This window comes from Serratia sp. PAMC26656 (genome assembly GCF_016469055.2).
GTDB lineage: Bacteria > Pseudomonadota > Gammaproteobacteria > Enterobacterales > Enterobacteriaceae > Serratia > Serratia plymuthica.
Genome location: NZ_CP150486.1, coordinates 4,734,217 through 4,964,902 on the forward strand (window position 1 = coordinate 4,734,217; position 230,686 = coordinate 4,964,902).

At 57.5% G+C, this 230,686-nt stretch carries 180 protein-coding genes, 1 tRNA gene, 3 pseudogenes and 1 riboswitch (2 of these 185 running past the window's edge); of the genes and pseudogenes, 80 read left to right on the forward strand and 104 right to left on the reverse strand.

What is annotated here, in order from left to right; genetic code table 11:
- The 3 genes in view from JEM67_RS23315 to JEM67_RS23325 are tightly spaced (each overlapping or abutting the next) and all read right to left on the reverse strand, a layout consistent with a single transcriptional unit that may run on beyond the window.
- Positions 1-746, reverse strand: the 5' portion of a protein-coding gene (locus tag JEM67_RS23315; RefSeq protein ID WP_199638407.1) for a cytochrome c. It extends 496 nt beyond the left edge of the window; only the first 746 of its 1,242 coding nucleotides appear in the window; the start codon lies at positions 744-746; its stop codon lies beyond the left edge, outside the window.
- A complete protein-coding gene (locus JEM67_RS23320; RefSeq protein ID WP_199638409.1) occupies positions 743-1,297 on the reverse strand; it encodes a (2Fe-2S)-binding protein in 555 nt (184 codons plus the stop codon). Before JEM67_RS23320 ends, JEM67_RS23315 begins: the two co-directional genes overlap by 4 nt.
- On the reverse strand, positions 1,294-4,083 hold the full coding sequence (locus JEM67_RS23325) for a xanthine dehydrogenase family protein molybdopterin-binding subunit (RefSeq protein ID WP_199638411.1): 2,790 nt from the start codon (positions 4,081-4,083) through the stop codon (positions 1,294-1,296). The genes JEM67_RS23320 and JEM67_RS23325 overlap by 4 nt, the downstream gene beginning before the upstream one ends.
- Positions 4,084-4,286: 203 nt before the next feature.
- Between JEM67_RS23325 and JEM67_RS23330 the strand changes: the two genes are divergently transcribed.
- Positions 4,287-4,871: a nucleotidyltransferase family protein gene (locus JEM67_RS23330; RefSeq protein WP_199638413.1), complete on the forward strand. Its 585-nt coding sequence runs from the start codon at positions 4,287-4,289 to the stop codon at positions 4,869-4,871.
- 8 nt (positions 4,872-4,879) lie between these two features.
- A complete protein-coding gene (locus JEM67_RS23335) occupies positions 4,880-5,917 on the forward strand; it encodes an XdhC family protein (protein WP_199638415.1) in 1,038 nt (345 codons plus the stop codon).
- Here the strand turns inward: JEM67_RS23335 and JEM67_RS23340 are convergent.
- Entirely contained in the window at positions 5,853-6,719 is an 867-nt protein-coding gene (locus JEM67_RS23340; RefSeq protein ID WP_199638417.1) for a helix-turn-helix domain-containing protein, read from the reverse strand. The genes JEM67_RS23335 and JEM67_RS23340 overlap by 65 nt on opposite strands.
- Before the next feature lie 169 nt (positions 6,720-6,888).
- Complete coding sequence (fumA, locus tag JEM67_RS23345) at positions 6,889-8,535, reverse strand: class I fumarate hydratase FumA (RefSeq protein ID WP_062868622.1); 1,647 nt, start codon at positions 8,533-8,535, stop codon at positions 6,889-6,891.
- A gap of 362 nt (positions 8,536-8,897) precedes the next feature.
- On the opposite strand from fumA, the gene JEM67_RS23350 reads away from it, so the two are divergent.
- From JEM67_RS23350 to ruvX, 6 genes are all read left to right on the forward strand, one after another.
- Complete coding sequence (locus JEM67_RS23350) at positions 8,898-9,410, forward strand: SprT family zinc-dependent metalloprotease (RefSeq protein WP_199638419.1); 513 nt, start codon at positions 8,898-8,900, stop codon at positions 9,408-9,410.
- A gap of 208 nt (positions 9,411-9,618) precedes the next feature.
- A complete protein-coding gene (gene endA, locus JEM67_RS23355; RefSeq protein WP_199638421.1) occupies positions 9,619-10,314 on the forward strand; it encodes a deoxyribonuclease I in 696 nt (231 codons plus the stop codon).
- A 265-nt stretch (positions 10,315-10,579) separates the two neighbouring features.
- Positions 10,580-11,311 (forward strand): 16S rRNA (uracil(1498)-N(3))-methyltransferase, encoded by a 732-nt coding sequence (rsmE, locus tag JEM67_RS23360; protein WP_013814479.1) that lies wholly within the window; start codon positions 10,580-10,582, stop codon positions 11,309-11,311.
- A gap of 10 nt (positions 11,312-11,321) precedes the next feature.
- Positions 11,322-12,272, forward strand: a complete 951-nt coding sequence (gene gshB, locus JEM67_RS23365) for a glutathione synthase (RefSeq protein ID WP_004947997.1) — start codon at positions 11,322-11,324, stop codon at positions 12,270-12,272.
- Between the two features lie 133 nt (positions 12,273-12,405).
- Positions 12,406-12,969: a YqgE/AlgH family protein gene (locus JEM67_RS23370; RefSeq protein ID WP_199638423.1), complete on the forward strand. Its 564-nt coding sequence runs from the start codon at positions 12,406-12,408 to the stop codon at positions 12,967-12,969.
- Positions 12,969-13,391: a Holliday junction resolvase RuvX gene (gene ruvX, locus JEM67_RS23375; RefSeq protein WP_013814482.1), complete on the forward strand. Its 423-nt coding sequence runs from the start codon at positions 12,969-12,971 to the stop codon at positions 13,389-13,391. Before JEM67_RS23370 ends, ruvX begins: the two co-directional genes overlap by 1 nt.
- An 8-nt stretch (positions 13,392-13,399) precedes the next feature.
- On the opposite strand, the gene JEM67_RS23380 is transcribed toward ruvX, so the two are convergent.
- Positions 13,400-14,410 carry a type IV pilus twitching motility protein PilT gene (locus tag JEM67_RS23380; RefSeq protein WP_199638425.1) on the reverse strand — a complete coding sequence of 337 codons (1,011 nt, stop codon included), beginning with the start codon at positions 14,408-14,410 and terminating at the stop codon, positions 13,400-13,402.
- A gap of 20 nt (positions 14,411-14,430) precedes the next feature.
- Between JEM67_RS23380 and JEM67_RS23385 the strand changes: the two genes are divergently transcribed.
- Genes JEM67_RS23385 through hemW form a run of 6 tightly spaced genes read left to right on the forward strand, consistent with a single transcriptional unit; the run spans position 14,431 to position 18,592 of the window.
- The gene (locus tag JEM67_RS23385) at positions 14,431-15,138 is read left to right on the forward strand and encodes a YggS family pyridoxal phosphate-dependent enzyme (RefSeq protein WP_199638427.1); all 708 of its coding nucleotides are present in this window, start codon (positions 14,431-14,433) and stop codon (positions 15,136-15,138) included.
- Positions 15,139-15,157: 19 nt separating this feature from the next.
- Positions 15,158-15,976: a pyrroline-5-carboxylate reductase gene (gene proC, locus JEM67_RS23390; protein WP_199638429.1), complete on the forward strand. Its 819-nt coding sequence runs from the start codon at positions 15,158-15,160 to the stop codon at positions 15,974-15,976.
- Positions 15,977-16,007: 31 nt separating this feature from the next.
- Entirely contained in the window at positions 16,008-16,562 is a 555-nt protein-coding gene (locus JEM67_RS23395) for a YggT family protein (protein WP_004948012.1), read from the forward strand.
- Positions 16,559-16,849 (forward strand): DUF167 family protein YggU, encoded by a 291-nt coding sequence (yggU, locus tag JEM67_RS23400; protein WP_199638431.1) that lies wholly within the window; start codon positions 16,559-16,561, stop codon positions 16,847-16,849. The genes JEM67_RS23395 and yggU overlap by 4 nt, the downstream gene beginning before the upstream one ends.
- 17 nt (positions 16,850-16,866) lie before the next feature.
- On the forward strand, positions 16,867-17,460 hold the full coding sequence (locus JEM67_RS23405) for an XTP/dITP diphosphatase (protein WP_199638433.1): 594 nt from the start codon (positions 16,867-16,869) through the stop codon (positions 17,458-17,460).
- A complete protein-coding gene (hemW, locus tag JEM67_RS23410; protein ID WP_199638435.1) occupies positions 17,453-18,592 on the forward strand; it encodes a radical SAM family heme chaperone HemW in 1,140 nt (379 codons plus the stop codon). The genes JEM67_RS23405 and hemW overlap by 8 nt, the downstream gene beginning before the upstream one ends.
- A gap of 53 nt (positions 18,593-18,645) precedes the next feature.
- Here hemW and JEM67_RS23415 read toward each other — a convergent pair whose 3' ends face one another.
- The 6 genes from JEM67_RS23415 to trmB form a co-directional block, all read right to left on the reverse strand.
- Positions 18,646-18,894: a DUF2442 domain-containing protein gene (locus tag JEM67_RS23415; protein WP_013814488.1), complete on the reverse strand. Its 249-nt coding sequence runs from the start codon at positions 18,892-18,894 to the stop codon at positions 18,646-18,648.
- A complete protein-coding gene (locus JEM67_RS23420; RefSeq protein WP_199638436.1) occupies positions 18,878-19,120 on the reverse strand; it encodes a DUF4160 domain-containing protein in 243 nt (80 codons plus the stop codon). Before JEM67_RS23420 ends, JEM67_RS23415 begins: the two co-directional genes overlap by 17 nt.
- Positions 19,121-19,217: 97 nt before the next feature.
- Positions 19,218-19,934 (reverse strand): DUF2884 domain-containing protein, encoded by a 717-nt coding sequence (locus tag JEM67_RS23425; RefSeq protein ID WP_004948025.1) that lies wholly within the window; start codon positions 19,932-19,934, stop codon positions 19,218-19,220.
- A gap of 30 nt (positions 19,935-19,964) precedes the next feature.
- Complete coding sequence (gene glsB / locus JEM67_RS23430; protein ID WP_063200555.1) at positions 19,965-20,888, reverse strand: glutaminase B; 924 nt, start codon at positions 20,886-20,888, stop codon at positions 19,965-19,967.
- Positions 20,889-21,130: 242 nt separating this feature from the next.
- Positions 21,131-21,457: a YggL family protein gene (locus tag JEM67_RS23435; protein ID WP_062868636.1), complete on the reverse strand. Its 327-nt coding sequence runs from the start codon at positions 21,455-21,457 to the stop codon at positions 21,131-21,133.
- Positions 21,457-22,176, reverse strand: coding sequence for a tRNA (guanosine(46)-N7)-methyltransferase TrmB (trmB, locus tag JEM67_RS23440; protein WP_004948035.1), 720 nt, complete (start codon positions 22,174-22,176; stop codon positions 21,457-21,459). The genes JEM67_RS23435 and trmB overlap by 1 nt, the downstream gene beginning before the upstream one ends.
- Before the next feature lie 176 nt (positions 22,177-22,352).
- Here trmB and mutY point away from each other — a divergent pair, with 176 nt between their 5' ends.
- Genes mutY through mltC form a run of 3 tightly spaced genes read left to right on the forward strand, consistent with a single transcriptional unit; the run spans position 22,353 to position 24,853 of the window.
- Entirely contained in the window at positions 22,353-23,453 is a 1,101-nt protein-coding gene (gene mutY / locus JEM67_RS23445) for an A/G-specific adenine glycosylase (RefSeq protein WP_370576177.1), read from the forward strand.
- On the forward strand, positions 23,450-23,722 hold the full coding sequence (locus tag JEM67_RS23450) for an oxidative damage protection protein (RefSeq protein ID WP_004948040.1): 273 nt from the start codon (positions 23,450-23,452) through the stop codon (positions 23,720-23,722). The genes mutY and JEM67_RS23450 overlap by 4 nt, the downstream gene beginning before the upstream one ends.
- 54 nt (positions 23,723-23,776) lie before the next feature.
- Complete coding sequence (gene mltC, locus JEM67_RS23455) at positions 23,777-24,853, forward strand: membrane-bound lytic murein transglycosylase MltC (RefSeq protein WP_013814494.1); 1,077 nt, start codon at positions 23,777-23,779, stop codon at positions 24,851-24,853.
- Between the two features lie 77 nt (positions 24,854-24,930).
- Here the strand turns inward: mltC and JEM67_RS23460 are convergent, their stop codons facing one another.
- The 3 genes from JEM67_RS23460 to prpB are packed head-to-tail and all read right to left on the reverse strand — an operon-like array spanning position 24,931 to position 28,534.
- A complete protein-coding gene (locus JEM67_RS23460) occupies positions 24,931-26,382 on the reverse strand; it encodes a bifunctional 2-methylcitrate dehydratase/aconitate hydratase (protein WP_199638440.1) in 1,452 nt (483 codons plus the stop codon).
- 57 nt (positions 26,383-26,439) lie between these two features.
- The gene (prpC, locus tag JEM67_RS23465) at positions 26,440-27,606 is read right to left on the reverse strand and encodes a bifunctional 2-methylcitrate synthase/citrate synthase (protein ID WP_199638442.1); all 1,167 of its coding nucleotides are present in this window, start codon (positions 27,604-27,606) and stop codon (positions 26,440-26,442) included.
- Between the two features lie 37 nt (positions 27,607-27,643).
- Positions 27,644-28,534 (reverse strand): methylisocitrate lyase, encoded by an 891-nt coding sequence (gene prpB / locus JEM67_RS23470; RefSeq protein ID WP_199638444.1) that lies wholly within the window; start codon positions 28,532-28,534, stop codon positions 27,644-27,646.
- 259 nt (positions 28,535-28,793) lie between these two features.
- On the opposite strand from prpB, the gene prpR reads away from it, so the two are divergent.
- The gene (gene prpR, locus JEM67_RS23475; RefSeq protein ID WP_199638446.1) at positions 28,794-30,398 is read left to right on the forward strand and encodes a propionate catabolism operon regulatory protein PrpR; all 1,605 of its coding nucleotides are present in this window, start codon (positions 28,794-28,796) and stop codon (positions 30,396-30,398) included.
- 29 nt (positions 30,399-30,427) lie between these two features.
- Here the strand turns inward: prpR and speF are convergent, their stop codons facing one another.
- Positions 30,428-32,590, reverse strand: coding sequence for an ornithine decarboxylase SpeF (gene speF / locus JEM67_RS23480; RefSeq protein WP_197930956.1), 2,163 nt, complete (start codon positions 32,588-32,590; stop codon positions 30,428-30,430).
- 706 nt (positions 32,591-33,296) lie between these two features.
- On the opposite strand from speF, the gene JEM67_RS23485 reads away from it, so the two are divergent.
- Positions 33,297-33,372, forward strand: a tRNA-Phe gene (locus JEM67_RS23485).
- A gap of 379 nt (positions 33,373-33,751) precedes the next feature.
- On the opposite strand, the pseudogene JEM67_RS23490 reads toward JEM67_RS23485, so the two are convergent.
- A pseudogene (locus JEM67_RS23490) lies at positions 33,752-34,438 on the reverse strand (integrase core domain-containing protein).
- Between the two features lie 344 nt (positions 34,439-34,782).
- Here JEM67_RS23490 and JEM67_RS23495 point away from each other — a divergent pair.
- Both JEM67_RS23495 and JEM67_RS23500 read left to right on the forward strand, forming a co-directional pair.
- The gene (locus tag JEM67_RS23495) at positions 34,783-35,160 is read left to right on the forward strand and encodes a hypothetical protein (protein ID WP_199638454.1); all 378 of its coding nucleotides are present in this window, start codon (positions 34,783-34,785) and stop codon (positions 35,158-35,160) included.
- A gap of 66 nt (positions 35,161-35,226) precedes the next feature.
- On the forward strand, positions 35,227-35,472 hold the full coding sequence (locus JEM67_RS23500) for a hypothetical protein (RefSeq protein ID WP_199638448.1): 246 nt from the start codon (positions 35,227-35,229) through the stop codon (positions 35,470-35,472).
- Positions 35,473-35,746: 274 nt separating this feature from the next.
- Here JEM67_RS23500 and JEM67_RS23505 read toward each other — a convergent pair.
- A protein-coding gene (locus JEM67_RS23505; protein WP_199639703.1) for an IS3 family transposase occupies positions 35,747-36,846 on the reverse strand; the annotation gives its coding sequence in 2 pieces (ribosomal slippage) (positions 35,747-36,585 and positions 36,585-36,846; 1,101 coding nt in all).
- A 622-nt stretch (positions 36,847-37,468) separates the two neighbouring features.
- Positions 37,469-38,152 (reverse strand): helix-turn-helix transcriptional regulator, encoded by a 684-nt coding sequence (locus tag JEM67_RS23510; protein ID WP_199639494.1) that lies wholly within the window; start codon positions 38,150-38,152, stop codon positions 37,469-37,471.
- 265 nt (positions 38,153-38,417) lie between these two features.
- Here JEM67_RS23510 and JEM67_RS23515 point away from each other — a divergent pair, with 265 nt between their 5' ends.
- Complete coding sequence (locus JEM67_RS23515; RefSeq protein ID WP_199639492.1) at positions 38,418-39,170, forward strand: SDR family NAD(P)-dependent oxidoreductase; 753 nt, start codon at positions 38,418-38,420, stop codon at positions 39,168-39,170.
- 110 nt (positions 39,171-39,280) lie between these two features.
- Positions 39,281-39,453: pseudogene (locus JEM67_RS23520) on the forward strand (transposase); the annotation flags it as partial.
- A gap of 46 nt (positions 39,454-39,499) precedes the next feature.
- Here the strand turns inward: JEM67_RS23520 and JEM67_RS23525 are convergent.
- From JEM67_RS23525 to JEM67_RS23550, 6 genes are all read right to left on the reverse strand, one after another.
- Positions 39,500-40,744, reverse strand: coding sequence for a cation:proton antiporter (locus tag JEM67_RS23525; RefSeq protein WP_199639490.1), 1,245 nt, complete (start codon positions 40,742-40,744; stop codon positions 39,500-39,502).
- Positions 40,745-40,910: 166 nt separating this feature from the next.
- A complete protein-coding gene (locus tag JEM67_RS23530; protein ID WP_233527883.1) occupies positions 40,911-42,005 on the reverse strand; it encodes a Rieske 2Fe-2S domain-containing protein in 1,095 nt (364 codons plus the stop codon).
- A gap of 21 nt (positions 42,006-42,026) precedes the next feature.
- A complete protein-coding gene (locus tag JEM67_RS23535; protein ID WP_199639488.1) occupies positions 42,027-43,730 on the reverse strand; it encodes an NAD(P)/FAD-dependent oxidoreductase in 1,704 nt (567 codons plus the stop codon).
- 44 nt (positions 43,731-43,774) lie between these two features.
- Positions 43,775-44,860 (reverse strand): monodechloroaminopyrrolnitrin synthase PrnB family protein, encoded by a 1,086-nt coding sequence (locus JEM67_RS23540; protein WP_199639486.1) that lies wholly within the window; start codon positions 44,858-44,860, stop codon positions 43,775-43,777.
- Positions 44,860-46,470 carry a tryptophan halogenase family protein gene (locus tag JEM67_RS23545; protein WP_199639484.1) on the reverse strand — a complete coding sequence of 537 codons (1,611 nt, stop codon included), beginning with the start codon at positions 46,468-46,470 and terminating at the stop codon, positions 44,860-44,862. The genes JEM67_RS23540 and JEM67_RS23545 overlap by 1 nt, the downstream gene beginning before the upstream one ends.
- A gap of 598 nt (positions 46,471-47,068) precedes the next feature.
- The gene (locus JEM67_RS23550) at positions 47,069-47,380 is read right to left on the reverse strand and encodes a sigma 54-interacting transcriptional regulator (RefSeq protein ID WP_199639481.1); all 312 of its coding nucleotides are present in this window, start codon (positions 47,378-47,380) and stop codon (positions 47,069-47,071) included.
- Positions 47,381-48,353: 973 nt separating this feature from the next.
- Here JEM67_RS23550 and JEM67_RS23555 point away from each other — a divergent pair.
- Positions 48,354-49,391: an alpha/beta hydrolase family protein gene (locus JEM67_RS23555; protein ID WP_013814514.1), complete on the forward strand. Its 1,038-nt coding sequence runs from the start codon at positions 48,354-48,356 to the stop codon at positions 49,389-49,391.
- Between the two features lie 42 nt (positions 49,392-49,433).
- On the opposite strand, the gene JEM67_RS23560 is transcribed toward JEM67_RS23555, so the two are convergent.
- The 13 genes from JEM67_RS23560 to JEM67_RS23620 all read right to left on the reverse strand — a co-directional run bounded on the left by JEM67_RS23560 (position 49,434) and on the right by JEM67_RS23620 (position 94,792).
- On the reverse strand, positions 49,434-50,549 hold the full coding sequence (locus tag JEM67_RS23560) for an ABC transporter permease (RefSeq protein ID WP_013814515.1): 1,116 nt from the start codon (positions 50,547-50,549) through the stop codon (positions 49,434-49,436).
- Positions 50,542-51,486, reverse strand: coding sequence for an ABC transporter ATP-binding protein (locus tag JEM67_RS23565; protein WP_199639479.1), 945 nt, complete (start codon positions 51,484-51,486; stop codon positions 50,542-50,544). Before JEM67_RS23565 ends, JEM67_RS23560 begins: the two co-directional genes overlap by 8 nt.
- 17 nt (positions 51,487-51,503) lie before the next feature.
- Positions 51,504-53,042, reverse strand: a complete 1,539-nt coding sequence (locus tag JEM67_RS23570; protein ID WP_199639477.1) for a condensation domain-containing protein — start codon at positions 53,040-53,042, stop codon at positions 51,504-51,506.
- Complete coding sequence (locus JEM67_RS23575; protein WP_199639475.1) at positions 53,039-57,634, reverse strand: type I polyketide synthase; 4,596 nt, start codon at positions 57,632-57,634, stop codon at positions 53,039-53,041. The genes JEM67_RS23570 and JEM67_RS23575 overlap by 4 nt, the downstream gene beginning before the upstream one ends.
- Positions 57,631-64,173 carry a non-ribosomal peptide synthetase gene (locus JEM67_RS23580; protein ID WP_233527886.1) on the reverse strand — a complete coding sequence of 2,181 codons (6,543 nt, stop codon included), beginning with the start codon at positions 64,171-64,173 and terminating at the stop codon, positions 57,631-57,633. The genes JEM67_RS23575 and JEM67_RS23580 overlap by 4 nt, the downstream gene beginning before the upstream one ends.
- A complete protein-coding gene (locus JEM67_RS23585) occupies positions 64,173-76,688 on the reverse strand; it encodes a non-ribosomal peptide synthetase (protein ID WP_199639471.1) in 12,516 nt (4,171 codons plus the stop codon). The genes JEM67_RS23580 and JEM67_RS23585 overlap by 1 nt, the downstream gene beginning before the upstream one ends.
- Positions 76,689-76,735: 47 nt before the next feature.
- Positions 76,736-77,515: an amidohydrolase gene (locus tag JEM67_RS23590; RefSeq protein ID WP_199639469.1), complete on the reverse strand. Its 780-nt coding sequence runs from the start codon at positions 77,513-77,515 to the stop codon at positions 76,736-76,738.
- 33 nt (positions 77,516-77,548) lie between these two features.
- Entirely contained in the window at positions 77,549-78,781 is a 1,233-nt protein-coding gene (locus JEM67_RS23595) for a thioester reductase domain-containing protein (RefSeq protein ID WP_013814522.1), read from the reverse strand.
- Positions 78,782-78,826: 45 nt separating this feature from the next.
- The gene (locus JEM67_RS23600) at positions 78,827-79,594 is read right to left on the reverse strand and encodes an SDR family NAD(P)-dependent oxidoreductase (protein WP_013814523.1); all 768 of its coding nucleotides are present in this window, start codon (positions 79,592-79,594) and stop codon (positions 78,827-78,829) included.
- Positions 79,591-82,623, reverse strand: coding sequence for a PfaD family polyunsaturated fatty acid/polyketide biosynthesis protein (locus JEM67_RS23605; RefSeq protein WP_199639467.1), 3,033 nt, complete (start codon positions 82,621-82,623; stop codon positions 79,591-79,593). Before JEM67_RS23605 ends, JEM67_RS23600 begins: the two co-directional genes overlap by 4 nt.
- Complete coding sequence (locus tag JEM67_RS23610) at positions 82,620-86,870, reverse strand: beta-ketoacyl synthase N-terminal-like domain-containing protein (protein ID WP_199639465.1); 4,251 nt, start codon at positions 86,868-86,870, stop codon at positions 82,620-82,622. The genes JEM67_RS23605 and JEM67_RS23610 overlap by 4 nt, the downstream gene beginning before the upstream one ends.
- An 82-nt stretch (positions 86,871-86,952) precedes the next feature.
- Entirely contained in the window at positions 86,953-93,738 is a 6,786-nt protein-coding gene (locus JEM67_RS23615; RefSeq protein WP_426406337.1) for an SDR family NAD(P)-dependent oxidoreductase, read from the reverse strand.
- Between the two features lie 103 nt (positions 93,739-93,841).
- A complete protein-coding gene (locus JEM67_RS23620) occupies positions 93,842-94,792 on the reverse strand; it encodes a DUF6347 domain-containing protein (protein WP_233527882.1) in 951 nt (316 codons plus the stop codon).
- A 691-nt stretch (positions 94,793-95,483) separates the two neighbouring features.
- Between JEM67_RS23620 and JEM67_RS23625 the strand changes: the two genes are divergently transcribed.
- The 4 genes from JEM67_RS23625 (at position 95,484) to JEM67_RS23640 (ending at position 99,055) form a co-directional block, all read left to right on the forward strand.
- Positions 95,484-96,611 carry an ABC transporter permease gene (locus JEM67_RS23625; protein WP_199639452.1) on the forward strand — a complete coding sequence of 376 codons (1,128 nt, stop codon included), beginning with the start codon at positions 95,484-95,486 and terminating at the stop codon, positions 96,609-96,611.
- Between the two features lie 8 nt (positions 96,612-96,619).
- Positions 96,620-97,339 carry an ABC transporter ATP-binding protein gene (locus JEM67_RS23630; RefSeq protein ID WP_062868676.1) on the forward strand — a complete coding sequence of 240 codons (720 nt, stop codon included), beginning with the start codon at positions 96,620-96,622 and terminating at the stop codon, positions 97,337-97,339.
- Positions 97,336-98,256 (forward strand): efflux RND transporter periplasmic adaptor subunit, encoded by a 921-nt coding sequence (locus tag JEM67_RS23635; RefSeq protein WP_013814530.1) that lies wholly within the window; start codon positions 97,336-97,338, stop codon positions 98,254-98,256. Before JEM67_RS23630 ends, JEM67_RS23635 begins: the two co-directional genes overlap by 4 nt.
- 70 nt (positions 98,257-98,326) lie before the next feature.
- Positions 98,327-99,055 (forward strand): 4'-phosphopantetheinyl transferase family protein, encoded by a 729-nt coding sequence (locus tag JEM67_RS23640; protein ID WP_199639450.1) that lies wholly within the window; start codon positions 98,327-98,329, stop codon positions 99,053-99,055.
- Between the two features lie 69 nt (positions 99,056-99,124).
- Here the strand turns inward: JEM67_RS23640 and JEM67_RS23645 are convergent, their stop codons facing one another.
- From JEM67_RS23645 to ilvD, 15 genes are all read right to left on the reverse strand, one after another.
- Entirely contained in the window at positions 99,125-99,778 is a 654-nt protein-coding gene (locus JEM67_RS23645) for a hypothetical protein (protein WP_199639443.1), read from the reverse strand.
- A 47-nt stretch (positions 99,779-99,825) separates the two neighbouring features.
- Positions 99,826-101,199: a pyridoxal phosphate-dependent decarboxylase family protein gene (locus JEM67_RS23650; protein ID WP_199639442.1), complete on the reverse strand. Its 1,374-nt coding sequence runs from the start codon at positions 101,197-101,199 to the stop codon at positions 99,826-99,828.
- An 18-nt stretch (positions 101,200-101,217) separates the two neighbouring features.
- The gene (locus JEM67_RS23655; protein WP_199639441.1) at positions 101,218-101,730 is read right to left on the reverse strand and encodes a hypothetical protein; all 513 of its coding nucleotides are present in this window, start codon (positions 101,728-101,730) and stop codon (positions 101,218-101,220) included.
- Complete coding sequence (locus JEM67_RS23660; protein WP_199639440.1) at positions 101,727-102,152, reverse strand: hypothetical protein; 426 nt, start codon at positions 102,150-102,152, stop codon at positions 101,727-101,729. The genes JEM67_RS23655 and JEM67_RS23660 overlap by 4 nt, the downstream gene beginning before the upstream one ends.
- 395 nt (positions 102,153-102,547) lie before the next feature.
- Positions 102,548-104,236, reverse strand: a complete 1,689-nt coding sequence (locus JEM67_RS23665; RefSeq protein ID WP_126485221.1) for a thiamine pyrophosphate-binding protein — start codon at positions 104,234-104,236, stop codon at positions 102,548-102,550.
- A complete protein-coding gene (locus tag JEM67_RS23670; RefSeq protein WP_013814537.1) occupies positions 104,233-105,294 on the reverse strand; it encodes a DUF6421 family protein in 1,062 nt (353 codons plus the stop codon). Before JEM67_RS23670 ends, JEM67_RS23665 begins: the two co-directional genes overlap by 4 nt.
- Before the next feature lie 32 nt (positions 105,295-105,326).
- Positions 105,327-105,842 (reverse strand): gamma-glutamylcyclotransferase family protein, encoded by a 516-nt coding sequence (locus tag JEM67_RS23675; RefSeq protein ID WP_013814538.1) that lies wholly within the window; start codon positions 105,840-105,842, stop codon positions 105,327-105,329.
- 15 nt (positions 105,843-105,857) lie between these two features.
- Positions 105,858-106,109, reverse strand: a complete 252-nt coding sequence (locus JEM67_RS23680; RefSeq protein ID WP_013814539.1) for a phosphopantetheine-binding protein — start codon at positions 106,107-106,109, stop codon at positions 105,858-105,860.
- Positions 106,110-106,139: 30 nt separating this feature from the next.
- Positions 106,140-106,772, reverse strand: a complete 633-nt coding sequence (locus JEM67_RS23685; RefSeq protein ID WP_013814540.1) for a glutathione S-transferase family protein — start codon at positions 106,770-106,772, stop codon at positions 106,140-106,142.
- Between the two features lie 2 nt (positions 106,773-106,774).
- Positions 106,775-107,821: an aminotransferase class IV gene (locus tag JEM67_RS23690; RefSeq protein ID WP_199639439.1), complete on the reverse strand. Its 1,047-nt coding sequence runs from the start codon at positions 107,819-107,821 to the stop codon at positions 106,775-106,777.
- 69 nt (positions 107,822-107,890) lie between these two features.
- Positions 107,891-109,051 carry a mandelate racemase/muconate lactonizing enzyme family protein gene (locus tag JEM67_RS23695; protein WP_013814542.1) on the reverse strand — a complete coding sequence of 387 codons (1,161 nt, stop codon included), beginning with the start codon at positions 109,049-109,051 and terminating at the stop codon, positions 107,891-107,893.
- Positions 109,052-109,086: 35 nt separating this feature from the next.
- On the reverse strand, positions 109,087-110,286 hold the full coding sequence (locus JEM67_RS23700) for a benzoate/H(+) symporter BenE family transporter (RefSeq protein ID WP_199639437.1): 1,200 nt from the start codon (positions 110,284-110,286) through the stop codon (positions 109,087-109,089).
- A gap of 74 nt (positions 110,287-110,360) precedes the next feature.
- Positions 110,361-111,680: an LLM class flavin-dependent oxidoreductase gene (locus JEM67_RS23705; protein ID WP_013814544.1), complete on the reverse strand. Its 1,320-nt coding sequence runs from the start codon at positions 111,678-111,680 to the stop codon at positions 110,361-110,363.
- Between the two features lie 58 nt (positions 111,681-111,738).
- A complete protein-coding gene (metC, locus tag JEM67_RS23710; protein WP_199639436.1) occupies positions 111,739-112,920 on the reverse strand; it encodes a cystathionine beta-lyase in 1,182 nt (393 codons plus the stop codon).
- Positions 112,917-114,758, reverse strand: coding sequence for a dihydroxy-acid dehydratase (gene ilvD, locus JEM67_RS23715; protein WP_199639435.1), 1,842 nt, complete (start codon positions 114,756-114,758; stop codon positions 112,917-112,919). Before ilvD ends, metC (JEM67_RS23710) begins: the two co-directional genes overlap by 4 nt.
- A gap of 107 nt (positions 114,759-114,865) precedes the next feature.
- Here ilvD and JEM67_RS23720 point away from each other — a divergent pair, with 107 nt between their 5' ends.
- A complete protein-coding gene (locus JEM67_RS23720) occupies positions 114,866-115,777 on the forward strand; it encodes a LysR family transcriptional regulator (protein WP_013814547.1) in 912 nt (303 codons plus the stop codon).
- A 477-nt stretch (positions 115,778-116,254) separates the two neighbouring features.
- Here the strand turns inward: JEM67_RS23720 and JEM67_RS23725 are convergent, their stop codons facing one another.
- From JEM67_RS23725 to hypA, 7 genes are all read right to left on the reverse strand, one after another.
- Positions 116,255-116,542 carry a hypothetical protein gene (locus JEM67_RS23725; RefSeq protein ID WP_199639434.1) on the reverse strand — a complete coding sequence of 96 codons (288 nt, stop codon included), beginning with the start codon at positions 116,540-116,542 and terminating at the stop codon, positions 116,255-116,257.
- A 37-nt stretch (positions 116,543-116,579) separates the two neighbouring features.
- Positions 116,580-118,634 (reverse strand): formate hydrogenlyase transcriptional activator FlhA, encoded by a 2,055-nt coding sequence (flhA, locus tag JEM67_RS23730; protein WP_199639433.1) that lies wholly within the window; start codon positions 118,632-118,634, stop codon positions 116,580-116,582.
- Between the two features lie 114 nt (positions 118,635-118,748).
- On the reverse strand, positions 118,749-119,765 hold the full coding sequence (gene hypE, locus JEM67_RS23735) for a hydrogenase expression/formation protein HypE (protein ID WP_199639432.1): 1,017 nt from the start codon (positions 119,763-119,765) through the stop codon (positions 118,749-118,751).
- Complete coding sequence (gene hypD / locus JEM67_RS23740) at positions 119,762-120,889, reverse strand: hydrogenase formation protein HypD (protein ID WP_199639496.1); 1,128 nt, start codon at positions 120,887-120,889, stop codon at positions 119,762-119,764. The genes hypE and hypD overlap by 4 nt, the downstream gene beginning before the upstream one ends.
- The gene (locus JEM67_RS23745; RefSeq protein ID WP_013814552.1) at positions 120,876-121,169 is read right to left on the reverse strand and encodes a HypC/HybG/HupF family hydrogenase formation chaperone; all 294 of its coding nucleotides are present in this window, start codon (positions 121,167-121,169) and stop codon (positions 120,876-120,878) included. The genes hypD and JEM67_RS23745 overlap by 14 nt, the downstream gene beginning before the upstream one ends.
- Positions 121,160-121,963, reverse strand: coding sequence for a hydrogenase nickel incorporation protein HypB (hypB, locus tag JEM67_RS23750; RefSeq protein ID WP_199639431.1), 804 nt, complete (start codon positions 121,961-121,963; stop codon positions 121,160-121,162). Before hypB ends, JEM67_RS23745 begins: the two co-directional genes overlap by 10 nt.
- Positions 121,964-121,981: 18 nt before the next feature.
- Positions 121,982-122,326: a hydrogenase maturation nickel metallochaperone HypA gene (gene hypA, locus JEM67_RS23755; RefSeq protein WP_013814554.1), complete on the reverse strand. Its 345-nt coding sequence runs from the start codon at positions 122,324-122,326 to the stop codon at positions 121,982-121,984.
- Between the two features lie 252 nt (positions 122,327-122,578).
- Here hypA and hycA point away from each other — a divergent pair, with 252 nt between their 5' ends.
- The 21 genes from hycA (at position 122,579) to JEM67_RS23860 (ending at position 145,567) form a co-directional block, all read left to right on the forward strand.
- Positions 122,579-123,046, forward strand: coding sequence for a formate hydrogenlyase regulator HycA (gene hycA, locus JEM67_RS23760; protein ID WP_062868689.1), 468 nt, complete (start codon positions 122,579-122,581; stop codon positions 123,044-123,046).
- An 89-nt stretch (positions 123,047-123,135) separates the two neighbouring features.
- On the forward strand, positions 123,136-123,753 hold the full coding sequence (locus JEM67_RS23765) for a 4Fe-4S dicluster domain-containing protein (RefSeq protein ID WP_013814556.1): 618 nt from the start codon (positions 123,136-123,138) through the stop codon (positions 123,751-123,753).
- Positions 123,750-125,624, forward strand: a complete 1,875-nt coding sequence (locus JEM67_RS23770; RefSeq protein WP_199639429.1) for a proton-conducting transporter membrane subunit — start codon at positions 123,750-123,752, stop codon at positions 125,622-125,624. The genes JEM67_RS23765 and JEM67_RS23770 overlap by 4 nt, the downstream gene beginning before the upstream one ends.
- A gap of 10 nt (positions 125,625-125,634) precedes the next feature.
- Positions 125,635-126,570 carry a respiratory chain complex I subunit 1 family protein gene (locus JEM67_RS23775; RefSeq protein WP_199639427.1) on the forward strand — a complete coding sequence of 312 codons (936 nt, stop codon included), beginning with the start codon at positions 125,635-125,637 and terminating at the stop codon, positions 126,568-126,570.
- A gap of 18 nt (positions 126,571-126,588) precedes the next feature.
- Positions 126,589-128,292: an NADH-quinone oxidoreductase subunit C gene (locus JEM67_RS23780; RefSeq protein WP_013814559.1), complete on the forward strand. Its 1,704-nt coding sequence runs from the start codon at positions 126,589-126,591 to the stop codon at positions 128,290-128,292.
- Positions 128,293-128,304: 12 nt separating this feature from the next.
- On the forward strand, positions 128,305-128,838 hold the full coding sequence (locus JEM67_RS23785) for a formate hydrogenlyase complex iron-sulfur subunit (RefSeq protein WP_199639426.1): 534 nt from the start codon (positions 128,305-128,307) through the stop codon (positions 128,836-128,838).
- Positions 128,835-129,632 carry an NADH-quinone oxidoreductase subunit B family protein gene (locus tag JEM67_RS23790; RefSeq protein ID WP_013814561.1) on the forward strand — a complete coding sequence of 266 codons (798 nt, stop codon included), beginning with the start codon at positions 128,835-128,837 and terminating at the stop codon, positions 129,630-129,632. The genes JEM67_RS23785 and JEM67_RS23790 overlap by 4 nt, the downstream gene beginning before the upstream one ends.
- On the forward strand, positions 129,629-130,042 hold the full coding sequence (locus JEM67_RS23795; protein WP_013814562.1) for a formate hydrogenlyase maturation HycH family protein: 414 nt from the start codon (positions 129,629-129,631) through the stop codon (positions 130,040-130,042). The genes JEM67_RS23790 and JEM67_RS23795 overlap by 4 nt, the downstream gene beginning before the upstream one ends.
- Positions 130,035-130,505 (forward strand): hydrogenase maturation peptidase HycI, encoded by a 471-nt coding sequence (gene hycI, locus JEM67_RS23800; protein ID WP_013814563.1) that lies wholly within the window; start codon positions 130,035-130,037, stop codon positions 130,503-130,505. The genes JEM67_RS23795 and hycI overlap by 8 nt, the downstream gene beginning before the upstream one ends.
- Positions 130,506-130,645: 140 nt before the next feature.
- Entirely contained in the window at positions 130,646-131,188 is a 543-nt protein-coding gene (gene hydN, locus JEM67_RS23805; RefSeq protein ID WP_199639424.1) for an electron transport protein HydN, read from the forward strand.
- An 11-nt stretch (positions 131,189-131,199) separates the two neighbouring features.
- A complete protein-coding gene (fdhF, locus tag JEM67_RS23810) occupies positions 131,200-133,356 on the forward strand; it encodes a formate dehydrogenase subunit alpha (RefSeq protein ID WP_013814565.1) in 2,157 nt (718 codons plus the stop codon).
- Between the two features lie 54 nt (positions 133,357-133,410).
- The gene (gene hypF / locus JEM67_RS23815) at positions 133,411-135,729 is read left to right on the forward strand and encodes a carbamoyltransferase HypF (protein WP_199639422.1); all 2,319 of its coding nucleotides are present in this window, start codon (positions 133,411-133,413) and stop codon (positions 135,727-135,729) included.
- Positions 135,716-136,738 (forward strand): HoxN/HupN/NixA family nickel/cobalt transporter, encoded by a 1,023-nt coding sequence (locus JEM67_RS23820; protein WP_199639420.1) that lies wholly within the window; start codon positions 135,716-135,718, stop codon positions 136,736-136,738. Before hypF ends, JEM67_RS23820 begins: the two co-directional genes overlap by 14 nt.
- An 845-nt stretch (positions 136,739-137,583) precedes the next feature.
- Entirely contained in the window at positions 137,584-137,994 is a 411-nt protein-coding gene (locus tag JEM67_RS23825) for a GNAT family N-acetyltransferase (RefSeq protein ID WP_199639418.1), read from the forward strand.
- A 25-nt stretch (positions 137,995-138,019) separates the two neighbouring features.
- Complete coding sequence (locus JEM67_RS23830; RefSeq protein ID WP_199639416.1) at positions 138,020-138,709, forward strand: helix-turn-helix transcriptional regulator; 690 nt, start codon at positions 138,020-138,022, stop codon at positions 138,707-138,709.
- 20 nt (positions 138,710-138,729) lie between these two features.
- On the forward strand, positions 138,730-140,031 hold the full coding sequence (locus JEM67_RS23835; RefSeq protein ID WP_199639414.1) for a cytosine permease: 1,302 nt from the start codon (positions 138,730-138,732) through the stop codon (positions 140,029-140,031).
- Positions 140,032-140,090: 59 nt separating this feature from the next.
- Positions 140,091-140,405 carry an NIPSNAP family protein gene (locus JEM67_RS23840; RefSeq protein WP_199639412.1) on the forward strand — a complete coding sequence of 105 codons (315 nt, stop codon included), beginning with the start codon at positions 140,091-140,093 and terminating at the stop codon, positions 140,403-140,405.
- 569 nt (positions 140,406-140,974) lie between these two features.
- Positions 140,975-141,577 carry a helix-turn-helix domain-containing protein gene (locus JEM67_RS23845; RefSeq protein ID WP_013814572.1) on the forward strand — a complete coding sequence of 201 codons (603 nt, stop codon included), beginning with the start codon at positions 140,975-140,977 and terminating at the stop codon, positions 141,575-141,577.
- On the forward strand, positions 141,578-142,474 hold the full coding sequence (locus JEM67_RS23850; protein ID WP_013814573.1) for a queuosine precursor transporter: 897 nt from the start codon (positions 141,578-141,580) through the stop codon (positions 142,472-142,474). It begins immediately after the preceding gene.
- Positions 142,452-143,294, forward strand: a complete 843-nt coding sequence (gene queF / locus JEM67_RS23855) for an NADPH-dependent 7-cyano-7-deazaguanine reductase QueF (RefSeq protein WP_199639410.1) — start codon at positions 142,452-142,454, stop codon at positions 143,292-143,294. Before JEM67_RS23850 ends, queF begins: the two co-directional genes overlap by 23 nt.
- A gap of 125 nt (positions 143,295-143,419) precedes the next feature.
- Positions 143,420-145,567 (forward strand): phosphocholine-specific phospholipase C, encoded by a 2,148-nt coding sequence (locus JEM67_RS23860; protein ID WP_199639408.1) that lies wholly within the window; start codon positions 143,420-143,422, stop codon positions 145,565-145,567.
- Between the two features lie 84 nt (positions 145,568-145,651).
- On the opposite strand, the gene JEM67_RS23865 is transcribed toward JEM67_RS23860, so the two are convergent.
- Complete coding sequence (locus JEM67_RS23865; protein ID WP_199639406.1) at positions 145,652-146,227, reverse strand: Ail/Lom family outer membrane beta-barrel protein; 576 nt, start codon at positions 146,225-146,227, stop codon at positions 145,652-145,654.
- A gap of 430 nt (positions 146,228-146,657) precedes the next feature.
- A complete protein-coding gene (locus JEM67_RS23870) occupies positions 146,658-147,434 on the reverse strand; it encodes a helix-turn-helix transcriptional regulator (protein WP_199639404.1) in 777 nt (258 codons plus the stop codon).
- Positions 147,435-147,560: 126 nt separating this feature from the next.
- Between JEM67_RS23870 and JEM67_RS23875 the strand changes: the two genes are divergently transcribed.
- The 4 genes from JEM67_RS23875 to JEM67_RS23890 all read left to right on the forward strand — a co-directional run bounded on the left by JEM67_RS23875 (position 147,561) and on the right by JEM67_RS23890 (position 150,083).
- The gene (locus JEM67_RS23875; RefSeq protein WP_199639402.1) at positions 147,561-148,724 is read left to right on the forward strand and encodes a YbfB/YjiJ family MFS transporter; all 1,164 of its coding nucleotides are present in this window, start codon (positions 147,561-147,563) and stop codon (positions 148,722-148,724) included.
- 516 nt (positions 148,725-149,240) lie between these two features.
- Positions 149,241-149,627, forward strand: a complete 387-nt coding sequence (locus tag JEM67_RS23880) for a helix-turn-helix domain-containing protein (RefSeq protein ID WP_006316688.1) — start codon at positions 149,241-149,243, stop codon at positions 149,625-149,627.
- Between the two features lie 73 nt (positions 149,628-149,700).
- Positions 149,701-149,928: a SymE family type I addiction module toxin gene (locus JEM67_RS23885; protein ID WP_199639399.1), complete on the forward strand. Its 228-nt coding sequence runs from the start codon at positions 149,701-149,703 to the stop codon at positions 149,926-149,928.
- Positions 149,925-150,083, forward strand: a complete 159-nt coding sequence (locus JEM67_RS23890) for a hypothetical protein (RefSeq protein ID WP_426406338.1) — start codon at positions 149,925-149,927, stop codon at positions 150,081-150,083. The genes JEM67_RS23885 and JEM67_RS23890 overlap by 4 nt, the downstream gene beginning before the upstream one ends.
- Here JEM67_RS23890 and JEM67_RS23895 read toward each other — a convergent pair.
- A protein-coding gene (locus JEM67_RS23895; protein WP_426406339.1) for an IS3 family transposase occupies positions 150,063-151,174 on the reverse strand; the annotation gives its coding sequence in 2 pieces (ribosomal slippage) (positions 150,063-150,913 and positions 150,913-151,174; 1,113 coding nt in all). The genes JEM67_RS23890 and JEM67_RS23895 overlap by 21 nt on opposite strands.
- Positions 151,175-151,361: 187 nt before the next feature.
- Here JEM67_RS23895 and JEM67_RS23900 point away from each other — a divergent pair.
- Positions 151,362-151,556, forward strand: a complete 195-nt coding sequence (locus tag JEM67_RS23900; protein WP_199635775.1) for a hypothetical protein — start codon at positions 151,362-151,364, stop codon at positions 151,554-151,556.
- Positions 151,557-151,590: 34 nt separating this feature from the next.
- Here the strand turns inward: JEM67_RS23900 and JEM67_RS23905 are convergent, their stop codons facing one another.
- From JEM67_RS23905 to JEM67_RS23930, 6 genes and pseudogenes are all read right to left on the reverse strand, one after another.
- Positions 151,591-151,923: a hypothetical protein gene (locus tag JEM67_RS23905; RefSeq protein WP_199635774.1), complete on the reverse strand. Its 333-nt coding sequence runs from the start codon at positions 151,921-151,923 to the stop codon at positions 151,591-151,593.
- 136 nt (positions 151,924-152,059) lie between these two features.
- Positions 152,060-152,284, reverse strand: coding sequence for a hypothetical protein (locus JEM67_RS23910; protein ID WP_233527651.1), 225 nt, complete (start codon positions 152,282-152,284; stop codon positions 152,060-152,062).
- Between the two features lie 95 nt (positions 152,285-152,379).
- Positions 152,380-153,129 (reverse strand): adhesin, encoded by a 750-nt coding sequence (locus JEM67_RS23915; RefSeq protein ID WP_233527650.1) that lies wholly within the window; start codon positions 153,127-153,129, stop codon positions 152,380-152,382.
- A gap of 70 nt (positions 153,130-153,199) precedes the next feature.
- Positions 153,200-153,544: a hypothetical protein gene (locus tag JEM67_RS23920; protein ID WP_199635773.1), complete on the reverse strand. Its 345-nt coding sequence runs from the start codon at positions 153,542-153,544 to the stop codon at positions 153,200-153,202.
- A 5-nt stretch (positions 153,545-153,549) separates the two neighbouring features.
- Positions 153,550-154,131, reverse strand: a complete 582-nt coding sequence (locus tag JEM67_RS23925; protein ID WP_370576144.1) for a hypothetical protein — start codon at positions 154,129-154,131, stop codon at positions 153,550-153,552.
- Between the two features lie 56 nt (positions 154,132-154,187).
- Positions 154,188-154,292 (reverse strand): annotated as a pseudogene (locus JEM67_RS23930) (hemagglutinin); the annotation flags it as partial.
- Between JEM67_RS23930 and JEM67_RS23935 the strand changes: the two are divergent.
- A complete protein-coding gene (locus JEM67_RS23935) occupies positions 154,270-154,464 on the forward strand; it encodes a hypothetical protein (protein ID WP_199635782.1) in 195 nt (64 codons plus the stop codon). The pseudogene JEM67_RS23930 and the gene JEM67_RS23935 sit on opposite strands and share 23 nt — an antisense overlap.
- 40 nt (positions 154,465-154,504) lie before the next feature.
- Here JEM67_RS23935 and JEM67_RS23940 read toward each other — a convergent pair whose 3' ends face one another.
- From JEM67_RS23940 to JEM67_RS23955, 4 genes are read right to left on the reverse strand one after another with little or no spacing between them, the layout of a single operon-like run.
- The gene (locus JEM67_RS23940; protein WP_199635772.1) at positions 154,505-154,873 is read right to left on the reverse strand and encodes a DUF596 domain-containing protein; all 369 of its coding nucleotides are present in this window, start codon (positions 154,871-154,873) and stop codon (positions 154,505-154,507) included.
- Complete coding sequence (locus JEM67_RS23945; RefSeq protein ID WP_233527649.1) at positions 154,870-164,814, reverse strand: hemagglutinin repeat-containing protein; 9,945 nt, start codon at positions 164,812-164,814, stop codon at positions 154,870-154,872. The genes JEM67_RS23940 and JEM67_RS23945 overlap by 4 nt, the downstream gene beginning before the upstream one ends.
- Before the next feature lie 10 nt (positions 164,815-164,824).
- Entirely contained in the window at positions 164,825-165,355 is a 531-nt protein-coding gene (locus JEM67_RS23950; RefSeq protein WP_013814587.1) for a toxin-activating lysine-acyltransferase, read from the reverse strand.
- A gap of 10 nt (positions 165,356-165,365) precedes the next feature.
- Positions 165,366-167,081, reverse strand: a complete 1,716-nt coding sequence (locus JEM67_RS23955; RefSeq protein WP_199635771.1) for a ShlB/FhaC/HecB family hemolysin secretion/activation protein — start codon at positions 167,079-167,081, stop codon at positions 165,366-165,368.
- A gap of 612 nt (positions 167,082-167,693) precedes the next feature.
- Between JEM67_RS23955 and JEM67_RS23960 the strand changes: the two genes are divergently transcribed.
- The 6 genes from JEM67_RS23960 to JEM67_RS23985 all read left to right on the forward strand — a co-directional run bounded on the left by JEM67_RS23960 (position 167,694) and on the right by JEM67_RS23985 (position 174,986).
- Positions 167,694-168,623, forward strand: coding sequence for an aminoimidazole riboside kinase (locus JEM67_RS23960; RefSeq protein ID WP_013814589.1), 930 nt, complete (start codon positions 167,694-167,696; stop codon positions 168,621-168,623).
- A gap of 190 nt (positions 168,624-168,813) precedes the next feature.
- A complete protein-coding gene (locus JEM67_RS23965; protein ID WP_013814590.1) occupies positions 168,814-170,223 on the forward strand; it encodes a carbohydrate porin in 1,410 nt (469 codons plus the stop codon).
- 68 nt (positions 170,224-170,291) lie between these two features.
- The gene (locus JEM67_RS23970; RefSeq protein ID WP_013814591.1) at positions 170,292-171,662 is read left to right on the forward strand and encodes a sucrose-specific PTS transporter subunit IIBC; all 1,371 of its coding nucleotides are present in this window, start codon (positions 170,292-170,294) and stop codon (positions 171,660-171,662) included.
- Positions 171,662-173,071 (forward strand): sucrose-6-phosphate hydrolase, encoded by a 1,410-nt coding sequence (locus tag JEM67_RS23975; protein ID WP_199635780.1) that lies wholly within the window; start codon positions 171,662-171,664, stop codon positions 173,069-173,071. The genes JEM67_RS23970 and JEM67_RS23975 overlap by 1 nt, the downstream gene beginning before the upstream one ends.
- Before the next feature lie 21 nt (positions 173,072-173,092).
- A complete protein-coding gene (locus tag JEM67_RS23980; protein ID WP_199635770.1) occupies positions 173,093-174,136 on the forward strand; it encodes a substrate-binding domain-containing protein in 1,044 nt (347 codons plus the stop codon).
- 31 nt (positions 174,137-174,167) lie between these two features.
- Entirely contained in the window at positions 174,168-174,986 is an 819-nt protein-coding gene (locus JEM67_RS23985) for a shikimate 5-dehydrogenase (RefSeq protein ID WP_199635769.1), read from the forward strand.
- 71 nt (positions 174,987-175,057) lie between these two features.
- On the opposite strand, the gene exbD is transcribed toward JEM67_RS23985, so the two are convergent.
- Both exbD and exbB read right to left on the reverse strand, forming a co-directional pair.
- The gene (exbD, locus tag JEM67_RS23990) at positions 175,058-175,480 is read right to left on the reverse strand and encodes a TonB system transport protein ExbD (RefSeq protein WP_199635768.1); all 423 of its coding nucleotides are present in this window, start codon (positions 175,478-175,480) and stop codon (positions 175,058-175,060) included.
- 3 nt (positions 175,481-175,483) lie between these two features.
- Positions 175,484-176,455 carry a tol-pal system-associated acyl-CoA thioesterase gene (gene exbB, locus JEM67_RS23995; RefSeq protein ID WP_199635767.1) on the reverse strand — a complete coding sequence of 324 codons (972 nt, stop codon included), beginning with the start codon at positions 176,453-176,455 and terminating at the stop codon, positions 175,484-175,486.
- A 502-nt stretch (positions 176,456-176,957) separates the two neighbouring features.
- Between exbB and metC (JEM67_RS24000) the strand changes: the two genes are divergently transcribed.
- Complete coding sequence (metC, locus tag JEM67_RS24000) at positions 176,958-178,154, forward strand: cystathionine beta-lyase (protein ID WP_199635766.1); 1,197 nt, start codon at positions 176,958-176,960, stop codon at positions 178,152-178,154.
- A gap of 154 nt (positions 178,155-178,308) precedes the next feature.
- Positions 178,309-178,968, forward strand: a complete 660-nt coding sequence (locus JEM67_RS24005) for a DedA family protein (protein ID WP_013814597.1) — start codon at positions 178,309-178,311, stop codon at positions 178,966-178,968.
- Here the strand turns inward: JEM67_RS24005 and JEM67_RS24010 are convergent.
- On the reverse strand, positions 178,965-179,891 hold the full coding sequence (locus JEM67_RS24010) for a LysR family transcriptional regulator (protein ID WP_199635765.1): 927 nt from the start codon (positions 179,889-179,891) through the stop codon (positions 178,965-178,967). The genes JEM67_RS24005 and JEM67_RS24010 overlap by 4 nt on opposite strands.
- Before the next feature lie 108 nt (positions 179,892-179,999).
- Between JEM67_RS24010 and JEM67_RS24015 the strand changes: the two genes are divergently transcribed.
- Positions 180,000-181,028 carry a zinc-dependent alcohol dehydrogenase family protein gene (locus tag JEM67_RS24015; protein ID WP_199635764.1) on the forward strand — a complete coding sequence of 343 codons (1,029 nt, stop codon included), beginning with the start codon at positions 180,000-180,002 and terminating at the stop codon, positions 181,026-181,028.
- A 28-nt stretch (positions 181,029-181,056) separates the two neighbouring features.
- On the opposite strand, the gene JEM67_RS24020 is transcribed toward JEM67_RS24015, so the two are convergent.
- Positions 181,057-181,962, reverse strand: a complete 906-nt coding sequence (locus JEM67_RS24020) for an AraC family transcriptional regulator (RefSeq protein WP_199635763.1) — start codon at positions 181,960-181,962, stop codon at positions 181,057-181,059.
- A gap of 194 nt (positions 181,963-182,156) precedes the next feature.
- Here JEM67_RS24020 and yqhD point away from each other — a divergent pair, with 194 nt between their 5' ends.
- Together yqhD and dkgA are read left to right on the forward strand one after the other, a co-directional pair.
- Complete coding sequence (yqhD, locus tag JEM67_RS24025; protein WP_013814601.1) at positions 182,157-183,320, forward strand: alcohol dehydrogenase; 1,164 nt, start codon at positions 182,157-182,159, stop codon at positions 183,318-183,320.
- Positions 183,321-183,611: 291 nt separating this feature from the next.
- Positions 183,612-184,436: a 2,5-didehydrogluconate reductase DkgA gene (gene dkgA, locus JEM67_RS24030; protein WP_013814602.1), complete on the forward strand. Its 825-nt coding sequence runs from the start codon at positions 183,612-183,614 to the stop codon at positions 184,434-184,436.
- Between the two features lie 45 nt (positions 184,437-184,481).
- Here the strand turns inward: dkgA and JEM67_RS24035 are convergent, their stop codons facing one another.
- The 4 genes from JEM67_RS24035 to JEM67_RS24050 form a co-directional block, all read right to left on the reverse strand.
- Positions 184,482-185,885 carry a GH1 family beta-glucosidase gene (locus tag JEM67_RS24035; protein WP_013814603.1) on the reverse strand — a complete coding sequence of 468 codons (1,404 nt, stop codon included), beginning with the start codon at positions 185,883-185,885 and terminating at the stop codon, positions 184,482-184,484.
- Complete coding sequence (locus tag JEM67_RS24040) at positions 185,882-186,211, reverse strand: PTS lactose/cellobiose transporter subunit IIA (protein ID WP_004948247.1); 330 nt, start codon at positions 186,209-186,211, stop codon at positions 185,882-185,884. Before JEM67_RS24040 ends, JEM67_RS24035 begins: the two co-directional genes overlap by 4 nt.
- A complete protein-coding gene (locus tag JEM67_RS24045) occupies positions 186,208-187,527 on the reverse strand; it encodes a PTS sugar transporter subunit IIC (protein ID WP_199635762.1) in 1,320 nt (439 codons plus the stop codon). Before JEM67_RS24045 ends, JEM67_RS24040 begins: the two co-directional genes overlap by 4 nt.
- A gap of 105 nt (positions 187,528-187,632) precedes the next feature.
- Positions 187,633-187,938 carry a PTS sugar transporter subunit IIB gene (locus JEM67_RS24050; protein ID WP_199635761.1) on the reverse strand — a complete coding sequence of 102 codons (306 nt, stop codon included), beginning with the start codon at positions 187,936-187,938 and terminating at the stop codon, positions 187,633-187,635.
- Between the two features lie 266 nt (positions 187,939-188,204).
- On the opposite strand from JEM67_RS24050, the gene JEM67_RS24055 reads away from it, so the two are divergent.
- Positions 188,205-188,810 carry a transglycosylase SLT domain-containing protein gene (locus JEM67_RS24055; protein WP_199635760.1) on the forward strand — a complete coding sequence of 202 codons (606 nt, stop codon included), beginning with the start codon at positions 188,205-188,207 and terminating at the stop codon, positions 188,808-188,810.
- 217 nt (positions 188,811-189,027) lie between these two features.
- Here JEM67_RS24055 and JEM67_RS24060 read toward each other — a convergent pair whose 3' ends face one another.
- Positions 189,028-191,193, reverse strand: a complete 2,166-nt coding sequence (locus tag JEM67_RS24060) for a YgiQ family radical SAM protein (protein WP_013814606.1) — start codon at positions 191,191-191,193, stop codon at positions 189,028-189,030.
- 181 nt (positions 191,194-191,374) lie between these two features.
- Here JEM67_RS24060 and JEM67_RS24065 point away from each other — a divergent pair, with 181 nt between their 5' ends.
- Entirely contained in the window at positions 191,375-192,262 is an 888-nt protein-coding gene (locus tag JEM67_RS24065) for a PfkB family carbohydrate kinase (RefSeq protein WP_199635759.1), read from the forward strand.
- Between the two features lie 37 nt (positions 192,263-192,299).
- On the opposite strand, the gene JEM67_RS24070 is transcribed toward JEM67_RS24065, so the two are convergent.
- Both JEM67_RS24070 and xapA read right to left on the reverse strand, forming a co-directional pair.
- The gene (locus JEM67_RS24070) at positions 192,300-193,559 is read right to left on the reverse strand and encodes a nucleoside permease (protein ID WP_199635758.1); all 1,260 of its coding nucleotides are present in this window, start codon (positions 193,557-193,559) and stop codon (positions 192,300-192,302) included.
- A 78-nt stretch (positions 193,560-193,637) separates the two neighbouring features.
- The gene (gene xapA / locus JEM67_RS24075; RefSeq protein WP_199635757.1) at positions 193,638-194,459 is read right to left on the reverse strand and encodes a xanthosine phosphorylase; all 822 of its coding nucleotides are present in this window, start codon (positions 194,457-194,459) and stop codon (positions 193,638-193,640) included.
- Between the two features lie 133 nt (positions 194,460-194,592).
- Between xapA and JEM67_RS24080 the strand changes: the two genes are divergently transcribed.
- The gene (locus JEM67_RS24080; RefSeq protein WP_143760045.1) at positions 194,593-195,507 is read left to right on the forward strand and encodes a LysR family transcriptional regulator; all 915 of its coding nucleotides are present in this window, start codon (positions 194,593-194,595) and stop codon (positions 195,505-195,507) included.
- 20 nt (positions 195,508-195,527) lie between these two features.
- Here JEM67_RS24080 and ftsP read toward each other — a convergent pair whose 3' ends face one another.
- The 3 genes from ftsP to parC all read right to left on the reverse strand — a co-directional run bounded on the left by ftsP (position 195,528) and on the right by parC (position 200,319).
- Entirely contained in the window at positions 195,528-196,943 is a 1,416-nt protein-coding gene (gene ftsP, locus JEM67_RS24085) for a cell division protein FtsP (protein WP_199635756.1), read from the reverse strand.
- Positions 196,944-197,075: 132 nt separating this feature from the next.
- On the reverse strand, positions 197,076-197,813 hold the full coding sequence (locus JEM67_RS24090) for a 1-acylglycerol-3-phosphate O-acyltransferase (protein ID WP_006320600.1): 738 nt from the start codon (positions 197,811-197,813) through the stop codon (positions 197,076-197,078).
- 232 nt (positions 197,814-198,045) lie between these two features.
- A complete protein-coding gene (gene parC / locus JEM67_RS24095) occupies positions 198,046-200,319 on the reverse strand; it encodes a DNA topoisomerase IV subunit A (RefSeq protein ID WP_013814613.1) in 2,274 nt (757 codons plus the stop codon).
- A 324-nt stretch (positions 200,320-200,643) separates the two neighbouring features.
- On the opposite strand from parC, the gene JEM67_RS24100 reads away from it, so the two are divergent.
- Together JEM67_RS24100 and JEM67_RS24105 are read left to right on the forward strand one after the other, a co-directional pair.
- Positions 200,644-201,225, forward strand: a complete 582-nt coding sequence (locus JEM67_RS24100; RefSeq protein ID WP_004948269.1) for an NAD(P)H-dependent oxidoreductase — start codon at positions 200,644-200,646, stop codon at positions 201,223-201,225.
- 37 nt (positions 201,226-201,262) lie between these two features.
- Positions 201,263-201,571, forward strand: a complete 309-nt coding sequence (locus JEM67_RS24105) for a putative quinol monooxygenase (RefSeq protein WP_199635755.1) — start codon at positions 201,263-201,265, stop codon at positions 201,569-201,571.
- Positions 201,572-201,592: 21 nt separating this feature from the next.
- Here the strand turns inward: JEM67_RS24105 and JEM67_RS24110 are convergent, their stop codons facing one another.
- The 6 genes from JEM67_RS24110 to nudF all read right to left on the reverse strand — a co-directional run bounded on the left by JEM67_RS24110 (position 201,593) and on the right by nudF (position 207,047).
- Positions 201,593-202,489 carry a LysR substrate-binding domain-containing protein gene (locus tag JEM67_RS24110; RefSeq protein WP_199635754.1) on the reverse strand — a complete coding sequence of 299 codons (897 nt, stop codon included), beginning with the start codon at positions 202,487-202,489 and terminating at the stop codon, positions 201,593-201,595.
- 91 nt (positions 202,490-202,580) lie between these two features.
- The gene (gene parE / locus JEM67_RS24115) at positions 202,581-204,476 is read right to left on the reverse strand and encodes a DNA topoisomerase IV subunit B (RefSeq protein ID WP_013814615.1); all 1,896 of its coding nucleotides are present in this window, start codon (positions 204,474-204,476) and stop codon (positions 202,581-202,583) included.
- 77 nt (positions 204,477-204,553) lie between these two features.
- The gene (gene yqiA / locus JEM67_RS24120) at positions 204,554-205,135 is read right to left on the reverse strand and encodes an esterase YqiA (protein WP_004948280.1); all 582 of its coding nucleotides are present in this window, start codon (positions 205,133-205,135) and stop codon (positions 204,554-204,556) included.
- Positions 205,135-205,962 (reverse strand): 3',5'-cyclic-AMP phosphodiesterase, encoded by an 828-nt coding sequence (cpdA, locus tag JEM67_RS24125; protein ID WP_004948283.1) that lies wholly within the window; start codon positions 205,960-205,962, stop codon positions 205,135-205,137. The genes yqiA and cpdA overlap by 1 nt, the downstream gene beginning before the upstream one ends.
- A gap of 27 nt (positions 205,963-205,989) precedes the next feature.
- Positions 205,990-206,415, reverse strand: a complete 426-nt coding sequence (locus JEM67_RS24130) for a DUF1249 family protein (RefSeq protein ID WP_004948286.1) — start codon at positions 206,413-206,415, stop codon at positions 205,990-205,992.
- A complete protein-coding gene (nudF, locus tag JEM67_RS24135; protein WP_004948289.1) occupies positions 206,412-207,047 on the reverse strand; it encodes an ADP-ribose diphosphatase in 636 nt (211 codons plus the stop codon). The genes JEM67_RS24130 and nudF overlap by 4 nt, the downstream gene beginning before the upstream one ends.
- A 284-nt stretch (positions 207,048-207,331) precedes the next feature.
- Here nudF and tolC point away from each other — a divergent pair, with 284 nt between their 5' ends.
- Both tolC and dhaR read left to right on the forward strand, forming a co-directional pair.
- Positions 207,332-208,834, forward strand: coding sequence for an outer membrane channel protein TolC (tolC, locus tag JEM67_RS24140; protein ID WP_013814617.1), 1,503 nt, complete (start codon positions 207,332-207,334; stop codon positions 208,832-208,834).
- Positions 208,835-208,984: 150 nt separating this feature from the next.
- A complete protein-coding gene (dhaR, locus tag JEM67_RS24145; protein WP_199635753.1) occupies positions 208,985-210,934 on the forward strand; it encodes a dihydroxyacetone kinase operon transcriptional regulator DhaR in 1,950 nt (649 codons plus the stop codon).
- A gap of 9 nt (positions 210,935-210,943) precedes the next feature.
- Here the strand turns inward: dhaR and dhaM are convergent, their stop codons facing one another.
- From dhaM to JEM67_RS24165, 4 genes are read right to left on the reverse strand one after another with little or no spacing between them, the layout of a single operon-like run.
- Positions 210,944-212,374 (reverse strand): dihydroxyacetone kinase phosphoryl donor subunit DhaM, encoded by a 1,431-nt coding sequence (dhaM, locus tag JEM67_RS24150; protein WP_199635752.1) that lies wholly within the window; start codon positions 212,372-212,374, stop codon positions 210,944-210,946.
- A gap of 11 nt (positions 212,375-212,385) precedes the next feature.
- Positions 212,386-213,018 (reverse strand): dihydroxyacetone kinase subunit DhaL, encoded by a 633-nt coding sequence (gene dhaL, locus JEM67_RS24155; RefSeq protein ID WP_199635751.1) that lies wholly within the window; start codon positions 213,016-213,018, stop codon positions 212,386-212,388.
- Positions 213,019-213,027: 9 nt separating this feature from the next.
- Positions 213,028-214,098 (reverse strand): dihydroxyacetone kinase subunit DhaK, encoded by a 1,071-nt coding sequence (gene dhaK, locus JEM67_RS24160; protein ID WP_199635750.1) that lies wholly within the window; start codon positions 214,096-214,098, stop codon positions 213,028-213,030.
- Positions 214,099-214,150: 52 nt separating this feature from the next.
- Positions 214,151-215,257, reverse strand: a complete 1,107-nt coding sequence (locus JEM67_RS24165; protein ID WP_199635749.1) for a glycerol dehydrogenase — start codon at positions 215,255-215,257, stop codon at positions 214,151-214,153.
- Positions 215,258-215,610: 353 nt separating this feature from the next.
- Here JEM67_RS24165 and JEM67_RS24170 point away from each other — a divergent pair, with 353 nt between their 5' ends.
- Positions 215,611-216,276 carry a DUF1190 family protein gene (locus tag JEM67_RS24170; RefSeq protein ID WP_013814623.1) on the forward strand — a complete coding sequence of 222 codons (666 nt, stop codon included), beginning with the start codon at positions 215,611-215,613 and terminating at the stop codon, positions 216,274-216,276.
- Positions 216,277-216,279: 3 nt separating this feature from the next.
- Positions 216,280-217,440 (forward strand): glutathionylspermidine synthase family protein, encoded by a 1,161-nt coding sequence (locus JEM67_RS24175; protein WP_199635748.1) that lies wholly within the window; start codon positions 216,280-216,282, stop codon positions 217,438-217,440.
- Between the two features lie 57 nt (positions 217,441-217,497).
- Here JEM67_RS24175 and ygiD read toward each other — a convergent pair whose 3' ends face one another.
- Positions 217,498-218,280, reverse strand: coding sequence for a 4,5-DOPA dioxygenase extradiol (ygiD, locus tag JEM67_RS24180; protein WP_062868786.1), 783 nt, complete (start codon positions 218,278-218,280; stop codon positions 217,498-217,500).
- A 208-nt stretch (positions 218,281-218,488) separates the two neighbouring features.
- Here ygiD and zupT point away from each other — a divergent pair, with 208 nt between their 5' ends.
- A complete protein-coding gene (gene zupT, locus JEM67_RS24185) occupies positions 218,489-219,256 on the forward strand; it encodes a zinc transporter ZupT (protein WP_199635779.1) in 768 nt (255 codons plus the stop codon).
- A gap of 65 nt (positions 219,257-219,321) precedes the next feature.
- Here the strand turns inward: zupT and ribB are convergent, their stop codons facing one another.
- The gene (gene ribB / locus JEM67_RS24190; protein ID WP_199635747.1) at positions 219,322-219,975 is read right to left on the reverse strand and encodes a 3,4-dihydroxy-2-butanone-4-phosphate synthase; all 654 of its coding nucleotides are present in this window, start codon (positions 219,973-219,975) and stop codon (positions 219,322-219,324) included.
- A gap of 112 nt (positions 219,976-220,087) precedes the next feature.
- Positions 220,088-220,249: riboswitch (FMN riboswitch) on the reverse strand.
- Positions 220,250-220,394: 145 nt separating this feature from the next.
- On the opposite strand from ribB, the gene ubiK reads away from it, so the two are divergent.
- Entirely contained in the window at positions 220,395-220,673 is a 279-nt protein-coding gene (gene ubiK / locus JEM67_RS24195) for a ubiquinone biosynthesis accessory factor UbiK (RefSeq protein WP_012146986.1), read from the forward strand.
- A 32-nt stretch (positions 220,674-220,705) separates the two neighbouring features.
- Here ubiK and yjeH read toward each other — a convergent pair whose 3' ends face one another.
- From yjeH to JEM67_RS24215, 4 genes are all read right to left on the reverse strand, one after another.
- Positions 220,706-221,956 carry an L-methionine/branched-chain amino acid transporter gene (gene yjeH, locus JEM67_RS24200; RefSeq protein ID WP_199635746.1) on the reverse strand — a complete coding sequence of 417 codons (1,251 nt, stop codon included), beginning with the start codon at positions 221,954-221,956 and terminating at the stop codon, positions 220,706-220,708.
- Positions 221,957-222,106: 150 nt separating this feature from the next.
- Entirely contained in the window at positions 222,107-223,537 is a 1,431-nt protein-coding gene (hldE, locus tag JEM67_RS24205) for a bifunctional D-glycero-beta-D-manno-heptose-7-phosphate kinase/D-glycero-beta-D-manno-heptose 1-phosphate adenylyltransferase HldE (RefSeq protein WP_013814630.1), read from the reverse strand.
- Positions 223,538-223,630: 93 nt separating this feature from the next.
- Complete coding sequence (gene glnE / locus JEM67_RS24210; RefSeq protein WP_199635745.1) at positions 223,631-226,468, reverse strand: bifunctional [glutamate--ammonia ligase]-adenylyl-L-tyrosine phosphorylase/[glutamate--ammonia-ligase] adenylyltransferase; 2,838 nt, start codon at positions 226,466-226,468, stop codon at positions 223,631-223,633.
- 45 nt (positions 226,469-226,513) lie between these two features.
- Positions 226,514-227,821: an inorganic triphosphatase gene (locus tag JEM67_RS24215; protein WP_199635744.1), complete on the reverse strand. Its 1,308-nt coding sequence runs from the start codon at positions 227,819-227,821 to the stop codon at positions 226,514-226,516.
- Positions 227,822-228,100: 279 nt separating this feature from the next.
- Between JEM67_RS24215 and JEM67_RS24220 the strand changes: the two genes are divergently transcribed.
- Together JEM67_RS24220 and JEM67_RS24225 are read left to right on the forward strand one after the other, a co-directional pair.
- Positions 228,101-228,721 (forward strand): TIGR04211 family SH3 domain-containing protein, encoded by a 621-nt coding sequence (locus tag JEM67_RS24220; protein ID WP_004948337.1) that lies wholly within the window; start codon positions 228,101-228,103, stop codon positions 228,719-228,721.
- A gap of 121 nt (positions 228,722-228,842) precedes the next feature.
- A complete protein-coding gene (locus JEM67_RS24225; protein WP_199635743.1) occupies positions 228,843-230,087 on the forward strand; it encodes a multifunctional CCA addition/repair protein in 1,245 nt (414 codons plus the stop codon).
- A 41-nt stretch (positions 230,088-230,128) separates the two neighbouring features.
- Here JEM67_RS24225 and bacA read toward each other — a convergent pair whose 3' ends face one another.
- Positions 230,129-230,686, reverse strand: partial view of an undecaprenyl-diphosphate phosphatase gene (bacA, locus tag JEM67_RS24230; RefSeq protein WP_020828717.1) — the 3' portion only. 267 nt of this gene lie beyond the right edge of the window; 558 of the gene's 825 nt are visible here — the last part of the coding sequence; its start codon lies off the right edge, out of view — the gene reads right to left on this strand; its stop codon occupies positions 230,129-230,131.

Consider the following 230,686-nt stretch of genomic DNA (forward strand, 5'->3'; position numbering starts at 1 on the left):
TTCAGGTCGTCCGGCGTCCAGCCGCGTTGCGCCAACCCGTGCGGAGTGATGTCCGGCGCCATAAAGCGCCCCAATTCGCCGCCCTGCATCGGTTTCCCGAGATCCATCTGGCCCAACATGCCGCGTGGCGTATGGCATTCCCCACAGTGGCCCAGCGTATCCGCCAGATAACGGCCACGCTGCCACTGTGCCGAAGTCCCCTGCGAACTGACCGGCAGCGGATCCTGGTTGCGGAACAACAGGTTCCAGCCAATCAGCGCCATGCGCTGGTTGAACGGGAACGGCATGGCGTTTTCCGGGATGGCAACGTCCACCGCCGGGCGCGTCATCAAATAGGCATAAATATCATCGGCATCCTGGCGCGATATCCCTTTGTACGAGGTATAAGGCATCGCCGGGTACAGATGGCGCCCGCCCGGCGCCACGCCCTGAGTCAACGCCAGGAAGAAGTCGTCTTTGGTCCAGCGGCCAATGCCGTGGTCGGCCGACGACGTCAGATTGCTGCCATAAAGCGTGCCGAACGGCGTATCCAACGGATAACCGCCCGCCAAAGGCGCGCCGCCGCTGGCGGTATGGCAGGCTGCGCAGTCGGCGGCCTGGGCCAGATAGCGCCCCCGGACGATTTGTTCGGCGCTGGCGGTCACCTGCTGTACCGGACCGTCGTAGCGGCGGTTTTCCCGCCACCACAGCAGGGCGATAACGACAATCGCCACCAGCAGAATCAACAGTGCGAGACGTTTTTTCATCGCGCCGTCTCCTTCACCAGGCCCGGCGTCTTCAGCACCACGTCGCGCACCGCTTCGTAGTAGCGCACATAGCCGGTACAGCGGCAGATATGGCTGTCCAGCGCCTGCTCGATGGCGCTTTCCAGTTGATCGCGTGCAATGGGTTCACGTTTGAGCTTTTCCACAAAAATAGTGGCGGCGTTGACGAAGCCCGGCGTGCAGTAGCCGCACTGGAAGCTGTAATGTTCGAGAAAGGCCTGCTGGATGGGCGAAAGCTCGACCACATCACCTTGCTCATCCACCCTGGCGTGCCCTTCGACGGTACGCACTTTCTTGCCGCTGAAAAAGTGCGCGCCGGTGATGCAAGTGCGCACTTCCTCACTGGTGCCGCTCGGGTGATCGACAATCGCCACGCAGGCGTGGCAGATACCCTGCCCACAGCCCAGGCGCGAACCGGTCAGATCGAGATATTCATGCAGGAAGTCGATCATCATCAGCCCTTCCGGCACCTCGATCGGGCCATACGGCTTATCGTTGACGGTCAGGGAGATCGGCTGGGTTTTAATGCTCATTGTAATACCTCACGAATATTTTCTGCACGAACGGGCAAATCACGGAAACGATGGCCAGTGGCATGGGCGATAGCGTTAACCAATGCGGCGACCACCGGGATCATCACCACTTCGGCCATGCCTTTTGGCGGATCGGTTTCCGACAGCGCAGGCAGGATGTCACCGGTCTGCTTCCAGACCGCCACATCGCTGGCACGCGGCAGGTGGTAACGGTTAAAGTTCCAGGTGCCGTTACCCGGCCCGTCTTCGTACAAGGGTAAATATTCGTGCAACGCATGGCCGATTCCCATCGCCAGCCCGCCCTGCAGCTGGCCGGAAACCAGTTCCGGTACAATCAGGTTGCCACACTCCATGATCGAATGATGGTTAAGCAGTTCCACCTGGCCGGTGGCGATATCCACCGCCACTTCCGCCAACGTGCCGACGGCGCTGTAATAGGTCACCGCCGCGTTATTGCGCTGGGTCGGCGGATAATAGACCTGGGTGCGCGGCAGCGTTTTGAACTCGCCATTGGCATTGCGTACTGCCAACCCGTCGATCGGCAGGCGCTCACCGTTACCGCTCAGCGTGAAATCCGCCTCCGCCCACTGCCAGCGGTTAAACACGTGCACCGCTGCACCGGTGATACCGCCCATCTGGTAGGTTTTTTTCGCCAACATCTCCAGGCTCAACACCGCCATGCCGGCGGCAGTCAACCCACCTTCTACCCAGCGCGCGTCCTCTCTGCGCACCACCAGCGGCGCCGCCTGGCCACCGCCGATACCGGCCTGCCACAGCGCCATCGCCGCCGGCCACAGGCCGTGGTTGAATATCAGCCGGGCCGCTTCGCGCGTACTGTGGGAAAAGTAATACGCCGAGTTGCTGGCGCTGGACGGCGAACAGTAGCTTGGCGTCCAGGCTGGGTTGGTTTGCAACTGATCCTGCTCGGCCTGCGAAATAAGGTAAGGATCGCCGCTGGTGATCATCGGCAGCACTGACCAATCGGTCACCGAAAAGTGCGCCTCATCCGCCGGTTTGCCCAGCCACTGCGCGCACAGCACCGATTGCGAGGTCGACATGCCGGTCCCCATCTCTGCGCCGCTGTGATGCAGCATGATGCGCCCGTCTTCCCCCAGTTCGACGCGAGCAAAAGAGGTTTCCGCGCCGGTGCCGAAGTCTTTTTGCACGCAACCGAAGCCGACGCCATAGCGTTTGCCCGGATGCTGACTCTCAAACTCTGCCTTACGCTGGGCACGTTGCAGCCACATCTCGTGCTTCGCCGCCTTCTCCAGCACTTCATCGGCACGAATAGCTCCGGCAGGAATAGCGCCCTGGGTGTTTTTCATGCCGGACTTCAGTACGTTGCGCAAACGGAACTCGATCGGGTCGATCTTCAGTTCGGCAGCCAGTTCATCCACCATCATCTCAGTGGCAGCCATGCTTTGCAGCGTGCCGTAGCCGCGTGCCGAACCGGCGTCGATAGCACGCGAAGCCAATCCCACCGCAGACAAATCGCTTTTCGGGAAGTAGTAAATCGACTGTGCCGCCGTCGCCGCCACCATCACCACCGACGGCGTAAAGTTGCTGCGGCCACCACCGTCTGCCGTCATCTCAGCGTGGAATGATTGCAGTATGCCGGTTTGGCGATTGACCGCAATACGGTAATTCATGTCGAAAGCGTGGCGTTTCAGCGCCGTCTGGAACTGCTCGAAACGGTCATTGGCCAGGCGTACCGGGTGCCCGTCGCCATACATCGCCGCCACCGCGCCGTAGTACGGGAAGTTAAAGTGATCTTTCGAACCGTAACCGACGGTGTAGCACGGGTGCAAAATCAGCTGCTTCACCGGCGGATTGCGTTTGGCCAGCATGCGCGGCATTTCGTCGGCCACTTCCTGCGGCGACTGGGTCGGTACCACCAGATGCAGAGTCTGCGTCGCAGCATCGTACCAGCCGTTGGCGTTGTCCGGCTCCAGCGCCGAAGTATCGACAGACTGCGTGGTATAACGGCGCGACATTACCAACCAATCAGCCGGCGGCGTTTGCAGCTCTGCGGCAATCATCCCGGCATAATGCATGCCTTCCTGATCCAGCTTGCCTCCTTCGCGGCCTTCCGGCCAGACCGGCAGATGTTTCCTCATCGATACCGGGAAAATCGGCGTGTCTTTCAGGCTGGAGAAACGGTCGTCATCGAACGGCTGGTCGCCGCCCACCCGCACATAGCGGAAGGTGCCCCAGGGATCGCGCTCCAGCGGGCCGGTCTCGGCACCGTATTTGAGGGTCTCTTCGCGGAATTTCAGCGTGTCCTTGGCAAAGCGGAACCGAGCGAAATCGTGATAAATCAGAATCGCCACCGCTTGCCCCAGATAGGCCGGTGTCTTGCCTACGGGCAGCAGCATGTCGTCGCCATAAAACGCCGGGAAAGCCAGGCCATCGCGCGCCAAATCTTCCGCCGTCACCAGACGATCCGGCTGCAGGTCGTCCCCCAACAATGAGAGATCGAGGCCCTCAAACAGCCGGTCGGCCTTGGTCACGCGCAGAATAAAGGCGTGCGCCTGCTTTTGCGGCCAGTGTGGCATATCGACCGCGCGGATATCGCGAGCAAATACCTTCTGTCCCATGACCTTGGCACGGCCGTCAATACGGAAACGCACGCGTTTCTCATGGGCGTCCCAGTTAGGCGACTGAAGAATCTTCTGTTCAAACAGCGCGGCGTAGGCGCGGCTGTAGAGGGGGGCGAGGTAGACGGACACCCCCGCTATCACGGCGCTTTTGATAAAGCGACGCCGTGACGAGTTGAAATTGCTCATAAAAAGTCCTTCACATCTTTATTGTTGTTTTGTGTTCGCGGTGTTGTTGCGCAAACGCTGACGACCTTGCCGTAGACGTCATAAGCATATGCTTATAGCCAAAATTATGTGATGATTAACATCCTGTTTTCAACAAAAACACATATTAAAAACACACATTAGCGCTAAGGTTATCAATAGTTGCGCAAATTCGGGCAGAGCAGATGACAACAGGCATAGTGATCGCCGCCGCCGGGCGTGGGGAACGTTTCTCGCAGGCCGGTGGCGCAGGCAACAAATTAAACGCTGAGTTTGCGGATGAGGCTGGTCGCCGGCGCCCGTTGTTTGAACATACCTTGCGCCAGGCACTGGCCTCAGGTCTGCCGATATGGGTCGTCACCCGGCCGGATAACCGGTGGGTACAGGAGGTTTGCGCCGCGTATCAGGTGCCGGTCACGCTGATCGCCAGCGCGGGTCTCGGGGATTCTATTGCCGCCGGCGTTGGCGCTACGCCGCACTGGCAAGGCTGGTTGATCCATCTGGCGGATATGCCGTTCGTCACGCCCGACATCTTCCGGTTAGTCGCCGATGCGCTGCAGCATCATGCGATAGCTCGCCCCTGTTTCGGCCAACGGCCTGGCCACCCGGTCGGCTTTGCCGCTCCCTTGCGCAAAAGGCTTTGCCAGTTGCGTGGCGATCATGGCGCACGTGAACTGCTGCACGGGGAAACGGTTTATCTGTTGCCTCTTGATCGGGCAAGCGTCGTACAGGATATTGATCTTCCGTCACAGCTACCGGCCAGCGAGTAAAATCATCTATGCAGCATCTTGATATCACCGTGGTCAGCCAGGCGATAAGCTGGCTAAAACAGCAGCCGGTGTGGCTGTGTACCGTACTGAATACTTACGGCTCCTCGCCGCGATCGCCAGGCGCGCTGCTGGCGGCAACTCAGAACGGGCATTACTGCGGCTCGCTGTCTGGCGGCTGCGTGGAAGAGGATTTTTTGCGACGCGTGGCGGCCGGGGAGTATCTGGCGGCCAGCCAGGTGATTCGCTACGGTGAAGGCGGCCTGGAGCCGAACGTGGCGTTGCCCTGTGGCGGCGTGCTGGACGTGCTGATTGAATACCTGCCGGTCGGTGACGACAGCATCGGCTACCTGACAAAAATCGCCGGCGCACTGGACGGACACCACGCGTTGGTCAAACGCCTGACCTTGCCCGATGCCTGCCGCAACCTGGAACTGACCGACTTCGCCAGCGCCACCCAGGTGGAACGCCATGGGCAACAAATCACGCTGAATATCGCCGCTGCACCGCGCCTGCTGATTGCCGGGCTGTCGAGCGTGGCACTGTATTGCGCCGATTTCGCCGGTTCGTTGGGGTTCGAAGTGCTGGTGTGTGAAAACCGCCCGGAGGCGCTGGATAACTTCGCCCCCCAGCTCCGGCCCGGCGTGACGCTGCTGCGCCAGTTCCCGGCCAAATTTATCGAGGACGGTGGGTGCCACGCCAATACCGCCATTGTGGCGCTGACTCACGACCCGCGGATGGACGATCTGACGCTGATGGAGGCCATACATACCCCGGCATTTTACATCGGCGCCATGGGTTCGCTGCGCAACAGCGCGCGCCGCCGCCAGCGCCTGCAGCAGATTGCCGAGTTCAGCCCACAAGAGCTGGAGCGTATTCATGCGCCAATCGGGCTGCCTCTCGGCAGTAAAACGCCGGCGGAAATCGCCCTGGCAGTGATGGCCGATATCGTGCAACAGAAAAATCGCGCAGCGGCCCGCCCTTTCAGTCCAGAGGAATTACGGGTACCAGGTGCTGAAGCTCCAGATGCAGCTCCTCCCGCTCATTGAGCGAATATCTGAACAACGTCAGGTCAGGTCCTTCCCGGCGGGCCAGACCTAGCTCCGGCAATACCTGAGTGTATATCTGCACCACGTGGTCGTTCAGTGCCACCGGCTTGCCGGAATAACAAAAGCGGCAAAAATCGCCGTGGATGTCCGGCAGCGGCTCAAGCTCGGGAACGGCATCGACCGAACTGTCCGCTTCAACACCGAGAGCATAATCCACCCTGACCCTTTCCCCATCCGGGCTCAAATGGGTCAGCGCGTAGATCAACGGCGGACGGCCGCCAAGCAGCGTGTAGAAATTCTCTTTGATTCCGCTGCGCAGATGCAGATGTGACTTATCCAGATGTTCGATGTCCAGGTGATAGGCGTAATTTTTCCCTCTGAGGAGATACTGGCCTTTATCAACGGTGACGCGATCGACCTTAATATCGCCAGGCTGACCGGCGGACAGCGAACGAACCAGATGGCTGAAGTCCTGCTTGCGAGCATGGCGGTAGACGCTGGGGGATTCGGCAAAGTGCTTTTTGAAACAGCGGGAAAAGGTTTGTTGGTTATCAAATTGATATTCTACGGAAATATCAAGAATGCTCTTTCGCGTGAAACGCAAAGCAAAAGCGGCCAGATACAAACGTCGTGCGCGAATATACGACGCCAGCGACAGACCGGTCTGCATCTTGAAAAGCCGCTGCAGATACCATTTCGAGTAGCCTGATTTGGCGGACACAATATCCAATGACAGCGGATTAGTCAGATTGTCCTCAATCCAGACCAGCAGATCCCTGATGTGATTTTCCTGCGTTCCCATTTTCTTACCGAACCTTCCGTTCCAAATATGCCGGTGCGCACGTTTTACTGCTTTGTGCGTAGGGTATACAGGTTAAAACAAGGCGTCCAGCGGGCAACAGGACTTTACACAGGATGAAGTTCAGTCTGAAAGTTGCCGCCCCTATCAGGCGGCAACTGTTTTTGACGGGTTATTTCACGCAGCGCGAGCACTGGCCGGCCTGGATCTTCTGGAAGAAGTCATTGCCTTTGTCATCCACCAGAATAAACGCCGGGAAATCTTCCACTTCGATTTTCCAGATCGCTTCCATCCCCAGTTCCGGGTATTCCACACAGGTCAGGCTCTTGATGCTTTGCTGCGCCAGAACCGCAGCCGGGCCGCCGATGCTGCCAAGGTAGAAACCGCCGTGTTTGTTGCAGGCATCCGTCACCTGCTGGCTGCGGTTGCCCTTCGCCAGCATGATCATGCTGCCACCGTGAGATTGCAGCAGATCGACGTAAGAGTCCATGCGCCCGGCGGTGGTCGGCCCCAACGAACCCGAGGCGTAGCCGTCCGGCGTTTTGGCCGGACCGGCGTAGTAAATCGGGTGATCCTTAACGTATTGCGGCAAACCTTCACCGCGATCCAGACGCTCTTTCAGCTTGGCGTGCGCGATGTCGCGACCCACGATGATGGTGCCGCTCAGCGACAGACGGGTCGATACCGGATACTGCGACAGCTGCTTGAGGATATCGGCCATCGGGCGGTTGAGGTCGATCTTGACCGCCTCTCCCTCTCCGGCCTGACGCAGCTCCTGCGGGATAAATTTGCCCGGATTGTGCTCCAGCTTCTCGAGCCAAATGCCGTCGCGGTTGATTTTGCCCTTGATATTGCGGTCAGCGGAGCAGGAAACGCCCATGCCAACCGGGCAGGATGCGCCATGGCGCGGCAAACGCACCACGCGGACATCGTGCGCGAAGTATTTACCGCCAAATTGCGCGCCCAGCCCCAGGTTCTGCGCTTCTTTCAGCAACTCTTCTTCCAGCGCCACATCACGGAACGCCTGACCATGTTCGTTGCCTTCGGTCGGCAGGCCGTCGTAGTACTTGGTCGACGCCAGCTTGACGGTTTTCAACGTAGCTTCAGCCGAAGTGCCCCCGATGACAAACGCCACGTGGTAAGGCGGACAGGCCGCGGTGCCCAGCGTGCGCATTTTATCGACCAGGTAATCTTTCAGCTTGCCCGGCGACAGCAGCGCCTTGGTTTCCTGATACAGATAAGTTTTGTTGGCCGAGCCGCCGCCTTTGGCGACGCACAGGAACTTGTACTCTTCACCGTCCACACTGTAGAGATCGATCTGCGCCGGCAGGTTGCTACCAGTGTTGACCTCTTTGTACATGTCCAGCGCGGCGTTTTGCGAATAACGCAGGTTGTCTTCGATAAAGGTGTTGTACACCCCGCGCGACAGCGCTTCTTCATCGCCACCGCCGGTCCAGACACGCTGGCCCTTTTTCCCCATGATGATCGCGGTGCCGGTGTCCTGGCAGGTTGGCAAAATACCCTTGGCGGCGATTTCTGAGTTACGCAGAAATTGCAGCGCAACGTACTTATCGTTTTCGCTGGCGTCCGGATCGTCAAGAATATCGGCAACCTGCTGTTGGTGCGCCGGGCGCAGCATGAACGAAGCGTCATGGAAAGCATGCTGGGCGAGCAGGGTTAACGCTTCGGGGGCAACTTTCAGGATTTCCTGGCCTTCAAACTCACTCACAGAAACGTGATCGCGGCTCAGCAGATAGTATTCGGTATCGTCTTTTTTCAGCGGGAACGGATCTTGATAATGGAACGGTTTATTCGACATTGATCTCTCACTTGCAACATCAGCTGCGTTAAATTCACACTTACTCAGCATGCCCGGGGCAGGCTGCGGCAAAAAACTGCCCACACCTTACTTATTTTTAATCAGTCGGTTATTGCGCTGAATCGCATAATAACCTCTATATCAGCAAGGCATTACTTCAGGTGTTTTTTCCAACCTCATACGATGAGCGCTGCGGGTACAGACTCAGCATGCACGCTTTATTATCCCGCAGTTAACACATTGATTACAATCCATCAGAGACGATCGGCTTATCAATGCGGTGAAAAACCTGCTGGGAGTGAACGCGGAAATAGTTTTTCGTCTTATTGCCAGCCGGTGCGCCTTTGCTTAAGCTACCCACAATGAATAAAGTAAGAATCCCCATTGCGCTGCAACAAGCGGTAATGCGCTGCCTGCGGGAAAAGCTCCAGCTGGCCCGCCAGCATTTTTCCGTCGAGTTTCCTGAACCCAAAGTCGTTTACCAGCAACGCGGCACCACTGCGGGTACCGCCTGGCTGCAAGCCTGGGAAATCAGGCTGAATCCGGTGCTGTTAATGGAAAATCAGCAGCCGTTTATCGACGAAGTGGTGCCGCATGAGCTGGCGCACCTACTGGTGTTCCGCCAGTTTGGCCGCGTGCCGCCACATGGCCGTGAATGGCGCCAGATGATGGAAAACGTCTTGCAGGTGCCCGCCAGCCGCACCCACCAGTTCGAAATCGCCTCGGTGCAGAGCAAAACCTTCCCCTATCTGTGCGGTTGTCAGCAGCATCGGCTCACCGTGCGCCGTCATAATCGGGTGCTGCGCGGTGAAAGCGAATACCGCTGTCGCCAGTGCGGTGAAAAGCTGAAATTTTTCGCCGGCGAGCCTGTTTAATCGAGAGAATCACGCGTATCCCCCTATGAATTTCGAGTTACAGCTAGGCGCCCAGCTCGTTCATCCCCAGGAGCTTACTTTAGTAAGTGACTGGGGTGAACGAGTGCAGGTAACAACGCTGTAGCTTGAAAGGCGACGGGGACGTTTGCCACTGTTGTAAACTTCCATTACCCTGCCTGCTTTTTCCAATTTCGAGCTGTTTTGGAATATGCTTCGCAAAATTCTGTTTATGGTAGTTTTCATTGCAGGTGCCGCGCACGCCCACGGCATCAATAATTTCTCTCAGGCCAAGACCGCAGCGGCCAAAATCAATCAGGACGCGCCCGGCTCTTTTTACTGCGGATGCCGGATCGACTGGCAGGGTAAAAAAGGCATTCCTGACCTCAACAGCTGCGGCTATCAGGCGCGTAAAAACGTCCAGCGCGCACAGCGCATTGAATGGGAACACGTGGTGCCGGCCTGGCAGTTCGGCCACCAGTTGCAATGCTGGCAACAGGGCGGCCGCAAAAACTGCAATAAAGACGCGACCTACCGCCAGATCGAAACCGATCTGCACAACCTGCAGCCGGCGATCGGGGAAGTGAACGGCGATCGCAACAACTTTATGTACAGTCAGTGGAAAGGCGGTGAAGGCCAGTACGGCGAATGCCCGATGAAAGTGGACTTCAAAAATAAGCAGGCTGAGCCGCCGGCGCGGGCCCGCGGCGCTATCGCACGCACCTATTTCTATATGCGCGACCGTTACCAACTTCGGCTTTCGCGCCAACAAACCCAGTTGTTCGAGGTGTGGAACCGCCAATATCCGGTCAGCCAATGGGAATGTCTGCGTGAAGCACGCATCGCTAAGGTTCAGGGCAACCATAACGCCTATATTCAACAGGCTTGCCAGCAACGAAAAGGCTAAATCCCCTTCGTACTTAAAACTGCAGCGGTGTTGGCTGCTTACGGTTACGTGGCCCATCCGTGGGCCACGCCCCTTAAGGGGCCGCTGCAAGCAGCGTTCAAATCTGCTCCCGGCAGATTTGTCTCCCGAATCACTTACTTAAGTAAGCTCATCGGGATGCACTCACTTGCCGCCTTGCTGCAGCTTCAATTACTTTGGGTATATACTCTTTTTTTTTCAAGCTGCAGCACTGATGACTGCACATTAGTCAGGATCGAATATTCACATGCGTATACCCCGCATTTATCACCCGCAACCCTTGATCGACAATGCGGAAATCGCGCTGAGCGAAGACGCTGCCAACCACGTCGGGCGCGTGCTGCGTATGAGCGCCGGCCAGACGTTGCAGCTGTTCGACGGCAGCAACCGGGTGTTTAACGCCGAGATCGTTCGGGTTGATAAGAAAAGCGTGCAGGTGCAACTCAGCGCCGGCCAATTGGAAGACCGCGAGTCACCGCTCAATCTGCACCTGGGCCAGGTGATTTCCCGCGGGGAGAAGATGGAGTTCACCATTCAGAAATCCATCGAACTGGGCGTTAACGTCATCACCCCGCTGTTTTCCGAACGCTGCGGCGTCAAGTTGGACGGCGAACGTCTGGCGAAAAAAATTCAGCAATGGCAGAAAATCGCCGTCGCCGCCTGTGAACAATGCGGCCGCAACCGCATTCCGGAAATTCGCGAGGCCATGCAGTTGGAAGCCTGGTGCGCCGAGCAGGACGGCAGTCTGAAGCTTAACCTGCACCCGCGCGCCAGCCACAGCATCAATACCCTGCCGCTGCCGGTGGACCATGTCCGCCTGCTGATTGGGCCGGAAGGCGGGTTATCCGCCGACGAAATTGCGATGACCACTGGCTACGGATTTACTGATATCCTGCTGGGGCCACGCGTTCTGCGTACAGAAACTACAGCGCTCACCGCAATTACCGCTTTGCAGGTACGTTTCGGCGATCTGGGTTAAAGGAGAGAAAATGATTAAGCTCGGCATCGTGATGGACCCTATCGCCTCCATCAATATCAAGAAAGACACCAGCTTCGCCATGCTGCTCGAAGCGCAGCGCCGTGGCTGGGAACTGCACTACATGGAGATGAACGATCTCTATCTGCACGCCGGTGATGGGCGCGCACGCACCCGCTTGCTGAGCGTGAAAGAAGATAAAGAAAGCTGGTTCAGCTTCGGAGCCGAGCAGGATCTGGCGCTGCAGGATCTGGACGTGATCCTGATGCGCAAGGATCCGCCATTCGATACCGAATACATCTACGCGACGTATATTCTGGAGCGCGCAGAGGTAAAAGGCACGCTGGTGGTCAACAAACCTCAGAGCCTGCGTGACTGCAACGAGAAGCTGTTCACCGCCTGGTTCCCGGAGCTGACGCCGGACACCCTGGTCAGCCGCAGCGCAGCCCACATCCGCAAATTCCACCAGCAGCACGGCGACATCATCCTCAAACCGCTGGACGGCATGGGCGGCGCGTCCATCTTCCGTGTGAAGCAGGACGATCCTAACCTGTCGGTGATTATCGAGACCTTAACCGAGCACGGCAGCCGTTTCTGCATGGCGCAAAACTTCTTGCCGGCGATCAAGGAAGGCGATAAGCGCATTCTGGTGGTTGACGGCGAACCTGTGCCGTACTGCCTGGCGCGCATTCCGGCGCAGGGGGAAACCCGTGGTAATCTGGCGGCCGGTGGCCGTGGCGAACCGCGCCCTCTGAGCGAAAGCGACTGGAAAATTGCCCGCGCAGTGGCTCCGACGCTGAAAGAGAAAGGCCTGATCTTCGTTGGCCTGGACGTGATCGGCGATCGTCTGACCGAGATCAACGTCACCAGCCCAACTTGTGCGCGCGAAATCGAAGCGGCTTTCCCGGTTTCCATCACCGGTATGCTGATGGACGCGATCGAAAAGCGCCTGGCAGCGAAGTAATCCGCCATGCGGGCGGCGCTGTCGCCCGCAATCCTGACCTTTCGGAGCGCCGCTGCGGCTTGAAAGGCGACGGGTATAGCCGCATACTGGCGGCTGTTTAACTTATCACCACTCAACTACCTTAAATAACGCCATGAATTTACAGCACCATTTTCTTATCGCCATGCCATCGCTTCAGGATCCTCGCTTCAAACGCTCGGTGATTTACGTCTGCGAGCACAATGAAGAAGGCGCCATGGGCCTGGTGATCAACAAGCCGGTGGAACAGTTCACGGTGGAAACGGTGTTGAGCAAGCTGAAGATCATGCCGCCCGCTCGCAATCTGGCCATCAGCCTGGATAGGCCGGTATTCGCCGGCGGCCCATTGGCGGACGATCGCGGGTTTATCCTGCATACGCCGCGCAGTGGCTTTGGCTCCAGCATCCAGATTTCGCCGGATACCATGATCACCACCTCAAAAGACGTGTTGGAAACGCTGGGCACCCCGGAGCAGCCGGATGACGTGCTGGTGGCGCTCGGCTATGCCGGCTGGGAAAAAGGCCAGTTGGAACAGGAAGTGCTGGAAAATGCCTGGCTCACCATCGAAGCCGATACCGACATTCTGTTCCATACGCCGATCGCCAGCCGCTGGCGCGAGGCCGCCAACCTTCTTGGCATTGATATCCGCAGCATTGCCAACCACGCAGGACACGCCTGATGACCAACCGCACCATTATCGCCTTCGACTTCGGCACCAAAAGCATCGGCGCGGCCATAGGTCAGGAACTCACCGGCAGCGCCCGCGCCTTGGCGGCGTTCAAAGCGCAGGACGGCTCACCGGACTGGCAAAAGATCGAAAAACTGCTGAAAGAGTGGCAACCGGATCTGGTGGTGGTCGGCCTGCCGTTGAATATGGATGGCACCGAGCAGTTGGTGACCGACCAGGCACGCAAATTCGCCAACCGTCTGCATGGCCGCTTTGGCGTACAGGTCGCGCTGCATGACGAACGCCTCAGCACCGTCGAAGCGCGCGCCAATCTGTTCGATCGCGGCGGTTTCCGCGCTCTGGACAAAGGCAGCGTAGACTCCGCCTCCGCCGTCGTGATTCTGGAAAGCTGGTTCGAACGGCAACGGGGTTAACCGGCCCGTTACACCCCTTCTTCTCCACCCAGCAAACCGGCGTCGATCCGCTGCTGTAACCCCTGTTCGAAAGTCTGCATGCCGGACTGCGCGCCGGTTTGCAGCACGCTGGCGAGCTGATGGGTTTTGCCTTCACGGATCATGCTGCTGACCGCCGCCGTCGCCGTCAGCACCTCAAAGATTGCCACCCGCCCACCACCAGGCCTGCTTAGCAGCTTTTGCGCAATCACTGCCTGCAGGCTGGCAGCCAGCTGTGCACGCACATAAGGCTTTTCTTCCGCCGGGAAAACGTCTACCAAACGATCCACCGCCTGCGGCGCGCTGCGGGTATGCAGCGTCGCCAGCACCAAATGGCCGGTTTCCGCCGCAGTGAGCGCCAGACGGATGGTGGTGGTGTCACGCAGTTCTCCCAACAGGATCACATCCGGATCTTCACGCAGCGCGGCGCGTAGCGCTTCGTCAAAACTGTGGCTGTCACGGCCCAGTTCACGATGTTGAATCAACGACTTCCGGCTGCGGTGCATAAATTCGATCGGGTCTTCCAGCGTGATGACATGCCGACGTTGATGCTGATTGATGTCGTCAATCATCGCCGCCAGCGTGGTGGATTTACCGCTGCCGGTCGCGCCGGTGACCAATATCAGGCCATCCTCACGCCGCAGCAGCGCGGGGACAATGGCCGGCGCCGCTAACGTCGCCAGCATCGGGCAGTGGCCGGCAATCAACCGCAGCGCGATGGATATCCCCAGGCTTTGCAAAAAGAAATTGGCGCGCAGCCGGATATCGCCCGCCAGCATCAACGCCAGATCGAGCTGCCCATGCTGCTGCAAATGTTGCCGTTGCGGTGGTTGCAGCAGCGCGCCGCACAGCTGGTGCATTCGCTCCTGAGTCAGTATTTCCGCCCCTTCCAGCGGTTGCAGTTCACCATCAATGCGCAACATGGGCTGATGGCCCGCACAAAGGTGCAGATCGGAAGCATTATGCTTTACACTAAGGGCCACGAATTCGTCGATATCCATATCAATCTCCTGGGTCAATAATGAGCACTATCCAACAGAATCTGCAGGATGTCAGAAGCCGCATCGCGACAGCCGCTCAAGGATGCGCACGCGCTCCAGAAGAAATCGCTCTGCTTGCAGTCAGCAAAACCAAACCTGTGGCGGCGATCGCAGAAGCCATCGCCGCCGGCCAGCGTGCCTTTGGCGAGAATTACGTGCAGGAAGGCGTGGATAAAGTTCAGCATTTCGCCACGCAGCCGGAAGGCGCAACGCTGGATTGGCACTTTATCGGCCCGTTGCAATCCAATAAAAGCCGGCTGGTGGCGGAGCACTTCGCCTGGTGCCACACGGTGGATCGGCTGCGTATCGCCCAGCGGCTCAGCGATCAACGCCCGGCGGGCATGCCGCCGCTTAACGTTCTGATCCAAATTAATATCAGCGATGAACAGAGTAAATCTGGCATTGTACTGGCTGAATTACCGGCACTGGCGGAGGCGGTAGCCGCGCTGCCGAACGTTACGCTACGCGGGCTGATGGCGATTCCCGCTCCGGAAGAAGACTACCAGCGCCAGTTGGCGGTGTTCGGCCCGATGAACGACGCCTTCCTGGCCCTGCAACAGCGCTATCCGCAGGTGGATACCCTGTCGATGGGCATGACGGATGATATGGCGGCGGCGATCGCCGCAGGCAGCACCCTGGTGCGCATCGGCACCGCAATTTTTGGCGCTCGTGATTATTCACCGGCCTGACATATAACGAGGAATTTTGATGCAACACCGTAAGATTACCTTTATTGGCGCCGGCAACATGGCGCGCGCGATTATCGCCGGCCTGGTGGCAGGCGGATACCCGGCTAAATTCATCAGCGTCTGTGCGCCTTCGGCTAAAAACCGCGATGCGCTGGCGACGGACTACGGCATCGTCAGCAGCAGCGACAACCTGGCCTGCACGCGCGAGGCCGAGGTTGTGGTGCTGGCGGTAAAACCGCAGATGATGGCCGACGTCTGTCAGCCGCTGCAACAGGTCGATTTCTCCGGCAAGCTGGTGCTGTCGATCGCCGCCGGCATTCAGGTCAGCCGTTTTTACCAACTGTTGAGCGACAAGTTGAGCATCGTGCGCATTATGCCCAATACCCCGTCTCTGGTTGGCAAAGGCATGAGCGGCCTGTACGCGCCGCAACAGGTCAGCCAGCAGGATCGCGACTACACCAGCGATTTGATGGCCTCCGTCGGCAAGGTTTGCTGGGTGGATGACGAAAACGGCATCAACGGCGTCATCGCTGCCGCAGGCAGCGCACCGGCCTACTTCTTCCTGTTTATGGAAGCCATGCAGCAAGAAGCCGAGCGCATGGGCTTCGACAGCCAAACCGCGCGCGAGCTGGTGCAACAGGCCGCTTCCGGCGCCGCCGCGTTGGTGGAAGCCAACCCGGACACGCCATTATCGACCCTGCGCGAGCAGGTCACCTCCAAAGGTGGCACCACCGCCGAAGCGCTGCGGGTGTTCAACGAGCAGCAACTGCCGGAGACGGTGGCCAAAGCCATGCGCGCGGCGGTTTCCCGTGCGCAGGAAATGGAAAAATCATTTTAAATAACCGAGAGTTAAGGAGAAGGACCCTTTCATGCTAACGCTGACTTTTTTGGTCAAAACCGTTATTGATCTTTACGTTATGGTGCTGCTGCTACGCATTTGGATGCAGTGGACGCGTACCGACTTTTATAACCCGTTCGCCCAGTTCGTGGTGAAGATCACCCAACCGGTGGTCGGCCCGCTGCGTCGCATCATCCCGTCGCTGGGGCCTGTCGACAGCGCTTCGCTGTTGCTGGCGTTCCTGCTGATGACGATCAAGTATCCGCTGCTGCTGCTGATTCAGGGCGGCGCAATGTCGCTCAGCCCGTATAACCTGCTGTTTGGCCTGATTTCGCTGGTCAAGTCAGCGGGTTATCTGATCTTCTGGGTGATGATTATCCGTGCCCTGATGAGCTGGATAAGCCAGGGCCGCAGCCCGATTGACTATGTGATGTATCAGTTGACTGAACCCCTGATGGCCCCGATCCGCCGCATTCTTCCCGCCATGGGCGGCATCGATTTTTCAGCGATGGTGGTGATCCTGATCCTGTATCTGATCAACTACCTGGGTATGGATCTGTTCGGTGAGATCTGGTTCCTGCTGTGAGTACAGTCACCCCCGTGCTGGACGGGCTGGCGATCAGGCTATATATTCAGCCGAAAGCCAGCCGCGACCAGATTATCGGTTTGCATGGCGACGAACTTAAAGTCGCCATTACCGCCCCGCCGGTTGACGGCCAGGCCAACGCCCATCTGATCAAGTTTATCGCCAAGCAGTTTAAAGTGGCGAAAAGCAACGTCACTATCGAGAAAGGCGAACTGGGGCGGCATAAACAGTTACGCATCGTTAATCCGCAACAAATCCCCGCCGTGGTCGCGGCGCTTATCGAATAATGTTCAAGGTAGTCATCATGCAAAAAGTCGTTCTTGCCACCGGTAACCCGGGAAAAGTGCGTGAACTCGCCGACCTGCTGGCCGATTTCGGTCTGAACGTGGTCGCACAAACCGAGCTGGGCGTGGATTCCGCCGAGGAAACCGGCCTGACGTTTATCGAAAACGCCATCCTGAAAGCCCGTCACGCGGCGCAAATCACCGGCCTGCCGGCGATCGCCGATGACTCCGGCCTGGCGGTGGACGCCCTGGGCGGCGCGCCTGGCATCTACTCTGCGCGCTACGCCGGCATAGACGCCTCTGACCAGCAAAACCTCGACAAGCTGCTGGTAGCGCTGAAAGACGTGCCGCAAGGCAGCCGCGGCGCGCAGTTCCATTGCGTGCTGGTGTATATGCGCCATGCAGAAGACCCGACGCCGCTGGTGTTCCACGGCTGCTGGGCGGGTGAAATCGCTTTTGAATCCGCCGGTGCCGGTGGTTTCGGTTACGATCCTGTCTTCTACGTCCCGGAGTTGGGCCGCACCGCCGCCGAACTGAGCCGCGACGAGAAGAGCGCGGTGTCACATCGCGGTAAGGCGCTGAAGCTGATGCTGGAAGCCATGCGCAATGCTTAAGTTGCCCCCGCTGAGTTTGTACATTCACATCCCGTGGTGCGTGCAGAAGTGCCCGTACTGCGACTTCAACTCGCATGCGTTGAAAGGGGAAGTGCCGCATCAGGAATACGTCGATCATCTGCTGGCCGATCTGGATGCCGATCTGCCGCTGGTAGACGGCCGGGAGATCAGCACCATTTTTATCGGCGGCGGAACCCCCAGCCTGCTGAGCGCCGAGGCGATGCAATCGCTGCTCGATGGCGTGCGGGCGCGTATTCGCGTCGCCGATGACGCGGAGATCACCATGGAAGCCAACCCCGGTACCGTGGAGGCCGATCGCTTCAGCGGCTACCAGCGCGCCGGTGTGAACCGCATCTCGATCGGCGTGCAAAGCTTCAGCGCGGAGAAGTTAACTCGCCTGGGGCGCATTCACGGCCCGGAAGAGGCCAAGCGTGCGGCACACCTGGCCACCGATCTCGGCCTGCGCAGCTTTAACCTCGATCTGATGCACGGCTTGCCGGACCAGTCGCTGGAAGAGGCGCTGGACGATCTGCGCCAGGCGATCGCTCTGAACCCGCCGCACCTGTCGTGGTACCAACTGACCATCGAGCCAAACACCCTGTTCAGCTCGCGGCCGCCGGTGCTGCCGGACGACGATGCGCTGTGGGACATCTTCGAACGCGGCCACCAATTGCTGAGCGCCGCCGGCTACCAGCAGTATGAAACCTCGGCCTACGCCAAACCGGGCTACCAATGCCAACACAACCTCAACTACTGGCGCTTCGGCGACTATCTGGGGATTGGCTGCGGCGCGCATGGCAAGCTGACCTTCAGCGACGGCCGCATTCTGCGCACCGCGAAAACCAAGCATCCGCGCGGTTTTATGCAGGGCAAGTACATGGACAAACAGCATGAGGTGACGACGGCAGATCGGCCGTTCGAGTTCTTTATGAACCGCTTCCGCCTTCTGGAGGCCGCGCCACGCGTCGATTTCGCCAACTACACCGGGCTGGACGAAAGCGTTATTCGCCCACAGTTGGATGAGGCGCTGGAGAAAGGTTATCTGGAAGAAACGACGGAATTCTGGCAGATCACCGAAAAAGGCAAACTGTTCCTTAACTCGCTGCTGGAGCTGTTCCTGGTGGATGAATAAACAAAAAGCGCTGAATTATCAGCGCTTTTTTATTAAGTCAACGGACCTGTGTCTCAGGCCGCCTGATGGGGGCGATGTGTCACATCGCCACGCCCCTTTAGCAAACCTTCAACGGAAATATCTTCATCCAACGCATCCCAATGGATCCCACAAGCACTCAGCTCATAGCAAGCACGTTGTTCATCCGTTGCATTCAGCAACCGGGGGAACCATGTTAGCGGAACACCAATAATTCTGGCATCGCTCAGCTCCACCCACATTGTCACCTCATCAAAGCTGACAGCTTTAGCTGAAATACTCATTCCAGGCCTCCAAAAACAGCGACTGGTGATCTTCAATAATTCCAGCTAACTCTTTTAATACTCTGGAATTAAACCCATCATTGCGTGCCAGTTGCACAACCGGCGTCAACCAGAACTTGGCTTCCGTCCCCGCGTCTCTGACATGAATATGAGCAGGTTCTAACGGATCGCCTTCATTTGAGTAAAAGAAAAACTTATACCCTTTAAAACGAAATATCACTGGCATCAATGCAAAATCCTTTTGGCAATTGATTATAGTTTAGCCAGTCTGTCAGATAGTCGTCAGCAGGTCAAAAAACGCTCCGATAGCGATAAAGCTAATGTTACTTCAACGCGTTAAGCAGGTCTTTACGCTGGGTTTCCAGGCCGGTAACGCGGTTGCAGACGTCGTGACCAAAGTTCTGGAAATCCTGCTCCTGGTTGTTCCATTCGTTCTGAATCGCCTTCTGCAAGCCACCCAGATTGCCCATAATCGCCTGCAACGGGTTACCGCCGCTGCTGGCGGCCTGCTTGACGCCCATCTCGTTCAGGCTGTCTTGCAGCACGCCGCCCATGCTTTGCTGCACGAGATTGCGGCCATCCTGCTCAACCTGGTCGATCGCCTTGTGGTGGAAGGCCAGGCCGTCGCTACGGTGTTCGATAATGCGGTTCATCTGCTGCTTAAGTTGGTCGTTCAGCGTGGTCAGGCGGTTGCGCACATTGCTGTCGCTCCCCAGCTCCTTCACGATCACCTTGTCCAGCGCCACCCGAGCTTTTTCCAGATGCTGCTGCGCGCCCTTGTCGATCCACGGCAGTTCTTTGCGTAGCGCACTCTGGTAACTGAACGCTTTCTGGCGCTGGCTGTCGTTGAGGCTCAGCGCCTGGCCGTTACGGGTGACATCGCCATCCGCCGAAATCTGCAGATTACCGCTGGCGCCAGTCACCTGCACGTTTTGCGGGCTGATAACCACGTCGTCCTGAGGTTTAACGCTGCACTGATATTCGGCATGCGCCTGTGAAGCGGTCAACAGCAGTAAGGCTAACCCGGTTTTCTTTAACATATTTTCTCCTGACTCCCTTCCGTGGTGGGATTAAAAAATCGAACGGCTAATCCGTTGAGACAACAGTTCCAGCGCCGCAGTTCCCGCCAGAGAGTTACCGGACGCATCCAGCTCCGGCGACCAGACGGCGATCGACAGCTCATCGGGCACGATAGCGACAATGCCGCCACCTACGCCGGATTTGCCCGGCAAGCCCACCCGATAAGCAAACTCCCCTGCGCCGTCGTACATGCCGCAGGTCATCATCAGCGCGTTGATCTGGCGGGCTTGCAGCGGGCTTATCACTTCGCGCCCACTGAGGTCACGCCCGTGATTGGCCAGATAGGCAAAGCTGCGCGCCAGCTCCACGCAGCTCATGCGCAGCGCGCAGTAGTGGAAATAGGTTTGCAAAACGGTGAGCACGTCGTTTTCGAAGTTGCCGAACGACTTCATCAAATAGGCTATCGCCGCGTTGCGATCTGAGTGTTCGAACTCGGAGCGCGCCACGCGGGAATCATAGGCCAGATCGTCTTCGCCGGTCAGTTGCCGCACCACTTCCAGCATCCGCTGTTTAGGGGCACTGAGCCGGGTTTGCAGCATGTCGCACACCACCAGCGCGCCGGGGTTGATAAACGGATTACGCGGCTTGCCCTGTTCCATTTCCAACTGCAACAGCGAGTTGAACGGCAGGCCGGAAGGCTCTTTGCCGACCCGTTGCCAGATCTCGTGTTCCTGGTAGCGCGTCAGCGCCAGCGTCAGACTCAGCACTTTGGAAATAGACTGAATAGAAAAACGTTCCGTGGCGTCCCCGGCCTGGAACATCTCGCCGTCGACGGTGCAAACGGCGATCGCCAGACGGTCGGCGGCCACTTCCGCCAGCGCCGGTATATAGTCCGCCACTTTCCCTTTGCCAATCAGCGGGCGCACCTGTTGCAGGATGTCATCCAGCAACGCATTATCCAATGTCGTTACCACCTCGGTCACACTCCGGACAAAACAAAGGTGCCGTAAAGGCACCTGAGAATGCTGAAAAAGTTCTCTGTAGTTAAAAGCAGTGCTATGAGTGCCAATAAAAACAAAGAATCAGATTTTCTGTTTTACCCCAACCCACCGAAAACCACGTTTTTCGGCGGATTGTCCACAGTCTAAGGCGCCGTTAAGGCACCTTAAATCAATGAATAGCACGGCGCGATGCCGCACTCATCAGGCCGGTAAAATCAATCCCACCAGATATCGAACAGCTCGCTGACCTTAACGTCAGACAGCTTGCGCGCTTCCAGCCATTTTTTGACCAGTTCACGCTGTTCGTCGGTGCAATGACCGATGGTTTGCAGGCAGATTAACCCCTCCCACTGCAGATAGCCGCTGCCGTCAAACGCCAGACCATTCGGCTCAATCATTTCGTCGATGAAAGCGTCCAGCGTGCTGTCGATATCCTCAACCGCGGTGCCTTCGGCAAAGCGCCATGCTACGGAGAAACCCAGCTCCTGAAACTCTTCAATGTGTAACTTTTTACGTAAACGACGACTGCGGTTCTTAGCCATTATTCTTTCCTCTCAAACATCAAATCCCAAACGCCATGTCCCAGACGCTGGCCGCGTAATTCAAATTTTGTCAGCGGGCGTGAATCCGGACGCGGCACGTAATCATTATCGCTGGAAAGATTACGGTAGCCTGAGATCCCGTTCATAACCTCTAACATATGTTCTGCATAAGGTTGCCAGTCGGTGGCCATATGGAATACGCCGCCGACTTTCAGTTTGCGTCGCACCAGTTCAACAAACGGCGTCTGTACGATGCGGCGTTTGTTGTGGCGCGCTTTGTGCCACGGATCGGGGAAAAACAGCTGCACCATGTCCAGCGATCCGTCCGGGATCATATTCTCCAGCACCTCAACCGCATCGTGACACATCACGCGCAGGTTGCTCAATTCCGCTTCGGTGGCGTCCGCCAGGCAAGCGCCCACGCCCGGCGAATGCACCTCAATCCCCAGGAAGTTCTGCTGTGGATTGTTGCTCGCCATGGTCACCAGCGAGGCGCCCATGCCAAAACCGATCTCCAGCACGGTCGGCGCTTCGCGCCCGAACAGAGCGGCGATATCGACAGGTTCAGCCTGATACTCCACGCCCATCACCGGCCAATAGTTGTCCAGCGCATGCTGCTGGCCTTTGGTCAACCGCCCCTGGCGGCGGACAAAACTGCGGATACGGCGCATCGCGCGACCGTTCTCATCAAATTCCGGGGAGATGACGTCATTAATCATAGTGCTTTCTGTCTGTTTGGCTGCCAATTAGGGAAACGCGCATTATGCAAAGATACCTTGGTTTAGCAAGTGTTCATCTTGATACCTGCCGTGCGACGTCGGAAAGTTCCGGTTTACAGCAACATGACTCTATGCTGCAATCTCGCTTCATTTTCTGCCGGATATCGAATCTGCTTATGATGCAAGCACAACAGTTCGCACAGGTGGTGCTTGACTGGTACCAGCGTTACGGCCGTAAAACCCTGCCGTGGCAGCTTGATAAAACCGCCTATCAAGTATGGCTCTCCGAGGTCATGTTGCAACAAACTCAGGTTGCCACCGTTATTCCTTACTTTCAGCGTTTTATGGCGCGCTTTCCCAACGTACGCGCCTTGGCAGAAGCGCCGCTGGACGAAGTGCTGCACCTGTGGACCGGCCTGGGCTACTACGCTCGCGCGCGCAACCTGCATAAGGCGGCGCAAACCATTGTCGCACAGCACGGCGGCGAGTTCCCGACAACCTTTGAAGAAATCGCCGCTTTGCCCGGCATCGGCCGCTCAACAGCCGGTGCGGTGCTGTCGCTGGCGCTCGGTCAACACTATCCGATCCTCGACGGCAACGTGAAGCGCGTGCTGGCCCGCTGCTATGCGGTTGAGGGCTGGCCGGGCAAGAAAGACGTAGAGAACCGCCTGTGGCGGATCAGTGAAGACGTCACCCCGGCCAAGGGCGTCGGCCAGTTCAATCAGGCGATGATGGATCTGGGGGCGATGGTCTGCACCCGCTCCAAACCCAAATGCGAGCTGTGCCCCCTGAATACCGGCTGCGTCGCTTACGCTAACCACAGTTGGGCAAAATACCCCGGCAAAAAACCGAAGCAGACGCTGCCGGAAAAAACCGCCTACTTCTTATTGCTGCAAAACGGTGAGCGGGCCTGGCTGGAACAACGCCCGGCCGTAGGGCTGTGGGGTGGGCTGTTTTGCTTCCCGCAGTTCAGCGAACGCGAAGAGATGGAACTCTGGCTGCAACAGCGCGGTCTGAAAGGCAATCGCCTGGAGCAGTTGACCGCATTTCGCCATACTTTCAGCCATTTTCATCTCGATATCGTGCCAATGTGGCTGGAAATGAACGATGCTGGCGGCAGTATGAATGAGGGGGTCGGTCTCTGGTATAACCTGGCGCAACCGCCCGCCGTCGGGCTGGCAGCGCCGGTTGACCGCCTGTTACAACAGTTGGCAAAACACTCCCCGCTCCAACAGGGTTTATTTGGCGCTAGCGCCATTGATGAGGAATTAGCATGAGCAGAACCATTTTTTGTACCTTCTTGCAGCGCGATGCCGAAGGGCAGGACTTCCAACTTTATCCAGGGGACATCGGCAAACGCATCTATAACGAGATCTCGAAAGAGGCCTGGGCCGAATGGATGAAAAAACAGACCATGCTGATCAACGAGAAAAAGCTGAACATGATGAACGTGGATGACCGCAAACTGCTGGAAGCCGAAATGGTCAAATTCCTGTTCGAAGGGCACGACGTCCATATCGAAGGCTATACGCCACCGAGCGAATAATGCTGTTGGGGCCAGGCGCTGGCCCTTCCAAAACTTCTCGTATACGGCTTTAAGATGAAGAAAATTTTAGCTTTGCTAGTAATAGCGCCATTGCTGATTTCCTGTTCCGGCAAGAAAACCGACGAAGTCAACGAAGCCTGGGTCAAAGACACTAACGGCTTCGAGATCCTGATGGGCCAATTTGCCCACAACATCGAGAATATCTGGGGTCTGAACGAGGTTCTGATCGCCGGGCCAAAAGATTACGTTAAATATACCGATCAGTATGAAACTCGTAGCCACATCAACTTTGATTCTGGCGCGATTACCATTGAAACCATCGCCACCACCGATCCTGCCGCTCACCTGCGCCAGGCTATCATCAGCACCCTGCTGATGGGGGACGATCCGGGTTCAATCGATCTCTATTCCGACGTCAACGATATCCAGATCAGTAAAGAGCCGTTCCTGTACGGCCAGGTGCTGGATAACAAAGGCGCGCCGATCCGTTGGGAATGGCGTGCGGCGCACTTTGCCGACTATCTGCTGCAAACCAAGTTGCAAAAACGCACCTCCGGCCTGCACGTGATTTACTCGGTCACCATTCAGCTGGTGCCAAACCACCTGGATCAGCGTGCGCACAAATACCTGCCGATGGTACGCAAGGCGTCGGAGAAATACGGCGTGGAAGAGTCGCTGATCCTGGCGATCATGCAAACCGAATCCAGCTTTAACCCGTATGCGGTAAGCGGTTCGGATGCGCTCGGCCTGATGCAGGTTGTGCAGCATACCGCCGGTAAAGACGTGTTCCAGATGCGCGGGAAATGGGGCACGCCAAGCCGCAGTTACCTGTTCGATCCGGAGAACAACATCGACACCGGTACCGCATATCTGGCGATCCTGCAAAACAACTATCTGGGCGGCATTCAGAACCCAACCTCGCGCCGCTATGCGGTGATCACCGCCTATAACGGCGGCGCAGGCAGCGTGTTGCGGGTGTTCTCCAGCGACAGAACCCGTGCGGTGAGTATCATCAACGGCATGCAGCCGGGTGACATTTACCAGACGCTGACCACCAAACACCCGGCCAGCGAGTCACGCCGTTATCTGGTGAAGGTGAACAACGCGCAGAAGAGTTATCGCAGGAAGTAATACGCTCCAGGCGGAAAATAATCAGGGCCGGCATAAAAACCGGCCCTTTTTTCGGCTTATCGCTGCAGATACGGCGTTTAAATCACGTACAGATCGAGGTATTCATGCACCGGCATCTGCTCTAAACGCCGCCGATCCAAAGAGATAGCCAAAATCCGCTGCTGCTGCCGGAGCGGGAACTGGCGCCCCAGGTTAGTGGTGAATTTTTCAATCAGCAAAGGGATACCGTCCTGGCGACGGCGGGCGTGCCCGATCGGGTATTGCACCTCGACCTCCTCGAAGCGGCTGCCGTCGCTAAATTCCAACGTAATGGCGTTAGCGATAGAACGCTTCTCGGGATCGTGGTAGTCGGCGGTAAAAGCGGGATCTTCGACACACCCGATCTTGGCGCGCAAGCTGTCGATGCGTTGATCCTGCGCCACATTGTCTTCGTAATCGGCGGCGCGCAGGCGCCCGAACAGCAGCGCGATAGCCACCATATACTGAATGCAGTGATCGCGATCCGCCGGGTTATCAAGCGGCCCCTGCTTATCGATAATGCGGATGCAGGCTTCATGAGTGCGAATGCTCACTTTGCTGATATCCGCTGCGCTTTTGCCTGCCGCCAACATCCGTTGATGCAGCGTCATTGCGGCTTCTACCGCCGTCTGGGCATGGAACTCCGCCGGGAAAGCGATCTTGAACAGCACGTTTTCCATCACGTAAGAGCCATAGGGGCGCTGAAAGCGCAGCGGTTCGCCGTTGAACAGCACGTCGCAAAATCCCCAGGTCTTGGCGCTGAGCGCCGAGGGATAACCCATCTCACCCGTTTGCGCCATCAGCGCCAGCCGCACTGCGCGTGAGGTGGCGTCGCCGGCGGCCCAGGACTTGCGCGTGCCGGTATTGGGTGAATGGCGGTAGGTACGCAGCGCCTGGCCATCCACCCAGGCCAGCGAGACGGCGTTGAGGATTTCGTCGCGGGACAACCCCAACATCTCTGCCACCACCGCCGTGGAAGCGACTTTCACCAGCAAAACATGATCCAGGCCGACGCGGTTAAAGGAGTTCTCCAGCGCAATGCAGCCCTGAATTTCATGAGCCTTGATCATGCCGCCAAGCACCTGCCCGATCGTCAGAGGCTCTTTCCCACCGGCCACCGCATTGCGCGACAGCCAGTCCGCCACCGCCAGGATCCCGCCCAGATTATCCGAAGGGTGCCCCCACTCAGCCGCCAGCCAGGTATCGTTAAAATCGAGCCAGCGGATCATGGTGCCAATATTGAAGGCCGCCTGCACCGGATCGAGCTGAAACTGGGTCCCCGGCACGCGTGCGCCGTGGGGCACCTGGGTGCCCGGCACTATTGGCCCGAGCAGCTTCCTGCAGGCCGGATATTGCAGCGCTTCCAGGCCGCATCCCAGCGTATCGAGAAAGCAATAGTGCGCGGTTTCATATGCCAGTGCAGATGAAATCTCAAAATTCATAACATAATCAACAACATCGACCATTTCACGATCGAAATCCGGACGGATATTGAGCACGGAGGCGGACATAAGGCTATCTTCCTGTTTTATGATTATTGGCAAATGCGGCGCCATGCGGCCGCCGGTTTATTGACGCTGATCGAGGGGCACAAAAGCGCGTTCCTCCGGGCCGATATAGGCCGCCGCGGGCCGGATAATCTTGTTGTCGAGGCGCTGCTCAATAATATGCGCCGACCAACCGGTAACGCGGGCGATGACAAACAGCGGCGTGAACATTTCAGCGGGCACGCCCATCATGTTGTAAGAGACCGCCGAGAACCAATCGAGGTTAGGGAACATTTTTTTGGTTTCCCACAGCACGCTCTCCAATCGGTCGGCGATATTGAACAGCTTCGGCTGCCCCGCCTCCTGCGACAGCTGATGTGCAATGCGTTTGATGACCTGATGGCGGGGATCGGCGAGGGTATACACCGGGTGGCCAAAACCGATGATCACCTCTTTGTTTTCGATGCGTCTGCGGATGTCGGTCTCCGCCTCTTCCGGCGTATCATAACGCTGCTGGATTTCCAGAGAGACTTCATTGGCGCCGCCGTGTTTAGGGCCGCGCAGCGCGCCAATGGCGCCGGCAATCGCCGAATAAATGTCCGAACCTGTACCGGCAATGACCCGGCCAGTAAAGGTAGAAGCGTTGAACTCATGTTCGGCGTAAAGCACCAGCGAGGCGTGCATCGCCTTTTCCCAGCTTTCCGTGGGCTTGGCGCCATGCAGCAAATGGAGGAAATGGCCGCCAATCGAGTCGTCATCCGTTTCCGTCTCAATGCGTTTGCCGTTGTGGCTATAGTGATACCAGTACAGCAGCATGGAACCGAGCGAGGCCAGGAGTTTGTCGGCAATATCGCGGGCGCCCGGGGTGCCATGTGCATCTTTCTCCGGCAAAACGCAGCCCAATGCGGAGACACCGGTACGCATGACGTCCATCGGATGCGAGGCGGCGGGCAGCGCTTCCAGCACCGTTTTAACGTTCATCGGCACGTCGCGCAGCGCTTTTAGCTTGACCTTATACGCGTCCAGCTCGTGCCGGGTGGGCAATTTGCCGTGGATCAGCAAATAAGCCACCTCTTCAAATTCACAATAATGCGCCAGCTCGAGAATGTCATAACCGCGGTAGTGCAAATCGTTGCCGTTTCTGCCCACGGTACACAGCGCGGTATTGCCCGCGACCACGCCAGATAAGGCAACGGATTTTTTCGGTTTATTGCCTGACGATGTCTGTTGGGGCGTTGTCTCTGTCATGTCAGCCTCTCTGTGATATTGGCGAAGAAAACCTTATTCATTCGCCGCGTTCGCGGGCAAATAAGGCATCCAATTTCTCTTCGAACTGGTAGTAACCAATGCTCTCGTAAAGCTCGTGACGAGTTTGCATTTGGTCGATGACGTTTTTTTGCGTGCCTTCCCGGCGCAGAACCTGATAAACATTTTCCGCCGCACGATTCATGGCGCGGAATGCAGATAAAGGATAGAGCGCCATCGCAACATGCGCGCTTTTCAATTCTTCAGTAGTAAACAGCGGCGTCGCGCCGAACTCGGTGATATTGGCCAAAATGGGCACCTGCACCGCGCCGGCGAATCGACGGTAGATCTCCAGCTCGGTCACCGCCTCGGGAAACAGCATATCCGCCCCGGCTTCGATGTAGGCCCGGGCGCGATCGAGCGCCGCCTCAATCCCTTCCACGGCCAGCGCATCGGTGCGCGCCATGATGGCAAAATTGAGATCGGTGCGGGCATCCACCGCCGCCTTGATGCGATCGACCATCTCCGCCGTAGAAACAATGGCCTTATTTGGCCGGTGCCCGCAACGCTTGGCGCCAACCTGATCTTCGATATGCAGCGCCGCCGCGCCGGCTTTGCCGATAGCCTTCACGGTGCGCGCCACGTTGAAGGCCGAAGCGCCGAATCCAATGTCCGCGTCAACCAACAGCGGCAACGGGCAAACGTCGGTTATCCGCCGCACATCGGTCAGCACATCATCAAGCGTGGAGATGCCTAAATCGGGCAGCCCCAGCGAGCCGGCCGCCACGCCGCCGCCGGAAAGATAGATGGCTTGAAAACCGGCGCGTTGCGCCAGCAGCGCATGGTTTGCATTGATGGTCCCGACAATTTGCAACGGGCTTTCTTTACTTAATGCGGCACGAAAGGCCTGGCCCGGAGAGGGGGATGTCATAGGCTTATCCTCTTGCAGACAGCTGTTATTTTCAGGTATCGGCAATAAAGCAAGGGGCGTACCAACCTTGGCTTAAAATCGACGTTCTAAAAAAACAATGTTAATCAATCAGATAATAAAACCTCTTCGCTGAGCCAGGCCGCCATTTCAAAAAATGCGCCCCGGTTAACGTTTCATGAAACGTTTCACACCCTTGGCTTGAAACATGCGTGAAACGCGCCTACAACAATAGCTATGTTTCCGCATGCGTAGTGATACTATGGCTTACTCTTCAGATCTACCGGACGGCGCTGGCGACAAACCCGCCATCTGGATCGTCTCCGTCACGCGCCTGTTTGACTTGCTGCGGGATATCAGCCTGGAATTCGACAGCCTGGCAAGCATCACACCCATTCAACTGGGCTTTGAAAAAGCCGTGCAGCATATCCGCCAAAAATTACTCACCGAGCGCTGCGACGTCATCATTGCCGCAGGCTCCAATGGCGCCTATTTGAAAAGCCGCCTTTCCGTGCCGGTGGTGCTGATCAAACCGGGCGGTTTTGACATCGTTCAGGCATTGGCCAAGGCGCGCCGCATGGCCTCGTCAGTAGGCATCATTACCTATAAAAAAACGCTGCCGGAGCTGCTGGAATTTCAGCACGCGTTTGATTTGCAACTGGAACAGCGCAGCTACGTCACTAAAGAAGAAGCGCGCGAGCAACTCAATGAATTAAAAGCGAAAGGCGTTCAGGCGGTGGTCGGCGCCGGGCTGATTACCGATCTGGCTCAGGAAGCGGGGCTTGCAGGCGTGCTCATCTATTCGACCGCCACGGTGCGCCAGGCCTTTCACGAAGCGCTGAGCAGGACACGTTCCTTGCAAGGCGCGGCCCAACCGCGCAAGCCCCCCTCTGGCCGCGAAACCCTGCGCGCGCGTTATGGGGTAAACCACCTGCGCGGCGATTCACCAATGATGGAGAACGTTCGCCGCACGATCGCGCTTTATGGCCGCTCATCCGCAGCGGTGCTCATCCAGGGGGAAACCGGCACCGGTAAAGAGTTGGCCGCCCAGGCCATTCATCAGGAATACTTTTCCCGCCGTGCGGCGGCTCCGTTCGTTGCCATCAACTGCGGCGCCATTGCCGAATCGCTGCTGGAGGCGGAGTTATTCGGTTATGAAGAGGGGGCGTTTACCGGCTCCCGCCGCGGTGGGCGCGCCGGCCTGTTTGAAACGGCCGATGGGGGCACGCTGTTTCTCGATGAGATCGGTGAAATGCCGCTGCCTCTGCAGAGCCGCTTGCTGCGCGTGCTGGAAGAAAAAGAAATCACCCGGGTTGGCGGACAGCGCCCTATCCCGGTGAAGGTGCGCATTATCAGCGCCACCCACTGCAGCCTGGAAAACGCAGTGAGCCGCAGCGAGTTTCGCCCCGATCTGTTTTATCGGCTCAATACGCTGCGCCTGAGCCTGCCCGCGCTGCGTGAGCGAGAGCAGGATGTCATGGAGCTGGCCCAGTGGTATCTGAAACAGGCGCTGGCGGAGCTGAGCGTGCCATTTACCGCCGCCTGGATGCAGGCCGTTTTTTCCTGCCGACAACGGTTGCAGGGCTATAGCTGGCCCGGGAATATTCGCGAGTTGCGTAACATGATGCAGCGGCTGGCGCTGTTTTTAAGCGCCGAACCCTCGGAGGCATTGAGTGAACAGAAGCTCTGCGGCTGGCTGCCGGAGCTGGTTTGCGTCGGGTTATCGCCCGAGCCGCCTGCGCCCGTCATATCAGACGTTAAGGCCGCTCTGGCGCAATTTAATGGCGATCGCGCCGCGACAGCGCAGTACCTCGGCATCAGCCGCACCACGCTGTGGCGGCGCCTGCGGGAAGCAGGCCGCTCTTAATTATTGCAGCAAAGCGGCCCGAGGCGCGTTTACTGCTTGATCATATAGCCGAAAATGCGTTTCCAGCCGTGATCTTTTTTCTCGATATACACGCCCTGCAGCTCCGGTGAGAAGCCCGGTAGACGGTTGATGCCATCTTCCAGCGCCAGGAAGTAACGCTGCACCGCTCCGCCCCACACTTCCCCCGGTACCACGCACAGCACGCCCGGCGGGTACGGCAACGCGCCTTCCGCCGCAATGCGCCCTTCGGCCTGGCCGATCGGCACCAGCTCGACGTTGTCGCGAATAAACTCCACGTTGGCGTCCTGCGGGTTCATCACCACCTGCGGGAAATGGTTCTTGCGGAACATCTCTTTTTGCAGCTGCTTAACGTCGAAGCTGACGTACAGATCGTGCATTTCCTGACACAGCTGGCGGAGGGTATAGCCGCGGTAGCGCTGCTCGTTCTTGCGGTACACCGTCGGCAACACTTCGCTCAGCGGCGCGTCTTCTTCCACGTAGCGTTCGAACCGCACCAGCATATCGACCAGGTGCTCCATCTTGGCCGGATTTTCCGCCGGGGTCAGCAGGAACAGGATCGAGTTAAGATCGCATTTCTCCGGCACTATGCCGTTCTCGCGCAGGAAGTTGGCCAGAATGGTGGCCGGCACGCCGAACTCGGTGTATTGGCCGGTGGCCGCGTCGATGCCCGGCGTGGTCAGCAGCAGCTTGCACGGATCGACCAGATACTGGTCCTGCGCATAGCCTTCAAAACCGTGCCATGTCTCACCCGGCACAAAGTTGAAGAAACGGGCATCGTTGGCGATCAGGTCAGTATCGTAATCCTGCCAGGCCTTGCCCGCCACCTGCAAAGGAATAAACGGCCGCAGCTGCGAACAGCGTTCCAGCAGTTGCTTGCGCGTCTCGATGCCGAGCTTCACGCAGTCCATCCACATGCGGCGGCCGGCGGCCCCGGCATGCATCTTGGCGTTAACGTCCAGCGCGGCGAACAACGGGTAGAACGGGCTGGTCGAGGCGTGCAACATGAAAGCATTGTTAAGGTGCTTGTGGTTACAGTGGCGCTTCTGGCCCTTGATGTGATCGTCTTTCTTGTGGATCTGCGAGGTCTGCGAGAAACCGGCCTGCTGCTTATGCACCGACTGGGTGACGAAAATACCCGGATCGAGTTCATCGAGCTCCAGCAGCAGCGGCGAGCACTCTTTCAGCATCGGGATAAAGCCTTCGTAACCCACCCAGGCGGAGTCAAACAGGATGTAATCGCACAGATGGCCGATGGTGTCGATCACCTGGCGCGCATTATAGATAGTGCCATCGTAAGTACCGAGCTGAATGATCGCCAGCCGGAACGGCCGCGCCGCATTGGCCTTCTCCGGCGCCACCTCACGGATTTGCTCACGCAGATAGCGCTCGTCAAAACAACGCGAATCGATGCCGCCGATAAAACCAAACGGGTTACGCGCGGTTTCCAGATACACCGGCGTCGCCCCGGCCTGGATCAGCGCGCCGTGGTGGTTGGATTTATGGTTGTTGCGATCGAACAGCACCAGATCGCCGCGGGTCAGCAGCGCATTGGTCACCACCTTGTTGGCCGCCGAAGTGCCGTTGAGCACGAAATAGGTTTTATCGGCGTTGAAGACCCGCGCCGCATGCTTTTGCGCATCCTTGGCCGAGCCTTCGTGGATCAGCAGGTCGCCCAACTTGACGTCGGCGTTGCACATGTCGGAACGGAAAAGCGTTTCGCCGTAGAACTCGAAAAACTTCCGGCCGGCCGGGTGCTTGCGGAAAAACTCCCCGCCCTGATGCCCCGGGCAGGCAAAGGTGGAATTTTCCATTTCCACATAGGTCTTCAGCGTTTTGAAAAACGGCGGCAGCAGCGCCTGCTCGTAGGCGTCCGCAGCGGCTTCCAGTTGCGCCATATAGAACGCCTTGCTGGCGCCGGCCAGGGCAAAAACGCCGGTAATAAACGGCAGGTAGTCCGGGGAAAGGTGTTCATCCCCTTCAACAGCAACAAACGTTGGGATCTCGAATCCGGTGGCTTTCAACTGCGCCAAAATACCGGCGTTAACGTCATCAACCGACACCACCACCGCGGCCACATCGGTATAGTCCGTCTGTTCAATGCGGACAATCTGGCGCAGCGTTTCAATCGTGGCGACCAGGCTGGCGCTTGTCGCTATTTTCAATTCTTTCATCATGCTAACTCTCAAACGGTTAAGGATGAGGTGGTGCCACGGGGCACGGCGATGAGATAACAACGGTTATCCCGGCAAAGTGATGTCCGGCGTTGCAGCATAAAGCGCAACCGTGACCAGCTCATGATCGCGAGATCATCAGGCAGCTATCGGGGACTGGTATCGGCAGCGTCCGATAGACATCAGTAAAATCAGAGCCGCAGCTCTATTTTTAATAATGCCTAACAGCGAGCATCAGAAGATGCCTTACCGCATGGTCGGCAGGGCGTTCTTGGCGTACTGTGTTCGGGAAAGGTAACGGCGGCGTGATGGCATCTTCAGATGTCTGGTGCGCAGTGGCGCTTGAGTAACAAAACCAGTCATGCCAGTAATCCTCTGACTTAAATGAGCGGAAACACCGTTAGGGGACGTAGAGTGCCAAAATTTGCGCAATGATTGCATGTTTTTTTATGAGGTTCAAGTAACAATTATGTTACTACCCACTGAGGCAGGTATCGCATAACTCATTGTTATTTATCATATAAAAATAAATACCTGTAAAATCAAAACGGTATAAATACACACATTTGGTGCATATCTATTGCCGAGGGCCGACGCAGACGCCCTGGAGCGCCCCGCCCCATTGAATGAAAATAGAGCAACCGATCGGGTTTGTGACAGAAAGCGATTGACGATATCCAGCCAATAGGGTTAAATGCGCCCCGTTGCCCGGATAGCTCAGTCGGTAGAGCAGGGGATTGAAAATCCCCGTGTCCTTGGTTCGATTCCGAGTCCGGGCACCATATTTAGAAGAACCCGCCTATGGCGGGTTTTTTGCTTTCTGGGGTATGGACTCTCCATCGAACAAGTTCGATTATTCGGCCTGAAGGCCTCACCCTGCGGGCCAACGCTGAAGCGTTGTTCAACACGGCGCAAGCGCCGGTTGTCCGAGTCCGGTCGCCACTAATTCTGCATCAAAGCACACTGGTTAGAGGTACACCCTTTAACGGGCGGAACAAAGGAACTGACGGGTTGATATCGCAGTGTTGTCGAGCTTGCATATTCGATATCAATAACTAGGTTCATCTTAAAAAGGATGCCTGTGTTGGCGCACAGGCGTCATTTTCTCGATCACGATTAATTTTTACAGCTGGTGACCTACCCTAGTATTAGATACAACCGTCAGTTAGCAATGTCGGCTTGTTCACTTCCAAACTCACCATTTCGCAACCTTGCTACAAACTCGGATGGCGTCTGATAATTCAGTGCTGAATGGAGCCTGCATTCGTTATCGTCCCACCACCAGTCATTAATGATTTTTCTTGCGTGCATGATGTCGCTGAACCAGTGCTCATTCAGACATTCATCGCCACAGCGCCCGTTAAAGCTCTCGATAAATCCGTTCTGTGTCGGTTTGCCCGGCTGAATTAGCCGAAACGCATGCGTTCCAACGCAAGCTCAGTGATGCGTCCGGATAAATGCGCATCAGCAGCCGAACGCAGCGCCTCATAGCGACAGGTTGACAGGGGTCACCTGCAGGCACAACGTTACGACAGAACTATCGCATCACACATCACTGTCACAGCTTCCCGTTTCTGGTCTGTCGTCAGTACTTTCGGCCCAGTGCTGCCTGTAATGCTTCTTTGTCCTGCATGGCTTCTTCCAGTAGCTTCTTCAGGCAGGCGCTCTCTTCTTCAAGTGACTTAAGACGCTTCACTTCCGGCACTTCCATGCCGCCAAACTTCTTGCGCCATGTATAGAAGATGGCATCGTAGATAGCATGCTTGCGGCATATCTCCCGGGTAGGAATACCGGCCTCGGCTTCGCGAAGAATGTTGATGCTCTGTTCGTCAAAAAACGCTTCTTCATGGGGTGTCCTCATATTGCTGATGAAGACATTGCTAACATCGGAGTGTATTAATCACGGGGAGCAGGTCAAATCACTAGTACAATAGCACAAGAAGATTTTTAATATTATTTAATATATAAGATCGATAATAAGACCACGATTAATTCCCCATAATTATAATTAATTATGCAATTATTACTTTACCATATGACTTAAATTGAGTTTTAAGGCTGTTTTTAAACTCATTAATAATAACGCTTGCTAATGAAGTCGGAATAAGTTAATTATTTAACGGCTTTACATAGCCTTACACAGCTTTACACTTTATAATTGTATTGATTACATCAACAGAAGGAGTTGTTTTATGAAAATTATTGATTCTTCGTTGTTAGAGTATGTCTCCGGTGGTCAGGGTAATAATGGTGGTGATCGTACCGACAATGGAGGCCGAGGCCATTATGGTAATGGAACCTCAACCAATTATGGTGGTCAGGCTAATGGCTTTGTAAGTAATCGGGCAGCCGCTGATCAAGCGTTAGGTCAGGGGGATTGTTCAAATGGTGTAGCCGCAGGTGTTCTTGGCGGCCTTTCTACCGGAAATCCTGTTGGATTTGGTCTCACTGTTGCTGCGGGGTTTATAGGCGGGGGTTGCTTCAAAGATGCAGGGAACAACAACAGCAGTAGCAAAGGAGGCAGCAGCAATTGTGGTAATGGTGGTGTTGGCGGCTCCTGTACGCGCTGATTAGTCCTATATTACGGTTAGAACATAAGTAATGGCTCTAACCGGTGTTATATAAAAGGATATGACATGAACAGTGAGAAAAAATGGTATTATTTATATGTTTTTTTGTCGTTTTTGATTATTCCTTTACTATATCGTAGCCTGGGGATTTTCAGCTATTGGTATTATGAAATCCCCAGAGAGTTATCATTATTGATTTTATTTGTTGTTGTTCCAGTTGGAACCTATGTTTGCGTAAAAAAAATAATATTAGCCATTAAGTTTTTATTTAGAGCCACTAATAAATCCAATGAGAAGAAAAAGTCAACTTAGTATAATAACGATGTTGTGGCAGTTACCGTCGTGGGAGTTTTAAGGGGACTTATTGCCGGTCCTACAGGAATGCTGGCGGGAGCTCCGATGGGATGGGTGGGAACAGCGATTTGGGTGGCAATAGTAACAGTGAAACGGTCAGTGCCACTGGACACCATATTCCCTCATCAGGTTGTTAACCTAATGAGGGAGTGATCTCTTCCCCAAATCAGCGCCAGACTAAATCAGAGATCCGGGCTTTTTGATCTCTTCCCCAAATCAGCGCCAGACTAAATCAGAGATCCGGGCTTTTTTGCAGACTTCGGACAAATTCTGCCGGAGTCTGGTTATTTAACGAGGAATGTGGCCGGTACTGGTTATATTCCAGCCGCCAGTGCTCGATCTTCTCCTGAGCATCTTCCAGTGACAGGAACCAGTGCACGTTCAGACATTCATCACGCAGGCTGCCGTTAAATGACTCAACCAGGGCGTTATCTGTGGGCTTCCCGGGGCGTGAGAAGTCCATCGTTACCCGGTTTTCATACGCCCAGCGATCCAGCGTTTTCGAGATAAATTCGCTGCCGTTGTCCGTCTGTAGCCGCTGTGGTACACGCTGCTGTGTCTGCCTGATCCGTTCCATCACGGCGACCACATCGTCACCGCGAAGCCCCTGGCCTACCTCGATCGCCACGCATTCACGACTAAAATTATCGACTACAGTCAGGGCTCGGATCCGGCGTCCGTTGAACAGATTATCAGCAACGAAATCCATGCTCCAGCACTGATCCACAGCGGTCACGGCCGGGCGGATACGCCTGTGCCTGGCCGTCACGTGCCGCCGCGGGCGTTTTGACCGCAGGTTCAGCCCTTCCAGACAGTAAATCCGATGGGTTTTCTTGTGGTTAACCAGCCAGCCCTCGCGCCGCAGCAGGATATGGATCCGCTGCACACCATAACGAATGCGGGTTTCTGCAATCTCCCGTATCCGCTGCGTGAGGGCCCGGTCATCGCGGCAGCTGCGGTAGTGGTAGACCGTTCGGCTCTGCATCATCAGCCGGCATCCCCTGCGAACCCCGATGCGGTACGCCGCCAGCAGGTATTCGACCGCCTCGCGTTTCTGCACCGGCCTCAGAACTTTTTTCGGATGACGTCCTGCAGCATTTCCTTGTCCAGACTGAGATCGGCGACCAGCCGCTTCAGGCGGTGATTCTCTTCCTCCAGCTGGCGCAGCCGACGCAGTTCTGTCACGCCCATGCCACCAAACTTCTTCTTCCAATTGTAAAAAGTAGCTTCGGAAATCCCCATCTTTCTGCACACTTCCTCCACCCGAGTGCCGGTTTCAGCCTGTTTCAGGGCAAACGCGATCTGTTCTTCGGTATAACGTGTCTTTTTCATGTCAGATGACCTCTTTTTGCAGGAGAAGAAAGGCCGAAAACTCTACTTTACGCCGGTACTGAACAAAGGGAAGAGATCAGTGTCTGGTAAAAAGATCCCATGGAAAGTGAGTTGAAGCAGTAGCCCACTGAAAAATATCAGGGCTATATCTTTTTTAAATTTTTATAAGGATGGTAAACTCACCATTACGTCACATTATCTTATTACGTAGAAAAGGCGTTAATCTAGGCAATAAGAAAGTATATATGGTACAGACTTCGAACATATGGATTTTCAGCACCGATATCAAAAATTCGAATATATATATCTGTACAGATATTAACACTCTATTTATTGCCATCGATTCGTTTTATTTTTCCTTGGAGAATAGATTACCTTATGCATTATAATCATTCTAAAGCTAAGTGTTGAAAATTTCCCTGGTGTTACATATTTTCAATGCCCTGTCCGTTATTTAAATAAATCCGGCCACAATAATATTACAAGGTATTATGATAATTACTTATAGTTTTTAATTAGCAACGCGTTGGAGTAGAATAATATTAATTTTGTTAACGTGTCAAAAGGAAGGATTTAAGATCCTATGAGAAGTCATAGTATAAAACCAATAGACTCACGATAACTATTTGAAAAAAATCTGAAAAGGAAATGTATCCTGATACCCTAGCTTAATGCACTCATCTATAAGCTGAACACTTGAAGTTACATTGAACTTGACTTTCAGGCTTCTCATGCAGTAGTCATAATTAGCAAGATTAATATTTAAAAGCTCTGATATTTGTTTTCTTTTCAATCCTTTAAGAAGAAAAAAAAGCAGTTTAGCCTCATTGGCACTGAGTTTCACATCTTTGTATGATGATATTTTTAACACTTTCGACATACCAGTAACATTATGAAAATCAACATAACCATTCATAATAATAGCTGTTGCCGTGGTCCCGGCAGGAAATCCATTTTTATCATATATAACTTGTTTAGAAGTATGTAAAAATGCATGAACGACTCCCGGGAGTGGTTCAAGAACATTGTAAACCTCACCTGCAAGGATCGCTTTCTCATGATCCCTATAAATATCGCCTCTTTCAGCCCATGGCATGTCTGAGTCATCAAGAGTCGGCAACCTATATGGATCCACACCAGAGAACCGGCTAAACAATAAGTTAGATGCAACAAAGCGGTGATTGAGATCTTTAACAAGGCTTATCCCGGCGCAGGCAGGTATTACGGGGTTGTCTAAATAATATTCAATGGTTGGTGAGATCTTCTCATCCAAAGGTGAAAACTGTCTACTCTCTATCTTGGTCATGGAAGTCCTCCCATGGACTTTAGGGCTTTCACTGTAAAGCGAAAGCATAATCCGTCATTTTCACTCTATAAGTAACATATTTCTGCAACCTAAAAACCCTCTCGTTTTATGAATATAATGTAACAATACCTTTCATTATTGTTTTACGTATTAAAACCGCGTCTCATTATAACTACAACGCAACTAAAAACAGGATGTTTTATTTCCGTTTCCTGAATCCCAATCTATACTGGGGTAGGTATTTTACAGTCCATGGAGATTCAGGATGTCTAAGAAAAAAACCGTCATAATTACTGGTGCGCTTAGCGGCATTGGAGAAGAATGTGCCCGCACGTTCAGTCAAATGGGGTATAATGTAATAATTTCAGGACGTAATGAAAAAAGAGGTAGGGAATTAGAAACCGAACTACGTCAAATCAATCCTGAGATTCACTTCTTTTTAGCCGATATCGTATTTGAGAATCAGGTTTCCGAATTAATTAAGTACACGCAGCAGGTTTTTGGGAAAATCGATGTCTTGCTTAATGTTGCAGGTACAGAGGGGCAGCCTATCTCACATGACAGAACCACAGTCGAAGACTTCCGCCATGTATTTGATACCAATGTGCTGGGAACCCAACTGGTGATGAAGCATGTTCTGCCGGTTATGAGCAAACAGGGGTCAGGCAGCTTGATTAATTTCTCATCGCAAGCTGGGCAAGTCGGTATTCCTGGCGGCAGCGTCTATTCAGCTAGTAAACATGCAGTAAACGGATTAACACGCTCCGCCGCACTTGAAGTTGCCGCTGACGGGGTGCGGGTTAACGCCATTGCGCCCGGGCCAGTAGCAACAGCAATGTTTGACCGGTTTGTGGGTAACGATCCGATAGCGAAGGAAAAATTTCTCAGTAAAATGCCTACAGGTCGTATTGTTACAACCGAGGAGATTGCTGCGACGGCACTTTTCCTGGCTTCGGATAATGCCCGTTCTATCATTGGCCAAATTATCACGGTTGACGGTGGCTATTCTGTAGGTTAATACCCAAAAGAACTGGCAAGTTGATATCACAGTGTTTTCGAACTTGTACACTCTATATTAATAACCAAGCTTCTCTTAAAAAAGGATACCTGTGTTGGCGCACAGGCGTCCTTTTCTCGATCACTGGTGATAACCCCGAACGGTTGAAAAGTGAAGCGGCGCTGGCATCACTCTGTGACGTGAATCCCTTACCAGCCTCTTCTGGGCACCGATTAAACGTGGTGGCTCACGTGAAGCAAATAATGCCCTGCGGATAATAGCCCTGGCGCGTCTGCGTAGCGATCCGCCAGAGGAACAATTTTCAATTGGCGCAACCTACCTGATGCGCGTCACTTTTCGGTGCCCTGAATTGCTGACGTCGCGCGCGATTGCGCGCGCAGCGTGAGTCGAACCAGCGGTACGGTCAGCGCCGTCGTCACCAGCGCGAACACCACGAGGATCGTGTAGACCTTTGGCGGAAGGATCTGCATCTGCAGACCGATGGACAGGACGATGAGCTCCATCAAGCCGCGCGTATTCATCAGCGACCCCACCAACATCGCATCGCGTGGCTCAAGCCCGGTGGCACGCGCGCCCAGATAACTGCCGCCGAACTTGCCGATGAATCCGCCCACGAGGAATACGCCGAACCACATCCATGATGCCGCGTCGTCGATCGTGCCGACCGACGCATGCAGCCCCGCATACGCGAAAAACACCGGCATCAGCACAAGCCTGACAAAACCTTCGACGTTGTCCCGCCACTCACTCGCAATGCCGGGCACGCGCCGCACGAACAGCGCCGCCGCAAGAGCGCCAAATGCGCTATGAAACCCGATCAGCGACGTCGCAAGTGCCGACGCCATGACGAAGCATAACAACACGGCCAAGCGATCGCGCGCCGCATGCGCAGTCGATGCAAGCCGCATAAGCGTCGGTCGAACCACGAAGCGCACCAGGAGCGCGCACAGCACCAGATACGCGAGCAGGCTGACGAGCATGCGCGCAAATGCCCAACCAGGCCCGCTCGATAGCGAAGCAATAGCGGCAAGCAGCATCCATCCGAGCGCATCCGTCAGCATCGCGGCAGACATTGCGTGCCGTGCGCCCACCATGGCGTTGAGCGCCAGGTCGTCGACGATGCGCGCCATCACCGGTACCGCTGATATCGCAAGCGCGACACCGCAGAAGAGTATATAGGGCAGCGCCGGCGCGTCGCCGGCGAGCATGTCTTTCGAGACAGTGGCGACGATCATGCCGATCGCGGCCGGTAAGACGAGCCCGCCCGCGGCGATCGCGACGGGCATGCGCCAACGCTTGCCACGCAGCGTCTCGCCCAACTCCATATGCAGACCCACCTGAAACATCAGCAGTATCAGGCCGACTTCACCGACTTGCCCCATCGCCGACAGCGTACGGGGGCCGAACAATGCATCGTAGAAATCCGGTGCGATCACGCCGAACAGCGAAGGACCCAACAGCAAACCGGCCGCGATCTCGCCGACGACCGCGCACTGGCCGAGCCGTTCGGCAATGCGGCCGCAGACATTGCAGAGCGCGATCACCAGCACGAGTTGCAACAGCCAGACAGTCATGAATACCTCGGAAAGAGCGGCACCGACACGAATCTGCTGGCCGCGAGCCCGACTGGCCCCGCCGCGCCATACACCGTGATGACCGTGACGCCGCTCGCCAGGTTCGCGAGCGCCCGGCGGAACGACGCGCCCAAGACCGGCTCGGTTAGGGCCGCCGACTCACGCATCACCGTTCACTCTCAACGCGGTCGACCCAGCCCCGGTAGAACGCACGGTACTTGAGCACGAGCTTATCGTACTTGCTGTACGCGCCGCCGCCGTCCGGCTTCATCCCGTTCCAGATTTTGACGTCGTACTTCGCTGCCTGTCTGGTCTGCAGCCCGAACAGCACGTAGTCGGTCGCGCGGCGCAGGGCGCCCCCCACTTTCTTGATCGAGATGAGCATGTGCATGACGTTCTTGCCGTCGCTCACCGGCGTCACACACTGGAGCAGCTTGTATTTGAAGTCTCCGTCCAGGGAGACGGTCATGACGCACCCGCCGGGGTAGCCATCGAAGTGCAGGTTCATCTGCGACATGTTCAGGCCGAGCACGCGTGCCAGCATGCCGGAGGCCCCGAAATACCGGTCCACGGTGAAGTCGATCCCGGCACCGAACCACGCGCCCGCCCGGGCCAGAGACTCAACCTCCGGCCACCGCTGCCAATCGTCGAAGAGCTTGAGCTCGAAGGCCGAGATCGGGAGCTCATGCACGGGGGACGCGTGTTGCGCGTCGTAGAAGTTCTCTACAATCCGCAAGACCGCCGTCGTCGTCTCGAACGCGAAGTGCAGGTGCATAAAGTCGCCGTTGTCGACGTCGGCTGCGGCGATTTCGGGCAGCGGGTGCAGCGGCTCCGGGGAGCCGTACCAGACCCACACGTAGCCGTATCGTTCGGTGGTGACCAACGTCGGTTGACGCACCGATCGCGGCACGGGCTCCAGCCGGCGCACCGTCTGGTTGTGACCGGGGATGTGAACGCACTGGCCCTGCTCGTCGTACCGCCAGTGATGAAACGGGCACTGGATGCACCCGTCCTTGACCTGCCCGTCGGCCAGGTTCGCACCGAGGTGCGAGCAGTGGCGGTCCATCACCACGGCCTGCCCCGTCGCTCCGCGCCACGCCACGCACGGCCGGCCGAAGAGCGTCAACTCCGTCGGTTTGTCCTTGAGGTCGTCCGAGCGCATCGCGACGTACCAGCTCGCGGCCACGCTCGTGGTCGCATCGTACGCCCTCGAAGGATGCTCCTCGGCGTTCACTTGAACCAATTGAATGTCGTTCATCATTTTTGTGTCCTCGATGGCCGGCTACTTCTTCCGAGTCAAGCTGATGCGGGTCGTGATGTACGCCTTGAGCAGCGCGAACATCGGGTTGTAGTCGAAGTACTTTTTCACCTCTGCCGGCGCGCTGGTTTGTGTCCAGTGCATCAGCTTCATCGCCGGCAGCAGGCTGTACTTCGAGTTGTTGAGCTGCGGCTTGTCCCCGGTAATGCAGTACCCGAAGCCGAACATCTGCTTGGCGAAGTCTCGTTCGTCGATGAGGGCGTGGATCCGCGCCGCGGCCTCCCCGGTCGGTTTGAGCCCGGCGCTTACCGCCTCGATCTCGGCTTTAGCGTCGTTGAACAACTGGTAGTACCCCTCCATGTCCGCGCACAGGTACCCGAGGTACGGGGGGTCGTTGTCGAGGTGATCGAGGTCGCCCTCGTCGCGCGACGCGCGGAACCTTGCGTGGGCTTGCACGAGCCGGAACTGCCCGAGGATCGTGCCGACGGCCCACAGCCTGTGGAACGCGTCCCACAGGCGGAAGTCCGTGAATGCCGTGTAGCAGCAGCTGACAAAGTCGTCGTTGTGGTCCAAAAGCTTTTGCTGCAGGCGTTCGATGTACTCGAAGCGCTCAGGGGAAAAGTCATCGTCGCGTAGCGCCTTGATGAGGCGGGCCGCGAGCGCGTGGATGGTCACCGCGGTGTTCTCGAGCCCCCGGGAGAAGAGCGGGTCGATGAACCCGTTCGCGTGCAGCATCAGGCAGTAGCGATCGCCGACGCAGGTGGTCGACGAGAACTGCAGGCGGTCGGTCTTGACCCAATCACGCACCGGCACGGCGTCCCGGAACTGCGCCCCGATGCTCGGGAACCGCGCGAGGAACTCGTCGAATTCTTGCTGCGCGGAGATGTCCGTTTTCGGGTAGACACGCGGATCAAGCTGCAGGCCGACGCTCACCAGGTTGTTGGTCGACCGCGGGTGGTTGTTGAACGGAATCACCCAGAGCCAGCCGCCCTCGAACATGTGGTGCAAGGTCCCTTCGTGCCAGCGCCAGCGCTGCCCCTTGACCTTGAAAATATCGTCGAACGGCTTGACCCCGAGCATGTGCGTGTAGAGGCTGCGCGAGTGCGTCTTGAAGCGACAAGGCTCTTCGCGGAGATTGAACTTGGTCGCGAGCGGCGCGCGGGGTCCTCCGCAGTCGATCATATACCGGCCGGTGAAACGTTCGTCCTCTGCGGTGGTCACCGCGACGCCGTCTTTATCGGCGTGGTACTCAGTCACTTTAGTCTTCTGGCGGACCGTGCAACCGTATTTAATGGCGGCTTGCAACAGGTAGGCGTCGACGTCTTGCCGGTAATAATGGCTCTCCGGCCCCCAGGGCAGCTCGGGAATGACGCACTGCGTGAACTCCTTCGGGTCGTGCTCCTGGCCGGGCTTGTGGAACACGAAGCCGAAGTTGCGCTTGATGCCCGTGCTCGACGAGACGTAACGCTGCGTCGAGTAGAACGACGTGATGTGCTCAAGCTCCGGAATGCCGTAGCGATCGGCGATGATACGGTTCATAAGAGACGTCTCGGGAATCGACGATTCGCCGATCGTGAACCGCGGGTGCGACGACTCCTCGATGATCAGCACGCGAAACTGCTGTTTGGCCAGGATAGCCCCCATCTGGGTGCCGGACATGCCCGAGCCGAGGATGATCACGTCGAAGTGGTTGTTATCGCGCCCGTGCGCGGGGCTCTTCTGAGTCATGAGGGCAAATCTCCTTAATGAGATGGAACAGATGGCCGTGCGCGTCAGAACTCGTTGAGAGCGGTGCGAATGCGGGAGCGCGCGGCAAGCGTGAGCGTGACCAGATCGCCGAGCATGCTGGGCGCGTACCCCCCACTGCCGATTGCCGGGCCGCTTCGCCCGACTTCGTACACCCGCCCCGCCAATTGAACATGAGGTGCCCGGAAGCGCAGCAGGACCACGAAGATCCGGTTGAGGGCCGCCAGCCCGGCCCGGACGGACTCGTCCTGCGCGCCGACCGCTCGCGCCTCGCCGATCGCACGGTCGACGAGCGCCGGCTTGCCGGCGAACCGAGCGTAGACCGCCCTGTACGCGGGAAGCACATAGGGCAGGTACGTCTCTTTGAATTCTCGATAAGCCTGGCGGTCCGATTGCGAGCCCCACAGGACGTGATCCAGCACGAAGAGGGGCATTTCTACGGCACCGGGGCCAAGGTAGCTCTGGCCCCCGACGCGAATCGGTTCGTAGAAGGGGCGGAGCTCATCGTAGAAGACCTGCGGCGAAATGAAGCGGTACGCGTAGACGATCGATTCGACCATTTTTTGCAGATAGGCGGCCAGCTCGTCGCACCCTTGCGCAAACGCGGGCGACCTCAGGGGCACGTCGTGCAGCTCGACGGTCACCGCGATGGCCGCTTCGAGGGCCGCCATCGAGATGCGCACGCTCTCGAGCAGGTGCGCTTCGTCGCTGAGCCCGGTGTAGCTCCGTTGCGCGTCGGCCGCCGCGGGGTTCCAGACCGTCACATGCAGGAGCGTCTCGCGCGGCGGCAGGTCGGTCATGCGCGCTAGGTCGAGCAGCACCGGCTCGAGCCCGGGCACCACGTCCGCGGGCTCGTGTCCGTGCCGCTTGAGCGACCCCAGAAAAAACCCAATGTCCCGCATCGCGGCGGCGGCTTCGACGAAGCCCCAGCCGGAGGGCACGCCGCGCACCGGGAGGAACTCGCGCAGCAGGCCAACGATGCCGGGCACGTCCTTGTTACGGTTCAGGCCCGGCAGTTGCAGAACGAGCGAGCGAGCCTGCAGCGGATCGCAAGCCGCCACGGCAGCGTGCGTGGCCGCGAATACACATGCCCGGTCCTGGGTGCGCTCCACTACAGGCTCTCCGGCGACATGGGCGTCGATCCGGATCGAGACAGCCCCACGTCGCCCTCACGCAGCGACCGCAGGTAGTCATAGTTCGTCGGCAGGCTCGCCCGCAGACGCTCGGCCTCACGCTGGATGCGGGCGAACATCACCTCGGCCTTTTCGATCGACTCCGGTCGCAGTTGCAAGAGCGGCAGCGACCGGTCGGGCAGCATGCCCAGGCCGGCAAAAATGCAGTAGTAGTTCCCGTTCAACCAGAAGTTCTTGAATTCGAAGTCGAAGGTCTCATAGTACGTGGAATCGTCGAACGACGTGGTAGTCAGCGGCAGCCCCGCCTTGTAGCGCTCAACCTTCTCTTGGATGGAGTCAGAGAGCCGCAGGTCGTGCCGGTTCGCGAGCCAGAACGGCGTGTCTTCGCGCGACGAGGTGAAATAGTGCGCCTGAACAAAGTCCCGGCAGTCGTCGAACATGTAGGTGATCTCGGCGTTGAACGCGTCGGCCAACCGCGGGTCGAACGCGGTGTCGGGGAAGTGCTTCACGAGTTGGTAAAGCGCCGCGTAGATGAAGTAGATCCCCGTCGATTCCAGGGGCTCCAAAAAACACGACGATAGCCCTATAGAGACGCAGTTGTTGACCCACGCCCGCTTGTTGCGCCCGACCCGGAACTTGATCTGGTTGAGCGGCTGATTGTCCGAGAGGCCCCAGAGGTTGAGGAAGTCGGTGGTGGCCTGGTCGCGGGAGGTGAACTTGCTCGAGAACACGTAGCCGCTGCCGAACCGGCCCAGCATCGGAATCTTCCAGGTCCACCCCGAGTTCATGGCGATCGCGGAGGTGTAGGGTTCGACCCCCACTTGCGCGTCGTCATTGGGTACGGCAGTGGCGACCGCGCTGTCGCACAACAGGTAGTCGGACATATCAATGAAGGGCTCTTTCAGGGCCTGATTGATTAAAAGTCCCCGCATGCCGGAGCAGTCGATGAACAGGTCCGCCTCCAGCTTCCGGCCCTCCTTGGTGAGCAGGCTGGAGATGAAGCCGTGCTCGTTCAGGTTAACCTCCACGACCTCGTCGACCACGCGGTTCACCCCGCGATCGACGGCCCAGCGCTTCAAGAAATCGGCCACCAAGTGCGCGTCGAAGTGCCACGCATGAGACATCTGACGGGTGCCGTCGTGCAGGCACGGTGCCAGATTGCCATCGAGCGCCCCGGGCTGCGGGTAGCAGGCGTACGCCATCGACTGCTGAAAGCCCTGTTCGCGCTTGCGCAGCCAGTAGTGGGTAAGCGGCACGCCGTCGCAGCTCGGCACATTGCCGAACAAATGATAGAAGTAATCGTTGCGCGAGTGGTCGGGAGACTTTCTCCAATTCACGAACTTGATGCCGGCCTTGAACGCGCCGTTCACCTGGGGCATCCACTCCTGTTCCGGTATCCCGAGGAAGTCGAAGAACACCTTCTGCAAACTCGGGATGGTCGCCTCACCCACGCCGATCCGGGGGATCGTCGCAGATTCGATGAGCGTAATGTTCGCCTGCTGTTGGAGCGCCCGGACGAGGTACGAGGCGGACATCCAGCCTGCAGTGCCGCCGCCCACGATGACGATATTCTTGATCGGTTTGCTCATGACACTCTCCCATAGGAGCTAGTGGAGATGTTAAATTAGGTTCTAATTCAGACTAGAATCTAATCTAAAAAGTGCAAATTCCGTTTCTGAGTTAACTCAGCGATATATCCTCATGCAAAGCACCCCCTCAAAACCCTAATTCTTCACTACCCAACCACCGGTTAAAAATATTATTTTCAACCGGTTAGAGTTACGGGAGAAGCAGGAAAAACAAGATCGCAAAATTATTTATCATAATAAAATAAATCCTTATAACACCCCTGACCACCCAAAAAAAATCCGCACAACATACTGTTTTTACTTGGCTGTTTTAATAAAAAAGGCACAGTAACTTATCTAAAAAGGTCGTGTTAGACGCTTTCAATCACTGCCAGCGCCGCTTTGACCTCATCCTTTTAAATAAACACTTTACCTATTAGATATTAATTCATTTTGAATTGATAGCATGCTCATTATCTTATAAATTAAACACCCAGTTAGTTATAGGCGATGCATTATAAACTTGCCAACCAACAAGAATAATCAACTCCAACCCATCCGTTACTTACGTATAAAAAAATCCATAAAATAATATCTTTTCCACAATCAAACATTCAGTCTAAAAATAATTATCCGTCTGGTTTTCATACGAATACTCAACAACATTCGGAACTTTTTTTTCTGCCGGAAGGAGTATCGGGAAGACATTGAGCCGGTAATAGAGGCCGCTGCGGAATTCGCGGTCGGCGACCATCTGCTGCAGGTGGCGGCAACTCGATCGAGATTTCTGCCAGCTCGTCAAAAACAGCGTGCCTTGGCCCACCCGCTCGAAACGCCCCATACGCTGGGTGCCGGCACCGGTAAAAGCCCCCGTTTCACTTTTAAAAGACCGGAACCGATCGATAAGATGAAGGACATTGCAGCAAAGCATTTTCCTGCAGCCTTACCTCCAGAGGCTTGAATTTTGTTGTTTGACCGGCAAGAGACAGTGGCAGATTTGCGTGAATGATGCGACGCATGTACAACGTTGTTCTGGTGTTTCTGGCGTGTTTTTCGGGGGCGTTCACCTGTACCTTGAACATGTCAGAGGTGCCGCTCAAAGCCATTATCAACATGACTCTCACTGGGTGTGTTTACATTTTTGACCAAGGGCTTGCCTCGTGCTCGATTCTATTCCGTATCCTTATCATTAAGGACTGAGGATATAAATGAGGGTACAAAAAACACCAAATCAAAAAATATATATTAAATTACAATGCGGCTCGTGCCTTTCGGCGAACAGGGGTTATTTACGTTAAAAATTCACTAAACAGTTTGAATGCGCCATCTGATATAGCCGACAGGCTTGGTAAAGGCGAGTCGGAAACATTATCGCCAGTATTTATCAGTGTGCGGGTTACAACACTATTCCCAAGCGGGTCAGCCATTTTCGTCAACCTTTACCCACGACATGCAATTAATTTACCGCTAATTATTTTCCTGCAAAAGCTGTATCGTCATTATATAAACGCGTGCTGCAGTACTACGCCGATAACTGCGCGGAACCCAATATCAATCACTGCGATCAATGAACGCCTTATGCAAATCTTCCAATGGGTGATGTTGAACTTTTGCTTTGCCGCAAGATGGCCTGGGTATCGTCAGACGTTTCCTGATTTGCGCCGGATAACAACCCAAAATTCGGCGTATTTAACCAAGTCGACTTGCTGCCGGCTGCCTACCACGCCGTTATTCTTTCGCGTTAACCTTTCTCATAAGCAGTGAATTACTTTCCTGGAAAATAATTCAACGCTGTTATCAAGATATCCCGCTCACCACTCTTTTACAGTGACAGAGCTTTAAGCTTGACCTGCTAAAACAGTTTCATTATTGTACAAGAAATAACATTTTTAAAAATATACGTAATGAAATTAATCAGGCGTTTTCTTTTAAAAAGAAAAATAGTTGTCACACTTGCCGCCACATCCTCCATTCTGGCATTTATTCTTTATCAGAATAATTATCAGTTGGTTGAAAGTACGGTAACGATCCCTCATAAGCCGAATAATCTTGATGCCGTCCTGGCGATGCCGCGCCATCTTCCTCCTGGCGAGAAACCCGGTGTAGTGATATTTGTTCATGGCGACGGAGATATTAACGCCACTCACGGCGGCTTTTACCGCCCCATCTGGGAAGCGCTGTCCAAAGCCGGTTTCAGTTCGCTCTCCTGGAATAAACCTGGCGTTGGCGGCGCGCCGGGCAACTGGCTGCAACAAAGCATGGACGATCGCACCAGCGAAGTGATCTCCGCCATCGATTGGATAAAACATCAGCCCCAACTGGATGGCCAGCGTATAGCACTCTGGGGTGCCAGCCAAGGTGGATGGGTATTACCGAAAGTCGCAACGCGATATCCCGATATCTGCTTCATGATTGCCGTTTCGCCCGCCGTTAACTGGCTGGAGCAGGGTCGCTATAATACTATCGCCAGCATGAAGCAAAAAGGCCGTTCGGAAAGTGAGATAGCGGCGGAATTAAAGCGCGAGCAGCAGGTCTTGGCATTGCTCGACGCCAACGCCAGCTTCGAACAATATCAACAAAAAGAGGGGAATGCCGCCGATTTCACCCCCGACCGCTGGACCTTCGTGATGAAAAATTACCGTTCAGACGCTACGCAAGATCTTGGCCAGGTTCACTCGCCGGTCTTTTTAGCCTTGGGCGGAAAAGACATTAACGTCGATATTAAAAATACCGAAAATGAATACCGCAATCGCTTAAACAAAGCAGGCCAGCTGGATATCAAATTTTATCCGCAGGCAACACACTCCATGCTGGAAAAAAGCACCGAGGACTCATTAATAGAGACCTGGTACAAAGGTTTATTGTTCCCACGCGCCATTTTCTATCCCGGCTTTTTACAGGATCAGCAGGACTTCGCTTGGCAGCACCGTCATTGCCAGTAAAAAACCTCTGCGGGGAGTTTTCCTCCCCGCCCTCTTCCTTACCTAGTGCCAGCGGAAAATCCGCATCCCCAGAACAAAGGTAAATACGCCAACTCCCATTAGCATCAGCGTAGCCGGCATGATCAACCTGATATCTCCGCCTTCGATAAAGACTTTGCGCATGGCGTCCGCCAGCATCGTCAGCGGCAGGTATTCAATAATGCTGACCATCCAGTGCGGGAAATTTTTGTAGCTGAAGAAGATGCCGGAAAACAGCACCTGGACCAGAATGGTCACTTCCAGCAGGCCATTTGCCGTTTGCGCCTTCATCGCCCGTGACGAGGCAAGCACCGCGATGCCAGAGAAACAGACATTACCGGCGAACAGCAGCAGCAGAAACGCGCTGAACGATCCCTGAATTTCCACATCGAAATAAACGCGCGCGAACAGATTAATGATCAGAATCTCAATGAAGTTGATCAGAAAACAGGCGCCGATATGGGCCATCAGAAAGGTGGATTTTCGCATCGGCGTGATACACATCTGCCGTGTGACGCGGGTAATTCGCTTCTCCACCAACGCCCAGCCAACGGCGATCAGGCACGTTTCCATGATCGCCATCGCCAGCAGCCCCGGCACCAGGAAATCAACGTAACGGAGGCCGGCAGTTTCGAGAACAGAAAGATTTTTATCCGTCGGTTGCCGCTCGCCCTGCTCCTTCTCATTCATCAAATAGTACGAGAGCATAGCTTCATTGTCCTGCGGATCGAGATAGTAAATCCGCTTCTGCCCCGTCTGCTGCGGAATGACTTCGACAAACATCTGGATGTCGCCGCGTTTCAGCGCCAAGATAACCTCATCGCGGTTCTGATAATAGCTGACGAGGTATTTCACCTTAATCAGATGCTGGCGCTTCACCTCTTGCAGATTGACGATACCCTGCAGTTGGTGATCGGTACCGGCCAGCTGCGCACTCCACTCGCGAACCTGCGCCGCCGCCGTCTGATCCTGCGGCATAACAATGCCAATACGCCGCTCCGGTATGTCCTGCGAGGAAAAAGAGAGGCCCAACAGCCATACCAGCAGCAGTGGAAACCCAAATGACCAGAAAAGGATCTGCGGCTCACGAATGTATTGCCGGAATTGAGTGAGCATCAGGTTGAACAGCGCGCTATTCATGGAACCCCCTCCCAGCCAGCGACATAAACAGATCGTCGAGCGTTTTTTTCCGCACGATCAGCTCGGCTATTTCGACGCCGGCGCTTTGCGCAAATGCCAGTAAATGACTGATAAAGCTGCTCGCATCCATAATAAGCATGCTGATTTTTCCGTCCTTTTCGTTGAAATCGTATTCAAGCACCTGAGGATGCTGTCTCATGGCCTCCAGGCGCTCGGGCCGGGTGGCCCGACATTCAATCACTTCACCGTCGCAATGCTTTTTCAGCAATTGCGTCATGGTGCCCTGCGTCAGGATCTCCCCCTGGTTCATAATGCAGATGCGATCGCAGAGATACTCAGCCTCCTCCATATAGTGGGTGGTCAGCATCATGGTTGAACCTTTCTCCTGGTTGAGGCGACGCAAAATATTCCAGGTATCGTGACGGATGCGCGGATCCAGGCCCGTAGTCGGCTCATCGAGGATCATAATCTCGGGTTCGTTGAGAATCGCCACCCCCAGTGCCAGACGTTGACGCTCACCGCCGGAAAGCCCCTCCACAAAGGTGCGACGCTTGGCCGACAGCTCGACCAACTCCAGCACTTCGCCGGTACGGCGGCGCGGGCAGCCGTAAAAGCTGCCGAACAGATTCACCGTCTCCTCCACCCGCAGTTTGTTGATAAACAGGGTCTCCTGCAGCACCCCGCTCAACCGTCGACGCAGAAACTGCGCATCCTGCGCCCAGCTTTTTCCCAGCACCTTTACCGAACCGGAATCCGGCTGTTTTAACCCTTCCAGGATCTCCACCAGCGTGGTTTTACCGGCGCCGTTAGGGCCCAGCAGGCCGACAAACTCGCCACGAAAAATATCCAGAGTAATCCCTTTAAGCGCCTCATGATTGCGGTAGCGCTTACGCACCCCATCAAAGGCGATGACTTTTTCACTGCTTTTATTTTCCATAATTTTTTTGTCCGTTATCAGGAGGCCGCAAACGCAACAGCACTAAGCTCCCGCTGCATCAGATTGATAAATTGTTCTAACCCGTCAGCGTTGAAGCAGCAGCAGGTGATATGTAAAACGGGTTTTCCCTCCGCCGAACTGGTGAGATAAATATTGATCGAGTCGTTCTCCCAGTTATCCGCCTCCTCTTGCTCATCCAGCGAATCAGGTTGCCGCCAGACGCTCAGGCGTAACGGATCATCCCCGCCGCTCGGCGCTTTCTGCCGAAATGCATCCTGGAGAATATTGATGTTGATGATCGGGTCTGCGACACCGGCGCTTTGCGGAATGCGCCGGAACAATGCGCGCGGCGGCTGCGGCTCCATCAGCAGGAAATCGGCAAGAAAGCGCGGATAGAGGGCTGCACGCGGGCAGAGCGCGGTATAGATCCCGCTGACGGCACGGATCAACAGCGTTAACAGACGCGGGCTGTTGCGCCAGCGTTGTTCGGCCATCACGCCAACCGGCAAACTCCACGGACAATCGATATGTTCGTAGGCGCGCAGCACCCTTTCCCGCACCTGAGCCAGCAGCGTGGGGAAGGTTGGCGCATCGTTCATATCCAGGGGGACAGGCATGACGCGAAGCAATGGCGCCATCAGCGACTCGCTCCCCGGTCGGTCACGCCCTTCCAGTACGGAATTCAACGCGAAACGCGATGCGCCGGTCATCTCGCGTACCACCCTGCCGATAAGCGCCAACAGCACCATCTGCAGGCTCACCTTATGCTGACGCGCCACGCTCTCCAGGCGTTCATAGCTGTCGGTCGGAAAAGAGACATAGCGGTCGCTGGCGTGCGTCTGCTGCTGATTGATATAGCACTGGGGAAAAGTAGCCCACGGATAGCCCTGCAAATGCCGGCGCCAGAAGCGTTGATCTTCGCTGCCATGACGACGATAGCGCGCCCGTTCACTGGCGATTAACGCGGTAAAGGGCATCTCTGCCTGTCCGGCTAACGGCTCCCTGTCTCCGCGCGCCAGCAGACGATAACGCTGCCAGAGCTGCTGGCAGAAGAGATGCACCGCCGCGCCATCAGCCACGATATGCGGAAAGCAGAGCACCAGAACGTGCTGCTGGGGCTGCAGGCGAAAAAGCTGAGCGCGCAGCAGCGGCGGCCGCTGGAGATCGAATGGTTCGGCGAGCAAACGACACGCCACGTCCTTGACGTGCTGCTGCGCCTGCACCGGGGGATCGCCAGTCAAATCGGCAAAGGGCAAATCGAAGCCGCCGACCGGCCGGATACGCTGAGTGGGCGCCCAGCGCGAAATGGCGCTGCGCAATATCGGATGGTGGGCAATCAGGCCACTCAATACCTGCTCCAACAACGCGGGCTGCAGTTCTCCCTCAATCTGAATGCAGCTCTGGTTATTCGCCGTATCCCCGAGGGTGGCGGCAACAAACCAGAAGCAGTGCTGGGCATAACCCAGCGGATAGACGACGCCCTCCTGCGGTGCGGCGCTTGTCCATTCGTCGCCATAAGGGTTGCGTGCATGCTGAACGTCATGATGAACACTCATTTAGCCTCCTCCACCGCGGGCTGACGCTCCTGCAAACGCATAAGAACCTGCTCCGACAGCGCAGCCACTGTCGGGTGGTCATAGATAAAACCGACCGGCAGGGAAACATTCAGCCGTTGGCGAATCAGGGCGATGATCTGCACGGCCATCAGCGAATGACCGTTCAGCTCAAAGAAATCATCCTCGATGCCAAGCGGTCCGATACCCATTTTTTCCTGCCAGGCTGCGGTGATTTGACGTTCGGTTTCATTGCGCGGCTCCAGATACTCGCTGCTGAGCGGCGGGCGCGGAAACAAGGCCGGCTGAAGCCTCTCGCCGTCCCGATCCGACTGGGCGATATCCGTCTGCACATTCTCGTCGCTGTCAACCAGCGGCAGACCGCGGGTCGAGATCAGATAATGGCCGCCATTGCGCGCCAGCAGTTGCGTCAGCAACGCCCATCCTTCCTTGGGCGTAATGGCATCACGCAACGTCTTCTCGCCGCTGTCGCCGTGCCACTGCCGCAGGCTGTCAACCGCCATGCCGACATCGCGCCAGGCATCCCAGCCGATGGCCAGATAACGGGTACGCGCGTCGCGCCGCTGGTGAGCGTTGAGCGCCCAGGCATCCTGCCAGGCATTAGCCGCACAATACGCCACCTGGCCGACCGGCCCGACGAAAGCGGCCAGCGAAGAACAGACGACAAAAAAATCGGGCGCATGCTGGCGCAGACAGGCTTCCAGCACGCGTGTCCCCTGCACCTTCGCCTGAAATACCCGCTGCGAATCGTCCGCCGAGCGGTTCTGGATCAGACCGCCGTCCGCCACGCCTGCGCAGTGGAATATGCCATTAAGCGTTCCATAGCGCTGGGTAAAAGCGGCGATACCGCGACTGATGCTGCGCTTATCGGCTAGGTCGGCACTGATCACCGTGACTTGGGCACCGGCCTGCTGCAGTTGCCGCAAGAAAGCGATGCGCCGCGATTTGGCGTTGCTGGCATCATGCCGCGCCAGCCAACTCTCCCACTCCGCTTCGGGCGGCAGCTCCCCACGGGCAATAAACAGCAGCCGGGCACGATGCCGGCGCGCCAAATTCTCGGCAATGGTGGAACCGATGCCGCCGAATGCCCCGGTGATGAGGTAATTGCCGCCATCGCAGAAGCTAAACGGCGGTTCAGCCTGCTGCCCGCGATCCAGCTCCGTCAGCGGTGCATAGCGCTGCGCGCCACGGAGCGCCACCATCGGAGCCTCATCGGTGTGCTGCATCTCCGCCAGCAGCGTCGACAAAGCGCGGGTAGTCGCCAGCCCCCGGTAGCGCGACGGCGGGATGAAATCGATGCTTTTGCAACGAATCTGACTGAACTCTTTCGGAATGATGCGGCTCGGGCCGATGATGAGCGCCTTACCCGGATCGATCTGCTCATCGCCTGCCAGCGCATGCAGATGATTGGACAGCACAAACAGATCCAACGGGGCGTCGTCATTTTCCGGGTGAAAATGGCGGGCGATATGCAGCAGCGACTCATAATGAAGGGTGGCGTTTTTTGCCGACAGCGCACGACTGCGCGTGATGCTCCAACCGTGGATCAGCGCGTCCGGTGCCTGCTGCTGGCTGCGGAGATACTCTGCCAGCAGATGAAAATCCTGTGGACGCTGCGGATTGACGGTGACGTTGCCGGATCTCAGGATACGGAAGCGTATTCCTTTACTGACGCGCCTGACCCGCGCGCCCTGATTTTCCAGCATGCGCGCGAGCCGTTTACCGCTACCCAGCCGATCTATAAACAGAACCACCGTCCGTCCGCGCCAGGAACCCGGCGTTGACGACAGCGGCGGCAGTTGCTTCCAGCGTGACTGATAACACCATTCCGCCATCGGCAGACGCTCGCCAACTGCCGGGAGTTGCGCACTCTGGCTGTTGACCAATGACGCCAGCGTATAGCGCTGACGCTGAAACGCATAGCCGGGCAGCGGCACGCGTCGCCGCTGCTGATGTTGATAAAGGCGCGGCCAGTCGACCGCCACGCCCTGACACCACAGCTCGCCCAGTGCCGCCAACAGCGTCTGCAGGCCGGCGCGCGGCTGCTTGACGCCGACGCCGCCGTTAAATACCCGACGCCGGGCAGCGACACCATCCAGTTGCATGCGCGCCAGGCCAGTGAGCGTACTGCCCGGCCCCACTTCCAGCAGCAGGTTTTGCGGTTCGTCCAGCAGGCGTTTTACCCCCTGACTGAAGGCCACCGGCTGACGCAACTGACTGACCCAATAGTCCGGAGAGGTCGCCTGCTCAGGGCGTATCCAGTCGCCGGTGACGCAGGAAATAAACGGCAGCGTAGGCGGCGAAAGTGTAATGTCGTCAAAAGCGCGTTCAAAATCCGCCAGGCAGCCCTCCATCATGGCGCTGTGAAAGGCGTGCGAGGTGTGCAGGGGTTTCGCCTCGACGCCGTCGGCATCCAGCAGAGCCTGTAGCGTTTCAATAGCCTCGCTTTCTCCTGAAGCCACGCAAAACTCCGGCGCGTTTTCGCTGGCCAGCGACACGCCATCCGGCAGCCGGCGCGCCAGTTCTGCGGCGCTCAGGCCAACCGCCAACATTTTACCCGGCGGCATCTCGTTCATCAGCGCCGCGCGGCGGACGACGATGCGCAGTCCGTCCTCCAGCGAAAATACGCCCGCAAGACAGGCGGCAACATATTCGCCAATGCTGTGCCCGATGCAGGCCGCGGGCGCCAGGCCCCAGGACATCAGCAGCCGGCTCAGCGCGTATTCCACCACGAACAGCGCAGGCTGGGTAAAACGCGTTTGATAAAGCGCCGAGAGCGAAGCATCGTCGGCGGCTTCAAACAGCAGCGGACGAATATCGCGTCCCAGCAGCGGTTTCAACAAGCCGGCGCATTCATCCACCACATCCCGGAAAAACGGCTCCTGCTGATAGTGATCATGCATCATGCCCGCATACTGCGATCCCTGGCCGCTGAACATAAAAATCGTCCGCGCATCCGCCATCGCCTTGCCCCCTTCGGGCAGAGCCAATCGGTGGGCCAGTTCCGCCCGCGCCTGCTGCCGATCGCGACAGACCAGCGCACAACGATGGTTCATCTCCTCGCGTCCAACCTGCAACGTCCAGGCGACATCGGCCAGGGCTTCGCCCTCCGATTCGTTCTCCTCTGCGGATGACAACCATGCCTGCATACGCGCCATCCCGTCGCGCAGCGCCGCCGCCGAGCGCGCCGAGAAACAGAGCAACTGCTGCGGGCGTCCCGGCCCGGAGGGAGCGACAAAACGCGATTCCTCAAGCACCATATGCACGTTGGTGCCGCCGATGCCGAAGGCGCTGGCCCCGGCGCGGCGCGGCCGGTCGCTGGACCAGGGTTCCCCCTGTTGCGGGATATAAAACGCCGATCCCCGCAGATCAATCTCGGTATTCAGCCGGGAAAAATTCACCGCAGGCGGCAGATAGCGATGCATCAGCATATGCGCCACTTTGATCACGCCGGTAACGCCCGCGGCAGAATCGAGATGGCCAACGTTCGCTTTGACCGAAGCAACCGCACAGCGATGATCCGGCCCCCGCTGTTTACCGTAGGCATTCAGCAGCGCCTTTAACTCAATGGGATCGCCAAGCCGCGTGGCCGTGCCGTGCGCCTCAATGTAGCCGATGCTTTCCGGGGCCACATCTGCCGCGACCAGCGCGCGCCGCAGCACCTCGGTTTGACCGTTGATCGACGGCGCGGTAAAGCCCGGTTTGCTGGAGCCGTCGTTGTTGACTGCCGAGCCTTTAATGATGGCGTATATTCTGTCGCCGCCATCTAGAGCATCCTGCAACCGCTTCAGCACCACCGCGCCGACGCCATCGCCCGCCACCGTGCCGCTGGCATCGGCGTCGAAGCTGCGGCAGCGTCCGTCGTGCGATAAAATTCCGCTGTTTTCATAGCGGTAGCCGCTTTTTAACGGGAAGCCGACATGCACGCCGCCACCCAGCGCCATATCGCACTCGCCCGCCAGCAGCGACTGGCAGGCGGCGTGCAGCGCCAACAGCGAACTGGAACAGGCGGCTCCGATAGTCATCGCCGGGCCACGCAGGTTGAGCTTGTAAGCAACGCGAGTGGATAACAAATCGTTATTATTGCCCGACAACAGACCGTCCAGCGCCACATGCCGCTGGATATCGGGATGACGCAGCAGATAACTCATGGCGTAGCTGCTGTTGGACGCGCTGGCGAAAACGCCAATCTGTCCGGGAAATTTCCCCGGCGCATAACCGGCATGTTCCAGCGCCAGCCACGCCGTTTCCAGAAACAGCCGTTGCTGCGGATCCATCGCCTGCGCTTCGCGCGGCGAGTAGCCGAAGAAAGCGGCGTCGAACGCCTCGGCATCCTCCAGCACCGCCGCCCGGCGCACAAAGTCCGGCTGTTCGCGTTCAGCGTGCGGCGTACCGGCCGCATCCAGTTCCTCATCGCTCAATTCGCGTATCGCTTCAACCCCTGCGGCAATGTTTCGCCAGAAAGCCTCAATATCTGCCGCACCGGGAAACGATCCCGCCATACCCACAATCGCGATCTCAAAACCGTGCAGGGATTGAGGAAGTGCGTCCTTTAACATCTCTGCATTGCTCATTGTTTACCGCTCCTTCTTTGCTGCAAGCCGGCAAGACGGCTGCGGCCGGCATTCACCTGTAACTGAATGGCATCAAGGCTGGCGTCGGGCTGCCGCTGGCCGCCGTTGATGTAATCCGCCAGTTGCTGAATGGTCGGGTAGTTAAGCAGATCAACGATGCTCACCCCGCTATAGCCCAGCGCGGCAAGCCGCAGGTGCGCGCGCGCCAGCAGCAACGAATCGCCGCCCAGGTCAAAAAAGTTCTCCTGCTGATTTGGCGCGGCCACGCCCAGCACCGTGCTCCAGACCTGTTGTATCGCTTTTGCCGTGGGATCGGTGAGTTCCACCGGAGCCGTGTCGGTCGGCGTGGGTTGGCGATCTTCAGCGCGCAGGCGGGAGGTATCCAGCTTACCGTTGGCCGTCAGCGGCAACGCATCCAGCACCTGGAAGCGGGCCGGAACCATATAGCGCGGAAGATGCTGGAGTAGCCAGGTGCGCAGCGCAGCGGCATCGAAAGAACGTTCCGGCTGCATCACCAGCCAGGCGACAATGCGTTTGCCTCTGGGCTCCTCCACCACCTGCACCGCAGCCCGCTCAATGTCAGGGTGGCGACCGATCGTCGCTTCGATCTCGCCCGTCTCGATACGAAAACCGCGGATCTTGCACTGATCGTCAATCCGCCCCAAAAATTCGATCGCCCCGTCAGCCAGGAAACGGGCGCGATCGCCCGTGCGATAAAGGCGCTCGGATCGTTCCGGATCGAAAGGATTCGCGATAAAACGCTGCTGATAGAGTTCGGGCTGATTGAGGTACTCCAGCGCCAGACCTGGCCCGCCTATATAGAGCTCACCAGGCGTGCCGAGAGGCGTCGGCTGCATAAAGGCGTCCAGAATCCAGGCAATGTTTCCCTCATTGGGCCTGCCGATTGGCACAATGCCGCTTTCGGTAGCGCGAAAACGCCAACTGGTGGTGAAGGTGGTGTTTTCGGTCGGGCCGTAGCCATTGATCAGCGTCAGCGACGGATAGAGCTCGCTGATGCGGGCGGCATGACGCAGCGACATCGCCTCGCCACCGCTTATCACCTGCCGTACTTCACGCAATGCCTGCGGGCATTCATCGACAATCAGGTTAAACAGCGACGTGGTGAGAAACAGGCTCTCTACCCGCTGTCCGACCAGCAAGGTCTCCAGTTGCGGTATCGCCACCGGGCCCTGCGGATAGATGACGATGGTGCCCCCGTTCAGCAGCGGTCCCCAGATTTCCAGCGTAGACGCGTCAAAGCTCACGGCGGCCAGCATCAGAAAGCGGCGGCAATGGGTGAAATCGAGATAGCCGACCTCTTTCACCAGGCGAATCACCCCCTGCTGAGCGATAAGCACCCCTTTGGCCTTGCCGGTCGAGCCGGAGGTGTACATCACGTACAGAGGAAGGGAACTCTCCCCTCGCGCGACAGCAAAAGGCATCGCCGGGGCATCGCCCTGGCTCAGTTCCTTCTCCGTCAACTGCGGCACGCCGGTCTCTGCTGCCAGCGCCCTTTCCGGCTGATGCGTGATCAGCAGGCAACAGCGCGCATCCGTTATCTGCTCCACCAGACGCGCATGCGGATCTTCCGGATTGAGCGGGAGATAAACCGCCTCCAGTTTGCTGAGCGCCAGCACTGAAACAATCAGGCCGACGCTGCGACCCAGATAGAGCGCTACGCGGCTGCCACGCGTCACGCCACGCTGCGCCAGCAAGGACGCCAGCCGGTCTGACTGCCGGTCCAGTTCGCGATAGCTCAGGCGCTGGGCTTCCCATTCTACCGCGTCGGCATCGGGCTGCTGCGCCACCTGACGGGCGAACAGCGTCGCCAGGGTTTCCGTGCCGGCGTAGCCTGCCGGTCCGCGCGTAAATGCAGCCAGCTGACGCTGCTGCTCTGCGGGAACAAAATCGACGGCAAGGTGCAATGCCTGCGGCTCTGCCGCCATCGCGCCGAGGACGCGTTGGTAGCAGGCCGCCATTTGCTCCACCTGCTCCCGGCTCAGCAGCCTGGCGTTATAATCCAGCTGGACGCTCACCTGATTGCTGGCCAGCGCTGAAGAGAGCGTTTTGTGCTGGAAATGAACATTCAGGGTAAAGTGCGTCCCCTCATGGACATCCTGCACGTTCAGCTTATCCACCACGCCCAATCCCAGGGCCGGCGTCATCTGATCGTAAATATGGAAATCCATATAGTTGAACAGCACCTCATCCAGCAACGGCTGAGGGCCAAAGTGGCGCTGAATTTCGGCAAGGGGATAGCAGCGATGAGGGATCGCCGCGCATTCGTTGGCGAAGGTTTGACGAATCACTTCCGCCCAGCTTTGCGCTCCCAGCACCTGGCGGAACGGCAAAATATTGAGATAGAGGCCGTAGAGCCAATCACCGCCTTCCGCCTCCGGACGACCATTGGTCGGAATGCCGGTCAGGATATCCGGTTCGCCGCTGAACACGCTCATCACTTTGACATGGGCTGCCAACAGCACGCTTTTTAGCGGCACGCCCAGTTGCTGCATCAGTTGGCGCATCCCCTGATAAACCGTATCGTCGAGCGTAAACGAGAGCGATTTCAGACGCGGCGCAGCTCCCAGCGTCGCCTCCTGCGCCTGATGAGGCAGCCTGAGAAGGGTGCAATCCGCCAGAGTTTGCTGCCAGTAACGGCGCTGCGCATCGTCCCGGATGGCGGCCTGTTCCTGAACGATAAAGTCGCGGTACTCCTGCTGCGGCTTGAACGGCGGCTGCCACTGGCTGCCACCGGTCAGAACGGCATAGCGGTTAAACACCTCAACGATCATGGTGTGATAGCTCCAGCCATCGAATACCGGGTGGCATTCGGTCATGGTGAACTGGAAGCTTTGCGGGGAACGCAGTTGAATGAAGAAACGCAGCAACGTCGGTCTTTGCAAATCGAACGGTGTATGGCGTTCTTCATCCAACAGGGCTCTGATACGCTCCTCCTGCCGTTGCTTGTCGAGATGGCGCAGATCCTCCACTAGGATCGGCAGCTCCGCCTGCGGCCAGACTAACTGCAACGGCTGGCTGTAACGTGCGAAATCAAACCCAGTTCGCAACACATCATGAGCAGCCACCGTTTCCGCCACCGCCCGGCGAAAAGCCGCTTCGTTGAAGGCGGCGTTGATACGCAAGTGCGAGGTGCCGGTACAGTGGTAAACATTGGCGTCAGGCGTCAGGTTCATATGGTAAAACATGCCCGCCTGCATACGGCTCAGCGGATAGGCGTCAATCACCTCCGGCGGCAACAGCTCGCGATCTTCCTGCGTAATCTGGCTGAATGGCGCAGCGGTTATCGGACCGCCGACGCCCTGCCCGCTGCCGGCGTCCAGCAACGCCGCCAGTTCGGCCACGGTCTGATGCTGGAACAGATTGACCAGCGTCAGCGCCAATCCCCGTTCGCGCCCGCGTCCGACAACCTGTACTCCGCGCAACGAATCGCCGCCCAGCGAAAAGAAGTTGTCGTAAACGCCGATGTCATCCACCTTCAGCACGTCGCGCCAGAGCGCCAGCAGCGCCGCCTCGGTCTCGGTGCGCGCCGCCTGATAGTCGCTCGCCAACTGCGGACGAAGCGCCTGCGGATCCGGCAACGCACGCCGGTCCAGCTTGCCGTTCGCCGTTAGCGGCAGCGCCTCCATAAACACAAAGGCGGAGGGCAGCATGTAATCCGGCAGCGTGCGGCGCAGCCCATTGCGCAGCGTTTCCACCTTGAGACCGTTTTCACGCGTGGCGACCCAGGCAATCAGACGCATCTGACGATCGGCGCTGTCCGCACGGGCAATCACCACCGCTTGATCCACGCCATCCAGCCGCTGCAGCGCCACTTCAATCTCTCCCGGCTCAATGCGAAAACCCCGTATTTTGACCTGATGATCGGCGCGCCCCAGATACTCCAGTGAGCCGTCGCGACGTCGACGCGCCAAGTCGCCGCTGCGATAGAGGCGCGCACCATCGTCATCGCCGCCGCCCAGCAGCTCGGCTTTATTCAAAAACCGCTCGCGAGTCAGTTCGGGACGGTTCAGATAGCCGCGCGCGACCCCGGCGCCACCGACATACATTTCGCCCACCACGCCGGGCGGCACCGGCCGCTGCTGCGCGTCCAGCAAATAGATTTCAAGGTCGTCCAGCGGCTCGCCAATGGGGCTTTTGCCTCCCTGTCGCGCGTCCGCCAACGTGATGCGCCGCCAGGTGACGTGCACCGTGGTTTCGGTAATGCCGTACATATTGATAATCTGCGGCGCATCTTCGCCATATTTTGCCAGCCAGCCGAGCAGCGTCGCCGGTTCCAGCGCTTCACCGCCCATAATCACGTAGCGCAGCGACAGAGGCGCCGCGTCCGGGGACGTCGCATCGGCGGCGATAAACTGCGCAAAGGCGGAAGGGGTCTGGTTAAGCACGGTCACGCGCTCATCGCTTACCCACTGCCGGAACTGTTCCGGGGAGCGGCTGACCCAGTACGGCACCACGCTGAGCTGACCGCCATACAGCAATGCCCCCCAGATTTCCCAGACGGAGAAATCAAAGGCGCTGGAGTGGAACAGCGTCCATATGTCATGTTCGCTGAAGGCAAAATGGCGCTCGCCGGCAGCAAACAAGCGCATAACGTTGGCATGAGGTATTTCCACGCCTTTCGGCGTGCCGGTCGAGCCGGAGGTGTAGATGACATAGGCGAGCGCATCGGGCGTAACCGGCCGATCGGGATTGGTCTCCGGCATCGTCTGGATCAAGCCGCTTTCGCAATCGGTGCACAGATAGTCGACCTCGCAGCCCTCAAACAGCGACTGATGCGCCGAGACACCGATCACCTGACGAACCCCGGCGTCCTCGACGTAGAAACGGACGCGCTCCGCACCGTGGCCACTGTCAATGGGGAGATAGGCCATCCCCGCCTTCAGCACCGCCAGAATGGCGATCGGCAAGGCTTCGTCGCGATCCATGCAGATCCCGACCAGACCGCCGCCTTGCGCCGGACGCTCCTGCATGCCCAGCAACAGATAGTGCGCCAGCTGATTCGCCCGCGCGTTCAACTGCTGATAGGTCAGCCTGCGTCCCTCACCCGTCCCGATAGCTACGGCATCCGGATAGCGCTGCGCCTGATATTCGAAACGCTGATGCAACGCCTGGCTGACCGGGTATGTATGGGGGCGTTCGCTGTGCAAGTCGCGCGCGGTGATGCAGGGGTAGCATTCCAGCCGCTGGGTGTCATCCTGGGCCACTTCACCGAGCAGGAACAGGAAATCCGCTTCCAACTGCGCGATGGTGGCGTCATCAAACAGATCGCTACTGTACTCGAAGGCACCCTGTAGCTGCCGGCCTCGGCTCTCCATCGACAACGTCAGATCAAATTTTGCCTGTTCACCGGCCAGAGAATGCGGCTTAACCTGTAGGCCATCGAACGTCCAGCCCTGCTGCCCACTCTCATCAAAGGAAAACATCACCTGGAACAGCGGCGAGTAGCTGAGATCGCGCGTTGGATTAAGGGTTTCAACCAGCCGATCGAAGCTCACCTGCTGATGCTCCAGCGCGTCGACCACCGTGCGGAAAACGCTTTGCTGCAAGGCGGTGAAGCTCTCTTCCGGATCGATCTGGATGCGGTAAACCAGCGTATTGACGAAGAAGCCCACCACGCCTTCCAGCTCAAGCCGCCCACGCCCGGACACCGGCGAGCCGATGGCCAGGTCGCGCTGTCCGCTATAACGATGCAGAATCAACGAGAAGGCGCTAAGCAACAGCGAATAAAGCGTGCTGTTGCGTGCGCGGGCGCGTTCACCCAGCGTTTGCGCCAGCGCCGGCGGCAGCGAGAAGAAGCGCGTTTTTCCGCGCAGACTGAGCCGATTTGGCCGTGGGCGATCGCAGGGCAAATCTATCGGTTCGAGGTTACGCAGTTTTTCGCGCCACCAGTCCAGGGAGCGGGCGACGTCATCCCCCTCCTGCTGCTGATGCTGCCATTCGGAATAATCGATGTACTGAATGTCAAGCGGGGGCAGATCCGCCGCCAGCCCCTGACGCCGGGCGTTATAGCAGGAAGCCAGCTCGCGGCTGATGATGCCGGCTGACCAGCCATCGGAAATAATATGATGCAACACGATAAGCAGCATATGGTGACATGCGCCGCGGCGGAACAGCACGAAACGCGACAGCGGCGCCTGCTGTAAATTGAAGGGGCGTTCGCTCGCCGCATTCAGCTGCGCCTGCAACGCCGCTTCATCCGCCGCGACCCAATCCACCTTCTCCAGTGGCAGCGTCATGGTGTCATGACAGCGCTGAAAGAGCGCCTCATCCTGCCAGACAAAATCGGTGCGGAAAGATTCATGGCGCGCCACCAGGTCATTCACGCTCTGCTGCAGCGCCGTTTCGTCCAGCTCCCCTTCCAGCTCCAGTAACGTGCTGATGTGATAAATTGCTGAATCATGTCCCAGTTGTTCATGCAGCCACAGACGCTTTTGCGCCAGCGATGCTCTGAACTGGAAATGGTTTTCCTGCATGTCGCCTCCGGTAAATTGCGGTTTATCGTATTCTTGGTTGTGCATCACAATGGCGTCTCCTGTCGGCGCGACACGCGGGTGATGGCGCGCTCTTCCGATAACGGCGTCGTCCGTTGTGCCAGTACCGCCGCTAACTGCCGGACAGTCTGATGGTTAAGCAGATCGGTCAGGGAGACCCTGACATTAAGTTGATTTTCGAGTCGCGCGGCGACCCGCAGGGCGTGCAGCGAATGCCCACCCAGCGCGAAAAAGTTCTGGTCACAGCTGACCGGCCCGCAGCGTAAGATTTCTCCCCAGGTAGCCTGAATGGCGCTCTCCAGCGGCGTAGCGGGTGCCAGCAGCTCGGTCTGTTGCGGGCGAACGGGCAGAGGCAGAGCGCCATAGTCCACTTTCCCGTTCGACGTCAGCGGCAGCGCGGGCAGCACCACGATCGCGCCCGGGATCATGTACCCGGGCAGCGTCAGCGCCAGAAACGCACGCAGCACCTCGCTTTCCATCCCCGCCTGCTGCGGCACGACCCAGGCCGCCAGTTGCGCATCTTCCTGCGAGCGTCCGGGCAGCAGGGCGACGGCACTCTGCAGCACCTGCGGATGACGCATCAGCTGCGCCTCAATCTCACCCGGCTCGATACGGTAGCCACGCACTTTGAGCTGGCGATCGCAGCGGCCGAAATACATCAGTTCGCCGTTCGGCATCAGGCCGACCCGATCGCCTGTGCGGTAGGCGCGTACGGCTTCCCCGGCCAAATCCAGCGTAATGAATTTTTCCTCGGTCAAATCAGGCCGGTTCCAGTACCCCTGCGCCAGCCCGGCACCGGCGATATAAAGCTCCCCCTCCGCCCCCGGCGGCGTCGGCGTCGGCGACCGATCCTCGTTCAGCACCAGCAGGCGGGTATTGGCGATGGGCAGACCAATCGCCATTGCGCCCTGACGATCGCGCACCGCATCCGCCAAATGGACGCAGCAACCCACCACGGTTTCCGTCGGACCATATTCGTTGTAAATGCGAGTGTGGGGCGCCTCCCGCAGCCAGCGCTGCACGGTTTCGCAATTGAGGGCTTCGCCCCCGACGACGAGCGCGCTGACGCGCCCTTTCGCCGCGAGATCCAGTTGCTCCTGCAACAGCGCGAGATGGACAGGGGTGATTTTCAGCAGTTGTTCCGCAGAAGAGGTGCTCAGGTGGCGCGCCATGGCCTGCAAATCGCCCTCACCGGGGATGGCAACGAGGGTGCCGCCCGTCAGCAGCGGCAGCCAGAGGCTGGTCAGGGTCGCATCAAAGCTCACCGACGAATGGAACAGGCTCTGCATACCGGCACGTAGCTGATAGCGTCGGCTCGCATCGAGGAGATAATTAATCAGGCTGCGATGCTCAATCATGACGCCTTTCGGCCTGCCGGTTGAGCCGGAGGTATACAGGATATAAGCCAGTGAATTCCCCTGGCTGACCTCCGGCGGCAAAGGCAGATCGGGCGAGGCTTCGTCAACCAGCAGCAGAGGCTGATCGGACGGCAGCGCACCCGCCAGGGTCTGCTGGGTGAGGGTCAGAGGGCACTGGCTGTCGGACAGCAGATACCGGATGCGTTCGGCAGGGCTGGCGGCGTCGATCGGCACATAGCAAAGGCCGATGCGGCTGGCGGCAAGCATCGCCGCGACATACTCCACGCCGCGAGGCAAAAACAGCGCGACGCGATCCCCGGCGCGCAGCCCGCGTTGATGCAGACGGGCGCTGATCTGCTCGGCACGCTGCCGCAAGCTGTCATAGGTCAGGCTTAGTTCGCCTTCTATCACGGCGATATGCTCGCCCATGGCTGCGGCACGCTGGGCAAACAGCGCGTAAACGCCGCCCGCAGGCAGCGGCAGAACCGGCCCTTGCAGCCCTTTGAGCAGAGCCGCGTTCCCGGAGGCGTCCAGCAGGGAGATCTCCGACAGCCGCCGGTCATCCGCGTCTATCCATTGCTGCAATATATGCAGCAGGTGCTGCGTCAACTGACCGGCGGTGTGCGGAGAGTAAAGCCCGTCGTCATACACCAGCGCCCCGCTCAGAGCCGTGCCAAACGAAGCCACCAGCGTTAACGGATAGTTGGTGCTCTCCTGGGCCGCCGTGAAACTGAATAGCCCGTTATTCTCCTGCTGCGGGTAGTTCTCAAAGACCACCAGGGTATCAAACAGCGTCGGCCAACCGGCCAGCCCGCAACTGTGCTTCAGCTCCGCCAGCGAAATGTCACTAAAGCGCTCATTTTCCAGTTGCTGACGCTGGAGCGCATGCAGCCAGTCGACCACGCGAACGTCCGGCTGGACGCTCGCCCGCATCGGCACCGTGCCGATAAGCAAACCGACCATGCGCTCAATGCCGCTGAGATCGGCATGGCGGCCAGAAAGGGTGACGCCGAACAGGCTCTCCGCCGAACCGCTGTAGCGTTGCAGCAGCAGCGCCCAAGCGCCCTGCACCAGCGTACTGATGGTCAGGCGATGACGGCGACCAAAGCTGGCCAGTTGCGCGGAAAGGTCGACATCCAGTTGAAAATCCTGCCGCTGGCGTTGCTGAGACGGCGTACGCCCCGGATAAGCGGCCGGCAACGGCGTCGCGGCGCTGAGGCCGGCCAGTCGTTGCTGCCAGTGCGCCTGGCTGCCGGCGCGGGAACGGCGCAGCCACTGGATATAGTGCCTGAATGCCGGTGCCGACGGCGGTGGCGGCGTCTGATGATAGGCCGCAGCCACCTGCGCCAGCAGCAGGGTCACCGACCAGCCGTCCAAAATGGCGTGGTGGTGGCTGAACAGCATCTGCACGCTATCCTGCGCGAGCAGCACGGTGATGCGGAACAGCGGCCCCTGATGCAGATCGAACCCCTGCTCCCGGTCCGCACGCCACAGCGCCGCGATGTCCTCTTCCTGCGGCGAGCGATAATCCACCACGCGCCAGGCGTCAGGCATCTGCTGATGCACCAGTTGCAGCGGCCCGACTTCGGCGTTCAGATCGAAGGTGGTACGCAGCGCCGGGCAGGCGGTGATCACCTGCGTCCACGCCTGTTGCAGGCGAGCAAGATCGACCCCGCGCGCAAGATCAAAACAGATCTGCTCGTGATAGAGCCTTGCATCGCTGTCGGCCAACGAATGGTAAAGCATCCCCTCCTGAGTCGGCGTAAGAGGATAAATATCCACAATCTGCAAATGACGCTGCTGCAGTTGCAACAGCGATGCCCGGCTCAGGCCTGCGAGAGGAAAATCGGACGGCGTCCAGGTCGTGCGTGCTTGCGCCTGGCAGTGGGCGATCAGCGCATCGAGATGCTTTTTCATCGCGTCCGTCTGCGCGGCGATGGTCTCCGCCCGCCAACTGTTCGGGTTGTAGCTCCAGACGATAACCAGTTCGCCCTCATCGATGTAGCTATCCACCTCCAGCGCCCAGCCACGACGATTTTCAGGCGCATAACGGTGCGCCATCAGCAGATCGGCCACGCCGCTCAGCGGAGGCTGATGGAAATCGCCGTCGAACTGCCCAAGATAATTGAAGCAGACCTCCGCTGCCTGTGCAGCGGCGTCATACAGCATGCCGTAACCCACGCCGCCGTGAGGAACCCGACGCTGCGCCTCTTTGACGTCCTGGATCAGATCTCCCCACGACCCTGTCGGCGGCAATTGCAGCAGGATCGGGTAAATAGCGGTAAACCAGCCCACAGTACGGCTGACATCCGGCGCATCCGGCGCGTCATCGCGCCCGTGCCCTTCGAAATCGATACGCAGTTGGCGGCTGCCGGTCCATTCGCTTAGCGTCTGCGCCAGCGCCGCCAGCAGCAGATCGCCGACATGGGTGTGATAAGCCCGCCCGGTTTGACGCACCAACGCCTGAGTGGCCGCGCGATCCAGCGTAATCTGAACCTTGCGCATTTCTCCCGTACGGCCAGGCAGCGCACGCGTGCCGCTGTCTACCGGAATAGCGGCGCCGGCATGCCGCTGCGTTTCCCAATAGCGGTGCTCATCGGCAGCCGAAACGGGATCGACGACCTGCTGCAACCATGTGCCCCATTCCGCCAGCGAAGCCGTCGCCGGCTCGCAGGGCAGTGCTTCGCCTCGTGCCAGTGCCTGATACGCGCGGCTGAGATCGCTGATAATAATGCGCCAGGAGACGCCATCCACCACCAGGTGGTGAACGCTTAACAGCAGGTAATCGGCGGATGCCGCACGGATAACATCGGCGCTGAACACCGGCCCTTGGGCAATGTCCAGCTGTGACTGACGCGATCCGGCCCAGGCGATAACCGCCGCTTCGCCGTCGTGAGGCGCGCCAAGGCGCGTTTCACGCAGCAGCGGCGCGTCCGTCAGGGCGGCGATAGTGGCCGGCGCATCGGCTGCGCTGAAGCGGGCTCGCAACCCTTCATGCTGCTGCAAAACCCCGCGCAGCGCCCGTTCCAGCTGCGGCAAATTGACCTGCGCGTCCAACCGCCAGAGGTAAGATTGGTTGTAGTGATGCGTGTTTTCCGAGCCCAACGCGAAGAACCAGCGCTGGGCAGGCAGCAACTTATAAGCCTGCATGGCCGGGCGTGCTTGCGTCGGCGCGGATGCCAGTGGCTCCACCACGCTGGCGAGGCTGGCGATCGTCGGATAATCAAACAGCATACGCGCCTGAACGCGCAGCCCCGCCTCGCGAGCGAGGAAGACGATTTGCAGACTAAGAATGGAGTCGCCGCCCAGGGCAAAGAAGTCGTCATCCATCCCTGGCGTTTCGCCTCCCAGCACCTTTTGCCAGATAGCCGCCAGTTGCCGCTCCGTCTCACTCTCCGCCGCCCGGAAGCAGAGCGCGACCGTCACCGGCAGCGGTTGTGCGGCCAGCCAGGCGCGATCGACTTTACCGTTGCTGGTCAGGGGAATGGACGGCAGCAATAGCCACTGGGTCGGGCGCATGATTTCCGGCAGACGGCGCGCTATCTGCTGACGCACACTATCCAGCGTTGCCGCCCCCTTGGCCAGGGCCACATAGGCCACCAGGTGAGGACGCCCGTTGACCTGACGAATACCTGTCGCAGCCTGACTGACGCCCTCGCACGCGACCAGTTGCGCTTCAACCTCTTCGAGCTCAATGCGGTGCCCACGCAGCTTCACCTGATTATCCCGGCGGCCGAGATAGAGCAGATTGCCATCCGGCAACCAGCGGGCCAGATCGCCGGTGCGATAGAGCCGCTCGCCGGGTTCGGCGGCAAAAGGATCGTCAATAAAACGACTGGCGGTCAGTTCCGGGCGGTTAAAATAGCCCAGCGCCACACCCGCCCCGCCGATATAGATCTCCCCTACGCCCCCCGGCGGCGTCAGTTGCCGGTGTTCATCCAGCAGGAAAATACGCATATTGGCAATCGGCCGCCCAATCGGAACCGCGCCCGAGACGGCGCATTCGCCCGCAGCCAGCGCATAGACGCAGCACCCGACGGTGGTTTCCGTCGGCCCATATTCATTCACGATCGAGACCTGAGGCGCATGTTCACGCCAGAAGCGCACTGCGGCGCCCGCCAGGTTTTCGCCGCCGATGACCAGCGTTGCCGCATGGCCAGCCGCCGCAGGGGGAATCTGCTGGCTGAGCAGTTCAAGATGAGAAGGCGTTATCTTCGCCATCGTCATGCCGGAAAGTTGCTTCCAGGCCGACACCAGCGCGGGGACATCCTCTTCATCGGGCAGAATAAACAGCGTTTTACCGCTCAACAACGGCAGGAACAGGCTGGTCAGAGTGGCATCGAACGAGATGGAGGCGTGCAGCGTGTTGCCGCGTCCCTGCGCGCAATCGTAGTTATCGCAGGCATGCTGCAGATAATTGGCGAGCGCGCGATGGGGAATGACCACGCCTTTCGGCGCGCCGGTGGTGCCGGAGGTGTAGAGCACATAAGCGGGATCGTCCGCAACGGCGCCCTGCGCCGGGTCAGCCATGCTGACGTCGCCGTCTGTCGTCATCTCCGGCGTCAACAAAATCGTCTGCTGCTCGGTCAGCGCCAACCGCAGAGCCTGTTCGCGCGTAGTGATGACACGCGCCACACGCGCATCCTCCAGCATGTAACGGATGCGCTCCGCCGGATAAGCGATATCCACCGGCACCCAGGCCGCCCCGCTTTTGACCGTCGCGAGGATCGCGCAGACCAGCGCAGTGGAACGCGGCAGCAGCACCGCCACGCGCGCGCCAGGCCCGATATCCAGCCCCGTCAGCAAATGCGCCAACTGATTGGCCTGCTGATTGAGCTGCTGATAACTCATCTGCCGTTCGCCCCAGGCCAACGCCGTGGCCTGCGGAGTCGCCCGCGCCTGCTGTTCGAAACGTTGTTGCAACAGCGGCGCGGCCGCACGGCGTGGACCTGCGCTGAGGGTATCAAGCAAATGGCGGTGCTCCGCCTCTGACAACATATCCAGCCGACAGGCAGGCAACTGCGGCCGACGGCTCAAACTCGCCAGCAGGCGACCATAGGACGCGGCAAGAGCGTCGATAACCTCGGCGCTATAGAGCGACGGGCGATACTCAATATTCAGCGTCAACTGCGTCGCCGTCTCCTGCACAAACAGCGTCAGATCAAATTTGGCGTCCGGCGCGTTGAGTGCCTGGTTACTGAGCCGCGCTTCGGCCCCCTCTCTGCGCTCATCCTGTGAGGTGTTATAAACGAACATAATGCGGAACAGCGGGGACGTAGCTCGCCCCTCCGCCGGCAATACCGCATTAACCACCTGCTCGAAGGGCGTCTCTTTATGAGCCAGCGCTTCACGCAGCGCCGCCTCGCTGGCGGCAAGAAAAGTGGCGAAAGGCTGGCTGGTGTCCAGGGTCTGACGAAACGCCAGCGTATTGAGCAGCAACCCCGGCAAACTTTGCAACGTGTCGCTGTCGCGCAGCGACACCGGCAGGCCGATAGTTAAATCGTTTTCACCGCTGTAACGTTGCAGCAGCAGTTGGAACGTCGACAGCAGCAGGGTAAACAGCGTGGTGTCCTGCTGCCGCGCCAGTTGGCGCAGCGCTTCGGTCAGCGGCAGGGGCAACGTCAACGTCTGATAAGCCGCCCGCCAGTCCGTTTCATCGGGCTGCGGACGCTGCGGCAGGGCGATAACCGGCGGTGGCGTAAGGAACACTTCGCGCCACCAATCAAGCCCCTCCTGATGCGGGGTGCTGCGCTCCCACGCGGCATACTGCAAATAGCTGATGGCAGGCGCGGTGCAAGCCGCCTGCGGATCGTCAATCAACAGTGTCAGACTCTGGTCTATCAGCGACAGCGTATGTTCATCGACCAACAGGTGATGTACGCAGAAAATCAGCGCGTTGCGCCCCTGCGGGGAGTAAATAAAGCACAGACGATAGAGCGGCGCCGCGAGCAGCGTAAAGGGCTCGCTCATCAGCGCGGTCGCGCGCTGTTGTACACGGGCGTGCCACGCATCATCGTCGACGCCTTCAGCCGCAAACTCAACGGGAGCGTCAGACCAATACTGATGGGGGACGGCACCGTCTGCGCGCAGTCGGGTATTCAGCAAGGGGAAGTGACGGAACAGCGCTTCCAGCGCCGCGCTCAGCCGCTCGGTAGTCACCTCCGACGCGGTAAAGGTTTTAATTTCTCCCGTAATGTAGCTGTTGCCGTCGGGATGAAGCTGCTCAAGGAACCAGATACGCTGCTGAGCGAAACTCAGCGGCGCCTCTTTCAGCGCCGGCTGCCTGCACAGCGCGCTGTCCGTCTGGGTTTCTCCAGCGTTGAGCGCCAACTGGCGCGGAGTGCGACGGGTAAAGATGTCGCTGACGCGCAAATGCAGTTGGTGCTCAGCGGCCAGCAGCGCCACTGCCCGCGCCGCCAGTAGCGAATGTCCGCCCAGCGCGAAGAAGGAGTCGTCGCGACCTATGCCCTCGATCCCCAGCACCCGGCTCCAGACAGCGGCGATCGCCTGCTCCACCCGGCCCTTCGGCGCCTCGCCTGGCGCGTTCGCCACGGCATCGGGTTGCGGCGTCGGAAAACGCTTACGATCGATTTTATTGTTCGGCAGGCGAGGAAACGCGGTCATCAATACATAGCAGGCGGGGCACATGAACTCCGGCAGCGTGGCGGCCAGCCAGGCATGCAACTGCGCCCGATCCGGCTGCTGCCCCGCATGCGGCAACACATAAGCGACGACGGCGCTGGCGGCCAGGTAATCCTCGCGCACCAGGGTGACCGCATCCGCCACGGCAGGATGGCGACGCAACGCGGTCTCAATCTCGCCCAACTCAACGCGATAACCACGGATTTTCACCTGATTATCGATGCGTCCCAGGTAATCAATATTGCCGTCGTTGCGATAGCAGGCGAGGTCGCCGGTGCGATAGAGCCGCGCCTCTGGCGTCGCGCTGAAGGGATCGGCGATAAAGCGGTCGGCGGTCAGGGCAGGCTGGTTCAAATAGCCCTGTGAAACGCCGACGCCGCCAATACATAGCTCCCCGACGACGCCAACGGGAAGCGGCTCACGGAACTCATCCAGGATCCATACCTGGGTGTTATGCACCGGGCGGCCAATGTGCACACGGTTGTCGGCCTGCGTCAGCTCGGCATTGGTGGCGCTGACGGTCGTTTCCGTGGGGCCATAAGAGTTAATGAAACGGCGGTTTTTCCCCCATTTTTGCAGCAGATCGAGTCCGCAGGCTTCGCCCGCCACGATCAGCACGCGCAGATCCGGCAACGGAGCCTCCGGTAATGCCGCCAGCGCCGAGGCCGGCAGCGTGACATGACTGACCCGACGCTGCTCCAGTTGCTCCAGCAGATCCGGTCCGGGCAGCAGCGAGAGGCGCGGCGCCATCAGCAACGTACAGCCGGAGCACAGGGTCATGACGATTTCCCAGACCGACGTATCGAAGCTGAACGAAGCAAACTGCAGCACCCGGCCAGGGGGCTGCATATCAAGCAGCGCCACTTCGGTTTCCGCCAGATTACACACGCCGCGATGACGAATGGGCACGCCCTTCGGCTGGCCCGTGGAGCCTGAGGTATAGATGATATAGGCAGTGTTGTCGGCGCCGGCACGCGGCGCGGGGGCCCGGGTCGGCAAGTCGTTCAACTGCGGCTCCAGCGCTTCGACAGTGAACAGCGTTATGTGCTGCGTGGCACGGGTGAAGCGGCCGACAAACTGCTCCTGCGTCAGCATCAACTGCAGCCCGGAATCGGCAATCACATAATCGCTGCGCTCCTGCGGGTAGTCCGGATCGATAGGGACATAGACGCCACCTGCCTTAAGGATGGCCAGGAAGCCAATCACCAGAGACAGCGAACGCTCGATACACAACCCAACCGCGACGTCCACCCCAACCCCCTGCGCGATGAGCCAGTGGGCGAGCTGGTTGGCACGCGCGTCCAGTTCGCGATAACTCAGCACCTCATCGAGAAACTCAAGCGCAGGCGCGTCCGGCGTGCGCGACACCTGGCGCTCGAACATCTGATGAATGCCAATATCGCTGCTGAAAGGTTGCGCCGTCTGGTTCCACTGCCCGATTTGCCGACGCTCTGCTTCGGAAAGCAGCGGCAGACGCCCCACCGCCTCTTCGCTGTCCGCGATGCAGTGCTCGACAAAAGTCGTAAAGTTGGCCGCCATACGGGCAATCGTGTCCGGCAGAAAGCGATCGTCGGCATATTCAAACTGGCCTGCGATGCCCGTCTCGTCGGGCCACATCTCCAGCGTCAGTTCATAGGTGGCGCTGCCGCGATCCACCGCCTGCAGCGCCGAGACGCTGCTCTGGCCCAGGCGGGTTGCGGCATCCGGTTTCTGCTGCCAGACGAACAGCGTCTGAAACAGCGGGGAAATGCCCGGATGACGCGTCTCCTCCAGCGCCGTCAGCACCTGACCAAACGGCAAATCCTGATGGGCAACGGCCGCGATAAAGCCAGCGGCAACCTGTCGCATCAACCGGCTAAACGGCTGATGCAAATCCACGGTCTGACGCAGCGCCACCACATTGAACAACAGGCCGAATGCCTGCTCGTTATCCAACGCATGGCGGGAGCTGACAGGCGTACCTATCGTCAGATCCTGCTGGCGGGTATAGCGCGCCATAAAAGCGGTGTAGGCCGTCAATAACGCCACGTAAGGCGTAACGCCGTGACGCACGGCCAGCGCCGCCAGCGCATCTGCGGTCGCCTGGGCCAAGTGGAAAGGAATACGGCCGCCGCAGTAGCTCCGCACCGCCGGGACGGGAAAATCATAAGGTAGCTGCAGCAACGGCAGCGGCCCCGCCAATTGCTGTCGCCACCAGGCACGCAGCGCTTCCCCTCGCGGCCCTGCGCTACGCTGCTGCTGGCGGCGTGCATGGACTGTCTGGCAGGAAGTCGCTGCGACCGGCGTCAGCGTTTTGCCCGCCAGCAGACGGCCATAATCCGCCAACATCTGTCGCCACAGCAGCGCCACGGACTCCGCATCCGCGATAATGTGATGACACACCAGAGCGATAAGCGTCCGGTGCGGCTGTACCTGCGCACAAGCGATGCGCAGCAGCGGTGCCTGAGCAAGATTGAACGGTTGCGTGGTTAACTGCGCCAGCCAGCCCTCCGCCGCTCCCCGCGCGTCGCTGCCATGCGTGCTAAAATCCTGCCGGTCGATATCCACGACAACCTGTTCGGCGATCTGCGCCGTCACGCCGTCTTGATACGGGGTAAAGCGGGTCCGCAGCGCGTCATGGCAACGCAGCGCCTGATTCAGCGCCTGCTGCAACAGCTCAATGTTCAGCGGCCCCTGCCATTCGGCACGGTAGGCCAACTGCCATACGGGCGATTCGGGAGCCTGTTGCTGAATTAACCACATGCCCTGCTGCTCATCGCTGAGCGTGACGCTGCTCTGCGTCTGCACGCTATCTTGTTCGGCCTGGCGCAGCGCTTGTGCGCAGACCGCCAGCGTCGGCTGCGCCAGCAGATCGGCGAGCTCAAGCTCCCGGTCCAGTTCGGCACGCACGCAGGCGATCATGCGCATCGCCAGCAGGGAATTCCCGCCGAGGGCGAAAAAGTCGTCATCGCGCCCGACCGCGTTCACCGGCAGCAGACGCTGCCAGATCGCCGCCAGCTTCTGCTCCTCACCGGCGTGGGGCTGCTGCGCCGCGGCCAACGGGGCGCTTCGGCGCGGCGCAGGCTGAGGCAGCGCTTTGCGGTCAAGCTTGCCGTTAGGCAGGCGGGGAAAGAGCTCGAGGAGGCTAAAATCGGTCGGCAACAGCGCGGCGGGTAACGAAGCGGCCAGATAGTCGCGCAGCACGGTTGACGCCTGATTCAGTTCGTTTTTCAGGGTAATGAACGCCACCAGTTGCTGCGGCTGCGCAAAGGCGACGACAGCAGCCTGCTGTACCGCCGGATGGCGCTCAAGCAGCGTTTCAATTTCCGCCGTTTCCACGCGCTGACCATTGATCTTCAACTGAAAATCGTTGCGCCCCAGCAGCTCCAGATCGCCCGTGGCCGTCAGACGCCCCACATCGCCCGTACGGTACATTTTCGTCCCGCGCGCGTCGGTGAAAAAGGCGTCGGAGGCGTCGGGCTGCCGATAACCTGCGCTCATCCACGGCGTAATAATGATGACCTCACCGCTTTCGCCATCGGCGACGTGATTGCCGCTTTCATCAATCACGCTGATGCTCGCACCGGGAATGGGCCGCCCTACGGGCACGCCCGCGCGCGCGGCATCGGCCGGCGTTACGCGATAAAACAGCTTAGCCAGCGTGGTTTCCGTCGGGCCGTAAAGGTTGATGAGCTGGGCGTTTGCCGGGCCGTTCTGATAAAAGCGCGCCACCAGCGAACCTTTCAGCATCTCGCCCGCCAGCAGCACATAGCGCACGTCGTGCAGCCGCTGCGCCGCATCGGGATACTCCAGCAAAACCTGCAGCAACGAGGGGATCTGATGAGTGACGGTAATCCGCTGCGCCTGCATCCATGCCAGCAGCGCGGCGGGCGTGTGGATCAGTTCGCGGGACGGCGGAATACACAGGGTGGCGCCATTGAGCAAAGGCAGCAGCATGTCGCGCAAAAAAGGATCGAACATCTGCGACGTCAGCATACTGACGCGATCGTCCGGCGTGATAGCCAGTTCCCGGCTCTCCCACTCGATAAAATGCAGCAGGCTGTCACTGCGCCCCAGCACCGCTTTGGGTATGCCGGTGGAGCCGGAAGTGAAATAGACGTAGGCCAACGGCTGCGTTCGCGTCGGCTCTAAGGGAAGGGGCTCCCCGGCGGACAGCGCGGGCACGCCCAGGTCATCCACCTCGACAACGCTCAGCCGGTCGGTAAGATGGCGAACCGAAGCCAGCCCGTGCGACGTCGCGATCAACCGCGCATCGGGAAACTGTGCCAACAGGGTTTCCAGTCGCTGCCGAGGCAACGTCGGCGATAAAGGAACAAATGCCTGCCCCGCATGCATAATCGCGAGCGCCGCCGTCACCAGCGCGGTCCCCTCCTCCAACAGCACCAGCGTAAAGGGGCTACCCGGCTGCCGACGCAGCGCGGCGCTCAATGCGGTGACCCGTTGCAATAGCTGTTGATAGGTTACCCGCGTTTCGCCCTGACTAATGGCGACCCGCTGCGGATCACGATTTACAGACTGCTCAAATACTGCGGAAACAGACATTTGCCATCCTTCCTTTGCTTTTTTGACGGGGGTAACGGTAAAAGGGGTTAGATCAGCGCAAACGCGTCTGCATCCCTGAGGAAAGGCAATTGCTCCCTGACGCCCAGCAAATGCTCACGCGACAGCGTGGCGTTGCGCACGCTTTCCACCTCCACCTCATCGATCAGAACCTCGCCGAGCGGGTCGATAAGCATCGAGTGGCCGTTGTAGCGCAGCCGGTTACCGTCCTCTCCCACGCGGTTGACGCCAATCACGTAGCTCTGATTTTCAATCGCCCGCGCGGTGAGCAGGGCTTGCCAATGCGCCGCGCGCTTTTCCGGCCAGCTGGCGATATAGAGAGCGACGTCGTAGCGAGCGTCCGCATTGCGTGACCAGAGGGGAAAGCGCAGGTCGTAGCAGATAAAAGGCGCAATGCGCCAGCCGCGATGCTTAACCACCAACTGAGCCTCGCCCGCGGTATATTCGCGGTCCTCTTCGGCAAAAGAGAAAAGGTGTTTTTTGTCGTAGTGCGCAATGCCGCCGTCCGGCGTGACAAACAGCAAGCGGTTATAAAAGCGCCCTTCTTCGGTGATGATCATGCTGCCCACCAACGCGCTGCCGGAATGAGAGGCACGCTCCTGCATCCACGCGACTCCAGGCCCCTGCATGGTTTCCGCGATCCCCCGCGGCGCCATGGAAAAGCCGGTGGTGAACATTTCCGGCAGGATAATAATGTCGCTGGCTTCGGCCTTGGCGATGTGCTCCGCCATACGGCGGCGATTGCCTTCGGCGTCTTCCCAGATAATGTCGCTCTGGACCAAGGTGACGCGCAGATCCTGATCTGTCATGTCTCTAACCTCCCTCAATAATGTGTGATGTTTTCAGCGCAGATCGGCGTCATACAGTTGCTCCAGGAAGCCGCCCTGACGCACGATTTCCCGAATTTCAGCGGCAGGCCCCTGCTGCCCGGGCGCGGCGATAAATCCACTTTCCACCAGATAATCGAAGTAGCGGAACAGCAGCGCCCGGTCGCATGGCTCGCAGGTAATCCCGGCATGCGACAACTGCTGACGGGTGTACTGCGTGGCGTAACGGGCCTTCTCGCTGATTTCGCTGCCGCAGTAGAACAGCGCCAGCAGATCGGTGAAGGTGGAGCGATAAGGTTTGCCTTGCAACCAGAGACGGTTCTCGGTCAGAGCGTCGAAATAATCGGCGTTGATCAGCGTGCTGATGCGATAGCCGTACTGCCGCAGAAAGTCGACGATATCGTCATAGGTAATGGGGTTGGGATGGGTCAGGTTGAGCGTACGGCCCTGGAAGCTGTCTATTTCCACTATCGCGCAAAGCGATGCGCGGGCAACGTAATCCACCGGCGTAATATCAAAATCTTCCCGCGAGCTAAACGTCAGGCCGGTTTCCACCAGCGCTTTGATCATCTCGTAGTAGATGCCCTTCACTCGGGTCTCCACCAGCGGGTAGCGCCCGCTGACGCTGTCGCCCCAGATATTGCCCGGCCGGGTGATCACCCAACGCAGCCCGCGTTTACCCGCCTCGTGTACCGCCTGCTCTGCTTCGAACTTGGAGCGTTCATAGTCCATGTCATTAAACGACTGGCCGACGTCCAAATCCGTTTCCTGCAGCGTAAACCCGTCTTGGTAAAGCTTATCGCCGACGATGCTGAAGCTTGAGGTATAGAGCAGCGGCACATTGCCCAGCAGACACAGCGCAATAAGGTTCTGCGTACCGCCGACGTTGACCGGCGCGATTTTGCCGTACGACGCCACCAGGCTGACGTTAGCTGCACAATGGATAACGCGATCGATCCCCATTGCCAGTTCCTGGTAATCCGCCTGGTTCAACCCGAGCCGTGGCTGGGTGATATCCCCGATAAGAGGGATCACGCGCCAGAGATGTTCCCGGCTGCGCTGTTCGGGATCGTAGGTATAGAGAAGTTGTTCCAGCCTCTCCAGCGCCTGCTGCGGGCTGGCGGCGCGCACCAGACAGTACACGCAGGCGTCGGTACTCAGCAGGATTTCGAGCAGGATACGGCCGCCCAATACCCCCGTTGCGCCGGTAAGCAGTATATTTTTTACCTGTTGATTAACATTGACCATGTTCATCCCTCAACAAAGCGATTAAATGAGCCTGACCCGCGACGGCTAAAGGGTGCCGACACGCATCCCTCCATCCAGCGGGATCACCGTGGTATTGAGGTAATTGGTTTTACAGCTGGCGAGGAAGCCAACAACCTCCGCCACATCCTCCGGCGTGCCCCATCGCCCTACCGGCACGATGGAGCGCACGATCTTCTCTTCTTCGGGGGTATCGATCATGTGCGGGTCGACGAACTGCGCGAGCATTTCGGTTTTGCAGATGCCCGGCGCGACCGCCGTGACGCTGATATTGAGCGGCCCCAGTTCACGCCCCCATGATTCGGTAGCCGAGATCACGCCCGCCTTCGAGGCCGCGTAAGCGGATCCGCCGGCAGCGCCCCAGATACCGGCGATGGAGGCGATATTGATGATGCGCCCGTACTTCAGGCGCGCCATATAACGGGAGAACACGGCGGTACAGTTGAAGGTGCCCAGCAGGTTGACGTTCAGCACGCGCGCCGCGCCGCTGAGACCGCGCTCGGAAAGACAGAAGCTGCGTTCGATAACGCCGGCGTTATTCACCAGCACGGTCAACGCAGCGCCAAGGCGCGCTTCGATTTCGCGCGCGGCTTGGGCAATGGAATCCTCCTGCGTGACATCCATAACGAAGGTATGCAACCCTTCCGGGTGTCCCAGGCGCTCAACCAGTTGCGTCAGCCGTTCTGCACTGACGTCTGCGGCGGCGACCTGGTAGCCGATATCCAGCAACACCCTGGCGATGGCCGTGCCGAACCCCCCTGCGGCACCGGTCACCACGGCGACCTGATGGCTCATGCGTCAACGCCCTCTTTAAAGGTGATGTCGATGATTTTTCTCGCATTAGCCATTGCGTCATAAATGCGCTCTTCAAAGAACTGCACATCGTCCTGGGACATCAGCATGTTGGCGTAAATACGCGATAACGGAGAGAACTGGATACCGTAGCGTTTGGAAATTTCACGAATGATGATGTCGCAGAATTTCACCTTATCGCTGTACCCTTCGGAACGATCGACCGGCGAGTTCTGCGAGTGGTAAACCAGCGCCGTCGGCATCCCCTGAACCACCAGCGGCAGCTCTACCGACTCGGCGGCTTTAACGAAGATGTTCGAGATCTGGCGGGTGAAACCGGCCATGCGCTCATAACAGCCGGGATCTTGTTCTATCAGCGAGAAGGTCGCCTTGATGGCGGCCAGGCCCAGCGGATAACCGTTGAAGGTGCCTGCATGGATAACCTTACCGCGCGTATACAGGTTCATGATGTCGCGACGCCCGACGATGGCGGAGATCGGCATGGAGCCGCCGCCCAGCGCTTTACCGAAAGTCGAGAGATGCGGCGTGACGCCCAGCAGCTGTTGCGCGCCGCCCAGGCCAAGACGCACGCCGGTAATGATCTCGTCAAAAATCAGGACGATATTGTACTTTTCACACAATGCCTTGGCTTTTTCCAGATAGCCTTCACGCGGGAAAATACCGCCGCCGTTGATGCAGATCGGCTCCATCAACACGGCGGCAATCTCATCGTGATAGCGCTCGATGGTGGCGGTCAGCACCTCGATATCGTTCCACGGCAGCATAAAGGATTGATCGGCAATCGCCCCGGTCGCACGGCCCCAGGTGTCCAGCAGATCGCCTTTGAACTGCTCCGGTACCGGGTAACTCAAATCCTGTTTTTTACGCCACCCCATAATATTGTCGGCGTTGCCGTGATAATGGCCGTGGAAGCGGATAAAGCGGTTTTTACCGGTGAAGCCGCGCGCCAGACGCAATGCGTTTTGTACCGCTTCGGTACCGCTCAGGCAGAAGCGCACCATCTCCGCGCTGGGAATATGTTTCACCAGCGTTTCGCAAACCTCGACCTCCAGATCGCACGTGTCCACCGAGGTGACTTTGCCCATGTAATCCATCAGAGCCGCGTTGTAGGCTTCATTGTGGTGGCCAACGAAAAGCGCGCCAAACTTGCAGAACAGATCGAGATGTTCATTGCCGTCCAGATCCCAGACGCGCGAATTACGCCCCCGATTGAACGGGATCACCAGCGGTCGTTCGGGATCGCCAAAGTTGTAATGCGTGCCGCCGGGCAGCAGATCCCAGCATTTTTTATAAAAATTCTTCGATACATCCAGGGACAACTTGGTTGATGCGTCCATATTCTGTGCGTTCTCCGTTTGTTTACAGGAAGATGAAAGGATAGACAGCGACTGCCTGGCGGGCTGGCTCTCGCTGCCGACCGTCAGGTTAAAGGGGGAATAGCGTCCGAGCGTGTCGGGCAGCGCGATGTGCATCAGTTCCAGCAGCGCGGTGCGCGTCAGCCAGGCCGCGCCGCTCATCAGCAAATGCGCCAGTTCCGCGACGTGACGCTGGGCCGGATCTTCCAGCGGTGTGCCCTGTAGCCATTCGTTCATGGCCCCCATCGCCGAGCCACACCAGATCTGATAATCCATTTCGCGACCGGCTTCGCCCTGGATTGCCCAGCGCGAGGACTGTCCGAGATACCATTGGAACACCAGCGCCATCTGTTTCTTTGGCTGCTGCAACGCCTTCTCAATGACCTCCGGGCGGCCGCAGCGCTGAAAATACGCCACGGTTTCCTGCCAGACGTTGGCCAGCGGTTGACGAAAAATCTGTTTTTCCAGTTGGGCGACGTCGTCGGCGGGCAGCGCAGCCAGCCCCTCATACTGCTTGTAGAGCGCATAGAGTTTCTGCGCGCGTACCGGGTACATGCTGCCCTGTTTAAGCACCTGAACTTTGGCGCCCATCTCAAACATGTCGGCAGAAGGCGCGGTCGCCACATCGCCGATGCGCACTCGTCCCAGCATCTGTTTGGCCGCGTCGGACGTGCCTGCTTCTACGCAGGCCTGGTTTATCGAACCGGTCACTACATACGCGGCCCCGAGGGCGAACGCGGCCCGCACCGCGTGCGGCGTGCCGATGCCGCCGGCCGCGCCGATGCGCACCCGATGGCGATGACCCGATTCGCGTTCAATGTCGTCTCGCAGCTGAACCACTGAGCGGAATATGCAGGCGAGCGTGCCCTGGTCGGTATGGCCGCCAGAATCCCCCTCCACGGTAATGTCGTCCGCCATCGGCACCTGACGCGCCAGCTCAGCCTGTTCGGCATTGATCAGGTTGTCGGCAAGCAGCTTTTTCAGGATATTTTCCGGCGCCGGCCGCAGAAAACATTGCGCCACCTCGCGACGCGAGACCTTGGCGATAATGCGGTTGCGGCGCGCAATGGTGCCGTCGCGCCCACGCGTCAGGCCGCAGGCACGGTAGCAGACCAGCGCTGGACTGAGGTTGATATAGGCAGAGGCCTCCACAATCGTCACCTGATGCTCAAGGCAAAGCTGTACGCAGGCCATTTCCCAGGCTGGGTTGCCGGGGTTATGCAGCAGGTTAATGCCAAAAGGCCCATCGGGCAGATGCTGACGCAGGGTGGCTATGGCCTGGGCAATGCGAGGAATATCGAGCCCCCCCGCGCCGAAAATCCCCAGAATTTTTTGCTGCCCCAACGCGATAGCCATCGCCTCCGAATGGATACCGTTCGCCATCGCGCCGGCGTAGTAAGCCATGCGTACGCCATAGTCGCGGCAGAAGCTGCCGTCACCCAATTCCGCTTCCGTTACCGCAGGCAAGGTGCCGATCGGCTTTGCTTCTGCCGAGGGTAACGCCTCGCCCACGGCGCAGAGGTGCGCCTCATCGCCTGACTGAACTACCTGTAAGGCTTGCCCGAGGTCATAAAGCGCGGCTGAACCTGCCACCAGCGGCAGGGCATCGAACGGGCGTTTACCGCCCGAATGATTGACGGAGAAACGCGGGCTCATGATGAAACTTCCTGTGTCTGAAGCGCCGTCAGGGCGCTGGCGTCTTGAGAAAGGCGGTGCGTGTAGCCCGCGCCAAGGTTATCGCACAGGCCGATTACGCTGCCGCGATAGAGAATTTCCACGATAAAAACCAACGCGATGGCATCAGGCGTTTTGCCGTCGGGCCGCCAGCGCGCATCAATTGACTTGCAGGTCAGCCGGTAGCGCAGCACGTCGCGTTCGCATTTCACTTCACCGCGGAACTTGGCGCTGTACTGGTGGTGACACAGCGTATGCGCCACCAGGTCAGGGCTGGCATTCAGGCCGAGGTAATAAAGGAAGAATTTCACCAGTTGTTCACACCCCTCCACAAGGAAGGTGCCCGGCATCACCGGGTCATTCTTGAAGTGAGCGCGGAACACCCAGTGATCGGGATCGATATCCACTTCGCCCATCGCCTCACCCAGCCCCCAGGCACCGCCGCGAGGATCGATCGATGTGACCCGGTTCAGCATGCGTGCATCGGGTGCGCACAGCGTGCCTGCCGCATGCCCCGCGTAGTGCGGGCCAAAACAGGCGGCGACGTCCCCGCGGATCAGAGCATCAAGCGCAGCGTCATCAAATTCGCGGCGCTCGCAATGCAACAGCGGCGTAAAAGGTCGCGCCTGCGCGGCGCGCGCGAAATAGCCGGTAGTATCAATCTGCCGCGCGTTGGCGATTTCGCGCTTGCCGAAGAAGCCCGAGTTGGCGACCAGCTTAAACACCAGCCGATCGCCGACGTAGCAGAAGTATTCATAAGCAATCAGCGCCACGCCGCCGGCCCTGACAAAGGAGGTGATATTTACCCGCCCGCGCAACATTTCGCCCGCACGCGGCATTTCGCTGTAGACCGTGGTCTGACTATCGACCGCCCGGTAGCAAAGCTGCCCTTTGAACAGGTGATCGCAACCGATAACGGTGAAGGCGACAATCATGGCATGCGAGGACTCCAGCGCGACGAAGGGGGGCGTTTTGCCGTCGACCAGGAACCAGGCGTCCGGCGCAATATCGTATTCCCATTCGATAAAGCAGGGTTCCAACCGATCCTTTTTCGCGCTCAGGGCGGTAATGCGGGAGACAAACAGGTAGGGCGGCGACGGCATTCGGGTACGTACCGGATACTGATCCACCCCCGCGTAGTCTTGCCCCAGGACGTTGCTCACCAGCCCATCCGTCAGCTCGATCACCTGCTCCTCATTAAACAGCGGCGCAGCGACCGGGTCTTGCCCCGCCAGCAGTTGGCGGATCAGATGATAGTAATTTTGCTGAACATGCAGGTAATGCAGATGCGTCTGCGCATGGCGCGTCAGATGGTGCAGGGCAATGTTGTTCGCCAGGATATTCCCGGCCGGCGTCTGCGTTGGGCTGCTCGGCGCAAAACGCGCCAGCGTATCCGCATTGATGATGAACTCGCCCAGCGGCTTCTCCCGCCCGGTATAGACGGTTACCGTCAGCCCGCCGCTCGATGCGGAGTTCGCTGCGGCCGGCTGCGCGCAAGGCCCGCTCAGCGGCTCGCGTAATAACAGATGGCTACAGGCGCGATCGATGCCGATATGGTTGACCGCCGCGCGACGCAAAGCGCCCCTCGGCTGCGCCCATTCCTGCGTCTGCTGCGGCAGTCTAAAGCGTCCGTCTGCCTGCTTCGCCAACGAGGAGTGCTGGTTGAACACGGGCACCGCGGGCAGATAGCGCTGCGACAACTGCAACGCGCATTTCACGATCCCCAGCAACCCCGCAGCGGCGGCGAGATGGCCATAGTGCGCCTTCAGCGTTCCCACCGTCACGGGTGCCTGCCGTTCCGGCGTGGCATAGACGCTGGCCAGCGCGGCCAGTTCCGTTTCCATCTCCCCCGGGCGTGCTCCGGAATAAAGTTCGAGGTAGTCGACATCCGTCGCGCTACAGCCGGCGGCCTGCAATGCGCGGCTGGCGCTATCGGCAATCCCCTGGCGGCTGGCGGTGTACGCCAGCGCCGGGCTCAATTCGTGCCCAACGGCCAGCCCGTCGATAACGGCGTAAATCGGCGTTCCTGCCTGCTGCGCATCCTGCTCGCGGCGCACGACCACCACGCTGCCGCCATCGCCCGGCGTCTGGTTCGCCTGCACGGATTGATGATCCCACAGCACATTCTCCAGCGCGCCGCCAAAGCTGCAACTGGCAATCAGCACGCCCTCGACCTCGTGGCGCGCCAGCAGGAACTGCGCCAGTTCAATGGCCTTAAACGCGGCGTTTTCTTCGCTGTAAAGGGAGAACGCCGGTCCGTTCAGGTGCAAATGGGCAGCCAGCCGGCTGGCGACCACATTACCGATGCCACCGGTGATACCTTCGGGGTAAGGCGCCGGGAACAGGCTGTCCTTCACGACATTCTGCAATGCCTGAAGATCCTCTTCGCTCAGCGCAATGCCCTGGCTGCGCAGACTCTGTTCAAGCTGCCAGCTAATCTCGTTACGTGCCTGATAACGCAAGCAGCTGTAATCCACCCCGCCTGCGACAATCACGGCCAGATTACGGCGCGTGCCATCCAGGGCATAACCCGCGTCGAGAAAAGCGCGTTCCGCCACCGGCAGAAGAAACAGATGCGAAAGCAGATGAGGACCGACCACATTTGGCGGCAGCCGGAAGCGTTTACAGTCAAATTCAAACGTCTCGATCCAAGCCCCCTGCGGAATCTGTTCGATGCCGCGCGTGGCCAGCAGATCCTGCTGGCGCTCTACGCCCAACCAGCGCGTAGCGGGCAGTGGGCGCTGATGTTGCCTGCCCTCGCGGAAGGTGCGATCGAGACTTAGCGTATCCTCGGTATCGGCGGCGTGTACGCCGATGCCGACCAGCGCCAGCGGCTCTGCTTTTAATGGCTCTGCAGCTTGCGGCAGCGCCGCACGCAACGCAGGGTGATCCTCGCTCAGCACCAGATGGGCGTTGACGCCGCCGAAACCGAAGGCGTTGATGCCGGCGCGTTTCTGCCGATCGCGCTGCGGCCAGGAGCGGGCCTCGCGGACCACATCCTCCAGGCCGAGTTGGCCGGCGGGCGTGTTAACCAGTTGCTGCACGCCAGGCGTAGGCGGGATGAGATTGTGCTGCATGGCGAGGATCACTTTGAACAGGCTGCCCATGCCGGAGGCCGTAAGCATATGGCCGTTGATCCCTTTGTTGGCGCCAAGCAGAGGGCGTGTCGGCGCCTGCGCGAAGAAGGCTTCCATTGCCGCCAGCTCGATCTGATCGCCCACCGGCGTGCCCGTAGCATGGCACTCCAGATAATCGATATCCGGCTCGGTCTTGCCATAGGCGCGTGTCAGCGCCAGCTGTTGTCCGTTGCTGTCGGGCACCAGCATATGACGGCTGCCTGCATCGTTGGAGAGACCGACCGCCTCGATAACGCCGTAAATTTTATCGTTATCGCGAATGGCGTCAGCGTAGCGTTTCATGGCGATCACGCCTGCGCCCTCTCCCGCCTTCAAGCCTTCCGACGTGCGGTCAAAGGGGATCGACTGCCCTTTCTGCGGAAACGCCTGCAACACATTGAAACCGTGATCGATATAGATGTGGTCGGCATGGCACACCGCACCCGCCAACATCATGTCGGCTTTGCCGCTGGCAAGGTAATCACTGGCCATTTTGATGGCGTAGAACGCAGAAGAGCAGGCCGCATCCAACGCGTAGCTCGGCCCCTGCAACCCCAGCGCCTGGGCGGCGACGGTGGCATTATGGCCGCCAGTGATAAGGTTCAAGTCGGACAGCGTCTCTTCAGGCCAGACGCGGTCGAATGCAAAATCGTCCCGACCCAGCAACTGACGCAGATAGGGAGTCAGCATCTGGTGATAAAAGCGGCTCATCAGCCGCTTGCCGCTGTGCGTCGGCATGCCGATGTTGCCAATAAGCAGGCCGGTTTTTGCCAGCGTCTGCGGCTGCCCGCGATAGCCGCTATCGTTTAACGCCTGCGCTGCGGCGTGCAGGGTCCACTTGAACAAGTTATCCAACGTCTCCAGCTCTTGCGCCGGTAACGCGTAGCCGGAGGTATCAAAGTGAAAATCGCGGATGTGCCCATTGCGGTTATAGCCGATTTTATCCGCCGTTCCCGCCACCGGATGGTAATAGACCGCAGGGTCGATGCCGGTTTCCGCAGCGGAAAGCGGCGAGGCGCAGTCCCGGCACTGAATCAAATTCTCCCAGTATTTCTCCGTGGAATCCGCCCCCGGAAACAGGCAGCCCAACCCCACGATCGCAATATTTTCCATTACCAGCCACTCCTGAACATAAGCCTGTTGCCGGGCGCTTAACCGCGCCCGGATGAACATCGTCAGCGGTTAAGCGCGCCGTTTAGCGGTGCTCTTTTTTTTCCAGCGCGTCGTCGGTGCAGGTAAACAGCGACCGAAGCGTGGTGGAGACGGTGAATTTCACTTTTTCAAACCGGCTATAAACATTGCCCAGTTTGTCGTGCAAAGTGATATCCGCCAGCAGCAGGGTTGCCGTCTGACTGGTAATGCGCATGGAGGCGTAGAATGTCTGGTCAAAATCCAGCGGCGAATATTGCTCGATAGCCCCTATCGCCGCAGGCAGCCCCGCCTTGTCCGATTGCTGCATCAACCACAGCAGCGGCAGTTGAAGACCGACATCGTTGATAAACAGGTTGAAGGAGTTGGCCGGGAACTGTCCCTGCTCCTGGGCCTCCAGCGACGGTAAGCGACATTTAAGGATCAGACTCTGCTCATCGATGTGCACCACCTGCTGAATGCCGCGGAAAGCGTTACCGTGAAACAGCTGCGCGCCCTGCGTCATATCGCCATAAAGCGGTACCGCCAGCGGGATCGCGACGTCGAGATCCCCGTGCAATTCTGCAAACTGCGCTTCTCTTCCCTGCAGGGCGAGCAACAGCGTGGCCTGATAGTGCTTCATCTCCTGCTGGCTGCTGATGATCAGATCGACGGCCAGATGATCGTCGTCAGGCCTGTCGCCGGCATGAGGCGTCATGCTCACGCGATAACGCTCCGCTTCGTTGCCGTCGAACACGATGCCTTTCAGGACGGTAAAGTGGCTGACTCGCTGCAATTGATAGCCGGGGAACCGCTCTTCGCAGACGCGCGTCATCCACGCGATGGCTGCGGTGGCAGGCAACACGGGGTTATCGTTGATCACGTGATGTTGCAAAAACGGATTGTTCTGCGGCTGGAGCAGGCGCGTGACTTCGTACCGTTCCGCAGGCGCCGTCAAGCGTCGTTTCGCACGATAGTTGTCTCCGCCGATGATGACCTGCGGATGCGCCGCGTCCGTGAACTCGCGCACAAACAATTCAGTGCCGGTCTCCAGCGGAATGATCACCATGTTATGGGTATCGTAGGCGCGCTTCAGCGTATCGTTCACCATACCGCCGTCCCACGGGCCCCAATTGATGGCGCGCACTGTCGGTTGCCCCTCCGCCTGCAGCGGTAGCCATGCAAACTTGTTCAGCGTCTCGTTGGCCATCGCGTAATCCGTTTGGCCGGCGTTGCCAAAGAAGCCTGACACGGAAGAGAACAGCATCACGTGCCTTAGCCCGGTGATATCCAGCGCGCGGCAGAGGTTTTCCAGCCCTCTGACCTTCACGTCAAACACGGAACGTAAATCACCCAGCGTTTTTTTCTCAATGCGCTTGTCGGCCAGGTTGCCCGCACCGTGGATAATGCCGGTGATGGGACCGACAGCCTGCTGCGCCTCGTTCAGTACCGCCGCAACCTGTTGCGCATCGGTAATATCGCAGTGGCGATAAATCGCCTCTCCGCCCGCCTGAGCAATCTGGTGCAGGGTGGCGTTGATTTCGTCGCTATGCAGCAAGCCGCTCAGCATGGCGTCGATTTTTACCGGCGTTGGCTGCACCCCCTCAGATTGCAGTTGGGCTATCGCCGCAGCCTTGCGTTCCGCTACCGTGGCTGTGCCCTGCGCCCACGCCGGCAACGGTGCATTGATGTCGGTGCGGCCAAGCAAGATAAAATGAGCCTGGCTGCGCTGCGCCAGTTCAATCACGCATTTTGCGGTTATCCCGCGTGCGCCGCCGGTGACCACCAGCACATCCCGCTCGCTAACGTCGGGCGGCGTCTCTTCGTTCTCCGTCGGCGCTGCGCTCAAAGCCAGCGTCATCCGTTCGCCTTGAGCACTGCGCCCGACCTCCGCCAGATCGCGGCGCGCATCCTGGAGTTCCTCCAGCAGAATGCTCACCGCCTCGCCGCTTTTCAGCCCGGCGTCAATATCAAGCGTGCGGCAAAATGCCGTTTTCCACTCAATATTCAGTGATTTGGTCAGCCCGCTAATGCCTGCCGGGAGCATGGCGGAGAGACCGCCTGCCCTTGAAAGGGACAGCTGACCGTCACCGCGAGTGACCACAAAGAACCAGCCTGGGTGCTGTTCACCGCGGTTCAGGCTCTCCTGCAGCCGCTTCGCCAGCAGGAAGGCGGTTTCCAGCGAACGGTAGCCATTGGCGCTGAAAACGTCGGTAACCTTTTTCACTTTTTCGCGCGTGGCCTGCAGCCAGATCACGCCGTCTAACGCGCCGCGAGCCTGCTCAATTTCCGTGATGGCGGTGTCCAGCGTCGCCTCATTCGGATGAGCGAGGCTGTAGACGTGCGACGTTTTCCCCTGCTTTTTATTTTTGGCGGCTGCCGAATGCAGCGCCAGCACCGAGACCGTCTGTCCCAGTTGCGTCAGCTGTTTCGTTACGTCATCGATGAGCGTTTTTCCTTCATCGACAATCAGCCAGTGACGTTTGACGGCAAAAGTCTGCGTATCGCAATCCGGCGTCGGCAGAGGCTGCGAAGTCACGCTAAAACGTTGTGTATGCGGCTTTACGCTTACTGTTTCTTCTGTTGCAGACTGAACCGCAGGCGCCACATACTGCTGCGATTCAGTTGAAGACTTTTTTGCCGATTCAACCTCTGCGACATCTACCGTAGAGGTGACAAAGCCGAGCGTGCGCAGTTTGGCGTCGCCACCGATATCTTCGGAAGCGCGTAACGCATCCGCAGGCAACTCCGCCTCGCTTTCGCGCTGATTATCTTCAGTAAAGAAGTCTTTAGAGGACGCGGTATCCGGCGTTTCTTCCCCTTCATCCAAGCCCTGCTTGCGACGGATATCGGCAATGATTTCATCAATCATCTCTTTGAAGAACAACGACATTTTGTGAACATTGCTCAGTGCCTCGATGTCGAAAGTCTCCAGGTCCTTATTTTTCGACGCGTCGTGGTAGATGCCGGCATCGGCGGAGAAGGCGTCAAACATGGCACCGAAAATTTCCAGGCGCTTGATGGAGTCAATGCCGAGATCGGCTTCCAGATCCATGTTCGCGTCTATCATGTCCTGCGGATAGCCGGTGCGGTCGCTGACAATGGTGACCAGCCGCGCCGTGATTTCAGCCTCCGTGATGCTGGCAAAGCGGGAAAGCTGCGCTTCAACGTCCGGAGACATTGGGCTGGCGGTCGGTTTCGCCGCCTGCGGTGCTGACGGTGCAGGCGCCGGCGCTGCCTTAGCTACGGCAGGCATTTCAGGGACTGAAGGACGCGGTGCCGAGAGGCTGACCGGCGCAGCGACAGGATGAACAGGTGCTGCGACAGGCGACACGGACACTACGGCGGCCTGAGGGTAAGCCTGCACCGGCGTGTTCAGCGCGCGAGGCGCAACCGGCATCGGCGCCTGGCCCGGTTGGAACAGACTTTGTTGAGTCGAGAAATAGCGCTCATGGTTGCTGTGATACAACTCCAGATTTTTATCCAGCAGTTGCACGCTTTGCCCAAGGCTGGCAAGGATCGTCGGTAAGTTGTGGTGATCGCGGAAGTTTTCCAGCAGCGCGTACTGCTTATTCAGCAGCGAGTCCAGTAGCTGAATATACTCTTTTTGATTGGTCTGGAACTGCTGATGCAGTTGGCTCATAACCTGCTGAGCCTGCAGAACCCCATTCAACGGGGTGTTATCGTTACTTTCAACTCGCTGATTAATCTGTTCCATAGCTTGATCTCGCTTGTGAAGGGCTTCCGACGTGTTGGATTTGGTGGATTGAAACAGGGGTGATGCCGTGGCAGGCAGGGGCGCTACGGTAGGCTGCACTTTCGCCGCTGCGGTCACGGGTGCTGCGGTCACGGTTGCAACGGGCATCGCTGCCCCCTGTCGCGCACGGATGAAGCGCTCGACCACTTCGGTATCACCTTCACGAAGCGCGTGCTGCCGCCGACGCTGGTTTTTTTCTGACAGGTAAAAGCCGCCGTTCAAACGGCAACTCAAACGTCCGGTAAGATCACCCTGCTCTGGAGCCGGGCGCACGTAGCGATCCAGGGCGTTCAGCTTGACCCCCTCGGCCAATAACCGAGCCTGGGCACGGGCCAACTGAAGGCGATCGTCTCCCGAATCGCCGGTATTCAGTGAGATCAGCGTGTGCTCACGTCCTTTCAGGATGTCTGCCACCAGTTTTCCCAGCACCCCTTTCGGCCCGATTTCAACAAACAGCCGTCCGCCGCGCTGATAAAGGGCTTCAATGGTTTCCCGGAAACGAACCGGCATGACCATCTGCTGGGCCAGGGTTTCCGCGTATGTTGCGGTGTCAGCAGGCCAAGGTGCCGCAGATGCGCTTGAGAAAGCGGTGCAGTGCGCCGTGTCGAAGCGGATGGATGACAGACTTTCCAGGAATGGCGCACAGGCAGCCTGCAGGAAGGGCGTATGGAACGCGGCGGAGACCGGTAAAATACGGCACTGAACATCGCCGGCTTTCAGTTCGTCGTACAGCGCCTGGATGCGCGCCGTGGCACCGCCCAAGACCACCTGGGCCGGTGAGTTGTCGTTAGCCAGCACGATATCGGGATAGCGTACCAGCAGCTTTTCACATGCTTCAACCGTCAGGGCGGCAGCCAGCATGGCACCGCCGTCGCCCTCGTTTTGCGCGACGGCCGAAGCTGCCGCCATACCGCGAGCCAGCGAGGCGCGATAAAAGTCCGCATCGCAAAGCGCGCCCGCAGCCCATAGCGCGGTCACTTCGCCGTAGCTATGGCCCGCGACGAAATCGGGCGTAAAGCCGTTGGATTTCAAAATAGCGTAATAACCCGCGCTAACCGCACCAATGGCCGGCTGCGCGTTGGCGGTATCCGTCAAACGCTCCCGCTGCGCGTCGCGTTCGGCATCCGAAAATGCGGGGGTCGGATATACAATGTCTGACAGGCCATGACCGCGCACATCAGCGGCAAATTTATCCAAAGTTTCCAGCGCCTGGCGCATCTCTGGATAATCGATGGCGACCTCACGCCCCATGTTGACATACTGCGATCCCTGCCCCGGGAAAAGCGCCACGACTTTGCCGCTCAGAGCCTTCCCTTCCGGCTGGAAATAGATGCCTTGCGGGTGCTCCCAGCCCTTGTCCTGGTTATTTCGCAGCTGTTTTACGGCGGTTTGCAACAGTTGCCCGGCATGCTCGGCCGAGGTAGCAACCAGCAACAAACGTGCCTGATGCGCTTCCAGCGTGTTGATATCCTGGGCGGCAAGATGCTGTCGCAAAGCCCGCGCGGCCGAGCCGGTACTGAAGCTCTCCAGCGCCGTTTCACAACGCTGCAAAAGCTGGTCGGCATTATCGCCGCTGAACAACAGGGTGTAGGTCGATTCGTTCAGCCGGTAAGCGCCGTGCGCATCCTGTTCGTACTCTTCGAGAATGGCGTGGAAATTAGTGCCGCCGAAACCAAAGGCGCTTAACGCAGCGCGACGCGGCGAATCGTCAAGCGGACGCAGCCAGGGCCGCGTCTCGCTGTTGAGATAAAACGGGCTATCTTCAACGCTCAGCGCTTCCATCGGCTGCTGGACATTAATGGAGGGCGGCAGCACTTTGTGGTGCAACGCCAACGCCACTTTAATCATGGAGGCCGCGCCCGCCGCGCAACGGGTGTGCCCGATCTGAGATTTTACGCTGCCGACGGCAATCGAATGCGCCGGCAGACGATACTCGTCAAATACCGCGCGCAGGCTCTTGAGTTCGGTGCCATCGCCGGATGCCGTACCCGTTCCATGCGCCTCAATCAGTTGAATATCGCCAGGCAGGATACCCGCGCTGGCATAGGCGCGCTTAAGCGCCTTGATTTGCCCCTCGTAGCGTGGAGCGAAAATACTTTTTGCCCGACCATCGCTGGAGGCTTCAAGAGATTTGATTACCGCATAGATGCGATCGCCAGCCAGTTCGGCATCTTCAAGCCGCTTCAACACAAGCAGCCCAACACCATCGCCGAGCATGATGCCGTCGGAGTCGCGATCAAACGGACGTGAACGATTGCTTTTTGAAAGCGCGGGCGTTTTGCTGAAGCAAAGAAACGAGAAGGCCGAGTTTTCAAGATTAACGCCACCGGTTAATACCGCATCGCAGCTGCCGGAATTCAGCTCGCCTATCGCCGCCTTGATCGCCGCCAGGCTGCTGGCGCAGGCAGCGTCGACCATGTATGACGTGCCGCCAAGATCAAAATAGCTGGCGATGCGTCCACAGGCGACATTCCCCAGAAAACCGGGAAAACTGTCTTCGTTCCACTCCAGGTAGAGTTCATGCGCACGGGCGATCACATCGTCGGCCACTTCCGTGGAAAGGCCGGATTTGATCATGATTTCTCGCAGATAAGGGGCCTGCTGACGCGCCGCCAGCGAGAACGAGGTATTGCCGTTGCCTCCTCCCCCCAGAATGACGCCGATACGGTCGCGATCAACCTGAGCGTCTTTTTTATCCACCAGCCCTGCATCCTGCATCACCTGCCTTGCCATATAGAGCGAGAAAAGTTGGGCGGTGCTGATGGAGTCCATAATGGCGGGCGGGATCTTAAATGCGACCGGATCAAATTCAATAGCGGGAACGAAGCCCGCTTTATGGCCGTAGGTTTTATCCGCAGCCGTCGCATCCGGATCGTAGAAATCCTCTTTGCGCCAATATGCAGCGTCGGACATTGAACTGATATCCGTTAGCGAATCACATTTATTGGTAATGTTTTCCCAGAATTCATGCAGGTTAGATGCATCAGGAAAATGACTGGCCATGCCGACAATAGCAATATCGCCATGTGTTTTCTGACCATGCGTTAGATATGTCTCTGACATATATTCCTCGCGATTCAGATGAATGGACCCCATGTCCCGCCCATAATTTTCTTACGGGCACAGTACAATCGCTGCCATTATTGGCAGCGGAATAAGCGCTGTTTTATTTCAATAAAGTGAATGAAGCTTTACGTTATTATTTCTTGAGTCCCTGCGTTAACAAACTGGTCCTTGCTCTTAGCAATCCCCCCAGCGCGCCTACGATGGCGCTAAGCGCCGCGACCAGAGCGTCAATTAGCGTCACCTGCAGCGGCGTAAAAGATGCCCAGGAAAAAAAGCGACTAATGATGAAAATCGCGACGATAATGCAGCCACTCCATGCATGGATCAGAAAATACATCGTTCCTTCATCCAGAGTGTCATCGTCTTCGAAACGTAATAAATGGGCTCTAATGTCGATGGTTGCCTGCTTTTGCGTGATATAGGCGATCCACAGGGCAATAATATAAGCGGTTCCGCCGCAACTGAAGGCCATTTCTGCAACGTCGATATAGGCGGGAGCGTGTTCGCTTCTCGGTGAAAAATATCCCCACGACAGCAGGCCGGCAATGATTGCCGCGATCACGGCCCAGGGAAGAAAATAATTAAAGACCATAAATCTGTCGCTGGCTTCTTTGCTGGCCTCCTGCTGCGGCATGGCCAGCCGCCCGACATACCAGGCGATAATCCGATCTCCGACGATACGCAGGGTAAGGCAACACGCCGCGATAACCACCAGGCAGACCGCACCCAGCACCCAGCCCGTTAACGTTTTTCCTTCAGGTGAAAACGCTTGTAGCAACCAATAAAGCGGTGGCACGGTAATCAGCGCCAGCAGTATCGCGCAGCTGGCGATTCGCCCCCAGAGCGTTTCCCCCCAGCCCGCAGGCGATATGTCTTCAGACGTTCGGCGATGAACAGCATAATCTTCTGTTGCGTACCCTTTGAGGAGATCATAAACAACCTCACCCGAGATGGAAATAATCGCCACCAGCGGGAACAAGGCTAGGAAAATTCCTACAGAAGTAAATCCCCCCGACGGATTAACGTAAAAAAAAATACCACCGATTATTAGACAATCCAGTGCGCTGCGAATGGCGACATTCATGAAAGCCGCCCCGGACAACCTGTTATACGTAGAAATATGCGTCATAACGAACCCAGTCCCGCCATATATAGCCAAACAAAGAAGTGTTACAAACAAGTTAAAGAATGCATATGAATATGTGGGGAATAATATCACATAAAATTTATGAAATAACGGTATACATGCCTAAAGCTTATATTTCAACTTAACCAATAGTCAGCAAAATCTTAGGGGCAAAAAAAGACTATAGACTTATAAATTAACCACTTAGATGAGTTTAACTTAACCAAATCATTACATAAACCTTCACTTGTTGTTTTTTTAGAATTTTAAACCACACAAAAATAAAAAAACAGAATTTTACACCCAATGAATTTAACCAGTAAAATCAAATGGATAACACTTTTTATTGACCAACTTCAAAAATAAGACATTAGGTTCATTAAATATTCATAAAAAAGCCTTTACATAAACAAATCGCAAGTGCGATAGTCCGAGCGCTGTATTTTTTATTATCACCGCAGGCAGAAATACGGCCTGGAATGCGGCTTTACGGAGAAAATTATAGCGAATTAATTAATCAAAAATAATTAGAAGGGGAATTAATTCATTCGTACGCTAACCGAAAGACGCGCTACGTTGCCTGTCCGGTTAATTATATCACCCCATTTTTATGACACAGGCCCATTATCTGGTAAGGAATCGCCGCCCTATGTTTTCATTAGCCCGAGCTATTTTGATTTACGAGTGGCGACGGTTTTTACCGGCCGTGCTAGCCGTGGCTTTTGCAGGATTACTGGTGCTGATTCAGTTTGGATTACTGCTCGGCATGTTCAGCGCCGTCAGCGTTTATATCGATCGTTCTTCTGCCGATTTATGGGTCGGGTTTCCCGGCACGCAAAGTGTCGATCAGCCGCGCTCCATTCCTGAAAAAGTTGAAAATCAACTGCGCATGGATCCCGACGTCATCGACGTCGAACGTTATACCTGGACGCTGGCTGACTGGAAACGGCCGACCGGCGGTCGCATTTCCGCCACCCTGATAGGCATCAATCCAAAAGCAGAATCCATGACATTTTCGCACCTGCTGAACCCCCAACTCAGACAGTTGCTGCGGGTGCCCGGTAATCTGCTGGTTGATGAAAGCGATCTCGACAAGCTGGGCGTGAAAGTGGGCGACTATACCGAACTGCAAGGCAAGCGGGTACATGTGGCCGGGACGGTCAGAGGGATGCGATCCATGGGCGGCGCCAACGTCATCTCTTCACTCACCACCGCACGCACCATCGATAAGAGCCTGCTCAATAACGACGTCGACTACTTCCTGGTAAAAATAAAAGACCCGACGCAGGCTGAGGCGGTACGCGATCGACTCCAGCCGCACGGTTCGTTTCGCCATTACCAAATCTGGACCACCGAGGAATTTTCCATTCAATCGGTCGCGTACTGGCTGTTTGAATCAGGCGCGGGCGGGGGATTCCTGTTCTCTTCCGTGCTTGGTTTTATCGTAGGTGTAGTGATCACCAGCCAGACGCTGATGGCGGCGATTGTTTCCGCACTGCGCGAATACGCCACGCTTCGCGCGCTCGGGGTATCGTCAGGATCCCTGCGCGCCGTGGTGCTGGAGCAATCTTTCTGGATTGGCGTGGTGGGATTGTGCATTGCCGCACTGGTCAGCGTCCTTATCGCCGCCGGGGCTGAGCTCTTTTATGTCACCTTTACCATTCCGCTGGTTGCCGCTGCCGGCATTCTGCTGTTGGTGATGGTCATTACGCTGCTCTCCGGGCTTTCTGCCCTGCGCGCGCTTAATCGTGCCGAACCCTTTACGTTACTACGCTGAGAAATACGATGAAAAAAACTGCCACAATTCTGGCCGAGCAGATTTCCCACGGCTTTACCGTGGGGAAAATCGTACAGCCGGTGATCAGGAATGTTGACCTCAGCATTTTCAATGGGGAGCTGACCTTGATTATCGGGCCATCGGGCTCCGGAAAAAGTACGCTGCTGGCGATTCTTTCGGGCCTGCTGCGCCCAGATAGCGGGCGCGTACAGGTTAACGACGCAACGCTGACGACCATGTCGCGCCATGAGCTGGAATATTTTCGGCTGATGAACTGCGGCTTCGTGTTTCAGGGCTTTAACCTGTTCGCCGCGATGACCGCACTGGATAATGTCATCCTGCCGCTGGTCTACGGCGCGAAAGTGCCGAAAAAAGAAGCCGCCCGGCGGGCAAGCGAGGCGCTGGACATCGTTGGGCTGAGCCAGCGCAAAACCCTGCGTCCAACCGAGCTTTCCGGGGGAGAGAAGCAACGCGTGGCGATTGCGCGCGCGTTGGTAAAAGATCCGCCTTTTCTTTTTGCCGACGAACCCACCAGCGCGCTTGATAAGCACAACGGGCAGACGGTGGTGGACCTGCTGCACAATATCGCCCGCGAAAAAGGCTACACCGTGCTTGCCGTATCCCACGACAGCCGCCTGATCGATCATGCTGACCGGGTAATTACCATCGAAGATGGACACATAACCGACGACACTCGTCCTATTCCTGAGAGATCGTGCACCCTATGAAAAACGTCCTGCGTCTCTGCTTACTGGCAATGTCTCTGGCTTTGAGCTTGAGTGGCTGCGATGACACTCCTCTCGCCGCTGCCGCCACCGCCACGCCCTCCCCTTGGGCCGCCGTGGCTAAAGGCTATATCAGCATCGAAGGCGGCTTAATCAGTATCGATGCCCCCCGCCCCGGCATTATCAAAGAGATTCTGGTAGAAGAAGGCGCGGTGGTAAAAAGAGGCCAGCTGCTGGCGCGCATCGAAGATAACGAAGCACTTGATGCACTAAACATCAAGGTCAAACAACAAATCGAGGCAGTGCGCGATCTGGAGTGGGCACAGCAGAAGCTGATAATAGCGACACGGGAGTTCAACCGCTTGGCAAAGCTGAATACCACGGTGATTTCCGAGCAGCAGCATGACAACGCAGCGGATCAGATGGCACTGCAGCAGCGCGAGCTGGCGATGAAGAAAGCCACGCTGGAAACGGCAAACGCGGGGGTCAAAGCCGCTGAGCTGGAGGTGGAAAAATACCTGGTCGTTGCGCCGGCGGATGGCCGCATTGTCAAACGCGACGCCAAACCGGGCGAAGGCGCGTCCACGCTGAATGTGACTCGGCTGTTTATGCTGGCCCCCAATGCACCACGCATCGTACGCGCCGAGCTGGAGGACGTTTTCGTTAACGCCGTTCAGCCTGGGCAGCATGCGGAGGTCACTCTGGAGAATAACGATAAGCGTATCTATAAAGCGCAGGTCTTGCGCCTGAGCGAAGTGTTTGGCGCCCGACAACCCACGGACGACCCCAATGTGAATCAGGATACGCGGGTTATTGAATGCGTACTGACCCTGGATGCGCCACAGATTCGTATCGGGCAGCGCGTACTGGTGCGTATTTTGCCGGCGGATAAGCCCGACGCGACGGCTCGCGAGGGATAACCTGATGGGGCACCAGGCGTCGAAGGGCATCGATCGCGATGTTAGCCTATAAACGTATTACGCTGGGCATATGTTTACTTTTGAAACAACGTTTATCGCATCCACCTTTATACGCCAACAGAGCACGGGCTTTGTCACCGATGTTCCCGCCGTTACGGCATGCCTTGTGGAATTTGATAGCTGCGGTTACCACAATGCGCTGTTTGCCCAACTGTCTATCCCTTTGCCGGGCGTGCTGACGTCGGCGGTGGCGAAACGGCGGGCCGACTATCTTTCCGGACGTTATGCCGTGCGTCAGCTGTTGATGAATGCAGGCTGTCGCGATGCCGTTGCTGTCGGCCCCGACCGTGCGCCCGTCTGGCCAGTCGGCTGGTGCGGCAGTATTTCGCATACCGGCAAATGGGCCATCGCGGTACTTTCTCCTCAGCGTTATCGCGTAAATCCGGGCGTTGATATTGAGCGGCTCCAGCCGGAAGTTATGCGAGAAATCGCGACGACCTTTACTACGTCTGATGAACGTGCGCTGCTCGCCAAGAGCCGGCTTCCCTACGAAACCGCGCTGCTGATCACGTTTTCCGCCAAGGAAAGTTTATTTAAAGCACTTTTCCCGCAGGTTCGGCATATGTTTGGTTTCGAAGCCGCCTGGCTATGTGAACTTAATCCGCAACAGAACGCGTTTACTTTACAACTGACCCGGAGGCTGGCCCCCAGGCTACCCGCCGGATATCGCGTCAGAGGCCATTACTTACTCCGCGACAGCGAAGTCATCACCCTGATTTTGGCACCAGCGGCACACTGATCGGCCGTCGGCGATCCACGTATCCTTTCCGCCATCTCCCCGGCAATCATCCACAGCCGTGGAAAAGGGCTATCGCACTACCAGGGGATATCGGCATAACACGCACAGTTCGCTGTCTTCAGCCAATGAAAAAGGAAAGACACCGTCTTTTTGATATTGCGTATAATAAAGGGTATTCAATTTCTTCACAGTCACGTCGCTTTCCAGAAAAGCGAGGTTATACGGGCTGGTCACCTCCGAAATACCAAATCTAAATCCCTTTTTAATGGCCGACAAACTCGCCGCCCGATAAAGGCTTCGCAATATGCCTTGCCGCTGAAATACCGGCAACACTGCGGTCATCCAGCAATGCAGCAGCGGTTTACTTTCATTTTCCTCGGCAGAGTGTTGAAACTCATAAAGCGAGTCAAGAAAAGCGAGGATGGTATTCAACTTTTGGCTTTCATAATCGCCGGGGATAAAGTCATTATGAAAATCCGTCAATATCCTTACCCCCACCAACCGGGAGGATGTTTTTTCTATCGCCACCCAAGACAGCTGGGTTTTTATCGCGTGATGAACCAAATCCGTTACGAAAGGCGTCAACTCGTCTGACGATATGCCTATCGCCTTCCCCAGCGGTTCATGAGCGCTAAATACCGTACACAGACATGCAATAGTCTGTACGGCATGAGTCTCATCCAACACGCTATAAGCAAAACGCTCCTGAAGATCTGCTGCCATACATTGAACTCCTGTAAGGTTTTTAATACGGTTTCCCAACTGATGATTTATGCTTTTTCCGCCGGTATCCTGACAGCTTCATTCATCGCAACCCGCAGATGCGTTTTAATTTGCGGCAACCAGGCAATGTGCGCCGGCTTCATCAGACATACCCGTAAACACAACACCGACTCCGCATCCCAAAATGCGCTGTCCGGCGCGATTTTATCCCGCAGCAATTTTTTAGGGACGCGTGCCAATGCCAGATGGAGATTCATTTCAGCGGCCTTTTCAAACACCCTTTGCGACAGTGCTGAACTGGCCTGTGCACTGGCGCCAGCCACAAACCACAGAACAATATCCAGAGCGGGTTCCAAAACCGTCACGCAGTCCGCTTCTTCCTCCAACCACTGGAACAGTGACATGGCGGCGTCCCTGGAACATTGCAGCGCAGCAGCAAACGTGCCACCCGCCACCAAAGGCAGCAGTTTTTGGGTAGCCCAAAGCGCGCCGGCCGATGCGCCTGCTCGCGAGCATTCCAAACTGATCTCCCCTAAATGCAATTCATCCGAACTGAAATAGGTGTACGGCGAATCATGTTTGTAATGTATTCCTACCCCAGGGTCCTTAAACAAGACACAGCCGCATCCATAGGGCTGCATGCCATGTTTATGCGGATCGACAACGATAGAATCCGCTTGCGCCATAGCCTCAAACGCACTCCGACTCGCCACAGACAGCCCCTCGCACAGAGAAAAATAGCCTCCATAAGCAGCATCGACGTGAATTCTAAAGTGATACTTTCTTTTTAGCGCGAGAATGGCATCCAGGGGATCAAGCGATCCTGCTGCGGTAGTGCCTAATGTCACGACCAGGGTACCGATATTGCCTTGTTGCAGCCTCGTTTCCAGCTCGACGATATCCATCCGCCCGGCGGCATCGCAGGGGATCTTTTCAAACCCCATGTCCAGCACCTGACTAATACGCTCATGGGTGTAATGCGCCAGTTCTGAAGCGGCCACCGTCGTCCCTGGACGTAGCATTTTGGCTATCCAAAGCGCTTCCAGATTGGCAAAGGTCCCGCCACTGGTCAGATGGCCAAGATGCTCGCACCAGCCAAACATGTGGGCTATTTCGGCAACCGCTTCCTTTTCCATCGCCGAGGTGGCTCTTCCACCATCAAGTGCATGATTATTAGGGTTGATATACAGGCATAAGGAATAAGCGAGACGCGCAATGGGATGAGGGGGTTTCAGCATTTGCCCCAAATAAAAGGGGTGAAAATAGGGGTAATTATCGGCCATCCTTGAAGATAGCTCACTCAATACAGCCTCCATCGGTGCCAGCGCTTCATTTTCCTTATAGTCTGGCAACAGGGAGAAACTCGCCTCCAGGGCGGAAAGCTGTCTGGCCAATATGGCCAATTCCTCTTGATTAAACATGGTTTCCTTGCCCCCCGATCATTTAGGTTGAATAAAAGACAAACGTTTAATTTTAAACTCAGTGAGCACTTCAGCCGCAGGGTGTAAATTTGCACTTCTCAGGCTATTTTGGTTTTCCACAAAGCGCTCGCAGACAAAAATGTGGGCATCGTAGGCTTGCTGTACCGAGGTCACAAAATCATCATATTCCTCACCAAAAAATTCTCGCATTCGTTCTTTATTCTTTTTTATGCGCGCCATGACTTTAATCAAATAGGCATGATCCATACTCCCCAAACCGCTGAACCTCTCGGGCATAGAGGGCCGGATAATGCTTTCATACTTCCCTTTCTGAAAGTCAGCGCTGTATTTCATTGCCAGCGCCGACATTCTCATCATATTGGCCGCATTTCTCAGTGAGAGAATACCGTCATGCCTGTTACCCTGCAGGAAATATTCTTCAACATTATGTAATGCCAACAATGCCGCCTGAATAAAAAGGGTGAAAATATTATGCCCGACCTTCCAACGGGTTAACTCTGGACTCTTCATATCCGCTCCCTGACATGCTGTTCTGAAGCACTGAGGTAATCAACGCCAATTAACAGTGCTTCATGTATCCCTTGCAATAATCTTTCTTGCTCATCAATCCGCAGTGTCGTTTCAGACACCTTTATTTCCTCACTAAAAAGCAATGCACAATGAATGCCTGATGAAATATAAACGTCCAAGGGCCGATCCGAGGTTCGTGTTATACCGAAGTAATCATCAAAAATACTGAATACTTCATTACTGACTCTTTCCACCCTCGCCACCTCGTGATTTAAAAATTTCAATATCTGTCGGCACGCAGGTTCCATATTTACCAGAAAATCCCCTTCAATTCCCTCGAGCGCCGTGAGCAACAATCTGACATCATCTTTTAATAATATACTGTGTCTGTTGGATATTAATACACTTGGAATTGATAGCATACTTACCGTCTCACCAATAAAAGCACTCGGTAAGTTATAGGAGACGAATTATAAACTCGCCAGAGCGCCATTAAAAAAATCATCAAGTCGGAGGTGTCAGTAACGTTAATTATAAAAATACCCAGGGATAATTTCAGCGTTAATTATAAGCATTTCATTAAATGCCCACCTTATTTATAATAACGCGCCAATAACCCCAGAGACCTTTACCGGTTCACATGCCCATTTTCTTCATCCGAGAAAGCAGGGCCGTATGTTTCAGCCCCAGCCGTTGGTTTCTTTCAGTACCCGCACAATCCGTTGACAATGCCAGCCCTCACGAATAGGCCGGTTCAAAGGCCTCCGGTGACGGTGGCGTCAGGCCAGGTTGTACCTGTATTCACCGGAGTGCGCGTTTAACTCGCGCTGATGATAATCTCAATCAACCCAGGTTTTCCACTGACGATTGCCGCTTCAATCGCCGGGGCAATATCGCCGGCACGGCGGATTTGCAATGCTGCAAGCCCCATTGATTTTGCCAGTGCTAGATAATCAATGGTGGGTTGAGTGATATCCATGGCAATAAACGTATTGCTTTGGGAAGAAGTGTAATGCTGCTGGCTGCGCATAAAATTTTTCAGGATGTTGTATTCCTGATTGTTCATCACCACAAAGGTCACGGGCAGATCTTCATGGGCAGCCGTCCACATCGCCTGAGGCGAGTACATCGCCGCGCCATCCCCCACCAGGCAGACGACCGGTTGTCGACCGCGTCCCAGACTGTAACCAATTGCCGCAGGCATACCCCATCCCAACGCGCCGCCACGCATGAAACCATATTGCCCGGCTTGATCGCTGGAGAGAAATCTACGCATCGACGATGAGACGCATAATGCCTCATCAATAATGGCTACGTCGGGCCCGATGGCACGTACAACCTCATGGGCAGCCACCAGCGGCGCAATGACCGGCAACGCGAATTTCGCCTCGACCTCTCGCTCCAGGACCTCCCGCGCCCATTGTTTTTCATTCCGGGCGTGCTGGATCAGGGCGTCATAGTTCTCGCGTTTTGCCTCGGTCAGACTCTCCAGCTTTGGCAGCATGGCATTCAGTGACGTTTTAATATCGCCGACTACGGAAAGCCGGGTGGCATAGGAACGTCCCAAATCATTAACGTCAGCGGAAAGCTGATAGACCGCGCAATTCTCCGGTACTGCAGAGCCTTCGCTGTAGAGGATAGTGATTAATGATTTGCCACCCAGGGCAAAGATTGCTTCGTAGTTTTGCAGGATCTCGGCAATCCCCCGCGCGGTAGTCGGCATGTTACCGCGCCATAACGCGTGCGAAGTGGGAAACGGAATGCGCGAAGGCCAGGATGAACCATACACGTGAGCCCCAAGCAACTCCGCGACTCGCTGGGTCTCGGCCGAAGCGTGACTGTGATGGATCTCGTCCCCGGCGATAATGGCCACTCTGCCGGGGAGGTAATCAGCCAGGATTTGCGCCAAAGCAGGTAATGATCCCCCCGTGGTATGCCGATCAATCTGCGAAGGCTCACCGATAGGCACATCACTGAGCTGATCCATGATATCCATCGGCAAGCTGAGAAATACCGGGCCGCTGGGAGCTGCGTTGGCATCATGAAAAGCGCGCCGGATGAGCACCGGCAACTGCATGGCGTTGGAGACATTTTCTGCCCATTTAACCGCTGGCGCCGCGATGCTGTTCAGATCGTCATAGAGCAAGGGGTCGCTGATCGCATGCCGAGTATCCTGCTGCCCGGCAGTCACCACCAACGGCGTCTGGGAGACTTTGGCATTCAACAGATTTCCCATGCCATGACCAAGGCCCCCCGCAGTATGCAGGTTAAGAAATCCCGGTTTTCCAGACGCCTGAGCGTAACCATCGGCCATCGCTACGGCACTCGCCTCCTGCAGTGCGAGAATATATTTCAGCGCCGGGTTGCGCAGCAGTGCGTCGATCAGCGGCAACTCGGTGGTACCCGGGTTGCCGAAAATATATTCCACACCTTCACTGGCCAAGGTTTCCAACAATACATCCGCCCCGCGACGAGCGCTAAGCGCGGCAGTCGTTATGACACTCATGCCTGCAGACTCCATTGGTTATTGTTGTTCGCCAGTGCAGGAAGGAGCAAAGACCATCGCTGTTTACGCTCCTCTTGCGGCAACCGGCTCAGTCGGTACTCCAGCGCTGCCATTTTCACGGCAATTGATTGTAATGCCTGTTCAAGAGCCGCATAACCGCCTCTAAAATAAAATTTACCACCATTACTGGCAATAATCCCATGGCGCTGCAGGTACTGGAACAGAGCGACAGAGGAACGTGCATCGTAGTTATCTTGCGCAGAGGCCTGCAGCGGATAACGAATTAGCCTTTCAGCCAGAATGTACTGCGTAGCAGCACGCAGTTCCGCTACCGGGGAACTCAAACGCAACAGCGTCAGCAACGTCAGAATATCCACCCGCAACTCTTCCGCGCCGGCGCCATTACGTGAACTTTTGGCTTTCAGGTGCTCCGGCAGGGGTAAATAGCCGCGACGATGATAATGCTCATGCAGATGTACCCAAATAGCGCTGGCGTTGATCAACAACGGATCATCGGCATCGATAATGTCGGCGAAGGCGGTAGGTGACCAGAAAGCGTCAATCGCTTTACGCGTATAGCCTTTAAAACGCGCCACAAATTTGTCGATCAAATAATAAGCCTGGTGATGTTCTTTAACCTCGGCGTCACGGTAATTTTCCGCAAAAACCGCTACCGCCAACGGATTAAGAAACCCTTCGGTACAAGATTCAATCACTGCCGGTACAGCGTCAGATATGGGGACTAAATCAGTGACTACCTTGGGTAACGGAATAATTTTTACACGCATGGCTTCCAGAAAGGCATCCGGGTTATAGGGTACAGAAAAAAAGCCCACAATAAACTCAGGATCGGAAAAACAAGTAAGATCGAGTAAATTTCCGCAGGAAAAACTCCGATTGGCGCAGTTTCTTAGCAAGGTATTAATATGAATATTATCCCGATATTTACTCAATATGGGGACAATACAGCGATGAATCTGCTCAATGTCAGCGGTTATTCCTTCCGCTATAATTTTCTTTCGACACAGGTTTACCGCAGCGACAATATCGTCTTTCATGCAAATGCCTCTCTTGAATGAAGGGGAATACTTCAAGGTAATAGCGCGTTGTCCGTCATCTCTCTGGCCGGTAACCGTGCCATATGCTGCAATAAATTGATTTTATAGTCTAACGTCACGCCGGCGTCGTGCGCGCCATCGAGCAGTAACTGGCGATAGCGGGCGCTGGGGGCAGCCTCTTGCTCATGTATTACCCGCGCGAAGTAGGTCATGGCCATGACCTGTTGTCCGTCAGGCAATAAAACACTGACCCATTGGCGTTTGTAACGATGCAGATGCACGCCTTCCCGCCGGTCAACCGACGCCAACAATGCGGTCGGCATCCGGTAAAGCGCTCCCTGCACAGCATGTCCGATGGCAGGGGTGATATTGGCGCAACAGACTGGCTCGTTAAGAGAGGGATAATTAAAGCGCAAACAATGCTGATGCAACGTGGCAACACTGAGAAAATAACGTCGGCTGTCGCAGCCGAGCGTCGCAGTAAAGCTTTGTTGGTTCATGCATGAACCATAAGCAAACAGATAACACGGCAAAGCTGAAGCAAACATACATCCCCTCCCGACTTAATCCAGTACATAATGATCGTAAACCGAAGAAACGCTTTTAATTGACGTCAGAGTAAAGTCGCCCACCGGGATCTCTTTATGCAAAAGATCCTCAAGGTAGATCACAAATTCCACAATGGTCAGCGAATCCAGCAAACCCGCTGCAAAAAGATCGGTATTGGCATTAAATTCTATATAATTAATATTATCTCTTGCACTGAAGAATTGGCGGAATAATTGAGTCAGTGTATCTAAACTTGGCGATGCCATAATAACCACCTTGAAAGTTGGAAATATTATTCAGAATGCAATCTGCTCCGTGGACAACGTTGTTAGTACTGCCGGTCGTCTCAGCATATTGTCTGTATGCTGCCGCCAGTGAGGGAATTGGCTCATATCCAGCCCCAGCAATGTCCCCCAACGGAAAAAAATCATCACAGCCGGATCGACAATCGAAAATGCGCCACCCACGGCCCAGGTTTTATCTCGTAGCCTGTTTTCAATCTGTTGATACAGTTGTTCACATTCTCGCAAGCCGTGCCGGCGGATCCCCTGCCAGGCATTTTCTTCGTCGGTAACGCGATGCGGATGCAGACGCAGAGCAATGCTGGCAGGCATCATGCTGCTTAGCCAGTTAAGCCACTCTATGGCCTGTGCGCGTTCAAACGGCGTAGCAGGCAGTAAACGACATTCCGGCCAGGTTAGCGCCAGCCACACAAGAATCGCCGAGGCCTCGGTCAGGATCCCATGCGGTGTCGCCAGGACCGGGACTTTGCCTTTGGGATTCAGCTCACGAAAAGCGAGTTGTCGTGTCTCACCGTCTTTTATTGATACGCACTGCAGTTCAAAAGGCTGGCCGATCTCATTGAGGAGCACATGGGGTGCAAAAGAGAGATGACCGGGACAGTAGTAAAGAGTTAATGGGAATGACATCGTTACGCTTCCCTATGTAGCGCTACAGGTTTGAGCCAGCCGGAGGTGTCGCTACCACAGCGCCCCGCCTGGATGTTTTCCAGTTCAACGGCTATCTCTGCCGACAAGCACGGATTGTTGGCCGTGGCGATGCGTCGTTCACCGATTTGCAGATAGTCAACCGCCCGCACGCCCAGCGCAGTCGAAGTGACAAACAGCTCCCGGAGTTTTCGCTGCTGACTGGCCTGCATGACCTCTTCCAGCGTGATATTTCGCTCAATGACCCTGATCCCGCGCCTGCGAATCAGGGAGATAGCGGACTGACGGGTGATCCCGGCTAAAACCCGGTCAGAGAGCAACGGGGTAATAACGGTATCACCCACGACGAAAAAGACATTCATGGTACTGGCTTCTTCAATGGTGTGATTATCAAGGGCCGAGAGCCACAAAACGGCCTGATAGCCGGCAGAGTGAGCGGCCTGCGTCGCCTGGAACTGATGCGCATAATTCGCCGCCGTTTTCGCCGCGCCCAACCCGCCCGGTGCCGCACGATGTTGATGCTGTTCAACCCGCAATGAGAAGGTAGCGGGCCGGTAAGCGCGAATCGGCGCGGCCAGTAGCAGGAACAACGCACGCTGGCTGGTGACAGGCATCAGATGATCGTCCATGGCGTAGATTAATGGGCGCAAATAGAGCCATTCGCTGGAAAATGGTGACTGCCAGTTCGCACAGTGGCTGACGATACCGTCCAGCGCGGCGTCAAACAGCACCGGATCCGGATACGGCAGGCAGAGACGCCGGGCAGAGCGACACAAACGCTGATAGTTTTCGTCGCCGCGGAAAATGTAAGCCTTGTTGGCATCTGCGCGCCTGGCTTTCATTCCTTCAAATACGCCGGCACCGAATTGCAGTGCCATCGCGCCCGGCGCGATGGTCAGCGGGGCTACAGGGCTAAAACTCACTGCTGACCAGGTATTGCCGTCATATTCCGCCCGGGCCATCGTGGGAGACCAGTTTTCGAACACTGGCAACGTCGTGTGTTGAGGCGTGTATTCTTGCGATAATTGCATCGTCGGTCTCACCAACAGGTTGTGTTTATACCGCCACGGATGGCGGCAAGAGTGTGCGATTATTCCGCATCAGGCCTTACCCAATCCTTGCGAAAACGGCCCCTGCGACAGCACGGCCAAAGTCTCTTTGTTCAGTTCAAAACCCAGCCCGGGTTTATTCGACAGAGTCACACTGTCTCCGTTGTGCTCCGGCAAACCGAGGTATAGCTGATGGCAGATATCCGTCACCGCCACGTGAAACTCCACCATGCCACCGTTGGCGACACCCGCATGCAGATGCATGTTCTGATAGGGGAATGTTCCCCCATTATCGATGGGGACCCCGAAAGCTCTCGCCAGCGCAGCCACTTTCAGCCCGGCGGAGTAACCGCCGCACACGCACACATTGGGTTGCAGCACATCGACTGCGTTATTCATCAGCATGTCGCGGAAGCGGAAAAGTTGTCCTTCGCTCTGGCCTGCGGCTACCGGGATACGAATCTGACGACGCAAATCCGCCAGTTTTACCGGGTCGTTATCCATGATCGGCTCTTCAAAGAAGGCGATATCGCACTCCTCGATTGACTGGGCCAAACGCAGGGCATGATAGTGATCAAGGCCACAGTTGGCGTCGATATAGATTTCCGCCGTATCGCCCACCGCCTCACGTACCGCGCGTACCCGACGGGCATCCTGGCGGATCACATCGTCAAGAGAACGCCCCTGGTCACGGCGCGACATGGCGTGAAAGCCCACCAGCATTTTCAAATGGGTATGTCCCGTCGCGACCAAGGTGCGAGCGGCATGAACCAGTTGTTCATCGTTCAGGGAAGGGAAACCAAAGGTGGTATAATGTCTCAGTTCCTGACGGGCACCTCCCAGCAGTTTCCACACCGGCTGCCCCGCAGCCTTGCCTGCAATGTCCCAAAGCGCAATATCGATGGCCGCAATGGCATGGCTGGCATAACCGGTCTGGCCACGTGGACTCAACAACCAATAAAGGCGTTCGTTGATCGCTTCTCTCTGCAATGCATCCATCCCGATCACATTGGGGGTCACGACGGTTTTCACGATCGCGGCCACGACCTCTTCATCAGTGATGGCAGTGAAACCATGCCCGACAATCCCGGTTTCGGTTTCAATCTCGACAATCAGGCCGGAAAGTTTACCGTTGATAGGCAAGCCGCCCACTTCCACATTTCCGGAGACAAAGACCGGTGTAGCTTCGATCTTGATAATTTTCTGTTGCATAACTGCCCTTATTTGCCGTTAAAAGTGAAAGCGCGTCAGGCTGCGGTGACTGCGCGCCGGCGCAGAAAAAAGGCCATTCCAATACCGGCAATCAGGCCCCAGAAAGCACCGCCAATGCCAAAGAAGGCATGCCCCCCCATAGTGATCAGAAAAGTGATAATTGCCGCATCGCGATGCGTTTTGTCGCTAAGGGCACTCACCAGCGAATTACCCAGCGCCCCCATCAGCGCAAGCCCCGCGACGGCTTCGATCAGCACCGGCGGCGAAACGGAAATAAACCGCGTGGCGGCACCTGCGAGCATGCCGTAGACGATGTACGCCGCACCGCAGATGATGCCCGCCCAGTAACGTTTGGCAGGATCCTTACCTGCTTCATCTCCGGCGCAGATGGCGGCGGTAATCGCCGCCAACCCGATGGCCGGGCCGCCGAAGGGTGCCGCCAACAGGCTGCTGACACCGGTGCTGGTAAATAACGGCGTTGCATCCGGCTTATAACCATTGACGTTCAGAACGGTCATCCCGGGAATGTTTTGTGAAGCCATGGTGACAATAAATAACGGTAAGGCAATGCTGATAAAAGCGGAGAGCGTAAATTCCGGTCGTACCAGAATAAATTCAGGCAAGATCTCTGACATGTGAATATCGCCAATATTCGCCGTCATATAAATTACCGCAAGGGTTGCAATAGCTGCGCAGGGAATGGCTAATATCCGGTTTATTTTCAACATCACTAACCAAACAATCAGCACTGGCGCAATATAGCGTGGATAGCTCGCCAAAGCATGCACCGGGGCGACACACAGATTGAGGATAATACCTGCCAGCATGGCATTGGCAATGCTCGATGGGATCTTGTTAATGGCCTGGCTCAGGGGTTTCCACAGCCCTGCTACGATCAGCATCACTGCTGCCATCAACAGAGCTCCTGTGGTGACGGCAAAACCGCCTTTCACCACGCCCAGCCCCACCAACAGCGCCGCCCCCGGGGTTGACCACGCAACGCTGACCGGCATACGGTATTTTAAACTGAGTAAAATCCCCGCCAATCCCATGGCGACAGACACCGCCATCAACCCGGTAGCAGCCTGCTGCTGCGTTGCACCAGTATTGACCAGCGCCTGTACAATCAGCGTAAATGTAGAAGCGAAGCCGACAAAAGAAGAAAGCAGGCCCGCTCCAGCGGCCTGCCAGGAAAAATCAGATGACCGGCGCTGCATTAATGTATTTGATTCCATTTCCACTCCCGAATAACGTGAATCCACATGCCAATGCGTAAATAACTGCCATTGAGTTTAAATCAATGTTGCTTTTATTTATCAAGGTGACTGATCGGACGCGGCAGGCCTATATTTTCCCGCAGTGTGTTACCTGTATATTGTGTTCGCATTAAACCACGACGTTGTAATTCCGGCACGACCAGAGTAGTGAAATCCTCATAGCCATCGGGAACGGTGTGAAAAACAATAATGAAACCGTCGCAGGCTTCCTCCATGAACCAGGCTTCCATCTGATCGGCAATTTCCGTCGGCGTACCGACCATTTCGCCGGTTCCGGATTCTGCCGCACGTTTAGCCAACTCCCGGACGGTCAGTTTTTCACGCCGCGCCAATGCGACCCACTCACGCTGATTTCCCTGGCCCTGCTCCGTGGTGGGCAGGTCGGGCAATAATTTATCCGGGTCAAATTTGGAACAGTCGACACCCAAACGGATCGAGAGATTGGGAATATTACTTTCGATGTGGACCAGATTGTCCATATAGCGTTTTTTTGCCAGCGCTTCGGCGTGGGTCGCGCCGACGTACACTTGGTTAGCCGGAAGGATCTTAATCGCTGACGGATCGCGACCCCAGGCGCGGGCACGGTTTTTAACATCGCGATAGAACTGTTGCCCGGTTTCCAGACTGCGAGCATTGCCGAAGACAAGGTCAGCGGAGCGGGCCGCCATCTCTCTGGCGCCTTCCGAAGCGCCTGCCAACGCAATAACCGGCCACCCCTGTACCGGACGCGCAATGTTCAATGGGCCCTGCACGGAAAAAAAATCACCCTGATGGTTTAACGGCTGGATCTTATCCAAATCGCTAAAGATACCGCTCTCCTTGTCCATGACCAAAGCGTTATCGGACCAGCCATCCCACAACCCGGTGGCCACCTTGAAAAACTCCTCTGCCCGAGCGTAACGCTCACCATGACGCAGTGCCGTATCAAGACCAAAATTGTGCGCCGCCTGAGGATTTACCGTAGTGACAATATTCCACCCGGCCCGCCCATTGCTTAAATGATCAAGTGAAGCGAAGCGTCGTGCCAACAGATAAGGATCTTCATAGCTGGTGGAGCCGGTAGCAATCAGGCCAATATGTTCCGTACAGGCGGCAATGGCCGATAGCATGACCAACGGATCGTAGGACGTGACCGTAGCGCTGCGGCGCAGCGCAGACGGGGGCATTGGCATTAACGCCAGATGATCGGCGGTGAAAATGGCGTCGAAACAGGCATGCTCCAGTTTCTGCGCCAGATATTTGATGGTTGGCCAGTGGAAATTGGCGTGAGCCGGTGCTGAAGGATGGCGCCACCAGGCAGTGTGCAGGCAGATTGGGCGCATAAAACCGCCGAGGCAGAGATGTTTTTTCATCGTATATTCCGGTTATCGGTGAAGTTTGATGACAAATTGGTCGCAATCTCTATTTGCGTTAATCTCGTTCTGCATTGAAGCGTCGCAGGCCTTGTTCCAGATCGCGGCGGAGATCGTCCGGATCTTCCAACCCGATATAAAATCGGACACAGGGGCCCACGGGCTGTCGGGGAGGCGCCAGGCGATATTCAGAGCAGTCAAAAGGCAGCGCCAGGCTTTCGAAACCGCCCCATGAGAAACCAAGGCCAAAAAGCTGCAACCCCTCGAGAAAGGCTGCAACCGCCTGCGCCGGTGCCGGCTGCAGCACGACGGTGAATAAACTTGCCGCGCCGGTAAAATCGCGCTGCCACAGGGCATGACCCTCATCCGTTTCCAGCGCCGGATACCATACGGCTTGCACCTCTTCACGCCCTGCCAACCATTGGGTGAGATGGCGTGCATTCTCCTGATGCTGACGCATGCGCACCGCCAGGGTACGCAGACCACGCAGTGTCAGCCAGGCATCATCCGGGCTGACGCACAAGCCGGTTTCACGGTGATATTCACGCAATAGAGGCAAGGCGCGTTCAGAGGCAGAAACGATTCCCAACATCACATCAGCATGGCCTGCGATGTACTTGGTGGCGGCCTGGATCACGATATCGGCACCATAGGAAAACGCATCGAAAAACAGCGGCGTTGCCCAGGTGTTATCCATTATCACCAGCAATCCGGCCTCCCTGGCCACAGCCACCAAGACGGGAATATCGGACATTTCCATGGTCTGCGACCCTGGAGTTTCCAGATAAATAGCCCGAGTCTTGGGGTTAATCAACCGGCGCAGCTCGTCGGCCCCCAGAGAAGGTGAGAACCACTGCGTCGTAATTCCCTGACGGTTTAACACCCCTTCGCAAAGCCGACGTGCCGGACGATAGGCCACGTCGGTCATCAGCAGATGGTCACCGGGAGTCAGGGTAGCCTGAAGCGCCAGTGCAATAGCCGCCAGCCCAGACGGGCAAAGCAATACGCCTGCGCTACCGTCCAGCTCACGCAGCGCCTCCTGCAGGGCGGCCGTGGTTGGAGAGCCCAGGCGGCCATAAACATAGGGCTGACGGTAGTTCAACAAGCTGTCGACCGTGGGGGCCAACACCGTTGAACCCCGGTAAACGGGCGGATTAACAAAACCATGGTGTTCTGCCGGCGTTCTACCGCCGTGCGTCAGACGGGTTGCGGTTCCTCGCACGGTTAGCGCCGGTTTCATGCCTCGTCCTCGATTATGCGTACCGCACCGAAGGCGGCACTGGAGGTCACGGCCGCGTAGGCTCGTAATGCCGAAGAGGCGCGGCGTTGACGGTTGGCCGGCTTCCAGGCTTTCTTGCCCAGTGCTTCCCGCTTTGCGCGACGTGTGGCCAGCTCATGATCGTCCAGTTTGAACCGGATGGCGCGATTGGGGATATCAATCTCAATGATGTCCCCGTCTTCAATCAGGGCGATATTGCCGCCGGCCGCCGCTTCCGGCGAGATGTGGCCAATCGACAATCCTGATGAACCGCCGGAAAAACGGCCATCGGTGATCAGCGCACACGTCTTGTTCAGGCCTTTTGCCTTAAGGTAACTGGTGGGATAGAGCATCTCCTGCATTCCCGGCCCGCCGCGCGGGCCTTCGTAGCGCACGACCACCACATCACCGGCTTGCACCCCACCGGACAGAATGCCTGCCACCGCTTCGTCCTGCCCTTCAAATACCCGTGCAGTGCCGGTAAAACGGATCATTGAGGGATCGACGCTGGCGGTTTTCACGATACAGCCTTCCTGCGCAATATTGCCGAACAACACCGCCAGACCGCCATCCTGCGAAAATGCATGTTCAATGCTGCGAATGCAGCCTGCCTGGCGATGGAGATCCAGCGCTGGGTAATAGTTATCCTGGCTGAATGCCACCTGGGTGCGTACACCTCCCGGCGCGGCGCGATAGAACCGGCGAATTTCCGGATCATCGCTGGTTTTTATATCCCACCGTGCCAGCGCAGCACCCAGCGTCTCGGCATGTACCGTGCCGGTATTGACGTTAATCAACCCGCCGCGGTGCAGTTCTGCCATTACCGCCATCACGCCTCCTGCGCGATGCACATCCTCCATATGGACGTTCTCAACCGCAGGCGCGACTTTGCACAGCACCGGCACCTTACGTGACAGACGATCGATATCTTCCATAGTGAAATTCACCTGGCCTTCATAGGCCGCCGCCAGCAGGTGAAGTACGGTGTTGGTGGAGCCGCCCATGGCGATATCCATCGTCATGGCGTTTTCGAATGCTTCTCTTGTGGCAATAGAACGGGGCAGGATGCTGGCATCGTGTTGCTCATAGTAGCGACGACACAGCTCCACGATGCGACGACCGGACTCAAGAAACAGCTGCTTGCGCAGCGCATGAGTTGCCAGTATTGAGCCATTGCCAGGCAGCGCCAGCCCCAGCGCTTCCGTCAGACAATTCATGGAATTGGCGGTAAACATCCCTGAACAGGAGCCACAGGTCGGGCAGGCCACGGCCTCCACCGCCGTCACTTCCTCGTCGGTCATGGTGTCATCTGCAGCAACCACCATGGCGTCGATGAGATCAAAGGCGCGCTTTTCGCCGCGTAATGTCAGTTTTCCAGACTCCATCGGGCCACCGGAGACGAAAATGACCGGGATATTCAGGCGTAACGCTGCCATCAGCATTCCCGGCGTGATTTTGTCGCAGTTGGAGATACAGACCATGGCATCGGCGCAATGCGCGTTCACCATATATTCCACACTGTCGGCAATCAGCTCACGCGAGGGCAAGCTGTAAAGCATACCGTCATGCCCCATCGCGATGCCATCGTCGATGGCGATGGTATTAAACTCTTTGGCGACACCGCCAGCCTGCTCGATCTCGCGGGCGACCATCTGGCCGAGATCTTTCAAATGTACGTGACCCGGCACAAATTGGGTAAAAGAGTTCACTACCGCAATGATAGGTTTATCAAAATCGGCGTCTGTCATGCCTGTAGCACGCCATAAACTGCGAGCACCGGCCATATTACGACCATGGGTAGAAGTACGGGAACGATACATTTTTTATGGGTGCCTTAACTGAACAAGTAAGGCCCAATATTAGAGTGGACAAACTGCGCGGTGAAATATAATCTCCCCTATCGATTAAGTTGCTGTGAGTATTTGTCATGGATGTTAGACAGTTGAAATACTTTGTAACAGTTGCGGAAACCCTACATTTTGGCAAGGCAGCGGAACGTCTTAATATGACGCAACCTCCATTGAGCCAGTCAATAATGTCGTTGGAAAAAGAATTAGGACACACTCTTTTTTTTCGTAACAAAAGAAATGTGCAGCTGACGCCTTTTGGAGAACAATGGTTATTTTACGTCAGAAACTCACTAAGCAGTTTGAATGCGTTACCTGATATTGCCGACAGACTTGGTAAAGGTGAATCAGGAACATTATCGCTAGCCTTTATCAGTGTAGCGGGATATAACATTCTTCCTCGACTGGTCAGTCATTTTCGTCAAATTTACCCTGCGGTTGAACTGATTTTAAAAGAAGCGACCAGCGATGTGCAATTGAGCGAATTGCTGGAGGAACGGATTGACGCCGGTATCATTATCCCCCCGGAGGAGGCACAACTGCCGGGCTGTCTGGACTATAAAAAGATCCTCTCGGAATCGTTGGTCGCTGCGGTGCCTCAGGCCTGGCTGGATAATGGCAGGCTCGAGTTAACCCATGGCAAACTCTGCTCGCGATCCGTGATTAATTCACCGCTAATCATTTTCCCGCAAAAAGCGGCGCCATCATTCTATAAACTGGTGATGCAGTACTACGCCAATAACGGTACGAAACCAAATATCATTCAGCAAGCTATTCAAATGCAAACTATCATCAGCCTGGTTGCTTCCGGGATCGGTCTTTCTCTGGTGCCGAATTCATTACGCCATCTGGCGCGAACCGGTGTGGCCTATGTGGAACTGCTGGAAAATCTGCCGCGATTGGATATTGGTTTTGCATGGCGTAAAAACAATCAATCACCGTTATTGAAAAAATTGATATCCTTGGCGGATACCCAAGTTACGACCGGATAGCATCCGAAGACGTGATGAGCGAAGTAGACACCAGACTACGCCAAATTGTGAGGGGCGATCTGGTACCTCAGTGAAATGCCTACCGGATGTAATTTTATAAGCGAAGATATTGCTGCAACAGCATTGTTCCGGGCAGGGGCCCACGACAAGCACGGTGACAACGCCAGCACGCAGCAAATGTCGACATGACTCGAGTAATCGGATCTCGCCGGCTGAACAGGTGCAGCCATATACTTTCGTGTTAACCTTGCTCATAAGCAGTGAATTGCTTTCCTGAAAAATAATTCAACTCCGCTATAAATACATCCCGTTGGCCACTCATTTTACAGTGGAAGAGCTTTAAGCTTGACCTGCTAAAACAGTTTCATTACTGCACAGGAAATAACACTTTTCAAAATATAAGCAATGAAATCAATCAGGCATTTTTTTAAAGAAAAATAGTTTTCACCCCTGCCGCCATATTCTCCACTCTGGCATTTATTTATTATCATAATAATTATCATAATAATTATCGGTAGTGCTGACAGAGAAGGGTGAGCTCCTGGCCAAGACAACAACAAGCCGGACCGAAAAATAGGGATAATGATCGGCCATCCTTGAAGATAGCTCACTCAATACCGACTCCATCGGTGCCAACGTTTCACTTTCCTCATAATCAGGCAACAGGGAGAAACTCGCCTCCAGGGCAGAAAGCTGCCTGGACAATATGGCCAATTCCTCTTGATTCAACAGGGTTTCCCGTCCGTTACTCTTTATAAGCTTCATACGAACACTCAACAACATTCGGAAATCGTTTTCTGCCTCAAATGCCCATTTTCTTCATCCGTGAAAGCAAAGTGGTACGTTTCAGCCCCAGCCGTTGCGCAGCGCCACGCGGCCCACCGACCACGCCGTTGGTTTCTTTCAGTACCCGCACAATCCTTTGATATTCGTCTTCACCCGCTATTGCCTGCGGCGGCACTGCGATTGACGCGATTGAAGGCTGCGCATATTGCAGCTCCGGCAGTTGCAGATTAAGCACCGTGCCCCGCGTCAGCAATATTGCCCGCTCAATGACGTTTTCCAGTTCGCGCACGTTGCCCGGCCACGGCATTTGGCTCAGCATGCGCAGCGTTTCGGCCGGAATGCTGTCGATGGTGCGTTTCATGCGCCGTGCAATCTTGTAGGTAAGAAATTTCACCAGTTGCGGGATGTCCTCCGGTCGCTCGCGCAGCGGCGGAATGAGTATCGGGAAAACATTGAGCCGGTAATAGAGGTCGCTGCGGAACTCGCGGTCGGCGACCATTTGCTGCAGATCGCGGTTGGTGGCGGCGATCAAACGCACATCGACGGAAAGCAGCTTGTTGCCGCCAACCCGCTCAAACTCGCGCTCCTGAAGCACGCGCAGCAATTTAGGCTGCGACTCGACCGGGATTTCCCCCACCTCGTCCAAAAACAGCGTGCCTTTGTCCGCCAGCTCGAAACGCCCCATACGCTGGGTGCTGGCGCCGGTAAATGCGCCCTTTTCATGGCCGAACAGATCGCTTTCCAACAGCCCGGCCGGCATCACCGCGCAGTTCATCTTCACCATCCGCTGATCGCGGCGCTCGCTCAAATTGTGAATGGCGCGGGCAATCAACTCTTTTCCGGTACCGGTTTCGCCGAGGATCAATACCGAACAGTCGCTTTTCGCTACCATTTCCACCTGTTGCAGCACCCTGGACATCACCGTGCTGCGGCCCACGATCTCACTGAAATCCGGGTTGTTGTCATTAATCTGTTCGGTGAGATACAGATTTTCATGCACCAAACTCTCTTTCAAGCGGCTGATTTCCTGATAGGCCAACGCGTTATCGACCGCAATGGCGATACGCTCGGCGATCTGCTGCAACACCCGCAAGTTGGCCGCATTGAAGTTATCCGGCTGGCATTGCGCCAGCTTCAGCACGCCGAGGGTTTTCTGGCCGAAAATCAGCGGCAGCACGCACAGCGTCTGAATTTGCTCATGCCACAGATCAAACAGCTGCCGTTCATACTCGGCCAGCGGATCCGAGTGTTTCAGATTCAGCAGCAGCATTTCGCCGCTCTGCATCACCTTTTCCGACAGCGTGCCGGCCAGGGGTACGCTGTATTGCTGACGCTTGGCGACGTTATCTTTCAGATAATGGGTGGCGTAGATCGTCACGCGATCGTCGCGATCGCCCGGCAGCACAATGCTGATGGCATCGGTTTTGAAGAAGCGGTGGATCTCGCTGGAGATCTCGCCAATCAGATCGTCCAGATCCAGCTTGGACAGCACCGCATTGGTGACATCCACCAGCACGCGGAAATCATCGCGCTCATGGCGTAACTGGCGCTGCTGACGCTCGGCAGTTTCGCGCAGCTGTATCTGCTCTACCGCCAGCGCCGTCAACTCCATCAGGGGGATCAATGAGTCAAGCGCCGCCTCGATGAACGCGTTGCCGTCGTTACGCAACAGTTCGCAACCGCCAAGCAGCTGCCCTCCGGCACGCAGCGGCATCAGGCAGTAATGGCTGAGCGGCGGATACAGCGCCAACATCGCCAACTGCGGGTAACGCTGGCGCAGATCGGCTCCGCACAGGCGCAGCGGCTGCGCATTCTCGCGTAATAGCGCGATCGGCCCATTGGCCAACAGCGTTTCATCCTGATAGTTCAGCGGCTGCCCATTCCCGTCCTGCCCGTGGAAACTGACTCGCGCGCTGCTCGTGTGCAGCAACAGCAACGTCACATCGTCCGCCAGCCGCCAGCGCCGAACGATCTGTTGCAGTTGGGTCAGCAAATCGCCATAGCCGCGCTGGCTGAACAACAAGCGGGCAATTTCCAACAGTTCCTGTTTTTCTATGCTTGCATTCGACATTGACCATCACTCTGCCGGTTAAGGCATCCGGTTGCGGTAATTGAATTTTTTTATTTTTATGTGAGCTACGGCGCAAAGTTTACTGCTGACCGGCCACCGCTTCCCCCGACCGGATCAACAAATGCGAGGTAAAGGCTCGGCATGCGGCAAATCGAGCAACCGGCTGATGCCATAGGCTCCGCGCAGCCGCACCTGTGTGGCGCCGTCGGTCACCCGGCCGATCACCGCCGCATCCGCGCCCAACGGGTGCCCCTGCAACGCAGCCAATACCGCAGGAACCGCCGCCTGCGCCACCGCCAGCACCAGCTTGCCTTCATTGGCGAAGTTAATCGCGTCCAGCCCCAGGAGTTCGCAAACGCCGCGCACCGCCGGTTTCACCGGCAGACGCTGCTCGTCGATGTCGATACCGAAACCACAGGCAACGGCGTATTCGTGCAGTATGGCGTTCACGCCGCCGCGGGTGGCGTCGCGCAATGCGTGTACACCGTCAATCGCCCGCAATGGCGCAATCAACGGCGTCAGCACCGCACAATCGCTGGTGATGTCCATCGCCATACCAAGCTGTTCGCGCAGGTTGAGAATGGTGGCGCCGTGGTCACCCAGGGTGCCACTGACGATGATCGCGTCATCGGCTTGAATACGCTGCGCCGACCACTCGATGTTCTGCGGGATCACGCCAATGCCGGCGGTGTTGATAAACAGTTTGTCGGCCGCGCCGCGCTGCACTACTTTGGTATCGCCGGTCACGATCTGAATACCGGCCTCGCGGGCGGTTGCCGCCATCGACTCCACCACCCGTGTCAATTCCGCCAACGGCAGTCCCTCCTCCAGAATAAAGCCGCAGGACAGGTAGCGCGGCGTCGCCCCGCTGACCGCCAGATCGTTGGCAGTGCCGCATACCGCCAGCTTGCCGATATCGCCGCCGGGGAAAAACAGCGGATCGATAACGTAGCTGTCGGTGGTAAACGCCAGCCGATCGCCCTGCCGCATTAACGACGCCAACGCGATGCGCGCCTGATCTTCACGCTGTTCCAACTGTGGGTTGGCGAAGGCGGGCAAGAAAAGCGATTCCAGCAGTTGCTGCATAGCTTTGCCGCCGCTGCCGTGTGCCAGGCTAATAACCGGATTCATGCGACGTTTTCCTCTGTTTCTCGACGATATTGATACCAGGCGGCGCAAGCGCCCTCGGAAGACACCATCAGCGCGCCAAAGGCGTTTTGCGGCGTGCAGACACCGCCGAACAGCGGGCAATCGCGCGGTTTGCAGCGGCCGGTCAGCACTGCGCCGCAGCAGGCGCGCGGGTCATCTGCCGCCTGCTGAGGCTGGGGCTGAAAGCGGCGTTCGGCGTCAAAATCGGCATAGGCGGCGCTCAGGCCGATGCCGGAATCGGCAATGGTGCCCAATCCACGCCATTCGCTGCTGCCGCCGATCGCAAACACCTCCGCCATCGCCTGCTGCGCCAGCAGGTTGCCGCTTTGCGGCACTACCCGGCGGTATTGGTTTTCGGTGCGGCTGTGCCCCTCGCAGAACTGGTCAATCAGCATCATTACGCCTTGCAGAATATCCAGCGGTTCAAAGCCGGTCACCACCAGGGGTTTATAATACTCGCCGCTGATAAAGCGGTAGGGTTCGGTGCCGATGATCATGCTGACATGGCCCGGCGCCAGGAAACCGTCAATGCGTACCTCCGGCTGCTGCAGCAGGCTGCGCAACGTCGGGATCAGGCTGATGTGCTGGCAGAAGACGCTAAAATTCTCAATGCCCTCCAAACGCGCCTGTTGCAGCGTCACCGCAGTCACCGGCATGGTGGTTTCAAAACCGAGCGCGAAGAACACCACCTGCCGCTGCGGATTGGCGCGCGCCAGTTGCAGTGCGTCCAGCGGCGAATACACCACCCGCACATCGGCACCGCGTTCCCGCGCCTGCATCAATGATCCCTGCTTGCCCGGCACCCGCAGCGCGTCGCCAAAGGTGCAAAAAATCACCGAGGGTTTGGCGGCGATTTCATGGCAGGCGTCGATACGCCCCATCGGCAATACGCACACCGGGCAACCTGGCCCATGAATAAACTCCACCTGCGGCGGCAGCAGTTTATCCAGGCCAAAACGGAAAATGGCGTGCGTATGGCCACCGCACACTTCCATCAGTTGCAATGGACGTTCGGCGCTGAACGGCAGCGTTGCCGCTCGCTGCGTAATGCGTTGCAACAGGGATTTCACCAACTGCGGATCTCGGAATTCATCAACGTATTTCATCATTGCCTTCACCCGCCATAAACAGCGCCACGTCGTTTTCCACTTCGCCCATCGCCTGTAACGCCGCCAGCATCTCAGCGGCTTCCTGTTCATCCAGCCGACTCAGGGCGAAACCGACGTGGATCAGCACCCAAGAGCCCAACAGCGTTTCATGCGGCTGACCGGCCTGGCACACCAATGCAATGTTGATTTCACGCCGGGCGCCACACACCTCCGCCCACGCATGCTGCGAGTGCAGTGGGTCCAGCGCGACAACTCGCCCCGGAATGCCTATGCACATCGTTGCACCGCCAGCCAGTTCAGCCACTGATCCATGCCGTCGCCGCGAGTGGCGGACAGCGTGATGATTTCAATCTGCGGGTTGACCCGCCGGGCATTGGCGATGCAGGCGTCGAGATCAAAATCCAGGTACGGCAGCAAATCGATCTTGTTCAGCAGCATCAGCCGCGCCGCCGCGAACATATGCGGATATTTCAGCGGCTTGTCCTCGCCTTCGGTCACCGACAGCACCGCCACCTTGTGCCGTTCGCCGAGATCAAACCCGGCCGGGCACACCAGGTTGCCGACGTTTTCGATAAACAGCAGGCTGTGGGGTTTCAGCGCCAGACGGTGGGCTGCGTCATGCACCATCTGCGCGTCCAGATGGCACCCTTTACCGGTATTGACCTGGATCGCCGCCACGCCGGTAGCACGAATGCGTTCGGCGTCGTTGGTGGTTTGCTGATCGCCTTCTATCACCGCGCACGGCACGCTATCGCGCAGCCGCAGCAGGGTTTGCGTCAGCAAGGTGGTTTTGCCGGAGCCGGGGCTGGACACCAGGTTCAGCGCCAGGATCTGTTGCACGGCGAAATGTTCGCGATTGTGCGCCGCCAGACGGTCATTCTTCGCCAACACGTTGGTTTCGATTTCCAGCATGCGCCGCTGGCTGATGCCCGGCGCGTGGGTGCCGGCCGCGCCAAAGCCATAATGCAGATCGCCTTTCGGGTTCTGGCGCGGGCGAAACGGCACCCTCGCGGGCTGAGCGTCACCTTCAATGGCCACTTCGCCCTCGGCGCAACCGCAAGTGCTACACATAAGCTTTCCCCTCTGTGGTTATTCAATTTCCAGGCGTTTTATTTGTATGCCGTCGTCGGCCTGCACGCGCAGGTTGTGGCCTTCGCAATGCGGGCAGATGCGCACCTGCGGTAACGGCAAGGTCACTTCACACTGGCAGTCATGGCACCAGCTCAGCGCCTGCTGTTGCTGTAAATGCAGCGTGCAACCTTCGGCCAGCGTGCCGCGGCACACCATGTCGAAACAGAAATGCAGCGCCTGCGCCTCAACGCAGGAATATGCGCCTACCTCAAGCCACACGGCAGTAATTCGCCGCGCCTGCTGTTGCTGCGCATGCTGCTGCATAATCTCCAGCGCGTAATGGCAAAGCGTTATTTCGTGCATGCGGTCTCCGGTAACGGCAATAAAACGTCCAACTGAAAATATCTGTGCAAATACGGTGCCAGTCAGGCGCCGACACATTTGTCGAGTGTCGATGTCATCGACAGTAAAAGCCGCCATACGGCGTCAACTCACACATCAAATAATTCATCGCGTCATTGAATTTAAAGTCATTAATTAAAACAAAACCAAGCTGGCACGATTTATGCCCTATTAGCGTCACCACAGGAAATGTCGACACACCGGGTGACACAGATGAGCACAATAAATGAACTGACCAGCCAGGCCGATTATATCTCCGGTAAAAACAACCGGTTGATGGCGCAATGGCAGCATTACCACAACACGCTGGTCAAAGCGGTAACCACCACAAAACAGAGTATTAATCATGAGTTTATCTGCGGACAGGGTCAGGACATCCGCTTCACGCTGTTCAATCACTTCACCTTGCGCATTCAATTGAGCGACGGTTTTTACAGCCGCGATATCTGCTACAGCATTAATTTGGCCGCGCCAAACGAAGAGGAAAATTTCGCCCCTTTCGCTCACGCCACGCTGGATGAAAGCGGCCTGATTGACGGCCAAATCAATAACCGTGATAAGCCTGCGGTGCTGGAGCATTACCTGAATAAGATCGCCGTTATTTACCAATGCTTATTTGATTCGTTGCATGGCGATTGCGCCATTCATGAAGAATTGAAAAAAATCATTCTGCCGGCCTGAATAACGCCGCTTTATTGATGACAGCAACTGTCGAAACGTCATTTTTACTGTCGATTTCGTCAAAAGTGACGAAATCGCAAGGAGTCTGCATGAACCGCTTTCTTATTGCGGATGCCAAATTATGCATGGGTTGCAATACCTGTATGGCCAGTTGCGCGACCGAACACCGCCTGGCCGGGTTGCAAGCCTTGCCGCGTTTACAGGTGATGCGCAATGCGCGCGATACCGCGCCGGTGATGTGTCGCCAGTGCGAAGACGCGCCCTGCGCACAGGTTTGCCCGGTAAACGCGATAACGCATCAGGATAACGCCATCGTGCTGAACGAAAGCCTGTGCGTCAGTTGCAAACTGTGCGGCATCGCCTGCCCGTTTGGCGCCATTGATTTTGGCGGCAGCGTGCCGCTGGGCATTCCCGGCGATTGCCAGACCGCGCTGGCGCCGCCGCCACCCGCTCCCGCTCGCCCGGTCAGCGCGTTTCTCGATTGCCAACCGGGGGTACGCGCGGTGGCGGTGAAATGCGATTTGTGCGCCTTCAGCCCTGACGGCCCGGCGTGCATTCGCACCTGCCCGACCAACGCCATCCGGCTGGTTGCCGACCACGACGTGCGGCAGGCCAGCGAACGAAAACGCCGCAATGCGATGCAGGCGTTAGCCGCCGAGTTGCCGTTTGTCAGCCCCCCCATCGCCCGCAAGGAGCCGAACCGATGATCACCGATTTTCTGCCCGACCCGCTGCTGTTGCTGACGCTGTCACTGAGCGGTTCGCTGCTGCTGGCCGCACTGTGCTGGCTGCTGGCGATCTGGCCGCGTTTTTGCGCCGGTGTTTGCGGCATCGGCACGCTGCTGGTGTCGCTGGCCGCCACTGCGGCGGCTCTGCCCTGGCTGTTCACCACGCCTCATCCTGCCCACCTGCCGTGGCTGCACTATGCGGTGGAAATCAGTGGCCTGAATGCGCTGTTGCTGCTGGTGATCGCGCTGAGCAACCTGTTCGTGGGGTTGTATCTCTGCCATTGGCTGACAACGCTCAACGATCATAACCGCACCCGGCAGGGTAGCCTGATGCTGTTGATGCCTGCGGCGCTGAGCGCGGCCGTGATGGCGGACAATGCGCTGGCGCTGGTGCTGCTGCTGGAGCTGGCGGCGCTGTGCGGTTACTTCCTGATTGTTCGGCGGCAAGACGCCAAGAGCCAGCAGGCCGGCCACAGCCAATTTCTGCTGATGCGCTTCGGTACGCTGCTGCTGGTCGCCGCTTTTGCGTTGATCTACAGCCAGACCCACAGCCTGCAATTCAGCATCATGCGCGAGATAGCCTTGCCTTCGGCGCTGCGCAGCGGGGCATTTCTGCTGGCGCTGGCGGGGTTCGGCATTTACGCCGGCGTGATGCCGCTGCACGGCTGGGTGCCGCAAGCGCACAGTAGCGCGCCCGCCCCGGCGGCTTCGCTCTTTTCTTGCGCGCTGATGAAAGTCGGGCTGCTCGGCGTGATCAAAATCGGCATGGATCTGCTGGGCACACCGCCGCTGTGGTGGGGGTTGCTGGTGTTGCTGCTGGCGGCAGGCACCGCCTTTTTCGGCGGGCTGTATGCGCTGATGGAGCATGACCTGCGTCGGCTGCTGGCTTACCACACGCTGGAAAATATCGGCATCATCCTGCTCGGCATCGGCGGCGCAATGGTCGGCCTGGCGCTGCAATTGCCTGAACTGACCGCGCTGGCACTGATGGGCGGCCTGTTTCATCTGTGCAATCACAGCCTGTTTAAATCGGCATTGCTGCTTGCCTCCGGCGCTGTCGAACAGCAAACCGGGCTGAAAGACATGGAAAAAATGGGCGGACTGGCGCGGCTGATGCCGTGGACCTGCATCGCATTGCTGGTCGGGCTGGTGTCGATGGCGGCGCTGCCGCCGCTCAACGGTTTCGCCAGCGAGTGGTTGATTTATCAAGGCCTGTTCCAGTTCAGCGCCGCATCGGCCTTTGTCGGCCGGCTGCTTGGCCCGTTGCTGGCGGTGGCGTTGGCGATCACCGGCGCGTTGGCGGTGATGTGCGTCAGCAAAGTGTTTGGCGTGGTGTGCCTCGGTGCGCCGCGCTGTGAAGCCGCCGCCAACGCCCGGCCGGCGACGTGGCCGATGATGCTCAGCCATCTGCTGCCGGCCTTGCTGTGCCTGCTGTGCGGCATTGGCGCGCCGTGGCTGATCCCGCTGTTTGCCCGGCTGGCCGCCACCTTGACTCCGCAAGCGCCGCTCGGCGCACATCTGCTGGTTTCCCCGCCGCTGATCGCCATTTTGCTGTTGGCGATGCCGCTGCTGCCGTTGCTGATCGCTGCGATCTATCGTGGGAAACGCCAGGCGCGCCGCACGGGCGGTGAAGCCTGGGCCTGCGGCTACGGTCACGAAGCCTCGATGGTGATCACCGCCACCGGCTTCGCTCAGCCGCTGCGGGTGATGTTCGCGCCGCTGTACGCCCTGCGCCAAACCTTGCAACCGGCCGCCTTACAGCGCTGGCTGCATCGCGCGCCCCTCAACGCGTTTTGCCGTGGCGTCGCCGCCATCGAGCTGGCGGTGCTGCTGGTCGTGGCGCTGGCCTAAGGAGAACCTGATGACTTATCCCACTTTACTGATTGGCATCGTGCAGGCGTTGCTGCTGCTGGCCATCGCACCGCTGTTTGCCGGTGTCAGCCGCCAGTTGCGCGCCCGCCTCCACAGCCGCCGCGGGCCGGGCGTGTTGCAGGAATACCGCGACATCGCCAAGTTGCTCAAACGTCAATCCCTCGCCCCTGCGGCAGCGGGAATCGCCTTCCGCGCCATGCCTTATCTGCTGACCGGCACACTGCTGGCCATTGCCTGCGCGCTGCCGATGCTGTTGCAGATCTCTCCGCTGCCGGCAATCGGCGATGTCATCACGCTGATTTATCTGTTCGCCGTGGTGCGTTTCGTGTTTGCCATCGCCGGGCTGGATACCGGCAGCCCCTTCACCGCCATTGGCGCCAGCCGCGAAGCGGTGCTGGGCATTCTGGTGGAGCCGATTCTGCTGCTTGGCCTGTGGGTGGCGGCGCTGGTCGCCGGTTCAACCCAGCTCAGCGCCATCAGCCAGTGCGTCGCGGATTGGCCGCTGTACGCCAGCGCGCCGCTGCTGTTGGCGTTGCTGGCCTGCGGTTTCGCCACCTTTATCGAAATGGGCAAATTGCCTTTCGACATGGCGGAAGCCGAACAGGAATTGCAGGAAGGCCCGCTGACCGAATACGCGGGTGCGGCGCTCGGCATGCTCAAGTGGGGCATCAACCTGAAGCAACTGGTGGTGCTGCAACTGTTTATCGGCGTGTTCGTGCCCTGGGGCCAGGCCACTGCGTTAACCCTGCCCGCGCTGGCGGTGGCGCTGGCGTTATCGCTGTGCAAACTGCTGCTGGCGGTGGTGGCCGTCGCCGTCGTGGAAAACAGCGTCGCACGGCTGCGCTTTTTAAAAACCGCTCGCACCACCTGGGCCGGCTTCGGCCTGGCATTTTTGGCGCTGGTTTCCTGGCTGGTCGTCAGCTAATTCACAAGTAGGAACATCATGATTACTGAACATCTGGGCCAAGATTATCTGACGGCGCTGCAGCGGCAATTCCCGGCAGCCGTGCTGGCGGCAGAATGGCAAACCGCCGATCAGCTCACGGTAACGGTGAAGCTGAATGCGCTGCCGGAGGTGGTGGAATGGCTGTATTACCAGCAGGGCGGCTGGCTTTCGGTGCTGTTCGGCAACGACGAACGCACGTTGTGCGGCAGCTATGCGCTGTATTACGTGCTGTCGATGGAGCAAGGCGTCAAATGCTGGATCACCGTGCGCGCCGAAGTCGACGCCCAAACGCTGGAGTTCCCGTCGGTAACGCCACGGGTGCCGGCGGCGGTGTGGGGCGAGCGCGAAGTGCGGGACATGTACGGTTTGCGCCCGGTAGGGTTGCCGGATGAACGGCGTCTGGTGCTGCCGGACGACTGGCCGGATGACCTTTACCCGCTGCGTAAAGACGCGATGGATTACCGCCAGCGGCCGGCGCCCACCACCGACGTCGAAACCTATCCGTTTGTCAGCGAAGCCGGCGCCAAGGCCAACGTGGTGCCGATTGGCCCGCTGCACATCACCTCGGACGAACCGGGCCATTTTCGCCTGTTCGTCGACGGTGAAGACATTATCGACGCCGATTACCGCCTGTTCTACGTCCATCGCGGCATGGAAAAGCTGGCGGAAACGCGCATGGGTTATAACGAAGTGACCTTCCTGTCCGACCGGGTTTGCGGCATCTGCGGCTTTACCCACAGCGTGGCGTACACCAGCTCGGTGGAGAACGCCATGGGCATTCAGATACCGGAACGGGCGCAAATGATCCGCTCGATCCTGCTGGAGGTGGAACGGCTGCACAGCCACCTGCTCAACCTCGGCCTGGCTTGCCATTTCGTCGGTTTCGACAGCGGCTTCATGCAGTTTTTCCGCGTGCGCGAGAAATCGATGAAGATGGCGGAAATCCTTACCGGCGCGCGCAAAACCTACGGCCTGAACCTGATTGGCGGCATTCGGCGCGACATCTTGAAAGACGACATGCTGCAAACCCTGCGGCTGGCGGCAGAGATGCGCAGCGAGCTCAAGGATCTGGTGGATATTCTGCTCAGCACGCCGAATACCGAGCAGCGCAGCATCGGCGTCGGCCGGCTGGATCCGCAGATCGCGCGCGATTACAGCAACGTCGGGCCGATGCTGCGCGGCAGCGGCCACCGCCGGGATACCCGTATCGATCATCCGTTCGCCGGTTACGCCAAGCTGCCGGTGGAACTGTGCGTCGAAACCGGCTGCGACGTGTATTCGCGCCTGAAAGTGCGCATTCACGAAGTGTTCAACTCGCTCGGCATCATCGAATTCGGCCTGCAATGCCTGCCCGCCGGGCCGCTGGCGGTGGAAGGCTTTACCTATATGCCGCACAAGTTCGCGCTGGGCTTTGCCGAAGCGCCGCGCGGCGACGACATTCACTGGAGCATGACCGGCGACAATCAGAAACTGTTCCGCTGGCGCTGTCGCGCCGCCACCTACGCCAACTGGCCGACGCTGCGCTTTATGCTGCGCGGCAATACCGTTTCCGACGCCCCGCTGATCATCGGCAGCCTCGATCCCTGCTATTCCTGCACCGACCGCATGACCATCGTCGATATCCGCAAACGCAAGTCTGTCGTGGTGCCGTACAAGGAAATTGAGCGCTACGGCATCGAGCGGAAAAACGCACCGTTTTAAGGGGACGACACCATGCTGAAACTGATTAAAAAAGTGCTGAAAACCGGCAATGCCACCCTGGCATATCCGGCGCAGCCGCTGGCGGTGGACGCCAACTTTCGCGGCAAGCCGGAGTATACCCCGCAGCAATGCATCGCCTGCGGCGCCTGCGCCAACGCCTGCCCGTCCAACGCGCTGACCATGGAAACCGATGTTGAAAACGGCGTCATTCGTTGGCAGTTCTTTTTGGGCCGCTGCATTTTCTGCGCCCGCTGCGAAGAAGTCTGCCCGACGACCGCCCTTCGCCTGTCGAACCAGTTCGAACTGGCGGTGTGGCGCAAAGAAGACCTGCTCGAAAGCGCCGATTTCGCCCTCTGCCACTGCCGCCAATGTGGCAAGGCTTATGCCCCGCAGAAAGAAATTGATTACGCCCTGGCGCTGCTCGAACTCGGCGAGCAGCGCCGCGAACAGTTCGAAACCTGCCCTGCCTGTAAACAGCAACAAAGCCTGACCCAGGCCGACCGTATCGACGTCGGCCGTCATTTGACCCGGGAGGTCGCCCAATGAACCAGACGCTGATTGGCCCGCGTGACGCCAACGGGCAGCCGGTGCCGATAACGCTCGACGACAGCATCGCCCAGCTAAAAACCACCTTGCTGAAAGATATCCGCCGCTCCGCCTATGTCTATCGCGTTGACTGCGGCGGCTGCAACGGCTGCGAGATCGAGATTTTCGCCGCTATTTCGCCGCTGTTCGACGCCGAACGCTTCGGTATTAAAGTGGTGCCCTCGCCGCGCCATGCCGACATTTTGCTGTTCACCGGCGCAGTCACCCGTGCGATGCGCATCCCGGCGATCCGCGCCTGGCAGGCCTCGCCGGATCCGAAAATCTGCATTTCCTACGGTGCCTGCGGCAACAGCGGCGGCATTTTCCACGACTTGTACTGCGTGTGGGGCGGTACCGACCGCATCGTACCGGTTGACGTGTATATCCCCGGCTGCCCGCCGACGCCCGCCGCCACGATTTACGGCTTCGCCATGGCGCTCGGCCTGCTCGAACAGAAAATCCACCGCCAACAGCACGATGAAACCGAGGGCGAGGCCACCGCGCTGCTGCACCCGCAACTGCCGCAGCCGCTACGCGTGGCGGTAGATCGCGAAGCGCGGCGCCTGGCCGGATATCGCTACGGCCGGCAAATCGCCGATCACTTCCTGCAACTGCTGGCCGCCACCGACGCGCAAACGGCGGAACAGCGCGTGGCGGCGTATTTGCAACGGCAAGACGACCCGCGCCTGACAGAGATCGTCGGTCATCTGTTAGCCCTTTATCAGCGCGTACAGCAAGGGGAGTTACGGCTATGAGCGCGGTCTGCCACGTGACGTTTTATTCCCTCAGCCGCAAGTTCGTGCAGGAAAAGAAGGCGCCACCCAAGGCGCAGGAAGTGATCTATTACAGCCTGGCGATCGGCCATCATCTGGGGGTGATCGACTGTCTGGAGGCCAGGCTCGATTGCCCGCTGGCGGCGTTTCGCGACTGGATTGCGCACCTGCCGGCCGAGGGTGCCGCCAGGCGTAAACTGGCCGGCGTCGAACGCTTTGGCGAAATCTGCATCGACAGCAGCCACACCCATTTGCTGGCCAGCGCGCTGAGCCGCGCCGCCGGACAAATGACGTCGCAGCAACAAGACTGGAGCCAACGGTTAATCGCCCTGTTGCAATCCATCGAAAACGAACCGGCGATTTATCTGATGGTCAGGAGGCACCATGGATAGCGTTTTGTTATGTGTCGGCAATTGCCTGATGGGCGACGACGGCGCCGGCCCATTGCTGGCGGAACTGTGCCAGGCCGCCCCGCCCACCGGCTGGACGGTGATCGACGGCGGCGCGGCGCCGGAGAATGACATTCACGCCATTCGCCAACTGCGGCCACAGCGGCTGGTGATCGTCGACGCCACCGACATGGGGCTGGCACCGGGCGAGACCCGGGTGATAGATCCGGCGGATATCGCCGAAATGTTCATCATGACCACCCACAACATGCCGCTCAGCTTCCTGATAGACCAACTGCGCGCCGACATACCGGACATTACCTTCATCGGCATTCAACCGGAGGTGGTGGCGTTTTACTACCCCATTGGCCCGGCGGTGCAGCAGGCGGTGAAAACCCTGCATCAGCGCCTTGGTCACTGGCAGGCCCACGGCGGCTATTCGACATTAACCGTGACGACGGCCTGACATCGTCATCGTCATTTTTGTCGGCTCGCTCGTCACCAAAAAACTAACCTTTTGCTTTTATTGATATTTGTGGGTTGGCACGCTTTATGTATAGACCTTGTCATAACGCCACCGCCAACCCCGTAAACCAGGAGTTCCTGATGAACCGGTTCATCATCGCCGATCCGAAGAAATGCATCGGCTGCCGTACCTGCGAAATCGCCTGCGTCATGGCACACAGCGCCACCCAGGACATTTCGGCGTTGACCGCCGCCACCTTCGCCCCACGGCTACACGTGATTAAAGGCGTTAACGTCAGTACCGCCGTGTTATGCCGCCAGTGCGAAGACTCGCCCTGCTCCAACGTCTGCCCCAACGGCGCCATCAGCCGCCAAAACGGCATGGTGCTGGTGATGCAGGAACGCTGCATCGGCTGCAAAACCTGCGTGGTGGCCTGCCCCTACGGTGCCATGGAAGTGATCACCCGCCCGGTGATCCGCCAGAACGGCGCTCAACTGACGGCCATCAGCGACAAAGCCGAAGCCCACAAATGCGATTTGTGCACCGGTCGCGCCGCCGGCCCGGCCTGTATGGAAACCTGCCCCACCAAAGCGCTGTACTGCGTTGACCGCAATTTGTTGCAGGAAATGAACGCCGAGAAACGCCGCCGTGCCGCGCTCGACAACCTGTCGTCTCTGTTTTAGGAGCTGAACCAATGAAAAAAATCACGACCGTCTGCCCTTACTGTGGCGCAGGCTGCAAAATGAAACTGGTGGTGGATAACGGCAAAATCCTTCGCGCAGAAGCCGCCGACGGCGCCACCAATCAGGGCGAACTGTGCCTGAAGGGCTACTACGGCTGGGACTTCCTCAACGACACCAAACTGCTGACACCGCGCCTGACGCAACCGCTGATCCGCCGTGAAAAAGGCGGCAAGTTTGAAGCGGTCAGTTGGGACGAAGCCATCCGCTACACCGCGCAGCGGCTGAAAGCCATCAAGCAGCAGCACGGCGCACGCGCCATTATGCACACCGGGTCCTCACGCGGTACCGGCAACGAAACCAACTATGTGATGCAGAAGTTCGCCCGTGCGGTGATCGGCAACAATAACGTCGACTGCTGCGCCCGCGTCTGTCACGGCCCGTCGGTCGCCGGTTTGCAAGCCACGCTGGGCAACGGCGCGATGAGCAACTCGATCGGCGATATCGAAAACTCCAAATGTTTACTGATCATCGGCTATAACTGCGCCGACTCGCACCCGATCGTCGCCCGTCGGGTCTTGAAAGCCAAAGAGAAAGGCGCGCAAATCGTGGTCTGCGATCCGCGCCGTATTGAAACCGCACGCATCGCCGATCAGCATCTGCAAATCAACAACGGCTGCAATATGGCGCTGGTTAACGCCTTCGGCCACGTGCTGATCGAAGAAAACCTGTATGACCGCGATTATGTGGCGAAATACACCGAAGGCTTCGATGCCTATCGCCAACAAGTGGCCGATTACGCGCCGGAAACGGTGGAACAGCTGACCGGCGTCAGCGCCCAGCAAATCCGTCAGGCGATGCGCACTTACGCCAGCGCCCCTTCCGCCACCATCATGTGGGGCATGGGCGTCACCCAGTTCGGCCAGGCGGTGGATGTGGTCAAAGGGCTGGCCAGCCTGGCGCTGTTGACCGGTAACCTCGGGCGCGCCAACGTCGGCGTCGGCCCGGTGCGCGGCCAGAACAACGTCCAGGGCGCCTGCGACATGGGCGTGCTGCCAAACGAATTCCCCGGTTATCAATCCGTTACTGACCCCGCCGTCCGCGCCAAATTCGCCGCCGCCTGGGGCATTGACGCCGCCGGAATGGATCCGGATATCGGTTATCGCATCACTGAAGTGCCGCACCTGGTGCACGAAGGCAAAGTGAAAGCCTATTACATCATGGGGGAAGATCCGTTACAGACCGAAGCCGATCTCAGCCTGGTGCGCAGCGCTTTCGATGCGCTTGAGTTTATCGTGGTGCAAGACATCTTCATGACCAAAACCGCCGAACAAGCGGACGTGATCCTGCCATCCACCTCCTGGGGTGAGCACGGCGGCGTGTTCTCGTGCGCCGATCGCGGTTTCCAGCGTTTCGAAAAAGCCATCGAACCGCAGTACAACGTCAAGCGCGACTGGGAAATCATCAGCCTGCTGGCGACCGAACTGGGCTATCCGATGCATTACGAAGACAACCAGCAAATCTGGGATGAAATGCGCGAGCTGTGCCCGCTGTTTTACGGCGCAACCTACGAAAAAATGGGCGAGCTCGGCCACATTCAATGGCCTTGCACCACGCTCGACAGCCCAGGCACGCCGTATTTGTATCAGGGCAATCAATTCACCACCCCGTCCGGCAAGGGGCAGCTGTTCGCCACCACCTGGCGCGCCCCGGCCGAAGTACCGGACGCCGCTTATCCGCTGGTGCTGTGTACGGTGCGTGAAGTCGGCCACTACTCCTGCCGTTCGATGACCGGCAACTGCGCCGCCTTGCAAACGCTGGCGGATGAGCCGGGCTTCGTGCAAATCAACCCGCAAGACGCCGCCGCCCTGGGCATTGGCGATCAGCAACTGGTGTGGGTCGCCTCGCGGCGCGGCAAGGTGATCTCCCGCGCCAACTACAACGAGCGCATTAACCTGGGCGCGGTGTACATGACCTATCAGTGGTGGATTGGCGCCTGCAATGAATTGACGCAGGAAAACCTCGATCCGATATCCAAAACGCCGGAAACCAAGTACTGCGCGGTCAAGCTCGAAGCGATTGGCGATCAAAAATGGGCGGAAAACTACGCCAGCCAAAGCTACAGCGACATGAAAGCCCGCCTGCGCAGGGCGGTGGAAGACGTGATGTGACCGTTAGCCAAACCGGGACGAACCTGTTCGTCCCCTACTTATTGGGTAGGTAAGATGTCCAAGTCACCGTCAGGATTATTGCTTCGCATCAGCGGCAAGGTGCAGGGGGTGGGATTCCGCCCCTTTGTCTGGCAACTGGCGCAGCGCCTCGGCCTGCGTGGCGAAGTCTGGAACGACAGCGCCGGGGTCGAAATTCGGCTGGTACAACCGGTGGATATCGATATATTCCTGCATATGCTGCAGCGCCAGGCGCCGGCGTTGGCCCGGATTGATAATATCGGCCTGCGTCCCTTCACCTGGTTGCAGCCGCCGCAGGACTTTGCCATTCGCCGCAGCCGGCAAAGCCAAATGGACACGCAAGTCATTCCCGACGCCGCAACCTGCCCCGACTGCCTGCGTGAAATGAACGATCCGCACGATCGCCGTTACCGCTATCCCTTCATTAACTGCACGCATTGCGGCCCGCGTTTCACCCTGATTCGCTATATGCCTTACGACCGCCCGGCGACCAGCATGGCGCCGTTCGCACTGTGCCCGCACTGCGCCTGGGAATACCACTCGCCACAGGACCGGCGCTTTCATGCCCAGCCGGTGGCCTGCAGCCAATGCGGGCCGCAGCTTTTCAGCTGCCACGCCGACGGCAAAGCAATCAACCTGGCAGATATGGCGCTGCAACAGGCGGCGGCGCTGTTATGCGCCGGCGAAATCGTCGCCATCAAGGGCGTTGGCGGTTTCCATCTGGCCTGCGACGCCACCGATCAGCACGCGGTGATGCGCCTGCGCAACCGTAAACACCGGCCAGGCAAACCGCTGGCGGTAATGTTGCCGGATGTCAGTTGGCTGGCGCGCTGCACCGGTAGCCACTCGCTGGCGCAACTGAGCGAAATCCTGCTTTCCCCGGCGGCGCCGATCGTCCTGGTACCGCAGCGGCCCCACTCCGCGTTGTGTGATGCCGTTGCGCCGCATCTCGACGAAGTCGGCGTGATGCTGCCGTCCACCCCCCTGCATCATCTCCTGATGCAAGCGGTGCGACGCCCGCTGGTGATGACCTCCGGCAACGCCGCCGGGCGCGCACCGGCGTTAACCAACGCACAGGCCCTGCAGGATCTGGCCAGCATTGCCGATCTGTGGCTGATGCATAACCGCGAGATCCTGCAACGCGCCGATGATTCTGTGCTGCGACAGCAACCGCAAGGCATCGAGATGCTACGCCGTTCTCGCGGTTACGCGCCGGATGCCTTGCCGCTGCCGCCCGGCTTCCCGGTTCAACCGCCGCTGCTGGCGGTCGGTGGCGACAATAAAAATACCTTCTGCCTGGTGCGCGGCGACAAAGCGATCCTCAGCCAGCATGTTGGCAATCTGGCGCAGGAAGACGTTCAACAGCAGTGGCAACACGCCATCGCCCATTTCCTGACGCTGTATCACTGCCGGCCGCAGCGCATCGCCACCGATGCGCACCCGGATTACGCCAGCCGCCGCTGGGCGCAATGTCAATCTGTGCCGTTGACCGAGGTGCTGCATCATCACGCGCATGTGGCCGCCTGCCTGGCGGAGCACCAGTGGCCGCTCGATGGCGGCGCGGTTATCGGGTTAGCGCTGGACGGCCTGGGATACGGCGAAAACGGCCAGCTGTGGGGCGGCGAATGCTTGCGGGTGGACTACCGCCACTGCCACTCGCTCGGCGGTTTGCCGGCGGTGGCGCTGCCGGGCGGCGATCGCGCCGCGCAAGAGCCGTGGCGCAACCTGTTGGCGCACTGCGCGCGCTTTGTCGACGGTTGGCAACGGCTGCCGGAAACGCAGTTTTTGCTGCAACAACCGTGGCAGCCACTGCTGAAAGCGATCGACGCCGGCATCAATGCCCCGCAGGCGTCGTCGTGCGGTCGGTTGTTTGACGCCGCCGCCGCCGCGCTAGGCTGCGCGCCTTTGCAACTCAGTTGGGAAGGCGAAGCGGCCTGCCGGCTGGAAGCGCTGGCGCATCAGGCAACCCATTGCCGCCACCCGCTGCACCTGCAGCTCAAAGACAATTTGCTCGATCTCGCCACCTTCTGGCCGCAATGGCTTGGCTGGCGCACACCGCCGGCCGAGCGCGCCTGGGCATTTCACGACGCATTGGCGCAAGGGTTCGCCGCCCTGGCCCAGCATTTTGCCGCGCAGTACGGCATCAAACAGGTGGCGCTGAGCGGCGGCGTGCTGCACAACCGGCTGCTGCGCCAACGGTTGGTGCATCATCTGGCGCCGCTGCAGGTACTGCTGCCACAGCGCATCCCCGCAGGCGACGGCGGGCTGGCATTCGGCCAGGCGATGGTCGCCTGTGCGCAACAATCCCCGCTTTCTTCTTCTCTTTCTGACAGGACGCAACATGAATTACCCTGAGTTCTTCCAAAAAAACACCCGCGCCTTCTGGCTGCTGTTGGCGTTGATCGCCGTTAACCTGCTGGCCTGGGCTGCGGCCTTTGCCGCATTTCATCAGCACCCGGCGCTGATGGCCGCCGCGCTGCTGGCTTACAGCTACGGTTTGCGCCACGCGGTGGATGCCGACCACATCGCCGCTATCGACAACGTGACGCGCAAATTGATGCAACAGGGCCAACGGCCGGTTTCCGTCGGCGCATTTTTCTCGCTCGGGCATTCGAGCATCGTGATTCTGGCCTGCGCGGCCATCGCCGCTACCTCGCTGGCGTTCGGCAGCCGCATCGGCTGGCTGCATGACTACGGCTCCACCCTCGGCACGCTGATTTCTTCGCTGTTCCTGCTGGCGATGGCGGTACTCAACGGGCTGATTCTGCGCGATGTTTATCGCACCTTCCGCCGGGTGAAAAGGGGCGAAAAACTGACGGAGGGTGCCCTGACGCACCAGCACGGTGGCCTGATGACGCGGCTGTTCCGCGTGACCTTCAATACCGTGAATAAAAGCTGGCATATGTATCTGGTGGGATTTTTGTTTGGGCTGGGGTTCGATACCGCCACCGAAGTTGGCCTGCTGGGCATTTCCGCCGCCGGAGCCGGTTCAGGCATGTCAGTCTGGTCGATCATGATCTTCCCGCTGCTGTTCGCCAGCGGTATGGCGTTGGTGGATTCGCTGGATAATTTCGTCATGATTGGCGCTTACGGCTGGGCGTTCAACCAACCGGTGCGCAAGCTGTATTACAACATGACCATCACCGCCACCAGCGTGGCGATTGCGGTGTTGATTGGTGGCCTGGAAGGATTGGGGCTGCTGGCCGAAAAATTGAACCTGCACGGCGCCGTTTGGGATAGCATTGCGCTGCTCAATGACAACATGGGCAGCGTCAGCTACGCCGCTATTGCGCTGTTTGTCTTGTTCTGGGTGCTGTCGGCGGTCAACTACCGGCGTAAAAACTATGACGCGCTGGCGGTTTAATCATTGTTTATATCTTGATTGTCAGACGTCTATTTTTTGCGAATACAACGAGGTTATACCCAAAATAATTGGAGTTGCATCTCGGCGGTAAGGCCGTTCATCCCCGGGAGCTTGGTAAACTAAGTGACTGGGGTGCTCATCTTCGCCTGTAAACTTGTCGGCAAAGCGAAAAAACCTCCTTTTTATCACGTCAAAGGAGGTGTTCCAGAGCAGAACCAATATCACGAAGCTTGCGATGACAAGCAGTGCGTATCTTAATAAATAACCACACATAATAAAAATGCAATATTGCGTTATGACCATGCGGAAATTCACCTTTTAAAGAATAAAAGTTTTTTTAAAGATGAGTTGCCGGGAATTTATATAAATGCAAACAATAAAAGCCATAAACCGTATTTAAAGTGTAAGGAATGCGTAAATCTTATATTTATGGGAAATAATAAGGCCGATAAGTATATGCGTAATTCTGTTGTGTACGCTAACTGACGGCGGCAAAATCTGAACATTTAGCGTTGCGCAGGATAATCCAAAAGACTGAAGATGGCGGCTCCCCTTTGGCAAGTTAGCTTGCTCTACCGGTGGAGCCTTGAACAGCAGATCGACGTTCCTGGTGAGGCCCTGGTGAGGCGCAATAGGAATAGGTTACTGAGCAGGGTCTACCGTTATTTATGCGTGTATTACGCTATTGTTCGCCCTGTTACGTTCAATATAACCGCAGGTATGCCTGACGGGAACGGGTGAAAAGCACCCTTGTAATACATTATGAAAAGTGATAGTTAAACTAGTTGGGCGGATTTCATTTAATTTCAACGCAAATTATTACTAAGGGAAAGTATATTACTGCCATGAATATCAATGTGACGGACCAGCCACACCCACAGGACGAAGAGTACGTTATCGACAACCTTTGGGCCCACAACGAAAATTATCAACCCGTAGACATCCACCCGCTGTTTCTGACCGTTACCGATGACGCCGGTAAAATCGTCGCCGGATTGGTGGCCAGAACCTGGTGGGGCGGCCTTGAAGTACAGTATCTCTGGGTCAGCGATGCCCATCGTAAAAGCGGTTATGGCCGCCAATTGATGGAAAAAGCGGAAGAAGAAGCCCGTCAACGGGGATGCCACATGGCTTATGTCGATACGTTCGACTTCCAGGCCAGAGGCTTTTACGAAAAATTGGGTTATCAGGTCTACGGCAATTTAGGCGGCTATGCCAAAAAGCATACGCGTCATTACCTGGCGAAAGAAATTTAACCCAATTTTAATCGGTGAGGTCAGAATGGATTCGCCCGATAAAAATAATGAATTTTATTTGAAGGGTCTTATTGCCATGATGGAGCACTTGAGTGATCCCTGGGGCATTAAGGATCTGGAATCCCGTCATATCTATATGAACCATGCCGCCTACCTCTATACCAATACGCCGTTGAGTTTCGATATAGCCGGAAAACGGGACGACGAGTTTCCCGCCGACTGGGCCGACTGCGCAGACGACTTTATAGAACACGACAAGATGACAGAAATGTCGCGGGATCGCGTTGCCGTAATAGAAACGCATTATTGGTACGGGAAAGACAGCCTGACACCTTTTATCAGCGAAAAACTGCCCATTTACAATGATAAAAAACAGGTCTTCGGGGTGATGTGGAATGCCAAACCGCTTAACACGCTATCCCCGCTAAAATACATCAACCAGCAAAAACCCAGCGTGCTGACCACAGAAGTGAACAGTACTGTTTTCACCCAAGCCGAGCTCGACGTTATATTTTTAATGCTGCAAAGGCTGTCGGTGAAAGAGATCGCCAAAATATATAACATCAGCACTAAAACGATAGAAAATAGAATATATAACATCTATCAGAAATCTGACGTCCATACGCTGCAACAGTTTGAGGAGTTTTGCAAGTATGCGCGTCTGGACAGCTATATTCCCGATCGCCTGATAGCAAAAGGCATCCAGTTTATCTGAACAGCAAGGAATACCTTATCGTGATCAAGATTGAAGACTATCCGTTAACGCGGGTACCGCAAGATAAAAGAGTCTCCTTTTTAAGCGTGGCCATCGTGCATATGGGCATGCTGACCGCGCTGGACCAGTTTATGCTTGGGGCGGTGCTCGGCCACTCCATGACCCTGTTTGATGCGTTCACCGCCATTTTCATCGGCAGCCTGATATTTGGCGTAGTGACCTACGGCCTTGGGCTGGCGGGCATGCGCGAAGGGATCTCCGGCAGCCTGCTGGCCCGCTGGTGCGGTTTCGGCCGCCTGGGCTCGGTGTTGATCGGGGTGGTGGTGGCCATTAGCCTGCTGGGCTGGTTTGGTATACAAAACGCCATCTTCGCCAAATCGCTGGATTTCGCCCTGGGCAATAAACTGGGCTTTGGCCTGGCCGCCGGCCTGTCCGGCACCCTGTTGACGATTCTGGTGGCGTTTGGTTTCAAGGCATTGCGCATTGCCGCCCGAATTGCGGTTCCGATGTTCATCATGCTGGTGGCCTATATTTCCATCACCGTCCTCTCCGGCCATAACCTGCAGGAGATCATCCAGTTGGTGCCGCCGGGAGAGCCGCTGACCATCAGCGCCGGTATCACCATCGTGGTCGGCGGCGCCATCGTGGCGAGCCTGATGACCCCCGATCTGACCCGTTATTCCAAAAACGGCAAGCATGTGTTTGGCGTGACCATTTTCACCATCGTCGCCGGTGAGTTCGTGGTCAATGGCCTGGCGATCCTGATCGCCAAAACGCTCGGTACGGCGGATGTGGTGACCATCATGTCTCAGGCCGCCGGCGGCGCAGGCCTGCTGGTAGTGGTGTTCTCCACCCTAAGGGTTAACGATCTCAACCTGTATTCGTCCTCGCTCGGCATCGTCAACGCCGTCGAAGGCATGACCGGCAAAAGGCTCAAGTACACCGCCACCACGCTGGTTATCGGCGTACTGGGCACCACGCTTTCCGTGCTGGGGATCCTGGACCGCTTCGTCGATTTCCTGACGGTGCTGGGTGTGGTGTTCCCGCCGATTATCGGCATCATGCTGGTGGATTATTATCTGCTGCGCACCCACCGTAAAATTCTGGATGAGAGCCGACAGGCAGGCAAATTGCCCGACCAAACGCCAACCATTGGCTGGGCGGCGATTATCGCCAGTATTGTGGGCGGCATCGTTGGGCTGGTTACCGAGTGGGGCGTGCCAACAATCAATTCACTGTTGGTCGCCAGTCTCTTATATTGGGTATTCAAATTGGCGCTAGGCCGTTATCAGAAGCCGGTACCCTCACAAAAACTGACGTAATCCGGTCTGCCCGAATCATACCAACACTCCCCGCTTGCGGGGAGTGAGGAGAACCCCGAATGATCACCTGCACCCTAAGATATGTTGTAGACCCGTATAAAATCGCCGAATTTGAGCAATACGCCCGTTTATGGATCCCCTTGGTCAATCGCATGGGCGGCACTCACCACGGTTATTTTTTGCCGTCGGAAGGCGCCAATAACATCGCGCTGGCATTATTCAGTTTTCCCAGCCTGGCCGCCTACGAGGAATACCGCATAAAAATGGCCGCAGATGCAGAGTGTTGCGCTGCCTATGAGTTGGAAAAACGCAATCGCAGCATCATCAGTTATGAACGGAGCTTTATGCGTCCGGTTCTTTCCGGGCAGGACTAAGCGAAGAGAAAAATAAGGCAGGGTTCGGGCTTTAATGGCCTGAGGCAATAAAATAGATATCGGTCGGCTGGGCAGCCGACTGGCATCTGGAGTTAGGCTAGGTTTAAAACTGCGGTTTTACAGCTGGAGACGTGCTTGGAATTCCCTGGTGTCAGTTGCTAAAACATTCTTTACTACTCAGAGAGCGGAAAACACCTCACCTCTGAGTTTTTTATTATAGAAGCCGTTAATGACCTTTTTTTAACTGTTTTGATCATAAAGAAACACTTCAGTATGGATGAACAGTAGCCCACCCAAACCACTCTGGTCAACATAAAAGTGGACATAAAAGTCACTTTTGTGTCCACTTTATCAAAAACTTAACATAACAAATTGATTTAAATATAATTATTTAGATTAAACATCATGCTAATCATAATTAAAGCATCAATTAGGTGAATGAGTTAATTTTATAGCATCTATTTTTAAAGGGGAATCAGGCGCTTATCACCGTAAGGAATGCGTCCGTTGTAGACAATGTCGGTGCGTAGGATATAGTACTGCCCGCGACAATATTGTAAGGAATGCTTATGAAGACCACCAACGCTCAGCGCAAAATCAACATCATTAAAAATATTGAATATCTGATGCGTACCCGGGGCGAAACCAAGGCATCCTTCTCTAACCGCACCGGCCTGACGCGCACTACCCTCTATAAAATCTTGGATGGCCGGGTCAACAATGTGCAACAGGCCACCGTTAACCGGATCTCAGATTTCTTTGGCGTTTCCTGCGAAGAGATCGAGGACTATGATCTGGAAAAACTGGAGCGGCTCAACGAAACACTTTCCACCGAAGGGAATAAAAACCCCTCCGCTATCCCCATCATTCCCCAGTCCCGATATTTATCGGTGGCCGGCTGGAAGGTCGGGCAGTTGGTCACAGCGTTCCCTTTGACTTATTTCTTCGGCGATGAGTCAAATATGGTAGCAATGAAAATAGAAACCGAAATAAAAGGTTCATTTATCCCAGGCGAGGTCATTATTATAAAACGCCCGCCGGTGCTGGTTTGCGATTCGCCTTTATTGTATCACTCGGGAAAAAATGGCTTCTTTGTGGTTAACGGCAAAGAAGATAACGGCATGGAGGATAACGTGCGATTTCTGGGTTATATCGTTGGAGAAAGGCTATAAATGGAATCTAATCAAAAATTTAAACTGCTGGGTTTTACTCGTCATGGCACTCTGGCTGCCAATGTCATGGTATTGGCCACCGGTAAAACCATTACCATGGGGCTGAATGAACTGGCCGACAGCGACATATCGGAAGATCTGAGCCGCCATGAGTTACAAGCGCTCTATCGCAAAATCTACGGCAATAATCAACAGCAAACCGCCTATGAGCTCAGCGATCGTCATGAACGATCCTGGTATGCCTATCTGATCATTACCGTGGCGCTCAGCGTGATTTATATCTTCTCAACCCTGTGCGGCGTCAAACCGATTCAAATCCCCGCATTGAACCTGATTACGCCTCCGGCAATATTTATTTACCCCCTCACCTTTATCCTGGTGGATATTCTGAACGAGTTTTACGGACTGCGGCTGGCCAGACGCACCATTATCATCTCGTTTATGGCCAACCTGATTTTTGTACTGGGCGTCTGGGCGACCACGCTGGTGCCGAGCATTCCGCAGTGGGAATTCAGCAAGACTTATGACGGCATCGTCCACAGCATCATGGCGGTGTTGGTAGCCTCATCCACGGCCTATTTGATCTCCGAGAACGTCAATTCCTATCTGTTGTGCAAAATCAAGGAACTGACCAACTCCCGTTACCTGTTTGTGCGAGTGATCACCAGCACCGTGGTCGCCTCGGCCATCGACAGCGTGGTGTTCTGTACCCTGGCGTTCTACAACGTCCTGAGCTGGGATATCATCAAAACCATGATCCTGTCACAGTTCCTGATCAAGGTAGTCTACGCCCTGGTCGGTGTTGGGCCGATTTACGCCGCCCGCAGCCTGTTTAACCGCTATATCAATACCGATCTTGCAAGGAGCAATAAATATGCATATCAAAAAACAAGATAAAATCACCCATCTTGGCGCCAACTCCGATTACCCGGACCAGTATGCTCCCGAGTTGCTCGAAGCCCTGCCACGCGCACGAGGTCGGGATCTGATCGGCGTAGATGAACAGAACCTGCCGTTCCACGGCTTTGATCTGTGGACCGCCTTCGAGCTGTCCTGGCTCAATGCCAAAGGTAAGCCGGTGGTCGGCATTGGCGAATTCACCTTGCCCTATTCCTCAGCCCACCTGATCGAGTCCAAATCATTCAAGCTGTATCTCAACAGCTTTAACCAGACCCGTTTCGACAGCGTGGAACAGGTCAGCGCCGCGATGCAAAAAGATCTGTCGCAGGCCGCCAACGGTCAGGTCGGGGTGAAGCTGTATCCGGGGTTAGAGGGTTATTCATCGCAGATCGACCGACTGCCGGGCATCAATATTGACGACCTGGATATTGCCGTGGATGACTTTGACTTCAAGCCGGAGTATCTGCACGGTGCCGTCAGCGAACAGGCGGAAAGCGTGACGGAAACGCTGTCCTCCAATCTGCTGAAATCCAACTGTCTGGTCACCAACCAGCCGGATTGGGGTAGCGTGGTGATCCATTATCAGGGCCGGAAAATCGATCGTGAGTGCCTGCTGCGCTACCTGATCTCCTTCCGCCAGCATAATGAGTTCCACGAGCAGTGCGTCGAACGCATTTTCAACGACATCAAGCAACACTGTCGGCCGGAAAAACTCAGCGTATTCGCTCGCTATACCCGCCGTGGCGGTCTGGACATCAACCCGTTCCGCAGTGATTTCGAAACGGCGCCAACCTTGGGCCGGTTGATCAGACAATAAACGCCAACCCTGTAATGCCCTCACCCGGGGGCATTATTTCCCCCATTCATCTCCTTGTTATTTTTGGCCATTACCGTCGTTAACAACTATCTTCAAACCACACCGCTAAAGGGAGTTAACGACGCATGCCCCATTTTTCACGCAGACAGTTACTGCAGGCTGCCGCCATCGGATCGGCATTTTCACTGCTGCCCGCCTCGATTCGCAAGGCGTTGGCCATACCGGCCAATAACCGCACCGGCACGATAAAGGATGTCGAGCATGTGGTGATCCTGATGCAGGAAAACCGCGCCTTCGACCACTACTTCGGCACCCTGCCCGGCGTGCGCGGCTTTAGCGATCGCATCACCATTCCCCTGCCGGAAGGCCGCCACGTCTGGCAACAGCAGGGCGCGGAGCGGCTGGTGTTGCCCTACCATCTGGACAGCAAGCGCGGCAACGCTCAGCGCGTCGAGGGCACGCCGCATTCCTGGGTGGATGAGCAATCGGCCTGGGACCACGGCCGGATGAATGACTGGCCCACTTATAAAACGCCGACCTCGATGGGCTATTACCGCCGTCACGAGCTGCCGTTCCAGTTTGCTCTGGCGGAAACCTTCACCCTGTGCGACGCCTATCATTGCTCAATCCACGCGGGCACCAATACCAACCGCCTGTTCCACTGGACCGGCACCAACGGCCCGTCGGCGGCCAACGTCGCCGTGGTGGTTAACGAGTGGGACAGTCCCGGCCCGGTCGGCGTCGGCTACGACTGGAAAACCTATCCGGAACGGCTGGAGGAGAGTGGCGTCAGCTGGAAGGTTTACCAATTCCTGCCGGATAACTTCACCGATAACCCGCTGGCAGGTTTTCGCCAGTACCGCGCCGCCAGCGTTAAAGTGGGCAACCCGGCGCAACCGCCGAAAGATTTTACCGCCTTTGTGCCCTACCGCGACGAGTTGAACGACAGCGCGCCGTTGTACAAAGGCAACGGCAATACCCTGCCGGCCGCCGACGGTAACGATCTGGAAGCGATGCTGGCCGGTTTTCGCGCCGACGTGCAGCAAGGCAAGCTGCCGCAGGTGAGCTGGATAATCGCCCCGGCGGCCTACTCGGAGCACCCCGGGCCTTCCAGCCCGGTGCAGGGAGGCTGGTTTACCCAGGAGATCCTGAATGTGCTGACCGACAACCCCGATGTGTGGAGCAAAACCGTGTTGCTGGTGAATTACGACGAAAACGACGGTTTCTTCGATCACATGCCTTCCCCTTCGGCGCCTTCGCTGCGGGAAGACGGCAGCTTCGCCGGCAAGTCTACGGTGCCGTTCGACACCGAGATATTCCAGCATGTCGCCCCGCCCGGCTCGCAGGAGCAGCCGCCGCCGGATGGTCGCATCTATGGCCCCGGGCCTCGCGTGCCGATGCTGATCCTGTCGCCCTGGAGCCGCGGCGGCTGGGTCAATTCACAGGTATTCGACCACACCTCGGTGCTGCAATTTCTGGAAAAACGTTTTCAGGTGCATGAACCTAACATCAGCGCCTGGCGCCGCGCGGTATGCGGCGATCTCACCTCGGCATTCAACTTTGTCGATCCCAACGGGGAAACCTTGCCCAAGCTGCCGGCCATCACCCGCCACAGCGCCGACCGCCTGCGCCTGCACCAGGAACAGCTGCCGCAGGTGCCGTTACCGCCGCCTGGCAGCCAGCAGTTACCGCATCAGCAGCGACTGGCCCGCCCTTCCCGGGCGCTGCCTTACCAGTTGCATGTCGAAGCCAGCGCCTATCCCGAACAAAAGCGACTGACACTCAACCTGTTGAATACCGGTGAACAGGGCGCGGTGTTTCACGTTTACGACCAGCGGCATCTGGACCAGATCCCGCGTCGTTACACCGTCGAGGCCGGCAAGGCGGTCAGCGATGACTGGCAAACGGCGGACGAGTACCACCTCTGGCTGCTGGGGCCTAACGGTTTCCATCGCGAGCTGCGCGGCACCTTGCAATGGTCGCAGCCGGAAGTGCGTTTGGTTCCACATGACGGCAGCCTGGAACTGGCGCTCAATAACCCCGGCGACCAGGCAGTAACCCTGACTATCGCTCGCTGCCCCTATACGCAAAACGGCCCGTGGCGCATTGAACTGCCGCCGGGCGAAAACCATCGGCAGGCCTTCGATACCCGATCCAGCGGCGGCTGGTATGATCTGGTGCTAGAGAGTGCGCACGGATGGCAACGGCGGCTGGCGGGCCGCCTGGAAACCGGCCGGGATAGCGTCAGCGATCCGCTGATGGGCAAAACCTGAGATATTTGTAGCTGGGCGGTTTATCAAAAATGGGGGTAAAGGTTGTCGGCCCCCGCAGCAGGGAGGCCGAAAGCGTTCAACTCATCAGAAACGATAGCCAACGCCGATATTGAAGCCGTTGATCGAGAAGTTCCGGCCATTGACATCCAGTCTGGAGCCTTCGTAGCCGACATCAATCGCCAGATTCTCCATTGGGTTAACCTGGAAACCGACGCCGTACATCAAGGAGGTTTTCTTCTGGTTACCGCTCTCTTCGCCCATATACTCGTAAGTGTTGTAGGCGTAGTTATTCCAGGATGACGTGTAGTCGACCTTATTATAATTCAAACCCAACAGGCCATAGACGCTGATATATTGATTAATACGGTACGCCGGGCCAACCGACAAGGAGTAATATTTGACTTCCGCGTGGTTATCTACCCTGTCGCGATATACGTAGTAAGACTCGCTCTTATCGCCGCTCATATAGGTAAAGGAGCTGATCACGCTGATCGGGGAATCCCACTCGTAACGGTATTTGAGGTTAACGCCGTTGATATTTTTGAAATTCTGCACCTTGCTTTGCGCATAACCGGCGCTAAGGGTGCTTTGCCCCGCATGGGCCGCAGCGCTGAGGCCCAGAGTGGAAATAACCATGCTGGCGATAACTAACTTCTTCATCGAATCATCCTTAATAGTAAGTAGAACAAATACTGTGCCAACTCATATGAACCTATGAGTTATTGATGGCATGAATGCTTTATTGGAATTTATAAACTCAACAGCTAGCAAACAAGAATAAATAATAACCGACATGAGATAAAAATAAATCAGTCAAACTCGTAAGTTGCGAACCAGCACGCATTAATAGTAATTTCCGCCGCCCAGCAACCCGGTCTTGTAATAGCGCTCTTTATACTATTTCCCCCAGGCTCTTGCCACGCCGTGACGAGAAAAAAGCCCCAGCTCAGACTAAAATATCCGTAATGGGGCGCGTCAATGGCCAGCAACAGCGGAACCGCATCTTTTACCCTCTGACCAAAAAAACTTTACCCTCCGTAAGCTCACTGCATCCGTTTTTACTGTCCCTGCCACAGCGGGTAAAAGTTTGCTATTCCAGGACACGTTGACAATAAAAAATCACGAACATGCCCGGATTGTTTTCTACTTCAAGCGAGGTGTAGGTGTAATGCCTGAGCTGGCCTTTATCATCAAAGATATCTTTATTTCCTGCTCCCACCTTGCTGACATCATGATAATCCCACAGGGTACGAAACTCCGCACTTCTTGCCATCAGATCGTCAACAACAGATTTAAAGGCAGCAGGGTGATTACCGGTCGCGTAATAGGCGCGAAATGAGGCGATGGTGTGCCGCGCGGCACTTTCCCAGTCATTGAGTCTCCGGCGGTAGTCATCCTGGATAAACATGAGCTTGAGTGAGTTTCTGTCGGTGACGGGAACACTTGACCAGTCGAATATTTTGGTTTTAGCCGCATTGTTCCAGTAAATGATGTCCATATTCTCGCGTCTGACAAAGGCGGGGTGCGGATCCAGGGCATCTACCATGGCCATCACCTCTCGGGGAATTTCATCATGAGTGCGTTTTGAGGAGCCGGAACCAAAAACCAGCGCATTGAGATAATCCTGTTCAATGTCTGTTAATCGCAAAACCTGGGCAATACGAGTCAGCGCCGCAGGCGAGATACTGATATCACGCCCTTGTTCGAGCCAGGTATACCAGCTTGCGCTGACGGCAGCCAACTGTGCGACCTCCTCCCGGCGTAATCCACTCACCCTCCGATTGTTTTTACTGAACCCGTAGTCTTCCGGATTAAGTCTTGCTCGGCGCTTGAGTAAAAAGGTTTTTATATCCTCACTTCTCGACATAACTGCTCCTGGGTAGGACTCCTGGTCATAGGATAATCTGCCCTATTTTCATCAGAGGAATGGCCTTCTAACATAGCCGCCTAGATTACGACATCTCGTCGGCAATAGCGTATAGAAAGGCAGTAGATGAACGCAAAAGCACCCAGCAATATAACGACCATGTTTATCGGCATTATGACGCTCATCGCCGTGATGGGGATCGGCCGTTTCTCGTTAACGCCGCAAATTCCAGTGATGATTAACGACGGCTATCTGACGCTTTCCGGTGCCGGGATCATGGCATCGATGAACTACATCGGCTATCTCATTGGGGCGCTGCACGTCAGCCGCATGCAGAGTAGACACGCTTTTTATCTCAAGGCCGGCCTCCTCATTACCGTCCTGGCCACTCTCCTGTCCGGCTCGACCCCAAACTTTGCACTACAGTGTCTCTTTCGGCTGGCGGCGGGTATTGGCGGGGCATGGGCCCTGATCATCGTGACCACCTGGACACAGCTCATACTTTTGGGTAATCGCGCCCCCCGGCTATCTGCAGCCGTATTTACAGGCCCAGGACTCGGTATCACGCTTTCAGGTTTACTGGCCTGGTTCATGTCCTCGGCGCATTATCATGCCTCGCGTTCATGGTATGTCTATGGTGCTGTGGCGCTATTCGCCGCGTTGATCATCTTTCGGCATTTACCGAAAGAGGTTGATTCCGCTCAACCGCACGTTAATAAAACGCCTGTCAGCAACAACCTCAAAAGGCTGGTATTTATTTATGCGCTTGCGGGATTTGGTTATATATTACCCGCCACCTTCCTTTCTCAGATGGCAAGATCCTCCTTTCCTGTCGGGCAGGCTTCCGCCTTTTTCTGGCCGCTTTTTGGTCTTTCTTCCGCCATTGGGGTCATTTTGGTGATATTTTTTGCCGCGCAATTCAATACCCGAAACAGCCTCGCTGGCGCCATGATTTTACAAGGGATCGGCGTGGCTGCCGCCGTGCTGGTTCACAATGTGGCCGGCTTGCTGATTTCAACGATACTGACCGGTTTGGGATTTCTCGTCATCATGCAATTGACCATGAGACTGGCGCGGGAGCTTTCTTCCGGTTCGATGGCCAGAACCGTAGGTCTTTTAACCTCGGGTTACGCCACCGGTCAGCTTATTGGCCCGTTGATTTCGTCACTCAGCATTGCACTGTTTGCCTCCCAGGAGCCCGCACTGCTGCTGGCCGCCGCCGGCCTTGTCCTTGGCGGCGTGGGGGTTGTCACCCTGATCCACAGTGAGAGTGCCCTGCCTGCTGGTTAGTCGTTGTCCCGGTGCCTGCTTAAGGCGGGCGCCTAATACTGGGTTCGGCAGAAGGGCGATCTGGTTATTGGTGGCGACTGGCTGATTGGTGCAGGGATCTCATACAATTCATGTTTAGTGCATGCAGGACACTCCTCTACTCTCGTAAAAACCTGTCAATAGGGTTTGGATAAAAATAACCCGATTTGAATATACTATAAAAAGTCGATGACCAAGCCTTTCTCCCCGCCCCCGAAAACAGTTGTACAACCTCTCCGAAGCCCCGAAAAAACAAAAGGTGTTTTCTCGATATAGTACAGATACGGCACAAGCAACGGTGCAATCGGCGGTTTCAACTTAGCCCCTGCACCAGCATCAACAGCGATACTTTGCGCTTGATTTCATCCTGCTCATGCCTGGGGATACGGGTCATAGCCAATTCCTGTAAAAACTTGTTCGCAGTAAAAATAACTCCATTGCGGAGTACTCCATATTAGAGTATTGTCATCTGAGTTATTTAAAACAGCGAGTATCATCATGGCAATACTCACCAGACAACAACGTAATGCCATGAATACTAAAGATGAGCAGTTTTTCAAAGAATTAGGCGCGCGAATTGCTCTGGCAAGAAAAGAGCAACAGCTGACACAGCAGCAACTGGCTGAACAGTTGGGTATTGCCCAACAGACAATGGCACATTACGAAGGTGCAAGGCTCAAGGTTTCTGCTGCGCTACTGCCGCATTTGGCAACGATATTGAACCTTACGCTGGATGAACTGCTGGGGCTTCCTGACAAGCGGGCCGCCAAGCGTGGCCCCACTTCACGACTGGAGCAGCAAATTGAGATTATCAGTCGGATGCCTAAAACCCGACAGAAGTTTGTCACTGAGATGCTGGATAATGTGATTGGTAAAACAGAGTAGTTAACAGACGCGAGACTGAGGTGCGCTAACACCTCAACCCCGCTAACCACAAGCAACTATAGGAGTAGTTACTATGGCTAGAGCAGATTCTACGTCAGAACCCGCCACACCCCAAGCACGCAAGTGCATTGTTGGCTATCGCCCCAACGGCGGCAGACCCAACCCGCCGCCACAGCTGACCCTTACGGGTAAATGGCTGGAGCAGTTCGGCTTTACCACCGGCCAGAGGATCGAGGTGATCACTGAACCGGGGCTGTTGATCATCCGCATCGCACCCACCACGGAAGGAACCGCCCTATGAACATCACTTTTACCCCTGAACTGATCCCCGAAATGACAATCTCTGGCGTTGAGCTGGCCGAGTTGGGTTTTGGCATCGGTGAACCGTTGCAGCTCACGCTGCGGCCGGACGGGCTGTGTGTAAGTATCCCAGCTTTAGTTCCACGCACTTTTTGAGATTTCCGGTTTCTCAGCCATCAGCCGGTACTCTTCCGGTGTCAGGTTATCCAGGGATTCATGGGGTCGCTCACTGTTGTATTCATTCAGCCAGCGTTCCGTAATTTCCCGTGCTTCTTTCAGCGTTCTGAACAGGTAAAAATCCAGTATTTCTGTCCGGTAAGTTCGGTTAAACCGTTCGATAAATGCGTTCTGCGTTGGCTTACCCGGCTTAATAAATTCCAGCATCACACCATGGTCTTCAGCCCATTGCGCCAAAGCCAGTGATATCAGTTCCGGCCCATTATCCATCCGCATTTTCAGCGGATATCCACGGTTTGCCACAATCCTGTCCAGCACCCGGACGACCCGCTGTGCAGGGATACTCAGGTCAATTTCGATGGCCAAAGCCTCGCGGTTAAAATCATCCACGACGTTGAAGGTTCGAAAACGTCGACCGCACACCAGCGCGTCGTGCATAAAATCGATAGACCAACTCTGATTGAGCGCTTCCGGCGTTGCCAGCGGAGCCGGATTACGCACCGGCAGACGTTGTTTACCCTTACGCCGAAAATTCAGTTTCAGCAGACAGTAAATCCGGTGCACCCGCTTGTGGTTCCAGACGTGACCCTGCCTGCGAAGCACCTGAAAAAGCTTCTTAAAGCCGTAGCGGGGATAGCGCTCGGCCACCTCGGCCAGCACCTGGATCACCGGTTCATCACGTCGCGTATCGGGTTGATAACGAAATACCGTCCTGCTCAGCGATAACGTCCTGCATGCCTGGCGTATGCTCATCGTAAACTGCGCGGTCAAATAGTTGACAAGCTCACGCTTTATCGCTGGTTTTAAAGCTTTTTTTCGATGACGTCTTTCAGTGCCCGACATTCCAGACTCAGATCGGCAAACATCTGTTTCAGGCGACGATTCTCGTCTTCAAGATCTTTGATCTTTTTGATATCAGCGGCTTCCATACCGCCATATTTCGCCTTCCAGTTGTAATAGCTGGCTTCGGAAATAGCGGCCTCACGGCACACATCTTTAACGGTGCGTCCGGCTTCGACAGACTTCAGAACGGCGATGATCTGGTGCTCGGTGAATCGGATTTTACGCATAGCGATCTCCTCGGGGACATAATCAGTATGTCGGAAGATCTCTAAAAGTGAACGGGACGTTTTGCAGGGATACTTACATGTGGATCACTACCGTTACCGACGATGCTATCTGGGAAGCACTGTGTGACAAATCTGCCTGGAGCAGATTTGAACGCTGCTTGCAGCGGCCCCGACAGGGGCGAGGCTCATGGATGAGCCGAGTATACCCAGCCAGCACCGCACGGATCTGGGGGCGGACTGGGTGCGGCAGAACGGTGAGCTGGTTATTGGTGGCGACTGGCTCACCGAGTCCGGCATCACCGATGCGGCACAACTGGAAGTCACCGCCGCACCCGGTCTGCTCCGGTTGCGGCGGCGGGAGGTTGGGGGATTTAGGGCTTAGAAGCAAAGATCCCGGCGCAAGGCCGGGATCTTTGTTAATCATCATATTTAAAATTGAAGAAAACCTTAGATGCTTTCAGATCAATAACAATCTCACATTCACTCCAAGCTGGCTTACCGTTAGTAAGATTATTTTTTATATAAAAATCTCTTAGCTCAACTAACAATAATCTCAGATCGTAACCCGCTAACTTATCTGGAACAAACCAATCTTCATCACCATTGTCATCTATGTAATCAAATTCATAGTCACATACATCGCCCTCTAAAGAAAGCTTCGCCCGTGTCACTATCTTTTGAGCATTGTCAGGGCCAGCATTAACTAGCAATTGTCCAATTTTATTATGGAGAACATCTAACTCTTTCATTTCATTCCTCCAGGTGTATTGCGCATATCGTTAAACACGGACCGACAGTCATTTAGCCTGCACCATCCAGATCTCAAAGCAGAGCAGAGCAGAGCAAGTGCAGTAGAACTGGTATCGCCGTCGCTCCGAGGGTTATTCAGCTGCTGCGACGAGAAATTGGGGGTTTAGGGCTTAAGGACAACAACCCCGGCCACTGGCCGGGGTTGAGTGGTGACTCTTTCGGCGGGGCTTTTTTGGTTTTTAATTTATCAATAATTTTAAACACTATAGCTGCCAAGGTAATTGCAACCCCAGAAATAACACCGAATACCAATGTTCTTTTCACATGAGCCAACGGATAGAAAAAATACCCTTTAAGCATATAGATAAAAACTGCCGCCCCCCCCTGTTAAAATAAAGTAGACAACACAACAAAACACACATGAGTAAATTAGCAACTTAAAATAATTGATCATATTATTTACTCACCTTATCTTCTTCTTCTTCTTCTTCTTCTTCTTCTTCTTCTTTTTGGTTTAATCCATCCCTGATAAAACCACCAGTAACTTCAGCACCACCCGAACCTATAATATCATAAACGGTACCTGGAATCTTATTATCTGACATGATCTTATCTACACCGATAGGCGCATATTTACCAAAGACTCCCCCCAGTAATGCACCAGTTCCTGCTCCCAACTGCCCACCAGCATTGATACCATCACTAAAGATCGAGCCACCTATCGCTATCCCGATATTCGCAGGTATCCCACGCCCCGGTGCCAGCGCACCACTCACGCCCGCTGACAGACTCCCTTTATAATCCCAGCTCTTATCCTCATTACCCGGCTTATTCAGGTCATACCATTGGTAAGTGCCATTAGCGATTTCTGCAATCACCGAACCGGCAACAACTTTCCCTATTGACGCCGCTGGACCCAGATACCATGCCCCGGCAATCATCACACCATCGGTATAACCTTCAACAATGACCTTAGTGATATTCGCCCCTTCCGGTAAATCACCTCTCGCATTCTTATTCCATGCTAACCGACCATTGGTCAGCTTGTTCTCAATATAGTAGGTACGGAGTTCGACTAACTGTTCTGTCAGATCTCTCATCGCTCCCCCATCAGGATCGAACCAATCTAACTTTCCTGAAAAATCAACATAGTAAAACTCATATTTGCAACCATCCCCTTCAGGGAACAGCTCAGTTCCAGCCATGATCTTCTTCGCATCTTCCGACCTTGCATTTATCAGGAGTTGACCAGTTTTCTGATAGTTCTCTTGCTTATTACTCGCAATCCGTCTCCTGATTATATCTTGGATCCAACACAACTAATGGTTCAGCCTCTTCCTCCCAGACTTTCTTCTCTCGTAATTGCCATTCCGTCGGTGCATCCCAAGAGGAAATGCACTGACGAATTGCTCTAATTACCATATTAAACTCATGGTTATCTAGCTCGACAAAATGGATTTGGTCAAGCGGAAGCATTTCCATTATTTTATCATGGAGTTTGGGATGTTTTTTTCCCAATGCATCATCAATAAGTAACTCCAATGCATCCGAAGCGCCACGATTCAATGTCACATGTAAACTTTTATCCGTAGTGTAACCGAAGAAAACTGTAGACCCCATAATACTTACCTCATAATAATAATTTTTGATTGCTGCGACTCAGGTAGTTTTTTTACAAAGTCTAAGAACACTTTTTGATTACCCGGTGTCAGCACACTAAAGTCCACAGGAACAATATCTGCCTTACCTAAATGGTCAAGAATTTGTTGTTGCCCTGCTGGAATTTTCCCCTCAATTGGAGAAATGGTCATATTTTTCTCATAGAACTTATTTAGACCATCAATTTCTTTCTGCGAAAGGTTTTTCGTCGTATACATCAAATCAACAGTTTTTCCAGCCTGTGGTCCGCTGGTAATAACAAAATCAGCACTTTTCTGCCCGGCTACTGAATCAGGTAAGCGCTCCATTGAGCCTAAAGCCGTCTCCATTCTCGCTGCGGCTGCTGCCTCTGCAGGATTAAGTTTACCATTACCCATTGTATCGACCGTATTGAGGCGCTTTTGCCCTTCAATTGGAGTGGCATTGATATTAATCTCATAAATACCATCACTATTTTTTAGCAATGATGCATCTTTCAACACTATCTTATCAACTTTCCCAATAACCTTAGCAGCAACCTTCTCCGTGATTACCACCCCACCTTTCACTAGCCCGGCACCGCCAGCAGCTAAAGATGCAATATCAGTAAGCAGTTTACCGCCTTCGATAACGTCTGGTTGGCGTGCTCGACGTCGCGGCTCAGATCGCTGAGGTTCTGCGTCTGTTTGTCCTGATCACGAATAACAATGGTGCCGTCGCTCACCGCCGCTGGCCTGACAGGATTTCATTTCCGCAGACCATGCATCTATCTGCTTACTGCTCAGATAGTTATTCTCGACAACCGCAAGAAGGTGGCCCTGTGGCTGAAGGATTTTCCGGGCGCGCTGAACGATATCGGCGATGCGCCGGTGTTCAAGCGCCGTGACGGATGGTGCTGGTAACGGCTGATAAAAGGATCCCGGCTCGGTAGCCGGGATTATTTCAAGTCCATAGCTCTCCACCATCAGGTGTTAGCCAAACGACCCCAACAGGTGCCTTAACTAAAAACCACATTCCATATTCATCTAAATCATCATCCTCATCTTCATATGGGTGAGCAGGCCAGGCCTCTTGCAACATTTTTATTTGTTGCTCAACAGGATCAGTCAAAAACACGCCATTCGTAGCTAGTTTAATTTTTTTATCATTCAATAAGTTACCCAAAATAACAAAAAATACTTTTTTCCTGAAAGAGTAGTTATCAGGCAACTCAGAACATTCAACACTGATATGTTGCCATATAGCCCCCATAGACAATCCATAAGAACTTTCGGCAACAGATTTATATATATCATTGATATTTTTAATCATTTAAATTTAATCTCCACCCTTCTTCCACCATTTATAGATGGAGTCATTAAATCTATGGTCCATTTAGCACCAGTTTGTTGTGCTGACGTTGAAAAGTCTCTCAATGTCAAAGTGCTACCGGCAGAAGGTCCTTCTGTGACTTTTATCGAATACACCGTACCTTTACCAGGAACCACCTTAGCTGATGGCATATTCTCTGACCCCGCAAGTTGCTTAAAGTAAGTCATAACATCAGCGTCAGTAGCTCCTTTAAATACAGGAGCACCTAAACTTAACTGTGGATCTGCAACCATTGTTTTTCCATTAATATTTAACTGGAAGTCCTTCGGATGTACTGCCGGATTATTAAATTGAGTGGCAAGGTCATCAATTTTTTTCACTGCTTGCTGCTGTAATATCGCCCCAGATGGTTTTCCACTTAAATCAGAACTATTTTTCGCATTTTGCCCGATTTTTTCTAATGCTTCTTTTTCAGCTGATAATTTTCCAGCATTCATAGCTGCCGACTCAGCCTTACCCGCAACCTTAGCAGCAACCTTCTCCGTGATTACCACTCCACCTTTCACTAGCCCGGCACCGCCAGCAGCTAAAGATGCAATATCAGTAAGCAGTTTACCGCCTTCAATACCCGAGTTAAACGAGCCACTCGCACCTGCTTTTTGATACTCAGCTTCCATATTGTCGATGCGCTCAATATACGACTGTTTTACCGCATCAGACACATTACCGAGCACATCTCCACTGTTGAAAAGCTGTTTCAAAGCATCATAGGTTTCTACTGGGCTCAAGCCCATTTGCACGATACCTTCAACCGTGTCATATAGCCCAGCCGGCACCCCAGCAACCATCCCTGCCGCAAAGCTACCATCTTGGCCCGCATCTATCGCAGTCCATTTAGCCTGAGTACCCGCTTTACAGACCAGCGTGCCACACTCCGCCAACTCTTTATCTTTTTGAATTTTTTGGGCATCACTCAGATAATTGTTCTCAACCGCGTTCTTGCCGCTTTGCGCCCCCGCGACCGCATCCCCGGTGCCATCACCCACCAGCCCGCCTGCCAACCCTGCCGCCAGCGTCCCCAGCGCGCTGAGGGTTTGCTTTTGGTCTTCCGTCAGGTTTTCAGGTTTTACATCCGGGTAAAGCTCGCCCGCAATGTAGCGCGCCATCAGTTCTCCGCTGGCCGCACCGGCTGCCCCCGCCAGAGCGCTGTTACCGCTGGCTTTGGCCGCTACCGCACCCCACACCGCATGCGCCATCGCGTTCGCGGCAACGTTGGTGCTACCATCCGCGTTGGTCGTCATCGCCTTGATGACCCCGGCCGCATAAGGGCTCAGCCCACCGGCCATCGCCTGCGCAAGATTGTTGCCCGCCAGCCCCTGAATCGCCCCCGTAGCCGCCTGCATGCCCTGCTGGACGCTGCTGCCGGTGCCCCACTGCTTCTGCGTCGCTTTGTAGCTGTCTGTCGCGTGCAGCTTCTCGTTGTAGGCTTTCCACTGCTCTTTCGTGGCATCCTTACCCGGCTCTTTGATCCCGTTTTTCTCAAGCTCTGCCTTGCCTGCATTGATGGAGCGGATATCCCCCTCGGTCCGCGCTATGTCCATCGCCTGATTGCCGATCTCGCCGATCAGCTGCGCCTGTTGCAGCCGTTTCTGCTCTTTCTCCTTGTCGAAGATCGGGCTTAACGTCTGGTTGGCATGCTCGACGTCGCGGCTCAGATCGCTGACGTTCTGCGTCTGTTTGTCCTGATCGCGAATGACGATAGTACCGTCGCTCACCGCCGCATGGGTGGTGGAGCTGTCGTGCCCGCTGTTGTTGGCCCCCACCAGCAGGCCGTTGGCCATATTGCCGGCGAACTGGCTGCCGATGCTGCCGCCGGAGCTGATGCCCACGCTCTGGTGTTCTACCTCGAAGTCCGCCTGATTGTGGATGTCCGTAAAGCCCAGCGTGCCGGTGTCGAGCTTGTTTTTATCCGCCGTGGCGGTGCTGCCTATCACCGCGCCGTTAAGCTGGGTGTGTTCGCCCACCGTCACGTCAAAACCGCCCTTGCCGGCAAAGATGCCCGTCTGCTCCTGCACGCTGTCGTAGTTGCTGTGCATTTTGTCTTTGCTCAGGCTGAGGCTGCCCGAGCCGGTCATGGAGCCAAAGGTAAAGCTGCCGCCCGCGCTGGCGTTTTGCTGTTTGGAATCGTAGCGGTCGCTGTCCTGCTGGCTCTCCAGCAGCAGGTTGCGGCCCACGTCGGCTTTGACCGATTCGCCGGTGACCTGCGCGCCGATCAGATTGGTATCGCGCCCGCTGGTGATGTTGACCTGATTACCGGCATTGACTGTGGTTTCGGTGTAGCGGGTACCGTTGCCTTTTTCGTTGCCCTTGCCTTTGTTGACGCTGGCCGAAATGCTCAGCCCGATGCCGCCGGAGCCGACGCCGATGCCCACGCCCAGCGTGCCGCCCTGGCTCTCGTTCTTGCCGTCCAGATACTGGGTGTTTTTGGCGGAAAGCAGGTTCACGTCGCGGTTGGCGTTCAGGGTAACGTCCTTGCCCGCCTGCAGCTGGCTGCCCTGCACCAGAATGTCGCCGTCCTGGCCCTTCACGCCGTTCCCGCTGGCGGTAATGCTCAGGTTGTTACCCGCCGTCAGGCTGCTGCCCTGGGCGGTACTCTGCCCGCTGTTCTGGGTCGAGGTGGAAGACTGGGTGCCGTAGGAAATGCTGATCCCCACCATGTTGTTATTGGCCGGGTCGGCGCCCTGCGCCTGCGCCAACCGCGCCGCCTGTACCGCCTGCACGCCGCTCAGCGCCGCTTTGGTGCCCTGCAAGGCCGCCAGGCGGCTGTCGTCGGTGGATTTTGCCTGTTGCGAGGTTTCCACGGCGGTGTTCAGCGCGCTGCCGACGGTGCCGGAAAGCGCCAGCGTCAGCCCGGATTTTTTCTGCTCGACCTTGTGGGTCTGGCTGTTTTCATCCTGCGCCTGCGTCACCGACACATTCTTGCCGCTCAGCGCCATGTCCTTGCCGGCCACCAGCTCGGAACCGGTCACCGCCAGATTGTTGCCCGCCCCCAGCGTGACGTTGCCGTTCACGCTGCCGACGGTGCTGCCCTGGTTGGTCACCCCCTGCGAGGTGTCGGTGGTTTTCAGGCTTTCGGTGCCGTAGCTGATGCCGATGCCGCCGCTGCTCATCAGACCGGATTTTTTCTCCTGCTTGAGGTGCAGCTCGCTGTTGCGCTCGGTGGCGCCGGTGACGGTCAGATCATGGCCCGCCAGCAGCTTCACGTCCTGGGTGCCGGCCACGCTGCTGCCCTGCACGCGCAGATCGTTGCCCGCCAGCACCTTGATGCTGTCACCGCTCAGGGTGCTGCTCTGCAGGGTCTGGCGATCCAGGGTGTCGCGGGTGGTGGTGGTGGTTTTCGACATCAGGCCGTTGCCGCCGGTCACCTTGTGGCGCTCGTCCAGATCCTGGGTGTTTTCGCCGTTGAGGATGTTGACGTCATGGCCGGCATTCAGGTTCAGCGCCTCGCCGGCGGAAATCGCCGCCGCATGAGCAGTGATATCGTTGCCCGCATTGAGGGTCACCGCGCCTTTGCCGACCACTTCGCTGCCCACCTGCTGGCTGTTGCCCTGTTTCAGGCTGTTGTCGCCGTTCCAGATCAGGTTGTCGCGGCTGGCGGTGGTCACCGCGTTCAGGTTGAGATCGCGCCCGGCGCTCAGCAGCGTTTGGCCGTTCTCGCCGCTGTTGACCACCTGCGCCGCATCCAGTTTGATGTCGCGCCCGGCCTGCAGCATCAGTTTGCCGTCGGCGCCCTGCACGTACATGCCGGCTACGCTGTCGATATGGGTGCGCTCGAAGCTGTTGGCGCCGTTCACGCTTTGCGCCGCTCGGGTAGTGCTGATGGCGTTGATGTCGCGCCCGGCGCTGGCCAGCAGCGAGTTGTTGCCCTGGATCACGCCGCCGATATTGTTGATATCGGTGCGGGCGGTCAGGCCGACGTCGGCCCCCTGAATGCTGCCCGCCATATTGGTGATGTTGGCGGCGCTCAGTTTCACCACTTCGCGCCCGGCAATATGGCCGCTGTTAAACAGGCCGTCGCCGAGGTTGAGGTTAACGTTGCGCCCGGCGATCAGCGCGCCGGAGCCGTCCAGATCGCCCGGTTGCATGCGGGCATACACCTGCGGCACCAGTACGTTTTGCTGGCTGCCATCCGGCAGCGTGACCTTGGCATTCACCATCCAGACGATGTCTTTGGTCAACAGCCCCATTTGTTCCGGCGTCAGCGCCACGCCGACCTTCAGGTTATATTGCTGGCTGAAGGCCAGCCCCTGATCCATCAGCGCCTTGAACTGCTCTTCGTCGTTGTTGTACCCGTCCAGATAACGCTGGCCGGTCAGGTTGATCACCTGTTCGCGGATCAGCCGCTGCTCGTAGTAGCCATCCCCCAGACGTTTCAGCACGTTGTCCTGGTTGTTGGTGGCTTTCGCGATCATGTAATCCGACCCCAGCCAGGATTTTTGGTTGGTGAAGCGCGGATCGGTTTCCACCAGATACTGGCCGCCCGGCGCCGGATTGGTCTTGAACAGGCTGTTGTCCGGCAGGCGGGTGTCCGGTCCGACGATGCGCACCACGCTGCTCGCCGCGTCGCCCTGCTGGGCGTTCACGTTGTTGGCCACTTCAAACTGCTGGCCCGGTTGCAGGGCCGCCGCCTGAATCACCGGCAGGTCGCCGCCGCCGATGGTCTGCATCCCGGCGGAAACATCGCTGCCGGTGACAACCGCATTCACTCCGCCGGCCTGGTCGATGGTGGCGTCTGTGCCTTGCGGCGTCAGCGGTGCAATGGCTACCGGGTTACCCGCCACCTGCCCGTGGTCGATCAGTTGGCTCGGTTTCAACGCGATGGTCTGGATGCTGGTCGGCGGCGTATAGGCCGTGGTGTTATGCCCCTGTTTGTCAGTGCCTTTTTTCTTGATGCGGTAGTAGCTGGTCACTTCCCCGACGTCGGTGGTCAGCCGCTGGCCCGCCACCGCCACGTTATCCACGCTACCGGCGTTAATCGCCAGCGTGCCACCGGCCACCACCTGGCTCTTGTCGTTCAGCAAATGCCCTGCGTTGATCGCCATATCGCCACCGGCGACGATTTTGGCCGGATCGCTTTCCTTAATCTGGGTTTCCTGCACCGTCCGGTTATAGTCGTACTGATTAAATCTGTCGTTGCCGTGCCCGGTTTTGCCTGGGGTGTTCAGGTTCAGCAATGAGTCTGACGAATTGCGGTCAACGAAGACGCCTTGTTCCCCCGCTTTCCAGCGCACCGGATCGCCGGACTGTTGATACTCGGTGACTTTTTCGTTGGAAACGGTGACCAACTCGGTACTGAAACGATCGTTGATGTTGTTGATCAGCGCGGCGGACAGCGCCATGTTGCCCGCGGACTCAATGGTCGAACTGTGGTTGTTAAGGGTGCCTGCCTGGCCGCTTGCCAGGTGGTTGGCGTCAAGCTGGCCGCCAATCGCCATATCGCCACCGCTGTAAATCAGCCCGTGATCGTAGTTGTTCAGCGTCTGAGTGCCGATATCCACCCGCTCGCGCCCGGCCAGCGTGGCGGCGGTGCCGTTCTCCGCCAGGTTGTTGAAGGTAGCGGTCTGCACGCCGATGGCGTCGCCATAAATACGGCCGGTGCCGATGTTGTTCAGCGTGTTGGCCGTCAGCAGGGTGTGCTTGCCGTCGATCAGGCCGTAGTTGGTCAGGGTGCCGTTCACCGTCAGCCAATCCTGCCCGGCGTTGATCTCGCCGCTGGCGGCGTTAAACAGATTATTGGCGTGCAGATCCAGCTTCGCGCCCGCCAGCAGCTTGCCGCTGTTGGTGACATCGCCCGGCGTGGTGAAGTTGAAATTGCCGTTGGCGATCATCTCGCCGCTGTTATTGATGCCCTGAGCGCTGACCAGATTGATATCGCCCAGCGACAACAATTGCCCATCGCCGCCGATCGCGTTGGCGTTAATCTCCAGCAGCTTGCCGGCTTTGAGCGTGCCGCCAGTGTTCAGCAGGTTAAGTGCCGAGCCCTTCAATTGCAGGGTGTCGGCCGCAGCCAGTTGGCCGCCGCTGTTATCCAGGGTGCCATCGTTGGTGATGGCCAACTGCCGGTCAGCCAAAATGCTGCCGCCACGGTTGCTCAGCGTGCCGGTGTTCAGCGTTACCGTCTGGCCTTCCAGCCCTTTATTGTCCGCCAGCGTGGCGTCGTTGGTGAACTGCAGGGCGTTGAGCGTCACGGTAGCGCCGCTGCGGATCAGCCCCAGGGTGTTATCGATAACCCCCTGTGCGCTGCCCAGCAACAGATTGCCGACCGCCTGAATCTGCCCGTTGCGGTTATCCAGCCCGGTGTTGTTCAGCGTTACCGCCTGCTCGCCGATAATCCGCCCGCCGTTGCTGTTGTCCAATTTGAGCGCCGCCAGCATGAAATCGCCCTTGGCCCCCAGCGTACCGCCCTGGTTATTGATATCGCCGCCGTTGAGTTGCAGCTGGCCCAGGCTGTGGAGAGTGCCGTTTTGGTTATCCAGTTGCTGGCCGCGGGTATCCAGCAGCATGTCGCCGCCGGCCTGCACCAGCCCGCTCTGATTGTTCAGGCCGCCCGCGCCGGTGGTGGTGAGCGTCAACGCCTGCTGCGCCACCAGCTTGCCGCCACCGTTCAGCACCGTGTCAGCGTCAAGTTGCAGATTTTTACCGGCAATCACCACACCCTGGCCGTTATCGAACAGACCGGTAGACAGGTTCATCGCGCCCTGGCTGGTAATGCCGCCTTTCTCGCCGCTGTTGGCGTTGGTCAGCCGATCGACCGCCAGATCCAGGCGATTGCCGCTCTGGATCAACCCGCCGTCGTTGTTGTTGAGGTTATTGCCGTGCAGCTCCAGCGCCGTTTGGGCCGCCAGTTGACCGCCCCGGTTTTCCAGCATGCCGAAGTTGATCTTCGCCGCATCGGCGCTGACCAGCGTCCCCTGATTATTCAGCAGAGACCCGCTGTCCAGCTGCAGTTGTTTGCCTGCGCCTATCACCCCAAGATTGCTGTTATCCAGCCGTTCTTTGGCGTTCAGCGCCATGTCTTGGCCGGATTTGATCGCCCCGCCCTGGTTATTGATCACCCCGGCGGTCGCCGACAGCCGTTTTTCGGAAGCCAGCGTGCCGTGGCGGTTATCCAGTTGGCTGCCACGCAGTTGCAGGTCGCCCGAGCTGGCGATAAAGCCGCTTTGGTTATCCACCTCGCCACCGGCGATGTTCAGTTTGCCCAGGCTGCTGATGCCGCCATTTTTGCCGCTGTCGCGGTTGGTCAATGCCTGGCCGTGGGTATCGATAGTCGCGTCGCCGCCGGCCTGCAACAGGCCGCCGTCGTTGGTCAATGCCAGGCTGTCGATGTTCAACTGCTGCTTGCCAACCAGCGTACCTTTGCTGTTATCCAGCCGGCCGGTGAACACTTCGGTGGCACCACCGCCCACCAGCATGCCCTGGCTATTGTCCAGCGCGCCGCTGTGGATCGACAGCGCCCCCTGGCTGAGAATGCCGCCGGTTTCGCCGCTCAGGCGGTTGCTCAACGCGGCGCCCTGGGTGTCGAGGCTCATGTCACCGGCGGATTGCAGCAGGCCGCCGTCATTGGTCAGCGCCCCGCCGTTCAGGCGCAAATCGCCCGCAGCGGCGATAGCGCCCTGTTGGTTGTTCAACGCGCCGTTGCCGAGCGCCAGGGAAATGGCGCCGCCAACCACTTGCCCACCCTGGTTTTCCAGCCCGGTGCCGCTCAGTTGCAGCCCTTGTTTGGCTTCGATACGGCCGCTGCGGTTATCCAGCGCCTGACGGGTCGCCACCTCGCCGTTGCCGGTAGCGGCGGAAACCAGGCCCTTGCGGTTATCCAGTTTATCCGCCTGTAACCGCGTATTGGCGCTCGCGGCCAGCTGGCCTTGCTGGTTGTCGAGGGTGCCGCCAATCTGCGCACTCAGGCTGCCGTCCTGCGCGGCGATCACTTTGCCGTTTTGGTTGTTCAGCTGTGCGGCGTTCAAGGCCACATTGCCGTTGGCCGCCAGTTGGCCGCCCTGATTGTCGATACCCTTACGGGTGCTGAGGCGCATATTGCCGTTACCGCTCTGCACCAATTGGCCGTTGCGGTTGGACAGGCTGCCGGCATCCATCGCGATCTGCTGCGCCGACGTAGTGCCACCATCCAGCACGTAATCGCCGCCCTGCATCGAGAGCTGCCCGTTGGACAACAGCTTGCCGTTATCCCCTTGCAGCCGGCCGGTATTCACCGCCAGCGTGCCCTTGCCGGCATGGATAATCTGCCCGCTCTGGTTGTCGATCGCCCCGGCGTTCAGCGTCAGGTTGTTGCCGTTGTTGGCGATGCGGCCGCCGCCGTTGTCAAGCGTACCCTGCTGATTCAGGGCCAGATCGTCTTCGCCGAGCTGGGTGATCTCGCCCTTGCGGTTGGATATGTCATGCGCGCTCAGCGCCAGTTTATTCGCCGTCAGCGTGCCGCCGTCGTTGTTCAGCCGTTTGCCGGTGTCGGCAGCCAGTTGCTGCGCTGCTTCAACCTGCGCATTGGCCGTGGTTAAGTCGCTCTGCCCGGCGTTGAGCGTTACATGGGTGCCGGCGGTGCGGCTGCCGCTGATGTCCATGCCTTGCCCGCTGGCACGCAGGTTGCCCGCCGCCAGGTTCTGGCCCTGCGCGGTCAGTTTGCCGCTGGCGGTCAACGCCAGTTCGCCGCTCCCGCCCAGTTTACCGTCCTGCTGCACGCCTGCCGCCAGGGTGCTGCCTTTGCTGCTGTTCAGGCTGGCGGCCTGAATCTGCACATTATTCCGCGCGGCGATGGAACCGCTGTTTTGCACCTCGCCCTCGCTGGTGACGGCGGCATTGCCCGCAGCGAACAGCGAACCGCTGTTGCTGATGCCCTGCTTCGAAGCCATTGCCATATCGCCGCCGCTGATGGCGCCGCTGTTTTCGATGCGGCCGTCGGCGGTCACCACCACGCTGCCGGCCTGCGCGCCGATATTACCGGCGTTGCGCACCCCGACGCCGGTTTCGGTGCCGATCATACGGATCTTGCCGGCATACATGCCGCCCAGTTTGGCCACATCCACCGCCAGCTGCGGGCGGGTGGCCGGATCGGCGCCCTGTTTTTCGATCTGCTGATGCGCCGCATCCACCTTGTTGCGCCCGGTGGTGACGTTCAAATCATTGGCCCACAGCCCGGCGTTGATCTTCGTCGAACGGGCAATGATCTCGGTGTAATCCTGACGCGAACTGTCCATGCCGGCGCCTTCCACCACCACTTCGCCGCGCTCGACGTTAAAACCGGTCAGATTGCCGTTGTTCATCTGCGCCTGGCCGGTAGTCAGCGTGGCGCGGTTGGCGTTGATAAAACCGCAGCCATTACAGGTAATGCCGGAAGGGTTGGCGATCACCACCTGCGCGCGCTGGCCGGCGACCTCGATATACCCGTTCAGGCGGCTGGGATCGCGGGAGTTGACCTCGTTGAGGATCACCTTGGCTTCGCCTTTCGCCAGCCACGGGTTGCCATCAACCCAGCCGCCCTGCTGGGTCTGGGTCATTTTGTGCGAGTTGTTGAGGATCGCGCCCTGCTTGTCGACATCGAACTGGCTGTAGGTGTTGCGGGAAACCCCACCGGCGCTCGGGGTCTGAATATTGACCTGCGGCGTACCGTTGGCGCTGTTGACGATGGTCGGCTGCTGGCCGCCAGGCGCATTGCCGTCAGCGACAATGGCCGCCTGCACCGGCTGGATAGCGCCCAATGCCAATAACAGGCTGAAGCTGACGGCGCTCATCTTGCCGATACACTGGCTCAGGGTATGGCCCAGGCCAGGCGACCGTGCGGACCCGGCGCGGCCGGAGCGGGCGATATCCGCCACCACCATCAGCATGCCACGCGCTTTGTTGAAAACGATACGGTACAGGTTCTTGTTCATGGCAATGTCCTTATTGAATGTCCGACGGCTCGACGGCTAACGGGTGGTTCGCCCACCATTGCTGCGCTTGCTGGTGGCTGACCTGAGCGCCTTTAAAGTTCACGACGCGTTTGCCGCGCTGCGCGCCCCGGTGGTACAGCGCCCGTACGCAGAACTGCGGGAAAATATCCCGGGCGATCAGATTGCGCATTTCCCGCGTGTGGCCGAACGGGGCGATCCAATCGCAGAACCACAGACGATCGCCGCTGTTCCAGTCATTTTCCTGCATGTTTATCGCCGGTTGCGTCAAATAGCGCGCCTCGGCTTCTTGATTCATCCAGGCCCAACTGAGGAAAAACACCGGCTGATTTTGGTGTGACGCCAGCACATATTGCTGCCGCTTGATGATCGGCAACAGCAGCGTCGGCAGGGTGTGCAACGGCGCATCGCGGTGCATCGGCGAATGCATCCACAACCATACCGCCGCGCCAAAGGCTTCCGCCTCACTGTCATCGCCGCCGAGGATCAGCGGCGCTCGAATATCGTAGTCACCTATGCGCATCGTCGTTCCCTCAGTAGTTCCAGCTCAGGTTAAAGCCCAGCGTCACCGGGCTGGTGCTGAAGCCGTCCGGTTTGGAGAACGGCACGCCGGCGAACAGGTCGTAACCCACCTTGAAGGCGTAACCGCGCAGGCCGACCACCCCACCCGCCAGGTGTTGCCCGACCAGGTAATCGGTGCCGTAACCGCCCACTTCGCCATAGTCGGCCCCCAGGTACAGTTCTTGCCCCGGCAGCGGCGTGCGCCAGGCCAGATCGTTGCGCACGAACCAGCCGTGGTTGGCGTTCAGGGTGCGTTCGCCGTCAAAGCCGCGTACCGTCCAGCGGTTGCCGATAGCAAACTGATCCTGCGGCGTCAGTGGGGTATCGCTGATCTGACGCTGGTACTGCACGTTGTAGTGGAAGTCCTGGCTGAACAGGCTGAACGGCACGTCAAGCTGGGCGTTGAGCTGCACGATTTTGCTGAGCGCCGTGGCCTCGCCAAAGGTCTCTTCCGGCGCAGGCAATGCGCCGAACCAGCGAGTGCCGCGCTGATAGCTGACGCCGGCATCCAGCGTGGCCTGCTGGATGTAATGGCGGTGCTGCAAGCCCAGCCGCCAGCCGGAGGTGCGGCGGCGCTGCACCTCCACTTCGGTATCGTTGATGTAGTTGCTGGATTCGCGCGCCAGCACGTCATAGGTCAGCGTGGTTTTCTGGCTGCCGTTACGGTGCAGCACCCGGCTGAGCTGGAAATCCAGGTTCTTGCTCTTGCCGCTGTAGCGGTAATCCTGATTCTGCCCGGCGATGGTCTGGTGATAGTCATAACTGTTGGCAGTCACCCCGGCCATCCAGTAGCCGAACGGCACCGAATAATGGCCGGTGATGTTTTTGGTGCCTCTGCCGCCCTGGTTTTGCAGGTCAGTGGTGCCGGAGATGTAGAACAGATCGCTGAGCGAGAACGGGTTATCCAAAGACAGCGTCAGGCCGCCCTGATAGCGACCGGTGCTCTTGGTGCCGGAGTCATCCAGCGAGGCGCCAACGCGCCACATGCGTTCTTGCTTCCAGCTCAGGGCGATATCGCTTTCGCCGGGCTGCTCGCCGGGGATGATTTCCATGTTGGCCTGCACCGTCGGCAGGCGCTGCAGGTTTTCCAGCCCCTGCTCGATATCACGCAAGTCCAGCAAGTTGCCGGCATGAGCCGGGAAACTGCTGTAGGGTTGAATGTAGCGGCCGCTGTCCGGCGTCAGTTTCACCTGGCGTACATAGCCGGGCACCACCACCAGCCGCAGCTTGCCGCTTTTCAGATCCTGCGTCGGCGCCAGCACGCGCGTGGTGATATAACCGTGGTCCACCAGCCGGTTTTGCAGCGTGCTCATCAACAGGTTGATGCCCTGCCCGCCCAGGCACTGGCCCTGCGCCTGGGTGGCAATGCGCTGCAACGGCAGCCAATGCGGGAGTTTGTCCTGGCCGGTCAGAACGACCTGTTCGATAGGGAAGCAGGGTTTTTCCTGCGGGAACGCAATGTGGCCAAAACCGGACGAAGGCGGCGACAGCCGCACATCCGGCGTCGGGGGCGTTAGCTGCTGTTCCAGCGCTTTTTGCCGCTGCTGCTGTATGATCAGCTGATCGCCATTTGGCGCTGCCGCCAGAACCGGTTGATTGAATATACACAGCGGCAAGACAACGGAAGCCAATGGAATACATCCCTTGCACACAGCAAGGCTGAGCGAAGAGTAAGCAGAGAGGCGCATGACGTTTTCCCTGTCGAAGGACAAATAAATGATAAGAATTGTAAATAAACGCGAACATTATGCGCGTGAATAGCTCGGGATCAACCCTATTTTGGCCAATAATGAGCGCCGGATAACAAATACGTGGTATGAATAATCCGAGAGGTTAGCGCCCTCGCGCTGAATATTAATATAACCAGCTGTTTATATTAAATAAATAATAAAAAAACAAAGATACCCACTAAAAATAATTAGGAATAATTGCATGCCAACAATGCAATTATTCATCATGACTAATCATTGCCAGATAACACCATAAATTTAAGACATTTCCTATTTCAAGCGCATTTTTTCGCGAATTAATCACCGTGATGAATGATATTATTATTAATCCACCTTCTACCTTTTGATTATATTCATCCTATTTCGAGCTGCAGCGTTGCTGGCCGTAATTTAAGGTTCCCAGGGCAGCGTTATCAACCTGCCCCCCTTATTCCAGAAGACGGTAACTGGCTCTCTATCCTTTCTTCCAGCGCCCGGATTTAGGGCCTTTGCGGATTCTTTCATTGCATTGCTAAACCGGTTCTTCTATTTTAGCTCGCCATCTGACACAGGTTAAAACAGAGGTTGATCATGGGAAATCGCGTATGGGTGCTGGGTGACGCTGTAGTCGATCTGGTTCCTGAAAATTCAAACAGTTATCTCAAATGCCCCGGCGGCGCGCCTGCCAACGTAGCGGTCGGCATCGCCCGTCTGGGCGGCGATAGCGCCTTTATCGGCCGGGTCGGCAAAGACGGTTTCGGCGCATTCTTGCAGCAGGTGCTGAGCGAAGAGCAGGTAGATATCCGCCACATGACTCAGGATGACAAGCATCACACCTCCACCGTGGTGGTGGATCTCGATCTGCTCGGCGAACGCACTTTCACTTTCATGGTCACCCCCAGCGCCGATCTGTTCCTGCAACCTGAAGATCTGCCTGAGTTCAAAGCGGATGAGTGGCTGCACGTTTGCTCTATCGCCCTGTCGCAAGAGCCCAGCCGCAGCACCACCTTTACCGCGATGGAGAACATCAGGGCGGCCGGTGGCTGGGTGAGTTTTGATCCTAATATTCGTGAAGATGTCTGGCGCCAACCGGAAGCGCTGCGCCCCTGCCTGCAAAAGGCGCTGCTGCTGGCGCACGTGGTCAAAATCTCACAGGAAGAATTGAGTTTTATCAGCAATATCGGTGAGCTGGAAAGCGCCATCGACTGGATGATGCAGCGTTATCCGCTGCGTTTGCTGCTGGTGACGCTGGGCGGCGATGGCGTATGCGTGCATGACGGCAAGCAGATCCGCCATTTCCGCGCCCCCTTGATCGTCCCGATCGACACCACGGGCGCGGGCGACGCTTTTGTCTCCGGTCTGCTGGCTGCGCTGGCGCAACTCGGCGCTCTGCCACAGGATGAACAGTGGCCAGAGGTGATCGCCCAGGCCCAAGCCTGCGGTGCCTTGGCTACCACCGCCAAAGGCGCCATGACCGCTCTGCCTACCTCAGAACAGTTAAAAGATTTCCTTCAGCGCTAAACCCATAACGGTGGGCCAGGCTCACCGTTTTCCACTGCTGGGCCGAATTTGCGCACTCGATCACAATAGCTGAATCGGGTTAGCAAACTTGATTGCCAGCCGCCGTTCAACTCTTTATCTTTCATCTTGAAAAACCGGTTTAGCAATTTAGCAAAAAACAATAACAACTTTACCCGGATGATAGAGAACCATGAAAAAACTTAGCTATTTGGCTGTAACTACAGGGCTCCTCATTTCCACCTCTGCAGCGGCGGCTGGCGCCGACAGCAGTATCGAAGCACGCCTGAATGCGATGGAACAACGGCTGCAACAGGCTGAACAACGTGCCACCCAGGCCGAAACACGCGCCACGGCGGCAGAACGTCACGCACAACAGTTGGAACAACGCACCGCCAACACCGAGCGGCAAACCGTACAGGTTGCGCAGCGTACCGCGACGCTGGAAACCAAGGCTGCGCCGGCTTCCAGCCTGAAGTTGAACGGTTTTAACGATCTGAAACTGTATGGCGACGTCGAGTTCAACCTCGACGGTGCCAGCCGCAGCGGCCAGCTTACCTCGTTGAAAACCAGCAACAACAAGGACTGGAAACCGGGCAACAAAGAGCGTTGGGATATCAATGGCCGTATTCTGGTCGGCGTGGACGGTTACCGTCGTAACCAGGACGGCAACTTCTCCGGTTTCAGCGTACAACCGCTGGCCGACATGACCGGTAAAATGAACCTTGATGATGCCGCCTTCTTCTTCGGCAACGAAAAGAACTGGCAGACCAAAATCGGGCGCTTTGAAGCCTACGACATGTTCCCGCTCAATCAAGACACCTTCATCCAGTATTCCGGCAATACCGCCAACGATCTGTATGCCGATGGCTTCGGCTATATCTACATGATGAAAGAAGGCCGCGGCCGCAGCAGCAGCGGCGGCAACCTGATGCTGAGCAAATACGCCGGCGACTTCTACTTCGAGCTCAATACGCTGGTGGAAGACGGTTCCTCACTGTTCCAGGACAGGGCCTACCACGGCAACAGTCTGGATAATAAGAAAAACGTGGCCTATCTGCGGCCGGTGCTCGCCTGGAAGAAAGACCAGTTCAGCGCGGCGGTGGCGATGGAAAGCAACGTGGTCAACAATGCCTATGGGTATCAGGACAATCAGGGAAAATTCGTCGACCAGTCCAAACGTAACGGCTATGGCATGACCATGACCTGGAACAACACCGCCGCCAATCCGGACAACGGTGTGGTCGCCAACCTGAGTACCGCCTATCTGGACGCGTCGGGCGAAAAAGACTTAACCGCCGGCATCAACGTGCTGTGGCGTCGTTTCGAAGTGGGATATATCTACGCCCACAACGACATCAAAGAGTTTAATACTGCCGGAATGGCGGCCGACATCAATAACCCGCTCAGTGAACCGGGCAAGTATGACATTCACACCATCCATACTTCGTATCAGATACCTAATATCATGAATATGAAGAACTTCAACTTGTACCTCGGGGCCTACGTCTCGATGCTTGAAGCCAATGCCGATAACAAAATAGCCAACGCCAATAACGATCAGCGCTACGGTGTGCGCGCCAGATTCAAGTACTTCTTCTGACGCAGGCTGGTGACTAATTTCCGCCGCGGAAAGCCGCGGCGGTGTTTTGATTTATTAAGGGAGAAAACATGGACATTACCGCAACCGCTAACGCGCTCTTGCCGCTGCTTGGCGGCAAAGAGAACATCGCCAGCGCCGCCCACTGCGCCACCCGTCTGCGGCTGGTGCTGGTGGATGACAGCAAGGTGGATAAAGCTGCAATCGGCAAACTTGACGGGGTGAAGGGTTGCTTCAGCAACGCCGGGCAGATCCAGGTGATTTTCGGCACCGGGCTGGTCAACAAGGTGCATGCGGAATTTATCAAGGCGGCGGGCGTCAGCGAATCCAGCAAGTCTGAAGCCGCCGACATCGCGGCGAAAAAACTCAACCCGCTGCAACGTATCGCCCGCCTGCTGTCGAACATCTTTGTGCCGATCATTCCGGCTATCGTCGCCTCCGGCCTGCTGATGGGCCTGCTCGGCATGGTGAAAACCTACGGCTGGGCCGACGCGAACAGCGCGCTGTTCGTGATGCTGGACATGTTCAGCTCGGCGGCGTTTATCATCTTGCCTATCCTGATCGGCTTCACCGCCGCGCGCGAATTCGGCGGCAACCCTTATCTGGGCGCCACGCTGGGCGGCATCCTGACCCATCCGGCGCTGACCAACGCCTGGGGCGTCGCGGGCGGTTTCCACACCATGAATTTCTTCGGACTCGATATCGCCATGATCGGCTATCAGGGTACGGTGTTCCCGGTGCTGCTGACGGTGTGGTTTATGAGCGTGCTGGAAAAGCAGCTGCGCAGAGTGATCCCCAACGCGCTGGACCTGATCCTGACGCCATTCCTGACGGTCGTGATCTCCGGCTTCGTCGCCATGCTGTTTATCGGCCCCGCCGGGCGCGCACTGGGTGACGGCATCTCCTTCGTGCTCAGCACGCTGATTGCCCACGCCGGTTGGTTCGCCGGATTCCTGTTCGGCGGCCTGTATTCCGCCATCGTCATCACCGGCATTCACCACAGCTTCCACGCCGTCGAGGCCGGGCTGCTTGGCAACCCGAAAATCGGCGTAAACTTCCTGCTGCCGATCTGGTCGATGGCCAATATCGCCCAGGGCGGCGCTTGCCTGGCGGTGTATTTCAAAACCCGCGACGCCAAGATTAAAGCCATTGCGGTGCCTTCAGCCTTTTCCGCCATGCTCGGCATTACCGAGGCGGCGCTGTTCGGTATCAACCTGCGCTTTGTGAAACCCTTCCTGGCTGCGCTGGTGGGTGGCGCGCTCGGCGGTGCCTGGGTGGTGGCCAATCACGTCGGCATGAACGCCGTCGGGCTGACGGCGATACCGGGGCTGGCGATCGTGCAGGCCAGTTCGCTGCTGAGCTACATCATTGGTCTGGTTATCGCCTTCGGCAGCGCCTTTACGCTCTCGCTGCTGCTGAAATACAAAACGGACAGTGAATGATGGAAGAACTGAATTTGATGAAACAGGCCGTTCAGGCGCTGATGACGGGTATGCCGCTGGCGCTGCGCGATCCTCATCGCCCGGGATGGCATCTGGCCCCCAGCGTCGGCCTGCTGAACGACCCCAACGGGTTTATTCAGCATAATGGGGTTTATCATCTGTTCTATCAGTGGAACCCGCTGGGCTGCGATCACCGCAACAAATGCTGGGGCCATTGGCAATCGACGGATCTGCTCAACTGGCAGCATCAGCCGGTGGCGCTGGTGCCCGGCGCTTGTTACGACAGCCACGGCTGTTACTCAGGCTCGGCGGTGGTGGCAGACGGCAAAATCATGCTGGCGTATACCGGCAACGTAAAATACCCCGACGGTTCTCGCACCGCATACCAGTGCCTGGCGCTGGAAAATGCGCAGGGCGGGTATGACAAGCTCGGCCCGGTGCTACCGCTGCCGGAAGGCTACAGCGGCCACGTGCGCGATCCCAAGGTTTGGCGCCACCAAGACAGCTGGTACATGGTGCTCGGCGCCCGCGACCTGCAGGATCGCGGCAAGGTGCTGTTGCTGCGCTCCGCCGATCTGCGCAGTTGGCAGCTGTTGGGGGAGATTGCCGGCACACAGCTGAACGGCATGGGCGATTTCGGCTATATGTGGGAATGCCCGGATCTGTTCACGCTGGCGGATGCCGAGGTGTTGATTTGTTGCCCGCAAGGGCTGGCGGCGCAGGACGAACGTTATCTCAACGTTTACCAGGCGGGCTATCTGACCGGCAAGCTGGATTATCGGCAGGCGGCCTTTGAACATGGCGAATTCCACGAGCTGGACGCCGGGTTCGAATTCTATGCGCCGCAAACCACGCTGGCCGAAGACGGCCGCCGTCTGCTGGTCGGCTGGATGGGCGTACCGGAGCAGGACGAAGCCAGTCACCCGACGTTGCAATACGGCTGGATCCATACCATGACCTGCCCGCGCGAACTTTCTTTGCAGAACGGCAAGCTTTACCAACAGCCGGCGCGCGAGCTGCAACGGCTGCGCGGCGAGGGCAGCCAATGGCAGGGAATGGCGGATAACGCCCCTGTCTGGCCGGTCGACAGTGCCGAAGTGTTGTTGACGCCCAACGGCGCATTCAGCGCCGACTTTGGCGATACGATGACGCTGAGTTGGGACGGTGCCTTGCTGCGTCTGACGCGCAACAACCTGCGCAACGGGCAGCCTGAACACCGTTACTGGCGCGGTGAGGTCACCCATCTGCAAATGCTGTTCGACAGCTCCAGCGTGGAGATTTTTATCAACCACGGCGAAGGGGTCATGAGCTCACGCTACTTCCCTGGCCCGCAATCGTTGCTGCGTTTGAGCGGTGAGACGCAGCTTGCACTGGAGCACTGGCCGCTGACGCCATGCATGCTAGAATGACGCATCTCCCGTTGAACTCAGATGCCGCCAGTGAAAAAAAACAAACGCATAACCATCAGTGATATTGCCGCGCTGGCCGGCGTGTCGAAATCGACCGCCAGCCTGGTGCTTAACGGACGCAGCAAAGAATATCGGGTGTCCGACGACACCCGTGACCGTATTCTGGCGCTGGCCGGAGAGCACCACTATCAGCCTAGCTTCCACGCACGTTCGCTGCGATCCTCCCGCAGCCATACCCTGGGGCTGGTCGTGCCGGAGATGACCAACTACGGTTTTGCCGTGATTTCACGCGAGCTGGAAACCCTCTGCCGCGAGGCGGGTTTGCAGTTGCTGATCGCCTGCTCCGATGAAAACCCGGCGCAGGAAATGATGGCGGTGAACAGCCTGGTGCAACGTCAGGTCGACGGCTTGATTGTCGCTTCCAGCCAGCTCAGCGATGTGGAATACCAAAAGATTAACGCCGGCCTGCCGGTGGTGCAGATGGACCGCCTGATCACCGGCTCCGCGCTGCCGCTGGTGATGACAGACTCACTGACCTCGACCGCCACGCTGGTGGAAAACGTCGCGCGCCAGCATCCTGACGAATTTTATTTCCTCGGTGGCCAGCCGCGCATCTCGCCAACGCGCGATCGCTTGGCCGGTTTTCAGCTCGGTCTTGAACGCGCCGGGGTAACCTGTAAACCGGAATGGATCATCAACGGCAATTACCACCCCAGCTCCGGCTACGAGATGTTCGCTCAGCTTTGCGCGCAGCTTGGCCGGCCGCCGAAAGCGCTGTTTACCGCCGCCTGCGGCCTGCTGGAAGGGGTGCTGCGCTACCTGAATCAGCACCAGTTGATGGAAAGCGACCTGCACCTTTGCAGCTTCGACGACCACTACCTGTTCGATGGCCTGACGCTGAAAATCGACACCGTAGCCCAGGATTGCCGCGCCCTGGCCCAGCACAGTTTCAACATGGTCAGCCAGCTTATCGACGAGCAGCCGTTGGCGCAGAATGCGTTATATCTGCCGGGCAGCATCCACTGGCGTCACCCCGGTTCGAAGGCCCTGCTCGGCCAGCCCTAAATTCAGGTTTTCCCCGATTAAGGAGCCCATCATGAGTCGCGAGATTAACAAAGATACCCAATTGTGCATGTCGCTGGCCGGCCGCCCTGGCAACTTCGGCACCCGCTTCCATAACTATCTGTACCAGGAACTGGATCTGAACTTTATCTATAAGGCATTCACCACCCAGGATATTCAGGCGGCGGTGGGCGGCGTGCGCGCTCTGGGTATTCGCGGTTGCGCGGTCTCCATGCCGTTCAAAGAGAGCTGCATTCCCTTCCTCGATGAGTTGGACGCTTCCGCCACGGCGATTGAATCGGTCAATACCATCGTCAATGACGACGGCTTCCTGCGGGCCTATAACACCGACTATATCGCCATCGCCAAACTGCTGGCACAGCATCAGATCCCGGCGGAGACCACTTTCGCCCTGCGCGGCAGCGGCGGTATGGCAAAGGCGGTGATCGCCGCCCTGCGCGACGCCGGTTTCAAACGGGGTCACATCATCGCCCGCAACGCGGCGGCAGGCCAGGCGCTGGCTAGCGCTTACGGTTATCAGTGGCTGGCGGAAGTCGGGGAGTTAACCGTGGATATGCTGATCAACGTGACCCCCATCGGCATGGCCGGCGGCGCAGAGGCGGAACAGCTGGCCTTTACCCCGGCAACCCTCGAAGCGGCGAAAATCGTTTTCGACGTGGTGGCGCTGCCGGCGGAAACCCCGCTGATTCGCAACGCACGCGAACAAGGTAAACGGGTGGTCACCGGTGCGGAAGTGATTGCATTGCAGGCGCTGGAGCAGTTTGTGCTTTATACCGGCGTGCGCCCTACCGATGAGCAGATCGCCCGCGCCGCGGCGCATGCTCGCGGCTGAATTCTATCAAAGCATTGAAATAGAAAAAGGGCGCCTTGGCGCCCTTCTCATCGTTAGCGATATCCGGCCCGCTACTTCGCGGCGCCTTCCATCCCCACCAGCCCCACTTTCAGGTAGCCGGCTTTACGCAACGTATCCATCACGCTCATCAGCGTTTCGTAGTCCACGGTCTTGTCCGCCTGGAAGAAGATGGTGGTCTCTTTGTTCGCCTGAGTGCGCTGATCCAGCACCACCGTCAGTTGATCGGCGCTGACCGCTTGCTCACCCACGTACAGTTGCTTATCCGCTTTCACCGACAGGAACACCGGTTTTTCCGGGCGCGGCTGCGGTTTGGCTGAAGAAGCGGGGAGATCGACGCGGATATCTACCGTTGCCAGCGGCGCGGCCACCATAAAGATGATCAACAGCACCAGCATGACGTCGATAAACGGCGTCACGTTGATTTCATGCAGTTCGCCGCTGTCGTCCAGATCTTCATTTAAGCGCATCGCCATAACTCACCCCACCCGCAGTTGGTGTGAATGCTGTGAGCGTTTGGCCTCTGCCGTCGCGGCCAGATCCAGATCGCGGCTCGACAGCAGCAATACCTGCGCCGCCACATCACCAACCTGGGCACGATGGCCGCTGATGAGGCGGGCAAAGACGTTATAAATCACCACCGCAGGGATCGCGGCGACCAACCCCAACGCGGTCGCCAGCAGCGCTTCCGCAATGCCGGGCGCGACGACGGCCAGGTTGGTGGTTTGCGAGTGGGCGATGCCGATAAAGCTGTTCATGATACCCCAAACGGTACCGAACAGACCGACGAACGGCGAGATAGCGCCAATGGTCGCCAGGAAGCCGTTGCCACGGCCCATATTGCGGCTGTAGCCCGCTACGCGGCGCTCAAGACGGAAACCGGTACGTTCTTTGATGCCGTTGTTGTCGTTGGACTCCGCCGACAGTTCCAGCTCGTTTTGCGCATCGTTCAGCAACACCGCGCTGATGCTTTCTTCGGAGAAACCCTGCGCCAGTTCGCTGGCTTCATCCAACGTACGCACATTGGCCAGCGCCAGTTGCTCGCGGCGCAAACGGCGCTTGGCGCGGAACAACTCGCTGCCTTTGGAGAACAGAATGGTCCAGGTGACGATAGACGCCAGCACCAGGCCGATCATCACTATCTTCACGACGATGTCCGCGTGCTGGTACATGCCCCAAACGGACAGATCCATACCGCGGGTTTCCGGTGGCTGAAGGGTCGGCGCCGGATTGAGCGGGGTCAGGCTTTCAGGCGCTGAAGCGGAAGGCGCGGCGACCGGAGCAACGCTCTCGGTCACGGCGGGGTTTGCCGCCGGTGCAGCCTGTGCGCTGCCGGCCAGCCCAACCACCAATACCATTGAAGCGATCAGACCACGGCCTAACGCCTTGCCCCATTGCGCCCGGTCTTGGCCGAACGCTCCTTGATTTAAATGCTTGCCAGCCGTTTTCACGCTGTGCCTCCACCCGTTACCGATCAAAATTGAGGAATAATTCAGCGTGTGATCATATCAAACCAATCAGGGATTGATAGTAGTTCTCATTATTATTTACCAATTGACATCCTCCCCGCCCTGAAGGACGGGGTTTTACGGCGCACCTGATAATCGGCAATATTTAAGATCTCGCGGCGTCGGAGCCGCAACATTCGCCCATTCGCTGCCGGTCAGGCCCTTTACTCCCCTTTTAACGGGTTTTTCGTTACTTTTCGCCCACAGAGATGCAACAAACGCGCGCCGACAGCATTTTTGCCTGTGGGCTGTCCGTTTGCCGATATGCGAGCGAGTTAAACGCCGTCACGCAGAATGATGGCGTGCCAGAACGCTCTCCGGCAGAGGATTATGGCCGTTTCTATATCTGGAAGTTAAAACGTCTGGATGGCTATTATATGTCATGTTAACCTAAGGGCTATCGCAAAAACGCCAGTGAAAAGCCAGTAAAAGTGAGCCCATTCCTATGACGTCAAAAAATATCGAAACCACGCTGATCGCCGCCGGGCGCAGCAAACGCTATACCCAGGGCTCCGTCAATCCCGTCACCCAGCGCGCTTCCTCACTGGTATTTGACTCCGTTGCGGCCAAGAAACACGCCACCGCCCAACGTGCCCACGGCGAACTGTTTTATGGCCGCCGCGGCACCCTGACCCACTTCGCGTTTCAGGATGCGATGGTCGAGCTGGAAGGCGGTGCGGGCTGCGTGCTTTATCCGTGCGGCGCGGCGGCGGTATCCAACGCCATTTTATCCTTTGTCGGCGCCGGCGATCACGTGCTGATGACCGGTTCGGTCTATGAGCCGACACAGGATTTTTGCAGCCATATTCTTAGCCGCATGAACGTGACGACCACCTATTTCGACCCGCTGATCGGCGCCGATATCGCCGGGCTGATTCAGCCCAATACCCGCGTGGTGTTTCTTGAATCCCCCGGTTCCATCACCATGGAAATTCAGGATATCCCGGCGATGGTGCAGGCCATCCGCGCCGTAGCGCCGGAAATGGTGATCATGATCGACAACACCTGGGCGGCCGGCGTGCTGTTCAAGGCGCTGGATTTTGATATCGATATTTCGATTCAGGCCGGCACCAAATACATTATCGGGCACTCCGATTACATGCTCGGTACCGCCGTGGCCAACGAACGCTGTTGGGACCAACTGCGCGAGTATTCTTACCTGATGGGCCAGATGGTGGACGCCGATACCGCCTATATGGCAAGCCGCGGCTTGCGCACGCTGGGCATACGCCTGAAGCAGCACGAGCGGAGCAGTATCGAAGTCGCCAACTGGCTGGCAGAACGGCCGGAGGTCGCGGTAATCAATCACCCCGCACTGCCCGGCTGCAAAGGCCATGAGTTCTACCGCCGCGATTTCAGCGGCTGCAACGGCCTGTTCTCTTTCGTGCTGAAACAACGGCTCAGCGACAAGCAACTAGCCGACTATCTGGATAACTTCAGCCATTTCAGCATGGCCTATTCCTGGGGAGGCTACGAGTCGCTGATCCTGGCTAACCAACCGGAAGAGCTGGAGGCGATCCGTCCGGCGGGCGGCGTTGATTTTTCCGGTACGCTGGTGCGCCTCCATATCGGCCTGGAGAACGTGCAGGATCTGATCGCCGACCTCGCAAAAGGGTTTGATCGTATCGCCAACGCACGCTGATCCGCAGCCCGTTGCGCTGCCAATTTTATTCTGCTTCGTTTAATGTGTGCTTAAGCTATTAGCAGTACACTAAGCGGGTAATGGTCAGATACGGTCAACACCGCCTCCTGGAGAAGGGGGCCCCGGGCGCAACCGGCATGCAACAGGACTTAAAATGGATGTATTACGAGAGATTGTTCATGCGCTTTGGCAGCAGGACTTCATTGCCCTTGCCGATCCAAGCGTAATTTGGGTGGTTTATGCCGTACTTTTCACCACTCTTTTCCTTGAAAATGGATTACTGCCAGCCTCCTTCCTGCCCGGCGATAGCCTGCTGCTGTTATCCGGTGCATTGATCGCCAAAGGCGTGATGGCTTTTATCCCCACGCTGATTATTCTGACCCTCGCCGCCAGCCTCGGCTGCTGGCTCAGCTACTTGCAGGGCCGCTGGTTGGGGCATACCAGCCTGGTGAAAGGCTGGCTGCTGCAACTGCCCGCCCAGTATCACCAACGCGCGCACAACCTGTTTAGCCGTCACGGCCTGATGGCTCTGATGATCGGCCGCTTCCTCGGCTTCGTTCGCACCCTGTTGCCGACCATAGCCGGCATCTCTGGGCTGAACAGCGCGCGTTTTCATCTGTTTAACTGGTTAAGCGCGGCAGTTTGGGTCGGCACTCTGGTCAGCCTCGGCTACGCTTTCAGCCAGATCCCACTGGTGAAACGCTACGAAAGCCAGGTGATGACCGGGCTGATGATCCTGCCGCTGCTGCTGCTGTTGGTGGGCTTACTGGGCGCCATGCTGGTTATCTGGCGCAAAAAACGCGCCTCCGCCTAACCGACAGGCTTCGCTTCAATCAACTCCATATTGGCGGGCAACTTGCTCGCCAACCGATCCACCGCCAGCCGCACCTTCAACGGCAGATGCGGCGTCTGCGGCCACACCGCATGAGCGTCGAAAAACAGCCCTGGCCGATCCCGCATAATCCGCACCAGTTCACCTTTAATCAGTTGCCCGCGCACCAGCCAACACGGCAGCCAGGCAATGCCGAACCCGGCAACAGCCGCATCCGCTATCGCCTGCAGATCATCCATCTGCAGACGGGTGCCCGGCATCATCTCCCGCGTCACGCCGTCCGCTTCGGGGATCAACCAGTTGCGCACCATGCCGGCACGCACATAAGCCACCGCGTCGTGCTGCGCCAGTTGTTCAATGTTCTGCGGTTCACCGCGGCGCTGCAAGTAAGCCGGCGCGGCGCAAAGCGCCATGCGATGGTTACCGAGTCGCCGTGCCACCAGTCCGCTGCTGTTGCCCAACTCGCCGTTGCGGATTGCCAGATCAAAACCGTCCTCAATCAAATCCACGACGCGATCGTTAAATGACAGCTCCAGCTCCAGCCCAGGGTGTTCGCGCGCCAGTTCGGTCAGCAGCGGCGCGATGCAGATGCGGCCAAACAGCACCGGCATCGTTACCCTTAGCTTGCCGCTGACCTCTCGTTTGCCCGATTCCAGCAGCGTTTCCGCCGTGCGGATCTCCTCCAACGCCCGCAGGCAGCGTTCGTAGAACAGCGCCCCGTCGTCGGTCAGGCTCAGGCTGCGAGTCGTGCGGTGGAACAGGCGCACGCCAAGCCGCTGTTCCAGTCTGGCGATGGTCTTCCCCACCGCCGAGCGCGAAAGATGCAGCCGGCTGGCAGCCAGCGCAAAGCTCCCCGCTCCCACGGCGGTGACAAATACCGAAATGCCGTTCAACCGATCGGTCATGGTTTGTATCTCTGAAGGAAACAATCAAAGGAAATCTTATCGCCACTGGCGAATATCAATCAACGATAATATTGACAGGTCTACTTATTACCGACTTTGGAGTGAATCATGACTGACACAATGCAACGCTGGACAATGGCCGCCCTGGGGCGTGAACACCTGCAACTGACCGAAAGCGCCATCCCGCAGCCGGGGCCGCACGAGATCAGGGTGAAAGTGAAAGCGGTGGCGCTCAACTACCGCGACAAGATGGTGATTGAAACCGGTATGGGGATGACGTTGCCGCAGCCCTTTACCCCCGCCTCCGACATGGCCGGCGAAGTGGATGCCATCGGTGCCGACGTCAGCCGCTTCCAACCCGGCGATCGGGTGATCTCCACCTTCAGCCCAGGCTGGATCGACGGTCGACAGAAGCCGCACGGCGACGCACGTACACCGCCCTACCGCGCCCTTGGTGGTTTCTATCAGGGTATGCTGGCGGAATACGTGGTGGTGCACGAAGACTGGCTGGCCGCAGCACCCGCCTCGCTGGACGACGTACAGGCCAGCACCCTGCCGTGCGCCGGGTTGACCGCCTGGTTCGCGCTGGTGGAACAAGGCCGCCTGCACGCCGGCGAATCGGTGTTGGTGCAAGGCACCGGCGGCGTGGCGCTGTTCGCGCTACAGATAGCCAAGGCACACGGCGCGGAGGTGTACATCACCTCCGCCAGCGATGAAAAACTGGCGCGTGCCAAAGCGCTGGGTGCCGATCACGGCATTAACCGCCTGAACGGCGACTGGGTGGACGCCGTGTATGAACTGACGCAAGACCAGGGTATCGATCACGTGATTGACACCGTTGGCGGCCCCAACCTCGGCAATTCGGTTCGTGCCGTGGCGGTTCACGGGCGCATCTCGGTGATCGGCGCCCTCGAAGGCTTCGAAGTCTCTGCCCCTGCCGGCCCGCTGCTGATGAAATCGCCGGTGATTCAAGGGATTGGCGTCGGCCATCGCCGCGCGCTGGAAGATCTGGTGCGCGCCGTGGATACCCTCGGGCTGCAGCCGGTGATCGACCGGGTTTACCGCTTCGACCAACTGCCGCAGGCGCTCGATCATCTCGACCGCGGGGCCTTCGGCAAGATCGTGCTGATCCCTTGAGGCACTGCCCGGCGGCAGGCAGCCGACGTTAACCGAGTGGGCTGTCGCGCAGCCGGGCAATTTCATCGCTCGGCGTCACACCAAAGAAGCGTTTGAATTCGCGGCTGAACTGCGAGGCGCTCTCGTAGCCGACGCGGATCGCCGCGGTGCTGGCCTTCAGGCCGTCGTGCACCATCAATAAACGCGCCTTGTGCAGCCGATACGATTTCACATACTGTAGCGGCGAGGTGTTGGTCACTGCCTTGAAGTTATGGTGAAACGCCGAGATGCTCATATTCACTTCGCCCGCCAGCTGCTCCACGTTGAGGCCTTCCGCATACTGGTTCTCAATACGCCGCAGCGCCTTGGCGATCTGGCTAAAATGCGTATGGCGGTTGACCAACTCCTGCAACGATGCCCCACAGGAGCCGCGTAGCACGTGATAGAGGATTTCACGCACGATCTGCGGCCCCAGCACCCGGGCGTCCAGCGGTTTGGCCATCACGTCCAGCAGGCGCTCGGTGGCGCACAGCATCTCTTCCGACAGCGCGGCCAGATTCACCCCGCTGCTTTCCCGGCGCGGCTGCATCAGATAGTCGTCATCGCCGATGTCGATCAGCAGGTCCTGCAGCATCTGGGTATCGATATTGACCGCCAACCCTACCAACGGCTGCTCCGGGCTGGCGAAGGTTTCGCACTCGAACGGCAGCGGCACCGACATCAGCAGATAGTTGCGCGGATCGTACTGGAACACCTTATTACCGCAATAACCGACCTTGTGCCCCTGAAAAACGATCACCACCCCCGGTTCATACATCACCGGTTGACGCGGGCAGTACCGATCAACGTACAGGATCTTGACCCGCGGCACCGGCGACGGCGTATAGCCGTTACCCTCGGCAAAGCGCGCGGCCTGGCGCGCCATGCGGCAGCGCAGCTCATCAATTTCCATCACTGAAATACCCTCTTACACTCAGAACAATTCGGCATAAATAATAGTTTAAAACTCTATTTTTCTACAACGCTTTGTAGGAATAGGCAAGACTTGCACAGGAATGTGCATTGTGCTGCGAGGCTAAGTTACTGACAATACGCATCAGATATTTTTGCGCCGCCGGCGCTTGCCTCATGCAGAAGAGAAATTACCCCATGCAAAACTTTATTCTCCATACCCCAACCAAAATCCTGTTCGGCCAGGACCAAATTGCCGGCCTGGCACAGCAGATCCCTGCGGACGCACGCATCCTGATCACCTACGGTGGCGGCAGCGTGAAGAAAAACGGTGTGCTAGATCAGGTTTATGCCGCACTGGCCGGCCGTAACGTGCTGGAGTTCTCCGGCATCGAGCCTAACCCAACCTACGAAACGCTGATGAAAGCGGTCGACGTCGTACGTGCGGAAAACATCGATTTCCTGCTGGCGGTCGGCGGCGGTTCCGTGGTTGACGGCACCAAGTTCATTGCCGCCGCGGCGCATTATCAGGCGGACAGCGATCCGTGGCACATCCTGAAAACTGTCGGCAGCCAGATCACCGGTGCGGTGCCTATGGGTTGCGTGCTGACGCTGCCGGCTACCGGTTCTGAATCCAACAGCGGTGCGGTGATCACCCGCAAAAGCAGCGGCGACAAGCAACACTTCTTCTCGCCGCACGTACAGCCGCTGTTCGCGGTGTTGGATCCGGTAGTGACCTACTCGCTGCCGCCGCGCCAGATCGCCAACGGCGTGGTAGATGCCTTTGTACACACCCTTGAGCAATACCTGACCTACCCGGTCAACGCCAAAGTACAGGACCGTTTTGCCGAAGGCCTGCTGCTGACGCTGCTGGAAGACGGTCCGCGCGCGCTCGCCGAGCCGGAAAACTACGGAGTGCGCGCTAACGTGATGTGGAGCGCCACCATGGCGTTGAACGGTCTGATCGGCGCCGGTGTGCCGCAGGACTGGGCGACCCACATGCTGGGCCACGAGCTGACCGCGATGCACGACCTTGACCATGCGCAGACGCTGGCGATCGTTCTGCCGGCCCTGTTGACAGAGAAAAAAGCGCAGAAGCGCGAAAAACTGCTGCAATACGCTGAACGCGTTTGGGGCCTGCGCGACGGCAGCGAAGACAGCCGTATCGACGGCGCCATCGCCGCTACCCGCGCCTTCTTCGAGCAGATGGGCGTACCGACCCGCATGGCGGATTACCAGCTCGACGGCAGCTCGATCCCGGCGCTGCTCGACAAGCTGCATCAGCACGGCATGACCGCACTGGGCGAACACCAGGACATCACCCTGGAAGTCAGCCAACGCATTTATGAAGCGGCGCGTTAATCGCAAACCGGCGATTTCCTGCTAGGCTTTAGTTTCTATTTACCGTTTCTGCACCCTGCGCCCGACCGATCACCGGGCGCAGTTCAGCGCTTTCTCTGCGCTGCCGATCGCATCGCATGACCTCGTCTCGTTAATCTAATGGGAGAAAAACATGACCTGTACCAGACCGTGCCGCAACCGCTGAAATTTGGTTAGCAAACTCAGCAACACCCCGGTTTGCCAACTAGAATTTATTTATAGCCGTTTTCCGGCGCATGCTGTGCCGGGCAATCAGTTCACAAGGAGACGCGCATGACAACGCAACAACCCATCATCAAACTCCACGATGGCAATCTGATGCCGCAGTTGGGTCTCGGCGTTTGGCAGGCGAGTATTTCAGAGACCACCAATGCAGTGACCAAAGCGCTGGAAATTGGTTATCGCTCGATTGATACCGCTGCGATCTACAAGAACGAGGAAGGGGTCGGCGCCGCGCTGCAATCTGCCTCGGTGCCGCGCGAGCAGCTGTTCATTACCACCAAACTGTGGAACGACGATCAGGGCGATCCGCAGGCCGCGCTGGAAACCAGCCTGGAAAAGCTCAAACTGGACTATGTCGATCTGTATCTGATCCACTGGCCAAAACCGCAGCAGGATCAGTACGTCGACGCCTGGCGCGGGCTGATCAAGCTGCGCGAGCAGGGGCTGATCAAGAGCATCGGCGTGTGCAACTTCCACATTCCGCACCTGCAGCGTCTGCTGGATGAAACCAGCATCGCACCGGTAATCAATCAGATCGAGCTGCACCCGCTGCTGCAACAGCGTCAGCTGCGCGCCTGGAATGCCACCCATCATATCGCCACCGAGTCCTGGAGCCCGCTGGCACAGGGTGGCGAAGGGGTATTTGACCAGCAGGTGATCAAACACCTGGCGGACAAATACGAGAAGACCCCGGCGCAGATCGTGGTGCGCTGGCACCTGGACAGCGGCCTGATCGTGATCCCGAAATCGGTCACGCCGTCGCGCATCCGTGAAAACTTCGAGGTATTTGATTTTAAACTGGATAAAGACGAACTGAGCGAGATAGCCAAACTGGATATCGGCAATCGCCTGGGGCCGGATCCCGAGTCGCTGTAATGTTCCCGGCCCTCTCCCCAACGAGAGGGCCATTTTATTTCCCCGCTATAGCTGCTCGCCGTTGGTGGCGATCACCCGCTGATACCAGCCAAAGCTCTGCTTCTTCTTGCGCGCCAGATTGTCGTTATGATCGACATAGACGAAACCGTATTGCTTCTGATAGCCGTTGAGCCAGGAAAGCAGATCGATAAACGACCAGGGGTAATAGCCGCGCACGTCGGCCCCCTGTTCGATCGCCGCGCCGATCGCCTGAATATGATCGCGCAGATAATCAATGCGCGGTTGATCGCGCACCTCGCCGTCGACAATCGGATCCTTGGCCCCCAGCCCGTTCTCGGTGATGTAGAGGGGAATATTGCCGTAGCGTTTGACGATGCGGCCAATGGCGTCGGTCAGCCCTTGCGGGTAAACCTCCCAATCCCAATCGGTGTAAACGCCGTTCGGGTTGCGTACCTGTTTGAACAGCCCCTTAAAGCCCAGTTCGCGCCCGCTGCCCTTCTGGCCGCTGGTGTTGATGGCATAGCCGTCCACGTCGTCGTTATGCGCCACCATCTCACGCTTGTAGTAATTCAGGCCGATAAAATCGACGATGTTCTGCTTCAGAAGCTCCTCATCACCCGGCGCGAAATACGGCACGCCAAACGCCTGCTGCGCCATCGCCAGCAGCTCCGCCGGGTATTCTCCCTTCAGCACCGGATCGTACAGCCAGTGGGTGAAGATCCCTTCGGCAATCTCGCAGGCGCGCCGATCCTGCGGCGAGTCGCTGATCGGATCGTTAGGTTGCAATACGTTGACGAAGCCGATCTGCCCGTCGATCCCCATTTCGCGGAAGCTTTTCACCGCCCGCGCATTGGCCAGAAACACGTGGTGGCAGGCCTGAATGCCCTTTTTCGGATCGGTCAGCCTGGGTGGATGTGCGCCGGTAATGTAGCCCATGCCGATAAACACGATGGTTTCGTTGAAGGTTGACCACAGCTCGACGCGATCGCCAAAGCGCTGATAGCACAGGCGGGCGTATTCATCGAAGGCGTCGACGATCTCACGCGATTCCCAGCCGCCGAACTGTTCCTGCAAAGCCTGCGGCAGATCCCAGTGATAAAGGGTGATCATAGGTTTGATATTGTGCTTCAGCAGTTCGTCGATAAGTTCGCTGTAGAAGCGGATCCCGGCCTCGTTCACCTCTCCCCGCCCCTGCGGCAGCAGCCGCGGCCAGGAGATCGAAAATCTATAGGTTTGCATGCCCAGCTCGGCCATCAGCGCCACGTCTTCCCGGAAGCGATGATAGTGATCGACCGCCACGTCGCCGTTGGTGCCCTGATAGGTAGTACCGGGCAGATGGGAAAACAGATCCCAGTTGGACAAGCCCTTGCCGTCGGCATCATGGCCGCCCTCAACCTGATAAGACGCGGTCGCCGCGCCCCAGAGGAAATCCTTTGGAAATACGCTCATGCGTTTTGCACTCCGTTCTGTTCCAGCAATCGATAAATTCTAACCAGCTCTTCCACCAGATCGCGCGCCAGCATGGCGTTCATGATGTGGTCCTGCGCGTGTACCATAATCAAGTTGACCGGCAGCTTGCCTTCCCCCTCGTCAAAGCCGATCAGCTCAGTCTGGGTCGCGTGGGCGCGCTTCGCCGCCAGCTGCGATTCCGCCAGCAGAATATCCACCTGATCCCACTGGTATTTACGTGCCGCATACAGCGCCTGCATGGCGCAGCTGCGCGCCTCGCCGGCATTGATGATCAGCTCCATTACCGCCGTTTCCATGTCGATCATTCGGTCACTCCTTGCGTTTGTTCAATCGGATCCGCGTCACTCACTTCCTGATCCAGCAGTTGCTGTTCATAGACTTTAAAAAACGGGTAGTAGATCAACGCCGATACCACCGCCAGCACCATCACCAGCAGCGCTGCGCGGAAGTCCCAACCGGTGGCCCAGGCTGCGCCAATCGGCGCCGGTGCGGTCCAGGGCACCACCGAGATCACCCGGCCGATCAGATCCAGCTTCACCGCCGCATAAGCGATGATCGAATTGACGATCGGTGCAGTGATAAACGGGATAAAGAAGGTGGGATTCATCACGATCGGCGTGCCGAAGATCACCGGTTCGTTGATATTGAAACAGCTCGGCACCAGGCTCAGCTTGCCGATCGACCGCAGGTGTGCCGAACGGCTGCGCAGATAAAGCAGCACCAGCCCAAAGGTGGCTCCGGAGCCGCCAATCACGATAAAGAAGGTCCAGAAGGCTTCCATAAAAATGTGCGGCAGCGGTTGGCCGGCCGCGAGCATATCCTGGTTGATGCCCAGATTGGTCAGCCAGAACGCCTGCAGCATGCCGGAGACAATCACCGCGCCGTGAATCCCGGCAAACCACAGCAGATGGCCGATCAGTACCGCCAGCAGGATCGCCGGCAACGAGTCGGCGGCGGAAATCAGCGGCTGGAACAGCGCCATGATCGCCTGCGGCAACAGCAGGCCAAACTGGTGTTGCACCAGCAGGCTGAGCGGATACAGCGTGATCACCACCGCCAGGATCGGGATCAGCAGATCGAACGACTGCTTGATTTTGGCCGGCACCTGCTCCGGCAGCGAGATACCGATATTGCGCACTTTAAGGAAACGGATCAGCTCGGTGGTGTAGATCGCCACCAGAATGGCGGTGAAGATCCCCACGCCGCCCAACGCGGCGGTCGGCAACATCTTCTCGGTCTGCGGCGCAGCGACCAGTAAAAAAGACATCAGCGACAGCATCGCCGCCATAAAGGGATCGAGTTTATAACTTTGCGCCAGATTGTAGGCGATGGCGGCGGTAATATAGATCGACATAATGCCCATCGTCATATTAAACGGGGTAAGAATGGCGACCTGATGTTTTTCCGCCGCACCCAGCCACCATTGGGCTATTCCCCAACTGCTGTCGGCGGCAAAAGGCGGATAGGCGAAGACCAGTAAAAATGAGCCGACGATCATGAACGGCATGGCGGAAATAAAACCGTCGCGGATCGCCATAATATGGCGCTGGGTCGATAATTTACCGGCAATCGGGCTGATGCGGTTTTCGATGAAATTGAATGCGGCCTGGCTGATACTCATGGTTCAACCCTCGGGACGTTTGGTGAGTAATGGGGTAAAAAGCGGCTCAACCCTGGCCGGAGAGCCCGGTACAACAGAGGTGACGCGGCCCTGCTTCTCTCGGTGTTATGCGATCATCGCTAATGCTTCGGCCAAAATCTTATCGCCGCGCATCATGCCGTAATCCATGCTGTTAATAACCGCAATCGGTTTATTTTCCCGATCGGCGATCTCTTTAAAATCGGCCAGCTTATATTTAATTTGTGGCCCCAGCAGGCAGCATTGGTAATTAGCCAGCGTAGATTCGAATTCGTCTATGCCCACGGCAATAATATCCACCTCAATTCCCTGCTGTTCGGCAGACTTTTTCATTTTACTCACCACCATGCTGGTCGACATGCCGGCAGCACAGCAAAGAAATATCTTTTTCATCCGATCTCCTGAAGCTAATTGCGTACAAATGATTCAGTTGAGAAATGAGTATGGTGGAAAATACGAAAAAACAGCAACCGGTTTCAGTAACCGGTTTCATCATTTAATCGGGTTATGTGAGGAAGATCCAGAATTGTCATCGGCAATGAATTCATCATCATGGCGCACAGGAAAACAGCCATTTTTTTGCTAAAGATCTTTTACCCGGCTGACGCTATCATGACGCACCTGAGGTTACCCCCCACTCAACTAAAGCACGGAGCACCATGAAATTTTCTCTACGGCAGTGGTCACGCTTGAGCATCGTCTGCGCGATGCTGGTATTGGCAGGCTGCGCCGGCAAAAAGCACCGCGTCAGTTACAATCCTCACGCTTACGACGACGCGATCGAAGATGCTGCCGATAAATACGGTGTCGACCAAAAACTGATCGCCGCAATGATTAAGGTAGAATCCGGCTTTAACCCAGAGGCGGTGAGTAAGTCCAATGCCATCGGTTTAATGCAGTTGAAAGCCGACACCGCCGGCTGCGACGCCTATCGCTACAAAGGGAAACGCGGCTGCCCGAACGAAGACGATCTACGGGATCCCGACACCAACATCGATCTCGGTGCCGCCTATCTGGCCGTGTTGCAAAAACAGCAGCTTAGAGGGATCTACGATCCTGTTACTTTGCGTTACGCCACCATTATCGCCTACGTAAACGGCACAGGCGCACTGTTGCGGACCTTTTCCAGCAACCGCGAGCAAGCCATCTCGATGATTAATACGCTGTCGCCGGAAGCCTTTAATTGGCATGTGCGCAAATATCATCCCGCCCCGCAGGCACCGCGCCATTTGATGAAGGTGGAAGCGGCCTACGAGCAGTTGTGATTCTTACAAGTAAAAAGGAGAACCCTGGGGTTCTCCTTCAGACTGCTGACAAAGCTTGTTATTAGGGAGAGCGTGCCGAAGGGGTCGTAACGGCCTTGGCCGTCGGAGCGCCCCTCGGTGCGCTAGGCCCAGGTATCTCGAACTTAAAGACAACTTTGTCATCAACCTCAAGGAGAACCCGGGGGCTCTCCTTTCGTTTAAGCACCTGACTCAGCCGTTACGGCTTGCCGTTGCGGATAGGCTTGCGCGGCGGCTTGTTGGACGGCGTGCGCTGCCGGGTAATGTCGGTATGCTTGGTCAGCGCCGGGCGGGTATGACGCTGCAGGCGTTTCGCTTCGCGCTGCTCGTCGATGCTTGGCGCCGGTACCAGACACTCGCGGCGGCTGCCGATCAGGTGCTTCATGCCCATTTCTTCCAGCGCGGTGCGGATCATCGCCCAGTTAGCCGGGTCATGATAGCGCAACAGCGCCTTGTGCAGACGGCGCTGACGATCGCCACGCGGCACTACCACGTCTTCCGACTTATACCCTACCTTGCTCAACGGGTTCTTGCCGGTGTAATACATAGTGGTGGAGTTGGCCATCGGTGAAGGATAGAAGTTCTGTACCTGATCGAGGCGGAAACGGTTTTTCTTCAACCACAGCGCCAGATTCACCATGTCCTCATCACGAGTACCCGGATGCGAAGAGATAAAATACGGGATCAGGTACTGCTCTTTGCCCGCCAACTTCGAATAATGGTCGAACAGCTGTTTGAACCGATCGTAGCTGCCCATGCCCGGCTTCATCATTTTCGACAGCGGCCCTTCCTCGGTGTGTTCCGGGGCGATCTTCAGATAGCCGCCGACGTGGTGGGTTGCCAGTTCTTTGATGTAGCGCGGATCTTCCACCGCCAGGTCATAACGTACACCGGAAGCGATCAGGATCTTCTTGACGCCCTCCAGCGAACGCGCGCGGCGATACAGGTTGATGGTCGGCTCGTGGTTGGTGTCCATGTAGGTGCAGATTTCCGGATAGACGCACGAGGCGCGACGGCAGGTCTGCTCAGCGCGCGGGTTGGTGCAGCGCAGCATGTACATGTTGGCGGTCGGGCCACCCAGATCGGAGATCACGCCGGTAAAGCCCGGCACCTTGTCACGGATCTCTTCGATTTCACGAATAATAGAATCTTCCGAACGGCTCTGGATGATACGCCCTTCATGCTCGGTGATCGAACAGAACGAACAACCGCCGTAGCAACCGCGCATGATATTGACCGAGAAGCGGATCATGTCGTAGGCCGGAATGGTTTCCTTGCCGTAGGACGGATGCGGAATACGCTGGTATGGCAGGGCAAACACGCTGTCCATTTCCGGCGTGGTCAGCGGGATTGCCGGCGGGTTGATCCACACATAACGGTCGCCATGCGATTGCATCAGCGCGCGGGCGCAGCCTGGGTTGGTTTCATGGTGCAGAATTCGCGAAGTGTGCGCATACAGCACTTTGTCGGCCTTCACTTTTTCGAAGGACGGCAGCAGCACGTAGGTTTTTTCCCACGGTTTTGGCTTGGCGGCGCGCACGGTGACCGGCTTGGCTTCCGGCTCGGGCGTACCGCCGTCGGCGCACGGCAGATCCTCGCCGTAAGGGTTGGGGATAGGCTCAATGCGGCCCGGTTTGTCCAGACGGGTGGAATCCACGCCGGTCCAGCCCGGCAGCGCGCCTTTACGCATCACCGCCGTGTTGCGGATATCGTGGATCTCGCTGATTTTTTCACCGGCGGCCAGGCGGTGCGCCACTTCCACCAGCGGACGCTCGCCGTTGCCGTAGATCAGCATATCGGCTTTGGAATCCACCAGCACCGAACGGCGCACGGTATCCGACCAGTAATCGTAATGCGCGATGCGACGCAGGCTGGCTTCGATGCCACCCAGTACGATCGGCACGTCTTTATAGGCTTCTTTACAGCGCTGGCTGTACACCAGTGTTGCGCGATCCGGGCGTTTGCCGCCCACGTTGCCGGCGGTATAGGCATCGTCGTGGCGCAGTTTGCGATCGGCGGTATAACGGTTGATCATCGAATCCATGTTGCCGGCGGTGATGCCGAAGAACAGGTTCGGCTTGCCCAGGCGCATGAAATCTTCTTTATTGCTCCAGTCCGGCTGCGCAATAATGCCCACGCGGAAGCCCTGCGCTTCCAGCATGCGGCCGATGATCGCCATGCCAAAACTCGGGTGATCGACATAGGCGTCACCACTGATAATGATCACATCGCAGCTGTCCCAGCCCAGTTGATCCATCTCTTCGCGCGACATCGGTAAAAACGGCGCGGTGCCATAACATTCGGCCCAATAAGGCTTATAGGAAAACAATTCACGGTCGGGTTGGATCAGGCTGGTCGTGCTCATTCTGGTGCTCTTTCACAGGTTAATTAATCGCCGGGCGGCGATTATACGCACTAGTGACAAAAAGAGCATGGTTATTTCACACATTAGTCACATCGCCAACCCGCTTGCCCCTCGACTCCGGGCGTTTGCGACGTCATCATAGCCTATCTGTCCGGCCCGATGGCCGGCAGCGGAGGACAAAATGAATGAGCTTTTAGCAGTGAAACCGGTTCTGGTGCTGGGTAGCGCAATCGGAGAAATCGATCTGGGGCAACAGCGGCAGATCGGCGGCAGTGCATTTAACGTGGCCCGCGCACTAAGCCGCCTGCAGGCGCCGGTGGTCAATGGCATGCCGGTAGGCAATGGCGAATGGGGCGCGATGATTGAAACCGCCATGAATGAACTCGGTCTGCCGGTGCTGCTGCGCCACGGCCAGAGGGATAACGGCCAGCGTCTTACGCAACTGGAGCCCTGCGGCAAGCGCACCTTTGTCAGGATACCGGGGTGCGAAACGCAGTGGAACAAGGCTCAGCTCGCCACACTGCCGTTGACGCAGGAAACGCTGATCTACATCCATGGCGACGAACTGACGGGCGAGAGCGGTGAAGCGCTGCGCGACTGGCTGACACGGCTGCCGTTCGACCAATGGCGCCTGATCGATCCCGGCTCGCGGGTTGGCCTGCTGGATGCGGATTTCTTCGCCATGCTCAGCGACAGCGACACGGTACTGACGCTCAATCGCAACGAGGCAACAACGCTGTGCGGCGAAGGCGACGTGCTCACCGCCGCACAACGTTTTGCCGCCGCGCACAATATTACGCTGATATGCCGGCTGGAGGGGGAAGGCGCATGGATTTGCGATGGCCGTAATCCGCCGCTGAACGTTGCCGCATCTCAGGCCCAGGTTATGGATACTCTCGGTGCCGACGACGCCCACTGCGCCGGTCTGTTGGCAGGTATCTCCGCCGGTTGGCCACTGCCGCAGGCAGTCAGCCTGGCCAACCGCGTGGCCGCCTGCGTAGTGGCAAGCCAGGGTGCAGCAAGCGCACCGAACTGGCAACAGCTGCAACAACGCTTTCCCGAAAGCTGAAGCACAATGGGCGCACCTCTGCGCCCATTGCCTTGATCTAATGAGCGCGCTCTACCGGCCCGGCCTGCTCCTCCGGCCGGTGCTGATAATGGAAGGTCAGTGCGAAGACCACACCCAGCACCAGCGTATACAGCGCGAAAACCAGCCAGATGCTCTGCCAGTCTTTTATGCCGTTGCGGGTAAAGAAATCCACCACCTCGCCGCTGGCGATCGCCCCCAGATAAGCGCCCAAACCATTCACCATCGTCATGAACAGCCCCTGCGCGCTGGCGCGGATGCGGTGATCGGCCTCTTTCTCTACGAAGATCGCGCCGGAAATATTGAAGAAATCAAAGGCGCAGCCATAAACGATCATCGAAAGCAGCAGCAGCACGAAGCCAAAACCGACCGGGGTACCGTAGGCCAGGAACAGGAAGCGCAGCGTCCAGGCCGCCATGCTGATCAACATCACCTGTTTAATGCCGTATCTGCGCAGGAAAAACGGAATGGTGAGGATGAAAAACACCTCAGAAATTTGCGACAGCGACAACAGCACCGCCGGGTATCTGACGCTGAAGCTGTCCTGGTACAGCGGATTTTGCGCGAAATCGTGCAGGAACGGGTTACCGAAGGTGTTGGTCACTTGCAGCGCCGCGCCCAGCAGCATGGCAAACAGGAAAAACAGCGCCATGCGTCGTTGGCGAAATAAGACCAGCGCGTCCAGCCCCAGAACGCTGAACCAGCTTTTTGATTTTTCCACTTTGCTGGTCGGGCAATTAGGCAGCGTCAGCGCATAGCCGGCCAGCAGCAGCGACACCCCGGAGGCCAAATACAGCTGCATATTGCTGAGTTCAATTTTGCTGAAACCGATCAGCCACATCGCCACAATAAACCCCAGAGTGCCATACACCCGCACCGGCGGGAAATCCTTCACCGTGTCGTAACCGTGTTTCTCCAGACAAAAATAGGCGATGGCGTTGGACAGCGAAATGGTCGGCATATACATCATGGCATTGAACAGCATGACCCAGAACATCATCATCGGCTGCTCAACCTGGGCGGCACAGTACAGCGCGATCGCACCGAACAGATGACACAGCGCATACAGATAGTTAGCCTTGACCCAGCGATCGGCAATGATGCCCGCCAGACCCGGCATAATCAACGCCGCTATGCCCTTGGCGCTGTACACCATACCCACCTGCATACCGCTGAAATGCAAGGTGTTAATCATGTAAGATCCCAGCGTGACCAGCCAGGCGCCCCAAATAAAAAACTGCAGAAAAACCATTACCTTCAGTCGCGTTTTTATTGCCATCACCATCACCTTATTATTTTGATTGAAACGATGATTCGCACGGCAAGGTCCCTGCGCCCTGCCGCGAGGTTTACAGCATCACAGCGTTTTGAAGAACTCACGGATCAGGCGCATAAAATCGTCGGCCGCCAGCGCGGCACAGCTCAGGGTTTGTTCATGGGAGAGCGGCGTATCGGACAGCCCTTCGGCGTAGTTGGTCATCGCCGACACCACCAGCACCTTCAGGCCGCAGTGGCGCGCCGAGAGCACTTCCGGCACGATCGACATGCCGACCACATCGCACCCCAGCGTCTGCATCATGCGAATTTCCGCCGGGGTTTCGAAGTTAGGCCCGGTGTAGGCGGCAAATACCCCTTCGGCCAGCGGAATGCCCGCGCGCTCGGCTACCAGCGCCAGTTGGCCGCGCAGTTCGCGGTCATAGGCGTTGGCCAGGCTGAAGAAGCGTGGACCGAAACGCTCATCGTTGTCGCCAACCAACGGCGATTCAGGCATAAAGTTGATGTGATCGGTAAGTGCCACCAGGCTGCCCGGCGGCACCGACTGGCGCAACGAGCCGGCGGCGTTGGTTGCCAGCAAGAATTCGCAGCCCAGCAGTTTGAACGTGCGCACGGCGGTGGTCATCACCTGCATGCCGCGCCCTTCGTAGTAGTGCCCGCGGCCTTTCATGCACAGTACCGGCACGCCTTCCAGCCAGCCTGCGACCAGTTGCCCGGCGTGGCCCGCAACGCCGCTGACTGGGAACCCAGGCAGCTCAGCGTAGTCGATGATCAGGGTGTCGGTCATCACCTCCGCCAGCGCGCCCAGCCCGGAACCCAGTATCAGCGCGGCGCGCGGCTGGAAGCCCGGCAGGCGGCGGCGGATCGCTTCGGCACAGGAAAAAGCATCTTCTTGATTAAACATAGTATTCTCTTCTGTGGGAGGGTGAAATAATCCCCATAGTAGAGAGCGATGCGCGACGGCGACCAATACATTATTGGCAGCCGATTTATTCCGTTTACCTATAAATTGGTAGCACCAGGAGGCCATCATCAGCATAAAATCCCCCCAGCAACTGCCAGACCCCAGCCGGATTAACTTCCGCCTGCTGCACTATTTCCGCGTCGTGGCAGAGGAAATGAACTTCACCCAGGCGGCGCTACGGCTGAATATTTCGCAACCGCCGCTCAGCAAGCACATTAAAGAACTGGAGAGCCAACTCGGCGTCGCGCTGTTCAAGCGCACCACCCGTTCGATGTCGCTGACGCTGGCCGGCCGCACGCTGTTTCGCAACGTCGAGATGCTGTTGGATCAGGCCGGTCATGCGCTGAATCAGGTGCAACAGTTGGGCCGTGGCGAAGCCGGTCATATGGTGGTCGGTATGGTCGGCACCTCGGTGTGGGGCGGGTTGATCCCGGCGTTGAAGCGCTTTGCCGGGCAAACGGCCAACGTCACCTGGGCGTTGAACGAGCTGACGCCCAGCCAGCAGATCGCCGCGTTGCAAAAACGTCATATCGATATTGGCGTCTGGCGGGAGGCCAGGGAACAGGCATTGCCGGGGTTGGCCTGTCAGCTGTTGGCGCGGGAAAATATTGCGGTGGTGCTGCCGCTCGATCACCCGCTGGCACAGGCGGAGAGCCTGCCGCTCGCGGCACTGCAGCATGACAAATTCATGGTCCTGCCGCCGCACGAGGCCAGTCTGGGGCTGTATCTGCACAATCTGTGCCTGCAGCAAGGTTTCAAACCGGACATCGCCTATCAGGTCAATGAGCCGCAAACCCTGATGGCGCTGGTGGCCGAAGGTTATGGCATCACGCTGTTGCCGGACAGCTACGGCCGCATTCCGTGGCCAGGCGTACGGTTCTGCCCGCTGCAGCAGGCGCCGTCAGCGGATTTGTACGCCATTTATCATGCCGAGAGCGCCACGCCGGTAGTGCAGGCGTTTCTGGACATGCTGCGTGCGGCCCCCTGACAGCGCCGCACAGGGCCGGCTTACAGCGCCGGCTGCACCATAAACTGACCTGCGGTACCGCGATCCGCCATCTCCAGCGTCTGGCTGTAGAACAGGAACGGGAAGTGCTCCGAGGTGGACTGATTGAAGTAAACCAGCAGCTCGACGTCGCCGTCGACCCATACGGTGTCCTTCCAGCCGCGATCTTCCGCCATTGGCTGCGCGCCATTGACGCGTTTCACCAGGAACTGCACACCCTGAATGTGGAACGCCTGCGGTGTATCCGCATGAATGTTCCAGCGCTCCCAGGTGCCCTGCTGCGTTTGCACGTCGATGCGGTTCATGTCCCAGATAGCGCCGTTGATCCCTGGCTGGCTGTCGCCCAGACGGAATTCGCGGGTGCGGCTGGCGCTGCCGTCCAGCAGTTGATCCGCCAGCAGGCGCATCGGCAGGTTATCGGTCACCAACGGCAACAGGCCGGTAGGCCGCAACGTCAGCACCTGGGTGGAGACCAGAATGCTCGAAGGTTCAAACAGGCCGCGCAGGCGATCCATCATGCCCGCCGCTTCACCGGCGGTGATGGTGACCTCATCGCCTTTTGACATATCGACCAGCACTTCACGGCGTTCGCCCGGCGCCAGCGAAAGCTGCTGCACCGCCACCGGCGCAGGCAGGAAGCCCTGATCGCTGGCGACAACGTTGAACGGCCGGCCGTCGCTCAGTTGCAGCATGTAGCGGCGCGAGTTAGAGGCATTAAGCAGGCGCAGGCGCACCCAGCCGCGAGAAACCTCGACGTAAGGATTTTGCACACCGTTGACCAGCAGCGTGTCACCGATAAAACCGCCCTGCGACGGCGGATCGTATTCCGGCGTACCGAAATTATCCAACCGTTTGTCCTGAATGATCAGCGGGAAGTCGTCAACGCCGTAGTGGTTCGGCAGCGGCAGCGCTTTGCTGACCTCATCCTCAATCAGCCACAACCCGGTCAGGCCATTGTAAACGTGCGGCGCCATGCGGTTCGGCGTACTGGCATGATACCAGCAGGTGGCCGCGCTCTGGCGAATAGGCAACACCGGCGACCAGTCGACGTTAGGCGACATCATACGCGGTGGGCCGCCCATCAGGGTGCCGGGCACCTGCAGGCCGCTGATGGTCATCGCCACCGGCTCCGGCAGACGGTTGCTGTAGATCAGCTTGACGTCGTCCCCGTTATAAACCCGCACCGTCGGCCCAAGATACATGCCGTTAATGCCCCACACCGACGCCTTGCGGTTATCCATAAACGCCCAATGGGCGCGCTGCAAGGTTAAAAACAGCGGCTGACCGCGGCGGGATTCCAGCAGCGGAGGAATCGGTAATGGCGTCTGCGTTCCGCTCGCCTCAGCCCTCAGCGGCACGGCTCCCGCGCACAGCGCCAAGCCCGATGCCTGAATAAACTGACGTCGACTGAGTGACATATTTTCTCCATGAAAAGCAATGACTAAACCATGTGCAAAGACCGGGCCCCTGTTAATCAGATTAGCAGGAGCCCAAGCGTTAACGGCATCAAGCGCCGTTTAAAAGTTCATTCTTTGAAGCCGGTGGGAATATTATTTTCCGGCCGCATTGCGCTGAGCGACTTCTTCGTCCAGCTCGGCGATTTTCGCCAACATCAGCTCATGGCAATGGGCCGCCAGCTCACGCACATTTTCTCTGCCGTAATTGCTGATGTCGATCGGCTCCAGTATTTCTACGATCGCATGGCCATTATTCCAACGGTTAAGATTAATTTTACCGGTGGTGGTAGAAACGCAGATCGGCACAATCGGCACCCCAGCGGCGATTGCCGCGTGGAATGCACCGGTTTTAAACGGCATCAGCCCGCGCCCGCGGCTGCGGGTGCCTTCCGGAAACATCCAGATCGAGATATCTCTCTTCTTGAACTGTTCGGCTACCTGAGCAATGGTGCCATGCGCTTTGGCGCGGTTATCCCGATCAATCAGCAGATTACCGGTCAGCCAATACAGCGGGCCAAAAAAGGGAACCCACAACAGGCTTTTTTTGCCGACGGTCACGGTTCGCGGCTGCACGGCTTTGGCTGCCGTCACCATATCGTAGTTATTCTGGTGGTTAGCGATATAAATGCAGTTGCCGTTTTTGGCTGCATCGGCCGGTACGCGGACTTCTACTTTCAAACCGAATAACCCGGACAGACGGCCAAACAGATGGCCGAACGTCGCCACATGGCGGGGATCGCGGGGACGGAATAATAAACAGTAAATAGAACCGAAAATGCACACCAGAAGACAATACAGAGTGGCGAGCACGGCACGTAAAATTAATAACATAACAACCTCATTAGCACACTGCCGACGCAGCCTGAAGCGCTGCGCAGATCCCTTTACTCATTCTTTGATTGCAGAGTCCGAAAACCTCACCTGCATTTTTTTCTATTTTCCCGCCAGCCCACGATACGCACAATAATTTTATGCAGAGAAATGTTAACTATTTGAAAATAATTACCGGTGGCGGGAAATAAAGCGGGCGTAGCATGCTGCGCCCGTTTGTTATGCCGTCGGCTTACTCTTCGCTGTCGCCCGCAGGCGCACGCGCCGGTGCATCGATCTCTACGCGATCGATACGCTGCAAGCCACGTGGCAATGAGGTGCCTTTACGGCCGCGCTCCGCACGGAATTTCTGCAAGTCTTCCGGACGCAGCGTCAGCTTGCGTTTACCCACATGCAAGGTCACGGAGGTTTGCGGTGGCAGCACGAACAACCATGTCAGCTTGTCTTCGCCGGAAGCGGCCTGCGCCGCCGGAATAGAAACAATCTTGTTGCCCTTGCCCTTCGACAACTGTGGCAGATCGGCAACCGGGAACAGCAACATGCGTCCGGCAGCAGTGATCGACAGCAACATGTCGTCGTCACCGTGGATCTCCATCGGCGCCAGCGCTTTGGCGTTGTCCGGCAGAGTGATCATCGCCTTACCGGCACGGTTGCGCGCCACCAGATCGTTGAAGGTGCAGACAAAACCGTAACCGGCGTCAGAGGCCATCAACAGTTTCTGATCGTCCGCCGCCATCAGCACTTGCTCAATGGTCGCGCCCGGCGGTGGCGTCAGCTTGCCGGTTAACGGCTCGCCCTGCCCGCGCGCCGAAGGCAGCGTCAACGGATCGAGCGCGTAGCTGCGCCCGGTTGAGTCGATAAACACCACTGGCTGGTTGGTTTTGCCGCGCGCCGCGCTGCGGTAGCTGTCGCCGGCTTTGTAGCTCAGGCCGCTTGGATCGATATCGTGGCCCTTGGCGCTACGCACCCAGCCCATTTCCGACAGTACGATAGTCACCGGCTCGGACGGCACAAAGTCATGCTCGCTCATCGCCTTGGCTTCCGCACGCTCGGTAATCGGTGAACGGCGATCGTCGCCATAGGCCTGCGCATCGGCCTGGATCTCTTTCTTGATCAGGGTGTTCAGCTTGCGTTCAGAAGCCAGCAATGCCTGGAGGTGATCGCGTTCTTTGGCCAGCTCATCCTGCTCGCCGCGGATCTTGAACTCTTCCAGCTTCGCCAAATGGCGCAGTTTCAGCTCAAGGATCGCTTCCGCCTGAGTGTCGGAAATACCGAAACGCTGCATCAGCACCGGCTTGGGTTCGTCCTCGCTGCGGATGATGTGGATCACTTCATCAATATTGAGGAACGCCACCAGCAAACCTTCCAGAATGTGCAGGCGTTTCAGCACTTTTTCCAAACGGTAATTCAGACGACGGCGCACCGTGTCGCGGCGGAATGCCAGCCATTCGGTAAGGATTTCCACCAGCCCTTTAACCTGCGGGCGGTTGTCCAGACCGATCATGTTCATATTGATGCGGTAGCTGCGTTCCAAATCGGTGGTGGCGAACAGGTGGTTCATCACCTGATCCAGATCGATACGGTTGGAGCGCGGCACAATCACCAGCCGCGTCGGGTTCTCGTGATCGGATTCGTCACGCAGATCTTCCACCATCGGCAGCTTTTTGGCGCGCATCTGGCTGGCGATCTGCTCCAGCACCTTGGCACCGGAAACCTGGTGCGGCAAGGCGGTGATCACCGCGCTGCCGTCCTCTTTTTTCCATATGGCGCGCATACGCACCGAGCCGCGGCCGTTCTGGTAAATTTTACGGATTTCATCGCGCGGCGTAATGATTTCGGCTTCGGTCGGGAAGTCCGGGCCCTGCACGAACTCGAGCAACTCCTCAAGCCCTGCGCCGGGTTTATCGATCAACGCCACGACGGCGGCGGCCACTTCCCGCACGTTGTGCGGCGGGATGTCGGTCGCCATACCGACGGCAATGCCGGTGGTGCCGTTCAGCAGGATGTTGGGCAGACGCGCCGGCAACATCTTCGGCTCCTGCATGGTGCCGTCAAAGTTCGGCACCCAGTCAACGGTGCCCTGGCCCAGTTCGGCCAGCAGCACTTCCGCGTATTTGGACAGGCGGGATTCGGTATAACGCATCGCCGCGAAGGATTTCGGATCGTCCGGCGCCCCCCAGTTCCCCTGGCCGTCTACCAGCGGATAGCGATAAGAGAACGGCTGCGCCATCAGCACCATCGCTTCATAGCAAGCGCTGTCGCCGTGCGGATGGTATTTACCCAGCACGTCACCCACGGTACGGGCGGATTTTTTGAATTTGGCGCTGTTGTTCAGCCCCAGCTCGGACATGGCGTAGATGATGCGCCGTTGTACCGGCTTTAGACCGTCACCAATGTACGGCAACGCCCTATCCATGATGACGTACATGGAATAGTTCAGATAGGCGTTTTCAGTGAATGTGTGCAGCGGTAAACGCTCTACACCGTCATGAGTCAGATCACTCATTACTCAATTATCCTCAGACCGTGGCTTGGCAATCCCTGGACGACAAAGGGTATAGCTTGTCGATTCTGTCGGCGATAGTAACCCATCAGCAGGGTAGCTGTCACAGTTGGCGCAGCAATCGCCCGGTGAAGCCGGTTCAACGGCCGATTTTATGCAAAAATTCATTACCTGGCGGTGCCTTTATTGACTCAGAGTCAACACTGTTGTGCGCTGGATCCCATTTTTACGGCTATTGCTAACGATTACACTCCCTGTCAACGAAATGCTTTCTGCGCTCAAACGCGGAAAGCAGTCCCCATTTTAACTCTGACAGGAGCCGCGAAAATGAGCAACATCCTGATTATCAATGCTAAAAAGCAATTCGGCCATTCCAACGGCGAACTTAACCAAACGCTGAGCGACGTGGCGGAAAGCTTCTTGCGCGACGTGAAACACGATGTGCAGGTCACCGTGGTCGACGACGGCTATGACATCGAAGCCGAAGTGCAGAAATACCTGTGGGCCGACGTGGTGATTTATCAGATGCCGGGCTGGTGGATGGGTGAACCCTGGATCCTGAAAAAATACATCGATGAAGTGTTCACCGCCGGGCACGGCAGCCTGTACGCCAGCGACGGTCGCACCCGCGCCGACGCCGGCAAGAAATACGGCTCAGGTGGCCTGATCCAGGGCAAGAAATACCTGTTGAGCCTGACCTGGAACGCGCCGCTGGAAGCCTTTACCGATCCGCAGCAGTTCTTCCACGGCGTGGGCGTTGACGGCGTTTATCTGCACTTCCACAAGGCCAATCAGTTCCTGGGCATGGAAGCGCTGCCGACCTTTATCTGTAATGACGTGATTAAACAACCTGATATCGACAGCGATATCGCACGTTATCGCGCGCACCTGGCAGAAATTTTTGCTTAACTAAGGCCGCGTAAGCGCATAAATCAATGAGGTTGTGATGATCACCGTAATTGCAGAAATCAAGACCAAACCTGGCCACCGTGAAACGGTGCTCAAAGCGATCGAGAAATTGATCCCGTTGGTACTGGCGGAAGAGGGTTGCGGCGAATATATGCCGATGATCGACAGCCATACTCAGGCGCCGTGGCAGAAGCTGTCGCCGGACTCGGTGTTTATGCTGGAAAAATGGGAAAGCCAGGCGCATCTGGAAAAACATCTGGATATCGCTCACATGCACAAGCATCGCGACACCATCAAAGACAGCGTGGTTGGCGTGACCATTCACGTGCTGGGTAACGCGCTGTAATGCCCGGGGCCGCTCTGGTCCCTATAACGTCTGCGCGTCGATATGCGCGCTGACGTAGTCCAGAAAACAGGTAATACGCGCCGCCAGCTGGGTATTGCGGTAATAGACCGCATTAATCGGCTGGCGCACATCCAGCGTGTCCTGCTCCAGCAACTGCACCAACCGCCCGCTGCGCTGATCGTCGCGCGTCATGAAATCCGCCAACTGCACTATTCCTTCGCCACGTAACGCCAGTTGCCTTAGCGTTTCACCGCTGGATGCCGAGAGAGTCGGCGTGATGGCGAAATGCGGCGCCTGAGGGTTGCGCAGCGGCCACAGATTGAGTGACTCCGGCTGGGTAAAGCCGAGCAGGCAGTGGTCGCGCAGCGCTTCCACGCTGTTCGGGGTGCCATAACGTTCAAGATAATCCGGGCTGGCGAGAATACGCAAACGGCTGGCCCCCAGTAGACGCGCATGAATGGTTGAGTCGCGCAATATGCCGATGCGAATGGCGATGTCGGTACGCTTCTCCAGCAGATCGATAATCAGGTTGTCGGTATTCAACTCCAGCTCGATCTGCGGATAACTTTGGCGAAATCCCGCCACCAGCGGCACAATCACGTGTTCCATAAAGGGGGCGGCGGCGTTGACCCGCAATTTGCCGGCCGGGATCAGCCTGCGCAGCGCCATCTGCTCTTCGACGTTCTCCACCGAACGGATAATGTCGCGCGCATGGCCAAGAAAGCTTTGGCCTTCTTCGGTCAGCTCAAGCCGGCGCGTGGTGCGGCGCATCAGGGTGGTGTCGAGTTTCTTTTCCAGGCGACTGAGCGCGCGGCTGATACCGGACGTGGTCTGGCCGAGCTGTTCTGCGGCGGAGGTAATGGAGCCGCTGTCGACCACAGAGGTAAACGCCAGCAATTCTTCGAGGGTGATTTTCATGCATTCCGCCCAGAGTGGTCGGGTGCGGCCTGCCGCGCCCCTGCGGGAAGAAAGGCCCGGCGCAGAAGCCGGGCCTGACAAGAGATCAGAATCAGACGGAAAGATCGGCCATATCGCCTTTGTCCTGCAGCCAGTTACGGCGATCTTCAGAACGTTTCTTGGCCAGCAGCATGTCCATCATCGCCAGCGTCTGGGCCACATCGTCATCGCTCACCGTCAGCTGTACCAGACGACGGGTATTGGGGTCGAGCGTGGTTTCACGCAGTTGCAGCGGGTTCATCTCGCCCAGCCCTTTAAAGCGCTGAACGTTCGGTTTGCCCTTTTTGCGCTTCAACTGTTCCAGCACGCCGGCTTTCTCTTCTTCATCCAGCGCGTAGAACACCTCTTTACCGAGGTCGATGCGATACAGCGGCGGCATTGCCACATACACGTGGCCGCCCTTCACCAGCGAACTGAAGTGGCGTACAAACAACGCGCACAGCAGCGTGGCGATGTGCAAGCCGTCGGAGTCCGCATCCGCGAGGATACAGACTTTGCCGTAACGCAGTTGGCTGAGGTCTTCGCTGTCCGGATCGATGCCGATCGCCACGGAAATGTCATGCACCTCCTGCGAGGCCAGTACTTCGTCCGAGGACACTTCCCAGGTATTCAGGATCTTGCCCTTCAGCGGCATGATGGCCTGATACTCGCGATCGCGAGCCTGCTTGGCTGAACCGCCCGCCGAGTCCCCTTCCACCAGGAACAGTTCGGTCATGTTCAGATCCTGCGACGTACAGTCCGCCAGTTTACCCGGCAGAGCCGGACCGCTGGTCAGCTTCTTGCGCACCACTTTCTTGGCGGCGCGCAGACGGCGCTGGGCGCTGGAAATAGCCAGCTCGGCCAGCTGTTCCGCCGCCTGTACGTTCTGGTTCAGCCACAGGCTGAAGGCGTCTTTCACCACGCCGGAAACGAAGGCCGCGCACTGGCGCGACGACAGGCGTTCTTTGGTCTGCCCGGCGAACTGCGGATCCTGCATCTTCACCGACAGCACGTAGGCGCAGCGGTCCCAGATGTCTTCGGCGGACAGCTTCACGCCGCGCGGCAGGATATTGCGGAACTCGCAGAACTCGCGCATGGCGTCCAGCAGCCCCTGACGCAGGCCGTTAACGTGGGTGCCGCCCTGCATGGTCGGGATCAGGTTAACGTAGCTTTCCGTCAACAGCTCGCCGCCTTCCGGCAGCCACAACAGCGCCCAATCCACCGCTTCGGTATCGCCGGCGAAGTTGCCGATAAACGGCGCTTCCGGCAGGGTGATCAGGCCGTTGACCGCTTCCATCAGGTAATCGGTCAGACCGTCCTGATAGCACCAGCGTTGCTCGGTATTGTTCAGCTTGTCGATAAAGTAAATTTCAACGCCGGGGCACAGTACCGCTTTAGCTTTCAGCAGGTGGCTCAGGCGCGAAACCGAGAAGCGCGGGCTGTCGAAGAACTTCTCGTCAGGCCAGAAGTGGATGCTGGTGCCGGTATTGCGTTTGCCGCAGCTGCCGGTCACCGCCAGCTCTTGCACCTTGTCGCCGTTTTCGAAGGCGATGCTGTAGACGTTGCCGTCACGCTTAACGTTGACTTCCACCCGCGTCGACAGGGCGTTAACCACCGAAATCCCCACGCCATGCAGGCCGCCGGAGAACTGGTAGTTTTTATTGGAGAATTTACCGCCCGCGTGCAGACGACACATGATCAACTCAACCGCCGGGACGCCTTCTTCAGGGTGGATATCCACCGGCATACCGCGGCCGTCGTCGATCACTTCCAGTGACTGATCGGCGTGCAGAATCACGTCGATGCGCTTGGCATGGCCTGCCAGGGCTTCATCGACGCTGTTATCGATCACCTCTTGGCCGAGGTGATTTGGGCGCGTCGTGTCGGTATACATGCCGGGACGACGGCGCACTGGTTCTAGACCGCTGAGGACTTCAATGGCATCAGCGTTATAGGTGGATTGAGTCATCGTTGAATTTTTTTCGTGGTTAGAAGGAAGGTGCCTATCCCCGTCGTCTTTCGAGCCGCAGGGTATAACTCGCTTATTCACACAGCGTTTAGCCCTAAAAAATCCACAATCTGGGGGAAGTAATGCTCGAAACCGACGAAGGCGTGGTTTCCACCCGACTCCACCGTTTGCCGGCACGCAGTGTAATAGGCCACCGCCTGCCCATAATCGAGAATTTCATCGCCCGTTTGTTGCAGCAACCAGATTAAATCCGGTGACTCCAAGGGATCGATCTGCATCGTTTTCAGATCGTAAACGTGACGTGACTCTAACACATATTGTTGACCGGTGTAGGGGTTCTCGTTTTTGCCAAGGTAGTCAATCAACAGCTCAAACGGCTTCACAGCGGGGTTAACCACTACCGCCGGCAGTGAAAAACACTGTGAAAGCCAGGTGGCGTAGTATCCGCCCAGCGAGGAGCCCACGACGCCCAACGTCTGCCCGGCGCGCTCCATCACCATATTTTCAAGCATCTCGGCGGCATCGGCCGGGAAAACCGGCAATTGCGGCACCAGCATCTCGATGTCCGGGTGGTTCTCAGCCAGCCACGCCTTGAAAGAGGTTGCCTTGGCCGAGAGCGGCGAACTGTTAAAACCGTGCAAATAAAGTAGCGTCGACATCAGTACCCTTCCGAATCCATGTCGGGGCGAAAATCATCGTTTTCCAAGCGGAAAACCTGGGTCTCGACGCGACCGTCCGGCAGCAGATCGAGATAGCGCCAACCGGGCGAAACGTCGTCGATGGTAAAATTGGTGCAGTGCGGCTTGAATTGCACGCAGGTGGAAGGCGATGCCAGCAAACGGCGGCCCTGCCATTCCAGATCCAGATCCTGGTGAATATGCCCGCACACCACGGTGTTTACGTTCGGGTAGCGCAGCAGCACCGCGCCCAGCATGTGCGGGTTGCGCAAGCTGTGCTGATCGAGCCAGGTGCAACCGGAAGGCAACGGATGATGATGCAGCAGCAGTAACGTATAACGCTCGGGATGGGCCTGCAGGCAGCGCTCCATCCACTCGAGCTGGTAGTCGCTCAGCTCACCGTGCGGCACGCCAAACACCTGGCTGTCCAGCAGCAACACCTGCCAGTTCTCGCCCAACAGCACCTGCTTTGACGGGGCAATGCCTGCGGCGGCCAGCGCATCAACCATCGCCGGCTGAAAATCATGGTTGCCCGGCAGCCAGACGCAAGGCGCAGGCAACCGCGCAATACCTTCGGCAAAGTGCCGGTAAGCAGCCAGCGAATGATCCTGAGCCAAGTCGCCGGTGGCGACAACCAGATCAAAATCGCGCTGCTGCGCCATAATGGCGTCCAGCACCGCGTGGTAACTGCGATAGGTATTGATGCCGAGCAAGGTCTCGTTTTCGCCGGCAAAAAGGTGGGTATCTGTTATTTGCAGAATCCTGACCCTGGCCCCACTTGCCACGGTCAGTTTAAACAGGCTTTCCAAATGGTGTCCTTTGTTATTTCAGTCTACCTAACAAACCGGAACCGCCATTGCTCCATGCGCCAAACAGTAGCGCAACCAATCAGCAAGAAACTGGTTAATTTGATGCTTTTCGTCGCGTTGATGCAACTTTTTATTGGGATAATCATAACGCGCTTTAAAGCGGTAGATCTGCTGACTGGAACACACTTCCGCAACCATCGCGTCATGATACAGCCGCACCGTCATGGCGGGCAGGCTCCAATAGCTGACCGCCGGTGCGGTCTGCTCTATCTGCACCAACGAGGTGTAGCGCGTGGATTCAACAATAGTCAGACGATAGCTGGCGCCGTTCACCTGATAAGTCACCGTTTCGCCCACTTCATCGTTGCGCGGCAGCAAGCGACGCAATTGCGCGAAGTTGGTTTCACACAATCTCATCATTTCCGGGAAATCAGGGGTATAGCGCTGTTTCATTGGTTGGCCCACTCTTTTCTTAACGATTCATGGTGCAACGCCAGCCACTGCAATGCAATCACAGATGCGGCGTTATCAATCGCGCCTTCTTCAACCCAACGGTAAGCCTGTTCGCGGCTGACGACGTGGACACGGATATCTTCATGCTCTTCTTCCAACCCATGGATGCCTTCGGCAGTGGTCGCGTCCACCTCGCCCACCATGATTGACAACCGTTCGCTGGTGCCGCCGGGGCTTGCCAGGTAGCTCAGCACCGGTTTGCAGCGCCCGACCTCGACGCCGGCCTCTTCCTGCGCTTCACGGCGGCACACGTCTTCAACGCTCTCGCCGGTTTCGATCATACCCGCCACCATTTCCAGTAGCCAGGGGGAGCTACTGGTATCGACCGCGGCGATCCGCAGTTGTTCAATCAGCACCACTTCGTCACGCACCGGGTCATAGGGCAGCAGCACCGCCGCATGGCCGCGTTCGAAAATCTCGCGCTTCACCTCCGGGCTCATGTCGCCGTTGAACAAGCGATGGCGGAACCGATAGAGATTGAGTGAAAAAAAACCACGGTAAAGCGTCTCACGTGCAATAATTTCTACATCATTTTTATCGAGAGTAACGGGCGACGGCTGTGAGTGGTTCATAAGCGAATTCTCCTGCGTGAGTATGCCGATAAAATAAACAGTTTTGATGACAGAAACGGCGGGGTAATCTTCCGCAGCTTTATGCTAGATTGTGAACCATGATATCAGGTGTAACGTGCTCGGCCAGTTGAACCAAAGTAAACACGGCGGTCTGAAAGGCAAAAGATACGCGAGATGGCACATTCAGCCACCTTATGCGAACAACAGACTCTGCTAGAATCGGCAACTATTTCGTCTATCGTCAGCGCTAACATAGCAATATTGCTGCACAACAAGGAATGCAAATGAAGAAACTGCTCCCCCTTCTTATCGGACTGAGCCTGGGCGGCTTCAGTGCAATGAGCCAGGCAGAGAACCTGCTGCAGGTTTACAAACAGGCTAGGGAAAGTAACCCGGATCTGCGCAAGACTGCCGCTGACCGTGACGCCGCATTCGAAAAAATCAACGAAGCGCGCAGCCCGCTGCTGCCGCAGTTGGGTTTGAGCGCCGGTTATGACCGTAGCTATGGCTATCGCGACAACCGTGACCAAAACGGCAACACCACCAGCGGCTCGCTGGCGCTGACCCAAACCATTTTCGACATGTCGAAATGGCGCGCACTGACGCTGCAGGAAAAAACCGCCGGTATCTCCGACGTGACCTTCCAAACCTCGTCGCAACAGCTGATCCTCGACACCGCCACCGCCTATTTCAACGTGCTGAGCGCGATCGACTCGCTGTCTTATACGCAGGCGCAAAAGCAGGCGGTTTACCGCACGCTGGATCAAACCACCCAACGCTTTAACGTGGGCCTGGTGGCGATCACCGACGTGCAGAACGCCCGTTCCAACTACGACACTGTGCTGGCGGCCGAAGTGACCGCTCGCAACACCCTGGATAACGCGCTGGAAAAACTGCGCCAGGTGACCGGCACCTTCTACCCGGAACTGGCCTCGTTGAATACCGATCGCTTCAGCACCCAGCGTCCGGAAGCGGTGAATAATCTGCTGAAAGAAGCCGAAAGCCGCAACCTGAGCCTGCTTTCCGCCCGTCTGAGCCAGGATCTGGCGCGCGAGCAGATCAAATCAGCGCAAACCGGCTATATGCCGACCGTTGATTTCAGCGCTTCAACCGCCGTGTCCAACAACAGGTACAGCGGTTCCCGTAGCATTACTACGGATAACGATGCCGGCGAAAACAAAGTGGGGCTGAGCTTCAATCTCCCGCTGTACAGCGGCGGTCAGACCAATTCACAGGTGCAACAGGCGCAGTACAACTTCGTCGGCGCCAGTGAGCAATTGGAAAGCGCGCACCGCAGCGTAGTGCAGACCGTGCGTTCGTCATTCAACAACGTGAACGCGTCGATCAGCAGCATCAATGCCTACAAACAGGCCGTGATCTCTGCTCAGAGTTCATTGGATGCGATGGAAGCCGGTTACCAGGTGGGTACCCGTACCATCGTTGACGTGCTGGATGCCACCACCACGCTGTATAACGCCAAGCAGCAGCTCTCCAGCGCGCGTTATACCTATCTGATCAACCAGTTGAACATCAAGTCCGCGCTCGGCACGCTGAATGAAAATGACCTGCTGTTGCTGAACGGTGCGTTGGGCAAACCGGTTTCTACCTCGCAAGATGTAGTAGCGCCGCCGACCACCGCGCAAGACGCTTACGCGGAAGGTTATAACGGCAATGCCCCTGCGCCGCAAACGGCTGCACCGGCACCGGTCGCTACCCGCGCATCTGCGCCGGCGATCACCACTACCCAGCCGACGCGCAGCAACAGCGGTAACCCATTCCGCAACTGATTCGCGCACTGCTGAACACGGGGCCTGGCATCTGCCGCGCCCCGTTTTTTTTGCCTCAATGCCGGTTCTGCCCACCGCCTCACAGCCAGCCCCCCGCCCTGCGGTGGTATCATCGGCGCCACTGCCTTATCTCAGTCCGGATGGGATCCCATGGAGAACACCTCAAGCTGGCAACAGTTGATGGCCGATGGCGTATTGCCGCCCGCACAACGCCCTGCGCCGGCAATCTATGCTTCCTGGCTGCGCTGTCGCAGCCTGATGCAGCCCCCCGTGTGGAAAGCGCCGCACTGTGCGCTCGGCGCCACCTTCAACTCTATCTGCCAGCGTAAAAACGATCTGCTGACGCTGGGCCAGGCGGCGCTGGAAGACGCCTGCGAATATATGGAGCCCCGTCGCTGCCTGCTGATGATCCTCGACGAAAGCGGCTGCATGCTGTGGCTGTGCGGCAATGCCCTGACGCGTGAACGCCTGCAGCAATTGGGATTTACCCCCGGCGCCTATTGGGCCGAGGGGGACATTGGCACCAACGCGCCTTCGCTGGCGGCGGCAGAAGGCCACCCGATACAGGTGAGCGGCAGCGAGCATGTGCGCCAGGCACTGCACGACTGGTCATTCTGCGCCACGCCGGTTTATGACAACAGCGGCCGCCAGCGCGGCTCGATTGCGCTAGGCTGCCTGCTGGCTGATTCCGCCGCCGGCGATCTGTCACTGACGCTGGCGATCGCACGCGAGATAGGCAACTCGCTGAACGCCGACGGCCTGCTGGCGGAATCCAACCGTCACCTGAACCAGCTTTACGGTTTGCTTGACGGGGTGGATGACGGGGTGATGGCCTGGGACCATCGCGGCTACCTGCAATACATCAACCAGCGGGCCGCCACCCTGCTGAAGCTGGACGAACAGCAAAGCCAGGGCAAACCCTTGACGCAGTTGCTGACGCTGCCCGCCCTGCTCAACCGGGCCATCGCCCAGCGCCAGCCGCTACAGCACGTTGAGGTCACCTTCGAAAGCCAGCGGCAGTTTATCGCCGCGCTGCTGACCCTAAAACCGATCTTCGACGGCGAGCGCTGCAGTTTTATCGCCCTGTTGCACCCGATTGAACGGCTACACCAGTACGTCAGCAGCCAGCTGGGTCGCGTCAGCCACAGCTTTGAACAGATGCCTTCCGCTTCTCTGGAAATGCGCCGACTGATCCGCTATGGCCAGCAGGCGGCAAAGGGCCAGCACCCGATCCTGCTGTGCGGCGAAGAAGGGGTCGGCAAGGAGTTGCTCAGCCAGGCAATCCACAACGCCAGCGAACGCGCCGCTGGGCCATATATCGCGCTCAACTGCCAGTTGTTGCCGGAAGCGCAGGGGCTGCGCGAACTGCTGGGCAGCGACGCCAGTGAGGAGGAAGCGGGCCAGCTCAGCAAGTTTGAACTGGCCAACGGCGGCACCTTGTACCTGGAGCAGATTGAGTATCTGCCGGCGGAAATGCAGTCGGCACTGCTGCAGGTGCTGAAAACCGGTGTGGTGATGCGGCTTAATTCCAACCGGGTGATCCCCGTCGATGTCCGGGTGATCGCCGGCAGCGCCGCCAATCTGCCGCTGTTGGTGCAGCAGAACCGCTTCCGCCGCCAGCTGTTTTACAGCCTGCAAGCGTTCGAGATCCAGATCCCGGCGCTGCGCCAGCGGCTGAGCGACATTCCGCTGTTGGTAAAGCACCACCTGCGTGCGCTGGAACAGCATTTCCAGTGCCGGTTCCGGGTCGATGATGAAGTCATGGCCCAGCTTGGCCTGTATCTGTGGCCCGGCAACGATCTGGAGCTGAAAGGCGTGGTTGAGCGCACGGCGATGATTTGCCACGGCCACCATCTCCAGTTAGCGGACTTGCCCGAGCACTTGCTCAGCCACCAGCCGCTGCTGGAAAACGAACCGCAGCCGGGTATGCCGCTGCTGACGCTGGCGGAAATGGAACGCCAGGCGATCATTCGCGCTGCCAACGTCAGCCGCGGGCAGCTCAACGAAATGGCACAGCTGTTGGGCATCGGCCGCACCACGCTGTGGCGAAAAATCAAACAATATCAAATTGATATCAGGCAATTTAAGCTACGTGCCTGATAGCCGCACTCAATGGCTGAGCTGCAATACCCCGCGCGCCGCGTCCAGCATCGCTTTCTGGCCGCTGCGGGTTTTGCTCATACAGTCGTTCATGCCGACCACCATCGGGATGCCCATCGCTTTCGCCAGGATCGCGCTGTGCGACAGCGCATTGCCGCCGCTCAGGCAGATGCCGAGCACCAGGCGACGATCGAGCATCACCACGTCGGAAGGCATCAGTTCATCCATCACCAGTATCGAGGGCGCAGTCAGCGTAATCGGCAGCAACGGCTGCTGTTGCAGATGGCTCAGAGTACGGCGCAGCATGTCCCGCACGTCCAGTTCGCGCGCCCGCATGTACTCATCGTCCAACGCGCGATAATCTTCGATGATCGCCTCCATTTCCTGCCGCCAGGCCTGCTCGGCGCAACATTGTTGCTGAGCAATGCGCGTATAGGCCGCCTGTTGCAGATCCGGATCGTCCAGCAGCATGCTGTGCGCGCCGAAAATCGCCGCCTGCGGCTTGCCAATCAATGTGCCGGTACGCTCCGCCAGCCGACTAAGATCGCTCAGGGTATGCTGCAGCGCCTCGCGCAGCCGCTGCTGTTCGGTCAGCACGTCGTCCGCGCCAATCGGGCGCTCGGTCACCGTCGGCCAAAAGCTGAGCGCCTGCAACACCGGGCCGCTGGTCACGCTTTCCGCTACCGGGATGCCGTGCAGCGAGGGCAGTTGCTGCTCTGATACCGTTTCGCCAAAGTGCTGTTCCGCCAGTGCCCTGAACGCCGCCAGCGCCTGCTCAGCCTGCGGGCCGTCGGCAATCAACCGAACGGTGTCGCCGTGTCGCACCTGCAGCAACGCCAGTTGATTGAGGCTGCGCGGATTGGCGCATTGCCCCTGTTTTTCCAACACCAGCTCGGCCTCAAAGGGCGCCAGCGCTTCCGCCAGCCGCGCCGCCGGTCGGGCGTGTAACCCATGCGGGTTCTGCACCGTCCAACTGATGCTTTTTCCTTGCGTCAACGGCAATTCAACGCTTTTTACCGCAGGCACGGCTTCACCCAGTTGCGCCTGCTTGGCCAGCAGCGCGCCCTGCGCTTCTGCCAACACCTGTTCCAGCCCGGCGCCGGAATTGGCGGCGACCACCGCAGCCAGCGTCCCTTCCACCAGTGGCGCCGAACACAGCCGCACTTTGGCGGCCAACTGCGAGTCCAGCAGATCGAGCGCAGTTTCGGCACTCAGCAACGCACTGCCCAAATCCATCAGCACCACGATGCCCGCGCCATCCGCCACCGACTCAATGGCTTCCATGACCTTGATTGCATCGGTGCCTATCGGATGCTCGGCGTCATCGACGCCCGCCGCCAGCACCAGTTTGCAGCCGTCGCCACGCATCATCTGCAGCGCCAGCTCTTCAACCCCGCGCGCCAGCTGCGCGCTGTGGGAAACTACAACGATATTGATCATCTCGCCTCCTGCTAGTGGCCGGCGACCTCGGCCAGCGTTTTTATCATCAACATCACCGAGGTGGCGCCCGGATCCTGATGGCCGATGCTGCGCTCACCCAGGTAGCTGGCCCGCCCTTTACGCGCCTGCATGATGATAGTGCCCTCTACCGCCTGTTCCGCCCGCTCACTGGCGCGCTGCAAGGCTTCTGCCACGCTCAACTGCTGCTGCGCCGACTGGCCGAGGCTTTCCACCACCGGCCACCAGACGTCGCACATGGTTTTGTCGCCCGGCTCCGCCTTGCCACGCATCACCACGCCCTCTACGCCCTCTTGCATCAACTGATGCAGCTCCGCCAGATCCAGACTTTGCTTGGCATTGGCCGCCTGTGCCGCGCGAATAAAGAAAGTGCCGAACAGCGGGCCGCTGGCGCCGCCAACGCTCGACAGCAGCGTCATACCGGTGTTTTTAAGGATAAAACCGATGTCTTTATCCGCCACCGACGGCAGCTTTTCCACCACCTTGTTGAAGCCGCGGTTCATGTTCAAACCGTGGTCGGCATCGCCGATCTCGGTATCCAGCCGGGTCAAAAAGTCACGCTGCTGGGTAAACACCTCGCCGCAACGCATCAGCCAATCCACGACCTGTTGTTTCGTTAATGCCATAAATCCTCCTCAGCAGCCCCAACGCAGCGCAGGGGTTTTCACCGGCGCATCCCACAATGCCAACAGTTCGTCATCCACCTTCAGCAGAGTGATCGATATCCCCTGCATGTCCAGCGAGGTGCAATAAGAGCCCACCAGACTGCGTTCAACGATCATGCCCGCCTCGGCGCAGCGCTCCGCCAGTCGGTGATAAACGCCGTACAGCTCGGAAAGCGGCGTCGCACCCAGATTGTTCACCAGCACAATCACCCGGTCACCGCGCGTCAGCGGCTGCTTGGTCTGCACTTCATCGCGCCATTCACCCTGCCGGCGATCCCAGGCACGAAGGGTGCGCTGGTAATGGCCGTGTTCGATCAGGGTATGGAACATGTCATCCACCGCCGCGTTGAGGCCGGTGAACGGACGCCGCGCAATGCCCGGCTCGCCGTGAATACCGACGCCGAACTCCATCTCGTTTTCCGCCAATACAAACGAGGGCTTGCCGGCTGCGGGGACGGTGCAGGCACCCAGCGCGATGCCAATCGAATGCCCTTGATTGTTGATCCTATGGCCCAGCGTCACCACGGTGTCCAGATCGTCGCCACGCGCCGTCGCTGCACCGAGCAGTTTTTCCATCAGTACGGTATTCGCTACCCCACGCCGGCCGGCGGTGAACAGGCTGTCTTTGACTGCCACGTCATCGTCCACCAGCACCGTCGCCACCTGGGTGCCGCTATCATGCAGCAGTTCGGTGGCGGTTTCGAAGTTCAACACGTCGCCGGTGTAGTTTTTGATCAGCAACAAGACCCCGGCACCCCCGTCGATTGCCTGGCCGCATTCGTACATTTTATCCGGCGTCGGCGAGGTAAAAATCTCCCCAGGGCAGGCACCGTCGAGCATGCCTTCGCCGACAAAGCCACAGTGCATTGGCTCGTGGCCGCTGCCGCCGCCGGACAGGATAGCCACCTTGCCCGCTACCGGCGCGTCGGCGCGGGTCACGAACACCGGCTCCTGATGCACCAGCAGTTCAGGGTGCGCTTCCGCCAGCCCCAGCAATTGCTCTTCCAGTACCGACTCAACCTTATTGATCAGTTTTTTCACGGTCATTTCCTCGTTTAGCCAGCGGGACGCAGCCTGCTGCGCCCCTGCGGTATCAGCGTTGATATTGTTGCAGCCAGGCGCTACCCAGCCGGTCTGCCGTCAAGATTGCGGCCTGCACGCTGGCCGGCGTCACCTTGAACGGCATGTTGTGGATGGTTTCGCCGGTGGCGCAGCTGGCTTCAGCAACCGCCATGATTTTCTCTGCCGCATCGCCGCTAACGCCCATCTCGGCCAGCGTGACAGGCAGGCCGATGCGGTGGCAGAAATCCAGCACCGTTTCGATCTGCGCCATGCTGCTGTTTTGCAGTACCAGTTGCGCTAGCGTGCCGAAAGCCACTTTCTCGCCGTGGTACAGGTGATGACACTCTTCCAGCACGGTGAAACCGTTGTGAATAGCGTGCGCCGCCGCCAGCCCGCTGCTTTCAAAACCAATGCCGCTCAGATAGGTATTGGCCTCGATAATGCGTTCGACCGCTTCCGTCACCACCCCGGCCTCAACCGCCAGTTTGGCTTTGACGCCTTCTGCCAGTAGCGTCTCATAGCACAGCCGCGCCAGGCTGAGCGCCGCCAGCGTCGATTTGCCGCCCGCCATGCTGGTTGCCTGAGCGTCGAAACAGGCCTGCGCCTCAAAATAGGTGGAAAGCGCATCGCCCATTCCCGCGACCAACAGGCGCACCGGTGCCTTGGCGATAATCGCGCTGTCCATCACCACCATATCCGGGTTGCGTGGGTAGATCAGGTACTCGGCAAATTCGCCCTGTTCGGTGTAGATCACCGACAGCGCGCTGGTCGGCGCATCGGTGGAAGCAATGGTGGGAATTAACACTACCGGCAATTGCTGATAGTGCGCGATGGCTTTGGCGGTATCGAGGGTTTTTCCGCCGCCGACGCCAATCACGCCGCGACAACCATGGGCCTTCAGTTCGCCCCCCAACCGGTCGATTTCCTTATGGCAGCATTCGCCGTTGAACAGGCAGGCATGATGTTTCACCCCGTGCTGTTGCAGGCTGCCCATCAGGGTATCGCCCGCCAGCTTCATGACGAAGTCGTCGGCAATCACGAAATAATGGTCGGCAAGCGCTTTCGCGTATTGGCCCACGGCGACCAGTGCATGGGCGCCCTGAATGTACTTGCCTGGAGACTGGATGATTCTCAACATAACCGGATCCTTGTAGGGAAATTGGCGATGGTAACGTTCAGATATCAGGTGATGATGCGTCCGGTCTTGTGCCGTCGCGTTGTTATGCACTGACTATAGGGCTAACGGAGAGCTTTACGACAGACTGCGTTTTTGTTCCATTATGGAACATAACAGCCTCCATGCCGTTTCATAATGAAACTCTGCCGTCGCTTTTCCAGCCGGTAAAGCGAGCTGGCGCACAGCCTAACGTATAACTGCGTAAAGAGTGGATTCTACGGGCGTTTCAGCTTTAATTTTGACCATCTTTCCCCTATTCTTACCGCCACTACTGGGAAAGGGCGAAAACAGCCCGACTGATGGGATTAATAACGATGAAACGGACAAAAAACATCAACCAAGAGACGTTCCGCAAATCCTGGCGCAGCTACCGCGTTGCGCCCGTAGCCTTGGCAATCAGCGGAGTCTTTATGCTGGCCGGCTGTGAAAAAGCGGATGAAACGGTCTCGATGTATCAAAATGCCGACGAGTGTTCGCGCACTAACCCTTCCATGAGCGAGCAGTGCACCACCGCCTATAACAACGCCCTGAAAGAAGCCGAAAAAACCGCGCCTAAATACGCCACCCGTGAAGACTGCGTCGCCGAGTTCGGTGAAGCGCAGTGTACTCAGGCACCCGCTCCGGCGCAGGCCGGCATGGCGGCAGAATCGCAAAGCAGCGGCAGCTTCTGGATGCCACTGATGGCAGGCTACATGATGGGTCGCATGATGGGCGGCTCCGGCTTTGCCCAACAGCCGCTGTTCACTTCCAAAAACGCCGCCAGTCCGGCCAACGGCAAGTTCGTTGACGCCACCGGCAAGAGCTACGGCCCGGCCACTGCAGGCGGCCGCACCATGACGGTGCCGAAAACCGCGATGGCGCCAAAACCGGCGGTAACCAACACCGTTACCCGCGGTGGCTTTGGCGAATCCGTGGCCAAGCAGACCAGCATGCAGCGCAGCAGCGCCACCTCCGGCAGCTCACGCAGCATGGGCGGTTAAGGCATGAAACGCGTTACGATTACCGAGCGCCCGAACTGGCGCGAAAAAGCGACCGAGTTCGGCTTCAAATTCCACACCATGTATGGCGAGCCATACTGGTGTGAGGATGCCTATTACCAGTTTACGCTGGCGCAAATCGAAGAGATTGAAAGCGCCACCGCCGAGCTGCACCAGATGTGCCTGCAAGTGGTGGAGAAAGTGGTCAGCAGCGATGCGCTTATGGCCAAATTCCAGATCCCGAAGCACACCTGGGATTTCGTACGCAGCTCATGGCGCACCAGCCAACCGTCGCTGTATTCGCGTCTCGATCTGGCCTACGACGGCGTCAATCCACCCAAGTTGCTGGAGAACAATGCCGATACGCCAACCTCGCTGTATGAAGCGGCCTTCTTCCAATGGCTGTGGCTGGAAGACCAGATCAACGCCGGCAATCTCAGCCCGGAGTCCGATCAGTACAACAGCCTGCAAGAAAAGCTGATTGAGCGTTTTGCCGATCTGAAAGCGCACCACGGCTTCGGTCTGCTGCATCTGGCCTGTTGCCAGGACAGCGAAGAAGATCGCGGTACAGTGCAATACTTGCAGGACTGCGCGCAGGAAGCCGGCGTGCCGACCGAGTTCCTGTTTATGGAAGACATTGGTCTCGGCGAGAAAGGCCAGTTTACCGATCTGCAAGACCAGGTGATCGGCAATCTGTTCAAGCTCTACCCGTGGGAGTTTATGCTGCGCGAGATGTTTTCCACCAAGCTGGAAGATGCCGGCGTGCGCTGGCTGGAGCCGGCCTGGAAAAGCATTATCTCCAACAAGGCGCTGCTGCCGATGCTGTGGGAAATGTTCCCGGATCACCCGAACCTGCTGCCGGCCTACTTCGCGCAGGACGAACATCCGCAGCTCGATCACTACGTCACCAAGCCGCTGTTCTCACGCGAAGGCGCCAATATCCAGATCGTGCAGAACGGTCAGGAAGTGGCACGCGTTGACGGCCCGTACGGCGAAGAAGGCATGATTGTGCAACAGTTCCACCCATTGCCGCAGTTCGAGGGCAGCTATACGCTGATCGGCAGTTGGCTGGTGGACGATCAACCCTGCGGTATCGGCCTGCGTGAAGATCGCGAGCTGATCACCCAGGATCTGTCGCGTTTCTACCCGCACATCATCCTCGGCTGACGGGGACTCGCCAGTGACCTAAAATGCAAACGCCAGTCTGAGACTGGCGTTTTTTATTTAACCGACCTGAACCGACAGCATGCTCAAAGCGCCCATCTCGATGCCGTCCACAGGCACGGATATCGCTTCTTCGCCATCCCAACTGCCCAGCACGTACAGCAACGGTAGATAATGTTCCGGCGTCGGGTTCGACAACGCCGCTCCCTGATGCTGCATGAAATTCACCAGAGGATGATTATCCCCCTGATAATTCAGATTATCGCGCACGAACTTGTCAAAGGACTCCGCCCACGGATAAGGGGTGGTATCCCCCTGCCATTTCACCATTCGCAGGTTATGCACCACGTTGCCGCTGGCGACAATCATCACCCCCTGCTCACGCAGCGCCGCCAGTTTGCGGCCCAGTTGGTAATGATATTCAGCCGGTTTGGTGCCGTCGATACTGAGTTGTACGATTGGAATATCCGCATCGGGATACATCTTGATCAAGACTCCCCAGGTGCCGTGGTCCAGCCCCCACTCACTGACATCCGCCGTGACCTCAATCGGCGCAAGCAACTGCTGCAACTGTGCCGCCAGTTCAGGAGAGCCCGGCGCCGGGTACCGAGTATCAAACAGCGCCTGCGGGAAACCGCCAAAATCATGGATGGTTTTTGGCTTTTCCATCGCGGTAACCGCGGTGCCACGGGTGTACCAGTGCGCGGAAACGGCAACGATGGCTTTTGGACGCGGCAGCGTTTCACCCAGCGCACGCCATGCCAGGGTGTAGCGATTTTCTTCCAGCGCGTTCATCGGGCTACCGTGACCGAGGAAAAGAGCAGGCATACGAGAGGTGTTCATACATAATCCTTGGTTAGTCATCTTACGTTCTGCTAACCAGATTACGCCGTTTGCCACAGCAACACAGCCGGATAACCATGATGATGATCTTCAATAAATTTGAATGGTTTAAACAATGGAAGTCATCAGTCAAATCCGCTCGATTTCAGCCTTTACTCTGTTAGTATCAGAAAATAAACACTAATTAGCAGCATATAAGGAGGCTATTCTGTCAGTACCCCTGATCCTGACCCTGCTGGCCGGCGGTGCCACCTTTGTCGGCGCCCTGTTCGGCATCATCGGCCAAAAACCATCCAACCGGATGCTGGCCTTTGCCCTCGGCTTTGCCGCCGGGATTATGCTGCTGATTTCATTGATGGAAATGCTGCCTGCGGCGCTGCATACCCAGGGTATGTCGCCGATGCTGGGCTACGGCATGTTCATGCTCGGCCTCTTGGGGTATTTTGCGCTGGACCGCATGCTGCCGCATCAGCATCCACAGGATTTGCAGCAAAAGCCGCTCACTCCCTATAACCTGAAACGCACCGCAATGCTGCTGACACTCGGCATCAGCCTGCACAATTTCCCGGAAGGCGTCGCTACCTTCGTTACCGCCAGCGCCGATCTGGAATTGGGGATGGGTGTCGCGCTGGCGGTCGCCATCCACAATATTCCTGAAGGGTTGGCGGTTGCCGGACCGGTGTATGCCGCCACCGGTTCAAAAACCAAAGCGCTGCTGTGGTCAGGCATTTCCGGCATGGCGGAAATTCTCGGCGGCGTGCTGGCGTTCCTGCTGCTCGGCCCGATGATCTCACCGGTAGTGATGGCGTCGATTATGGCAGCCGTGGCCGGTATTATGGTGGCGCTGTCGGTAGATGAATTGATGCCGCTGGCCAAAGAGATCGACCCGCACAACAACCCCAGCTACGGCGTATTATGCGGGATGGCGGTCATGGGGTTCAGCCTGACGCTGTTGCAAAGCGGCGGCATCGGTTAAGTATTTTCAGCCACAAAAAAAGCCGCATTCGCGGCTTTTTTCATATTCAGCGTGGCTGTCTGCTATCAGCTGGCTTTCTGCTCGAGGGCCTGGCGGTAAGCCACCAGATCCTCGATGGTCAGCACAGTCATGTCATGCTTCCTGGCGAACTCGATCACTTCCGGAGCATGCGCCATGCTGCCATCGTCGTTGGTCAGCTCGCACAGCACGCCGGCAGGTTTGAAACCGGCCATGGCCACCAGATCGATAGTCGCTTCGGTGTGGCCACGGCGGCTAAGCACCCCACCCGGCTGCGCACGCAGCGGGAACACGTGGCCAGGGCGGTTCAGATCGCTCGGCTTGGCGTTATCGGCCACTGCCGCACGAATCGTGGTCAGGCGGTCGGAGGCGGAAACGCCGGTCGTCACGCCCTGCGCCGCTTCGATAGTCACGGTGAAGGCAGTCTGGAACTGGCTGGAGTTGTTGGTCACCATCATCGGCAGCTCAAGCTGCTGACGGCGGTCTTCGGTGATACACAGGCACACGATACCGCTGCCGTGACGAATGGTCAGCGCCATTTGCTCAACGGTCATGGTTTCTGCGGCGAAGATCATATCACCTTCGTTTTCACGATTTTCATCATCAAGCACCATCACACCGCGCCCGTTGCGCAATGCTTCAAGAGCGCGTTCAACGCGTTCTACCGGCGAGCCGAAATCTGAAAGTAGCGTCTGATTCATGGTAAAAAACCTCATTAGAAAATTATGGATTACCAGAACCAGGGCGATCTTGAGGAGTAGCTACAACAATAGCTAAAAAAATAACGCAAGCGGGCGCAAGCCCGGCAGATACCGTTACTCTCTCCCATCCGGACTATAACCGTCGGCCCCGGAATTACACCGGATCTGCTGACCTCTAACCAAACTACAAGAGACTGGCTGAGCGCTCGCGGGCTTTCACCGTAGAAGGTGATTTACCGCCGGTGGGGACTTGCACCCCGCCCTGAGAATAAGCATTCTGACTATAACGCTAATGATTAATCAGGGCAATTGGCAAAAGCACAATTCGGCCCCCTGCGGAGAATGCGGTTATTGGTTTATCCGGCGGGCAACTCGCATTACACTAGGCAACAGCTATTAAACTCTGAAAGGGATACGCCATGATTGACCCGAAAAAAATTGAACAGATCGCACGCCAGGTTCATGAGTCCATGCCTAAAGGCGTTCGTGAATTCGGGGAAGACGTCGAGAAGAAAATCCGTCAGGTGCTGCAGTCGCAGCTCACTCGCCTGGATTTGGTCAACCGCGAAGAGTTCGACGTGCAAACTCAGGTGCTGCTGCGCACCCGTGAAAAACTGGCGTTACTGGAACAGCGTATGAGCGAGCTGGAAAGCAAGCTGAACGCAACACCGGCAGCGCAACAGCCAGACGCTGAATAAGATGTCTCCAAGGGCGCGATACCGCGCCCTTATTAGGAGCCAATCGCCGCTCGCGGCCTGCGCGGCAACACCAGCCAAATCAGCGCGAACATCCCCAACGCATACAGGCTTTTCCAGCCGATAATCACCATCAGTAACAGGCACAGCACCAAACCCGCCACCGCCATCAACCGCGAACGCCCGTGCAAAATTCGGCACCCCGCCAGCATGCACAGCAGATAAATCAGCACAAAGATGCCATTGGCATACACCAGCAGCGTATCCAGCGGCAGCTTCAGCGTATAAATCAGCAAGGTGAACAGCAGGCAGCAGCCCACCACCGCGCTCAATGCGTTGACCGGGGCTTGCCCGGCAGACAGCTTGGCCAATGCGCTGGAAGGCCTATCTTGCGCCTGCGACCACACCAGCCGGGCAAAGCTCTGCGTATAGATATTCACGCTGGCGAAGCAAGCCAGATAACCAATGATGCAGGCAACCCACAGCGCATGCTGACCAAACAATTGCACCACGATGCCGGGCAACGACGCCGCGGCAGCCTGATGTTCGCCGTAAGCGTGGAAATGCAGCACCGCCACGGTGCAGCCCCAATAGACCGCCCCGGCGACTAACATGCCAAGCAGCAGCGCACGCGGGAAATCGCGCTCGGGGTTGCGGAATTCGGTTGCCAAATGCGCGAACGCTTCAAGCCCGACAAAACACCAGAACATCACCGCCAACGCATGGAACAAATTGGGAGGAGAAATTTCGTCTATTGCAGGCCAGGGGATTTGGGCAGGCGAGATATCGCCTCGCCACCAGATAGCAGCCACCAACCCCACCACCAGAATGGCGATCAGCGTTTGAATATTGGCGCTGGAGCCCGCGCTGCGCGTCCCCAACAGCCAAATCGCCACCAGCGTGGCGATCTGTACCAGCAGCAGACCGTTGGCGCTCCAACCGAGCGTGGCTTGCCAGAACCCGGCGGCAATTTGCAAGGCAGCCGGCAGGCCAACCGGGATCACCGACAGAAACAACCAGCCGGTGACCTTCGCCATGCGTGGGCCAAACGCCATACCGACAAAGTGTGCAGCGCCACCGGCACTGGGGAAGTGGCGACCCAGAGCCGCAAAAGCGATGGCGATAGGGAATACCAGCGCAATCAGCACCGGCCAGGCCCACAGGCTATCGCCTTGCGCTACCTGTGCCGCCAGTGCCGGAACGGCAAACACTCCGGTACCCAGCAACGAAGTGGACAATAACCCAACGCCCTGCGCCAACCCCAGTTCCTGCTTCAGTCCACTCACTGACCACCGCCATTTTATCCGTCATACTTCAAGCTGCATCCACGTTGGCTGCTCTTACTCACCCGAATCACTTACTCATGTAAACTCATCGGGACTCACTCGATTGCCGCCTCGATGCAACTCGAATTATTTAGGCTAAAAAAGAAGGCGTTAACCACGCCCGTCTTTGATTGCCTTGATGATGTTGGTGGTCGACAGGCCGTCTTCAAAGTTCAGTACCTTGACGTCGCCGCCGTTGGCCCACACCTCGGCGCTGCCGGCGATATCTTCAGGCTTGTAGTCACCGCCTTTCACCAACAGATCCGGCAGGATGTCGGCGATCAGGCGCTGCGGGGTGTCTTCTTCAAACGGCACGACCCAGTCCACCGCTTCCAGCGCGCCGAGCACGATCATGCGGTTTTCCAGTACGTTGACCGGACGGGTTTCGCCTTTCAGACGTTTGGTGGACGCATCGCTGTTCACCGCCACGATCAGGCGATCGCCCATTTTGCGGGCATTCGCCAGATAGGAAACATGGCCGGCATGCAGGATGTCGAAGATGCCGTTGGTCATCACCACTTTCTCACCGCGCTGGCGAGCCTGCGCCACGGCAGTTTTCAACTGGGCTTCGGTCATCACGCCAAAGCCGGTTTCGGCACGGCCGCGCACCGCGTTTTCCAGTTCGATTGGCGAAACGGTCGAGGTCCCCAGCTTGCCCACCACCACGCCGGCGGCGGCATTGGCCAGGAAACAGGACTCTTCCAGCGTATTACCGGCGGCCAGAGCAGCAGCCAACACGCCAATCACGGTATCGCCGGCACCGGTCACGTCAAACACTTCCTGCGCCAACGTTGGCAGATGCAGCGGCGCAATACCCGGTTGCAGCAGCGTCATGCCATGCTCGGAGCGGGTAACCAGCAGCGCGGAAAGGTCAAAATCCGCCACCAGTTTCATGCCGCGTTCAACCAATTCGGCTTCGTCTTTGCAGTGGCCTACCACCGCCTCAAACTCGGACAGGTTTGGCGTCAGCAGCGTCGCGCCGCGATAACGCTCAAAATCGGAGCCTTTTGGATCGATGAGCACCGGCACCTTGGCGGCGCGTGCCAGTTGGATCATGCTCTGCACCTGACTCAATGCGCCTTTGGCGTAGTCAGACAGCACCAGCGCGCCAATGTGCGGCAGGGCCTGCTGGATACGTTCCAGCATCGGCTGCGGATCGACGTTGGAGAAACCTTCTTCGAAATCGAGACGGATCAGTTGCTGATTACGCGACAGCACGCGCAGCTTGGTGATGGTCGGGTGCGTCGGCACCGAAACAAAATCACAGCGCACGTTCACTTCGTTCAGCTTGGCGCTCAGCGCCCGCGCCGCGTCATCAATGCCGGTCAGGCCCACCAGACGTGAGTTAGCGCCCAGCGAAGCAATGTTCATCGCCACGTTAGCCGCACCGCCCGGACGCTCTTCGATGGTATCAACCTTGACCACCGGCACCGGCGCTTCCGGTGAAATGCGGCTGGTCGGGCCATACCAATAGCGATCCAACATGACGTCACCCACCACCAATACTCCGGCGCGGCGAAAATCAGGCAGCGTAACTTTCATCCGATAACTCCAAAAAAGTCCAAAATTTTAGTGGCGCAGATATTACCACAGACGTCCGTAATACCTGCAAAACGTATTGCGCAACCGGCCTTGTCAGCCCAGCCATTTCCCCCAGCTGGCGCGTACCTGCTCACGTTCGGCGGCGAACAGCTCACTGCTGACCTTGCTAGAATGCTCTTGCAACGCCAGGTGATGGATCTCATCGCGCATGGTGACATAAGCCTGGGTCAGCGCGCGCGCTTCCTCTTCCGGCATGATGTCGTAATTGGCCATCAGCTCGAAAATGCGCACGTTATCCGACCAGCGCGTCAGGCGCGGCTCGGCGCCCGCATAGCCTAAGACCAGATATTGGGCGATAAATTCGATATCGGTGATACCGCCCTCGTCGGCTTTGATATCAAACAGTTCGCGTTGCTTGCTGCCGAGGTGACTGCGCATTTTCTCGCGCATCTCGCGCACCTCCTTCCGCAAGGTTTCAGGATCGCGCGGTTTGCACAGGATCTCGCGGCGGATGACGTCAAACTGTTGATGCAAAGCCGGATCGCCGTGCACGATGCGCGCCCGCACCAGCGCCTGATGTTCCCAGGTCCAGGCCTCGTTCTGTTGATAATCGGCAAACGCCTCGACGGTGCTGACCAGCATGCCGGCGGCGCCCGAAGGCCGCAGGCGGGCATCCACCTCATACAAAATACCGGACGAGGTGCGAGTGCTGAACAGATGCATCACCCGCTGTGCCAGACGCAGATAGAACTGGCGGCCATCAATGCAGCGTTCGCCGTCAGTCATCACGTCCGGCGGGCAATCAAGGATAAACACCAGATCCAGATCGGAACTGTAACCCAGCTCCCAACCGCCCAATTTGCCGTAGCCAATCACCGCAAAACCACGCCCTTCCCGCTCTTGCAAATGGGTTGGCTGGCCGTAGCGCGCCACCATGTCGCTCCACGCCTGCTGCACCACCACGTCGATGATCGCCTCTGCCAGATAGGTGAGGTGATCGCTGACTTTCATCACCGGCAGCGCGCCGGAGATATCCCCGGCGGCGATACGCAGTTGCTGGGCCTGCTTGAACTGGCGCAACGCTTCCAGCTTTTGTTCTTCGTCGTCTTCCGGTACCCGTAACAGGTACTGGCGCAGCTCGCTGCGATAGGCGTCCGGCGCCACCGGCTGATACAACGTCGCCGGATCCAGCAACTCATCCAGCAGCAGCGGGTAGCGAGACAGCTGATTGGCGACCATCGGCGAAGCGGCGCACAGACGAATCAAATGGCTGAGCGCCGCGTGGTACTCCACCAGCAGCTCAAGATAGGTGGTGCGGGTCACAATGCTCAGCAGCAGTTGCGTCAAACGCAGCAGCGCAGTCGGCGCATCCCGGCGCGGGCACACTTCGGCCAACAAGCGCGGCATCAGTTGATCGAGCACGTCGCGGCCGCGCGGGCCAATGGTGCGTTTGTCTACGTCATGGCGGAATTCGGCAATGATACGCAGCACCTGCCTGCGCGCTTCTTCATCCAGATGCGGGGTCAGCGGCGCCAGTTCGTTCTCTTCCAGCGCGTCCTGCCACAGACTGTGATAGTGCTGATAGTCGGGATCTTCGCCCACATCGGGGCTATCATCGCCAATCAGGTCGTTAAATACCGCCCTTACTGCCTGCATGTGGGTTTCCAGCGCCGCCAGCAGCGCCAGCCAGTCGCTGAACCCCATGCCCCAGGCCAGACGCGCCTGATCGAGCTCATCCTGCGGCAGCGTTTGGGTTTGTTGATCGGCAATCGCCTGCAGCAGGTTTTCCAGCCGGCGCAGGAACAGATAGCTGGTGCTCAGCGCCTTCGCCTGTTGCGGCTCCAGCAGCCCCAGTTCACCCACCGCTTGCAATGTCGGCAGCAGCGAACGCCCTTGCAGCATCGGCTCGCGCCCGCCGCGGATCAGCTGGAACACCTGGGTGATAAATTCAATTTCGCGAATGCCGCCGGCGCCCAGTTTGATGTTGTCTTTCAAACCCCGCCGGCGCACTTCGCGTGCGATCATACCTTTCATGTTGCGCAGCGACTGGATCACGCTGAAATCGATATAACGGCGGAACACGAACGGCCGCAGGGTTTTGCGCAACTCCTGGCTGTAAGCGTCTTCAGACCCGCCCATCAGCCGCGCCTTTACCATGGCGTAACGTTCCCAGTCACGGCCCTGCTCCTGATAATAATCTTCCAGCGCGGCAAAACTCATCACCAGCGGGCCGCTGTCGCCGAAAGGCCGCAACCGCATGTCCACGCGATAGACAAAGCCGTCAATGGTTTGCTGGTCCAGCGCTTTGATCAGCCGCTGCCCCAGACGGGTGAAGAACTGGGCGTTATCCAGCTCACGCCGCCCGCCCTGGGTCTGGCCGTTTTCCGGGTAGGCGAAGATCAGATCGATATCGGACGAGAAGTTCAGTTCACCACCGCCCAATTTCCCCATGCCGAGGATCAGCAGCGGCTGCGGAACGCCCTGCGCGTTGCAAGGCGTGCCCCACTCGCGGCAACAGGTTTGGTACAGCCAATCACGGGCGCTGACGATCAGCGTTTCCGCCAGCCCACTCAGTTGCAGCAGCGTTTCTTCCGTACTGCACAGGTTCAGCGCCTGCGCCCAGGCGATCCTCACCAGCGTCTCGCGGCGGAACAGACGCAGCACACGCATCAGTTGCGCTTCGTCACACACCTCTTCCAGAGAGTCCTGCAACCAGGCGGCATAGTGTTGCCACTCATCCGCCACCGGCGGTTGCTTACGCAGCGTCTCCAGCCATGCTGGCTGGTTGAGCAACATGTCGCTGACAAAGTCACTTGACGCTAAAACCCATTGTTCCTGACTGCTGAGCGCGCAATCCGCGCCCTGAGTTTCCTGAAAACGCTGCACGATGTTCTGTGCCTGAGCCTGTAACGCGCATGAGAGTGGCAACATAGTGAATGATCCGTCCTGCGGCCTGCGCCTCGCAGGCCGGCTTGATTAGCGGAGCGCGCCGTTTAACCAGAATGGCGCATGCGATAAGGCCTGTTTGCGGGTAGCTTCGTACCAGCCCTGACGCCGTTCAGCCACCGCCAGCTGCAGCTCGCGCCAGCTTTCGATATACGGGCCGGTCTCGTCGTCCGGATACGCGCCCGACAGCAGAATAAATGCCGAGACCTGACGCGTCAGACGCGGCAGCTGTTCTTCATACTCGTCGTCATTCAACGTGCGGGTGAAGGCTTCTTTCAGCTCGGCGGCGCTGCGCCCCAACATAATGTCGCTGAAACGTTTGAAGGAACCGTCCAGCTTGGTCTGCGCTTTTGCGTCGATAAATGGCCGCCAGGCGCCGGTCACCAGCCACGATGTGAGCGCCAACTTACATTGCAGATATTCCGCGCTGTAGCACAGCACCTGCGGTTTGGTGGTCTTATCAACCAGCAGCGGCTCCAGGGCAGTTAGCCGGGCGCGCAGATCAGCGCTGGCCTTGCGCGGCACCAGGCCGCCGAAGATAACCAGTGCCTGGCGGATCAGAGCAATCGCCTCCATCACCGAACGACGAGCCTGGTTATCACCGCGTAACCACAGTTCTTCGTGATACTGCCAATGGCTCAGCCCCAGTTCAAAGCTGGCAACCATCCCCTGCTCAACGCTGGATTTGGCTGCCGGCTTCAATACCGCCAGCGGATGGCGCTCGCGCGGGAGGTTGCCCTGCGCCAAATGATAACCACGCGCCGCCTTGCTCAGGCTGCCCTGACGCAGGCCGCCGTGTTCTGCCAGCGCGTTAGCCAACGCCAGCAAATCGGCGGTGTTGCCTTCTTTAAGCTCCAGCTCGATCTCGCACAGCGCTTCGTTCAGTTCACCCGCGCTCACCTCACCCTGGTCCAGACCAACCTCAATCTCGCTCTTACCGTAAGTGACCACCCACTTCTCACGCAAAAAATCGGTGCGGAACAGCGGTTGCAATTGCTGCTGCAGCGCCTGGATGTCGCAGCCCTGCGGCCAGATATCCGCCGGGAACAAATCCAGCGCCAGCTCGGGCTTGGCGATCGCCACGTTGTATTCCGGACGCTGATGCAAACCCGCCACCACCTTACCGGCGGTTTTGATGGTCATTTCGTAACTGTCGTCAAAACCGCGAATGCGCAGCCCCATATCATGGCTACGCAAAAAATTGTCGTCGGTTTCAAAGTAAATATTGGTCAGCTTTTGCGGCGCCGAATGCTGATGCGGCCAGGCAGCCAGTTGCTGCGGCAACGCGGCGACGGCATCCGGGGTAGCAATAAATTTCAATTCTATTTCAACGGTCATAAGTCTTTTACACCAATAAGTTACGCGTTCGCGTCAGCCTTCACGGCGGCGAGCTCTGCCTGCCACGCTCTGCCCGATGACGCACAGTTGCCGTTATCTTACCGCGATTCCCGGCGCCTTAACCCTGCTAACTGCAGAAAAAACCTGTTACGTTATAAAACGCTGCGCAACTCACAGAATCTGCCACAGTAAGATAGTTCTCATTCCGGTTTTTGCGTTGCGTCGTCAGACTGAACGCTCTACTATCGTTCCATAAATTCACACAGAAACGATGAACTAATGCAGAAATTACGCCTAATTTGCCTTGCCGTGCTGAGCTTCAGCATCACTTGGGGCGCACATGCCGAAGATAAGCGCTATATCTCCGATGAATTAAGTACTTACGTCCACAGCGGCCCAGGTAATCAGTACCGTATTGTCGGTACTCTGAACGCCGGTGAAGAAGTCGCCCTGCTGAGCGTAAATGAAAGCACCAATTATGGCCAAATCCGCGATCCTAAAGGCCGCAATATCTGGATCCCGCTTGATCAGCTCAGCCAGACGCCAAGCCTGCGCACTCGCGTACCTGCGCTGGAACAACAGGTGAAAACCCTGACCGACAAGCTGGCCAATATCGACAACAGCTGGAACCAGCGCACGGCGGAAATGCAGCAAAAAGTGGCTGCAAGCGACGGCACCATCAGCGGCCTGCAGCAGGAAAATCAAGATCTGAAAAACCAGCTGGTCGTAGCCCAGAAGAAGGTTAACGCGGTTAACCTGCAGCTTGACGACAAACAGCGCACCATTATTCTGCAGTGGTTCATGTACGGCGGTGGCGTCGCCGGCGTTGGCCTGCTGCTCGGCCTGCTGTTGCCGCACCTGATCCCGCGTCGCAAGAACAGCAATCGCTGGATGAACTGATTTCAGTATCGTTCAGTTTGAGATTGGCGCCTGCGGGCGCCTTTTTTATTGGCTTCGGCACGGCCCGGCTAATTAAGGTAATCTGGTCAACAGAGTCCCAGAATCATGCAGGAGCATAATAGTGAAGATCTACCTGGTCGGCGGCGCTGTCCGCGACAGTTTACTTGAGATACCGGTTTTCGACCGCGACTGGGTGGTGGTGGGCGCTGCGCCTTCAGAACTGCTGGCGCAGGGGTATCAACAGGTCGGTAAAGACTTCCCGGTGTTTCTCAACCCTGAGACCCATGAAGAATATGCGCTCGCGCGCACCGAGCGTAAATCCGGCCAGGGGTATACCGGCTTTACCTGCTACGCCGCGCCGGATGTGACGCTGGAAGAAGATTTGCAGCGCCGCGATTTGACCATCAACGCCATCGCTCGCGGCAGCGACGGTGAGCTGATAGACCCTTTCCACGGCGTGGCCGATTTGCAAGCGCGCGTGCTGCGCCACGTTTCGGATGCCTTCGGTGAGGATCCGTTGCGCGTGTTGCGCGTGGCCCGTTTTGCCGCCCGCTTTGCTCATCTGGGCTTTACCATCGCCCCGGAAACCACTGAGCTGATGCGCCACATGGCGCGCAGCGGTGAATTAGCGACGCTGACCGCCGAACGGGTATGGAAGGAAACGGAAAAAGCGCTGCAAAGCCAGAGTCCGCAAGTGTATTTCCAGGTCCTGCGTGACTGCGATGCGCTGGCGATACTGTTCCCCGAGATTGACGCCCTGTTCGGCGTGCCGGCCCCGGCCAAGTGGCACCCGGAGATCGACACCGGCATTCATACCCTGATGACGCTGGCTATTGCCGCCCAGCTCAGCCCTGACATCGACGTACGCTTCGCGGCACTGTGCCACGACCTCGGTAAAGGGCTGACGCCACAAGAACTCTGGCCGCACCATCACGGTCACGGCCTGACCGGCGTTAAGCTGGTCGAAGAATTGTGCCAACGTTTACGGGTGCCCAACCCGGTACGCGATTTGGCCAAGCTGGTGGCTGAATACCATGACCTGATTCATACCGTAAACAAGCTGCGTCCGGAGACTCTGCTGAAGCTTTTCGATGCGATAGACGTCTGGCGTAAACCGCAACGGCTGGAACAGATGATCCTGACCAGCGAGGCGGACGCGCGCGGCCGTACCGGCTTTGAAAACAATCCCTACCCACAGGGCGACTATTTGCGCCAGGCTTTCCAGGTGGCAAATGCCGTCTCGGTAAAAGAGGTGGTCGCCAGCGGCCTGCAGGGGCTGGCGATCCGCGATGAACTAAAACGCCGTCGCCAGCAGGTACTGGCCGACTGGAAACTCACCCAGGATATCCCTCTCGATCAGGCATAAAAAAAACCCCGCAGAGCGGGGTTTTTTATTGACGCTGCCGCTTACATGAAGACCATGTAAACCACGGCGGCAACGATAAAGCGGTAGATGGCGAACGGCACGAACGAGATGCGCTTAATCAGCGACAGGAAGGTTTTGATCGCGATCAGCGCCACCACGAAAGCGGTCGCAAAGCCGACGGCGAACATCGGCAAATCGCCCATCGTCAGGAAATGCAGACTCTTGTACAGGTCCAGGCCACTGGCGCCAATCATCATCGGCACCGCAAGAATAAACGAGAACTCAGAAGCCGCATAACGGTTCACGCCCACCAACATGCCGCCGGCAATGGTGGAGCCGGAACGGGAGAAGCCCGGCCACAGCGCCAGGCACTGGAAACAGCCAATCATAAACGCCTGACGGTAAGTGATGTCATCCAGCCCTTCCGCACTCGGTTTTTTCGGCTTAAGCCATTCCGCTGCCAGCAGCAGGAAACCACCGACCACCAGCGCATACATCACGTTCTTTGGTGCGAACAGCGACTTGATGAAATCATGGAATAACAGCCCCAGCACCACCGCAGGGATCATCGCCAGCAGGATATGGCCCAGTTTTAACCG

Excerpts from the sequence above, each read along its gene's own strand:
- JEM67_RS23550 (WP_199639481.1), bottom strand. The coding sequence starts at position 47,380 with ATGCTTTGCTGCAATGTCCTTCATCTTATCGATCGGTTCCGGTCTTTT.
- JEM67_RS23680 (WP_013814539.1), bottom strand. The coding sequence starts at position 106,109 with ATGGCATCGCCAAGTTTAGATACACTGACTCAATTATTCCGCCAATTC.
- proC (WP_199638429.1), top strand. The coding sequence starts at position 15,158 with ATGCAACACCGTAAGATTACCTTTATTGGCGCCGGCAACATGGCGCGC.
- JEM67_RS23555 (WP_013814514.1), top strand. The coding sequence starts at position 48,354 with ATGAAATTAATCAGGCGTTTTCTTTTAAAAAGAAAAATAGTTGTCACA.
- JEM67_RS23415 (WP_013814488.1), bottom strand. The coding sequence starts at position 18,894 with ATGAGTATTTCAGCTAAAGCTGTCAGCTTTGATGAGGTGACAATGTGG.
- hypD (WP_199639496.1), bottom strand. The coding sequence starts at position 120,889 with ATGAAATACGTTGATGAATTCCGAGATCCGCAGTTGGTGAAATCCCTG.
- dhaR (WP_199635753.1), top strand. The coding sequence starts at position 208,985 with ATGGAGAACACCTCAAGCTGGCAACAGTTGATGGCCGATGGCGTATTG.
- JEM67_RS23945 (WP_233527649.1), bottom strand. The coding sequence starts at position 164,814 with ATGAACAAGAACCTGTACCGTATCGTTTTCAACAAAGCGCGTGGCATG.
- JEM67_RS23970 (WP_013814591.1), top strand. The coding sequence starts at position 170,292 with ATGGACATTACCGCAACCGCTAACGCGCTCTTGCCGCTGCTTGGCGGC.
- JEM67_RS23530 (WP_233527883.1), bottom strand. The coding sequence starts at position 42,005 with ATGATGAACGACATTCAATTGGTTCAAGTGAACGCCGAGGAGCATCCT.
- JEM67_RS23705 (WP_013814544.1), bottom strand. The coding sequence starts at position 111,680 with ATGAAAAAACATCTCTGCCTCGGCGGTTTTATGCGCCCAATCTGCCTG.
- JEM67_RS23720 (WP_013814547.1), top strand. The coding sequence starts at position 114,866 with ATGGATGTTAGACAGTTGAAATACTTTGTAACAGTTGCGGAAACCCTA.
- fdhF (WP_013814565.1), top strand. The coding sequence starts at position 131,200 with ATGAAAAAAATCACGACCGTCTGCCCTTACTGTGGCGCAGGCTGCAAA.
- JEM67_RS23630 (WP_062868676.1), top strand. The coding sequence starts at position 96,620 with ATGAAAAAAACTGCCACAATTCTGGCCGAGCAGATTTCCCACGGCTTT.
- dhaM (WP_199635752.1), bottom strand. The coding sequence starts at position 212,374 with ATGATCAATATCGTTGTAGTTTCCCACAGCGCGCAGCTGGCGCGCGGG.
- hldE (WP_013814630.1), bottom strand. The coding sequence starts at position 223,537 with ATGAAAGTTACGCTGCCTGATTTTCGCCGCGCCGGAGTATTGGTGGTG.
- JEM67_RS23920 (WP_199635773.1), bottom strand. The coding sequence starts at position 153,544 with ATGGGGTCTACAGTTTTCTTCGGTTACACTACGGATAAAAGTTTACAT.
- JEM67_RS24175 (WP_199635748.1), top strand. The coding sequence starts at position 216,280 with ATGAAACGCGTTACGATTACCGAGCGCCCGAACTGGCGCGAAAAAGCG.
- hypB (WP_199639431.1), bottom strand. The coding sequence starts at position 121,963 with ATGTGTAGCACTTGCGGTTGCGCCGAGGGCGAAGTGGCCATTGAAGGT.
- queF (WP_199639410.1), top strand. The coding sequence starts at position 142,452 with ATGCATATCAAAAAACAAGATAAAATCACCCATCTTGGCGCCAACTCC.
- JEM67_RS23655 (WP_199639441.1), bottom strand. The coding sequence starts at position 101,730 with ATGAAGAGTCCAGAGTTAACCCGTTGGAAGGTCGGGCATAATATTTTC.
- JEM67_RS24010 (WP_199635765.1), bottom strand. The coding sequence starts at position 179,891 with ATGACCGATCGGTTGAACGGCATTTCGGTATTTGTCACCGCCGTGGGA.
- JEM67_RS24015 (WP_199635764.1), top strand. The coding sequence starts at position 180,000 with ATGACTGACACAATGCAACGCTGGACAATGGCCGCCCTGGGGCGTGAA.
- JEM67_RS23890 (WP_426406338.1), top strand. The coding sequence starts at position 149,925 with ATGAACATCACTTTTACCCCTGAACTGATCCCCGAAATGACAATCTCT.
- JEM67_RS23910 (WP_233527651.1), bottom strand. The coding sequence starts at position 152,284 with ATGCTTAAAGGGTATTTTTTCTATCCGTTGGCTCATGTGAAAAGAACA.
- JEM67_RS23450 (WP_004948040.1), top strand. The coding sequence starts at position 23,450 with ATGAGCAGAACCATTTTTTGTACCTTCTTGCAGCGCGATGCCGAAGGG.
- JEM67_RS23650 (WP_199639442.1), bottom strand. The coding sequence starts at position 101,199 with ATGTTTAATCAAGAGGAATTGGCCATATTGGCCAGACAGCTTTCCGCC.
- speF (WP_197930956.1), bottom strand. The coding sequence starts at position 32,590 with ATGAAAGAATTGAAAATAGCGACAAGCGCCAGCCTGGTCGCCACGATT.
- JEM67_RS24045 (WP_199635762.1), bottom strand. The coding sequence starts at position 187,527 with ATGAGTATCAGCCAGGCCGCATTCAATTTCATCGAAAACCGCATCAGC.
- JEM67_RS23965 (WP_013814590.1), top strand. The coding sequence starts at position 168,814 with ATGAAAAAACTTAGCTATTTGGCTGTAACTACAGGGCTCCTCATTTCC.
- JEM67_RS23915 (WP_233527650.1), bottom strand. The coding sequence starts at position 153,129 with ATGGCTGGAACTGAGCTGTTCCCTGAAGGGGATGGTTGCAAATATGAG.
- JEM67_RS23640 (WP_199639450.1), top strand. The coding sequence starts at position 98,327 with ATGTTTACTTTTGAAACAACGTTTATCGCATCCACCTTTATACGCCAA.
- JEM67_RS23695 (WP_013814542.1), bottom strand. The coding sequence starts at position 109,051 with ATGCAACAGAAAATTATCAAGATCGAAGCTACACCGGTCTTTGTCTCC.
- JEM67_RS23575 (WP_199639475.1), bottom strand. The coding sequence starts at position 57,634 with ATGAGCAATGCAGAGATGTTAAAGGACGCACTTCCTCAATCCCTGCAC.
- JEM67_RS23980 (WP_199635770.1), top strand. The coding sequence starts at position 173,093 with ATGCCGCCAGTGAAAAAAAACAAACGCATAACCATCAGTGATATTGCC.
- JEM67_RS23820 (WP_199639420.1), top strand. The coding sequence starts at position 135,716 with ATGAATTACCCTGAGTTCTTCCAAAAAAACACCCGCGCCTTCTGGCTG.
- JEM67_RS23610 (WP_199639465.1), bottom strand. The coding sequence starts at position 86,870 with ATGGAAAATATTGCGATCGTGGGGTTGGGCTGCCTGTTTCCGGGGGCG.
- xapA (WP_199635757.1), bottom strand. The coding sequence starts at position 194,459 with ATGTTTAATCAAGAAGATGCTTTTTCCTGTGCCGAAGCGATCCGCCGC.
- prpR (WP_199638446.1), top strand. The coding sequence starts at position 28,794 with ATGGCTTACTCTTCAGATCTACCGGACGGCGCTGGCGACAAACCCGCC.
- endA (WP_199638421.1), top strand. The coding sequence starts at position 9,619 with ATGCTTCGCAAAATTCTGTTTATGGTAGTTTTCATTGCAGGTGCCGCG.
- JEM67_RS23565 (WP_199639479.1), bottom strand. The coding sequence starts at position 51,486 with ATGGAAAATAAAAGCAGTGAAAAAGTCATCGCCTTTGATGGGGTGCGT.
- rsmE (WP_013814479.1), top strand. The coding sequence starts at position 10,580 with ATGCGTATACCCCGCATTTATCACCCGCAACCCTTGATCGACAATGCG.
- JEM67_RS24220 (WP_004948337.1), top strand. The coding sequence starts at position 228,101 with ATGCAGAAATTACGCCTAATTTGCCTTGCCGTGCTGAGCTTCAGCATC.
- JEM67_RS23685 (WP_013814540.1), bottom strand. The coding sequence starts at position 106,772 with ATGTCATTCCCATTAACTCTTTACTACTGTCCCGGTCATCTCTCTTTT.
- hypA (WP_013814554.1), bottom strand. The coding sequence starts at position 122,326 with ATGCACGAAATAACGCTTTGCCATTACGCGCTGGAGATTATGCAGCAG.
- flhA (WP_199639433.1), bottom strand. The coding sequence starts at position 118,634 with ATGTCGAATGCAAGCATAGAAAAACAGGAACTGTTGGAAATTGCCCGC.
- JEM67_RS23950 (WP_013814587.1), bottom strand. The coding sequence starts at position 165,355 with ATGCGCATAGGTGACTACGATATTCGAGCGCCGCTGATCCTCGGCGGC.
- ygiD (WP_062868786.1), bottom strand. The coding sequence starts at position 218,280 with ATGAACACCTCTCGTATGCCTGCTCTTTTCCTCGGTCACGGTAGCCCG.
- JEM67_RS23770 (WP_199639429.1), top strand. The coding sequence starts at position 123,750 with ATGATCACCGATTTTCTGCCCGACCCGCTGCTGTTGCTGACGCTGTCA.
- gshB (WP_004947997.1), top strand. The coding sequence starts at position 11,322 with ATGATTAAGCTCGGCATCGTGATGGACCCTATCGCCTCCATCAATATC.
- parE (WP_013814615.1), bottom strand. The coding sequence starts at position 204,476 with ATGACTCAATCCACCTATAACGCTGATGCCATTGAAGTCCTCAGCGGT.
- JEM67_RS23960 (WP_013814589.1), top strand. The coding sequence starts at position 167,694 with ATGGGAAATCGCGTATGGGTGCTGGGTGACGCTGTAGTCGATCTGGTT.
- glnE (WP_199635745.1), bottom strand. The coding sequence starts at position 226,468 with ATGTTGCCACTCTCATGCGCGTTACAGGCTCAGGCACAGAACATCGTG.
- JEM67_RS23605 (WP_199639467.1), bottom strand. The coding sequence starts at position 82,623 with ATGAGCCCGCGTTTCTCCGTCAATCATTCGGGCGGTAAACGCCCGTTC.
- JEM67_RS23700 (WP_199639437.1), bottom strand. The coding sequence starts at position 110,286 with ATGGAATCAAATACATTAATGCAGCGCCGGTCATCTGATTTTTCCTGG.
- metC (WP_199639436.1), bottom strand. The coding sequence starts at position 112,920 with ATGAAACCGGCGCTAACCGTGCGAGGAACCGCAACCCGTCTGACGCAC.
- JEM67_RS23515 (WP_199639492.1), top strand. The coding sequence starts at position 38,418 with ATGTCTAAGAAAAAAACCGTCATAATTACTGGTGCGCTTAGCGGCATT.
- mltC (WP_013814494.1), top strand. The coding sequence starts at position 23,777 with ATGAAGAAAATTTTAGCTTTGCTAGTAATAGCGCCATTGCTGATTTCC.
- JEM67_RS23585 (WP_199639471.1), bottom strand. The coding sequence starts at position 76,688 with ATGTCTGTTTCCGCAGTATTTGAGCAGTCTGTAAATCGTGATCCGCAG.
- JEM67_RS23860 (WP_199639408.1), top strand. The coding sequence starts at position 143,420 with ATGCCCCATTTTTCACGCAGACAGTTACTGCAGGCTGCCGCCATCGGA.
- JEM67_RS23615 (WP_426406337.1), bottom strand. The coding sequence starts at position 93,738 with ATGGGGTCCATTCATCTGAATCGCGAGGAATATATGTCAGAGACATAT.
- JEM67_RS23570 (WP_199639477.1), bottom strand. The coding sequence starts at position 53,042 with ATGAGTGTTCATCATGACGTTCAGCATGCACGCAACCCTTATGGCGAC.
- JEM67_RS23600 (WP_013814523.1), bottom strand. The coding sequence starts at position 79,594 with ATGAGCCATCAGGTCGCCGTGGTGACCGGTGCCGCAGGGGGGTTCGGC.
- JEM67_RS23830 (WP_199639416.1), top strand. The coding sequence starts at position 138,020 with ATGGATTCGCCCGATAAAAATAATGAATTTTATTTGAAGGGTCTTATT.
- yqhD (WP_013814601.1), top strand. The coding sequence starts at position 182,157 with ATGCAAAACTTTATTCTCCATACCCCAACCAAAATCCTGTTCGGCCAG.
- ribB (WP_199635747.1), bottom strand. The coding sequence starts at position 219,975 with ATGAATCAGACGCTACTTTCAGATTTCGGCTCGCCGGTAGAACGCGTT.
- JEM67_RS23320 (WP_199638409.1), bottom strand. The coding sequence starts at position 1,297 with ATGAGCATTAAAACCCAGCCGATCTCCCTGACCGTCAACGATAAGCCG.
- JEM67_RS23780 (WP_013814559.1), top strand. The coding sequence starts at position 126,589 with ATGATTACTGAACATCTGGGCCAAGATTATCTGACGGCGCTGCAGCGG.
- JEM67_RS24170 (WP_013814623.1), top strand. The coding sequence starts at position 215,611 with ATGAAACGGACAAAAAACATCAACCAAGAGACGTTCCGCAAATCCTGG.
- JEM67_RS23795 (WP_013814562.1), top strand. The coding sequence starts at position 129,629 with ATGAGCGCGGTCTGCCACGTGACGTTTTATTCCCTCAGCCGCAAGTTC.
- exbD (WP_199635768.1), bottom strand. The coding sequence starts at position 175,480 with ATGGCGATGCGCTTAAATGAAGATCTGGACGACAGCGGCGAACTGCAT.
- JEM67_RS24040 (WP_004948247.1), bottom strand. The coding sequence starts at position 186,211 with ATGATCGACATGGAAACGGCGGTAATGGAGCTGATCATCAATGCCGGC.
- JEM67_RS24090 (WP_006320600.1), bottom strand. The coding sequence starts at position 197,813 with ATGTTATTAATTTTACGTGCCGTGCTCGCCACTCTGTATTGTCTTCTG.
- JEM67_RS24005 (WP_013814597.1), top strand. The coding sequence starts at position 178,309 with ATGGATGTATTACGAGAGATTGTTCATGCGCTTTGGCAGCAGGACTTC.
- hypE (WP_199639432.1), bottom strand. The coding sequence starts at position 119,765 with ATGAATCCGGTTATTAGCCTGGCACACGGCAGCGGCGGCAAAGCTATG.
- JEM67_RS23350 (WP_199638419.1), top strand. The coding sequence starts at position 8,898 with ATGAATAAAGTAAGAATCCCCATTGCGCTGCAACAAGCGGTAATGCGC.
- JEM67_RS23500 (WP_199638448.1), top strand. The coding sequence starts at position 35,227 with ATGAACAGTGAGAAAAAATGGTATTATTTATATGTTTTTTTGTCGTTT.
- JEM67_RS23560 (WP_013814515.1), bottom strand. The coding sequence starts at position 50,549 with ATGAATAGCGCGCTGTTCAACCTGATGCTCACTCAATTCCGGCAATAC.
- JEM67_RS23510 (WP_199639494.1), bottom strand. The coding sequence starts at position 38,152 with ATGACCAAGATAGAGAGTAGACAGTTTTCACCTTTGGATGAGAAGATC.
- tolC (WP_013814617.1), top strand. The coding sequence starts at position 207,332 with ATGAAGAAACTGCTCCCCCTTCTTATCGGACTGAGCCTGGGCGGCTTC.
- JEM67_RS23775 (WP_199639427.1), top strand. The coding sequence starts at position 125,635 with ATGACTTATCCCACTTTACTGATTGGCATCGTGCAGGCGTTGCTGCTG.
- hemW (WP_199638435.1), top strand. The coding sequence starts at position 17,453 with ATGCTTAAGTTGCCCCCGCTGAGTTTGTACATTCACATCCCGTGGTGC.
- JEM67_RS23385 (WP_199638427.1), top strand. The coding sequence starts at position 14,431 with ATGAGCACTATCCAACAGAATCTGCAGGATGTCAGAAGCCGCATCGCG.
- JEM67_RS23525 (WP_199639490.1), bottom strand. The coding sequence starts at position 40,744 with ATGACTGTCTGGCTGTTGCAACTCGTGCTGGTGATCGCGCTCTGCAAT.
- JEM67_RS23660 (WP_199639440.1), bottom strand. The coding sequence starts at position 102,152 with ATGCTATCAATTCCAAGTGTATTAATATCCAACAGACACAGTATATTA.
- JEM67_RS23460 (WP_199638440.1), bottom strand. The coding sequence starts at position 26,382 with ATGTCCGCCTCCGTGCTCAATATCCGTCCGGATTTCGATCGTGAAATG.
- hycA (WP_062868689.1), top strand. The coding sequence starts at position 122,579 with ATGAGCACAATAAATGAACTGACCAGCCAGGCCGATTATATCTCCGGT.
- mutY (WP_370576177.1), top strand. The coding sequence starts at position 22,353 with ATGATGCAAGCACAACAGTTCGCACAGGTGGTGCTTGACTGGTACCAG.
- ftsP (WP_199635756.1), bottom strand. The coding sequence starts at position 196,943 with ATGTCACTCAGTCGACGTCAGTTTATTCAGGCATCGGGCTTGGCGCTG.
- JEM67_RS23405 (WP_199638433.1), top strand. The coding sequence starts at position 16,867 with ATGCAAAAAGTCGTTCTTGCCACCGGTAACCCGGGAAAAGTGCGTGAA.
- JEM67_RS23900 (WP_199635775.1), top strand. The coding sequence starts at position 151,362 with ATGGATGAGCCGAGTATACCCAGCCAGCACCGCACGGATCTGGGGGCG.
- JEM67_RS23875 (WP_199639402.1), top strand. The coding sequence starts at position 147,561 with ATGAACGCAAAAGCACCCAGCAATATAACGACCATGTTTATCGGCATT.
- JEM67_RS24035 (WP_013814603.1), bottom strand. The coding sequence starts at position 185,885 with ATGAGCGTATTTCCAAAGGATTTCCTCTGGGGCGCGGCGACCGCGTCT.
- JEM67_RS23840 (WP_199639412.1), top strand. The coding sequence starts at position 140,091 with ATGATCACCTGCACCCTAAGATATGTTGTAGACCCGTATAAAATCGCC.
- JEM67_RS23690 (WP_199639439.1), bottom strand. The coding sequence starts at position 107,821 with ATGCAATTATCGCAAGAATACACGCCTCAACACACGACGTTGCCAGTG.
- JEM67_RS24130 (WP_004948286.1), bottom strand. The coding sequence starts at position 206,415 with ATGAAACAGCGCTATACCCCTGATTTCCCGGAAATGATGAGATTGTGT.
- JEM67_RS23665 (WP_126485221.1), bottom strand. The coding sequence starts at position 104,236 with ATGAGTGTCATAACGACTGCCGCGCTTAGCGCTCGTCGCGGGGCGGAT.
- JEM67_RS24110 (WP_199635754.1), bottom strand. The coding sequence starts at position 202,489 with ATGAAAATCACCCTCGAAGAATTGCTGGCGTTTACCTCTGTGGTCGAC.
- yqiA (WP_004948280.1), bottom strand. The coding sequence starts at position 205,135 with ATGTCGACGCTACTTTATTTGCACGGTTTTAACAGTTCGCCGCTCTCG.
- JEM67_RS23535 (WP_199639488.1), bottom strand. The coding sequence starts at position 43,730 with ATGACTCAGAAGAGCCCCGCGCACGGGCGCGATAACAACCACTTCGAC.
- JEM67_RS23380 (WP_199638425.1), bottom strand. The coding sequence starts at position 14,410 with ATGGATATCGACGAATTCGTGGCCCTTAGTGTAAAGCATAATGCTTCC.
- JEM67_RS23635 (WP_013814530.1), top strand. The coding sequence starts at position 97,336 with ATGAAAAACGTCCTGCGTCTCTGCTTACTGGCAATGTCTCTGGCTTTG.
- JEM67_RS23675 (WP_013814538.1), bottom strand. The coding sequence starts at position 105,842 with ATGTTTGCTTCAGCTTTGCCGTGTTATCTGTTTGCTTATGGTTCATGC.
- JEM67_RS24215 (WP_199635744.1), bottom strand. The coding sequence starts at position 227,821 with ATGACCGTTGAAATAGAATTGAAATTTATTGCTACCCCGGATGCCGTC.
- JEM67_RS23590 (WP_199639469.1), bottom strand. The coding sequence starts at position 77,515 with ATGACAGATCAGGATCTGCGCGTCACCTTGGTCCAGAGCGACATTATC.
- dkgA (WP_013814602.1), top strand. The coding sequence starts at position 183,612 with ATGACAACGCAACAACCCATCATCAAACTCCACGATGGCAATCTGATG.
- JEM67_RS23825 (WP_199639418.1), top strand. The coding sequence starts at position 137,584 with ATGAATATCAATGTGACGGACCAGCCACACCCACAGGACGAAGAGTAC.
- JEM67_RS24065 (WP_199635759.1), top strand. The coding sequence starts at position 191,375 with ATGAATGAGCTTTTAGCAGTGAAACCGGTTCTGGTGCTGGGTAGCGCA.
- JEM67_RS23745 (WP_013814552.1), bottom strand. The coding sequence starts at position 121,169 with ATGTGCATAGGCATTCCGGGGCGAGTTGTCGCGCTGGACCCACTGCAC.
- JEM67_RS23725 (WP_199639434.1), bottom strand. The coding sequence starts at position 116,542 with ATGAAGCTTATAAAGAGTAACGGACGGGAAACCCTGTTGAATCAAGAG.
- JEM67_RS23335 (WP_199638415.1), top strand. The coding sequence starts at position 4,880 with ATGCAGCATCTTGATATCACCGTGGTCAGCCAGGCGATAAGCTGGCTA.
- parC (WP_013814613.1), bottom strand. The coding sequence starts at position 200,319 with ATGAGTGATCTGACTCATGACGGTGTAGAGCGTTTACCGCTGCACACA.
- fumA (WP_062868622.1), bottom strand. The coding sequence starts at position 8,535 with ATGTCGAATAAACCGTTCCATTATCAAGATCCGTTCCCGCTGAAAAAA.
- nudF (WP_004948289.1), bottom strand. The coding sequence starts at position 207,047 with ATGAACCACTCACAGCCGTCGCCCGTTACTCTCGATAAAAATGATGTA.
- JEM67_RS23495 (WP_199638454.1), top strand. The coding sequence starts at position 34,783 with ATGAAAATTATTGATTCTTCGTTGTTAGAGTATGTCTCCGGTGGTCAG.
- JEM67_RS23435 (WP_062868636.1), bottom strand. The coding sequence starts at position 21,457 with ATGGCTAAGAACCGCAGTCGTCGTTTACGTAAAAAGTTACACATTGAA.
- JEM67_RS23955 (WP_199635771.1), bottom strand. The coding sequence starts at position 167,081 with ATGCGCCTCTCTGCTTACTCTTCGCTCAGCCTTGCTGTGTGCAAGGGA.
- metC (WP_199635766.1), top strand. The coding sequence starts at position 176,958 with ATGACGTCAAAAAATATCGAAACCACGCTGATCGCCGCCGGGCGCAGC.
- hycI (WP_013814563.1), top strand. The coding sequence starts at position 130,035 with ATGGATAGCGTTTTGTTATGTGTCGGCAATTGCCTGATGGGCGACGAC.
- JEM67_RS23395 (WP_004948012.1), top strand. The coding sequence starts at position 16,008 with ATGCTAACGCTGACTTTTTTGGTCAAAACCGTTATTGATCTTTACGTT.
- ruvX (WP_013814482.1), top strand. The coding sequence starts at position 12,969 with ATGACCAACCGCACCATTATCGCCTTCGACTTCGGCACCAAAAGCATC.
- JEM67_RS23975 (WP_199635780.1), top strand. The coding sequence starts at position 171,662 with ATGGAAGAACTGAATTTGATGAAACAGGCCGTTCAGGCGCTGATGACG.
- JEM67_RS23940 (WP_199635772.1), bottom strand. The coding sequence starts at position 154,873 with ATGATTAAAAATATCAATGATATATATAAATCTGTTGCCGAAAGTTCT.
- prpC (WP_199638442.1), bottom strand. The coding sequence starts at position 27,606 with ATGACAGAGACAACGCCCCAACAGACATCGTCAGGCAATAAACCGAAA.
- prpB (WP_199638444.1), bottom strand. The coding sequence starts at position 28,534 with ATGACATCCCCCTCTCCGGGCCAGGCCTTTCGTGCCGCATTAAGTAAA.
- JEM67_RS23845 (WP_013814572.1), top strand. The coding sequence starts at position 140,975 with ATGAAGACCACCAACGCTCAGCGCAAAATCAACATCATTAAAAATATT.
- JEM67_RS23885 (WP_199639399.1), top strand. The coding sequence starts at position 149,701 with ATGGCTAGAGCAGATTCTACGTCAGAACCCGCCACACCCCAAGCACGC.
- JEM67_RS23370 (WP_199638423.1), top strand. The coding sequence starts at position 12,406 with ATGAATTTACAGCACCATTTTCTTATCGCCATGCCATCGCTTCAGGAT.
- JEM67_RS23850 (WP_013814573.1), top strand. The coding sequence starts at position 141,578 with ATGGAATCTAATCAAAAATTTAAACTGCTGGGTTTTACTCGTCATGGC.
- JEM67_RS23790 (WP_013814561.1), top strand. The coding sequence starts at position 128,835 with ATGAACCAGACGCTGATTGGCCCGCGTGACGCCAACGGGCAGCCGGTG.
- ilvD (WP_199639435.1), bottom strand. The coding sequence starts at position 114,758 with ATGTATCGTTCCCGTACTTCTACCCATGGTCGTAATATGGCCGGTGCT.
- JEM67_RS23595 (WP_013814522.1), bottom strand. The coding sequence starts at position 78,781 with ATGGTCAATGTTAATCAACAGGTAAAAAATATACTGCTTACCGGCGCA.
- JEM67_RS23340 (WP_199638417.1), bottom strand. The coding sequence starts at position 6,719 with ATGGGAACGCAGGAAAATCACATCAGGGATCTGCTGGTCTGGATTGAG.
- trmB (WP_004948035.1), bottom strand. The coding sequence starts at position 22,176 with ATGATTAATGACGTCATCTCCCCGGAATTTGATGAGAACGGTCGCGCG.
- hydN (WP_199639424.1), top strand. The coding sequence starts at position 130,646 with ATGAACCGGTTCATCATCGCCGATCCGAAGAAATGCATCGGCTGCCGT.
- JEM67_RS24105 (WP_199635755.1), top strand. The coding sequence starts at position 201,263 with ATGATCACCGTAATTGCAGAAATCAAGACCAAACCTGGCCACCGTGAA.
- JEM67_RS23580 (WP_233527886.1), bottom strand. The coding sequence starts at position 64,173 with ATGCACAACCAAGAATACGATAAACCGCAATTTACCGGAGGCGACATG.
- dhaL (WP_199635751.1), bottom strand. The coding sequence starts at position 213,018 with ATGGCATTAACGAAACAACAGGTCGTGGATTGGCTGATGCGTTGCGGC.
- JEM67_RS24165 (WP_199635749.1), bottom strand. The coding sequence starts at position 215,257 with ATGTTGAGAATCATCCAGTCTCCAGGCAAGTACATTCAGGGCGCCCAT.
- JEM67_RS23865 (WP_199639406.1), bottom strand. The coding sequence starts at position 146,227 with ATGAAGAAGTTAGTTATCGCCAGCATGGTTATTTCCACTCTGGGCCTC.
- JEM67_RS23420 (WP_199638436.1), bottom strand. The coding sequence starts at position 19,120 with ATGCCAGTGATATTTCGTTTTAAAGGGTATAAGTTTTTCTTTTACTCA.
- JEM67_RS23985 (WP_199635769.1), top strand. The coding sequence starts at position 174,168 with ATGAGTCGCGAGATTAACAAAGATACCCAATTGTGCATGTCGCTGGCC.
- JEM67_RS23620 (WP_233527882.1), bottom strand. The coding sequence starts at position 94,792 with ATGAATGTCGCCATTCGCAGCGCACTGGATTGTCTAATAATCGGTGGT.
- JEM67_RS23785 (WP_199639426.1), top strand. The coding sequence starts at position 128,305 with ATGCTGAAACTGATTAAAAAAGTGCTGAAAACCGGCAATGCCACCCTG.
- ubiK (WP_012146986.1), top strand. The coding sequence starts at position 220,395 with ATGATTGACCCGAAAAAAATTGAACAGATCGCACGCCAGGTTCATGAG.
- JEM67_RS23880 (WP_006316688.1), top strand. The coding sequence starts at position 149,241 with ATGGCAATACTCACCAGACAACAACGTAATGCCATGAATACTAAAGAT.
- JEM67_RS23330 (WP_199638413.1), top strand. The coding sequence starts at position 4,287 with ATGACAACAGGCATAGTGATCGCCGCCGCCGGGCGTGGGGAACGTTTC.
- JEM67_RS24055 (WP_199635760.1), top strand. The coding sequence starts at position 188,205 with ATGAAATTTTCTCTACGGCAGTGGTCACGCTTGAGCATCGTCTGCGCG.
- JEM67_RS24050 (WP_199635761.1), bottom strand. The coding sequence starts at position 187,938 with ATGAAAAAGATATTTCTTTGCTGTGCTGCCGGCATGTCGACCAGCATG.
- JEM67_RS23765 (WP_013814556.1), top strand. The coding sequence starts at position 123,136 with ATGAACCGCTTTCTTATTGCGGATGCCAAATTATGCATGGGTTGCAAT.
- JEM67_RS23645 (WP_199639443.1), bottom strand. The coding sequence starts at position 99,778 with ATGGCAGCAGATCTTCAGGAGCGTTTTGCTTATAGCGTGTTGGATGAG.
- JEM67_RS24100 (WP_004948269.1), top strand. The coding sequence starts at position 200,644 with ATGAGCAACATCCTGATTATCAATGCTAAAAAGCAATTCGGCCATTCC.
- JEM67_RS23425 (WP_004948025.1), bottom strand. The coding sequence starts at position 19,934 with ATGTTAAAGAAAACCGGGTTAGCCTTACTGCTGTTGACCGCTTCACAG.
- JEM67_RS23325 (WP_199638411.1), bottom strand. The coding sequence starts at position 4,083 with ATGAGCAATTTCAACTCGTCACGGCGTCGCTTTATCAAAAGCGCCGTG.
- JEM67_RS23935 (WP_199635782.1), top strand. The coding sequence starts at position 154,270 with ATGGTGCCGTCGCTCACCGCCGCTGGCCTGACAGGATTTCATTTCCGC.
- JEM67_RS24070 (WP_199635758.1), bottom strand. The coding sequence starts at position 193,559 with ATGGCAATAAAAACGCGACTGAAGGTAATGGTTTTTCTGCAGTTTTTT.
- JEM67_RS23870 (WP_199639404.1), bottom strand. The coding sequence starts at position 147,434 with ATGTCGAGAAGTGAGGATATAAAAACCTTTTTACTCAAGCGCCGAGCA.
- JEM67_RS23905 (WP_199635774.1), bottom strand. The coding sequence starts at position 151,923 with ATGAAAGAGTTAGATGTTCTCCATAATAAAATTGGACAATTGCTAGTT.
- JEM67_RS23670 (WP_013814537.1), bottom strand. The coding sequence starts at position 105,294 with ATGAAAGACGATATTGTCGCTGCGGTAAACCTGTGTCGAAAGAAAATT.
- JEM67_RS23545 (WP_199639484.1), bottom strand. The coding sequence starts at position 46,470 with ATGAGCAAACCGATCAAGAATATCGTCATCGTGGGCGGCGGCACTGCA.
- JEM67_RS24060 (WP_013814606.1), bottom strand. The coding sequence starts at position 191,193 with ATGAGCACGACCAGCCTGATCCAACCCGACCGTGAATTGTTTTCCTAT.
- JEM67_RS23625 (WP_199639452.1), top strand. The coding sequence starts at position 95,484 with ATGTTTTCATTAGCCCGAGCTATTTTGATTTACGAGTGGCGACGGTTT.
- hypF (WP_199639422.1), top strand. The coding sequence starts at position 133,411 with ATGTCCAAGTCACCGTCAGGATTATTGCTTCGCATCAGCGGCAAGGTG.